Below are 200,592 nucleotides of genomic sequence, written 5' to 3'. Positions count from 1 at the left end.
TCCAACGGAGCTGGTCCTGACACGCCGCGGCGCCCGGCGCATCGTGCCTCGATCCGCGGCGTGTCGGCGCGAACTCCGTTGCAGGTGTCAGCGGGGGGAGGGCGCGGCTCACGCCCGACGATGACAGAATGGGCGACCGTGCCCCCGCGCGGGACAGCCGTGCCCGGCCGGGCGAACCTTGGAGGACAGTCATGACCGAGCACATCGTCGCCGACCTGGCGCTGGCCGAGGCCGGCCGCAACCAGATCCGCCTCGCCGAGCAGGAGATGCCGGGCCTCATGGCGCTCCGCGCCGAGATGGGCGACGCCAAGCCGCTCGCCGGCGCGCGCATCGCGGGCTCGCTGCACATGACGGTGCAGACCGCGGTGCTCATCGAGACCCTGACGGCGCTCGGCGCCGAGGTGCGCTGGGCCTCGTGCAACATCTTCTCCACCCAGGACGAGGCCGCCGCGGCGATCGTGGTGGGCGACGGCACGTACTCGTCCCCGGCCGGCGTGCCGGTGTTCGCCATCAAGGGCGAGACCATCCCCGAGTACTGGGAGTACACCGACCGCATCCTCACGTGGGAGGGTCACGACGGCCCGACCATCATCCTCGACGACGGCGGCGACGCCACCGTGCTCGTGCACGAAGGCGTCCGCTTCGAGGCCCTCGGCGCGGTGCCCGCGCCGCTCGAGGAGGAGGACCCCGAGTACAACCTCGAGGTCGAGTCGATGCGCGCGGTGATCCGTCGCTCGATGGCGACCGACCCGACACGGTTCACGCGCATGGCCGCGGGCATCGTCGGCACCTCGGAGGAGACCACCACGGGCGTGCACCGCCTCGAGATCATGCACCGCAAGGGCGAGCTGCTGTTCCCCGCGATCAACGTCAACGACTCGGTCACCAAGTCGAAGTTCGACAACAAGTACGGCATCCGCCACTCGCTGCCCGACGGCATCAACCGCGCGACCGATGTGCTCATCGGCGGCAAGGTCGCGTTCGTGTGCGGCTACGGCGACGTGGGCAAGGGCGCGGCCGAGGCGCTGCGGGGCCAGGGCGCCCGCGTGGTCGTGTCCGAGGTCGACCCGATCTGCGCGCTCCAGGCGGCGATGGACGGCTACGAGGTCGCGCGCGTCGAGGACTACGTCGATCGCGCCGACTTCTTCATCACCACCACCGGCAACAAGGACATCCTCCGCGTCGAGCACATGGCCGCGATGAAGGACAAGGCCGTCGTGGGCAACGTGGGCCACTTCGACAACGAGATCGACATGGCGGGCCTCGCGCGCTCCGGCGCCAAGCTCACGCCCATCAAGCCGCAGGTCGACGAGTGGGTGTTCCCCGACGGGCACAGCATCATCGTGCTGAGCGAGGGCCGCCTGCTCAACCTCGGCAACGCCACGGGGCACCCGAGCTTCGTCATGAGCGCCTCGTTCACCAACCAGGTGATGGCGCAGGTCGAGCTGTGGACCAACCTCGCCGCGTACCCGCTGGGCGTGCACCGCCTGCCCAAGGAGCTTGACGAGAAGGTCGCGCGCCTCCACCTCGACGCGCTGGGCGTGCGCCTCACGGAGCTCAGCGAGTCGCAGGCCGACTACATCGGCGTGCCGGTCGCGGGCCCGTTCAAGCCCGACCACTACCGCTACTGAGCCACCCCCGGGCTCGGGACGCTCGGGACGCTCCGCACCGGTCAGTCGGCGTCGGGGATGCCGTAGGGCAGCGCGCGGAGCCGCGCGGCGTCGCTCTCCGAGCGGGCCATGCGCGCCGCCTCCACGCGGTGCTCGCGGTCCCTGCGCTCGACCAGCACCGCCGCGAGGAAGTCCTCGGGGTGCGTGCCCGCGGGCGGCAGCGGCGACACGTGCTCGGTGAACCGCGCGGAGAGCTGCGAGCCCACCCGCACGCGTGCCGCCATGTGCATCGTCGCGGCGCGACCCAGGAACATGCGCGCGGTCAGCGCGAGGCCGTCCGGCAGGCGGGTGATGTCTGCCGTGCGGGCCCACTCGGCCAGCGCGGGCGGCATCGCGAGCGGCGGCAGGGAGCGTCGCGCGCCGCGCGTGCGCATCGCGTACGTGCCCGCGACGTAGTCGCCGATGCGCTTGCCGCGGGTGCCGAACGCGGACACCCCGACGGCGAGCATCCCGAGAGTGGCGTAGATCTCGAGCACCCCGAGCAGCGCGCGCGCCGCGGCGTGCCGCACGCTCACCGGACCGCCGTCGTCGCGGACGATGCGCAGGCCCAGCGCCCAGCGCCCCAGCGACCGACCGCGGGTCAGGGTCTCGACCAGGATGGGCGCGAGGACCAGGCATGCGACCGTCCACACGGTGAGGATTGCGCGGACCCACGCGTCGTTGAGCTGCGCGACGGCGTCGGTGAGCATCGAGAAGCCGGTGGCCATCACGACCACCGTGACGATGACGTCGATCGCGCCCGACAGGATCCGCAACGGCACGGAGGCGGCGCCCGAGTCGAGCACCACGCCCTCGCCGATGAGAATCGAGTCCTCGTCCGTCATGCGTCCTCCCTGGCCCGAGCCTTGTGTGGCATCGTAGCGGCGTGGACATCGACTCCTTCGGCGCCGTGCGCGAGGCGCGCTGGGAGCGGCTCAGGCGGCTGAGCGGCTCGCGTCGGCTCACGGGTGCCGAGGCCGACGAGCTCACCCGCCTCTACCAGGCCACCGCGGGCGATCTCGCGGCGGTGCGCTCCGCGGCTCCCGAACCGACGGTGGTCTCGCGGCTCTCGGTGCTGCTCGCGAGCGCGCGCGTGTGGCTCACCGGCGCGCACACCGTCTCGACGCGCGACGTGTCGCACTACCTGTCGACCGGGTTGCCCGCGGCGCTCTACCGCGTGCGCTGGTGGGGCATCGGCGTCACCGTCGCGGTCCTCGCGCTCGCGTGGCTCTCCGCGTGGTGGACGCTCACCCATCCCGAGGCGCTCGAGCTCATCGGGTCGCCCGAGGCCCGCGCCGCGATCGCCGAGGAGGAGTTCGCGAGCTACTACACGGAGTACGACTCGAGCTCGTTCTCGGCGTTCGTGTGGACCAACAACGCGTGGCTCGCCGCCCAATGCATCGGCTTCGGCCTCACGGGGGTGTTCCCCCTGTTCCTCATGTACAACACGGTGATCCAGCTGGGCGCCGCGGGCGCGGTCATGGCGGAGGCCGGCGCGCTCGACATCTACTTCCAGCTCCTCGCGCCGCACGGCCTGCTCGAGCTCTCCGCGGTGTTCGTGGCGGCGGGCACGGGCCTCCGTCTCTTCTGGACGATGCTCGTGCCGGGACCGCGCCCCCGCGCGCGGGCGCTCGCCGAGGAGGGCCGCGGCGCGATGGGCGTGGCGCTCGGCCTGGTGATCGCGCTGTTCGCCTCAGGGCTCATCGAGGGCTTCGTCACGGGCTCCGCGCTGCCGTGGTGGCTCAAGGTGCTCATCGGCGTGATCGCCGTCGCGGCGTTCTGGATGTACGTGTTCCTCGCCGGGCGCGCGGCGACGCTCGCCGGCTCGCGCGGCGACACCGAGGGCGACTTCGCGACGGACCAGGTGGCGCTCGCGGGCTGACCCCCGTCCTTCGGACAGCGCCAACGGAGCGAGTCCGGGTTCGCGGGCGCGTCGGGCCGCATCGTGCCCCCGTCGCGGCGTGTCGCCGCGAACTCCGTTGCCACTGTCCGGCGGGGGAGGGCGCAGGGGCTACAGCCGACCCGCCGCCTTGAGCGCGAGGTAACGGTCGCACACCGCGGGGGCCAGATCGTCGGGCAGGGCGAGCACCACCTCGGCGCCGAGCTGGCGCAGCCGGGTCGCGACCGCCTCGCGCTCGAGCAGCGCCCGGGCGGCCGCGCCCGCGCCGTAGAGGGCGTCGGCATCCGCGCGGTCGGCGATCATCGCGCCCAGCTCGGGGTCCTCGACCGAGCCCACGAGCACCTGGTGGTGCCGCTGGAGCGCCGCGACCGCCTCGATGAGGCCCGAGTCGAGCGCGGAGGTGTCGACCGTGGTGAGCAGCACCACGAGCGAGCGCTGCGAGACGCGCGATCCCACCAGGCGCACGAGCGCGGGCCAGTCGGGCTCGACCAGCGACGCCTCGACCGTGGCGAGGGCCTCGGCGAGCTCGGTCATGAGCGCGGGTCCGGACGATGCGGCGCGCGCCTGCTCGACTCGGTCGAACGCGGTCGCCTGCACGCGGTCCCCGGCGCGCGAGGCCAGCGCGGCGAGGAGCAGGGACGCCTCGATCGAGGCGTCGAGACGTGGGGCGTCGCCGACGCGCGCCGCGGACAGCCGCGCGCAGTCGAGGACCACCACGACGCGCCGGTCCCGCTCGGGGCGGTAGGTGCGCACCACCACCTCGCCGCGACGGGCCGTGCCGCGCCAGTCGATCGCGCGGACGTCGTCGCCGATGACGTAGTCGCGCAGCGAGTCGAACTCGGAGCCGGCGCCCTTGAGCTGGACGGCGGTGCGGCCGTCGATCTCGCGCAGGCGCCGCAGGCGCGACGGCAGGTGGCGGCGCGACGCGAACTCCGGGAGCACGCGGAGGCGCGCGGGCGCCTCGAGGGACCGCTGCCTCCCTGCGAGGCGCAGCGGGCCGTCGGTCCGGATGGTGACCGCGCCCGCGTGGCGGTCGCCGCGGCGCGTCGGCGTCATCGGCGTCCGGAACGTGGCCGTCTCCCCGCGCGCGAGCGAGAACCGGTGACGCGCGTCGCCGGCCCCGGCGGACGGCTGCCACGCATCGCGCACCGCGCCGCGGATCCGGCGACGGCCGAGGTTCGCGACGAGCAGCGAGGTGCGCGTCGTCTGCGTGAGCCGGACGGAGGCGGGGGTGTCGCGGCGGACCCCCACGGCCGCGGTCGGCGGGGCGAGCCACGCGTCGAGCAGCGCGAGGGCGATCACCGCGAGCACCCACCCGAACGCGACACCGCGCGACTGGGTGAGCGTCGCGGGGACCACCCCCAGCGCCGCGAGCGCGACCGTCCAGCCGGTGATGTGCATGTCAGCGGGGCACCGGCACCGTGGACAGCACGGACGTGAGCACGGTGGTGGCGGTGACGCCCTCGAGCTCGGCCTCCGCGCGGATCCGCATGCGGTGGGCGAGCGTCCACGCGGCGAGCGCCTTGACGTCGTCGGGCGAGACATAGGTGCGACCCCGCATCCAGGCCCACGCGCGCGAGGTCTGCATGAGCGCGGTCGCGCCGCGGGGCGACACCCCGAGCGACACCGACGGGGCCTCGCGCGTCGCGCGGCACACGTCCACGATGTAGCCCACCACGTCGTCGGAGATCTCGACCGCGGCCACCTCGCGCCGCGCGCTCTCGAGCTCCGCGACGCTCGCGACGGGGCCGACGCCCGCCGCGGCGAGGTCGCGCGGGTCGAAGCCCGCGGCGTGGCGGCGCAGCACCGTCGCCTCGTCCTCGCGGCCGGGCAGCGGCACCGGGAGCTTGAGCATGAAGCGGTCCAGCTGCGCCTCGGGCAGCGGGTAGGTGCCCTCGTACTCGACGGGGTTCTGGGTCGCGATGACGAGGAAGGGGTCGGGCAGCGGGCGGCCCTCGCCGTCCACGGTGACCTGCCGCTCCTCCATCGCCTCCAGCAGCGCCGACTGCGTCTTGGGCGGCGTCCGGTTGATCTCGTCCGCGAGCAGGAGGTTGGTGAACAGCGGACCCTCGCGGAAGGAGAACGCGGCGGTGCGCGCGTCGTAGACCAGCGAGCCCGTCACGTCTCCCGGCATGAGGTCCGGCGTGAACTGGACGCGCTTGGTGTCGACCTCGAGCGACGCGGCGAGCGCGCGCACCAGGAGCGTCTTGGCGACGCCGGGCACGCCCTCGAGCAGCACGTGACCGCGGCATAGCAGGGCGATGACCAGCCCCGTCACGATCGGGTCCTGACCGACGACCGCCTTGCCGACCTCGGTGCGCAGGCGGCCGAGCGCCGCGCGGGACCCGCTGTCGGACGATGCGGCGGCGGGCGTCTCCTCGGCCGCAGGCGCCTCCTCGGCGACGGGGGAGGGCTCGTGAGGGGTGAAGTCGGTCACGGTCGGTGAACCTCGCTTTCGAGTGCGTCGAGCTCGGAGATCAGGGTGAGAAGGGCGGCGTCGTCCGCGGGGGCGGGGCCGTAGAGCATGCGGTCGACGTCCTGCGCGGGCCGGCCCGCGGCGCGCGCGATCGCGTTGACCAGCGTCGCGCGGTCCTCGGAGCGCGGGACACCGATGCGCCGGCCCATCCGCAGCGCGGCGGCGGCGCGCAACGATGCGGCCGAGCGTCCCGTCGCCCGCGCGCGCCGGTACAGGCGGGCCCTGCCGCGCGTGGCCTCGGACGCACGCACCACCACCGGCAGCGGCTCGGCTACGAGCGCGCCGAAGCGACGCGCACGCCAGAACGCGGCGACCAGCGCCGTGAGCGCGAGCGCGTAGAGCGCCGACCCGGTTCCGGGCGGCAGGAGGTCGGGGGTCGCCTCGACCTCGGTCGGCGCCTCGCCGCCGCCCGAGCCGGGCGTGGCGAGGAGGCTCGCGTCGAAGCCGTCCGCGACGTACCAGACGACGTCGGGGTGGCGCCCGAGCGCGCGGATCGCGAGCGCGGCGTGGCCTTCGCGGTCGAGCTGCGCGTTGGTGACCAGCGGCGTCGACGCGATGACCGTCACGGTGCGCCCGGCGCTCGTGGCCCTCGCGAACGCCGCGACGTCGCCGTCGAGGAAGCACAGCTCCGCGGAGTCGCCGGTCGCGACGAGGCCCCAGTCGCTCACCACCGCGGTGCCTGCGGCGCTCGCGTCGGGGTCCGCGCACGCCGCGTCGACCGTGCGGGGGAGGAGCACGGGCGCCTCGCGGGCGTCGACGCCGAGCGCGGCGAGCGACTCGTCCGACGATCCGAGCAGGACCACGTCGCCGGGGTAGCGCACCACCGAGTCGAGCTGACTCGGCGTGAGCAGATAGGGGTTCGCGATCACCACCGTCGTCGCCGAGGGATCGTCCACGCGCGCCTGGCCGAGGCGGTCGACCTGGCGGACCTCGACCCCGTGGTCCCGCAGGATCTGGGCGACCGCGCGCGTGCCGGCGGCGCGCGAGTTCTCCGTCGACAGCGGCACCACGTCGCCCGTGCGCGACCCGACGACCAGCAGCGCGAGGATCCCGACGAACACGAGCGCGGCGACGATGCCGAGCCGCCCCCGGCGGGCGCGGGCGCGCAGCCCCGGCCCGGGCGCGGTGGTGAGGAGATCCGCGCGCGCCGTCACGGCGTCGCCGCCGCGTCGGCGAGCCGTGGCCGTGCGCTCAGGCACGCGTCGAGCGTGCCGCTCACGTGCGCGTACGTCGACTCCGAGGCTGCCACGTGACCGTAGCGGATCCCGTCGAACGCGTCCGCGTCGACGGCGAGACGACCCGCGAGGGCCGGGAGGTTCAGGGCGGCCTCCGCGGCGGCCTCCGCCGCGGTGAGGCCGGCCGTGAGCGAGACGAGGTCCCGTTCGGCGAGCCTGAGGATGAGCGCGCGGTAGAGGTCGAGCGTGGCCTTCTGCCAGTCGCCGGCCCGCGCGGCCGCGCGGGCCCCGGTCTCGAGCTCCGCCGCGGACCGGTCGTCCTCGAAGAGCCCGGCGTCCTTCGCGCGGGCACGGCTGCGGCGCATCGGCCCCACCACGAGCCACAGCACGAGCGCGACGAGCCCCGCCACCACGGCCGCCGTGATCGTGGTCCCGACGGTTCCCGCATCGCCCCCGATGCCGTTGCCGATGCCATCGACCAGGTCGAGCAGCCAGCCGAGCACGCGGTCGAGCACCGACGTGCCGCCCTGGCCGTACTCGTCCTTCGCGAGCTCCTCCACGGCCCAGCGGCGCGCGGTGTCGGCGTCAGGGGTGAGCGGAGGGGCGTCGATGCTCACGCGCGACGCGCCTCCGCCGCCTCGGCGAGCGTGAGGTCGAAGCCTTCGTGGCGGATGCGGAGGTCGACGAGCATGAGCGCGAAGAGCGCGCCCATGTACGAGTACGTCAGCACGTAGGAGACCAGCGTCGAGATCGCGAGCACCGCCGCGAACGCGATGCCCACCGCGACCGCGTTGTCCGGGGCGATCGCGGTCACCCCGAGCGACGCGAAGCTGCCCAGCTGGCTCACCACGCTCGAGACCACCCCGATGAGCACCGCCGCGACGAAGACCACCAGGAAGGACCACCAGAAGCGGCCCTTGAGGAGCTGCCGCGCGCGCCTGATCGCCGCCACCGCGCCGCGGCGCTCGAGCACCACGATGGGGCGCGCGAGGCCGCCGACGAGCACGACGAGGAACGATGCGGCGAGCCCGACCGCGAGCACGACCACGACGCCGAGGATCACGCCGCCGACGCTGTCGCCCGACATCGCGAACACCGCGAACAGGACCGCGACGCCGAAGGCCCCGGCCCACGCGAGGCCCGCGAGCAGGTAGAGCAGCAGCAGTGCGCCGATGCGGGGGCGCACGGCTCCCCACGCGTCGCCGAGCCGGATGCGCTCGCCGAGGATGCCGCGCGACACGCCCGGGGCGACGATCGCGCTCGAGAGGATGTCTGCGAGCAGCGCCGCGACGACCGCGGCGATGAGCACGCCGATGGTCGTGGCGTCGACCCTCAGGTCCTCGGTGGCGTCGTAGAACAGCAGCGACGCATCGGAGAACAGCAGCCAGAAGCCGACGACCAGCAGCGCGGTCGCCGCGAGGGTGAGCAGCAGCGGCCCGCCCACCACGACGCCCCGGTTGAACCGCATGGCGCGGAACGGGAGGCCCAGGAGGTCCCCGAACCCGAGGGGGCGCAGCGGCATGAAGCCGGGCTGCCACGACGCGGAGGTGGGGATGCGGGACGCGGGCGGAGGGCTCGCCGGCGCCGGCGCGGGAGCCGATCCGAGGGTGGGTGCGCTATCAGGCACGATGCCGCCGGGCGCGGCCCACTCCGAGCGATCCTCGCGGTCGTCCATGCCGTCCCTCCGGTGGTGTCCGGCCCATCCTGCCACGGCCTGCGCGGGCTCCGGGGGAGCGCTCGGCATAATGGGTCCATGACGGCGAAGATCCTGGTGGTCGACGATGACCCCGCGGTGTCCGAGATGCTCGGAATCGTCCTGCGCGGCGACGGCTTCGAGACGGTGTTCTGCGATCACGGCGACGAGGCGGTGGCGGCGTTCAGGGCGACCAACCCGGACGTGATCCTGCTCGACCTCATGCTGCCGGGCACGAGCGGCATCGACATCTGCCGCGAGATCCGCGCCGAGTCGGGCGTGCCGATCATCATGCTCACGGCGAAGTCGGAGACGGTCGACGTGGTGCTGGGCCTCGAGTCCGGGGCGGATGACTACGTCCCCAAGCCGTTCAAGCCGCGCGAGCTCATCGCCCGGGTCCGCGCGCGGCTGCGCCGCAACGACAACGCGACGCCCGCGGTGGTGCGCGTCGCCGACCTCGAGATCGACGTCACGGGGCACCGCGTCACGCGTGGCGGCGAGCTCATCCCCCTCACCCCGCTCGAGTTCGACGTGCTCGTCACGCTCGCGCGCTCGCCGGGGCAGGTGTTCACCCGCGAGGTGCTCCTCGAGGACGTGTGGGGCTATCGCCATGCCGCGGACACGCGCCTGGTCAACGTCCACATCCAGCGGCTGCGGGCAAAGGTCGAGCGCGACCCGGAGAACCCCGAGATCATCGTGACGGTGCGCGGCGTGGGCTACAAGGCCGGTGGCGTCGGGTCGTGAGGCTCACCCCTCGCTCCCTGTGGGCGAACCTGGCCAAGGGCCCGCGACGGGTCTGGCGCCGGTTCCGCGGCTCGCTCCTGCTGCGGGTGGTCGCGACCACCACGGTGCTCGGGCTCGGCGCGGTGATCGTCATCGGCGCGATGGTGAGCACGCAGATCCGCGACGGGCTCGTCGAGACCCGCGTCCAGCGCATCCTCGACGAGACGGCCCGTGACGGCGCGGGCGCGCAGGAGAACGTCGATGCGTCGACGGCGGAGACGTCGGGCGACCTGCAGCAGCTGGTCTACGACCTCGCGGACGGCCTGGGTGCGCTCGGCGGCAGCTCGCGCGGACTCGTGATGCTGCGCGATCCGTCGAACTCCTCGGGCGTGCTGCTGTCGCCGCCCGTGTCGGACACCGCGCTCGTCGATGTCATCACCCCGGAGATGCGCGCGGAGGTCCAGTCGGGCCAGGACCAGTCGTGGCAGTTCGTCGCGCTGCCCGACGGCGGCGACCCCGGCGTCGTGGTGGGGATGCCCTTCACCATCCGGGTCGCGGGCGCGTACGAGCTCTACTTCGTCTACTCCCTCGCGGACGAGGAGTCGACGCTGCAGCTCATCCAGCGGGTGCTCGCGCTCGGCGGCATCGCGCTCATGGGTCTGCTCGCCGTGCTCACGTACCAGGTGACGCGCCAGACCGTGCGCCCCGTGCGCCAGGCGGCTCGCGTCGCGTCGCGGCTCGCGGAGGGGATCCTGTCCGAGCGCATGACGGTGCGCGGGCAGGACGAGATGGCGACGCTCGCGCGGACCTTCAACGAGATGGCCGAGTCGCTCCAACGCCAGATCACGCGCATGGAGGAGCTGTCGCGCCTGCAGCGCCGCTTCGTGTCCGACGTGTCGCACGAGCTCCGCACGCCGCTCACCACCATCCGCATGGCCGCGGACGTGCTGCACGATGCGCGCGGCGGCTTCCCGCCCGAGGTCGCGCGCTCGGCGGAGCTGCTCGACACCCAGATCGACCGCTTCGAGTCCCTGCTGGCGGACCTGCTCGAGATCTCGCGCATCGACGCCGGCGCCGCCCAGCTCGAGTTCGACGAGATGTCCGTGGCCGACGTGGTGCGGGACCAGGTCGAGGCCATGGTCCCCGCCGCGCGCAGCCTCGGCGTCCACCTGCAGCTGTGGGTCGCCAAAGGCAGCCACGTCGCCTCCATCGACCGCCCGCGCGTGGCGCGCATCGTCCGCAACCTCCTGTCCAACGCGATCGAGCACGCGCAGCGACGCCCGGTCGACGTGGTCGTCGCCTCGTCGAAGCGTGCCGTCGCCGTCGTGGTCCGCGACTACGGCATCGGCCTCACCCCGCAGCAGGCGCAGCGCGTCTTCGACCGTTTCTGGCGGGCCGATGCGGCGCGCGCCCGGACCATGGGCGGCACCGGGCTCGGCCTCTCGATCGCGCGTGAGGACGCGCAGCTGCACGGCGGCCGGCTCGAGGCGTGGGGGCTTCCCGGCAAGGGCGCGAGCTTCCGCCTGCAGCTGCCGCGCACGTCGCAGGGACTCGGCCAGCACCCGCCGCTCCCGTTGGTGATCGCCGAGCTCGACTACGGCGCGATCGCCGAGCCGGTGACGCTCGAGTCCGATCGCAGGGAGGTGGCCCCATGAGGCGCAGGCTGACGGCGGTATGGGCTGCGGCCGCGCTCGCGCTCGGCGCGTGCGCGACCATCCCCACCACGGGCGAGGTGAACGAGGGCACCGGCGAGGTCGAGGGCGCCGAGCCCGTGGTGCCGTTCGCCGAGGGCCCGCAGATGGACGCGAGCGTCAACTCCATCGTCTCCGGCTTCATCCAGGCCACCGCGGCGGGATTCGCCTCGGACTTCTCGGTGGCGCGCGAGTACCTCACGGTGCCGGCGCGCGCCGAGTGGGACCCGCTCGCCGAGGTCACGGTGTTCGATTCGGGCGCGCTCACGCCCGACTACGACGAGGGAGCCGGGCGCGTCGTCTACTCGGTCCCCGTCGCGGCCTGGATCGACGATGCGGGCCGCATGACCGAGGCGGAGTCCGGCACTCAGACGCAGCTCGAGTTCCAGGTGGCGCGCGGCGTGGCCAACCAGTGGCGCATCGCAGGCCTCGAGGACGGCTCGCTGGTCGCGGAGGCCACCTTCAACCAGGTGTTCCTGCCGGTCACCCTGGTCTTCGCCTCGGCGGACGGGAGCACCGCCGTGCCCGAGCAGCGCTGGCTGCCCCAGGCGAACGTCGCGACGTGGGCCGCGCGCGAGCTGGTGGCGGGGCCGTCGCCGTGGCTCGCGAACGCCGTCACGACGGGCTTCCCCGCGGGCGCCGCGCTCGCGGTCGACTCGGTGGTGGTGACCGACGGCGTCGCGAAGGTGCAGCTCTCCTCGCAGTCCGCGGGCACGCCGGCGCAGCGCGCGCTCGCCGAGCAGCAGCTGCGTCTCACCCTGACCGCGCTCCCCGGGATCCGCGAGGTGGACGTCACGGTCGGCGGTGTGCCGCTCGTGACGGAGCAGGAGGACACGCTGTCGCGCGAACCGGTCCCCGCGAGCGTCGCCGCGCTGTTCATCGACGGCCGGCTGGGGCTGTGGGACGGGGACGAGATCCGCGTGGTGCCCGACGACGCGGGCGCGTTGCCGGCGGACGCCGACGCGCTCGCGACCTCGTACGCGGGCACCCGCACGGCCTTCCGCGTGGGCGGCGACCGCATCGTCGTGTCCGACGCGCTCGCCGGCGGGGCCGACTCGCTCATCGCCCGCGACGAGGAGGGCGAGCCCGCGGGGGAGATGGCCGTCACCACGCTCGTCGAGGGCGCGGCGCTGGTGCCGCCCAGCTTCGATCGGTACGGATGGGTCTGGACCGCGGAGGCGGCGGAGCCCGAGGCGGTGACGGCCGTGTCCGACGACGGCATGCCGACCCTGCTCGACGCGCGCTGGCTCGCGGGCCGGACGGTGCAGCAGGTGGTGCCGTCGCGCGACGGTGCGCGGCTCCTGGTCGTGTCGGGCGCCGGCGCGCAGACGGTGGTCGAGGTGGTCGAGGTGGTGCGGTCGGAGTCGGGCGAGCCGCTCAGCATCGGCGAACCGCTCCAGATCGGCGCCAACGTCGGTGCGGTGACGGACGCGATCTGGGTCGACGATCTCTCGGTCGCGCTCCTCGGGTCCTCCGCCGGCGAGGAGACCGCGCCGCTGTGGGTGATCTCGGTGGGCGGACGGACCACGCAGGACGCCGCGGTGGCCGATGCGGTGGCGATCTCCGCGCGCCACGGCGACCGGTCGATCACGCTCGTGTCCGAGGACGGCACCGTGCGCGAACGCGCCGGCACCGGCTGGTCCACCATCGCGTCGGGCGTCGACGACCTCGCGTACGCGGGCTGAGCCGGGTCCCGGGCGAGGTCCCCGACGCCGCCGGGCGGCGCATCGTCCCCAGGCCCGGGGGGGTGTGCGGGCGGCCGGGCGTGCCCGACGGCACGATGCGCGTATGACGGAGAGCGGTCCGGGAGCGGCGGTGCGGCTCGGGCGGCTCGTGGTGCCGGTCGAGTGCCCGGGCTGCGGCGCGGACGACGTGCGCTGGTGCGACGAGTGCGAGGCGCCCTGGTGGGAGCCGCCGCTGCGATGCGAGACCGGGGCGCCGCGGCTGTCCGCGCTCGACCCGCCGCTGCCGGTGTGGTCGATCGCGGAGCTCGACGGCCCGGTGCACGGCGTCATCGCGGCGTGGAAGGACGCCGGGCGGCGGGACCTCGGCGCGCTGCTCGGGGCGGCGATGCGGCGCGCGGCGGCCGAGGTGGCGCCGGCGCTCGCGTCGGTCGTGGCGCCGGGCGCCGCGCCGGTGGCGGTCGTGCCGTGCCCCGCCCGGGCTGCGCACACCCGCCGGCGCGGCGCGGACCTGCCCCGGGCGCTCGCGGAGGCCGCCGCCGCCGGGCTGTCCGACCGCGGCTTCCCGGCCGCGGTCCGGGCCGTCCTGGTGCCCGGGCGCGGCGCGTCGCGAGGGGCCGGCGACCGCGGCCGGTGGCGCGCGGGGGCGCCCCGCGCTAGCCGCGACGCATGGGTCTCGCGAGAGGCGTCGGCGGCGCTGCTGGTGGACGACGTGGTCACCACCGGCGCGACGCTCGCGCGGGCCGCGGACGCGCTCGCGGGCACCCCGATCGTGCCCGTCGGGGCGCTCGTCCTGGCATCGGCCCAGGGTCCGTCGCGGGGGCCCTCGGTTGGTCGCGGATGACGGCGGCGAGGTCTATGGTGGGAGGTCCAGGACGACGAAGAACGTCGGACACCTTCCAGGCGAGGAGGTGGTGCCCCGGGCGCGACAAGCGCCGACCCCTTGCCCCTGGCCCGTGCATGGGCCACAGCGACAGTGAAGGAGTTTTCGTCATGGACATCGCCATCGTGGGACGTCACACCAAGGTCTCCGAGGACATGCGGCAGAAGATCTTCGAGAAGATGGAGAAGGTCGAGGCCCTCGCCCCTCGCGCCACGCGCGCTGACATCCATGTGGTCCATGAGAGGAATCCCAAGCAGAGCAGCGATCGGGAGCGCGTCGAGATCACGGTCCGTGGACGCGGCGTCGTCCGCGCCGAGGCCGCAGCGGAGGACCGCTTCGTCGCCCTCGACGGCGCGATGCAGAAGCTGACCGAGCAGCTGCGCAAGCTCCACGAGCGCAAGGCGCACCGCCACCAGGGAAAGGCCGGTCTCCACACCGTGCCGCCCGTCGAGGCGCTCGCGGGCGAGAGCGAGGACCGCGCCGGCAGCGTCGAGGCATGGGAAGGCGCCCCCGAGGGCTCGCACCGCGAGATCCCGATCGACGGCACCCCGATCATCATCCGCTCCAAGACCCACTCCGCGGCTCCCATGACCATCGCCGACGCCGTCGACCAGATGGAGCTCGTGGGGCACGACTTCTTCCTCTTCCATGACAGCGACTCCGGGCTCGCGTCTGCGGTGTACCGCCGACGCGGCTGGACGTACGGCGTCATCCACCTTGAGCAGGGGGAGGCGGAGCAGGCGCGCGAGACCGCCTGACCTCCGTCGCGGCGGGGCTGCGCCCGGGTAGATTTCCCGGGTGCAGCCCCGCCACTTCCTGTCCGTCGTCCTCGCCGCGACCCTGTGGGGCACGGGGGGGCTGCTCGGCACGCTGCTGGCCGACGCGGCCGCCGTGCCGCCCGCATCGGTCGCGATGTGGCGCATGCTCATCGCGGGTGCGGTGCTCACCGCCTGGCTGCTCGCCCGTCGCGCGCCGGTGCTGCGCGGGCTCGACCGGCCGATGGCGGTGCGGATCCTTGCGACCGGATCCCTCACCGCGGTGTTCGAGGTCCTGTACTTCACCGGCGTCGCCCTCGCGGGCGTGGGTCTCGCGACGCTCGTCGCGATCGGCTCGGCGCCCGTGTGGGTCGCGTTGTGGGACTGGTGGCGCCACGGCGACAGGCCGGCGGGCCGCCGCGTGCTCGCCCTCGGGGTCGCGGTCGCCGGCCTCGTGTCGCTGCTCGGATCGTCCCTGTCCGTCGGCGACGGCGCCGCGATCGGCGTGGCGGTCGCGGTGGTGACGGGCGCGGCCTTCGCGGGTGTGACGGTGGTCAACCGCGAGCCGGTGCCGGGGCTCGGAGCCGCGCGGCTCACCGCGCTGTCGTTCGCGGCGGGCGGCGTGCTGCTCGTCCCCGTCGCGCTGGCGCTCGGCTGGGGCGCGCCCGCGGGCGCGCAGGCGTGGGGTTACGCCGTCGCGCTTGGCGTGATCTCGACGGCTCTCGCGTACGTCCTCTACCTCGGCGGGCTGCGTACCGTGCCGCCCTTCGTCGCGACCATCGTGTCGCTGCTCGAGCCGCTCGTCGCCGCGGTGCTCGCGGCGATCGTGTTCGGGGAGAGGCTCGGATGGCCAGGTGTCGCGGGCGGCGCGGCGCTGGCCGCGGCCATCGTCCTGTTGCGCCCTCAGCGAGACGAGCCGGAGAGCATCCACTGACCGCCTACGATGGTCGAGGACTTGCATGGGTTGACGAGGAGCGCGACGTGGCATTGATGGACCGCATCATCCGTATGGGCGAGGGGCGCGAGCTCCGCCGGCTCGAGAAGGTGGTGACGCTCACCAACGCGCTCGAGGCCTCGTACGAGGCCATGTCCGACGACGAGCTGCGCGGCCTCACCGACGAGTTCAAGGAGCGCCGCGCCAACGGCGAGTCGCTCGAGGACCTCATGCCCGAGGCGTTCGCCGCGGTGCGCGAGGCTGGGCGCCGCACGCTCGGCATGCGCCACTTCGACGTGCAGCTCATGGGCGGCGGCGCGCTCCACCACGGCAACATCGCCGAGATGAAGACCGGTGAGGGCAAGACCCTGGTCGCCACGCTCCCCGCCTACCTCAACGCGCTCGAGGGCAAGGGAGTGCACGTCGTCACGGTGAACGACTACCTCGCGAGCTATCAGTCGGACCTCATGGGCCGCGTGTTCCGCTTCCTCGGCATGACCACCGGGTGCATCGTCTCCGGCCAGTCGCCCGAGGTGCGCCGCCGCCAGTACGAGGCGGACGTGACGTACGGCACCAACAACGAGTTCGGCTTCGACCACCTGCGCGACAACATGGCGCTGCAGCCCTCGCAGCTGGTGCAGCGCGGCTACCATTACGCGATCGTCGACGAGGTCGACTCGATCCTCATCGACGAGGCCCGCACCCCGCTCATCGTCTCCGGCCCCGCGTCGGGCGACAACAATCGCTGGTACGTCGAGTTCGCGCGCCTGGTCCAGGACATGGAGGTCGACGTCGACTACGAGGTCGAGGAGAAGAAGCGCGCGGTCGGCGTCCTCGAGCCCGGCATCGACAAGGTCGAGAAGGCGCTGGGCGTCGAGAACCTCTACGACCCCGCCAACACCCCGCTCATCGGGTTCCTCAACAACGCGATCAAGGCCAAGGAGCTGTTCCGCAAGGACCGCGACTACGTGGTCCAGGGCGGCGAGGTCGACATCGTCGACGAGCACACCGGGCGCCTGCTCAAGGGCCGTCGCTACTCCGAGGGCCTCCACCAGGCCATCGAGGCCAAGGAACGCGTCCCGATCAAGGCGGAGAACCAGACCTACGCGTCGATCACGCTGCAGAACTACTTCCGCCTGTACGACAAGCTCGCCGGCATGACCGGTACTGCGCAGACGGAGGCGGCGGAGCTGCACTCGACCTACGGCATGGGCGTCATCCCGATCCCCACCAACCGCCCGATGGTCCGCCAGGACCAGGCGGACCTGCTCTACAAGAACGAGCAGGCGAAGTTCGCCGCCGTCATCGACGACATCCTCGCGCGCAATGCGAAGGGCCAGCCGGTGCTCGTGGGAACCGTGTCGGTCGAGAAGTCGGAGTCGCTGTCGAAGGAGCTGCGCAAGCGCGGCATCGACCACACCGTCCTCAACGCCAAGCAGCACGAGAAGGAGGCGGCCATCGTCGCCGAGGCGGGCCGCAAGGGCGCCGTCACCGTCGCGACCAACATGGCCGGCCGCGGCACCGACATCATGCTCGGCGGCAACCCCGAGTTCCGTGCCGTCGCGACGATGCAGGAGCGCGGCCTCGACCCGAACGAGAGCCCCGAGGAGTACGAGAAGGTCTGGAAGGACGTCTTCGCTCAGGCGAAGGCCGACGTCGAGACCGAGCGTGACGAGGTCCTCGAGGCGGGCGGCCTCTACGTGCTCGGCACCGAGCGTCACGAGTCGCGCCGCATCGACAACCAGCTCCGCGGCCGCTCCGGACGCCAGGGCGATCCGGGCGAGAGCCGCTTCTACCTGTCGCTCGACGACGACCTCATGCGGATGTTCCAGTCGGGCCTCGCCGCGTCGGTGATGAACTCGTCGGCGCTGCCGGACGACATGCCGATCGAGTCGAAGGTCCTCACCCGCGGCGTCGCGAGCGCGCAGGCGCAGATCGAGGGCCGCAACCACGAGATCCGCAAGAACATCCTCAAGTACGACGACGTCCTCAACTCGCAGCGCCACATCATCTTCGGCGAGCGCCGCCGCGTGCTCGACGGCGAGGACCTTCACGAGCAGATCCAGTCCTTCATCAAGGACGTGGTCGCGGCGTACGTGCGTTCCGCGACGCTGGTCGGCTCGCCGGACGACTGGGACCTCGAGGCCCTGTGGAAGGACCTGCGGACCGTCTACCCGGTGTCGATCGAGATCGACGAGATCATCGAGGAGGCCGGCGACCTGTCCGGCCTGTCCACGGACTTCCTCGAGCGCGAGCTCGTGGCCGATGCGCGGGTCCAGTACACGTTCGTCGAGACCAAGCTGGGCGAGGACGTCCTGCGTCAGGTCGAGCGCCAGGTGCTGCTCCAGGTGATGGACTTCAAGTGGCGCGAGCACCTCTACGAGATGGACTACCTCAAGGAGGGCATCGGGCTGCGCGCGATGGGCCAGCGCGATCCGCTCATCGAGTACCAGCGCGAGGGCTTCCAGCTGTTCGAGGCGATGTCAGACGCCATCAAGGAGCAGGTGGTCTCGATCCTGTACCGCGTCGAGAAGCGCGAGCAGCAGGCTCCCGTGACCGCCGAGTCGGCGGCGGCGACCGCGCAGGCCGCCGCGGTGGCACCCGCGACCCCCCTCCCGGGCGGCGGCGCCGCGACGGCCCCCGGCCCGGCGGGTCAGCGCATGGTCGCGACCCCGGCCTCGGGCACCATGGGCAGCCCCGTGCAGGCCCGCATGGGTGCGCTGACGTTCTCGGGTCCGTCGCAGGACGGCTCGGGCCAGGCGACGGCCACCAAGACGGCCGAGGGTGCGAAGCCGTGGGACGACGGCCGCACCTTCCCGGGCGCCGGCAAGAACTCGCCGTGCCCGTGCGGCTCGGGTCGCAAGTACAAGATGTGCCACGGGAAGAACGAGGAGGACGCGGAGCTGTAGGCCCCGCGAGCCTCGGGACGAGGGCGGTACCCCCACGGGTGCCGCCCTCGGCTGCTGTCCCGGGGCGTCACGCCTCAGCCGATGTCGAGGACGGTGATGACCCACCGGCCCGCGAGGTCCTCGAGGCGGATCGCGACGGCGTGCACCCGGTCGCCGATCGCCGCGACGGCGGCGATCTCGGTCGCCGTGGGGGAGACCCGGCATGCACGCGCGCGGAGGATCGTGGCGGGCACCCCGCCGCGCCGTCCGAGGCGCCGCGCGAGCGAATGCTGGCGAGCGAGCCGCTCTCGCACCTCCGGCGTGATCCACCTCCGCAGGGACTCGAGCCCGTCGCCGCCGTGGACCACCTCGATCGCCGTGAGCGCGCTCGTGCATGCGAGCGGAGTCGGGTCCCCGAGCGTGGCGCGTCGCCGTCCGTAGACGTCGGGGCGCGGCGGCCTCGGCGCCCAAATCGGCTCCGCGCTCATCGGGACGCCTCCGGGGCTGGCGCGGCGGGCAGCGCGGGGAGCACGAGCCGCAGCCCCGGATGGATGAGGTCCGGGTCCTGACCGATCGCGTCGCGGTTGCGCTCGTAGAGCGCGGGCCAGGCGGAGGCGATCTCCGCGGGGGAGGCCGCGGGCCCGAGCAGCTCCGCCGCGATCGACCACAACGAGTCGCCCGGGGCGACCACGCGAACAGGCACGCCTGCCGTCGCGGACGAGGCGTCCGACCCGTGGGCAGCGGCGGTGGCCGCCCCGGGTCTGGGCGCCGCCCCGGGTCTGGGCGCCGCCCCGGGTCTGGGCGCCGCATCGGGGACGCGGGCCGGGTACGGCGCGGCGACAGCGGGGGTCCACACGGCGGTCGCGGTCTCGACCGGGAGCCATCCGCCCGACGGCGGCGGCTCCGCGGCGTCGGCCGCGCCCGCGCCGAGCATGAGCGCGGCGATCCCGGCCGCCGCGGAGCGCGCGAGCCTCCCGCTCGTCGCGGGAGCGGGACGGCCGCGCACGCGGGCGGCGAGCGCCGCCGCGACCTCGAGCAGGAAGCGTGCCGCGACGGCCGCGCCGATGGCCCCCGCGACCACGGCGATCGCGTCGCCCGGCTCCCACCGCCACGCGTCGAGCGTCGCGGCCGACCGCCACGCCATCGCGCCGGCCGCGGGACCGCCCGCCGCGGCGAGGACGGTCGCGACGATCCCCAGAGCCGAGGCCTCCCGCACCGGGCGTGCGGCGGCCGTCGCGTCCGTGGGGGCACCGTGTGCAGGTGATGCTGTTTCGGTCATCTTCGTTGCCATTTCATGTCGTTTGATGATGTTTGATACCTCCTGATGTAGTCCGTTTCTTCCGTTCTGTCCACCCGGTCTGGTCGGTTGTGGACGGCGCGGCTACCGTGGCGCCATGCGCTGGGACCTGCTGTTCGCCGACCTCGAGGCCGCGCTCGACGCGACCGAGCGCGGGGACGTCGAGGCCGAGATCGCCGAGCGTGCGCGCGACGAGCGCGCCCAGGTGGCGCTCGCCGGGCGCGCCCTCGCGCACGTCGGTGGCGACGTGCGCATCGTCCTCGCCGACGGCAGTGTGGTCGCCGGCGCGCTCGCCGACGCCGCCGGCTCCTGGTGGCTGCTCGACTGCGCCGGTGGTCAGGTGCTCGTGCCCTGCGCCGCGATCGCCGGGATCGACGGGCTGGGCCATGCCGCCACCGCGGTGGGCGAGGTGCGGCGACGCATGGGTCTCGGCGTCGTGCTCCGCGAGCTCGCGGAGTCGGGCGGTCGCGTGGCGGTCGACACCGCGGCGGGGCGCTGGGAGGGGGTCATCGCCGCCGTCGGCGCGGACCACCTGGACCTGATGGCGCGCACCACGCGCGCCGTGCCGCTCGCCGCGATCCTCGCGGTGCGGTCTCTCTAGCGCGCCTCGCGCTCCCGGAGGTGCTCGCGTGCGGCCGCGTACTGACGCGAGATGTAGCCCTCGAGCTCGGCCTCGTCCACGCGCCACTGGCCCCGGCCGCCCACCTGGATCGCGGGCAGGTCCCCCGAGCGCACGAGCGCGTACGCCTGCTGCGAGGAGATGTTCAGGATCTCCTGAACGTCGCTGAGCTTGAGGAACCTGGGCGGCACCTGGCCATTGTGACATGGCGCGGGCAGGCGTGCCCGAATGTCCACAGGCCTTCCCGTCGCCCCTGTCACCAGGCATGATGGACGCGAGTCCACGAAGTCGCCGGGGGGTGTGACGATGCGTGATCACGGGGTGCCGGTCGTCGCCAGGCTGCGCGCGCCCGGTTGGCGCGACCCGCGCCTGGTGGTCGGGGTGCTGCTCATCGCGCTCGCGGTGGCCGGGGTGGTGACGGTCCTGCGCGCCGCCGATCGCACGGCACCCGTGTACGTCGCCGCGAGGGACCTCGCGCCCGGGACGGTGCTCGACGCGGACGCGGTCGCGATCGCCCACGTCCGCGTGGGCGCCGGGTATCTCGACGCGGGCGCGGACGCGCCGTGGGGTGCCGTGGTCGCGCGTGCGGTGGGCGCGGGCGAGCTCATCCCGGCCGGTGCCGTGGTGCCGAGCGAGGACTTCGGCAGCCGCCGCGTCGCGGTCGTCGCGACGTCGCCGGTCTCCGCCGACGTGGGGACCGGAGCCGTGGTCGACGTCTGGGTGACGCCCGCGGAGGGCGGCGGCTCGGCTCGCGCGGGCGAGGCCCTCATCGTGGCCGCCGTCGAGCGCGACGAGGACGCCTTCGGGCTCGGCGGCGAGACCGTCTACGTCGTGGTCGAGGAGGCCGCCGTCGGCGGGCTCCTCGACGCGCTCGCCACGGCGGGAGCGGTCGCCGTGGTGGGGTCGGGGTGAGCGCGCCGATCGCGGTGATCGTGGCCGTGCGCGGGGCGGAGGAGGCCCGCGTGGTGGCCGAGCTCGACGGGCAGCCGGGGATCGTCGTGGTGCGCCGCTGCGCGGACCTGCCGGAGGCGATCGCCGTGGCGCGCGCCGGCCTCGGCTCGGTGGCCGTGCTGTCGGAGCAGCCGCACCTCGACGCCGACGCGGTCCGCGCGATGAGGGCCGCGGGCGTCGGGGTCGTGGGTGTCTCCTCCGGACCGGCGGAACGGCTCGAGGCGCTCGGCGTGCGCGTCGCGACCAGCGACCTTGCGGACGCGGTGAGGGCGGCCCTGTCGCAGCCGGCGCCCGTGTTCGAGGCGCCGCCCGAGCGTGGCTCCGGGGCGGTGATCACGGTCTGGGGGACGGGCGGCGCGCCCGGACGGACCACCGTCGCCGTCAACCTCGCCGCGGAGGCGGCGCTCGGCGGGCGCCGGACGGTGCTCGTCGACCTCGACACCTACGGGGCATCCATCGCGAGCGCGCTGGGCCTCGTGGACGAGGTCCCGGGCGTCGCCGCGGTCGTGCGCGCGGCCGCCCGCGGCGAGGACGTGCCCGCCCTGTTGGACCGGCACCTGCTCGACGTCGCGCCTGGACTGCGGGTGCTGACGGGGCTCACGCGCGCCGCGCGATGGCCCGAGGTCACGGCGGGCGGGCTCGAGCGGATGTGGCCCGCCCTGCGTGCGATCGCGGACGTGGTGGTGGTCGACGTCGCCGCGCCAGCCGAGGCCGGCGAGGCGGCAGGCGCGCTCGCGGGCGGGCCGAGGCGGGACGCCGCGACGCTCGCCGCGCTCGCGCAGGCCGATGCGGTGGTGGCGGTCGGCGGCGCGGAGCCGCATCAGCTGGTCCGACTGGTTCACGCGCTGCTCGACCACCCCGGCGCGATGCCGGTGGTCGCCGTCAACCGGATCCGCGCCTCGGTCGCCGGGCCGCGACCGGAGGATGCCATCGCGGCAGCCTTGGGCCGGCACGCGGGCGTCACCGAGGTCTGGCCGCTGCCGTGGGATCCGCGCGCATGCGATGCGGCCGCGCGCGACGGCCGGATGCTCGCGGAGGCGGCGCCGCGGTCGCCGCTGCGCGCCTCGATCGCGTCGATGACCGCGGCGGTGCTGGCCGCCGCGCGCGCCTCGCGGGACGCGCCGGCGGCGGTGCCAGACTGAGGGCATGCGCGTGTACATCCCCGCCACTGTCGATGATCTTCCCCGCTGCGCGGACGGGCTGTGGGAGCCTCCCGTCGCCTACGCCGTCACCGAGCGCCTCCTCGAGATCGTCGCGAGCGACGACGCCGACGAGCTCGCGGAGATCGCGCGCGACGTCGCGGCCCGCGCCTCGGTGATCGAGGCGGGGTCGCCGCTGCGCGTCGTGGTGGTCGCGGAGCTCACGCGCGCGGAGTGCGAGGCGGACCCTGAGCTCCACCCCGCGGCCGTCCGCGTGCAGGGGCGCATCCCCGCGTCCGCGATCGCGTGCGCGTTCGTGGACGAGCCCGAGGCGGCCGCGGATGTCCGCGCCGCCGTGGGGGGCGACGAGGACGCGCTGGACGTGCTCGAGGAGCGCGACCTGCTCTGGTACGACGCCTCGGAGCTGCGGAACGTCCCGCTCGCCTGACCGCCCCCTCGGTCGATTGCCAATGGCGCTTGTGACCATCGCGTCGGAGGTGTCGGGCGTGGGCCACCATCCTTCACGCGAGCACGATCGCGTCACATCTGTCGGGGGGAGTCAGCGGCTGAGGCGGGCGAGGACCTCGTCGTGCAGCAGCCCGTTGGTCACCAGCGCGTTGCCGCCGTGCGGGCCGGGGACGCCGTCCACGCTCGTGAAGCGGCCCCCGGCCTCCTCGACGATCGGCACCAGCGCGGCCATGTCGTACAGCGCGAGCTCCGGCTCGCTCGCGACGTCGACCGCGCCCTCGGAGACCATCATGTAGCTCCAGAAGTCGCCGTAGGCTCGCGTGCGCCAGACCTCGTCCATGAGCCCCAGGAAGGCGTCGAGGCGGCCGAAGTCCCGCCATTCCGAGAGGTCCGAGTAGGACAGCGAGGCCTCGGCCAGCGAGCCGACGCCCGAGACGTGGATCGGCCTCGCGGTCGCCTCCGACGGGCCCAGCCATGCGCCCTGCCCGCGCGCCGCGAACCAGCGACGATGCAGCGCGGGTGCGCTCACCACGCCCACCACCGCCTCGTCGCCGTCGAGCAGCGAGATCAGCGTGGCCCAGACGGGGACGTCGCGGATGAAGTTCTTGGTGCCGTCGATCGGGTCGACCACCCAACGCCGCGCGCCGGTCCCGGTGGTGCCGTACTCCTCGCCCACGAACGCATCGTCCGGACGGTGCTGCGCGATGAGGTCCCGCGCCATCCGCTCGGCGGCGCGGTCCACCGCCGTCACGGGGGTGTCGTCCGGCTTGGTCTCGACCGTGAGGTCGCCGGTGGCGAAGTTCGGCAGGGTGAGGCCGTCGACCGCGTCGGCGATCGCGAGGGCGAGCAGCAGGTCGTCGGCGTAGGGCGCATCGGTCATGGCCTCAACCTATCGGGCACGATGCGCCCCACCCCTCCGGACAGTCGCAACGGATCGAGTCCCGGTTTCCCGGCGTGTCGGGTACGGCGGGCGTGCGACACGCCGCCGACCCGGGACCAGCTCCGTTGGAAGTGTCCAGCGGGGGGGAGGGTCAGTACGCGTCGCCGGCGGCGCGGGAGGCGAGCAGGCGCCGGATCGAGTCGACCCGCGCGTGGCGGTCGGGGTTGTCGCCCGCCCACGCGTCCAGCTCGCATCCCAGGTCCGCCGACTCGTGGGTGCACCCGCGGGGGCACCGCTCGTCGGCGGCGTCGGCGATGTCGGGGAACGCGAGGATGAAGTGCGCCGGATCCACGTGCGCGAGCCCGAAGGACCGCACGCCCGGGGTGTCGACGATGCGCCCGCCGGTGGGCACCTCGTAGAGCACGGCCGAGGTCGACGTGTGGCGCCCCCGCCCGGTGACGTCGTTGACCACGCCGACCGCGCGCCCCGCGTCGGGCACGAGCGCGTTCACGAGCGTCGACTTGCCCACGCCCGAGTACCCCACCAGCACCGTGGTGACGCCCTCGAGCGCGTCGCGGAACGCCGCGAAGCCGGGATCCGCCTCGGGCCCCCCGTCGCGGCGCACCGAGGTCTCGATCACGGTGACCCCCAGGGGCTCGTATGCGGCGCGCAGCTCGTCGGCGCTCGCGAGGTCGGCCTTGGTGAGGACCAGCACGGCGCTCATGCCGGCGTCGAAGGCCGCGACCAGGCAGCGATCGATCATGCGCGGGTTGGGCTCCGGGTCGGCGAGCGCGGTGACGATCGCGAGGCGCTGCGCGTTCGCGACGATGACCCGCTCGGTGGCGTCCGTGTCGTCGGCGGTGCGGCGCAGCGCGGTCGCACGCTCCTCCCGGCGGACGATGCGGGCGAGAGTGTCCGGACGCCCCGATACGTCGCCCACGACGCCCACGGCGTCCCCGATCACCAACCCGCGACGCCCGAGCTCGCGCGCCTTGACCGCGGTGACCGTGGCCTCGCCGACGGTCACCGTGTAGCGGCCCCGGTCGACGCCGATGACGGTGCCCGGCACGGCGTCCTCGTGCGCGGGCCGGATCTTGGTGCGCGGGCGCGACCCGCGTCGGTTGGGCCGGATCCTGGCGTCCGACTCGTCGTACTCGCGACGGGCCATTCAGCGGGCCGTCGCGTCCGCGCCGAGCATCGTCGCCCACATGGCGGGGAAGTCGGGCATCGTCTTCGACGTCGTGCCGACGTTGAGGACGTCCACGTGCGGCACCGCGAGGCCGATCACGGCGGCGAAGGTCGCCATCCGGTGGTCGTGGTACGTCTCCATGACCGCGCCCGCGAGGCCGGCGTCCGGACGGCCCTCGAAGGTCAGCGCATCGTCGCCCGCCGCGCAGCGCCCGCCCAGCCGCTCGACCTCGGCCGCGATCGCGGCGAGGCGGTCGGTCTCGTGGCCGCGCAGGTGGCCGATGCCGGTGAGGCGGGACGGGCCGTCGGCGAGGGCGCACAGCGCGGCGATGGTCGGCGTGATCTCGCCCGCGGGGGAGAGGTCGGCCTCGATGCCGTGGACGGTGCCGGTGCCGGTCACGGAGAGCACGTCGTCCTCGAGCGTGCAGGCGGCGCCCATGCGGGTGAGCAGCTCCGGGAACAGCGCCCCCGGCTGCGTCGTGACGGCGGGCCAGCCGGGGATGCGCACCGTGCCGCCCGCGACCAGCGCCGCTGCCATGAACGGGCCGGCGTTGCTGAGGTCGGGCTCCACCCGGAGGTCGCCGGGGCGGATCTCACCGGGGTGCACGATCCACGTGCGCTCGTCGGGCTGGTCGACGCGGATCCCGGCGGCGCGCAGCGCCTCGCACGTCATGTCGATGTGGGGCAGGCTCGGCAGCGTCGCGCCGCTGTGGCGGATGGTCAGCCCGTCCTCGAAGCGCGGCGCGGTGAGCAGCAGCCCGGTGACGAACTGCGAGGAGGAGGAGGCGTCGACCTCCACCACGTCGGGCACCTCCAGCGGGGGCGTCACCGTGAACGGGAGCGTGCCCGTGCCGCCGTCGTCGACGGTGGCGCCGAGCAGCCGCAGGGCGTCGAGCAGCGGACCCATGGGCCGCACGCGCGCGCCCTCGTCGCCGTCGAAGCTCACCGGGCCGTCGGCGAGGAGGACCATCGGCGGGACGAACCGCATCACCGTGCCCGCGAGGCCGCAGTCGATGCGGGCGCCGCCGCGGAGCGGTCCGGGCGTCACGCGCCACTCGTCGCCCGCATCGTCCACCTCGACGCCGAGGCCGCGCAGCGCGCCGATCATCAGGTCCGAGTCGCGCGAGCGCAGCCCGCCGCGCACGGTGACGGGCTCCGCGGCGAGCGCCGCGAGCACCAAGAAGCGGTTGGTGAGCGACTTCGAGCCGGGAACCGGGACGGTGGCGTCGAGCGGACGATGCGCGACGGGGGCCGGCCAGACCTCGCCGAGACCGGTGCCGAGCGGGAGCGTGCCGCTCACGCGGCTCGCTTCTTCTTGGAGTCCTTGGCGGCGCCCTTCGCGGAGGCCTTCGCCTCCTTCTCCTTGGCCTTGGCGGCGGCCGCCTTCTCCTTCGCCTTGACCTTCTTGGCCTTCTTGCGGTCGATGTGGCGCTGGCTGTGCCCCGCGGTGGACGCGAGCAGGACGCCGCCGACGAGCGAGAGGTTCTTGAGGAACTGCTCGAGCTCCTCGTCGCGCCTGGCGGGGTCCTCCTCCTTCCAGAAGGGGTGGGAGAGGGCCGTGGTGACACCGGCGAGCCCGGCGAGGCCGAGCGCGGCGGTGCGCGGCGTGCGCGACAGCGCCAGCGCCGATGCGAGCGCGATCGAGGCGATGCCGTGCGCCTTCACCAGGTCGGTGGTCGTGACGTCCTCGAGCCCCAGCTCCGCGAGGGCGGGCTCGACGGTGGGGGCGACGCGCGCGGCGCGCGCCTCGGGCTCGAGATAGCTCTGGACGCCTCCGTAGACGAACCACGAGGCGAGCAACGGCCGGGCAAGTGCGCGCAACATGCCTCCTACGGTACCAAGCGCGCGGGTGCGCGTCAGGGGGTCGTGCCGCTCGGGAATGCGGCGGGCCCCCAGGGCGTTGGACACTCCCGTGACGACCACCGTGGACAGGCCCCGGACGGCCCGCGCTTCTGTGCGCGGGCGCGCCGCTGTACGCTCGCATCCGATGACCGACACGACCGATTTCGACTTCGAGGCTGAGGCGCTGTCCTACATGGACCAGCTCTACGCCGCCGCGCTGCGCATGACGCGCAACGGCGCCGACGCCGAGGACCTGGTGCAGGAGACCTTCGCCAAGGCCTTCGCGGCGCAGGACAAGTTCACGCCCGGCACCAACCTGAAGGCCTGGCTGTACCGGATCCAGACGAACGCCTTCATCAACACGTATCGCAAGAAGCAACGCGAGCCCAAGCGCTCGGACGCGGAGACCGTGGAGGACTGGCAGCTCGCCGCCGCCGCGGAGCACACGTCGAGCGGGCTCGCCTCGGCCGAGGACCGGGCGCTCGACGCGCTCGGCGACGTCGAGGTCAAGCGCGCGCTGTCGGAGCTCTCGGACGACTTCCGGATGGCGGTCTACCTGTCCGACGTCGAGGGCTTCGCGTACAAGGAGATCGCACAGATCATGGACACCCCGGTGGGGACCGTGATGTCCCGCCTGCACCGCGGACGCAAGCTCCTGCGCGAGAAGCTCCGCGACTACGCCGCCGAGCGCGGCGTCTACGAGAAGGCCCCGGTGAAGAAGGACAAGGACGGGGGTACGTGCCGTGCCTAAGCCCGAATGCGAGGAGGCGCTCGACCGCCTGTTCGAGTACATCGATCACGAGCTTCCGGAGGAGGAGATCCACCGGATCGGCGAGCACCTCAAGGAATGCCCGCCGTGCGAGGCCGAGCATCGCATCAACGAGAAGATCAAGCGCCTGGTGAACCGCACCGGGCACGACGTCGCCCCGGAGGAGCTGCGCGACCGCATCCTCGCGACGATCCGCGCGACGCGTCCGGAGGCCGGCGCCTAGGTCGGGCGCGACCCGCGCATCGTCCCCGCCGGAGATGACAGAAGCCGCATCGGCCATGCCGATGCGGCTTCTCTCTATCCGGGTGGAACGGCTCAGGCGTTGGGCCGCTTGCCGTGGTTGGCGCCACCCTTCGCGCGCGCCTTGCGCTTGCGGCCTCGCTTGCTCACTTGCGTTCCCCTTTCTGGAGTCGAGAAATCAGACCCTCTATCCTCCCACATCTGAGGACCTCGTCACACCGAGGGGTCGTGGAGGCCGCCCGGCTGTACTCTCCCCTTGAGTCAGACCCGCATGTTGCCGATGGAGGTTCCGTGAGCGATCAGCCCCAGTCCGTGATCCCGTTCCTGCACGCCCTGGCCTCCACCGGCGGCTCCGACCTCCACTGCAAGGTGGGATCGGCGCCGCGCGTGCGCGTCGACGGCCGCCTGCGCAAGCTGCAGGTGCCGCCGCTCACCCCCGAGGACACGCGCCACATGGTCGCGCAGGTGCTGCCCGAGGACCTGGTCGCGCAGTTCCGCGACACGCACGAGGCGGACTTCGCCTTCTCGCTGTCGGGCGTGGGCCGCTTCCGCGTGAACGCGTACGTGGCGCGCGGCACCGAGGGGCTCGTGTTCCGCCGTGTCGCGGTGGGCGCGCAGAGCTTCGAGGAGCTGGGCCTGCCGCCGGTCATCGCCGACCTGGCGCTCGAGCCGCGCGGCCTGGTGCTGGTGACGGGGCCGACGGGCTCGGGCAAGACCACCACGCTCGCCTCGATGATCGACCTCATCAACAGCTACCGCGAGGTCAACATCGTCACGATCGAGGACCCCATCGAGGTCCTCCACCAGGACAAGAAGTCGATCATCTCGCAGCGCGAGGTGCGCTCCGACACGCTCGACTTCACCAGCGCGCTGCGCGCCGCGATGCGTCAGGACCCCGACGTCATCATGGTCGGCGAGATGCGCGACATCGAGACCACGCGTGCCGCGCTGTCCGCCGCCGAGACCGGCCACCTGGTCCTCGCGACCCTCCACACGGTCGACGCGCAGGACACGATCAACCGCATCGTCGACTTCTTCACGCCGCACGAGCAGGGTCAGGTCCGCGCGACCTTCGCTCAGACGCTGCGCGGCATCGTCTCGCAGCGCCTGGTGCGCCGCGGCGACGGCACGGGCCGCGCGCTCGTGGCCGAGGTGATGGTGAACACGGGCCGCACCGCCGAGGCGATCGTGGACCCGGCGAGCCAGCCGCCCATCATGGACCTCATCGCCGAGGGCGAGTACTACAAGATGCAGACGTTCGACCAGCACCTGTTCCAGCTGGTCAGCGATGGCGTCGTCGCGATCGACGATGCGGTCGCGATCGCCTCGCGTCCGCACGACCTCATGGTCGAGCTGCGCGGCGCGGGCGTCATCGCGTAGCCCGCTGCCTTCCTCTCCGCGCTGCGAGGTGCTCAGCGCCCGAATCGGCGACGAACGGGCGCTGAGCACCTCGTAGCGCGCGGCGCGCGGCGCGCGCGGCCCTAGGCTTCCGGCATGGATGGACGGCTCCTCGAGCAGACGCGTGCCGGCTACGACCAGGTCGCGCAGGCGTACGCGGCCCACCTCCCCGACACGACGTTCGAGGCGCCGCTCGACCTGGCCATGATCGACCACTTCGCGGGCATGCTTCCCGCCGCCGCGTCAGTCCTCGACGCCGGATGTGGGACCGGTCGCATGCTTGCCTACCTGCGGGCACGCGACACGCGGATGACGCTCGCAGGCATCGACCTGTCCGCGGGCATGCTCGCCGAGGCGCGGCGCCTCGGCGTCGCGGCCGACCTCGCGGTGGGCGAGCTGACCGATCTCCCCCATGGCGATCGAAGCCTCGACGGCGTCCTCGCGTGGTACTCGATCATCCACACGGCCTCGCACGATCTCCCGCACCTGTGGCGCGAGCTGCACCGGGTCCTGCGGCCCGATGGTGTGCTGCTCCTCGCTTTCCATGCCGGGACCGGGCGCCGCGAGATCGCGCGGGCGTACGGGCTCGAGGTGGACCTCACCGCGTTCCTTCACGAGGTGCCTGGCGTCACCGAGACGCTCGTCGCGGCCGGGTTCACGATCGACACGGTGCTCGACCGCGGGCCGCGGGCGTCGGAGGTGCACCGGCAGGGCTTCGTCCTCGCCCGCGCGATGCGGTGAGCGCCCGGCGCGCTGCGAGGTGCTCTGTGCCCGAATCGGTTCCGAACGGGCACTGAGCACCTCCCAGGGCGCAGGGCTGGGGCGCGGGCGTGCGGGCGCGAGGGTGCGCGTCAGGCAGGCGCGCGCTTCGGGCGGGCGTCCGTCAGGCGGCCGGCGGCTCGATGCCGAGCCACGAGTGCCACCGCGAGTGCAGCACCAGCCACGCCATGAGGCCGTAGCCGGCCTGCATCGGCAGGGCGTCGTGGCCCGTGGCCATGTCAGCGGTCCACTGGTCGTGGCGGGCGAGCGGCCCGTACATGTCGATGTAGCCCACGCCGCGTCGCGACGCCGCGTCCTCGCAGACCGCCGCGAGCTCGGCGATGCGCGGGTTGTCCGCGTCCGCACCCGGCGGCGGCCCCGCGATGAGCGTCTCGAAGCCGAGCGCGTGCGCGCGGTCGAGGAAGTTCGCGATGTTGAGGCGCGTCATCGTGGGGGAGACCCCGCGATGCACGTCGTGGCGCCCGATCGCGAACAGCACGTGGTTCGCCTCAGGCTCGGTCTGCCGCAGGCGGCGCAACGCTTCCTCGTCCCACCGGCTGGTGAGCTCGCCCGTGGTCTCGCGCGGCACCGCCAGGGTGTGGAACGCGAGGTCCGGCGCGAGGGGGAGGGTGCGCGCCGCGACGCGCCCCACCCACCCCAGCGCCTTCGGGTCCCCGTGGCCGGCGACGAGCTCGTCACCGACGAGGAAGACGTTCCTCATCGCTGGAACGCCCGCGTGACCAGCTCGGACTGCTCGGCGGCGTGACGGGATGCGAGGCCCGAGGCGGGCGATGCGGAGGCGGCTCGTGACACGACACCGAGCGTAGTCCCGACGATCTGCGGGAGGCTCAGCGACATGCGCGACCATGCGCCCTGGTTGAGGGGCTCCTCCTGGACCCACACGAGCTCGGCGCCGTCGAACGGCGCGAGCGCCTCGCGAATCGCGTCGTGCGCGAGCGGGTACAGCTGCTCGAACCGGACGATGGCCGTGGCGGTGTCGCCCGAGCGGTCCCGCTCCGCGACCAGGTCGTAGTAGACCTTGCCCGCGCACAGCAGGACCCGGTCCACCGAGGCCGGATCCACCGCATCGTCCCCGATGACCTCGCGGAACGTGCCCGTCGTGAAGTCCTCGACCGCCGACTGCGCCGCGCGCAGGCGCAGCATCGACTTCGGGGTGAAGACGATGAGCGGCTTGCGCGGGCGGTCGTAGGCCTGGCGGCGCAGCAGGTGGAAGTAGCTCGCCGGCGTCGACGGCATCGCCGCGATCATGTTCTCCTCGCCGCACAGCTGCAGGAAGCGCTCGACGCGGGCCGACGAGTGGTCCGGGCCCTGGCCCTCGAAGCCGTGGGGGAGCAGCAGCACCACCGAGGACGACTGCCCCCACTTCTGCTCCGCCGAGGAGATGAACTCGTCGATGATGGTCTGCGCGCCGTTGACGAAGTCGCCGAACTGCGCCTCCCACAGCACCAGCGAGTCGGGACGCTCGACCGAGTAGCCGTACTCGAAGCCGAGTACCGAGTACTCCGACAGCGGCGAGTCGAACAGGTGCAGGCGCGCCTGGTCGGAGGCGAGGTACAGCAGCGGCGTCCACTCGGCGCCGGTGCTGCGGTCGTGGTAGATCGCGTGGCGCTGCACGAACGTGCCGCGGCGGCTGTCCTGGCCGGACATGCGCACCGGCACGCCCTCCTGGAGCAGCGTGCCGAACGCCAGGATCTCGCCGTAGCCCCAGTCGATGCCGCCCTCGCGGCTCATGACCTCGCGCTTCTCGAGCAGCTTCTCGAGCTTCGGGTGGACGGTGAAGCCCTCCGGCGGACGCACGTGGGCGCGGCCGATGCGCTCGATCTGGCTCGCGCTCACGGCGGTCTTCCAGCCGACCATGATGCCGGCGTCGGAGGACTGGGAGGCCGGCAGCTCGAGGCCCGAGATGGACTCGGCGCCGGACTCCGGGCGGTAGCCCTCGCGCGTCTCGATGAAGACGCGCTCGAGCTGCGCGAGGTAGTCCTTCGAGACGGCCTCGGCCTCCTCGGTGGTGATGTCCCCGCGGCGGATGAGCGACTCGGTGTAGAGGTGGCGCACCGAGCGCTTCGCCTCGATGAGGTCGTACATGCGCGGCTGCGTCATCGACGGGTCGTCGCCCTCGTTGTGCCCGCGGCGGCGGTAGCAGACCATGTCGACGATGACGTCGCGGCCGAACCGCTCGCGGTACTCGAACGCCAGACGCGCGGCGCGCACGCAAGCCTCCGGGTCGTCGCCGTTCACGTGGAAGATCGGGATCTGGTAGCCCTTGGCGATGTCCGTGCAGTAGCGCGTCGACCGCGAGGACTCCGGACCGGTGGTGAAGCCGACCTGGTTGTTGATGATGACGTGGACGGTACCGCCGGTCTTGTAGCCCTTGAGCTGCGCCATGTTGAGCGTCTCCGGGATGACGCCCTGGCCCGCGAAGGCCGCGTCGCCGTGCACGAGCACCGGCAGCACGGGGTAGCCGTCCGTCGCCGGGTCCGCGCCGAGCGCGTCGAGCTTGGCGCGCACGATGCCCTCGAGGACCGGGTCGACCGCCTCGAGGTGCGAGGGGTTCGCCGCGAGGTAGACCCGCGTGGTGGCGCCCGACTCGGCGGTGAAGGTGCCCTCGGTGCCGAGGTGGTACTTGACGTCGCCGGAGCCCTGGACCAGGCCGGGCACGGCCGTGCCCTCGAACTCCGAGAAGATCTGCCCGTACTTCTTGCCCGCGAGGTTGGCGAGCACGTTGAGGCGGCCGCGGTGGGCCATGCCGATGCAGACCTCGTGGACGCCGGCCTCGGCCGCCGCGCTCATGACGGAGTCGAGCAGCGGGATGAGTGACTCGCCGCCCTCGAGCGAGAAGCGCTTCTGGCCCACGTACTTGGTCTGGAGGAACGCCTCGAACGCCTCGGCGGCGTTGAGGCGGTGGAGGATGCGCAGGTGCTCCTCGCGCGTGGGCTTGGTGTAGCCGTGCTCGAGCCGCTCCTGGAAGAAAGCGCGCTGCTCGCGGTCCGCGATGTGCATGTACTCGAGGCCCACGCTGCGGCAGTACGCGTCGCGCAGGCGGCCCAGCACGTCGCGGACGGTCCACGAGTCCTGACCCGCGAAGCCGGCCGTCTGATACGTGCGGTCGAGGTCCCACAGGGTGAGCCCGTGCGTCTGCACGTCGAGGTCGGGATGCTTGCGCGGGCGCGAGCTCAGCGGGTCGACGTCGGCCATGAGGTGGCCGCGAGAGCGGTACGCGTGGATGAGCTCGGCGATGCGCGCGGGCTTCGCGGCCTCCGTGGCCGGATCCGTCGCGGCGTCCTGCAGCCACCGGACGGGCTCGTACGGCACGCGGATGGAGGAGAACACGCGGTCGTAGAAGCCGTCGAGGCCCAGCAGCTTGCGGTGCACCAGGCCCAGGAACTCGCCCGACTGCGCGCCCTGGATGACGCGGTGGTCGTAGGTCGAGGTCAGCGTCATCACCTTGGAGACGCCCAGACGGGCGACCGTCTCGTCGGACGCGCCCTGGAGCTCCGCCGGGTAGTCCATCGAGCCGACGCCGATGATCGCGCCCTGGCCGTTCATGAGGCGGGGGACCGAGTGCACCGTGCCGAGCGTGCCCGGGTTGGTCAGGGTGATGGTGGTGCCCTGGAAGTCGGTGGCCTGCAGCGCGCCGTTGCGGGCGCGGCGGACCACGTCCTCGTAGGCCGCCCAGAACTCCGCGAAGTCCATGCGGTCCGCGCCCTTGATCGAGGGCACGAGCAGCTGGCGCGAGCCGTCGGGCCGCGCGAGGTCGATGGCGAGACCCAGGTTGACCCCGGCCGGCGTGCTGAGCGCCGGCTTGCCGTCCTCCTCGGTGTACGCCGCGTTCATCGCCGGGAACTCCGCGAGCGCCTCGACGATCGCGAAGCCGATGAGGTGCGTGAAGCTCACCTTGCCGCCGCGGGTGCGGGCGAGGTGGTTGTTGACCACGACGCGGTTGTCGATGAGGAGCTTGGCCGGGATGGACCGGACTGACGTCGCGGTGGGGACCGCGAGGCTCGCCTCCATGTTCTCGACGACCTTGGCAGCCGGGCCGCGCAGGCGGGTCACGCCCTGCTGGACGTCCTTGGCGGTGAGCGGCGAGTGCTCGGGACGCTGGAGGTACGCCGCGGTCGGCGCCTGCGCGGTCGCGATGGGCTGCGTGTGCGGCGCCGCGTCCTCGGCCTGCGGCTCTGGGGACGATGCGGCGACCGGGGCGGCGACGGGCGCCGGGGCGGCGGGCGCATCGGCGCGCTGCGCGGCGGGCGGCGGGGGCGGCGGCGGCACGGCGGCCCGGCTCGCGGGGACGATGGACGGGGACTGCCCGGTGCCAGGGGTCGCCTGGGGCGCGGCGGCGCCGCCCTGCGTTGCGTCGGCCCCGTGCGCGTCGCCCAGGATGAGCGACGCAACGGACGGGGCACCAGCAGCGCGGGCGACGGAGACACGGTCGGTATCGGGCGCAGAGGTGTCTGGGGACACGGTGGTAGCCGCTCGCTTTCTTGGCGCATCAGCGTCGATGGTGATAGGTGGTCCCATCATCGCGGGAAATCGAGGGCGCTCGGAACCATCCGCGCGTCATTTGGGCAAAGTTTTACGGGGTCCACGGAAGGCCGTGACGCTTCCCAGGGACGGGGCAGACCCTCGCCGGGCCACCCGGGCGCGCTGTATCCTTGCGACACCATGGACCCTGACAGTTACGTCCCCGCATGACTCCCTGGATCCTCGTCGGGCTCGGCGTGCTCCTCACGCTCGGCACCGCGGTCTTCGTCGCCGCGGAGTTCTCCCTCGTGGCCCTCGACCCGTCGCATGTCGACGACGGCCCGCGCGCTCGGCGCGTGCGCCACGCGCTCAAGCACCTGTCGACCCAGCTCTCGGGTGCGCAGGTGGGCATCACCATCACGACGATCCTGCTCGGCTACACCGCGCAGCCCGCGTTGGTGGAGCTGCTGTCGGTGCCGCTGTCGACCGGCACGCTCTCGCGCGCGGCGGTGGCGGGCATCGCCGGCATCTCCGCGCTCGTCATCGTCAACGCGTTCTCGATGATCGTGGGCGAGCTGGTGCCCAAGAACGTGGCCCTCGCGGACGCGATGCGCACCGCGCGCGTCGCCGCGCCGCTCAACATGGCGTTCACCGCCGCGCTGAGCCCCGTGATCGCGACGCTCAACGCCGCGGCCAACGGGATCCTCCGCCTCATGGGCATCGAGCCCAAGGAGGAGCTCGCGGGCGGGCGTTCGCGCCAGGAGCTCGCGGCGCTCGTGAGCCGCAGCGCCGAGGCGGGCACGCTCGCCCCCGGCACCGCGCTGCTGCTGAAGAACTCGATCGAGCTCGACGACCTCACGGCGATCGACGTCATGACGGATCGCACCCGGCTCCACACGCTGGGACGCGACGCGACCGCCGCCGACGTCATCGCATCGTCCCGCGCCACGGGCCACTCGCGCTTCCCGATCGTGGGGGACGGCCCCGACGACGTCGTGGGCATCGTGCACCTGCGGGCCGCGATCGGCGTGCCGGCGCATCGACGCGCGGAGGTGCCGGTGGCCTCGCTCATGGCGGAGGCGCCGCGCATTCCCGAGACGATGCAGATGGGACCCCTGCTCGTCGAGCTCCGCGGGCTGGGCCACCAGTGCGCGATCGTGGTCGACGAGTACGGAGGCACCGCAGGCTTCGTCACCCTCGAGGACGTGGTCGAGGAGCTGGTCGGCGACGTCGCCGACGAGCACGACCGCCGCCGCGCCGCCGTGCACCGTGCGCCCGGCGGCGCGTGGATCGTGCCCGGCGAGCTGCGCCCCGACGAGGTCCTCGAGCGCACCGGCATGGTGGTGCCCGAGTCCCCGGCTTACGAGACCCTGGGCGGCTTCGTCATGGCGCGGCTCGGTCGCGTCGCCGAGCCGGGTGACGAGGTCGAGGCGCCGGGCGTGCGCGCGCGCGTCGAGCGCATGGAGGGGCGCCGGATCGACCGCGTCCGCCTCACCCCGATCCTGATGGAGGAGCAGGCATGAGCCCGGGCATGGCCTTCGCGATCATCGGGCTGCTGCTCGCCAACGCGTTCTTCGTCGGCGCGGAGTTCGCGATCATCTCGGCGCGGCGCTCCTCGATCGAGCCGCGTGCCGCCGAGGGCTCGCGTGCGGCGCGGACCGTCCTGTGGGCCATGGAGAACGTCTCGCTCATGCTCGCGACCGCGCAGCTGGGCATCACCGTGTGCTCGGTCGCGCTCGGCGTGGTCGCGGAGCCGGCGCTCGCGCATGCGCTCGAGGAGCCGCTGCACGCGCTCGGCCTGCCGGAGGACAGCTCCCACGCGGTCGCTGTCGCGATCGCGCTGCTCGTCATCGTGGGCCTGCACGTGGTGGTCGGGGAGATGGTCCCCAAGAACGCCGCGGTGTCGAGCCCGGACCGCGCTGCCATGATCTTCGGCCCGCCGCTCGTCGCGATCGCGCGCGTCGCGCGCCCCATCATCGGCGCCCTCAACTGGGTCGCCAACGGCATCGTGCGCATGCTCGGCTTCGAGCCCAAGGACGAGGTCACAAGCGCGTTCACGGCGGACGAGGTGCAGAGCATCGTCGAGCGCTCCTCCGCCGAGGGCACCATCTCGGACCCGTCGGGGCTGCTCACCACCGCGATCGAGTTCTCCGAGCGGTCGGTGGGCGACGTCATGGTGCCGGCCGCGAGCGTGACCGCGCTCGACCTGGGCGTGACGGTGGACGATCTGGAGCGGATCGCGACCCGCACGGGCTTCTCGCGCTTCCCGGTGGCGGACGGCGGCGCGTACGTGGGCTACCTGCACGTGAAGGACGGGCTCTACGCGCGTCCGGGCGAGCGGGAGGAGCCCATCCAGGCGTGGCGCGTGCGCGACCTGCCGAGCATCGCCTTCGATGCGGAGGTGGAGACGGCGCTCGCGCTCATGCGCCGCTCGGGCGCGCACGTGGCGGCCGTCGAGCACGACGGCACGACGGCGGGCGTGGTGTTCCTCGAGGACATCCTCGAGGAGCTCGTGGGAGAGGTTCGCGACTCGCTCGCGCGCCGCGAGCGTCACGCATGACGGCGTCACGCGGGTCGCGTCCTGCCTGGACTGTCACCGTTCACGGTAACGATGTGATCCACCTCTCAGAGGCGGGGGTTGGCCTCTCCGTTACCGTTTGGTAATAATTGAGGCGGCCCCCCGGCTGAGAACGCTCTCCCGGGGTGCCCATCTGTCCGATTCGTCCCCCTGGAGGCCATGGTGAGCAAGCGCGGCGCGTTCCACGCCCCGCGTTCGACCCAACCCTCCCGCCGCGAGCGCCGCGTCGAGCACACCCAGGAGATCCAGGTGCGCACCTCGATGCGCCGGCGCCGCCTCGCGACGCGCGGCGGCGTGCTGCTGGGCTTCCTGGCGGCCATGGTGGTCTACCCGGTCATGGGCACCATCGCTCCGTACGCCAACGCCGCGGAGCAGCTCCCGGGCGTGGTCAAGGGCGAGTCGCCGACCACCGCGACGGCGATCCTGGGCGCCGGGCCGCAGTTCGAGTCCTCGGATCTGCCGCTGCCGACCGTCGACGAGCAGTCCGGCGCCATCCTCACCTCCGCCGACGTGCCGGTGGCGTCGAGCCTGCTTCCCGACTGCGACCCGAACTTCGACACCAACGTCGCCAACGGCCAGCTCACGAGCGACCAGCTGTGCTCGCTCTGGGTGGCCGGGGAGTCGCTCCGCCCCGATGCGGCGCTCGCCTTCGCGGCGCTCAACGAGCGGTTCAAGACCGAGTTCGGCGTCGACATCTGCATCTCGGACACCTACCGCGACCTCGCGGGCCAGTACGCGACCAAGGCGTCGCGCGGCTACCTCGCGGCGGCGCCGGGCACGTCGATGCACGGCCTGGGGCTCGCCGTCGACCTGTGCCGTTCGCACGCGAGCGGCGTGTACTACTCGTGGTTCGCGCGCAACGCCGCCACGTACGGCTTCTGGAACCCCGACTGGGCGAAGACCTCGAAGTACGAGCCCTGGCACTGGGAGTACATGACCTACGACCGGTACTGAGCCGGTTCCCGAGCCCGCGCGCCGCATGGCCGCGGGCTTCGTCGTCCGCGGGTGTAGGACTGGAGGCGAGGGCCTGCGTGCCCGCGACGCCAGGAGGCGGCCGTGATCGTCGGAGTCCCCGCGGAGACCAAGAGCGGCGAGACGCGCATCGCGCTCGCGCCCGCCGGGGTGCATGCGCTGGTCGCGCGCGGCCATCGGGTGGTGGTCGAGTCCGGCGCCGGGGCAGGTGCCGGGATCGGGGACGATGCGCTGGTCGCGGCGGGCGCGACGCTCGCCGACGCGGCGGGCGCCTGGGGGTCCGACCTGGTGCTCAAGGTCAAGGAGCCCCAGCCTCACGAGCTGCCGCTGCTGTGCGACAACGTGCTCTTCACGTTCCTCCACCTGGCGGCGAACCCCGCGCTCGCGACCGCCCTGCGCGCCGCCGGGACCACCGCCCTCTCGTACGACACGGTCCAGGACGATGCCGGCGGGCTCCCGCTGCTCGCGCCGATGAGCGAGATCGCCGGTCGGCTCGCGGTGGTCGCGGGCGCGCATCACCTGCTCGGGCCGTCCGGCGGCCGCGGCATCCTGCTGGGCGGCGCACCGGGGGTGCCGGGCGCGCGGGTCGTCGTGATCGGCGCGGGCGTCGCCGGCGTCCACGCCGTGGCGCAGGCGGCGGGCCTCGGCGCCGATGTCACGGCGCTCGACGTGTCGCTGCCCGCGCTGCGGCGCCTCGACGAGCGGTTCGGCGGCCGAGTCCGCACGGTCGCCTCGACCGCCCTCGCCGTCGAGGAGGCGGTCGTGTCCGCCGACCTCGTGGTGGGCGCGGTGCTGGTGCCCGGGCGTCCCGCGCCCGTGGTGGTGACGCGCGACATGCTCGAGGCGATGACGCCCGGCTCCGTGCTGGTCGACATCGCCATCGACCAGGGGGGCTGCGTCGCAGGGGTGGTGCCGACCACCCACGCGGACCCGGTGCGGCGCTTGGGGCGCGCGCGGGTGTACTCGGTCGCGAACATGCCTGCCGCGGTCGGGGTGACCGCCACGCTTGCGCTCACCAACGCGACGCTGCCCTACGCGCTCCGCCTCGCCGACGGCGTCGACGCGGCCGTCGAGGCCGACCGGGCGCTCGCACGGGGCGTCAACGTGCGCGCGGGGCGCATCGTCCACCCCGCGGTGGCCGAGGCGCTCGGGGAGGGTGCGGTGTCCGCCTAGGCTGTGGGCCATGGCCGAGACCCCCGATCCCGAGCAGGCGCCGCGCACCTGGATGCCCCTGGTCATCGCGCTGTCCGTGGCCGTCGTGGTCGTGATCGGGGCCTTCGTCGCCGCCGGTCTGCGGTCGGGGCTGAGCGCGCCGAAGGCATCCGCCGTGGAGGCGTGCGAGGCGGCCTACGGGGCCTCAGGCGAGGGCGGCGAGCAGGCGCGCATCGTCGGCGGCGACGTGTACGGCAGCGCCGAATGGCGCGACCTGCGTGCGTTCCTGGTCGGGCAGGGCGTCGTGGACGACGGCGACGTGCCCGACGCCGAGGCCGCGGCCCGCGAGTCCGAGGCCTCCGATCTCGCCGCGGCGGGACATGACCGCGTCACCGTGGTGTGGTGGCTCGACAGCGAGCAGCACCTCGCGTGCACGGTCGAGGTCGAGGGCGACGTCGCCCTCGACGGGACCGTGGTGCTGCGCTCGATCGACTCGCTCGCCGACGCGAGCGCGGGCTGAGCCCTACTCGCGGCCCTCGTCGAGCGGGATGAGCATGGTCCGGAACCCGCCTGGCGTCGCCTGGATCCGCCAGAGGCGCTCGGCGACCTCGTCGAGCGTGTAGCGGAGCTTCGGGATCGCGCCCGGGATCACCAGCTGCACCACCCGGATCCCCTCGGGGGCCAGGGCCTCGTGGAGCATCTCGCCGTACGCGCTCTCAGCGGGGAACGCGACCGAGGTGCCGGAGAAGCCCGCGCGGGCCTGCACGGAGGTGCCGCCGTTGACGAGCACGATGCTGCCGTCGCCTGCCTCGCGCATGGCCGGGAGGACAGCGCGGGCCGCGTGGATGAGGCCCAGGGCGGAGAAGCGCAGCGCGTCGAGCGCGAGCGCCGGGTCGAGCTCGAGCACGGGGTGGAGGTACGCGCGCGCCGGCAGCGGGCTGTACTGGAGCGTCGCGATGGGGCCGAGCTCGGCCGCGGCACGCGCGAGCGCGTCCTCGAGCGCCGTGCCGTCTCGGACGTCGGCGGCGTAGCCGCGTGCGGTGAGGCCCTCGCCCTCGAGCTCGGTGGCGAGAGCGTCGAGCCTGCCCTGGTCGCGGGCGATGAGCGCGACCGCGTACCCTTCGCGGCCGAACCTGCGAGCGACGGCGGCACCGAGGCCCGGTCCGGCGCCGACGATGGCGAGCGTGGACATGGGTGCCTCCGAGGGGTCGAGGGGTTCCTCTCGAGCCTAGCGCCGGGCAGACGAAAGGCCCCTGCGATGAGGGGCCTTCCTGGCGCCGACACCACGTGTCGGACAAGCGCCCCCGACAGGAATCGAACCTGCGACCTACGGTACCGGAAACCGGCGCTCTATCCGCTGAGCTACGGGGGCCCGCCCGGACTGGCCGGGCCGAATGAGGATATCAGCAGCCCGTGCGCGTCCGTGCACGGCGGATCGTCTACAGGATCATCGACGAAATCGGCGACAAAACTTGCAACAATTTCGTATACGACATTAATGTCGTAAACGGGACGCCCGAGGCAACGGCGCCTGGGCCTCCCTCGAAGGAGAGGACATCCCGTGTCGCACAGCAACGACGCTCCACCCGCACGCACCGCATCGTCCCGCCCGCCGCACCGCGGCCTCACCCGCAGCACCGTCGCGCTCGGCGCGGCGGCGCTGCTGATCGGCGGAGGCACCGCCGCCGGCGCCCATGGCGATCCGCGGGGAGGTGACGCGGAGGACCGGGCGCTCCGCTTCGATCCCGCCGCGTACACGACGCTCACCGTGACCGTCGACGGCCAGCCCACGGAGGTCCGCTGGTATCAGGAGCTCTGCTACGTCGCCGACCCGGTGCTCATGGCGGCGCAGCAGATGCGCTTCGGCCAGCCGGTCACCATCGACAACCCCGAGTGCGGGTATCAGAGCATGAACGTCTACGTCCCCGAGGCCGCCTTCGACGATGACGAGGCGGCGCTCTACTTCGCCGTCAACAACTCCGGCTGGTTCGCGAGCTACGTCGGCGCGTCGGTGACGCAAGGTGCGTCCTACGACACCTCCACGAGCAACATCGGTGCGGCGCTCGGCGCCGGCTACGTGGTCATCAACGTCGGCACGCGCTCGCGCGAGGTGATCGGCGCGGACGGATCGTGGCCGGGCAAGTCGCCGGCGCCGGTCGTCGACGCGAAGGCCGCCGTCCGCTACCTGCGCCTCAACGATGCGGCGATGCCGGGCAGCGCCGAGCGCATCGTCGTCAACGGCACGAGCGGCGGCGGCGGACTGTCCGCGATCCTCGGCGCCTCGGGCAACAACGCCGACTACCTGCCGTACCTCGAGGAGATCGGCGCGGCGGGCATCGACAGGAAGGGCCGCTCGACCCTGCGGGACGACGTGCTGGCGATCATCGCGTACTGCCCGATCACCGACCTCGGCCACGCCGACATCGCGTACGAGTGGCTCTACTCGATCCTCGACACCCGCGAGGTGACCGGGCAGAACCCGTTCCCCGAGACGACGGAGGAGCTGGCGGCGCAGTTCGCGGCCTACGAGAAGAGCCTGAAGCTGCGCGACCCCGACGGCTCGAGGCTCACGGCCGGCACCATGCTCGACGCGCTCCGCGACGAGGTGGTGCGCTCGGCCGACGCGTTCATGCAGGCAGGAGGGGTGATCGAGGGCTACGACTGGATCGTGGTCGACAACGACTCCGACACCGTGACGTCGGTCGACCTGGCGGCCTACCTCGCGTACGTGGCGACGCAGACCACCCTCAAGCCGGCGCCGTCGTTCGACCAGAGCGGCACGCCCGCACCCGGCTCCCTCGGCGGGCCCGGTCAGGGCGAGTCGAGCCTCTTCGGCTCGGCCGACGCGGCCTACTCGAACTTCACCGCGTACAGCTGGGATCACAACCAGGTGCTCGGCGACGGCAGCGGGCTCGACGACACGGGCCTCACCTGGGCGCAGCTCCTCCGCAAGCGCAGCACCGTGGTCGACGAGCAGGTGAGCCTGCTCGACCCGATGGAGTACATCGGCACGGGGGCCGACACGGCCCCGTACTGGTACGTGCGCCACGGCGCCCTCGACCGCGACACCGCGTTCACGGTGTCGATCAACCTCGACCGCGCGCTCGAGGCCGATCGCTCCGTGCGGGACGTCGACTACCGGCTCGCCTGGAACACCAAGCACGCCGGCAACTACGACGTGCCCGAGGCCATGGCGTGGATCGCCGAGGTCCTCGACGCGGCCGACGCGCCCGTGCGGCACCGTCGCTGAGCGTCGCCTCCCACCACCCGGGCGGCGTGTCCGTGCGGGGCCCGCGCGGCTCCCGCACGGCGCGCCGCCCGTGCGATGCTGAGGCGTGCGCATCGTCACCGCAGCCGCCGTCGCGGCCCTCGCCGTCGGCCTCGTCGCGTGCGAGGCGCGGGGGGACGATGTGCGCGACGCGCGCGAGGCCGATGCGGTGGGCACCGTCACCAGCGTGTCCGGCGCGGGCGACGTCATGGTGGTCGGGTTCGCCCCCGACCCGGGCGACGAGTACTTCGAGGGCACATCGTTCGAGTTCGTCGAGCGCGGCGCGCTCGAGACCGCCGCGGGGGAGCCCGCGACGGCGGCGGACGTCGCCGTCGGCGACCGCCTCGAGGTGTGGGTGGACGCGTGCGCCGAGTCCTTCCCGGTCCAATGCCCCGACCCGGTGGGCAGGCTGCTCTCATGAGCGAGCGGCCCGAGGCCACGGCGCCGGCCGATGCCGTGCAACCCGTCACCCTCGCGCTCGTCGGCGGGCCCACCGCCGTCATCGGCTACGCGGGCCTCACGGTGCTCACCGACCCGACGTTCGACCCGCCGGGCGAGCACGGCAACCTCACCAAGCTCGAGGGGCCCGCGTTCGGCCTCGACGCGATCGGCCATGTGCACCTGGTGCTGCTGTCGCATGACGAGCACGACGACAACCTCGACGATGCCGGCCGCGCCGCGCTCGCGGACGCGGGCCACGTGCTCTCCACGCCCGGCGCCGCCGCACGCATCCCGGGCGTCGTGGGCCTCAAGCCGTGGCACAGCGTGACCCTGTACGGCGACCATGCGCCGGTGTGCGTGACAGCCGTCCCCGCCCAGCACGGGCCCGACGGCGTCGCGGAGCTGCTCGGCGAGGTCACCGGCTTCGTGCTCGCCGCAGCGGGCTGGCCGACCCTCTACTTCTCGGGGGACAACTCCGAGCTCGCGGTCGCGGCGAGCGTCGCGCATCGCTTCCCGGAGGTGGACGTCGCGGTGGTGTGCGCCGGTGCCGCGCGCGTGGCGCGGCTGGGCGAGGCGCGGCTCACGGCCGACGCGAAGGTGGTCCTGGGGATCGCGGACCTGTGGCCCGGCGCGACGCTCGTCCCCGTCCACGTCGACGACTGGGCCCATTTCTCCGAGCCGCGGGCCGCGTTCCGCGCGGCGGTGGCTCACGACCCGGCGCGCGAGCGCATCGTCCTGCTCGACAAGGGCGCCGCGGTGCGCCTTCCGCGCGCGAGGAGCACCGTCGCTCACGCCTAGAATGACCTGGTGACCCCCGAAGAGCTCTCCGCGACCATCCGCGCCGCCCTGCTGGCCGGCATCGACGACAGCGACTTCCAGCTGTCCCCGTTCGACGTCCCGGAGGTGAGGGTCGAGCGACCCCGCCAGCGCGATCACGGCGACTGGGCGACCAACGTCGCGATGCAGCTCGCGAAGAAGGCGGGCACCAACCCCCGCGAGTTCGCCGAGACCTTGGTCGAGCGCCTGCGCGTGATCGACGGCATCGCGACCGCCGAGGTCGCGGGCCCCGGCTTCATCAACATCCGCCTCGACGCGGACGCGGCCGGCCTGCTCGCCAAGGGCATCGTCGACTTCGGCGAGGGCTACGGCTCCGGCGAGTCCCTCACGGGGCACACCGTCAACCTCGAGTTCGTATCCGCGAACCCGACCGGCCCGGTGCACCTCGGCGGCGCCCGGTGGGCCGCGGTCGGCGACTCGCTCGCGCGCCTGCTCGAGTTCCACGGCGCCACCGTGATCCGCGAGTACTACTTCAACGACCACGGCGTGCAGATCGACAACTTCGCGAAGTCCCTGGTCGCGGCCATCCTGGGCGAAGAGACGCCCGAGAACGGCTACGGCGGCGACTACATCCAGGAGACCGCGAACCGCGTCCTCATCGAGGCGATGGAGGCCGGCGACAAGGACCCGCTCGAGCTGCCGCGCGAGGAGATGCAGGAGTTCTTCCGCGCGCGCGGCGTCCACCTCATGTTCGACGAGGTGAAGAGCTCGCTGCACGACTTCGGCGTCGACTTCGACGTGTACTTCCACGAGGACTCGCTGCACAAGTCCGGCAAGGTCGAGAAGGCCGTCGCCGAGCTCAAGGACTCCGGCGTGCTCTACGAGGCCGACGGCGCCTGGTGGCTGCGCTCGACCGAGTACGGCGACGACAAGGACCGTGTGGTCATCAAGTCCGACGGCAACCCCGCCTACATCGCGGGGGACATCGCCTACATCCGCGACAAGCACGAGCGCGGCGCGGACCGCTTCATCTACCTGCTGGGCGCCGACCACCACGGCTACATCGCGCGCCTCAAGGCCGCCGCGGCGTCGCTCGGGTACGACCCGGACTCGGTCGACGTGATCATCGGCCAGCTGGTCAACCTGGTCAAGGACGGCCAGCCGGTGCGGATGTCCAAGCGTGCGGGCACCGTGGTGACCATGGCGGACCTGGTCGACGTGGTCGGCGTCGACGCCGCCCGCTACGCGCTCGCGCGCTCGAGCGCGGACTCGACCATCGACATCGACCTCGACCTGCTCAGGTCGCAGACCAACGCGAACCCCGTGTTCTACGTGCAGTACGCGCACGCGCGCACCGCGGGAGTCGCGCGCAACGCGGCCGAGTACGGTATCCGCCGCGAGGACGGCTTCGACCCGTCGCTGCTCACCCACGAGTCCGAGGCCGCGCTGCTGGGCGTCCTGGGCGAGTTCCCGCGCATCGTCGCGCAGGCCGTCGAGTTCCGCGAGCAGCACCGCATCGCGCGCTACCTCGAGGACGTGGCCGCCGCGTTCAACCAGTGGTACGACCGCACCCGCGTCACGCCGCAGGGCGACGACGAGGTCACCGATCTCCACCGCACCCGCCTGTGGGTGAACGATGCGACGGGTCAGGTGCTGCGCAACGGGCTGCGCCTGCTCGGCGTGTCCGCCCCCGAGAGGATGTGAGCGTGAGCGCCGCCGTCTTCTCCCGCACCGTCACGCGCGGCGACGACGGTGCGCTCAGCGTCGGCGGGGCCGACGTCCGCGAGCTCGCGGGCGCGTACGGCACCCCGCTGTACGTCATCGACGAGGAGGACATGCGGGCGCGCGCGTGCGCGTTCCGCGACGAGTTCACCGCCGCCTTCGGACGCCACGGCGCGAAGGTCGACGTCTATTACGCGTCGAAGGCGTTCCTGTCCTCGAAGGTCGCGCGCTGGATGCGGGCGGACGACCTGTGCATGGACGTCGCGAGCGGCGGCGAGCTCGAGCTCGCGCTGCGCGGCGGGATGCCGGCCGCGCGCATCGGTCTCCACGGCAACAACAAGTCCGATGCCGAGCTGCGCCGCGCTCTCGAGGTCGGCGTGGGGCGGATCATCGTCGACTCGTTCACCGAGATCGAGACGCTCGATGCGATCGCGCGCGAGCTGGGCACGGTCGCGCCGGTCCTGGTGCGCGTCACCACGGGCGTCCACGCGGGCGGGCACGAGTACATCGCGACCTCGCACGAGGACCAGAAGTTCGGCCTGTCGCTCGCCTCGGGCGCCGCGTTCGAGGCGCTCACCGAGTGCCACGACGCCGAGGGGCTCGACCTGCGCGGGATCCACACGCACATCGGATCGCAGATCCTCTCGCTCGCGGCGTTCCAGGAGAGCGCCGAGCGGATGCTCGGCCTGCGCGCGGCCTTCCTCGCGGAGGTGGGGTTCGACCTGCCCGAGGTCGACCTGGGCGGCGGCTACGCCATCCGGTACACGCCGCACGGCGAGGAGCTCACGCCGCACGATGCGGCGGCCGGCATGGCCGATGCGGTCGCCGCGGCGATCGCGAAGGTCGGCGGCACATGGCCCCACCTGTCGATCGAGCCCGGGCGCGCGATCGCGGGCCCCGCAGGGCTGACGCTGTACCGCGTGGGCGTGGTCAAGCGCGTGGGCCTCGACGACGGCGGTGAGCGGCAGTACGTCGCGGTCGACGGCGGCATGAGCGACAACATGCGCACCGTCACCTACGGCGCCGAGTACACGGCGACCATCGCGTCGCGGCTGTCGGAGGCCGAGCCCGCGCTCAGCCGCGTGGTGGGCAAGCACTGCGAGAGCGGCGACATCGTGGTGCGGGACGTCGACCTGCCGCACGACGTGGCGCGCGGCGACCTGCTCGCGGTGCCCGCGACGGGCGCGTACGGTCGCTCGATGGCGAACAACTACAACGCCGCGCTGCGCCCCGCCGTCGTGTCGGTGCGCGACGGCGACGCGACGGTGCACATCCGGCGCGACACCCTCGAGGACCTGTTCTCGTGGGACGTCGCGCCCGACTGAGCCGCGACGCGCGCTCGACGCGCGCATCGTCCCGCCTCGCCGCGCGCTCGGCGCGCGCGAGGGGTTGACTGGTGGGGAGCCCCGGTCGACGAAGGGAGTCATCATGGCCGACGGCACCGAGGAGCCCCCGCGGCGCAGCATCTTCGACCCGCTGCCTGCGGAGGAGCAGGACGAGCCGGACGACGATCCGGGCGACGTGATCCCGCCCGTGGCCGTCGACATGGAGATCCTCCACCCGGTGGAGCACCACTCCGGATGAGGCGGGGTCGCCGCAGGTAGCGGCGCGACCTGCGGATGCACGGAACGCGGCGGCGCCGGCGCGACGTTGTCATGCGAGGGCGGCGCTGCGGCCCCCGCGACGAGGACGAGGAGGTCCCCACATGAGCGACACGTACGACGAGGGCACCGAGGTGCTCAAGAAGCTCGCCGATGAGGTCGAGCACGAGCGCGACGAGGGTCGCTCCGAGTTCGACATCGTCGAGGAGGACGACGAGGACGGGATCGACGACGAGGCGCCGGCGGACGGGCCCGTCGAGCCGCTCGACCCCGAGCCCGAGACGGGCGGCGCGGCGGTCGAGACCCGCTACCTCTGATCCGCTCGATCCGCGTGAGGCGGCGCGCCCCGGGGCTCGGACCCCGGGGCGCGCCGCGTCGCGCTCAGGCCGCCGCGGTGGCGACGGCGTCCGCGAGCGAGGTCGCGGGGCGGCCGATGAGCTCCGCGAGAGCGGTGCTCTCGGTGTCGAGCTCGCCCTTGGCGATCGAGGCGTCGACCGAGGCCCAGAAGCCCGCGGTGCCCGCGTCCATGCCGACCTCCTCGAAGGTCGCGGCAAGCTGCTCGACGCTCACGTCGGAGTGGCCCACCTCGGTGCCGGTCGCCGACGTCACGGTCGAGGCGAGCTCGGCGAGGGTGAAGCGCGTGCCGGCGAGCTCGTAGGTCGCGCCCGCCTGCTCCTGGATCGCCGCGGCCGCGGCGGCCTCGGCGTAGTCGGCGCGCGACGCCGCGGCGATGGTGGCGCCGCCCGTGGCGCCCAGCACCGTGCCGGTGGCCGTGTAGGTGCCGATCTGACCCGTGTAGTTCTCGAGGTACCAGGAGTTGCGCAGGATGGTGGCCGGGATGGGCGAGGCGGCCAGCGCCTCCTCCGTCGCCACGTGCTCGGGGGCGAGGGGGTTCGAGGTGCTGTCCGCGCCGAGCAGGGACGTGTAGACGATGCGGGAGACGCCAGCGCGCTCCGCGGCGGCGATCACGGCGCGGTGCTGGCCGACGCGCTTGCCGACCTCGGACGCGGAGACGAGCACGAGGCGGTCGACGCCCGCCAGGGCGGAGTCGAGCGAGGCGGCGTCGTCGTAGTCGCCGAAGCGGACCTCGACGCCCCGCGCGGAGAGGTCGGCGGCCTTGGCGGTGGTGCGGGCGAGCGCGACCACGTCGGTCGCGGCGATGCCGCGGGCGAGGAGGCTCTCGACGACGAGGCGGCCCAGCTGCCCGCTCGCTCCGGTGACGGCGTAGGTGGTCATGGTGGTCCTTTCCGTGGGTCCCGGCCGTTCCGGGGCGCTCACCTGGCACTAACTATTCGTTAGTGCCATCTATTCCGTACGTGTCGGATCCGATGGTCGTAGAGTGGCGCGTATGGACTCCGTCGACGCGCCCGGGCCCGCCGCCTCGCTGGTGAGCGACGTGTTCGCGCGCGCCTGCACGTCGCGGGAGGCGTTCGAGGGGGTGACGTCCCGGTGGTCGTCGCTCGTGCTGCTCGCGCTGGGCGAGGGCCCGCACCGCTTCGGCGAGCTGCGCCGTCGCGTCGAGGGCGTGAGCGAGCGGATGCTCGCCCAGGCGCTGCGCGGGCTCGAGCGCGACGGGCTCGTGTCGCGCGCGGACGCGGGCACCATCCCGCCGCGCGTCGACTACGCGCTCACGCCGCTCGGCGAGGCGGTCGCGACGGGGCTGCGCGACCTCGCGGACGTGCTCGAGGCCGCGGTGCCCGCGATCGACCGCGCGCGGGTCGACTACGACGCGCGCTGAGCGCGCGCGCCGGCGCGACGCTCGGCCCGCCGTCGTGCGACGGCGCTCGGCGCATCGTCCGGATGCCCGTCGAGCACGCCCTCGAGGCGCTTGAGCGCGGCGACGATGACGAAGCTGAGCGACACGAGGAGCGCCCACGAGCCGACCTTGCCCGCGTGGACCATGGTCCAGCTCACCAGCTGATCGGGGTACCGCCAGGCGCCCAGCAGCGTCGCGGCGTTCTCCGCGCACCACAGCGCGAGGCCGATCGCGAGGAACGCGAGCGCCAGGGGCATGCGATACCGGTGCTCGCGCACGGTGAAGTGGACCAGGGTCCCTCGCAGCTCGAGCAGGAAGCCCGCGGCGATCACCCAGCGCAGATCGGCGATCCAGTGGTGCGTGAAGAAGTTCGCATACGCGGCGACGGCGAGCGCCGTCATCGGCCACAGGCGGAAGCCCGTGACCCGCAGGTCGAACCGTCGCCACGCCTGGACGATGTACGAGCCGACCGCGGCGTACATGAAGCCCGCGTACAGCGGCACGCCGCCCACCTTCGACCACGCCTCGTCGGGGTAGACCCACGAGCCGACGTGCACCTTGAAGAGCTCCAGCGCGAGCCCCACCAGGTGGAACGCGAGGATCACGCCGACCTCCCGGGTGGTCTCCCAGCCGGTCGCCCAGAGCACCGCGGTGAGCGCGACCGCGAAGACGAGCAGCGCGTCGTAGCGGGGGATGGGGAGCTCGACCACCGAGGTCACGGCGAGCGCCGCGAAGATCGCGATCGCGAAGGCGAGGGACTGGAGCTCGAGCCACGCGAACCCCACCGCGAAGCGACGCAGGCGCCGCCAGCGCCACCGCTCCGGATCGAGCACATCGCGTTCCATCACGTGGACCATCCTGCCCGACATGTGGGATCCCGCTCGCGAGCGCTCGGCTAGGCTGGGGGCCGTGCCCAACCCCCCTGCCTCCGTGAAGGTCGCCATCCTCGGTCCCGGGACCGTCGGCTCCGAGGTCGTGCGCCTCCTCGCTCAGGAGGCCGACGACCTGGCCGCCCGCGTGGGCGCGCCGCTCGAGATCGTCGGCGTCTACGTCCGCGACACGTCGAAGGACCGCGGGCCGCACCTGCCGGCGTCGCTGCTCACGTCCGACGCCTCGTCCCTGGTGGCCTCCGCCGACGTCGTGGTCGAGCTGATGGGGGGCATCGAGCCCGCGCGCACGCTCATCCTCGAGGCGATCGCGGGCGGCGCCTCCGTGGTCACCGCGAACAAGGCGCTGCTCGCCGCGCACGGCCCCGAGCTGTACGAGGCCGCCGACGCGGCGAACGTCGACCTCTACTTCGAGGCCGCCGTCGCGGGAGCGATCCCGCTGGTGCGTCCCGTGCGCGAGTCGCTCGCGGGCGACCACATCACGCGCATCCTCGGCATCGTCAACGGCACCACCAACTACATCCTCGACGAGATGACGCGGCGCGGGCTGTCCTACGACGTCGCCCTCGGGCAGGCGCAGGAGCTCGGCTACGCCGAGGCGGACCCGACGGCCGACGTCGAGGGGCACGATGCGGCGGCCAAGGCCGCGATCCTCGCGTCCCTCGCGTTCCACCAGCGGGTCTCCCTCGACGACGTCTACTGCGAGGGCATCTCCGCGATCACCGCGGAGGACGTCATCGCCGCGCGCGAGACCCGCCAGGTCATCAAGCTGCTCGCGATCGCAGAGCGCACCGAGGGCGGCGTCACCGTGCGCGTCCACCCCGCGCTCGTGGGCGAGGACCACCCGCTCGCGGGGGTGCACGGCGCCTTCAACGCGGTGTTCGTCGAGGCGGCGTCCGCGGGCGGTCTCATGTTCTACGGCCAGGGCGCGGGCGGGACCCCGACCGCGTCGGCGGTGCTCGGCGACCTCGTGTCGGTCGCGCGTCACAAGGCGATCGGCGGCAAGGGGCCGCGCGAGTCGAACTACGCGGTGCACCAGGTGCTGCCGATCGACGCGGCGCTGACGCGCTACTGCATCCGCATGGCGGTCGAGGACCGCCCGGGCGTGCTCGCGTCCGTGGCGTCGACGTTCCAGACCCACGGCGTCGGCATCGAGATCGTGCGGCAGGTGCCGGGGCAGACCCACGCCGGGCTCATCCTGTCGACCTATGCCGCGCCCGAGCGCGACCTGCGCGCGACCGTCGAGGGGCTGCGCGCATCGGACGCCGTGGCCGAGGTCAAGTCCGTCCTGAGGATCGAGGGGGAGTAGTGGCGCACGTCTGGCGCGGGATCATCCGCGAGTACCTGGACCGCCTGCCGTTCGAGGAGGGCGACCGCATCGTCTCCCTGGGCGAGGGCGGCACCCCGCTGGTGCACGCCCCGTCGATCTCGGCCGAGGTCGGGGCCGAGGTCTTCGTCAAGGTCGAGGGCATGAACCCGACCGGCTCGTTCAAGGACCGTGGCATGACCGCGGCGGTGACGCAGGTGGTCAAGGAGGGCGCCCACACCATCGTGTGCGCGTCGACCGGCAACACCTCCGCGTCCGCCGCGGCCTACGCCGCGCACGCGGGGCTGCGGTGCGTCGTGATGATCCCGCAGGGCAAGATCGCCGCGGGCAAGATGGCGCAGGCGATCGTCCACGGGGCCGACCTGGTCCAGGTCGACGGCAACTTCGACGAGTGCCTCGACATCGTGCGCTCCCTGTCCGAGGACTACCCGATCGCGCTGGTGAACTCGGTCAACCCGTACCGCCTGCAGGGGCAGAAGACCGCCGCGTTCGAGATCGTCGACCAGCTGGGCGACGCCCCCGACATCCACATGCTGCCCGTGGGCAACGCGGGCAACATCTCCGCCTACTGGATGGGCTTCACGGAGGCCGTCGCCTCCGGCGCGGCCACCCGCACGCCGCGCGTGTGGGGCGTCCAGGCCGCCGGCGCGGCGCCGTTCGTCGCCGGCCACCCGATCAAGGACCCCGAGACCATCGCGACCGCCATCCGCATCGGCAAGCCCGCCTCGTGGGACCTCGCCGTCGCCGCGCGCGACGAGTCCGGCGGGTGGATCCGTGCCGTGTCCGACGCCCAGATCCTCAACGCGCAGGCCCGCCTCGCGGCGGACGTCGGCGTCTTCGTCGAGCCCGCGTCCGCGGCGCCGATCGCGGGCCTGCTCGCGGCGGCCGCGCTCGGCGAGGTGCCGCGCGGCGCGACCATCACGTGCACCGTGACCGGCAACGGGCTCAAGGACACCGCGACCGCGCTGGGCGACCGCGCGGTCGAGCCGACCGTCATCCCCGTCGACGTCGAGGCCGCCGCGGCGGCGCTCGGGCTGTAGGCCGGGCCATGGCGATGCGGCTCGTCGCGGACCATGTCCGCGTCTCCGTCCCCGCGACCGCGGGGAACCTCGGCCCGGGCTTCGACTCGCTCGGCATGGCGCTCGGCGTGATCGACGATCTCGAGGTGCGTGCCGTGGCGTCCGCCTCGGTGACCGTCGAGATCGAGGGGGAGGGCGCGGGCTCGCTGCCGCGCGACGAGTCGCACCTGGTGGTGCAGGCGCTGCGTGCCGCGCTCGACCACGTGGGAGCGTCGCAGACCGGGCTGGAGATCCGCGCGATCAACCGCATCCCGCACGGCCGGGGCCTGGGCTCGTCGGCCGCGGCCGTGGTCGCCGGCATCGTCGCGGCGCGCGCGCTCATCGCCGAGCCGGAGGCGCTCGACGCCGCCCAGACGCTGTACCTGGCGAACGCCTTCGAGGGCCACCCGGACAACGCCGCGCCCGCGATCTACGGCGGCGCGACCGTGGCGTGGAAGGACGCGGACGGCGCGCATGCGCGGCCGCTGGTGGTGGCCGACGAGGTCGAGACCGCCGTGCTCATCCCCGCCTCGACGCTTCCCACGCGCGAGGCGCGCGCCGTGCTCCCCGCGCGCGTGCCGCATGTGGACGCGGCCTTCAACGTGGGCCGCGCGGCGCTGCTGGTGAACGCGCTCGCCGGGCGTCCCGAGGATCTGTTCGCCGCCACCGAGGACAAGCTCCACCAGGGCTACCGCGCCGATGTGCTGGGTCCGGCCACGCCGATGGTGCGGGCGCTGCGCGAGCGCGGCCTCGCGGCGGTCGTGTCGGGTGCCGGACCGTCGGTCCTCGTGCTCGGCACGGACCTCGCGGCGGCGGGCCTGGCGACCGGGACCCCGGCCTGGGCCGAGGGCATCGGCGGGGAGTCGTGGCGGTGCGTCCACACGGTGGAGCGCGTGCCGGGCGCGACGGGCGTGCGGCTGTAGGCGGACGGCGCCCCACGTCCAGGGCCTCCCCGCGCACTGTCCTTCGCGCAGGGGATCTTGAGGTCCTTGGCCCCGAATCGCGTCTAGCGCGGGGGATCTTGAGATCGCGCCCGGAGCACGGCGAGCACCGTGCTCCGACACCAGGCGGGCTGGTCCATCACCTTCCGGTAGGAGAGCCGCACCGTCTGGATCCCCAGGGTCGCGAGATCCGCATCCCGCGCGAGGTCCCGCTCGCGGTCCTCGCCCAGCGCATGGTGCTCGTCGCCGTCGAGCTCGACGCAGGTGCGTGTCTCGGCGTCGTACATGTCGAGCCGGTACGCGCTCCCTCGGGCCACCACCCGATGCTGTCGGATGAAGCGGTCGAACTCACGGCTCGCGAACGTCGTGGTGAGAGACTCGAGCTCGAGGTAGCTCTGCGCACCGGCATCGAAGGCGTCGAGGACCTCGAGCAGGCCCGCCCGGTCGCGAGTCCGGGTGCGCTGGACGAGCGCTGCGCGCATGCCCTCGGTGCTCACCGCTCGATGACGCAGGGCTTCGATGACGCGCCCCGCGCGCCGGGCGGGTTCGCCGCGAACCCACTCGTGGATCGCGGCGGTCGTCGCGTCCGCGATCGGCACGCCGCCGCGAGACAGTGCAGGCGTGACCGGCGTCGTCGGCGCGAACGACGTGAGCCACGGCTGCGACGGCAGGGAGTACCCGCGCCCGTGCGCGACCATGACCTCGCGCGGTGCGCGTCCGAGGCCGCCCCAGGCGAACAGCGCCGCCGCGCCGGTCAGGACCCCACCAGCCGCGCGGGTGGCTGCGTGGGCGCGGATGTGGAGCGCCATCGCGTGCGGCGTCGACGCGAACCGCCCGGGCAGCACGGGGAAGACCTCCCTCGCTGCGACCGCGGCCCGCGCGCGATGGGCGCTCGTGAGCTCCACGAGCTCGCGCCACGTGTAGGTGCGGGCCCCGCGATGGACCTCGGGGGGAAGGTGTCGGCGATCCGCCATACCCGCCTGACTACTGCCAGGCATCGCGGTGGGGAAGCGCCCGGGGCGGATCTGTGGAGGAGCGGCCTCAAGATCCCATGCGCGAAGGCTGGATCCGCCGCCAGGATCTCCAGATCCCATGCGCCAAGCGCAGTGAAGACGTGGCGCACGGTGGGTCAGGCGTGGCCGGTGATGTCCGGCTCCTCGAGCTCCGCGGCACGCGCGCGCTCGCGCTTCTCCCGCAGCCGGACCGACTTCTGCGCCCGGCGCACCGACTTCTCCTCGGCCTTGGCGCGCCGCCTGGAGTCGGCCTCCATGCGCGCCCGCTTGAGGTCGTACGCATGCTTGCGCGGCTGCGGCACCTCGAGGTGGAAGAGCGGTCCCGTGAGGCGCACCAGCAGCGTGGCCGCGACCGCGAGCGACGTGGTGACCACCGGCTGCGTGCCCGTGTAGACCAGTGCGTAGACGATGGAGCCGGCCATGCCCGCGACCGCGTTCGGCGGGCCCGCGTACATGATCGAGGAGGGCCGCGCCTGGAGGATATCGGTGAGGATGAGCCCGCCGACGGCTCCGATGGTGCCGATCACCACGGTCGGCAGGCGACCGAGCCCCGCGATGAGCGCCGCGTTGGCGCCCACGCACGCGAACAGCCCGACGATGAGCGTGTCGAGCCACCACAGGAACGGCCCGAGCTTCTTGAGGTAGTAGAGGAACAGCATCCCGACGCCCGCCGCGACGGCGGCCGTCACCAGGTAGAGCGGCTCGCGGAACGCCGCCGGCGGCAGGTTGCCCAGCAGGATGTCGCGGATCACCCCGCCGCCGAAGCCCATCGCGGCCGCGAGCGTGAGCACGCCGACCAGGTCCGTGCGGTCGTCCTCGCCGGCCCGGATGGTGCCGCCGAGCGCCCCCACGAACACCGCCAGGAGGTTGACGAACAACGGGATGTCGAGCACGTCAGGTCGCACGGCACCAGCGTAGGGGAGCCGTCTACGCTCGTCCCATGGCCACGGTCCCGCGACTTCTCCCGCCGGCGAAGGCGCTAGGAGCCGCATCCGTCCTGGTCGCGGTGGTGCTGGGCGTGGGCCTCCTCGCCGCGTGGTGGGGCGGGCCCGAGCTCGGCGTCGCGGCGTCGCTCGGTGGGTTGTCCGTGCTGCTGGTGACCCTGCGCGCCGAGGATCCGCGGCTCCCGCTGGGATTCGGCGCGGTGGTGGCGGTGCTCGCCGCGCTCGCGACCACCGCGGCGGGCGACCCGCTGCTGCTCGCGATGATCGTCGCGGCGTCCGCGGTGGCGGGGCAGCCGCTCCTGCGCAGGCTCGGGCCCGTCATCGGCTCGGCGCCGGTGGTGGTGGCAGCGGCCGGGACCGGCACGGCCTCGCTGGGCGCCGGCGAGGCGGCCGTCGGCGTGATGGCGGGCGCCGCCTCGGTGGTGCTGGTCGCCCGCCTCACCCTGTCCCGCCGCCTCCCCCCGGAGCCGCTCTCACGCCGGGTCACGTGGGCGTTCATGGGCACGCTCGCGATCGGCTCCGGCCTCGCCATCGGGATCGCGACGCTGCTCGAGCTCCCGAACGCCCTGTGGGTGGTGGTCGCGCTGTGCGCGGTGCTGGTGCCGGGCTACGTGGAGACGCGGGCGCGCGCGATCGGGCGCGTGACCGGGACGCTGATCGGCGCGCTCGTCGGCGCGGTGATCGCCACGATGCTGCCCGCATGGGTCCTCGTCGTCCTCGCCGGGCTCGCGCTCCTGGCGGGGATCTCGTGGGCGCTCGTGCGCTCGCGGCGGGCCGCGGGCGCGTACGTCGCGGTGGCGACGGTGCTCATCGCGGGCGCCGGCGACCTGGGGGCCGCGTGGGACACCGCGCTCGACCGCGTCGGCCTCACCCTCCTGGGCGCCGCCATCGCGATGGTGCTCGCCCTTGGCGTGCGCGCCGTCGAGCGGCGCGAGGAGCGCGCGGCATGATCCGCGCCGCCGAGCCGCGGGACGGCGATGCGATCGCGCGCATCTGCCTGCTGACCGGGGCTCAGGGGGACGATGCGACGGGACGGTTCGGCGACGACGGCGCGCTCGCGGACGTCTACGCGACGCCGTACCTCCACGGACCCGGCGGGTTCTGCCTGGTGTGGGACGTGGACGGCGAGGTCCGCGGCTACGTCCTCGGGACCTCGGACACGCGGGAGTTCCAGGACTGGTTCGTGCGGGTCTGGTGGCCGCGCGTCGGGGCGCGGCGATCGGCGCGCACGCCGGACGACGCGTGGCTCCTGCCGAGCGCCGCCGACCCGTCACGCATGCTGATCCCGGCGCTCGACGCCTACCCCGCCCACCTTCACATCGACCTCCTCCCCGATCAGCAGGGTCGCGGCGCCGGCCGCGCCCTCATCGAGGCGGCCTGCGCGCTGCTCTCGCAGCGCGGCGTCGGCGGCGTACACCTGGTCGCCGAGCGCGCCAACGCCGGTGCCCAGGCGTTCTACCCGCGCGTCGGTTTCGCGGCGGTGGCGGGGGACGATGCGACGGTGACGTTCGCGCGCCGGCTGCGGGGAGAGGCCGTCGACTTGCGGAGTGAGTACTCACTCACTTAACGTGGTCGGGTGACCACCACCCGACGCGCGCGCCCCATGCCCGTCGAGGAGCGCCGCCGGCACATCGTCGATGCCGTGATCCCGCTCATCCTCGAGCGCGGCGCCGAGGTCACCACCCGCGAGATCGCCGAGGCGGCGGGCATCGCCGAAGGCACCGTCTACCGCGCCTTCGCCGACAAGGACGCGCTGCTCGACGCCGCGATCGCGAAAGTCATGGACCCGAGCGAGATCCGCGGCTTCCTCGAGGACGTCGACCCGACGCTCAGCCTCGAGACCAAGATCGAGCTCATCGTGAGCGTGCTCCACAGCCGGGTCTCCGGGGTGATCCGCTTCATGTCGGCGCTCGGTCCCCGCGAGCACGCCCGCCACGCCGGACCCGGGGCTCACGGCCATCGCAAGCCTCCGCTCGGCGAGGTCACCGGCGTGGTCGAGCGCCTGCTCGAGCCCGACAGGGACCGGATCCGCGTCCCCATCGCGACAGCCGTCGACTATCTGCGCATCCTGGTGTTCGGCACCACGATGCCGTTCCTGACCACCAGCCCGGCCTCGGACCCCTCCGAGCTCGCCGACTTCATCCTCCATGGCATCGCCAAGGAAGGGGACTGATCCCTATGCTCTGGAGGCTCCTCGTCTCCTCGGTCCGACCGTACTGGCGGCTGCTCGTCGGAGTGGTCGTCTTCCAGTGCGCGCAGGCCATCGTCAACCTGTACCTGCCGACGCTCAACGCGGACATCATCGACAAGGGCGTCGCCACCGGCGACACGGACTACATCTGGCGCATGGGCGGCTGGATGCTCGCGCTGTCGCTGCTCGGCCTCGTGTGCACCATCGCGGCCGTGTACTTCGGCGCCAAGCTCGCGATGCGGGTCGGCCGCGACCTGCGGCGGGACGTCTTCGGCCGGGTCGCCACCTACTCGGAGGCCGAGGTCCAGCGCTTCGGCGCGCCGTCGCTCATCACCCGCACCACCAACGACGTGCAGCAGGTGCAGATGCTCGTGGTGATGACGTGCACGATGTTCATGACCACGCCGTTCACCCTCATCGGCGGCATCGCGCTCGCGATCGACCAGGACCCCGAGCTCAGCTGGATCATGGCGGTCGCGATCCCGGCGCTCATCATCATCGTGCTCCTCATCGTGTGGCGCATGGTGCCGCACTTCCGGCGCATGCAGGTCCGCATCGACGGCATCAACCGCGTGCTGCGCGAGCAGCTCACGGGCATCCGCGTGGTGCGCGCGTTCGTGCGCGAGCCCGTCGAGGAGGCGCGCTTCGCCGACGCCAACGCGCTCGTCACGGAGTCGGCGCTCAAGGCCGGCCGCCTCATGGCCGCGATGTTCCCCCTCGTGCTGTTCGTCGTGAACGCCGGGTCGGCGGCGGTCATCTGGTTCGGCGGCTACCGCATCGACTCGGGCGAGATGCAGGTGGGCGCGCTCACCGCGTTCCTCAGCTACCTCGCCCAGATCCTCTTCTCGGTCGTCATGGCCACCTTCCTGTTCGTGCTCGTGCCCCGCGCCGCGGTCGCCGCCGATCGCATCGGCGAGGTCCTCAGCACCGAGAGCACGGTGCGGGGGGACGATGCGGCGGCCCAGGTCCCCTCGACCGGCGAGGTGGTCTTCGACAAGGTGACCTTCACGTACCCGGGTGCCGAGCAGCCGGTGCTGTCGGACATCTCGTTCACCGCGCGGCGCGGCACCACCACCGCGATCATCGGGTCGACGGGCGCGGGCAAGACCACGCTCATCAGCCTCATCCCGCGCCTCCACGACGTGACCGCGGGGTCGGTGACCGTCGGCGGGCTCGACGTCCGCAGGGCGGACCTCGAGTCCCTGTGGTCCCGCATCGGCCTGGTGCCCCAGCGCCCGTACCTGTTCGCCGGCACCGTGGGCTCCAACCTCCGCTACGGGCGCGAGGAGGCGACGGACCAGGAGCTGTGGGAGGCGCTCGCGATCGCGCAGGGCGAGGACTTCGTCCGCGCGATGCCCGACGGGCTCGACACCCCGGTGGCCCAGGGCGGCACCACAGTCTCGGGCGGGCAGCGCCAGCGGCTCAGCATCGCGCGCGCCCTCGTGCGCCAGCCCGACGTCCTGATCTTCGACGACTCGTTCTCGGCGCTCGATACCGCGACCGACGCGCGCCTGCGGGCCGCGCTCGACCGCGAGGTCACCGACGCGACCGTGATCGTCGTGGCGCAGCGCGTCTCGAGCATCGTCGACGCGGACCTCATCCTCGTGATGGAGGACGGGCGCATCGTCGACCGCGGCACCCATGCCCAGCTGCTCGAGACCTCGCCCACCTACCAGGAGATCGTCAGTACCCAGCTGCGAGCCGAGGAGGTGGCCGGATGAGCGACAACGCCACCGAGACGAAGCGGGACGCCCCGCGCCCGCCTCAGCGCCAGCACGGCCCCGGCGGCCCCGGCATGGGGGCGCCCGGCGAGAAGGCCGGCAACTTCGCCGAGTCCGGCAAGCGCCTCGCGGGGCTGCTCAAGCCCGAGATCCTGCTCGTCGTGGTCGTCGCGATCCTCGGCGTCGGCTCCGTCGCGCTGTCCGTCGTGGGTCCCAAGATCCTCGGCAACGCGACCACCGTCATCTTCGAGGGCTTCCTCGCGGTAGGCGTCGACTTCCCGAAGCTCCACGGCATCCTGCTCTGGGTGGTCGTCATCTACATCGGCTCCACCGTGCTGGGCCTGCTCCAGGGCTTCATCCTCAACGGCGTGACCCAGCGCACGATGTACCGGCTGCGGCAGGAGGTCGAGGACAAGATCCACCGGCTGCCGCTCAGCTACTTCGACCGTCACCAGCGCGGTGACCTGCTCAGCCGCGTCACCAACGACATCGACAACATCGCGCAGACCTTCCAGCAGACGCTGAGCCAGATCTTCACGTCGGTGCTCACCGTGATCGGCATCCTCATCATGATGTTCTCGATCTCGTGGGGGCTCGCGCTCGTCGCGCTCATCTCGATCCCGCTCACCACGGTGATCGTCGCGCTGGTCGCGAAGCGGTCGCAGCCCAAGTTCGTCGCGCAGTGGAAGCACACGGGCGACCTCAACTCGCAGATCGAGGAGGCCTACACCGGGCACACGCTCGTCAAGGTCTTCGGCCGCGGCCGCGAGTCGCGCGAGGAGTTCGCGCGCAAGAACGAGGAGCTCTACGAGGCGAGCTTCGGCGCGCAGTTCATCTCGGGGATCATCATGCCGTCGGCGATGTTCATCGGGAACCTCGTGTACGTGGCGATCGCGGTCGTCGGCGGGCTCCGGGTCGCGAACGGCACGATGACGCTCGGCGACGTCCAGGCCTTCATCCAGTACTCCCGGCAGTTCCAGCAGCCCGTGAGCCAGCTCGGCTCGATGGCGAACCTGCTGCAGTCGGGCGTGGCGAGCGCCGAGCGCGTGTTCGAGCTGCTCGACGCCGAGGAGCAGGGCGCCGATCCGGAGCCGGCCCAGAGCCCCACGGACGACCACGGGCGGCTCGTGTTCGAAGACGTCTCCTTCCGCTACGTCGAGGACAAGCCGCTCATCGACAACCTCGACCTGGTGGTCGAGCCGGGCCGCACGGTCGCGATCGTGGGACCCACGGGCGCGGGCAAGACCACGCTCGTCAACCTGGTCATGCGGTTCTACGAGCTCACGAGCGGTCGCATCACGCTCGACGGCACGGACACCGCCGCGATGACCCGCGCGGACCTGCGCTCCCGCACGGGCATGGTGCTCCAGGACACGTGGCTGTTCGGCGGCACCATCCGCGACAACATCGCGTACGGCCGCACGGACGCGACGGAGGAGGAGATCCTCGCCGCCGCCAAGGCCGCGTACGTCGACCGGTTCGTGCACTCGCTGCCCGACGGCTACGACACGGTCCTCGACGACGACGCGACCAACCTCTCGGCGGGCGAGCGCCAGCTGGTCACCATCGCGCGTGCGTTCGTCGCCCAGCCGCAGGTGCTCATCCTCGACGAGGCGACCTCGTCGGTGGACACCCGCACCGAGCTGCTGGTCCAGCGCGCCATGGCGGACCTGCGCAAGGACCGCACCGCGTTCGTCATCGCGCACCGCCTGTCGACCATCCGCGACGCCGACCTCATCCTGGTGATGGAGAACGGCAGCATCGTCGAGCAGGGGAACCACGAGCAGCTCCTCAGGGCCAAGGGCGCGTACGCACGGCTCTACGAGGCCCAGTTCGCGGCGCCCCTTGAGGACGTCGAGCCGCCGATCGACCCGGTCGACCCGACCACGGGCGAGCTCGCGACGGTGTTCGACGACCCGTCGGTGCCGCACCCGGAGGGTCCCGCGCACGCGGGCGAGCAGGTCTGACCGGTCCCGAAGCGAAGGGGACGATGCGCGGGTACCGTACCCGGGCATCGTCCCCTTCGTGCATCCCGGGAGCGCGACGCCGCGATCCCGCCCGACCCCGCCCGCCCCCGCCCGACCCCCTCTGACACCTGCAACGGAGTTGGTCCCGGGTTGTCGGCGTGTCGCACCGTTTTCACCGTCGCGCCACGGGGTGTCGACGTGAAATCCGTTGCAACTGTCAGCGTGGTCAGCTCGTTGGGGCGTCGAGGTGCTCGGCGTCGAACGTGTACGTGGGCACCAGCTCGACCTCGATGAGCGACGTGTCCAGGCCATCGGCGGCCATGGCGTCGTAGACCTGACCCATGTCGGGCAGGGGCGGCTCGCCCTTGACGATGACGTGGATCCTCCCGCCCTCGCGCGGGGTGATCGACACGAGATCCCAGCGGGTGCCCTCGGTCGCCTCGTCGACGAACGTCGTGACGCGGCCCATGCGCGAGCGCGACTCGATGGTCTGCGCGGTCGAGTAGGCGAGGGGCACGGCGACGACGAGCAGCAGCACGATGGTCGTGAGGTAGGCGCGGGCGCGACGGCGTCGCTCCGCCTCCTTGTCCTCCGCGAGCTCGATGCGCACGTTGGCGAAGCCGTAGATCGCCATCACCACGGAGCCGGTCGCGAGGATCGCCGCGACGTTGGTGAGGAAGAGCAGCAGCGCTCCCGCGGCCTGGGACCACGCGCCCGACTCCATCGTGAGGCCCACGACCGTGAGGGGCGGCACCAGGGAGATCGCGATCGCCACACCCGGCAGGGTGTCCGAGATGTCGGAGCGCAGCAGCGCGATCGAGCCGACCACCCCGGTGGCGAGCGCGGCGAGGAGGTCGACCACCCCCGGGGACACGCGGCCAGCCACCTGGCCGTTGGTCGCCGCGGTGATGGGCTGGATGACGATGAGCCCGATGACGAACCCCACGCCGATGGCCGCCGCCGCGCCCGCGACCATGGTCGACACCGACCGCACGAGGTTGCGGTGGTCGCCCAGCACGGTCGAGAGCATGGTGCCCTGGATGGGACGCATGAGGGGCGCGACGATCATGGCGCCGATGACGGTCGCCGTGGAGTCGGCGACCACGCCAGCGGTCGCGATCACCGACGCGAGGATGAGCAGCAGCCAGAAGCGCGTGTACTGCGCCCGCACGCGCGAGCCGTCGAACAGCACGGCCTCGCGCATGTAGTCGACGGAGTTGAGCCTGGCCCCCCACCGCGACTCGCGCGGGGTCGACGCGGTTCCGTTCAACCGAGGAGCTTCGCCTTGGCCGCCGCGAACTCCGCGTCGGACAGGATGCCCGCCTCCTTCATCTGCGCGAGCTTCTGCAGCTCGGCCATGAGGTCGCCGCCGCCGGCGGCCGGGGCGGCGGCGACCTGCGGCGCCTGCTGGAGCTGCGCGAGTTCCGCCTGCATCGCCGCCATCTGGGCCTGCGACTGCTGCTGCTGGTAGGCCTGCTGCTCGACCGCGTACTGCTCGGCCTGCGCCTGCTGCTCCTTGGCGGCCCACCGCTGGTTCTGGCGCCGCGACACGTTGCCGCCCACCGCCTGCGCGGTGCCGGCGATGACCGCCGTCCGCGCCATCGTGCCGATGAGTCCCGGCCGTCCCATCCTGCGCATCGTCCCTCTCCTCCCTACGCCTCGGCGCGGACCGCGTCGAGGACCTCCTGCACCACGGGCCCCGGCACGCGCACGGTGTCGAGCAGCTCGCCGCCCGCGGCCATGATCGCGTCGCGGAGCGGCACCACCCAGGTGTGCTCGAAGCACAGGATCGCCGCGACCGCGCCCGGCGGCAGCTGCTCAGCGAGGGTCTCGGCGTCCTCGTCGTTGAGCAGGCCGTCGTAGCGGTCGATGAGGTCGCCGAGCGCCGTGACGTCCGCGTCCTCGGTCAGCTGCTCGACCTCGATGATCTCGACATCGCCGTCCTCGCCCTTGCGCACGATCACGGCGTCGACGATCGCGATCGTGCCGGCGTCGACGAGGCTCTTGATCTCCGGGAGGATGGAGCCGTCGAAGCGCCCCTCCGCGAAGCCGATGGTGACGATCTCGACGGGTCCGATCATGGCGCTCTCCTTCGGTCGACCGGCGCGCGGGCGGCGCCCCCTTCCGCAGGCTAGGCCGGTGCGCGGCAGTCGGCAACAGGAAGGATCGCGACGGCGCGCCGATCACGTACACGCGCGCTCACCAGGGGTGATTGTGTCGCGGAGGCGCGCGATGGTAACCTGGTCGCGCTTCCACCGGAAGGCGCACGTCGCCCCGGGGAGCGCAATCCATGTTGCAGGCGTCTGACGATGATGTCTTGGTCAGCCGTACCCACGTGGATGATCTCGCACTTCTGGAGCCACAGGGGCTCGTGCGATGAAGGGAACTTACGTGACAGACACGACCGTGGCGCCCGACCAGACCGCCACCCTCTCCGCGATGAAGCTCGCCCAGCTTCAGGCGCTCGCCGCCGAGCTCGGCGTCTCCGGAACCGCGCGCATGCGCAAGAAGGACCTGGTCGAGGCGATCAAGAACGGCGGGGTGGTGCCGGCGAAGGAGCAGGCGTCCGCGCCCGCCGCCGACAAGCCCGCCGACAAGGCCGCTCCGGCCGAGGCCCCCGCCGAGAAGGCCGAGGCGCCCCGGGCGCCGCGCGCCGCGCGCGGCTCGCGCCGTGCATCGTCCCCGCAGTCCGCGCCGCAGGCCGCCGAGGCGACCGCGCCGGCCGACGAGGACGCCGCGACGCGTGCGCGTCGCGCCAAGGAGGCCGTGGCGCTCGATCTCGCCCTCGGCACGGAGCGCTCGGGCGACCGCCCGCAGCGCGACGGCGACGACGACCGCGCCCGCCGGGCGAAGGAGGCCGTCAGCCTCGACCTTCCCCGCGGCGATCGCGAGCAGGGCGAGGACGCCGACGCCGACGAGCAGGGCGGCCAGCGTCAGCAGGGCCGTCAGCAGCAGGGCCAGGCGCTCGATGACGACGAGCGCGGCGGCCGCCGTCGCCGCGGCCGTGGCCGTGGCCGCGGGCGCGGGCGTGACGGCGTCGAGCCCACCGTCCAGACCCCGCAGCACGACGAGGACGACGTCCGGGACGACGAGGAGCTGACCCCGGTCGGCGGCATCGTCGACATCCTCGACAACTACGCGTTCATCCGCACCACCGGCTACCTGCCCGGCAAGTCGGACGTGTACGTGTCGATGAACCAGATCAAGAAGTACGGCCTGCGCAAGGGCGACGCGATCACCGGCACCGTGCGCCCGCCCCGCCCCGGCGAGCGCGGTCAGCGCCAGAAGTTCAACGCCCTCGCGGGCGTCGACAAGGTCAACGGCCTCGCGGCCGACGAGGCCCGCAACCGGCCCGCGTTCGGCGACCTCACGCCGCTGTACCCGCAGCAGCGCCTGCACCTCGAGACCGAGCCGCGCAACATGACCAACCGCGTCATCGACCTCGTGGCGCCGATCGGCAAGGGCCAGCGCGGCCTCATCGTGTCTCCGCCGAAGGCCGGCAAGACCCTGGTGCTGCAGTCGATCGCGAACGCGATCGTCACCAACAACCCCGAGGTCCACCTCATGGTCGTGCTCGTCGACGAGCGCCCCGAGGAGGTCACCGACATGCAGCGCACGGTCAAGGGCGAGGTCATCGCCTCGACCTTCGACCGCCCCGCCGACGACCACACCACGGTCGCCGAGCTCGCGATCGAGCGTGCCAAGCGCCTGGTCGAGATGGGCCACGACGTGGTGGTGCTGCTCGACTCGATCACCCGCCTGGGCCGTGCCTACAACATCTCCGCGCCCGCCTCGGGACGCATCCTCTCGGGCGGTGTCGACTCGTCGGCGCTGTACCCGCCCAAGCGCTTCTTCGGCGCCGCGCGCAACATCGAGAACGGCGGCTCGCTCACCATCCTCGCGACCGCGCTGGTGGAGACGGGATCGAAGGCCGACGAGGTGATCTTCGAGGAGTTCAAGGGCACCGGCAACATGGAGCTCAAGCTCTCGCGCACGCTCGCCGACCGCCGCATCTTCCCGGCCGTCGACGTCAACGCGTCGGGCACGCGCCGCGAGGAGATCCTCATGGGCGCGGACGAGCTCAAGATCATGTGGAAGCTGCGCCGCGTCCTCACGGGTCTCGAGCAGCAGCAGGCCATCGAGCTGCTCCTGGGCCGCCTCAAGGAGAACAAGACCAACGCTGAGTTCCTCATGCAGGTCGCCAAGACCACGCCGGGGATGGACGAGGAGAAGTAGCGCCTCCCACCCCCGCCGCCTCAGCGCCCCGTGAGGTGCTCAGCGCCCGAACCGTATCGGATCGGGCGCCGAGCACCTCGCGGGGCGTCGTGCTAGGCGCGGGCGGACGATGCGAGGGCGGCCTCGAGCGTCGCTCTCGCCTTGGCATAGCGCGAGCGGGCGGTGGAGGGGTTGGTCCCGACCACCGCGGCGGCGTCCGCGAGGGACAGCCCCTCCCAGTGGACCAGCTCGACGAGCTCGCGCTGGGGCTCCGGCAGACCGGCGATCGCGGCACGCACGTCCAGCGCGAGCGCGTCGTCGGGCTCGGTCGGGATCGGCGCGAGCGCGGCGACGCGCTCCGCGAGGCGGAACCGACGTGCCTCGTCCCTCCGGTGGCCGCGGAGGCGCATGCGCGCGACGCCGAACAGCCACGGCCGCAGCTGGTCCGTCGCCGAGGGCGCGTCGTCCCTGCGCCGCCATGCCACCAGCATGGTCTCGCCGAGCAGGTCGGCCGCCGCGTCGGGGGACCGGCGCTGCAGGTAGCGCAGCAGGTCCCCGCCGTGCTCGCGCATGGCCTCGGAGAGACGGCGGTCCGCGGCGCTCACGCGCCCGCCTCGCATGCGGTCTCGGGGGTCACGAGCGCCATCGCGTCGATGCCCTGGGCCGTGAGCCCGTCAAGGACGATGCGCATCGACGCGTGGAGGAAGACCTCGTTCCCCACACCGGGTGGGACCACGCCGAGCTCGTCGTCGGGGAGGCCGCCGCGTCCCGCGGGGACGTCCATCTCCGCGACCGCGGCGTAGGCCGCATCGATCCATCCCGCCCACGTGTCCCTGTCCGCCATGGCCTGCAGGTCCGCGTCGCCGTCGTACCGCGAGAGGAACTCGCCGCGCACGGCGCCGCCGTCGAGCTCGAGCAGGCGCTCCGAGTCGGCCAGAGCGGTCGCGATCGCGGCGACCTGCGCATCGTCCAGCCCGATGCCCGTGAGGCGCTCGACGCAGGTGGTGCCGTCGGGGAGCGTGGTGAGCCACTCGATGCGGACGGCCTCGGCCTCGGCGTCGTCGGTCAGCTGCCCCCAGGCGTCGGAGCTCAGCGCTCCCGTCGCGTACGCGGTCGCACCGCCGACGCCGACGATCGCGGCCGCCGCGCCGGCCCAGAGCGCGCGCCGTCGCCGTCGGCGCGGGGGCGCCGAGAGGCCGCGCGCCTCGTCGACGAGCGCGGCGAGCACTGCCTCGAGCGCGGGTCCCTCCGGCGTGGACGGAGGCGCGGAGCGCGCGAGGAGGTCGTCGATGTCGTTCATCCGTGGTGCCTTCATACCCCCTCATGCCGGAAGCGCCCGTGAACGTCCACGGTGATGTCGCGCCCATCCTGCGAGGTGTTGAGTGCCCGATTCGCGCCGCAATGAGCACTGAGCACCTCATGGCGCGCCGAGGCGGCTCGCCACCACCGCGAGCAGGCGCTCGCGGCACCACGCGGGCCGCTCCGTGACGTCGGTCCAGCCGAAGCCCACGACCGCGTATCCGGCGGCAGCGAGGTCGGTCCGTCGCTCACGGTCCGCGTTGCGGGCCTCGCGGGTCGAGTGGTAGCGGTCGCCGTCGAGCTCGACCGCGACCTTGGCACGACGATGCAGCATGTCGGGGACTGCCCGGCGGCTCGGGAGTACGAGAGGGACCTGCCACTCGAAGTCGCGGAAGCGTGCGCCCGCGAAGGTCTCGTGCCTGGCCCTGACCTCGAGCGGTGTGGTCGCTCCTTCCGCGAACCAGCCCAGCACCCGCTCGAGGTCCCGGCGCCCGGCCACGCGTGCCGTGCGCTCGAGCTCACCCCGGAGCTGGCGCCACGTGCACACGCGTCTCCACAGCGGTTCCCAAAGGACGTCGCGTCGGTCGATCTGCGGCGCGTGGCGCCACGCATCCAGGAGCGCCCGCGGCATCGGGACGCTCGCGACGCCGCTCGCGTCGATCGTCGATCGGCTCGGGCCGCACTGGTGCAGCCGGACCCAGGCCGGCACCGCGAGCCGCTGGCCATGCGGGACGACGAGGTCGATGCGGTCGGGTGCGGGCAGGGATCGGTCGTACAGGTGAAGAGCGGTCGCGCCTGTCACCACGCCGCGGGGTTGCCACAGGTGCAGCGCCTCGGCGCGCACCACCAGGTCACGCGCGTAAGCGGCGCCGCAGTACACCCCCGTGAGCAGGCGCACCACGAGGCGGTCGCGGGTCGCGTTGTCCAACTGGCGCCGAGACCACCGACGCACCAGCTGGTCGCGGGGGTAGGCGTGCGGGCTCGAGGCGAGGAAGCCCGCGAGCGTCGCCGGGGGTGGAGGAGGGTCGGACGGCAGTCGCATGCCATCAGTAGACGCATGGGCGTCCCCTACCGTCGACGGCATGACGGGATCTGTGGAAGGCGGCGGGTCCACCGGGTGCTGTGGAGACCGGGGCGCTCGGTGCGGGTTGGCGTGCGACGCGGGACCGCGACCGGTGCCGTCGCGCTGAGGTGCTGTCGCCGGGTGATCGCCCCGCGAGGTGCTCAGTGCTCGAATCGCGCCGCAATGAGCACTGAGCACCTCGCAGCGCGCGGAGGGCGTGGGGCGGCGCGCCGAGGGCGTGGGGCGAGGCGCCGAGCGCGTGGGGCGGGGCGCCGAGGGCGTGGGGCGAGGCGCCGAGCGCGTTGGTGGCATGGAGCGTGGTTGCGTGAGCGCATCCGACGGGCGACGATGCGGCAGGACCTGGGACGCGAAGGCCCGCTTGACAGGCATGGCACAATTGTCTGTTGGCCCCGCCTGCGGACGGGGTCCCAGGTTGCCGGTTCACCTGCGCGAGAGACGTGCGGGACCCGGTGGCGAACTAAGGGAGATCATGAAGAAGGACATCCACCCCGAGTACGTGACCACCACTGTCACGTGCACCTGCGGTAACACGTTCGAGACCAAGTCCACCGTGACGTCCGGCGCGATCAGCGTCGAGGTCTGCTCGGCTTGCCACCCGTTCTACACGGGCAAGCAGAAGATCATGGACACCGGTGGCCGCGTGGCGCGCTTCGAGCGCCGCTACGGCAACAAGAAGTAACCCGCTTCACCCGCGCGACGACGTGGCCGAAGCCTTCGCAGCCGTTCAGCCGATGCTGGACGAGTACGCCGACATCGAGCGACAGCTCGCCGACCCCGCGGTGCATGCCGACGGGGCGCGGGCGCGCACGCTCGGGCGTCGCTTCGCGGAGCTCGGCCGCGTCGTCGCCGCGCATCGTGCCTGGGAGAGCGCCCAGAACGATCTCGAGGCCGCCCGGGAGCTGGCGGACCTCGACCCCGAGATGGCCGAGGAGATCCCGGCCCTCGAGGGCGCCGTCGAGGAGGCCACCGAGCACCTCCGGCGCATCCTCATCCCGCGCGATCCCGACGATGCGCGCGACGTGATCCTCGAGATCAAGTCCGGTGAGGGCGGCGAGGAGTCCGCGCTGTTCGCGGGCGACCTGCTGAAGATGTACCTCAAGTTCGCGGAGACCAAGGGCTGGAAGGCCGAGGTCCTCGAGGCCGTGCACACCGACATGGGCGGGTACAAGGACGTGTCCGTCGCCGTGAAGGCGCGCGGCACGGTCGAGCCCGAGGACGGCGTGTGGGCCCAGCTCAAGTACGAGGGCGGGGTGCACCGCGTGCAGCGCGTTCCCGCCACCGAGTCGCAGGGCCGCATCCACACCTCGGCCGCAGGCGTGCTGGTGTACCCGGAGGTCGAGGAGGTCTCCGAGATCGAGATCGACATGAACGAGGTGCGCGTCGACGTGTACCGCTCGTCGGGCCCCGGCGGCCAGTCGGTCAACACCACGGACTCCGCGGTGCGCCTCACGCACCTCCCCACGGGCATCGTGGTGAGCTGCCAGAACGAGAAGAGCCAGCTCCAGAACAAGGAGTCCGCGCTGCGCATCCTGCGCGCCCGCCTGCTCGCCGCGCAGAAGGAGGCCGCCGAGGCCGAGGCCCAGGACATGCGCAAGTCGCAGATCCATACGGTCGACCGCTCGGAGCGCATCCGCACGTACAACTTCCCCGAGAACCGCATCGCGGACCACCGCACGGGGTACAAGGCGTACAACCTCGACCACGTGCTCGCGGGGGACCTCCAGCCCGTCATCCAGTCCGCGATCGATGCGGACGAGGCGGCCCGGCTCTCGGCCTCCGAGTAACCGACCGACGCCGTAGACTCCGACCGTGCCCACCGTAGGCGCGCGCCTGCGCGACACCACCCGACGCCTCGCCGAGGCCGGCGTCCCCTCGCCGCAGCACGATGCGATCGTGCTGATCGCGCACACGCTCGGCCTCGAGCCGAGCTACATCCGCACCGCCGCCGCGCGCGACGACGAGTGGCCCGACGGCGCCGACCTCGACCTCCTCGAGGCGCGCGTGACGCGCCGCGTGGACCGCGAGCCGCTCCAGCACATCACCGGCAAGGCGTACTTCCGCTCGCTCGAGCTGCAGGTGGGCCCCGGAGTCTTCGTCCCGCGCCCCGAGACCGAGGTGGTCGCGGGCGTCGCGATCGCCGCGGCCCGTGAGGCGCTCGAGATGCGCGGCTCGGTGCGCGTCACCGACCTGTGCGCCGGCTCCGGCGCGCTCGGCATCTCGATCGCCACCGAGATCCCCGAGGCCGAGGTCGCGATGGTCGAGGCGAGCGAGGAGGCGCTGGTCTACCTGCGCCTCAACGCGCGCGCCCAGCCCGCGGACGTCCGCAGCCGGCTGCGCTCGGTCTACGGCGACGCGCGCAACTGCCTGCGCCAGTTCGACTCGTGCGCCGATGTGGTGGTCACCAACCCGCCGTACGTCCCGACCGCCGCCGTGCCCCGCGATCCCGAGGTCGCCGAGCACGACCCGCCGCAGGCGCTGTACGGCCTGGGGGACGACGGGCTCGACGTGCCGCGCGCGATCCTCGACGAGGCGCAGCGGCTGCTGCGCGTGGGCGGCGTCGTGGTGATGGAGCACGGGGACGAGCAGGGCCCGGCGCTGCGCGCCTACGCCGAGTCCTCCGAGTGGTGGTCCGACGTCCGCACGCTCACCGATCTCACGGGACGCGACCGCATGCTCGTCGCGACGCGCGTGGGCGTCTGAGAGACTGGCCGCGTGATCCTGCCCGTCCACGACCCCGCCACCTGGGGGCCGTCGCTCGACGCCGCCGTCGACGCGGTCAACCGCGGCGCCGTCATCTGCCTGCCCACCGACACCGTCTACGGCGTGGGGGCCGACGCCTTCAGCCCGCCGGCCGTGGCCGGCCTGCTCGCCGCCAAGGGGCGCGGGCGCCAGATGCCGCCGCCCGTGCTCATCCCGAACGCGCGGACCGTCGACGGACTCGCGCGCGAGGTGCCCGACTCGGCGCGCCTGCTCATGGACGCGTGCTGGCCCGGCGCCCTCACCGTCATCGTCAACGCGCAGCTGTCCCTCGCCTGGGACCTGGGCGACACGCACGGCACCGTCGCGCTCCGGGTCCCGGACCACGCGGCCGCGCTCGCGCTCCTCGCGCGCACCGGCCCGCTCGCGGTCACGAGCGCCAACCGGACCGGCGAACCCGCCGCGACCACGGCGGACGATGCGCGGGTCCAGCTGGGCGACGCGGTCGCCGTCTACCTCGACGCGGGTGACAGCCCGCTCGGGGTCGCCTCCACCATCGTCGACGCGACGGGCGACAGGCTGCGCATCGTCCGCCAGGGTGGGATCTCCCGCGAGCGCATCGTCGAGATCGTGGGGGAGGACGCCGTCGCAGGTGACGCCGGGTGAAGGTCTACCTGACGCTCATGGCGATCGCGGCGCTCGTGGCCTACGTCGCGACGCCGGCGGCGCGTCACCTCGCCTTCCGCGTCGGAGCCATCACCGCGGTCCGTGCGCGTGACGTCCACACCACCCCGATCCCGCGCCTCGGCGGGGTGGCGATCTTCCTGGGGATCGCGACGGCCGTCACGGTCGCCTCCGCCATCCCGTTCCTCTCCCCGGTGTTCGACGCGGGGCGCGAGGCGTGGGCGGTGCTGGGCGGCGCGGCGATCGTGTGCGCGCTCGGCATGATCGACGACATCTGGGACCTCGACTGGATGGCGAAGCTCGCCGGCCAGTTCCTCGCGGGGGTGGTGGTCGCGTCGGGCGGCGTGCAGCTGGTCACGGTGCCCATCGCCGGCGTCACCATCGGCAGCTCGTACGTGTCGCTCATCGCCACGGTGTTCGTCGTGGTGATCGCGATGAACGCCGTCAACTTCGTCGACGGGCTCGACGGCCTCGCCGCGGGCATGATCGCGATCGGCGGCCTCGCGTTCTTCACGTACTCGTACATGCTCGCGCGCTCGGCCTCGCCGGGGGACTACTCCTCGCTCGCGACGATCGTGGTCGCGGTCCTGGTGGGGGCGTGCCTGGGCTTCCTGCCGCACAACGTGCATCCCGCGCGCATCTTCATGGGCGACTCGGGCGCCATGGTGCTGGGCCTCATGCTCGCCGCCGCCGCGATCATCGTCACCGGGCAGATCGACCCCGCCGTGGTCTCGGAGCGCGAACGCGTGCCCGCCTTCATCCCGATCCTGCTGCCGATCATGGTGCTCGCGGTCCCGCTGGTCGACATGACGGCCGCCGTGGTCAGACGCACGGCGCGCGGCGACTCCCCGTTCGCGCCGGACAAGCACCACCTCCACCACCTGCTGCTGCGGCGCGGGCACTCGCACCGCTGGGCCGTCACGGTGCTCTACATCTGGACCGGCGTGCTGTCGTTCGGCACCGTGTCCGTGGTGTTCCTGCCGCCGGGAGGCGCGATCGCGGTCACGGCCGCGGGCATCGTCGCGGCGGCGGCCATCACCTTCTCGCCGCGGCTCGCGCGGTTCTTCTCGCGGCAGTGGCGACGGCTCGGTCACGCGATCTTCGCGCTCCAGCGCGTCACGCCCGAGGGCCGCCATGCCGCCGAGGCGCGGGAGGACCACCCGGCCGCCGCATCGTCCCCGACCAAGGAGAACGAGTCATGACCGCCGAGGAGGCGCTCTACCGCCGGGCCATCCGGCTCACCACCGTCATCGTCGTGGCGATCGGCGCCATCGGCGCGGGCGTAGCGTGGGCGCTCGCCGGCACCGCCGGCGCCGTCGCGGCGCTCGTGGGCGCGGCCGTCGCAGCGCTCGGCGCCATCCCGACGCAGGCCGCGATGCTGGTCGGGCACCGCAAGCCGCCGCACGTCATGGCGGGCATCGTGGCGTTCTCGTGGCTGGGCAAGATGCTGGTCATCATCATCGCCCTGCTGGTGCTCCAGGGGGTCGAATCGTTCCATCGCGGGGCATTCGCGGCGACCGCCGTGACGGGCATCGTGGCATCGCTGGTGGTGGACGTCGCCACGTTGCGCAAAGCTCGCATTCCGTACGCCGATCCGGGTACATAGTCCCCGGTCGGATGCGTTAGGCTAGCGGCCAGTCAACGGCGCCGGACACTGGTCCGCGCCCAAGAAGCCATCGCACAGGAGACTTCGTGGGGAACCTACTGGCCGCGGTCGTCAGCGCTGAAGCCGCCGACTCGGGAGAGTCCAAGAGCTACATCCAGCAGATGTTCAGCTCGGACGGCTTCCACGCCCCGTCCATCGCGGAGTTCTTCCCGCCCGCCATCTTCGGCGACGGCACCATCTACGAGTTCAACCGCATCATGCTCATCCGCGTGATCGCGGCGGTCGCGCTCATCACGATCTTCTGGATCGTCGCCGCGCGCGCCAAGGTGGTCCCGGGCCGCTTCCAGGGCGCGATCGAGTTCATGCTCGACTTCGTCAAGGACCAGATCGTCGAGCCCGTCATGGGGCACGAGGGCAAGCGGTTCCTGCCGTTCCTCACGACGCTGTTCCTCGCGATCGTGTTCTTCAACATCACGGGTGTGATCCCGTTCCTCAACATCGCGAGCACGTCGCTCATCGGCCTGCCGCTGTTCATGGCGTTCTGGGTCTACCTGCTCTACCTGGGCCAGGGCGTCAAGAAGCACGGGCTGGGCGGGTACCTCAAGAACTCGCTGTTCCCGCCGGGCGTGCCGAAGCCGATCTACATCCTGCTGACGCCGATCGAGTTCCTGCAGGTGTTCATCCTGCGCCCGGCGACGCTCGCGCTGCGACTCGCGGCGAACATGATCGCCGGCCACCTGCTGCTGGTGCTGTGCTTCGCGGCCACCCAGTACTTCTTCTTCGCCGCCGCCGGCGCCATGAAGGCGATGAGCGCGGTCACCTTCGCGGCCGGCTTCGGCTTCGTGCTGTTCGAGATCTTCGTCGCCCTCCTCCAGGCGTACGTCTTCACCATGCTCTCCGCCGTGTACCTGAACATGGCGCTGGAGGAGGAGCACTAACAAGCCTGCGGGGCCACGACCGGCCTCGTACCAACGGAAGGAAACACACAGTGGACACCACCACTCTTGCTGAGGTCTCCGGCAACGTCGCGACCATCGGCTACGGTCTCGCCGCCGTGGGCCCGGGCATCGGCCTCGGCATCCTGATCGGCAAGACCATCGAGGGCATGGCGCGCCAGCCTGAGGTCTCGGGCCAGCTGCGCACCACGATGTTCATCGGTGTCGCGTTCGTCGAGGTGCTCGCGCTCCTCGGTCTGATCACCGGCTTCCTCTTCACGTGATGATCGCTCAGACTCTGCTCGCAGCGGCGGAGGAGCACGGCGCGGAGACGACGCAGAACATCATCCTGCCCGAGCCGTACGACCTGCTGTGGTCGATCGTCATCTTCACCATCATCGTCGTGGTGTTCGTGAAGAAGATCCTCCCCACGCTGCAGAAGGTGCTCGACGAGCGCGCCGAGCTCATCCAGGGCGGCATCGAGAAGGCCGAGAAGGCTCAGGCCGAGGCCGCCGCCGCCCTCGAGGAGTACACGGCTCAGCTCACCGAGGCTCGCGCCGAGGCCGCACGCATCCGCGAGGACGCGCGCGTCGAGGCCGCCCAGATCCTCGCCGAGGCGCGTCGTCGTGCCGGCACGGACTCGGAGCGCATCGTCGAGACGGCCCAGCGCCAGATCGAGGCGGAGCGCCACCAGGCGGTCGTCTCGCTGCGCTCGGAGGTCGGCTCGCTGGCGACCGAGCTCGCGTCGCGCATCGTGGGCGAGTCGCTCGCCGACGACGCACGTCAGCAGCGCGTGATCGACAGCTTCCTCGACGACCTCGAGTCGACGGTCAAGGCGAAGGGCTAAGCGCATGCGTGGAACGAGCCAGGTGTCGCGCGACGCGGTGCTGCGTGAGCTGGCCCCCATGATGGCGGCGAACCGCAAGGACGGCATCGTCCTCGCGGAGCAGCTCTTCGCGGCGGTCGACGTGCTCGACGAGTCGGCTTCGCTCCGCCGTGCGCTCACGGACCCGGCGCGTTCGTCCGAGGCGAAGGGCGCGCTCGCGCGCCAGCTCTTCGCCGCGTACGACCCTCGTGCCGTTGACGCCCTCGCGGCGTTCGCCGGCGCGCGGTGGTCGGACGAGGACGACCTCGCCGACGCGATCGACGATGCGGGCGAGCGTGCGATCTTCGCGTACTCGGCCGAGGCGGGCACGCTCGACGACGTCGAGGAGCAGCTGTTCCGCGCGGAGCGGGCGATCGCGGGCGACCGCGAGCTCCTCACCGCGCTCGGCAACCGCTCCGCGACCAAGGAGGCGCGTCTCGCGCTGCTCGAGGGCGTGCTCGGGGGCAAGCTGCTCCCGACCACCGAGGCGCTGCTGCGCCGCGTGGTGGGTGTGCCCCGCGGGCACCGCCTGCTGCCGGCGATCGAGCGCCTGCTCGAGGCCGCAGCGGAGCACCGCGACCGGGTCCTCGCGCACGTCACCGCGGCGGTGGAGCTCAGCGCCGCGCAGCGCACGCGTCTCGCGTCGCTGCTGACGGAGGCGTACGGCCGCGAGGTCACGATCAACGTCGCCGTGGACCCCGAGGTCCTGGGCGGCATCCGAGTCCAGGTCGGGCATGAGGTCGTGGACGGCACCGTCCTGTCCCGGCTCGACGAAGCACGACGACGACTCGTCGGTTAAGCCCGACGCACCATTGGCCGCCACGGCGGTACTGACAGGAGAGATGGCATGGCAGAGTTGACGATCAGCCCCGACGAGATCCGGGCTGCACTCGACAGCTACGTGAAGTCCTACGAGCCGAAGGGCGCCGTGGTCGACGAGGTCGGCCGCGTGACGCTCGCGGCCGACGGCATCGCGCAGGTCGAGGGACTGCCCGGGTGCATGGCCAACGAGCTGCTGCGCTTCGAGGACGGCACGCTCGGCCTCGCGCTCAACCTCGACGTCCGCGAGATCGGCGTCGTGGTGCTCGGCGAGTTCACCGGCATCGAGGAGGGCCAGACGGTCCAGCGCACCGGCGAGGTGCTCTCGGTCGCCGTGGGCGACGGGTACCTGGGTCGCGTGGTCGACCCGCTGGGCAACCCGATCGACGGCCTGGGCGAGATCGAGACCGAGGCGCGTCGCGCCCTCGAGCTCCAGGCGCCCGGCGTCATGCAGCGCAAGTCGGTGCACGAGCCCCTCCAGACGGGCCTCAAGGCGATCGACGCGATGATCCCGATCGGCCGCGGTCAGCGCCAGCTGATCATCGGCGACCGCCAGACCGGCAAGACCGCGATCGCGATCGACACGATCATCAACCAGAAGGCGAACTGGGAGACCGGCGACCCGACCAAGCAGGTCCGCTGCATCTACGTCGCCATCGGCCAGAAGGGCTCGACCATCGCCTCGGTGCGCGGCGCCCTCGAGGAGGCCGGCGCGCTCGAGTACACGACCATCGTCGCGGCCCCCGCGTCCGACCCGGCCGGCTTCAAGTACCTCGCGCCCTACACCGGCTCGGCCATCGGCCAGCACTGGATGTACGACGGCAAGCACGTCCTCATCATCTTCGACGACCTGTCGAAGCAGGCCGAGGCCTACCGTGCGGTGTCGCTGCTGCTGCGTCGCCCGCCGGGCCGCGAGGCGTACCCCGGCGACGTGTTCTACCTGCACAGCCGCCTGCTGGAGCGTTGCGCGAAGCTGTCGGACGACATGGGCGCGGGCTCGATGACGGGTCTGCCGGTCATCGAGACCAAGGCGAACGACGTCTCGGCCTACATCCCGACCAACGTCATCTCCATCACCGACGGCCAGATCTTCCTCCAGTCGGACCTGTTCAACGCCAACCAGCGTCCCGCCGTGGACGTCGGCATCTCGGTGTCCCGCGTGGGCGGCTCGGCGCAGGTCAAGGCCATGAAGAAGGTCTCCGGCACGCTCAAGCTCGAGCTCGCGCAGTACCGCTCGCTCGAGGCGTTCGCGATGTTCGCGTCCGACCTCGACGCCGCGTCGCGCCAGCAGCTCACCCGTGGCGCGCGCCTCATGGAGCTGCTCAAGCAGCCCCAGTACTCGCCGTTCCCGGTCGAGGAGCAGGTCGTGTCCGTGTGGGCCGGCACCAAGGGCAAGCTCGACAAGATCGCCGTGGGCGACGTGCTGCGCTTCGAGCGCGAGCTGCTCGACCACCTGCGCCGCCACACGTCGATCCTCGACGACATCGCGACGACGGGCCAGCTCTCGGACGACAACGAGTCCGCGCTGCACACGCACGTCGACGACTTCGTCTCGACCTTCCTCCAGGGTGAGGGCGTCGCGCTCACCACGGACTCGACGGTCGACGACGGCGAGGGTGTCGACGTCGAGCAGGAGCGCATCGTCGCGGAGAAGAAGTAACCGATGGCCGGACAGCAGCGCGTCTATCGGCAGAGGATCAGGGCGACCAGCTCGCTCAAGAAGATCTTCCGCGCGATGGAGCTCATCGCGGCCTCGCGCATCGGGAAGGCCAGACTCCGTGTGGAGCAGGCCACCCCGTACGCGCGGGCCATCACGCGCTCGATCAGCGCGGTGGCGGCGCACTCGAGCGTCGACCACCCGCTGACGACCCCGCGGACGGACACCGGCCGCGCGGCCGTGCTGGTCATCAGCGCGGACCGCGGCATGGCGGGCGCCTACTCGGCGAACGTCATCCGTGAGGCCGAGCGCCTGCGCGGACGCCTTCAGGCGGACGGCAAGGAGATCGTGCAGTTCGCCGCCGGTCGCCGTGCCGTCTCGTACTACTCGTTCCGCAGGCGCGAGATCGCGGGTCAGTGGACCGGTGCGTCGGACGCTCCGGACCGCGAGACCGCACGCGAGATGGCCAAGGCGCTCTTCGAGCGCTTCCAGGCGTCCAAGGAGGACGGCGGCGTCGACGAGATCTACATCGTCGGCACGCGCTTCGTCTCGATGGTGACGCAGCAGGCCATGGTGCTCCGCCTCCTCCCGCTCGAGATCGTCGAGGGCGTCGAGGAGACCGAGGAGGGCGAGCTCGAGCCGCTGTACGACTTCGAGCCGTCGCCCGAGCTGGTGCTCGACGCGCTGCTGCCGCGCTACATCGAGTCGCGCATCTTCAGCAGCCTGCTGCACTGCGCGGCCTCCGAGCTCGCGAGCCGCCAGCGTGCGATGAACACCGCCACCTCGAACGCCGAGGACATCATCCGCAACTACACCCGACTCGCCAACCAGGCGCGTCAGGCAGAGATCACCCAGGAAATCAGCGAGATCGTCTCGGGCGCCGATGCGCTCGCGGCCTCGTGACCGGAAGCGAGATTCCCATGACCACCACCGCAGAGACCACCCCGGCCCAGGCCGCGGACGCGCCCGTCGTCGGTCGCGTGTCGCGCGTCGTCGGCCCGGTCGTCGACATCGAGTTCCCGGCCGACGCGATCCCTGACATCTACAACGCGCTCACGGTCGACATCGACCTGTCCGCGCAGGGCGAGTCCGAGGGCGTGCTCCACATGACCCTCGAGGTCGCTCAGCACCTGGGCGACAACATGGTCCGTGCCATCGCCCTCAAGCCGACCGACGGCCTGGTGCGCGGCGCCGAGGTCACCGACACCGGCGCGCCCATCTCGGTGCCCGTCGGCGACGTGACCAAGGGCCACGTGTTCAACGTGACCGGCGAGGTCCTCAACGCGAAGGAGGGGGAGAAGGTCGAGGTCACCGAGACCTGGCCCATCCACCGCAAGGCTCCCGCCTTCGACCAGCTCGAGTCGAAGACCCAGATGTTCGAGACCGGCATCAAGGTCATCGATCTCCTCACCCCGTACGTGCAGGGTGGAAAGATCGGCCTCTTCGGTGGTGCGGGCGTCGGCAAGACCGTCCTCATCCAGGAGATGATCTACCGCGTCGCCAACAACCACAACGGTGTGTCGGTGTTCGCCGGCGTCGGCGAGCGCACCCGTGAGGGCAACGACCTCATCGAGGAGATGACCGAGTCGGGCGTCATCAACCAGACCGCCCTGGTCTTCGGCCAGATGGACGAGCCGCCGGGCACGCGTCTGCGCGTCGCGCTGTCGGCGCTGACCATGGCGGAGTACTTCCGCGACGTCCAGAAGCAGGACGTGCTGCTGTTCATCGACAACATCTTCCGCTTCACGCAGGCGGGCTCCGAGGTGTCGACGCTGCTCGGCCGCATGCCCTCCGCGGTGGGCTACCAGCCCAACCTGGCGGACGAGATGGGCCAGCTCCAGGAGCGCATCACCTCGACCCGTGGCCACTCGATCACCTCGCTGCAGGCGATCTACGTGCCCGCGGACGACTACACCGACCCGGCGCCGGCCACCACGTTCGCGCACCTCGACGCGACCACGGAGCTGTCGCGTGAGATCGCCTCGCGCGGCCTGTACCCCGCGGTGGACCCGCTGACGTCGACCTCGCGCATCCTCGACCCCCGCTACGTGGGCCGCGACCACTACGACACGGCCAACGCCGTGAAGTCGATCCTCCAGCGCAACAAGGAGCTGCAGGACATCATCGCGATCCTCGGTGTGGACGAGCTCTCCGAGGAGGACAAGATCATCGTCGCGCGTGCGCGCAAGATCCAGCAGTTCCTCTCGCAGAACACGTACATGGCGACCCAGTTCACGGGTGTCGCCGGCTCCACGGTCCCGCTGACCGAGACCGTCGAGGCCTTCTCGGGCCTGGTCAACGGCAAGTACGACCACATCTCGGAGCAGGCGTTCTTCAACATCGGTGGTCTCGAGGACCTCGAGAAGAACTGGGCGCGCATCCAGAAGGAGATCGGCTGATCATGGCCGGTCCTCTCACCGTCGACGTCGTCGCCCCCGACCGGGTCCTCTGGTCGGGGACGGCGGAGCGCCTCGTCGCGCCCACCGTGGAGGGCGAGATCGGCCTCCTCACCGGCCACGAGCCCGTGCTGTCCGTGCTGCGCGCGGGCACGGTGCGGGTGCGTGGCGGGGCCGACGGCGACGCCGAGTTCGCCATCTCGTCGGGCTTCGTGTCCTTCGACCGTGACGTCGTCACGGTCGTGGTCGAGCCCGCCGTGCCCGCCGAGGAGACGGCCCCGGCCGCTTCCTGATGCGAGTGGTGATCGCGCGCTGCGCGGCCCGGTACACCGGGCGGCTCTCGGCGCATCTGCCCCTCGCGACCCGCGCCATCATGGTCAAGGCCGATGGCTCGGTCCTGCTGCATTCGGACGGCGGCTCCTACAAGCCGCTCAACTGGATGAGCCCGCCGTGCACTCTGCGGTCCTCCTCCGTCACGGAGGAGGCCGCGGAGCGCGGGGTCACCGAGGTGTGGGTGGTCCAGCACGACAAGACCGACGACCGCCTCGAGATCGACCTCCACGAGGTCCTGTCCGACACCGAGCACGAGCTCGGTGTGGACCCCGGCCTCATCAAGGACGGCGTCGAGGCGCACCTCCAGGAGCTGCTGGCGGCCCAGATCGCGCTGCTCGGGGACGGTCACACGCTGGTGCGCCGCGAGTACATGACCGCGATCGGGCCCGTGGACATCCTCGCGAAGGACTCCGCGGGCGGTTCGGTCGCCGTCGAGATCAAGCGCCGCGGCGAGATCGACGGCGTCGAGCAGCTCACCCGCTACCTCGAGCTGATGAACCGCGACCCGCTGCTCGCGCCCGTGCAGGGCGTCTTCGCCGCGCAGGAGATCAAGCCGCAGGCGCGCGTCCTCGCGGAGGACCGCGGCATCCGCTGCCTGCTGCTCGACTACGAGGCCATGCGCGGCGACGAGGACCTGAGCGACCGGCTCTTCTAGCCCGCCCCGCCCTGCTTGGACACTTCCCACGGATCTCGCCGGGACGATGCGGCGTGTCGGCCCGCGCGGGGCGCGACACGCCGGCGACCCGGGACAAGGTCCGTTGCGACTGTCAGCCGGGGGAGGGTGGGGTCGAATCGTTTCGGCTAGGCTCGCGTCCATGACCTTCCCCCAGGATTTCCTCTTCGGCGCGGCCACGGCCGCCTACCAGATCGAGGGGGCCGCCACCGAGGGCGGTCGCGGCCCGTCGATCTGGGACACGTTCTCGCACACCCCCGAGAAGATCGTCGGCGGCGACACCGGCGACGTCGCGTGCGACCACTACCACCGGTGGGAGCAGGACATCGAGATGATGGTCGACCTGGGCCTCCAGGCGTACCGCTTCTCGATCTCGTGGCCGCGCGTGCAGCCGACGGGCACGGGGGAGTTCAACCCCGAGGGCATCGCCTTCTACCGGGGCCTCGTGGCGCGCCTGCGCGAGAAGGGCATCACGCCGCTCGCGACGCTCTACCACTGGGACCTGCCGCAGGCCCTCGAGGACAAGGGCGGCTGGCTCAGCCGCGACACCGTCGACGCGTTCGTGGTCTACGCGACCCGCATGGCGGAGGAGCTCGGCGACGTGGTCGAGACCTGGGCGACGTTCAACGAGCCCTGGGTGAGCTCCTTCGTCGGGTACGGCTCGGGCGCGCACGCGCCCGGGCATGCGGACGATGCGGAGGGCCTCACCGCGGCGCACCACCTGCTGCTCGCGCACGCCCGGGCGTACCGCGCGATGAAGGCCGTGCGGCCCGAGCTGCGCGTCGGCATCGTCAACAACTCCCACACGCCACGCCCGTGGGACCCGTCGAACCCGGCCGACCAGGCCGCGTGCGCGCACATCGACGCGCTCGCCAACACGATGTTCCACCAGCCGTTCACCGAGGGTACGTACCCCGCGATCCTCGCGCCCAACACCGCGCACCTCACCGACTGGTCCTTCGTGCACGACGGCGACCTCGCGGAGATGAAGGGTGCCGTCGACTGGTTCGGCGTCAACTACTACGCGTCGCATGTGGTGAGGCACAACGCGCACAAGGCCGCGGCGGCCTCCGACGTCGCGACGCTCGCGGACGGCCACAAGGCGGGGGCGAACTCCCCGTGGCCCGGTGACGAGCAGATCGAGTTCATGACCCCGCCCGGCAAGCTCACCGCGATGGGGTGGAACACCGATCCCGGCGCGCTCCACGCGCACCTCATGAAGATCCACCGCGAGACGGGGAAGCCCCTCTACGTGACGGAGAACGGCGGCGCGTGGGACGACGTGCAGGGCGAGGACGGCCGCGTCCGCGACGCCGAGCGCGTCAGCTACCTCCACGACCACATCGCCGCCGTCGCGACCGCGATCGCCGAGGGCGCCGACGTCCGCGGCTACATGGCGTGGAGCCTCATGGACAACTTCGAGTGGGCGCAGGGGTACGCGAAGCGCTTCGGCATCGTGCGCGTCGACTACGACACCCAGGAGCGCCGCTGGAAGGACTCGGCGTACTGGTACCGCACGACTGTCGCGCGTCGCGCGCCGCTGCCACTCGAGGAGCTCGAGGCCCACGTGGAGACCCCGGCGCGCACGTACTGAGCGACACCCGGGCCGGGCCCGCATGGCGGTCCGCCGGGTTCCTCGTCCGACATGCGGGTCGGCACGAGCCCGTATGTCGGATCGGTCGCTGCAGTCTCCGACAGCGGCGCTGGTGGACGGCGGCGCGGATGCGGCGACCGCGGGGACGATGCGGCGACCAGGCGGGCCACGCATCGTCCGCCCGTAGACTGGGCCGCATGCCTTCCGGTCGTCGCTCCTCCAAGCGCCCGTACGGCAGGCCCCACGAGGAGCTCGACGTCGACCGCGTGCGGGGCAACCGCGCGCGGATCGAGCGCGGCCCTCGGGGCGAGGACTTCTACGTCGCGATCCCGCGACCGACGGACCGGACCTTCGTGTGCCCCGGATGCCAGGGCGAGATCTCGGGCGAGGTCCAGCACGTGGTGGCCTGGCCCGTCGAGAGCATCATGGGCGCCGAGGCGGCCGCCGACGCGCGCCGGCACTGGCACACCGGCTGCTGGCAGGGCTTCGGGCGCACCCGCTGAGGACGCCGAGAGAGGACAGGATGACCGAGGATCACGGTGAGCTGGTCGAGCTGCGCTCGATGACGGTGCTGCCCGCGGACCGCGAGGAGATCACGCTGCGCACCGAGGACGGGCTCACCCTGGTGGGCGAGCTCGCGCTGCCCGCGCACGGACCCGTCACCGGCACGCTCATCACGCTGCATCCGCTGCCGACGCACGGCGGCTTCATGGACTCGCACGTGTACCGCAAGGCCGCGTGGCGCCTGCCCGCGCTCGCCGGCCTCGCGGTGCTCCGCTTCAACACGCGCGGTACGTCCTCGCCGCGCGGCACCAGCGAAGGCGAGTTCGGCGAGGGCGTGACGGAGGCGGCGGACGTGCGTGCCGCCGTCGACTTCGCGGTGAGCCGCGGGCTGCCGCACCGGTGGCTCGTCGGCTGGAGCTTCGGGACCGAGCTCGCGCTCATGCATGGCGCCGACCTCGACGTGGAGGGGGCGATCCTGCTGTCCCCGCCGCTGCATCGTGCGACCGAGGAGGACATGCGGCGCTGGGCCGCCACCGGCAGGCCCGTGACCGCCCTGGTGCCCGAGCACGACGACTTCCTGCAGCCGGAGGAGGCGCGCGAGCGCTTCGCGCCGCTCACCCAGCTCGAGCTGGTCCCCGTGCCCGAGGCGAAGCACCTGTGGGTGGGGGAGCGCTACGTGCGCATCGTCCACGACGCGATCGTCGCGCGCGTGGCGCCCGACCGCGCGCCGTTGCCCGACGCGGTGCCCGCCGCCATGGTGGAATGAGTCGCAGGACACCCGCCACCTCGCGAAGGAGCCTCCCGTGAGCCTCGTCCCCGACGGCACGCCCCTGGTCCTCCTCAACGCCTTCCCGGTCGACCGTTCCCAGTGGGATCCGCTGCTCGAGGCGCTCCCGGATCTGCCGGGGGACATCATCACGTTCGACGTGCCCGGCATCGGCGACATGCCGCTGCCCGACGACGAGCCCTCGCTCGAGCTCATCGCCGACGCCGCGGTGCTCGCGATGCGCGAGGTGACGGGTCACGACAGCGCGGTGTGGGTCGGCTGCTCCATGGGCGGCTACATCGCGATGGCGGTGGCCGAGCGGCATCCCGAGGCCGTCGCGGGGCTCGGCCTGCTCGGGACCAAGGCCGCGGCGGACACGGACGAGGCGCGGGAGGCGCGCCTCGCGCTCGCCGACTCCGTCGAGGGCGCCGCCGGGCACCCCGACCCTCGTGCGGCCGCCGAAGGGCTCGTGGGCACCCGGGGCGAGGCGCGGGAGGCGCTCGTCGCGGCGGTCGCCGCGAACATCGCGCGGCACGGCGGCGACGGCATCGCGTGGGGTCAGCGCGCCATGGCGGCGCGTCCCGATCGCACCGAGGTGCTCGCCGCGCTCGACGTGCCCGCGTTCGTCGCGGTCGGGGAGCACGATGCGATCGCCGGGGAGGCGGCGGCGCACGAGATGGCCGCCGCGCTCGGGGTGGAGGCGACGGTCCTGCCCGGCGTGGGCCACCTGTGCGCGTTCGAGGAGCCGGGGCCCGTATCCGCGCTGGTCGCGGCGCTGATCGGGAGCGCGGACGGCGATTCCTGACGGTTTCGTGCGTGCGCGCGTTACCGGTATGTGAAATTTGCACCAAGAGTGTGGCGCGCGACGTTCGTCCGTGCCACCATGCTGGTGCGGGGGCACCTCACCACGAGGGGGGCGTGAGGTGCCCCCGCCATCGTGCGCCCTCAGGCGCGACCCGCCTCCGGGCGCGCGGGGCTCAGCCCCAGGCGTTCCCGCCGGTCAGCCGCTTCTCCAGGGCCTCGGCGAGCGGCAGCGACTCGCCGTCACGTGCGCCCCGGCCGAGCTCGAGCGGCGGATCCGATGGCGACAGCGCCGCGCCGCGCAGGCGCTCGGCGAGCCCGCCGGGCGTCGACAGCACGTAGAAGCGCGCCGCGGTGTCCACGCCGACCGACCGGTCGCGCTTGAGGTACCAGCCCGTGACGGAGGTGCGGACCCGCGTGCGGCCGTCATACGTGCGGGCGGTGAGCCGCTCGGGGACGATGCCGGCCGTGGTCGCGTCGCGCACGAAGCCCTCGAGCAGCGCGGCTGCCGCGCGCGACTCCGCCTGGCGGCGACGCTCGAGCGCGTCGGCCATGGCGAGACGGTCGTCGCGCGCGTCCACGGCTAGGCCTCGGTGCGCTCGGCCTCGGCGTCGTGCTCCGCCTGGAGCCGGGTCGCGCGCGCGAGGTTGCCCACCGGGTCGGAGGACAGCAGCCCGCGCAGGTCGTCGAGGTACGTGGTGATGGACTCGCGCTGGCGGTTGAGCTCGTCGACCTCGCGCGCCGCCATGGTGCGCTCGCGCTCGGCGTCGCTGACGGCCTCCGAGATGATCGCCTCGGCGTGCTCGCGCGCCTCCGAGACGATCTCGTCGGCGTTGTTGCGCGCGTTGGTGAGCAGCGTCTGGGAGTGGACCTCCGCCTCGCGGCGGACGGCCTCGGCGCGCTCGAGCGTCGCGCTGAGGCGGTCCTCGGCGTCGGCGGTCCGGCGCTTCGCGTCCGCGACCATCGCGGCCGTCTCGGCCGTGGCCTCCTCGTGGCGCTGGGTGAGCTCGCGCTCGGCCTGCTCGCGCTTGGTCGCGACGTCGAGCTCGAGGTCCTCGCGCGTCCGGCGGGCGTCCTCGTGCGCGGCCTCCGCGGCCGCCTGGGCCTCGTCGCGCAGCCGGGTCGCCTCGACGGTCGCCGCCTGGACCAGGCGCTCGGCCTCGGTGCGGCCGTTGGTGATCGTGTCCTTGGCCTCGCGCTCGGACGTCGCTCGCAGGTCGGACGCCTGCTGCTGCGCCTTGCCCAGCGCGGCCTCCGCCTCGCGGGTGAGGCGCGTCGCGTCGGCGTCGGCGGCCGAGCGCAGCTCGGCGAGCTCGGCGTTGACGGTCGCGCGCAGCTCGCCGGTCTCCGCGTCCGCGGCCTGGCGCAGCTGGAGGGTCTCCGTGGCCGCGAGGGCGCGCAGCGCGGAGACCTCCTCGTCCGCGGTGCGGCGCGTGTCGGCGGCCTGGCGGCGCGCCTCCTTGAGGTGCGCCTCCGCCTCGGCGCGCTCGGCGTCGGCGTCCGCGGTGGCCGCCTGGCGCAGCTCCGCGATCTCCGCCGCCACGGCGTCGCGCAGCTCCGTGACCTCCTCGTCGGCGGTCTCGCGCACCTTGGTCGCGTACGCGTCGGCGTCGCGGCGCTGCTGCGCGGCGTACGCGTCGGCCTCGCGGCGCTGCTGCGCGGCGTAAGCGTCCGCGGCGCGGTGCTGCTCGGCCGCGTAGGCCTCGGCGCCCTGGCGCTCCTTGGTCGCGTAGGCGTCGGCGGCGCGGCGCGTCTCGCCGGCGTAGGCGTCCGCCTCGCGACGCGTGTCCGCGTCGAAGGCCTCGGTCTCCTGGCGCTGCGCGACCACCCACGCGGCGAGCGCCGCGCGCTCCGCGGCCAGCTCGTCCGTGGTCGCCTGGCGCAGGTCGATGTCCCACGTCTCGGTGTCGTGACGCAGCTCGGCGGCCCAGGCCTCGGTCGCCTGGCGCAGGTCGGTGTCCCAGGCCTCGGTCTCCTTGCGGAGCGCGGCGAGCGTCGCATCGGTGTCCTTGCGCAGCGCCGCGACCTCGGACTCGACGGCCTCGTGCGTGCGGGCGGCCCATCCCTCGGTCTCGTCGCGCAGCGCGGCGGCCCATCCCTCGGTCTCGTCGCGCAGCGCGGCGGCCCAGGCGTCGGTCTCCTTGCGCAGGCCCGCGGCATAGCTCTCCGCGTCGCGGCGCTCGCTGGTCGCCCAGGCCTCGGTCTCCTTGCGCAGGCCCGCGGCGTAGGTCTCGGCGTCGCGGCGCTCGGCCGTGGTGGCGGCCTCGGTCTCCTGGCGCAGGTGCGCGACCCACGCCTCGGTCTCCTGACGGAGCTCGGCGGAGTACGCCTCCGAGCTGTCGCGGAGCTCGGTCGCCTCGGTCTGCGCCGCGGTCCGCACCGCGGCCGACTCGCGAGCCGCGATGGCGCGCACCTCGGCCGCCTCCTGCTCGGCGGTGTGGCGCAGCTGCGCGACCTCCTCGGTGGCGGCGTGGCGCAGGTCGGCGACGTACGCGTCGGCCTCGCGACGCTGGTGGCCCGTCTCGCGCTCGGCGAGCGAGCGCAGCTGCGCGACCTCGTCCGCCACGGTGCGCCGGAGCTCGCTCGCGGCGGCCTCGGCCGCGTCGCGCGTCTCCTGCGCCTCCTCGGTGGCCTGCGCCAGGACGGCGGAGGCGTCGTTGCGCATCGTCGAGGCGTCGCTCTCGGCGGAGATGCGCATGTCGGAGGCCTCGGCCTCGGCGACGGCGCGCAGGTTCGCGGCCTCGCGCTCGGCCTCGCCGATCGCGGCGCCGGCGGCGGCCTCGGCCGCCTTGCGGGTCGCGACGGCCTCGTCGCGGGACTCGGCGACGATGCGCGCGGCATCGGCCTTGAGACGCTCGGTCTCGACGCGGGTCGCCTCGGTGAGCTCGTCGACCTCGGTGTGCGAGGCGGCGAGGAAGGCGGCGGCCTCGTCACGCAGACGGCTCGACTCCTGGTGCGCGTGGGCGAGCTTCTGCTCCGCATCGGCACGTGCCTCGTCGATGAGGTCCTGAGCCTCGCGCTGGCTCGAGACGCGCAGCTCGGTGGTCTCGCGCTCGACGGTCGCGCGGACGGTGTGCGCCTCACGCTCGCCGGTGGCGCGCACCTCAGCGGCCTCGGCCTCGGCCGCGGACCGGATCCGCTCGGCCTCGCGCTGCGCGCGCTCCACGGCCTCGCCGGCCTGGCGCTCGGCGCCCTCGCGGACCCCCGCGGCGAGGTGCTCCGCCTGCGTCTTGATCTCGTCGGCCTCGCGGCGGCTCTGCGCGAGGATCTCGGCGACCTCGTTGTCGGCGCGGGCCCGCAGCTGCTGGGCGGCGACGTTCGCGCGGGCCACGGTGTCCTGCGCGTGGGTGTTCGCGCGGGCGATGACGTCGGAGGACTGCTCCTCCGCGGATCGCAGGAGCTGCTCGACGCGGGCGCCCAGGCCCTTGTAGGTGGGCTGCTCGGACTCGCGGAGAGCCTTCTGCGCCTCGTCGAGGGAGGATCGCGCCTGCTGTGCCTCGCGTCGCGCCTCGTCCGCAGCGCCTGCCTGCTCGCGAGCCGCGTCCTCGAGGCGTGCGATGTGGGCGGCGACGGCCTCCCGGTCGTAGCCGCGCATCGCAAGCGGGAACGGCAGGTTCTCTTCGGCCATGACTCTCCTCGATTGCGCGGAGGGGGCCCGCGCACGTCTCGCATTCGCCCCTCAGGGTAGTGCCCGTGCGCGGCCCTGAACAAAGTCGCCGACGGCGGCATCGGCCGCAAGTCTCGTAGAGTGAACAGCGAGACGAACGGAGACACACGTGACTTTGCGCACCACCGCGCTGATCGCGGGCGCGCTCGGGCTGCTCCTCCTGATCGGCGGACTGATCGCCGACGCGATGCGCCCGGCGGCCTTCGGCACCCCATCTGCCTCGCTCGACACCTCGGCCGTGCTCCTCGGCCCCGAGATGGTCGCGATGGCGCCGGGCGGCTCGATCACCATCGACGGCACCGGCGAGATCACCGCCTACTCGGGGCGCGTGGAGGACGCCGAGGCGTGGGCCGCCTCGCGCGATGTGACGGTCGTCACGGGCGTCCCCACGTGGGATGACCTGGCCACCGAGCCCTTCGCCGCACCCGAGCCGTCGGCCTCGCCCGCCCCCACGGCATCGGGTTCCGCCGAGCCCAGCGCATCGTCCTCCCCCTCGGGCGAGGAGAGCGCCGCTGCCGAGCCGGACGCGTCGGCATCCCCGTCAGCGTCCGCCGAGCCCGATGCCGAGCCCGCCATCGCGGACATCTGGCGCGACTCGTGGTCCGCCGACGGCGAGCTCACGCTCGAGACCGACGAGCTGCCCATCGGCCTCGCGATCGTGGTCGAGTCCGCCGACGGATCGCCGCTCGGCTCCGTGTCCATGCGCATCGACCGCGTGGTCAACGACGGCTGGGTGACACCTCTCAAGCTGTGGGGCGGGTTCCTGGCGCTCGTGGGCCTCATCGCGCTCGTGATGATGTTCATCGACCACCGCCACGCCGGCTCGAAGGTCGAGACGGCCGTCGCCGGCCGCAAGGCGGCCGCGCCCGCGTCTCCCGGTGGGCGACGCGAGCGCAGAGAGGCCCTCACCGCCTCGGGAGGGATCCCGACGGTGACGGCTGAGCAGGACCCCGCGACGGGCGAGGTGCCCGTGGTGGACGAGGCGCCGGAGGCGACCGCGCCGGGCGAGGACCACGACCGGGAGGAGCGCGCATGAGGCGGCACGCAGCGGCGGCAGGCGCGATCGCGCTCGGGCTCGTGGTGCTCGCGGGCTGCACCCCCGACGTCCCGCCGGCGGTCCCCGCGCCGGACGCGGCGGAGACGTCGGCGATCACCCAGACCCAGGTCGACCGCATCGTCCCGGCGACCTTCGAGGAGCTCGCGGCGGCGGACGAGGCGAAGGACGCGGACCTGCTCGGAGAGCGCGTCGGCGGCGTGGTGCCGCGCGTGCGCGCCGCGCAGTACACGCTCGCGGAGGCGGGGGACAAGGCCGCGCTCGAGACGATCCCCTCGACCATGCAGGCGGTCTACGTGTCCGCCGAGGGGGTGTTCCCGCGCATGATGGTGGGCGTGTCCGAGGCGCCGGAGGACTCGACGCCCGTGGTGCTCCTGTGGCTGCAGGAGGACGTGGACTCCGAGTACCAGCTCCAGGACTGGGCGCACATGGTGCCCGGCGCGACGCTTCCCGCGATGCCGGGCGTCGCGGTCGGCTCGAGCCAGCTCGCCCTCGACAGCGATGCGGTGAGCCCGTCGCCCCAGCAGGTGGTCGACGACTACCTCACGCTGCTCGACGAGGGCGCGAAGAGCGACCTCGCCGACGAGTTCGCGCCCGACACCTTCCGCGACCGCCTGTTCGCGGCGCGCAAGGTGCTCAACACGGCCGCGAAGAAGGGTGACGGCTCGTACGTCGACACCATCACGTCGCGCGCCGAGGACACCTATGCGATCGCGACCGCGGACGGCGGTGCGCTCGTGTTCGCCCCGATCGTCGTGAGGTCCTCGCTGCGGGTCAAGGGCGGCGCCACCGTGTCGATCTCGGATGCGGACAAGTCGCTGGTGTCCGGCAAGCTCAAGGACCGCGTCACGCACACCTATCGTGACCTGGTGGTGATCCATGTCCCGGCCGAGGGCGCCGAGGACGCGAAGCCCGCCGTCGTCGCGGCCGACCATCACCTGATCCGCGTCGAGGCGAAGTAGCCCGGCCGACCCGACTGAGGAGACCCATGACCGACATCCCCGGCGCCATGCGCGGCGCCGTCGACCTGGCCGCGCTCGCGGCACGCTCGCGGCGCGCCGACTCGGGCCTCGCGACCATCGACGAGGCCGCCTTCCAGGAGCTCGCGCAGCAGTCGCTGCAGCGGCCCGTGGTGATCGCGTTCGTCTCGGACGCGTCGCCGCAGAGCGAGGAGCTGGCGCGCACGCTCGAGAGCGCGGCGGCCGCGCTCGGCGTCACCGCCGCGGCCTGCGACGTCGACGCGCAGCCGGCCATCGCGCAGGCCTTCCAGATCCGCGCCGTGCCCGCGGCCGTCGCCCTCATCGGCGGCCGGCCCGCGCCGCTGTTCCAGGGCGCCGCCTCGCGCGAGCAGATCGACGAGGTGCTGGGCCAGGTGGTCGCCGCCGCGCGGCAGATGGGCGCGGCCGAGGGTCTCGCCGACGCGCCGGCGTCGCCCGAGGCGGCGGCCGAGCCGCCGCTGCCTCCGCTCCACCAGGAGGCGTTCGACGCGATCGAGCGGGGCGACCTCGAGGCCGCCGAGGACGCCTACGACCGCGCGCTCCGCGAGAATCCCAAGGACGCCGACGCGCGCGCCGGCCGGTCGCAGGTGCGGCTCATGGCCCGCTCGCGGACCGCGGACCTGGGCGAGGTGCGCGCGGCGGCCGCCGCGCGGCCCGACGACGTCGACGCGCAGCTCGCGGTCGCGGACATGGACGTGCTCGGCGGCATGCTGGACGATGCGTTCGCGCGCCTGGTCGACCTGGTGCGGGTCACCGCGGGGGACGACCGCGAGCGGGTGCGCGCCCGGCTGCTCGAGCTGTTCGACGTGGTCGACCCGGCGGACACGCGCGTGCTGCGGGCCCGCCAGGCGCTCGCCTCCGCGCTCTACTGAGCCCTCCTCCCCGCTGACGCTGACAACGGAATCGGGGACGACGCGCCGGGCCACCGGCGCATCGTCCCCGATGTCGCGGCGTGTCGCCGCGAACTCCGTTGCGACTGTCAGGGAGGGGGTCAGCGTGACGGGCGCAGGACCACCGCGCCCAGCGGCGGCACCCGGATCTCCGCCACCGCGGGGAAGCCGTGCATCGTGCGCGCGTGCGCCTCGACGTGGCCGAGGTTGCCCACGCCCGAGCCGCCGTACGCCTCGGCGTCGGTGTTGAACACCTCGTCCCACCCGCCCGCGAGGGGCAGCGGCAACGCGTAGCGCTCGTGGGGCACGCCCGCGAAGTTCACCACCACCGCGAGCGGGTTGCCCGCATCGTCGAGGCGCAGGTAGGCGAGGGTGTTGCGGCGCGAGTCGTCCGCGTCGATCCACCGGAACCCGCCGGCGTCGGAGTCGCGCTCGAACAGCTCCGGCGCGCCCTTGTAGAGCCCGTTGAGGTCCGCGACCATGCGCCGCACGCCCTCGTGAAGGCGGTCCTCGAGATGCCACCAGTCGAGGGAGCGGCCCTCGGACCACTCGGCGTACTGGCCGAACTCGCACCCCATGAACAGCAGCTGCTTGCCCGGGTGCGTCCACTGGTACGCGAGGAGCGCCCGCAGGCCGGCCATCTTCCGCCAGTGGTCGCCCGGCAGCCGGTCGACGAGCGAGCCCTTGCCGTGCACCACCTCGTCGTGCGACAGCGGCAGCATGAAGTGCTCGGAGAACGCGTACATGAGCGAGAACGTCACCGTGTGGTGGTGGTACGAGCGATGCACCGGGGCCTCGCTCGCGTACCGCAGCGTGTCGTTCATCCACCCCATGTTCCACTTGAGCCCGAAGCCGAGCCCGCCCTGGCTGGTCGGCGCGGTCACGCCGGGCCACGCGGTGGACTCCTCGGCGATCATGACGATGCCGGGTGAGGCCCGGTACGCGGTCGCGTTCGTCTCCTGCAGGAAGGCGATCGCGTCGAGGTTCTCGCGGCCGCCGTGGACGTTGGGCCGCCACTGCCCGGCCTCGCGCGAGTAGTCGAGGTAGAGCATCGACGCGACGGCGTCGACGCGCAGCCCGTCGGCGTGGAACTCCTGGAGCCAGTAGACGGCGTTCGCGACGAGGAAGTTGCGCACCTCGGCGCGGCCGAAGTCGAAGATGAAGGTGCCCCAGTCGGGCTGCTCGCCGCGCAGCGGGTCCGGGTGTTCGTACAGCGGCGTGCCGTCGAAGCGCCCGAGCGCCCACTCGTCCTTGGGGAAGTGGCCGGGCACCCAGTCGAGCAGCACGCCGATGCCGGCCTGGTGGAGCGTGTCGATGAGGTGGCGCAGCTCGTCGGGAGAGCCGAAGCGCGCGGTCGGGGCGTAGTACCCGGACACCTGGTAGCCCCACGATCCGCCGAAGGGGTGCTCCATCACGGGCAGGAACTCGACGTGGGTGAAGCCCATCTCGGACACGTACGCGGTGAGCTGCTCGGCGAGTTCGACGTACCCCAGGCCCTGGCGCCACGAGCCGAGGTGGACCTCGTAGACGCTCATGGCGCTGCGGTGCGGCGCGGACGATGCGCGGCGTTCCATCCACTCGCCGTCGCCCCACGCGTAGGCGGACTCGTCGACCACCGACGCCGTCGCGGGCGGCGTCTCCGTGCGGCGCGCCATCGGGTCGGCCTTCTGGCGCCAGTGCCCGTTCTTGTCGAGGATCTCGAACTTGTACTTGGTGCCGGCGGCGACCCCGGGGATGAACAGCTCCCAGATGCCGGAGGCGCCGAGCGTGCGCATCGCGTGCGTCGCGCCCTGCCAGCTGTTGAACTCGCCGACCACGCGCACGGCGCGCGCGTTGGGCGCCCACACGGCGAAGTCGGTGCCCACCACGTCGCCGAGGACGGACTCGAGCCGCCGCACGTTCGCGCCGAGGACCTCCCACAGGCGCTCGTGCCGTCCCTCGCGGATGAGGTGCAGGTCGAGTTCGCCGAGCAGCGGCAGGAACCGGTACGGGTCGTCCGCCACCGAGCTCGACTCGCCGTAGGTCGCGTGGATGCGGTAGTCCGGCACACCGTCGCCGGGCACCTGCGCCGTCCAGATCCCGTGGTGCTCGTGCTCGGCGGGGAAGCGCCCGTCGAGGGTCTCGATCTCCACCGCGTCGGCGAGCGGGCGCAGCACCCGGATCACGGCACCGCCGGCGACGGGGTGCGGCCCCAGCACGGCGTGCGGATCGTGGTGCGTGCCGCGCGCGATGTCGGCGAGCACGGCGGGGTCCAGGCGTCGAGGCATCAGCACCGTCCAGTCGGGAGGGAAGGGGAGGAGGTCATGAGGGTCGCACCACCGCGACGTGGGACAGCGAGGTGGCGGGGTCGAGCCGGACGTAGAAGTCGCGGCTCCACGTGTAGGTCGCGCCGCCCACGACGTCGTCGACCACCAGCCGAGCGTCGTCGGCGAGCCCGATGGCCGCGAGGTCGAGCGTCACCACGCCCGACTGCACGTGGTGCGGGTCGAAGCTCGCGACGACGATGACTGTGTCGGCCTTCCCCGTGGGCGACTCCTCGGCCGGCACGTGGCGCGAGAAGCATAGGATCTCGGGGTTGGTCGTCGGATGCACCGTCAGGCCGCGCAGGCGGCGCAGCGCGGGGTGCTTGGCGCGCGTGCGGTTGAGCGTCCGGAACAGGCTCGCGATGCCGTAGCGGTCCGCGTCCGCCCAGTCGCGCGGCTTGAACTCGTACTTCTCGTTGTCGATCTGCTCCTCGACGCCCGGGCGGGGCACGTTCTCGACGAGCTCGTAGCCGGTGTAGATGCCGTACGAGGGCGAGCCGGTCGCGGCGAGCACGGCGCGCATGCGCCACAGGGCGGGCCCGCCGTGCTGCATGTCCGGCGTGAGGATGTCGTGCGTGGTCGGCCAGAAGTTGGGGCGCATGTAGAAGGACGAGTCCCCGGAGATCTCCTCGAGGTACTCGCCCATCTCCTCGGCGCTCTGGCGCCACGTGAAGTACGTGTAGCTCTGGTGGAAGCCGATCTTCGCGAGCGTGTGCATCATCGCCGGACGCGTGAAGGCCTCCGACAGGAAGATCACCTCGGAGTGGGCCTCGGCGATCTCGCGCAGCAGGCGCTCCCAGAACGTCAGAGGCTTGGTGTGAGGGTTGTCCACCCGGAAGAGCGTGACGCCCGCGTCGATCCACACCTCGAGCATGTCCTTGATCGCGTGGTAGATGCCCTCGGGATCGTTGTCGAAGTTGAGCGGATAGATGTCCTGGTACTTCTTGGGCGGGTTCTCGGCGTACGCGATGGTGCCGTCGAGCCGCGTGGTGAACCACTCCGGGTGGTCCTTCACCCAGGGGTGGTCGGGGGAGCACTGGAGCGCGACGTCGAGCGCGACCTCGAGCCCCACGCTCCGCGCCGCCTTGACGAAGGCCCTGAACCCGCGCATCGTGCCCAGGTCGGGGTGGACCGCGTCATGGCCGCCCTCGGCGCCGCCGATCGCGTAGGGGCTGCCGGGGTCGCCCGGCTCGGCCTTGAGCGAGTTGTTGCGGCCTTTGCGATGCGTGAGGCCGATCGGGTGGATCGGCGTGAGGTAGACGACGTCGAAGCCCATGTCCGCGATCGCCGGAAGCCGCTTCGCCGCGGTGGTGAACGTGCCGGAGTGCCACTCGCCGGTTCGCTTGTTGAGGCGAGCACCCTCGGAGCGGGGGAAGATCTCGTACCAGGCCGAGAACAGCGCCCGCTCGCGCTGGACCAGGAGCGGGTACTCGCGCGACGTGGTGACGTCGTCCCGCAGCGGTGCCGCGGTGAGGGCGGCCTTGAGCTCGGGGGACGATGCGGGGGCGAGGCGGGCCTCGGGGTCGAGGGAGCCGTCCTCGAGCGACGCGATCGCCCGCTCGAGCAGCGCCTTGCGTGCGGGAGTGTGCCGCACCGTGCTGAGCGCGCGCGTGAGCACGAGCACGCCCTCGTCCAGCATGAGCTGGACGTCGACGCCCGCGTGGACCTTGACCTCGGCGGCGTGCAGCCACGTGGAGACGGGATCCGACCAGGCCTCGACGCGGAAGGAGTGGAGCCCCTCGTGCCGGGGGATGAACGCGGCGCGGTACCGGCTGGTGCCCCAGTCGTCGAGCGGCATCGGCAGGCGCTCGTGGCGGCCGTCGGGCCGGGTCACCACGACGGTGGCGCCCTCGGCATCGTGCCCCTCGCGGAAGATCGTCGCCGTGATCGGCACCGCCTCGCCCACCACGGCGCGCGCGGCCCAGCGGCCCTCCTCGAGGGAGGGCTGGACCCCCACGATGGGGATGCGACCGATGGACGTCTCAGCAGAGGGGGCCATGCCCCGAACCTACTCGGAACTCCGTGCGATGGGTACCTGGGTGGCGCGCGGCGCGTCCCGGCCCGTGCCAGCGGGTTCCGTCCCCGTGAGGGCCTCTCGACGCGGTGCCGGGACCCCTGCGGCTTGCGGATCGCCCATGACGATGTAAGGTGTGGCCCACGGTTGAATGTAACCGCTTGCATCCAAGGGAGGTTGTGCGCGGTCACAGTTCGATAACGGGACGTATCCGAATGGGTAACGCGCGACTCTCCGACTTGCGCAGGCGGGCCCCTGGGATATAGAACTGTGAACGGTCCCAGTAGGGGCGGCCAAGGGTGGCCGCCGCAGTATGAGGCTCCTCACGGGGCCGCGAGGAGTGTCATGACGGCAGCAGCGAGCTGGCCCCGCGTCGAGGGTCTCGCCTATGGAGGCGACTACAACCCCGAGCAGTGGCCGCGCGAGACGTGGGACGAGGACGTGCGTCTCATGCGCGAGGCGGGGGTCAACCTCGTCTCCGTCGGCATCTTCTCGTGGGCGATGCTCGAGCCCAAGGAGGGCCTCTACGACTTCGCGTGGATGGACGATCTGCTCGACCTGCTCCACGCCAACGGCATCGCCGCGGACCTCGGCACCCCGAGCGTCTCGCCGCCGGCGTGGTTCTTCCACCAGTACCCCGAGGCGCGCGTCACCGACAAGAACGGCACCGTGATGGGCTTCGGCTCGCGCGGCATGGCGTCGCACGCCGCCCCCGAGTACCGCGAGGCCATCGCCCGCATGGCCGGCGAGCTCGCGAAGCGCTACGGCGACCACCCGGCCGTGGTGATGTGGCACATCCACAACGAGTACGGCGTGCCGGTGGCCGAGGACTTCGGCCCGCGCGCCGTCGCCTCGTGGCAGCGGTGGCTGCAGGAGCGCTACAGCACCCTCGAGGGGCTCAACGCCGCGTGGGGCACCGCGTTCTGGGGTCAGCGCTACGACGACTGGGAGCACGTGGTCGCCCCCGCCGCGACGCCGACCATCGTCAACCCGGCGATGAAGCTCGACTGGGCGCGCTTCACCGACGATCAGCTCCGCGAGTGCTTCGTGGTGGAGCGCGACGCGATCCGCGCGCACGCCGCGCAGCCGATCACCACCAACTTCATGGCCCACCAGTCGTGGAACACCGACCTGTGGAAGTGGGCCGAGCTGGTCGACGTCGTCTCCGACGACCACTACCTCTGGTCGCCCGACCCCGACGCGCACGTGGGCCTCGCGCTGTCCGCCGACCTCACGCGCTCCGTCGCCGGCGGCAAGCCGTGGATCCTCATGGAGCACTCGACCTCCGCCGTCAACTGGCAGGGCCGCAACACGGCGAAGCGTCCGGGGGAGATGCGCCGCAACGCGCTCACGCACCTGGGTCGCGGTGCCGACGCGATCATGTTCTTCCAGTGGCGCGCCTCGCGCTCGGGCGCGGAGAAGTTCCACTCGGCGATGCTCCCGCACGCCGGTGCCGAGTCGCGCGTGTTCCGCGAGGTCGTCGAGCTGGGCGGCCACCTGCAGGATGTGGCCGACGTGCGCGGCGCGGAGGTCCGGGCCGACGTGGCCGTGCTCTACGACTGGGAGTCGCTGTGGGCGCAGGACCTCGAGTGGAGGCCCTCGGACGACGTCCAGTTCCGTGAGCGCATGCGCGCCTTCTATGAGCGCCTGTGGCGCGACGGCGTGACCGTCGACTTCGCCTACCCGTCGCACGACCTGTCGGGCTACAAGCTCGTGGTGGCGCCCGCCTCGTACCTGCTCACCGCATCGTCCGCCGCGAACCTCACGCGCTACGTCGAGGGCGGCGGCACGCTGCTGGTCAACTTCTTCTCGGGGATCGTGAATGAGAACGATGCGGTCCACGAGGGCGGGTTCGTCGCGCCGCTGCGCGACGCCCTGGGCCTCACCGTCGAGGAGTTCCTGCCGCTGCGCGAGGGCGAGACCGCCGCGGTGCGCTGGACGCGCGGCGACGCGGTCGAGCTGCCGTCGGACGTGTGGCAGGAGGACATCGCGCTCGTGGGCGCCGAGGTGGTGGCGGAGAACATCTCCGGCCCCGGCATCGGCAAGCCCGCGATCACCCGCAACACCCACGGTCAGGGGGTCGGCTGGTACGTCGGCACCCGCCTGTCCGTGGAGGCGCTGACGACCGTGTTCGACGCGGTCTACACCGACGCCGGCATCGAGGCCTCGGGGCTGCCCGAGACGCTCGAGGTCGTGACGCGGCACGGCGCGGCTGAGGACTTCGTCATCGCCGTCAACCACGGTGACGACGCAGCTCGGATCCCGGTGGCAGGCATCGACCTGCTCACGGGTGCCGAGACCGATGGAGAGCTCGAGGTGCAGGGCGGCGGCGTCGCCGTGGTCCGCACCGCGCGCATGTCCGGAGGTGGAGGGGACTGACCCGTGGGGAGGGCCCGGACTGCGTCGGGCCCGATCCCAGACCTCTCGAACACAGCTGAAGACCTGGGGCGCCCGGCAGGGGGTCCCGACTCGGAAGTAACCTGTCGCAGAGACGCGATCTCACCAGAGGCGCGCAATGTGGCTCCACTCTGGAAGGAAGTAACCATGCGTAACACGATCGGAAAGGTGGCCGTGGTCGCGACCTCGGTCGCCCTGCTCGCCGCCTGCTCCTCGGGCACCCCGGCGGACGAGCCCTCGGACGCGATGTCGGCGGAGCCGACCGCCTCCGAGACCAGCGACGCCATCGACGCGTCGGGCCTCACCCTCACCATCTGGACGGACGAGAACCGCCAGCCCGCGATCGAGGCCGCCGCGGCCACGTTCGAGGAGGAGACCGGCGCGACCGTCGACCTCGTCGTGAAGAACTTCGAGGACATCCGTGCGGACTTCCTCGCCCAGGTCCCCACCGGCGAGGGCCCGGACATCACCATCGGCGCGCACGACTGGCTGGGCGCGCTCGTCACGGACGGCGTGGTCAACACGGTCGACCTCGGCGAGAACGCCTCGAGCTTCTCGCAGGTCGCGGTCGACGCCATGACCTACGACGGCCAGGTCTACGGCATGCCGTACTCGACCGAGGCCGTGGCGCTCATCCAGAACACCGACCTGGTCGGTGAGGAGGCGCCCGCCACGTGGGACGACATGATCGCCGCGGGCGAGGAGTCCGGCGCCAAGTACCCGTTCTGCATCAACGTCAACGGCGAGACCGGCGACGGCTACACCATGTACCCGTTCCAGACCTCGTTCGGCGCCCCGGTGTTCGTCCAGGAGGGCGGCTCGTACACCTCCGAGGTCGGCATGGGCGGCGAGGCCGGCGAGGCCTTCGCGACCTGGCTGTCGGAGAACGGCGAGAAGGGCGCGGGCCACCTCTCGACCACCGTCGACTACGCGATCAACAACGAGCTCTTCAACTCGGGCGACTGCGCGTACACCGTGGCCGGTCCGTGGGCGCTCGGCGACTTCGCGGACGTCAACTTCACCGTGAACCCCGTGCCGTCGGCCGGTGGCGAGACCGCCGCGCCGTTCGTGGGCGTCCAGGGCTTCTACGTCTCGTCGCAGTCGGCGAACGCGCTGCTCGCGAACACCTTCCTCACCAACTACATCGCGACCCCCGAGGCCATGCAGGCGCTGTACGACGCCGACCCGCGCCTCCCCGCGTTCGAGGGCGTCGACACCGCGTCGGCCCCGTTCCCGGACGCGATCGCGGGCTTCCAGGCCTCGGCCGAGCAGGGCGTCCCGATGCCGTCGATCCCCGAGATGGGCTCGGTGTGGGACTTCTGGAACGCCGCTGAGGCGAAGATCATCAAGGGCGCCGACCCGGTCGACACCTGGAACAAGATGATCACGGACCTGACCGCGGCCCTCGAGGGCTAAGGGGTCCACCCACCTCGGTGGGGCGGGGCGCATCGTGCCCCGCCCCACCCCGGCGGATCCCCGCCGGAGCGTCACCACCCAGACGGGAGCAGGAGAACTGATGTCGACGGAGACCACCGCGCCGGCGCCGAGCCAGAGCACGGACGCGCACTCGCGGCGCTGGACAGGCCTGGGCTGGGGCTTCATCGCGAAGCTCCTGCTGATGATGATCGTCAACGCGCTCGGCGTGAGCGCGATCATGTCGGCGTGGAACGCCCAGGCATGGGTGATCCTCGGCGCCTCCATCGTCCTGCTCGCGATCGCCGACTGGGTCTACTTCTCGCGGCGCATGCTGCCGATGAAGTACATCTACCCGGGGCTCGTGTTCCTGCTGGTCTTCCAGGTCTTCACGATGATCTACACGGCGTACGTGGCGACCACGAACTACGGCGCGGGCCACAACGTCAGCAAGTCCCAGGCGATCGACGCCGCGCTCATCCAGGCCGAGCGCGAGGTCGAGGGCTCGCCCTCGTACCCGCTCGCCGTGGTGCGCGACGGCGACACCATCGGCTTCGCGATCAGCGAGGACGGCGTGGTCGAGGTCGGCACGGCGGACGAGCCGCTGGCCGAGGTCGACGGCGCGGTCGACGACAGCGGGCGTCCCACCGAGGTCGACGGCTGGGAGGTCGTCCCGGTGACGGATCTCCTCAAGGACCAGGCGCTCGCGCAGGACGTCACGGCGCTGCGCGTCGCGGTCTCCGACGAGGCGGACGACGGCTCGCTGCGCACCCGCGAGGGCTCGACCGCCAAGGTCTACCGCTCCTCGCTCGTATGGGACGAGGACGCGGACACCCTCACCGACGTGGACTCGGGCGTCGTCTACACGCCGAACGACCGCGGCACCTTCGTGGGCGACGACGGCTCGACGCTCCCGGCGGGCTGGTACGTCAACGTCGGCTTCGAGAACTTCACCAAGGCCGTCACCGACCCCGAGTACGCGAAGCCGCTGCTGCGGGTGACCGCGTGGACGTTCGCGTTCGCGGTCCTCACCGTGGTGTCGAGCTTCCTGCTGGGCCTGTTCTTCGCGATCGTCTATAACGACGACCGCCTGCGCGGCAGGAAGACGCTGCGCACGCTCTTCATCCTCCCGTACGCGTTCCCCGCGTTCCTCACGGCGCTGCTGTGGCGAGGCATGCTCAACCCCGAGTTCGGCATCATCAACAAGTGGTTCTTCTTCGGGGCCGACATCAACTGGCTGGGCGACCCCTGGCTCGCGCGGTTCTCGATCCTGTTCGTCAACCTGTGGCTGAGCTACCCCTACTGGTTCCTCGTGTGCACCGGCGCGCTCCAGTCGCTGCCCTCCGAGACGACCGAGGCGGCCAAGATCGACGGCGCCGGCCGCTGGCGCCAGTTCCGGTCGATCACGTTCCCGCTGCTGCTCGTGTCGACGGCGCCGCTCGCGATCGCCTCGTTCGCGTTCAACTTCAACAACTTCACGATCATCTACATGCTCACCAACGGCGGGCCACGATTCGACGATACGAGCGTGCCGTTAGGCGCGACCGACATCCTCATCTCGGCGATCTACCAGATCTCGGGCGTGGCAGGCGGCCGCGCCGACTACGGCCTCGCCGCGGCCCTGTCCATCGTGGTGTTCGTCGTGGTCGGCATCGTCTCCGCGCTCGCCTTCCGCCAGACCAAGAAGCTCGAGGAGTTCTGATGGCCACCACCGCGCCCACGACCAGCTCGACGCACCGTCGCCAGCCCACGCGCCGCTCGCGGTGGTGGCTCGAGGTCGGGTGGAAGTACCCCCTCGCGGCGGTCATCATCTTCTACGCCGCGTTCCCGCTGGTCTTCGTGCTCTCGGCCTCGCTCGACGAGCGCGGCAGCCTCGCCGGCACGCAGCGGCTCTTCGGCTCGATCAGCCTCAACAACTACCAGGAGCTCAACGACACGCTGTTCTGGACCTGGGTGGGCAACACGCTCATCATCGGCATCGCGGCGGCCATCGGCGCGGTCCTCATGGGGGCCGCGGCCGCGTACGCGTTCTCGCGGTTCCGCTTCAAGGGCCGCCGCACGTCGCTGACCGGCCTGCTTATCCTCCAGATGTTCCCGCAGACCGTGGCGTTCGTGGCCGTGTTCCTGCTGCTCATCTCGTTGGGCGAGGTGATCCCGGCGCTGGGCATCAACTCGAAGATCGCCCTGATCTGCGTGTACCTGGGCACCGCGCTCGGCGCGAACACCTTCCTCATGTACGGCTTCTTCAACTCCATCCCGATGGAGATGGACGAGGCCGCGAAGATCGACGGCGCCAGCCACTCGCAGATCTTCTGGGGCATGATCATCCCGCTCGTGCGCCCCGTGCTCGCGGTGGTGGGCCTGTTGGCGTTCATCTCGGCGTTCGGCGACTTCATCCTCGCGAGGATCATCCTCGTGTCCTCCGAGAACTGGACGCTCGCTGTCGGCATGTACCAGTGGGTCTCGGACCAGCTGACGGCGCGCTGGGGCATCTTCTCCGCGGGCACAGTGATCGCCGCGCTGCCCGTGCTGGTGCTCTTCCTCGCGCTGCAGCGCTACATCGTGGGAGGCCTCACGGCCGGCTCCGTCAAGGGCTGACCGGCCTTCCTTCCAGAGAGGAGCCCGGGGCGGGAGACCGCCCCGGGCTTCTCTGCGCCTCCCGCGGCGGACCCGGTGTCCCGTCCTCCCGCCCGGGCGTCCTGCGAGGTGCTGAGTGCTCGAATCCGGTGAGATCGGGCACTCAGCACCTCACAGAGGTGGGGAAGGGGGCGGGGGAGCGCCAGCGGGGAGCGGCGGCACGCGCGCTCGGCACCCGCGCCGCCTCTCGGCCTCTCGACCGGGACCGGTAACAGATCGGTCACGATCCCCAAGCGCCTGTTGCGCCAGGCGATGGTGACGATAACATTGGGACCGCTCACAGCAACGTGCGACATGGCGCGCCCTCAGCGGGACGCGCTGTGCGGCGGCCGAGGCCGTGGGCGTCCGGACATCGACGTCCGGACGGGCCGGACCCCGCCGGCGCTGATCAACGTCGATCCATGGGAAGGAAGCATGAGTCTCAATCTCAGGTCCGCGGCCACGGCCGCATCGGTCGCGCTCGGAGGAGTGGTCCTCGGCTCGGGTATCGCTGTGGCGGCGGTCGACGAGCCCGTCGAGGCGGGCCTCCACGTCGCGAAGGTCGAGGGTCTCGCCTCCGACTTCATCAACGGCGTCGACGTCTCGTCGCTCGTCGCGCTCGAGGACAGCGGTGTGACGTTCCGCGACTTCGATGGCGCGCCCGCCGACCTCTTCGACGTGCTCGCGGAGGCCGACGTCAACTACGTCCGCGTCCGCGTGTGGAACGACCCGTTCGACGCCGACGGCAACGGCTACGGCGGCGGCACGGTCGACGTCGCGCGGGCGACCGAGATCGGGGTGCGCGCGACCGAGGCGGGCATGCGCGTGCTGGTCGACTTCCACTACTCGGACTTCTGGGCCGACCCGGCGAAGCAGAAGGCGCCCAAGGCGTGGGCGGGGCTGAGCGTGGCCGAGAAGGCTGACGCGGTCGAGGAGTTCACCGCCGACGCGCTGCAGGGCATGGAGGACGCCGGCGTCGACGTCGGCATGGTCCAGGTCGGCAACGAGACCAACGGCGCGGTGGCCGGCGTCACCGGCTGGGACGGCATGGCGGAGATCTTCAGCGCAGGCTCGTCCGCCGTGCGCGACGTGCTCCCGGACGCCCAGGTCGCGGTGCACTTCACCAACCCTGAGACGGCCGGCCGCTACGCCGGCTACGCCGCCGCGCTCGACGCGCGCGGTGTCGACTACGACGTCTTCGCGAGCTCGTACTACCCGTACTGGCACGGCGACCTCGCCAACCTCACCGCCGTCCTGTCGGACGTGGCGGACACCTACGGCAAGCAGGTCATGGTCGCGGAGACCTCCTGGGCGTACACGCTCGAGGACGGCGACGGCCACCCCAACGTCATCAAGACCGAGGCGGACCTCGCGGGCAAGTACCCGGCGAGCGTCCAGGGCCAGGCGAGCGCCGTCCGCGACGTCATCGCCGCGGTGAGCGCGATCGGCGACGCCGGCATCGGCGTCTTCTACTGGGAGCCCGCGTGGCTGCCCGTCGGCACGCCCGCCGAGGTGGAGTCCAACAAGCTGCTCTGGGAGGAGTACGGCTCGGGCTGGGCATCCAGCTTCGCCGGCGAGTACGACGCGGCCGATGCTGGCGTCTGGTACGGCGGCTCGGCCTGGGAGAACCAGGCGCTCTTCGACGTCGACGGCAACCCGCTCGAGTCGCTCCGCGTGTTCCAGTACGCGCGCACCGGCGCGGTCGCACCACGCGAGGTCGTCGCGATCGAGAAGCCCACCGTCACGGTCCAGGACGGCGACGCCGTCGTGCTGCCCGGCACGGTCGAGGTCACCTACAACGACTCGTCCGTCGAGGCGCAGGCGGTGACGTGGAGCGACGCCGTCGACCTCATCGCGGGTCCGGGCACGTACTCGATCTCGGGCGTCACCGACGAGGGCCATCGCACCACCGCGACCGTGGTGGTCAGGGCCGTCAATCTCATCGTCAACGGGGACTTCGAGAACGGCGACGCCTCCGTCGCGCCGTGGTCCTTCGAGGCGGACCCGTGGCCCGAGACCTTCTGGGTCAAGGCCGAGCCCGCGAACGTCCACGGGACCTGGGCGGTCAACCTCTTCGACTCCGCAGCCTTCGAGTTCGAGATGAAGCAGGACGTCGCGGGTCTCGAGCCCGGGACGTACACCCTGAGCGCCCAGGCGCACGGTGCGCCCGAGCTCGAGCTGAGCCTGTACGCGTGGAACGATGCGGGCAGCACCGACGCAGGCTTCGGCCTCACCGGCTGGGCCGCGTGGAAGAAGCCGTCGATCGACGTCGAGGTGGGCGCCGACGGCATGCTCCACGTCGGGATCTGGGGCGGCGGCGCCGCGGGCGCGTGGGGTTGGATCGACGACGTCACGCTCGTGAAGAAGGAGTCCGCGACGGCGGACACGTCGGCGCTCGCCACCAAGGTCGCGCAGGCGAAGGCCATCGACCGCGACTACTACACCGAGGACTCGCTCGCGGCGCTCGACGCCGTGCTCGAGCGCGCGGACGTGGTGCTCGCATCCTCGCGCGCCTCCCAGGCGACCGTCGACGCGGTGACCGATGCGCTCGCGGCGGCCATGGCAGGCCTCGAGCTCACGGGCGACGCCCCCGACCCGACCGTCACGCCGGTGGCGCTGACCGTGGTCGAGGGCGACGCGATCGTGCTGCCGTCGACGGTCTCGGTGGTCGCCTTCGACGGCACCACCACGACCGAGTCGGTGACGTGGAGCGCCGCGGTCGGCTGGATCGACGGCCCAGGCGTCTACACGGTCTCGGGCGTGACCGAGAACGGCTGGGCGGCGACGGCGACGATCACGGTCACCGCCCGCAACTGGATCGTCAACCCCGGCTTCGAGACGGGTGACGATGCGGGCTGGACGTTCGCGGCCGACCCGTGGCCAGCGACCTTCTGGGTCTACGCCAACGAGTGGAGCGCCAGGGACGCCTACGCCGTCAACGTGTACGACGAGGCGCCGTTCGGCTTCTCGGTGACGCAGGAGGTCACCGGGCTCGCGCCCGGCGACTACGAGCTCAGCGCCGGCGGCCACGGCTCCGACGAGGGCGCGGCCGGATTGGTCATGGACCTGGTCGCGGACGATGCGACGGGCGCCCTCGCCGCGCCCTTCACCCTGACTGGCTGGGGTGCCTGGGACGACCCGACGCTCGCCGTCACGGTCGACGGCTCCGGCACGCTCACCGTGGGTGCGACGGGCTCCGGCGACGCCGGCGACTACGTGTGGCTCGACGACTTCTCGCTGGTGCGCGTCGCGAGCGAGGCCGTCGACACGTCGGCCCTCGAGGAGGCGATCGCCGCGGCCCGTGCCATCGACCGCACGTTGTACACCGACGCGTCGCTCGCGGCGCTCGACCTCGCGGTCGAGAAGGGCGAGATCGTCCTCGCGTCGGAGCTCGCCACCCAGGCTCGGGTGGACGAGGCGACGGTGCTGGTGACCGAGGCGATCGCGGCGCTCGTCGAGGTCGCGGAGGAGCCCACCGATGAGCCCTCGACCGAGCCGACGACGGACCCGACCACGGATCCCACCGTCGAGCCGACAGCGGATCCGTCGTCGGAGCCGACCGAGGAGGCCGCGGGCGTCGCGATCTCGCTGTCCTCCGCGGCCATCCGCGCGGGTGACACGGTCACGGTCACGGTGACGGGCCTCGAGGTCGAGTCCGTCGAGATCGGCGTGGCGAGCACCTACCGCAAGCTCGCCGACGCGACGGCGGTCGACGGCACGGCGACCGCGACGGTCACCATCCCGACCGACCTCGAGCCGGGCACCCACCACGTGCGCGTGCTCGACGAGGAGGGGACCCTGCTCGGGGAGCTGGCGTTCGAGGTGCTCGCACCGGAGGACGACGGGTTCCTCTCGAGCACGGGTGCCGAGGTGCTGCCCATCCTGCTGGGCGCGCTGCTGCTGCTCGCGCTCGGCGGCTCGCTCTCCCTGATGGGTGCGCGGCGGGAGTCCTGAGGCGCCACGTGCATGCGTGCGGGTCCGGTCCGGGGATGTCCCCGGACCGGACCCGCTGGCGTTGTCCCCGCACCGCGGCGTGCGCGCGCCCTGCGAGGTGGTGAGCGCCCGAGATCTGCGAGATCGGGCATCGAGCGCCTCGCAGGGGAGAGGGCGCGAACGGTCGAGAGAACCCCGGGAGCGCTCCCGAGCGCCTCGCCGCCGCGTGGGCTCGAGATGCGGATTCGTCCCTTCTGTGCCAGTCTGAGAGCGGTCACAGCACCGCGGGCCTCCCGCCCGATCAACGTCGATCGAAGGGACTGATCATGCTGCGCCTCCTTCGCGCCGGAGCGGCCACCGCCGCCGTCGCCGCCCTCGCCCTGCTGCTCGCCTCGCCGGCGGGCGCCAAGCCGCGCCCCACCGCGCCGCTGGAGCCGTCAGGGCCGGTGGATGCCGAGATCTTCGTCGACAAGGTCGAGAACCTGCCCGAGGGCTTCATCAAGGGTGTGGACGTGTCCTCGGTGATCGCGCTGGAGGAGTCCGGCGTGGTGTTCCGCGACGCCAAGGGCAAGCCGCGCGACCTGTTCCGTCTGCTCGCGGACGCGGGGGTGACAGATGTCCGGATCCGCGTGTGGAACGACCCGTTCGACGCCGTCGGCAACGGCTACGGGGGCGGGACGGTCGACGCGGCCCGTGCGGTCGAGATCGGCAAGCGCGCGACCAAGGCAGGGCTGGGCGTGCTCGTCGACTTCCACTACTCGGACTTCTGGGCCGACCCCGGCAAGCAGCAGGCGCCCAAGGCGTGGGCGGGCCTGAGCACGGCCGAGAAGGCGGACGCCGTCGAGGCCTACACTGCCGCGACCCTAAGGAAGATGCGCAAGGCGAAGGTCGATGTGCGCATGGTCCAGGTGGGCAACGAGACCAACAACGGCGTGGCGGGCGTGACCGGCTGGGACGGGATGGCGCAGATCTTCAGCGCCGGCTCGCGCGCCGTGCGCGCGGTGTACCCCGCCGCGCTGGTCGCTCTCCACTTCACCAACCCCGAGACCGCGGGCCGGTACGCGGGCTACGCCGCGGCCCTCGACGCGCGCGGCGTCGACTACGACGTGTTCGCGAGCTCGTACTACCCGTTCTGGCACGGCAGCCTCGACAACCTCACGGCCGTCCTGTCGGACGTGGCCGAGGACTACGACAAGCAGGTGATGGTCGCGGAGACCTCGTGGGTGTCCACGCTCGAGGACGGCGACGGTCACCCCAACGTCATCGATCAGCCGGCCGAGGCCACGGCGTATCCCGTGAGCGCCCAGGGGCAGGCGCGTGCCGTCGCGGACGTCATCCAGGCCGTCGCCGACGTCGGCGAGGCCGGCATCGGCGTCTACTACTGGGAGCCCACGTGGCTGCCCGTGGGCACCCCCGCTCAGCTCGAGCGCAACAAGGTCCTGTGGGAGCGCCACGGCTCGGGCTGGGCGTCGAGCTTCGCGGGGGAGTACGACCCGGACGATGCGGGCGTCTGGTACGGCGGCTCGGCGTGGGAGAACCAGGCGCTGTTCGACTTCGACGGCACCCCCCTGCCGTCGCTGAACGTGTTCCGCTACGTCGACACCGGCGCCGTGACGGACCTCGCGGTCGAGGCGGTCGAGCATCCCGTGCTCACGTTCGAGGACGGCGAGGCCGTGACGATGCCGGCGACGGTCGAGGTGAGCTTCAACGACGGCAGCACGGTCGACGAGGCCGTCGCCTGGTCCGGCTCGGAGGCGTTCATCGCCGGTCCGGGCGAGTACGCGGTCTCGGGCACCACGGCGAGCGGCTACCCGACCGTCGCGACCGTGACGGTGCTCGCGGAGAACCTGGTGGTCAACGGCGACTTCGAGCAGGGCGACGCCCTCCCGGGCTGGGCGCTCGAGGCCGACCCGTGGCCGTCGACGTTCTGGGTCAAGCACGAGGTCGGGTCGCAGAACCTCCGCGGGGAGTGGGCGGTCAACGTCTACGACGGGGCCGCGTACGAGGTCGAGATGAAGCAGACCATCACCGACCTTCCGCCGGGCGAGTACCACCTGTCCGCGGCGGCGCACGGGGTCGCGGCGTTGAGCCTCAACCTCTACGCGTGGGCCTCGGACTCGCCCGGCGGGAACGCCGACTTCTCGCTGACCGGCTGGGCGGCGTGGGACGAGCCGGGGTTCGACGTGACGGTCGGCGCGTCGGGCGTCCTCACCATCGGCATCTGGGGCTCCGGCGAGGCGGGAGCATGGGGCTGGATCGACGACGTTACGCTGACGCGCGCGGCGACCTCGACCATCGACACGTCGGCGCTCGCCGGGCTCGTGCATCGTGCCGAGGCCGTCTCGCGCGACGTGTACACGCCGGAGTCGCTCGCGATGCTCGACGCCGCGCTCGAGGCGGCGCACAACGTGCTCGCGTCGTCCCGGCCCGTGCAGGAGGACGTCGACCAGGTCACGCTCGCGCTCGAGGCGGCCCTCGCGGGCCTGACGCTGATCGACGGCGCCACGCCTCCCGACCCGGCCATCGCGCCGGTCGCGGTCGAGGCGGTGCTGGGCGAGGAGATCCCGCTGCCCGCCGAGGTCACGGTGACCGCGTACGACGGCACCGACTCGACGGAGGCGGTCGCGTGGTCCGGCTCGATCGCGTGGATCACGTCGCCCGGGGTGTACTCGGTCAGCGGGACCACCGCTGGCGGCTGGAAGGCGACGGCCACGGTCACCGTCGTCGACGGCGACCTGCTGGCGAACCCCGGCTTCGAGGCGGTGGACGATGCGGGCGAGCCCGACGTGGCGCCGTGGTCCCTGGTCGCGGACCCCTGGCCCGAGACGTTCTGGGTGCTCGCGGACGACTGGAGCCCGGTGGGCAAGCAGGCGGTCAACGTCTGGGACGACGCGCCGTGGGCCTTCGCGGTGACGCAGGAGGTCGCGCTGCCGGCCGGCGCGTACGTGCTCACCGCGGGAGCGCACGGCGAGGACGTCACGGACGCGGACCTCGCGGTGGCCCTGGTCGCGAGCATCGACGGAGCGGAGCGGTCTGCTCCGTTCAGCCTCACCGGCTGGGGGGCGTGGGACTACCCCGAGCTGGTGCTGGAGGTCCCCGACGGCGCGACCGTCACCGTCGGCGCGAGGGGCTCCGGCGGTGCGGGCGACTACGTCTGGATCGACGACTTCTCGATCACGCCGGTCGCGAGCGACGTCGACACCGCGGCGCTCGCGGACGCCGTCGACGAGGCCGAGTCGCTCGACCGCGACGCGCACGACGCCGCGGCGCTCGCGGCGGTGGACCAGGCGCTCGAGATCGCGCGCATCGTCCTCGCCGCGGATCGCCCCACGCAGGACCAGGTCGACGCGGCGGCGGCGCAGCTGACGGCGGCCCTGGATGCGCTCGGCGAGATCCCCGCGCCCTGCACGGTGAGCTACCGCGTCACGGACGCGCGCGGCGGGTTCCGCGCGACCCTGCAGCTGCGCAACGACACCGCGACCACGATGCGGGGCTGGTGGCTCGCCTGGGACTTCGCGGGGGACGAGCAGCTCACGTCGGCCGAGCCGGGGGACTACCTCCAGGCGGGCTCGAGGGTGGTGCTCGTCGACTCGAGCCGGACGGCCGAGCTCCGACCCGGACGCGCGGTGACCGTGCGGCTCGCGGGAGCGAGCGAGGAGGGCGCGGTCCCGGTCGACGCGTTCACCCTCAACGGCAAGGAGTGCGCGGTGGCCTCATCCCTGGGCCGGGCGGTCACTCACCGGGGTCGGTGAGGTAGAGGCGCAGCGACAGCGCCTCCATCGCCTCGGTCGAGCCCGGCGCGACCAGGGCGTCCGTGCGCTCGTCGAGCGAGTCCCACGCGCTGTCCCACGCGAGGCGCCAGGGCAGGCCCTGGTCCTCGGGGATCCGCACGTCGACGGCGTAGTCGTTGCCGTTGACCACCACGAGCGCATCGGCCTGCGACTCGTCCGACAGCGAGCGCATGAACTGGACCACCCGCGTGTCCGGGTCCTCCCACCACTCCTCGTCCTCGTGCTCGCCGTCGTGGCGGAACCAGGCGGAGTCGGCGCGGAACAGCGCGTCCGTGGGGTTGTAGTCGACGCCGTCGTAGAACCGGCCGGGCCGCAGCACCTTGTGCGCGCGGCGCAGCCGCAGCAGCTCGGCCACCGAGTCCTTGAGCGCGACCTGCCAGTCCTCGAGCTCCCAGTCGAACCAGGAGATCTCGTTGTCCTGGCAGTACGCGTTGTTGTTGCCGCCCTGGGAGCGCCCGAGCTCGTCGCCGCCCAGGATCATGGGCGTGCCCGCGGACAGCAGCAGCGTGCCGAGCATGTTGCGCATCGACCGGCGGCGGGCGTGCAGGATGTCCGGGTCGTCGGTCGCGCCCTCGACGCCGTGGTTGAAGGACCGGTTGTTGTCCGTGCCGTCGCGGTTGTCCTCGCCGTTGGCCTCGTTGTGCTTGTGGTTGTACGCCGTCAGATCGTGCGCCGTGAAGCCGTCGTGCGCGGTGATGAAGTTCACCGAGGCGATCGGCCCGCGCATGCCGTACGGCTCCGAGTGGCCGAAGAGGTCGGAGGAGCCGGCGATCCGCGTGGCGAGCTCGGGCGCGGTGGGGTGGTGCCGCTGACCGGACGATGCGGCGCCCCACTGGAGCCAGAAGGCGCGCGTGTAGTCGCGGAACCTGTCGTTCCACTCGGCCATCGGCTGCGGGAAGTTGCCCACCTGCCAGCCGCCGAGGCCGATGTCCCACGGCTCCGCGATGAGCTTGAGGCCGCTGAGGACAGGGTCGGTGATGAGGCCCACGAGGAAGGGGTGGTCGCTCGAGAATCCCTGCATCGTCCGGCCGAGCGTCGCCGCGAGGTCGAAGCGGAAGCCGTCGACATGCATCTCGGTGGCCCAGTACCGAAGCGAGTCGAGCGCCATCTTGCTCACCAAGGGGTGGCCGAAGTCGAGGGTGTTGCCCGTGCCGGTGGTGTCGTCGTAGTGCTGCGGTGCGTGGGTCTGGCTGCGGTAGTAGACACGGTTGTCGAGGCCCTTCCACGACAGCACGCGGTCGGAGCTCGATCCCTCGCACGTGTGGTTGTAGACCACGTCGAGGATGACCTCGAGGCCGCCCTGATGGAGGAGGTCGACCATCCCGCAGAACTCGTCCTGCACGGCCTGCGCCCCCGCCGCGCGCGCGGCCTCGGTCGCGTACCCCGCGTGCGGCGCGAAGAAGCCGAGCGTCGAGTAGCCCCAGTAGGAGTCGAGGCCGCCGTGCTCGAGGTGCGGCTCGGGCGCGAACGCGTGGACGGGGAGCAGCTCGACGGCGGTGACCCCGAGCTCGTTGAGGTAGTCGATCGCGGCGGGGTGGGCGAGCCCGGCGTAGGTGCCGCGAAGCTCCTCGGGCACGCCCGGCATCGTCTTGGTGAACCCCTTGACGTGGGTCTCGTAGATCACCGTGTCCGTCCACCGCACGCGGGGGTGGGGCGTCTGCCACGGCCCCGACGGCTTGCGCGTCACCACCGAGCGCGGCATGAGCGGCGCCGAGTCCGTAGCATCCCGCGAGCTCAGGAGCGCGCGGGCGCCCGGGTCGGTCATGGGGGTCATCCGGCCCTCGATGCCGCGGCCGTAGGGGTCGAGCAGCAGCTTCGCCGGGTTGTAGCGGTGCCCCTGCTTGGGGTTCCACGGGCCGGTGACGCGGAAGCCGTAGCGCTGGCCCGCCTCGATGCCGGGGATGAACCCGTGCCAGATGCCGTTGCGCGGGCCGCGCAACGCGATGCGGGTCTCGGTGCGGTCGTCCTCCGAGAACAGGCACAGGTGCATGGCGGTCGCGTGCGCGGCGAAGACCGCGACGTTGGCACCGCCCTCCACCAGGTGCACGCCGAGGCGCTGCGGGTTGGGCGACGGCTCGACGGTCGGGGCGCTCATGTCCATATTGTTATCCGACAACTGTGAACGTTCGCAGGTGATTCCCCCTCGCGGCCCGATCTGGCCCGCTCGAGCGCCGCTCGCCGCCCGTTAGGGTGTCCCATATGCGCATCCTGGTGACGGTGAAGTTCGTGCCCGACCTGCAGTCGCAGCGCTCCTTCACGGAGGGCGCGGTGACCCGCACGGGCGACGACGGGACCATGAACGAGCTCGACGAGAACGCCGTCGAGGCCGCCCTCCAGCTCAAGGAGGCCGCGGGCGAGGGCGAGGTCTACGCCCTCACCGTCGGCGGTGACGATGCGGTGGCCGCGGTCCGCAAGGCGCTTCAGCTGGGCGTCGACCACGCGATCCACGTCTCGGACGCCGCGATCGCCGGTTCCGACGTGTTCGGCACCGCGAAGGTCATCGCCGCGGCGGTGCGCAAGGTGCACGACGAGGCGCCGCTCGACCTGGTGGTGACGGGCATGGCCGCGCTCGACGGCCTCACCTCGATGCTCCCGACGGCGCTGGCGGTGGAGCTCGACTGGTCGCAGCTCACGCTTGCCTCGGGGCTCACCGTCGAGGACGGCGCCGCGACCATCGTCCGCCATCTTCCCGATGCTCACGAGACCGTGTCCGCGCCGCTGCCCGCGGTGGTGTCCGTCACCGACGAGGCCAACAAGCCGCCCTACCCCAACTTCAAGCTCATCATGGCCGCACGCTCGAAGCCCGTGACCACGTGGGCGCTCGCGGACCTGGGTATCGACCCCGCGGCCGTGGGCGCGGGTGCCGCGCGCACCGTCGTCGTCGACGCGTCGCCGCGCCCGCCGCGCGAGAACCGCGTCACCGTCACGGACACGGGCGACGCCGGCACGCAGCTCGCCGACTTCCTGCTCGAGAAGGGCCTCGCATGACCACCGTCGCCGTCCTTGTCGAGACCCGCTCCGGCGAGGTCACCCAGCCCACCTTCGAGGCGCTCACGCTCGCGCGCTCGCTCGGCACGCCCGTCGCGGTGTGGCTCGGCGAGGCTCCCGAGGCTCCCGAGGTCGCCCGGCTCGGTCTCTACGGCGCCGCCGAGGTGCGCGTGGTCGCCGTCGGCGACGAGGCACGCCTTCCCGCGGTGGCCGCCGCGGCCCTGGGGGCGGCGACCTCGGACGCGGAGGTGATGCTCATGGTGTCGACCTTCGTGAACAAGGAGATCGCGACGCGGCTCGCGCTCGCCACCGGCGCGGGCGTGGTCGTGGACGCGGCGGGGGCCGAGCTGGTCGACGGCCGGGTCGAGACGATGCAGACGGTGTTCGCCGCGACGTGGAACGTGCGCACGCGCATCGAGGCGGACCGCGCGATCGTGGGCATCCGCCCGAACACCACCCAGGCGATCGCGGGGGAGGCCCCGGGTGCGGCGACGCTGGTGGAGGTGGCGGCCGACCTCCGGCAGGCGCGCGAGACCGTCGTCGTGGTGGAGCCCGTATCGGCGCCCGAGGGCGTCCCGCTCGCAGAGGCGCCGGTGGTGGTGTCCGGCGGTCGCGGCACCGGGGGCGACTACACCCTGGTGCGCGAGCTCGCCGACGTGCTCGGCGGAGCGGTCGGCGCGTCGCGTGACGCGACCGATGAGGGCTGGATCTCGCACGAGCACATGGTGGGCCAGACCGGCACCACCGTGACGCCCGCCCTGTACGTCGCGTGCGGCATCTCGGGTGCGGTGCACCACCGCGGCGGCATGCAGGCCTCTGGCACCATCGTCGCGGTCAACATCGACCCGGACGCCCCGATCTTCGAGATCGCGGACTTCGGCGTGGTAGGCGACCTGGGCGACGTGCTGCCGCAGGCGATCGCGCGCATCCGGGAGCGGCGCGCGGGCTGAGCCCGCTCCGGCTACGTGACCGCGTTGAGCAGGTAGCCGATCGCGACGATGCCCGCGGCGACGGTTGCCACGTAGGAGGCGAGCAGCCGCGTGGTCATCACCTTGCGCAGCATGACCATCTCCGGCACGGACAGGGCGACCACGCTCATGAGGAACGCGATGAGCGTGCCGAGCGGGACCCCTGCGGCGTGCAGGGGAGCGATGAGCGGCACCGCGGTGGCGGTCCCCGAGTACAGCGGGATGCCGACCAGCGCCGCGACGGGCACGCCCCACCATGCGCCGCCGACGCCGACGAGCACCTCGGTGGGCACCCAGCCGTGCACCGCGGCGCCGACCGCCAGCGCGGCGAGGACCCACGGCCACAGCCGCCGCAGCTGCTTACGTGACTCGCGCAGGCCCGCGCGCAGGCGGTCGTCCAGGGTCGGGCGCGCGGGTGGGGCCATGGCGAGCCCGAGCATGCGGGGCGCGGGAGCGGCGCCGCGCGAGCGCCCGCCGAGCACGAGTCCGACGCCGACCGCGAGCGTCACGCCGAACGCCAGGTAGATGGCCGCGGCGCCCCAGCCCGCGATGCCCGCGAGCAGCGCGAGCGCCACGCCGTCGACCAGCGGGCTCGCCACGAGGAAGCTGAGCGTCACACCGGTGGGCACGCCCGCGCGCACGAGCCCCATGTAGAGCGGGACCGCCGAGCACGAGCAGAACGGCGTGAGCACGCCGAGCCCCGCGGCCGCCAGGTTGCCCACGCCGGCGCGCCGGCCGCTGAGCAGAGCCTGGACGCGATCGGGCGTGAGCCACGTGCCGAGCACCCCGACGGCGAAGGTGATGAGCGCGACGAGCGTGAGGATCTTCGCGGACTCGTAGACCCAGAAATGCAGCGCCGAACCCCATCGTGCGGCGAGGTCGACGCCGAGCCCTCCGAGCATCGTGCCCACGGCGGCGTCCCCCGCCACGATGATCGCGGCCGCCGCGCCGAGTGCGCCGAGGAGCCCGCCGCGCAGCCGCGCCGACGGATGAGGGGACGATGCCCGGGTCGCGGTGGCGCTCATGGCCGTGGCGTCGCAGGGAGGGGGAGGGCCCGGGCCAGGAGCGTCGCCGCGTCGGGCGCGACGCTGTAGTGGACCCAGCGGCCGCGCTTGTCCGAGACGAGCAGCCCCGCCTCGCGGAGGGTCTTGAGGTGGTAGCTCAGCAGGTTGGTCTTGACGGGGAAGGCCGCCTGGAGGTCGCACACGCACTGCTCGCCCTGGGCGGCGAGGTAGCGGACGATGCCGTGGCGGAGGGGGTCCGCGACCGCCGCGAGCACCGCCGCCGACGCCGCGGAGAGCTCCGGCGAGTCCTCGCGGGTCGTCATTTCAAGAATCGTTGCATCAACCACATTTGAAATGTAAGCCCGAAGGGTCGCGCGCGCAAGCCCCACCCCCGCCGGACAGTGACAATGGAGTGGGTCCCGGGTCGCGCGCGTGTCGCGGCGTACGGGACGCGGATCTCCGGCGTGTCGCGTCGAACTCCGTTGCCTCTGTCAGGGGGGTGGCGGGGGTGACGGGGGCGACGGGAGGGGGAGGCCGAGGGTCAGCCGAGCAGCGGTGCCCGCTCGCCCACGAAGCCGGGGTTGCCCACGGGCTCGACCCGCGTGCCCTGCGCCTCGTAACGCTGCGCGAAGATGAGCGTGCCGGGCTGGCCGCGCTCGTGCGCGAGGACCATCACTGCGGACTCGTCGCCCTCCTTGCTGGTGAGGCGACCGTCCCACACCACGGCGACGCGCTCGGCGGTGCTCGCCTTGGCCTTGTCGCGCGCGGCGCGCACGGCCTTCTGGGCGTCGACGCCCGTGAAGGTGGTGAGGGTGCGATCGCCCGTGCCGCTCTCCTGCACCAGCGAGACCGCGAGCCCCTCGGGCTTGGTGAGCGATCGCATGCCGTGCTCGAGCACGGCCGCGACGAGGGCGTGGAGCGCCTTGCCTCCAGGGATGCCGGCCATGTCAGTCCTTCCTGTCGATGCTCAGGGAGAGATCCTCCCACCGGTCGACCTCGGCCTCGAGCCGCGCGAGCTTCGCCCGCGTCTGGGTGACGGCGTGCTGCCCGCAGATGAGGTGGAGGGGCGGGTCGGGCTCGTCGGCGAGGCGCAGCATGGCCTCGGCGGCGGCGCCGGGGGAGCCGGGCTGGTTGCCCGGCAGGGAGTGGATGCGGTCCCAGAACGGGCGCATCACGTCCTCGTAGTCCGGGAGGACCTCCTCGTTCTTCGCGCCGGACGGGATCCACAACGTGCGGATCGGGCCCGGCTCGAGGAGCGTGACGCGGATGCCGAGGTGCGCGACCTCGGCGGCCAGCGCCTCCATGAGCCCGGAGATCGCGAACTTCGACGCGCAGTAGTACCCGAGCCCCGCGGAGCCGCGCACGCCCGCGATCGACGAGACGGTGAAGATGTGCCCCGACCGTTGCGCGCGCAGGTGCGGCAGCAGCGCGGTGGTCACCGCGGCGGCGCCCCAGAAGTTCGCGTCCATGACCTCGTGCGCGTCCTCGGCGCCCGATTCCTCGATGGTGGAGAAGAAGCCGATGCCGGCGTTGTTGACCAGCACGTCCACCCGGCCGAAGCGGGCCAGCGCGGCGTCGACCGCGGTCTGGACCGCCGCATCGTCCCTCACCTCGAGCGGGAGGGCGAGCACCGTGTCGGGGAATCGTGCGACCAGGGCGTCGAGCGTCTCGGGGCGCCGCGCGGTCGCGACCACCCGGTGGCCCGCCTCCGCGGCGCGCTCGGCGGTCGCCCGGCCGATGCCGGTCGAGCAGCCGGTGATGAACCAGACGGCCATGCGGGCTCCTTCGCTAGGGGTCTGCCGACACGCTAACGCGGGAAGGTCCCGGGTCGCAGACGGGGACATGCATCGCTGATCGCCAAGTGTTCACCGCGCGGCAACATAAGGTTCACGGCGCCGACGCATCCGGTTCGCCAAGCGTCCCTAACGTGAGGCGGGTGACTATCACCCCACCTAGAACGGCGCGTCGACTCGGCGCGGCCTCTGTCCTGGGCGCCTTGAGCGTCTCGGTCCTGACCACGCTCCCGGCCGCGGCCGAGGGCGTCAGCGACCTGTTCATCTCCGAGTACGTCGAGGGCTCCGGCACCGGCAACAAGGCCATCGAGATCTACAACGGCACCGGTGATGCCGTCGAGCTCTCGGCCTACACGCTCGAGCTCTATTCGAACGGCGCGGCCTCGGCGAGCCAGTCGATGACGCTCGCGGGCACGCTCGCCGCGGGCGACGTCTACGTGGTGTCCCATGCCGCCGCCGACGCTTCGGTGCTGGCCGTGGCCGACGCGACCAACAGCAGCGTGATCAACTTCAACGGCGACGATGCCGTGGTGCTCAAGCACAGCGGCACCGTGATCGATGCGTTCGGGCAGGTCGGTGTGGACCCCGGCTCGGTGTGGCCGGGTGGCGGACTCAACGAGACGCTCACGCGCAACGCCGATGTCTGCGCGGGCGACACGAATGCCACTGACGCATTCGATGCCTCGCTCGAGTGGACCTCCTCCGCGCAGGACGACTTCACCGGCCTCGGCTCGCACACCGCGAACTGCTCCGACGAGCCGGCCGCGGACGTTGCGCCGACGGTCAAGACCGTGGTGCCGGCGGACGGCACCATCGGCGTCGCGACCGATGTCGCTCCCGTGGTGACCTTCTCCGAGGACGTCGCGCTGAACGATGCGTTCTCCCTGGTCTGCGGCGAGGACGACCTCGCGCTCGACGTCACCGGCGAGGGCGCGGTGTACACCGTCACGCCGACCGAGCCGATCGCCGAGGCCACCGACTGCGAGCTCACCGTCGACGCCGGCCGCGTCGAGGACCTCGACGGCGAGCCCGACACGATGGAGGCGGACTTCGTCAGCACCTTCACCACCGTCGGCGCGATCACCCCGATCTCCGCGATCCAGGGCACCACCGACACCAGCCCGCTCGCGGGCCAGACCGTCACGGTCGAGGGCGTCGTCGTGGGCGACTACGAGGGCGCGAGCCCGACGCTCCGCGGCTTCTACGTCCAGTCGCGCGACGAGGACGCCGACGAGGACGAGGCGACCTCGGAGGCCGTCTTCGTCTACAACGCCTCGAACGACTCCGTCGCCGTGGGCGACGTGGTCTCGGTCACCGGCGTGGTCGCCGAGTACCAGGGCCAGACGCAGCTCGGCTCCGCCACCGTCGAGGTGCTGGACTCCGGTGCGAGCGTCACGCCCGCGCAGGTGTCGCTGCCCTTCCCGGACGCCACCTTCGCCGAGCGCTACGAGGGCATGCTCGTCGAGTTCGCCCAGGAGCTCACCGTCACCGAGACCTACCTGCTCGGTCGCTTCAACGAGGTGATGGTCTCCGGCTCCGGCAAGCTCGACCAGCCCAGCGCCGTGGTGGAGCCCGGCGAGGAGGCCGTCGCGCTGCAGAAGGAGAACGACCTCAACAAGATCAAGGTCGACGACTTCACCAACGCGCAGAACCTCGACCCGATGGGGCTCGGCGGCGCTCCGCTCACCGCGGAGAACCCGCTGCGCAGCGGCAGCACCGTGACCGGCCTGTCGGGCGTGTTCACCTACACGTGGGGCGGCACCTCGTCCTCCCCGAACGCGTGGCGTGTGCGCCCCGTGGACGCCGCGGCGGCGACGCCGGACTTCCAGGACGCGAACCCGCGCCCGACGGCGGCGCCCGAGGTGGGCGGCGACGTCAAGGTCGCGGCCTTCAACGTGCTCAACTTCTTCCTCACCACCGGCGCCGGCACCATCTGCGGCCCGGACGGCTACAAGCAGGAGTGCCGCGGCGCGGACTCCGAGGAGGAGCTGGAGCGTCAGACCGCGAAGCTGATCGAGGCGCTCGTCGCGCTCGACGCCGACGTCATCGGCATGGCCGAGCTCGAGAACACCACCGGCGTCGAGCCGCTCGCGTACCTCGCCGACGAGATGAACGAGGCGACGGGGACCGACTCGTGGTCCTACGTCGACACCGGCATCGTCGGCACCGACACGATCCGCGTCGGCTTCCTGTACGACTCCGCCGCCGTGTCCGAGGTGGGCGACTTCGCCATCCTCGACAACTCGGTGGACCCGTCCTTCGACGACGACAACAACCGTCCCTCGGTGGCCGCGAGCTTCGAGGACACGGACGGTGAGACCTTCACGGTGGTCGCCAACCACTGGAAGTCGAAGGGCTCGTGCCCGACCGACGGCGTGAACGCCGACCAGGGTGACGGCGCCAGCTGCTGGAACGGTGCCCGCACCGCTGCGGCGGAGGCGCTGGTGAGCTGGCTCGACGACCACCCGACCGGCGTGGAGGACGACGACTACATCATCATGGGCGACCTCAACTCCTACGGTCAGGAGGACCCGATCCAGGTGCTCCGCGAGGCCGGCTACGTCGAGCTCGCCGAGGACTACTCCTACGTCTACGACGGCCAGTGGGGCTCGCTCGACTACGCGTTCGCCTCCGCCTCCATGGCGGACCAGGTGAGCGACGCCGCGCACCTCCACATCAACGCCGACGAGCCGACCGTCATCGACTACAACACCGAGTACAAGACCGCGGAGCAGCTCGAGAGCCTCTATGCGGCCGACATGTACCGCACGTCGGACCACGACCCGGTGCTCATCGGGCTCGAGCTCGGCACCACCAAGGTCCAGGTGCTCGGCACCAACGACTTCCACGGCCGCATCCTGCCGACCCTCGCGAGCGGTCAGGCCGGCGCTGCGGTGATGGCGGGTGCCGTCAAGCAGCTGGAGTCGGAGTACACCAACTCGGTGTTCACGGCGGCGGGCGACCTCATCGGCGCCTCGACGTTCGAGAGCTTCGTCGCCAAGGACAAGCCGACCATCGACGCCCTGAACGCCATGGGCCTCGACGTCTCGGCGGTGGGCAACCACGAGTTCGACCAGGGCTACGAGGACCTCATCGGGCGCGTGCTCGGCGACTACGACGCCGAGACCAACCCGTACGGCGGCGCCACGTGGACCTACCTCGGCGCCAACGTGCGCATGGAGGACGGCTCGCCGGCGCTCGACGAGACCTGGATGGTCGAGTTCGACAACGGCACGGCGACCACCGAGGACGATGTGAAGCTCGGCTTCGTGGGCGTCGTCACCGACACCACGCCGTCCCTCGTGTCGCCCGCCGGCATCGAGGGCCTCGAGTTCGAGGACGAGGCCGTCGCGGCCAACCGCGCGGCCGAGGTGCTCGAGGGCGAGGGCGCCGACGCGATCATCCTGCTGGTGCACGAGGGCGCGCCGACCACGGCCTACGCGGACGCGGTCGACCCGTCGAACAACTTCGGGAAGATGATCTCGGAGCTCGACGACAGCATCGACGCCGTGATCTCGGGCCACACGCACCTCGCGTACGCCCACGAGGTCCCGGTCCAGGGCTGGATCGACGAGGGTCGCGCCGTGACGAAGCGTCCGGTGGTCTCCGCCGGGCAGTACGGCATGTACCTCGACCAGCTCATCCTCACGTTCGACAACGCGACGGACGAGCTCGCGAGCATCGCGGTCGACACCATCAACCTCACCGAGAAGGCCGACCCGACGTGCACCACGAGCTGCGCGCTCGTGTACCCGGCCGACCCGGAGGTGCAGGCGATCGTCGACGCTGCGGCGGCCGATGCGGCCGTGCTCGGCGCTCAGTCGATCGGTGAGCTCACCGAGCCGCTCTACCGCGCGCGGACGTCGTCGAACGGCGAGGCGCGCGGTGGCGAGTCGACGCTGGGCAACGCGGTCGCGACCGTGCAGCTCTGGGCGACCGAGGCCAACGGCGCGCAGATCGCGTTCATGAACCCCGGCGGTCTGCGTGCGGACCTCCTGGGCGACGCGGCCGGCACGGGCGAGTACCCGACCAGCGTGTCCTACAAGCAGGCCAACACGGTCCAGCCGTTCGGCAACACGCTCTCGACCCTCACCCTCACGGGTGCGGAGATCAAGGCCGTGCTCGAGCAGCAGTGGCAGCCTGACGGGTCGTCGCGTCCGTTCCTCAAGCTGGGGATCTCGGACGGCTTCGACTACACCTACGACCCGACCGCCGCACGCGGCGAGCGCATCCTCCAGATGTGGCTCGACGGCGTGGCGATCGACCTCGAGGCGGAGTACACCGTCGCGGCCAACGCGTTCCTCGCGGCCGGTGGCGACAACTTCACCGCCTTCCGTGACGGCGAGAACCTCAAGGACAGCGCTCGCGTCGACTTCGACGCGATGGTGGACTACCTCGCGGCGCTCGGCAGCCTCGGCACCGAGTACGACCAGCACGCGGTCGGCGTCACCGCCGGCTCGCTCGAGGTCGCCGCGGGCGAGGAGTTCTCGTTCGACCTCAGCTCGCTGATGTTCACGGGTCCGTCCGACCTCACCGACGACAACGTCGTGGTGAGCCTCGGCGGCGAGGTCCTCGGCACCTTCCCGGTGTCCAACGAGATCGTCACCAGCTCCTACGATGACAACGGCACCGCCTCGGTGACCGTCACCATCCCGGAGGGTCTCGAGGGCGAGCAGCTCCTCGAGATCGAGGGCGACGTCACCGCCACCTCGTTCGTCATCGCGATCGACGTGAAGGCGACCGGTCCGGTCGAGTTCACCGCGGCGCCGAAGCCGGCGATCACCGGCCGCCTCACGGTGGGCACCAAGGTGGGCGTCGACCTCGGCACGTGGGAGCCGACCCCGGAGAAGTACACGTACCAGTGGTTCCGCAACGGCGTCGCCATCGACGGCGCGACTCACGCGACCTACCTGGTGCGGGTCAAGGACCGGGGGACGCGCCTGTCGGTGGCGGTCACGGGAACGGCCGACGGCTACGTCGCCACGACCGTGAAGTCGAAGTCGGTGAGCGTGCCGAAGGTCTGGGAGAAGCCCTCCCGGCCCCGGATCACCGGCGCCATGACCATCGGCACCAAGATCCCGGCGCCCAAGGTCGCCTGGAAGCCCTCGCCGGCCAAGGTCACGTACCAGTGGTACCGCGACGGCAAGCCGATCAAGGGTGCCACCCACGCGACCTACCTTCTGCGCAAGAAGGATGCGGGTCACGGGATCAAGGTGAAGATGACCGCCTCGAAGCCGGGTTACCTCACCAGCTCCATCACGTCCTACCGGCGCGGGGTGAAGTAGTCCCCTCACAGGTCCGGTCCCTGGGAACCCCCCGTCCCAGGGACCGGGCCGCACGGCGGGGCCGGGTCGCGAGACCCGGCCCCGTCGCCGTGTCCGGAGACGCCGTGCGCTTCCTAGACTGGGCGGCGTGACGTACCTCGACCACGCGGCGACCACGCCCCTGCGTCCGGCCGCGCGCGACGCCTGGCTCGCCGCGGCGGAGGAGGTGGGCAACCCCTCGTCGCTCCACGCGGCGGGCCGGCGCGCGAGGGCCGTGGTCGAGGACGCGCGCGAGCGTATCGCCGCCGCGCTGGGCGCCGACGCTCCTGAGGTGATCCTCACCTCGGGAGGGACCGAGGCGGACAACCTGGCGATCAAGGGCCTCCATTGGGGGCGGCTCGGGCAGGACGCCATGCGCCGGCGCCTCGTGGTCTCCGCGGTCGAGCATCACGCGGTGCTGGACCCGGCCCGGTGGCTGGCCGAGCGCGGCGACGCCGACCTGGTCGAGCTGCCCGTGGACCCCGCGGGGTGCGTCGATCCCGCAGAGCTCGCCCGGGCCATCACCCCCGACAGCTCCCTCGTGAGCGTCATGTGGGCCAACAACGAGGTCGGTGCCGTGCAGCCGCTCGCCGAGGTGGTGGCGGCGGCATCGGCGCTCGGCGTCCCCGTCCATGCCGACGCGGTGCAGGCCGTGGCCCACCTCGACGTCCACCTCCATCGCAGCGGGCTCGACGCGATGACGGTGTCGGCGCACAAGGTCGGCGGCCCCGTGGGCGTCGGTGCGCTGCTCGCACGCCGCGGCGCGCCCCTGGAGCCGCTCGCTCACGGCGGCGGCCAGCAGCGGTCGGTCAGGTCGGGCACGCTCGACGCGCCAGGCGCCGCGGCCTTCGCCGCCGCGCTGGACGATGCGATCGCCGAGCGGGCCGCCGAGCGCGCCCGCCTCGAGGCGTTGCGCGCGCGCCTGGTGGACCGCGTGCGGGTCGCGGTGCCCGAGGCGACCGTCACGGGACCGCGCGATCCCGCGCATCGTCTCCCCGGCATCGTCCACCTGGTCATCCCCGGTGCGCGTGCGGAGTCGGTGCTCTTCCTGCTCGACGCCGCGGGGATCGCCGCGAGCTCGGGCTCGGCATGCACCGCGGGGGTGGTGCAGTCGAGTCACGTGGCCATGGCGATGGGCTGGTCGGCGGACGATGCGGCATGCACGCTCCGTGTCAGCCTGGGGCGCACCTCGACGGACGTGGACGTCGACGCGCTCGTCGGCGCGCTCCCCGACGCGGTCGAGCGCGCGCACGCCGCGGCGCGCTGAGACTCAGGCGTGCCCGTCGCGCAGGACGATGCGCAGGCGGTCCGAGCGGTACGCACGCGTGTGGAACGTGCGTGGCGTGCCCGCGGGGTCGAGGTTGACGCCGCTGCGGCGCAGCAGGGGCGCGCCGACCTCGATCTCGAGGAGGGTGGCCTCGCGCCGGGGCGCCGCGATCGCGTCGAAGGCGCGCCAGCCGGGACGCAGCGGCGCGCCGATGATGGTCGCGATGCCGAGGGCGGACCAGGTGCCGTCGAGGTGGGCCGCTGCCTCGGCGGGGTCCGCGTCGGTCGCGAGCGAGTAGAGCGAGAGCATGACCGGCGCGCCCCCGACGCGCGAGAGGGTCTCGACGGACAGCCCCTCGTCGACGCCGAGCTCCGTCCGCGCCTGCCGTGGGAGCGGCGCACGCCGCACGCCCAGCACCTCCTCCGCGAAGTCGGTGAGCGGGGCGGAGCCCGGCGTCGGCCGGCCCGACCCGTCGATGTCGATCTTCAGCGGCGGCTCCGTCACGAACGTCCCCGCGCCCTGGCGTGCGACCACGCGGCCCGTCCGGCGCAGCGCCGAGATGGCCTCCCGGATGGTGAGCCGGTTGACCCCGAAGCGTGAGGCGAGCTCGCCCTCGGCCGGGAGGCGGGATCCGGGCTCCCAGACGCCGGCGTCGAGATCGGCGAGCAGCAGCTCCTCCACCTGGACGTGGAGAGGCGTGGGAAGCGACCGATCGATGAGCATGACCCCAGGGTAGGCCCCGGTTCGAGAATTCATCTAGATGACTGCGAAGCGTCACCCGGAGTTCACCTGCGCGTCACCACGAGTTCGGACGGCGTCCCTAGGTTCCTGGCTGTCGGAGTCATCTAGACGACCGGCCACGAACCTCTCACCGAAGGCAGAGACCATGATCCGCTCCCGCAAGGTCGCCGGCGTCGCCGCCGGCGCCGCGTTCGCCGCCGCGCTCCTCGCCGGCTGCTCGTCCGCCAGCGCCGACGACACCCCCGCCGTCCTCAAGCTCGGCGTTCCTCCGGGCGAGGCCGACGCCGACTACCTCGACATGCTCGAGCCCCTCGCCGGCATCATCGAGGACGCCACCGGCATCCCCGTCGAGCTCACCGAGACGGGCGACTACCTCGGCATCGTCGAGGCCATGCGCTCCGACCTCATCGACATGGCGATCTTCAGCCCGTTCCCCGCGGTGCTGGCGCAGAAGGTCGCGGACGTCGAGCTCGTGGCCGCGGCGACGGGCGCGCCGTACTCGTCGCTCATCATCTGCTCCACCGAGTCCGGCGTCGAGACGCTCGCCGACATCGACGGGGACACCACCATCGCGTTCGTCGACCCGGGCTCGACCTCGGGCAACTTCATCCCCAAGCTGGTGCTCAAGGACGCGGGCGTCGACATCGACAACCTCAACGAGACCTACGCGGGCGGGCACGACACGGCCGCGATCGCCGTGATGCAGGGCTCCGCCGACTGCGCCGCTGTCGCGTCCCAGCTGTGGGACTACATGGTCGACGCGGGCGCGCTCGACGAGTCGCTCGTGAAGAAGGTCGCCGAGTCGGACCCCATCCCGATCTCGACCGTCGTGGTCGGCCGCGAGGGCCTGTCGGAGGAGATCTACCAGCAGGTCGCCGACGTGTTCGTCGGGTCGACCGATGCGGACGTGCTCCAGGTCATGGGCGGCGCGACCGAGGTCATCGACCCCGACGATGCGGACTGGACCATCTTCGAGGACGCGGCCAAGGAGCTCGGCGTCAACCTCGAGGACGTCGAATGACGGTGCTCGAGGCCGCGGACGTCACGTTCCGCTACCCCGACGGCACCCAGGCGCTCACCGAGGTGAGCGTCGGGGTCGAGCGCGGCGAGATCGTCGCCGTGCTCGGCCCCTCGGGGGCGGGCAAGTCCACGCTGTTCAAGTGCTTCGCGGGGCTCGAGCGCCCCAGCGGGGGCGCGGTGACGGTGGAGGGCGTTGAGCTCGGTGCCCTCCACGGCAAGGAGCGCCGCCTCGCGCAGCACCGCATCGGCCTGGTGTTCCAGGAGTTCCACCTGGTGGGCCGCGCGACCGTGCTCTCGAACGTCCTGGTGGGGCGGCTCGCGACGGCGAATCCCGTCACGAGCCTCGTCCACTGGATGAGCCGGCGCGACCGTACCTTGGCGGTCGAGCTGCTGACGCGCGTGGGCCTGGGCGACCAGGTGCGCAAGCGCGCCGACTCGTTGTCGGGAGGCCAGCGCCAGCGCGTCGCCCTGGCCCGCGCGTTATCGCAGCGTCCCGAGCTGCTGCTCGCGGACGAACCGGTGGCCAACCTCGACCCGGTGCTCGCCGCCGGCGTGATCGACGACATCGTCCGGATGGTGCGCGAGGAGGGCCTCACCGCCGTCCTCAACCTCCACGACGTGTCGCTCGCGCGTCGCGTCGCCCAGCGCATCGTCGGCATGCGCGAGGGGCGCATCGTCTTCGACCTCCCGGTCGAGGACGTCACCGATGCGCTGCTCGCGGGCCTGTACGCGAACGAGGACGTCGCGGCGAACGCCGCGCACCGTGAGGAGGTGGCGGCATGACCGCGACCATCGACAAGAAGGCGGACGGCGTGAGCACGGACACCCCGGTCGCGGCGCCGAGCCGTCGCGACGAGATCGAGCGCCTCGCGCGCCTGCGCCGGCCCAGCTGGGGCACCGTGGCCGGCGCGCTCGCGGCCATCGTGGTGCTCGGGTGGTCGTCGAGCTCCTCCGGCTTCGACGGCCCCGCGCTGGTCGAGGGCCTGCCCCATGTGGGTGACTTCGTGTCGCGCATGTTCCCCCCGAACTGGGAGGAGCTGCCGATCGCGATCGAGCTCATGATCGAGACGCTCGGCATCGCGATCACGGGCACCGTCTTCGGCACGGTGCTGTCGATCCCGCTCGCCCTGCTCGCGGCGCGCAACGTCTTCCCGCAGCCGTGGATCCGCAACTCGGCGCGCACGTTCATCAACGTGTTCCGTGCGATCCCCGAGCTCATGTGGGCGCTCATGTTCGTGGCCTCGGTGGGCCTCGGCGCCTTCGCGGGAACGCTCGCGATCACCCTCGGCACGTCCGTCGGCATGGCGCGCCTGTTCGCGGACATCTTCGAGACCGCCGACATGCGTGCCTGGGACGCGGCGGCCGCCACCGGCGCGCGCAAGTCCCAGCGCGTGGCGTGGGTGCTGCTGCCTCAGCAGATCCCGACGATGGCCAGCTACACCCTGCTGGTGCTGGACGGCAACGTCCGGGCGGCCTCGCTGCTCGGGCTCGTGGGCGCGGGCGGCATCGGCATGGAGCTCAACCAGCAGCTGCGGCTGTTCGAGTACGGCTCCGTCATGACCATCGTGCTGGTCGTGCTCGTGGTGATCATGAGCCTCGACCTCATCTCCTCCACCGTTCGAAAGAGGTTCGTGTGACCACCGAGACCCTGACCACCCTGGCCAACGCCCGCGACCTCGCGGACGCGGCACCCGGACTGCGGCGCGGCCTGGTGTGGCGCTCGGACGCCCCGCTCGCGGGCGACGAGGCCCCGGCCGGCCTCGCCCCCTGGCCGCCGGCGACCGTGCTCGACCTGCGCGACGCCCGGGAGACGGGCGGCGGTCACCCGTTCGCCGCATCGTCCACCGTCAGGTCCCTGCCGGTGCTCGCGGACGCGGCCCTCGAGGCGGACAACGTGGGCAGCTCGATGCGCGAGCTGTACCAGGTGATGATCACCGGCTCGTCCGCCACGGTGCTGGTGGACGTGGTCACCGCGATCGCCACCGAGGAGGGTCCCGTCCTGTTCCACTGCGCGGCAGGCAAGGACCGCACGGGCGTCTCCGCTGCGATCGTGCTGGCGCTGCTGGGCGTGTCGCGTGAGGAGATCATCGCCGACTACGTGCTCACCACCGCCAACATGCCGGGCGTCACCGCCCGCATGGCGGCCACGTGGGCGGCGATGGCGGAGGCCGCGGGGATCGCGCAGGCGTACGACCTGTCGAAGATCCCCGCCGATGCGATGCTCGCCCCGCGTGACGCGATCGAGGGCGTGCTCGATGCATGGGACGCGCTCGACGGCGGAGTGCACGCGTGGTTCCTCGCGCACGGCGGCGCACCGGAGACGGTCGACGCGCTCAGGGAGCGGCTGCTCGGCTGAGCCGCCTGCACCACTCCAGCCCGCCGGGTCCGGATCGATGCGAATCGCGTCGATCCGGACCCGCCGGCGTCTTCCCGTGCGGAGAGGAGGGTGGTGATCAGGTCCGCGGCGCCCACCCGCGCGTCTCGAGGCCCTCGCGCCACACGCGGTCGACCAGCGCCACGCCCGGCCGGTACGCCAGGTGCACCGGGTCGGGGGCGTCGAGCATGACCAGGTCCGCGCGGGCCCCGACGGCGATGCGGCCGACGTCCTCACGGCGCAGCGCCTGCGCGCCTCCCAGGGTCGCCGCGCGCACGGCCTCGCCCGGCGTCATCCCCATCTCGCGCACCGCGAGTGCGATGCAGAACGGCATGCTCGTCGTGTAGCTCGAGCCAGGGTTGCAGTCGGACGCGATCGCCCACGTGACGCCCGCGTCGCGCAGCCGCTCGATGCGCGGGTACGGCTGGCGGGTCGAGAACTCGGCGCCCGGCACGAAGGTCGCGACCGTGCCCGAGGAGGCCAGCGCCTCCACGTCCTCGTCGGACAGGAACGTGCAGTGGTCGATGCTCGCGGCGCCCAGCTCGACCCCGAGCGCCGCCGCGCCGGACATCGTCAGCTGGTTCGCGTGGAGCCTCAGCCCCAGGCCCGCGTCGCGGCCCGCGGACAGGATGCGCCGCGTCTCCTCGACGTCGAACGCGCCCTCCTCGCAGAACACGTCGATCCAGCGCGCCAGGGGAACGGCCTCGGCGAGCATCGGCCCGGCGACCAGGTCCACGTAGTCCCCGCGCCGGTCCGTCATCTCGGGGGCGACCACGTGCGCGCCCAGGAACGTGACCTCGTCGGTGAAGCGCGCGGCGACCTCGAGCAGGCGCCGCTCGGTCGCGACGTCGAGCCCGTAGCCGCTCTTGATCTCGGCGGTGGTGGTGCCGGAGCGCAGGGCCTCGTCGAGGAGCCGCCGCGTGCGCGACGCCAGCTCCTCGGTGGACGATGCCCGGGTCGCCGCGACCGTCGAGCGGATCCCGCCCGCGGTGTACGGGGCGCCGGACATGCGGGCGTCGAACTGCGCGGTGCGGTCGCCGCCGAACACCGCATGCGTGTGCGAGTCGACGAAGCCGGGGATGACGGCGGCGCCGTCGGCATCGGTGACCGTGTCCGCGGCGGGCGCCTGGGACGTGGCGCCCACCCACGCGACGCGGCCGTCCTCGACCACCACCGCCGCATCGTGCCGCAGGCCCATCGTTCCCTCGCCGTCGTGCATCGTCGCCAGCGCGCCGATGTTGACGATCGCCTCACTCGCCATGTGAAGCCTCCTCGAATGCGTCCCACGCCCTCGTGCGGAGGGCGGAGGAGTCCTGGTACCGGCCGCGGACGATGCTCGCGACCGCATCGTCCGCCGCGGCGGCGCCGAGCAGCTCGTGCGGGCGCACGCCTGCGAGCCGCGCCGAGCGCGGCGCGAGCGCCACGAGGTCGAGCTGCTCGCCCACCTCGATGCCGGTCCGGGCGCCCGGCCGCAGCGAGGTGTGGCCCGCGGTGGTCGCGGCGTCCCACAGCGTGCCGAGGGGCAGCACCCCGCGCCTGCCGGAGGCGAGGCGCGCGCCGCCCTCGAGCCGCCTGACCTCGTCGAACGGGTCGATCACCACGTTCTGGTCGGAGCCGATCGTGAGGCGCGCCCCCGCCTCGTGGAGCTCGGCCGCGTGGCCCAGCCCGTCGCCGAGGTCGGCCTCCGTGGTGGGGCACATCGAGACGCTGACGCGGGCCGCGCCGAGCCGCGCGATGTCCGCGTCGGTGAGGTGGGTCGCGTGGACCACCGTGGTGCGCGCGGACAGCGCCCCGGTGAGGTCGAGCAGCACGGTGGGCGTCATGCCCGTGGCGGCGACGCAGTCCGCGTTCTCCGCGGGCTGCTCGGACAGGTGCACGTGGAGCGGGGCGTCCGCGGGCAGGCCCCCGACCGCGAGCCCGAGGTCCTCGGGCGCGACGGCACGCACCGAGTGCAAGGCGGCGCCGAGCGTCACCTCCGGATGGGAGGACGCGAGCGCGCCGCGGAGCCGGTGCCACCGCTCGAGCCACCGCTCCGCGGTGCCGTCGGAGAAGCGCAGCTGCGCGCCCTCGGGCGCCTTGCCGAAGCCCGCGCGCAGATATGCCGCGTCGAGCAGCGTGAGCCTGATCCCGGCCTCGGCGGCCGCCTCGGCGAGCGCGATCTCCATCGCGTGGTCGGGGTACGGGAGCCCGCCCGGGCGGTGGTGGAGGTAGTGGAACTCGCCCACGGCCGTGTAGCCGGCGGCGACCATCTCGGAGTAGACGGCCGTCGCGACCGCGCGCATGCGGTCGGGATCGAGCGAGCCCGCCACCCGGTACATCGTGTCGCGCCAGCGCCAGAAGTCCCCGCCGCCCGCGTGCGTGCGCCCGCGCAGCAGCCGGTGGAACGCGTGGCTGTGGGTGTTGGCGAGCCCCGGGATCGCGAGGGCCAGCACATGGTCGGCACGCGCGCCGGGCCGGTCGCTCTCGACCGCGATCACGCGGCCGTCGCCGTCGAGGTCGATCAGCGCGTGATCGAGGACCTCGTCGCGCGTGACCAGGCGCTCGCAGGCGATCCTCACGTGAGCGCTCGCAGCACGGTGGTGAGCGCGTCGGCGCCGGCGCGGATGTCCTCGTCGGAGGCCCCCTCGTGCGGCGAGTGCGAGACGCCGTCGGGGTTGCGCACGAAGATCATCGCCGCAGGCAGGTGGGCCGACAGGATGCCCGCGTCGTGCCCCGCGCCGGTGGGGATGCGCGGGACCCCGCCCAGCGCATCGTCCATCGCGTCCGTGAGCGCGGCGTCGAAGGCCACGCGCGTGGAGAAGGACTCCTCGGCGACCTCGACGTCGCAGCCCTCGGCGGCGGCGGCGTTCGCCGCGTCCGTCAGGATCGCGTCGACGAGCGCGCGCACGTCCACGTCGTGCTCCGCGCGGGCGTCGAGCCACAGGGTGACCTGGGACGCGATCGCGTTCGAGCCGCCGGGGACGATGCGCTGCTTGCCGACCGTGGCGCGCGATCGCGTCGCCGGGTCGGCCGCGACGGCGCGGTCGCGGGCCGCGAGGACCACCTCGGCGGCGACGACCATGGGGTCGCGACGCGAGTCGAGCTCCGTGGCGCCGGCGTGGTCGCCGCGCCCCGTGACGGTGAGCCGCCAGCGGCCGTGCGCGAGGATGCTGGTCGCCAGTCCGACCGGCGTGCCGAGCGGTTCGAGCTGGCGGCCCTGCTCAATGTGGAGCTCGACGTACGCCGCGATCCCGCGCAGGCGGGGCTCATCGCGGCCGATCGCGCCGGGGTCGTATCCCGCCGCGGTCATGACGTCCGCGTAGGTGGCGCCGGACGCATCGGCCAGGTCGCGCACGCGGCCGGTGTCGAGCTCGCCGGCGAGCAGCTGCGAGCCCAGGCACGGCACGCCGAAGCGGGCGCCCTCCTCCTCGGCGAAGTTCGCGACCCGGATCGGCCGCGCCGGGGCGTGACCCTCGGCCATGAGCCGCGAGACGGCCGCCAGCGCCGACACGACGCCGAGCGGGCCGTCGAGCGGTCCGCCGCCGGGCACCGAGTCGAGGTGGCTGCCGGTCGCGAGGGCCTTGCCGGTGGCGCCCGCGGGCGCCCAGGTCGCCCACTGGTTGGCGTTCGCGTCGGTCTCGACGGCGAGCCCGAGCGACTCGGCGGTGCGCACGAACCACGCGCGCATCCCGCGGTCCGCGTCATCGAGCAGATGCCGCGACCAGCCTCCGCGGACCGGGTCGGCGCCGACGGGCGCGAGCTCGGCGAGCGCGGCGACGGGGTCGATCACGGTCATGGTGGCAGCCGCCATCAGGCGTCCAGCATCGGCACGCGCAGGCCGCGCTCGCGGGCGACGTCCTTCGCGTGCGCGTAGCCCGCGTCCACGTGGCGCATCACGCCCGTGCCGGGATCGTTGACCAGCACGCGCGCGATCTTCTCCGCCGCGAGGTCGGTGCCGTCGGCGACCGTGACCTGGCCCGCGTGGATCGAGCGGCCGATGCCCACGCCGCCGCCGTGGTGGAGCGACACCCAGGTCGCGCCCGAGGCGGTGTTGAGCAGCGCGTTGAGCAACGGCCAGTCGGCGATCGCGTCCGAGCCGTCCTTCATCGCCTCGGTCTCGCGGTACGGCGACGCGACCGACCCGGAGTCGAGGTGGTCGCGGCCGATGACGATGGGCGCGGACAGCTCGCCGGTCGCGACCATCTCGTTGAACTTGAGGCCCGCGAGGTGTCGCTCCTGGTAGCCGAGCCAGCAGATGCGCGCTGGGAGGCCCTCGAAGTGGACCTTCTCGCCAGCGGCCTTGAGCCAGCGGTGGAGCGACTCGTGCTCGGGGAAGAGCTCCATGAGCGCGCGGTCGGTCTTCGCGATGTCCTCCGGGTCGCCCGAGAGCGCGGCCCAGCGGAACGGGCCGCGGCCCTCCTCGAACTGCGGGCGGATGTACGCGGGCACGAACCCGGGGAACGCGAACGCGCGGTCGTAGCCGCCCAGCTGCGCCTCCGCGCGGATCGAGTTGCCGTAGTCGAACACGTCGGCGCCGGCGTCCATGAAGCCGACCATCGCCTCGACGTGCGCGGCCATCGCGGCGCGGGCGTCGCGCGTGAAGCCCTCGGGGTCGGCCTCGGCGCGCGCGTGCCACTCCTCGACGGTGTACCCGACGGGCAAGTACGACAGCGGGTCGTGGGCCGAGGTCTGATCGGTCACCAGGTCGATCGGGACCCCGCGACGCAGCAGCTCGGGGAACACCTCGGCCGTGTTGCCGACGACGCCCACGGACAGCGCGCGGCCCTCGGTGCGGGCGGCGACGGCCTGTGCCACCGCATCGTCCAGCGACGATGCGACGGTATCGAGGTAGCCGTGCGCCACGCGGCGCTCGAGGCGGCTCGCGTCGACGTCGACGATGAGGCACGCGCCCTCGTTGAGCGTGACGGCGAGCGGCTGCGCGCCGCCCATGCCGCCGGCGCCGCCGGTGAGCGTCAGCGTGCCCCTGAGCGAGGCGGTGCGCGGGTCGCGGCCCTCGCGCTCGGCGCGCTGGCGGGCGGCGGCCGCGAAGGTCTCGTACGTGCCCTGGAGGATCCCCTGCGTGCCGATGTAGATCCATGAGCCCGCGGTCATCTGGCCGTACATCATGAGGCCCTGCGCCTCGAGACGGCGGAACTCGGGCCACGTCGCCCAGTCGCCCACGAGGTTCGAGTTGGCGATGAGCACGCGCGGCGCCCACTCGTGCGTGCGGAACACGCCGACGGGCTTGCCGGACTGGACCAGGAGCGTCTCGTCCGACTCCAGATCGCGCAGGGTGGCGACGATCGCGTCGTACGCCTCCCAGCTGCGCGCGGCGCGGCCGGTGCCGCCGTAGACCACCAGGTCCTCGGGGCGCTCGGCGACCTCGGGGTCGAGGTTGTTCATGAGCATGCGCATCGGCGCCTCGGTCTGCCAGGACTTCGCGGTGATCTCGCTGCCGCGCGCGGCGCGGACGGTGCGGGAGGTGGTGGTCATGGTGGGCTCCTTAGCTGAGCGGGCCGATGGTGGTCTCGACCGCCGCGAGGACGCCGCCCGAGCGGACGGCGGCCACGGCATCGTCGATGTCGGGGGAGACGAAGCGGTCGGGCCCGGGAGCGGCGGCGCGGACGATGCACGCGGCGGCGGCCCCGGTGGCCTCGCCGGGGGCGAGGGGCGCGCGGAGCGCGAGGGCGCGGGATGCGGTCATGAGCTCGATGCCGAGCACGCGGGAGAGCCCGTCGACGGCGGTGCGCAGCTTGCGCGCGGCGTGCCAGCCCATCGACACGTGGTCCTCCTGCATCGCGGACGACGGGATCGAGTCGACCGTCGCCGGCGCCGCGAGGCGCTTCATCTCGCTCACCACGCCCGCAGCGGTGTACTGCGCGATCATGAGGCCCGAGTCGACGCCGACCTCGTGCGCGAGGAACGGCGGCAGGCCGTGGTTGCGCGCGGGGTCGAGCATGCGGTCGATGCGACGCTCGGACATGGACGCGAGGTCCGCGACGGCGATCGCGAGGAAGTCGAGCACGTATGCGACGGGGGCGCCGTGGAAGCTCCCGTTCGACTCGACGCGGCCGTCGAGGGTGACGACGGGGTTGTCGACCGCGGCCGCGAGCTCGCGGTCGGCGACCGTGCGGGCATGCGCGAGGGTGTCGCGGACGGCGCCGGCGACCTGGGGGGCGCAGCGCAGCGAGTAGGCGTCCTGGACGCGCGTGCACTCGGGCGTCTGGTGGCTCGCGACGATGGGCGATCCGGCCAGGACCCGGCGCATGTTCGCGGCGGCGGCGGCGATGCCCGGGTGGGGGCGCAGCGCCTGGAGGTCGGCGGCGAACGGCGAGTCGGAGCCGAGCAGCGCCTCGACGCTCATCGCGGCCGTGACGTCGGCGGTGCTCACGAGCGTGTCGAGGTCCGCGAGCGCGAGGGCGAGCTGGCCCAGCATGCCGTCGGTGCCGTTGATGAGGGCGAGGCCCTCCTTCTCCTCGAGGTGCAGCGGCGCGATGTCGGCGGCGGCGAGGGCGTGGCGGGCGTTCATCGGCGTGCCCTCGGCGTCGCGCACGGGACCCTCGCCGATCGCCGCGAGCGCGACGTGGGACAGCGGGGCGAGGTCGCCGCTGCAGCCGAGCGAGCCGTACTCGTGGACGATGGGCGTGATGCCCGCGTTGAGCATCGCCGCATAGGTCTCGGCGACGAGCGGGCGCGCGCCGGTGCGGCCGGTGAGGAGCGTCGAGAGGCGCAGCAGCGTGAGCGCGCGGACCACCTCGCGCTCGACCTCCGGACCGGAGCCCGCGGCATGCGAGCGCACCAGGCTGAGCTGGAGCTGCGCGCGGCGGTCGCGGTCGATGAAGGTGGTGGCGAGCGCGCCGAAGCCGGTCGAGACGCCGTAGTGAGGCTCGGGGTCGGCGGCCAGCGACTCGACGACGGCGCGCGACGCGGCCATCGCGGCGAGGGCGTCGGGGGAGATCTCGACGCGGGCATCGTGACGCGCGACGGCGACGACGTCGGCGAGGCTCAGCGCGCCGACGCCGATCCGGACCTGCGCGGGGGAGGTGATCGTGCTCATGCCTCTATGGAACTGCGGTGGGGACGCGGGCGGCGGCCGCAGATCGGGGCCCGTGTCTCATATGTGAGACTGGAAGCATGCCCGAAACGTCAGCCCGGTCGCGTCCGACCGCGCCCGCCGTCGACCAGGCGCTCGCGTTGCTCACCTTCCTCGCGCGTCAACGCGGCCCCGTGACCGCGGGCGCGCTCGCCACGGCCCTCGGGATCCCGCGCGCGTCGCTGTACCGGCAGCTCGCCGCGATGATCGCGCACGGCTACGTGGTGCACCTTCCCGAGGAGGGGCGGTACGGGCTCGGGGTCGCGGCCTACGAGCTCAGCTCCGGCTTCTCCCGCCAGCAGCCTCTCGCCCGTCTGGGCGCTCCGGTGCTCGCGGCGCTGGTCGACCGCGTGGGGGAGTCGGCGCACCTCGCCGTCCTCAGCGGGCGCGACGTGGTCTACCTGGTCGAGGAGCGCGCGCCGCGGCGGCCGCCGCTCATCACCGACGTGGGGGTGAGACTGCCTGCGCTCGCGACGGCCACCGGCCGCGCCCTGCTCGCGGCGCTCCCCGACGCCCAGCTGCGGGCGCTGTACCCGGGCCGCGACGCGTTCACCGGCGCCCCGGAGGGTTCGCCGCAGAGCTACGCGGCGCTCAAGGAGCTGGTACGCGAGACGCGTGCGCGAGGTCACGCGCGCGAGGAGGGCGACGTCACCCCGGGCCTCGCCTCGGTCGCGGCGGCGGTGCGCGACCACGCGGGCTGGCCCGTCGCGGCGATCGCGGTGACCTACCCCGCGGACCGGGTGGACGCCGCGCGGCGCGACGAGCTGGTCGCGGCGGTGACGCGGGAGGTCGCCGAGCTCGAGCGGCGCATCGGACGGCGCTGAGGCGAGCCTGCGGCGATGGTGCCGCGGGGCTTCGCGCCGCCGCCCCGCCGCCCCGCCGCGCTTCGCGCTTCGCGCCGCCGCCGCCTCGCCGCCGCGCCGCGCTCCGCGCAGGGGATCTTGAGATTTCCGGGGTGGATCGGCGCTTCGCGCATGAGATCTTGAGGTCGCCCCGGGCTGCGGTGCCCGGGTGCGCCGCGGGGCTGTGCCGCAGGCGGTGCTGCGGGCTGTGCCGTGGCACTGCGCCGCAGGCGACCTCGGTGATCTCAAGATCCCCTGCGCGAAGCCGGTGCGCCGCCGGCAAGTCTCAAGATCCTATGCGCGAAGGCGAGGGCACCGGCGTGGTGCGACGATTCGCGTGCCGGGCGAGCGCCCGTTTCGGGCAGGCCCGGCCGACGCTCCGTGCGCGCCTCGTACACTTGTGGGGTTCATCACCGGGAGGTCCCCATGCGCGTGCTCGCCGCCCTGTCCGGCGGGGTCGACTCCGCTGTCGCGGCCGCGCGCGCGAAGGACGCGGGCCACGACGTGGTCGGCGTGCACATGGCGCTCTCGCGCAGCCGCGCCGAGCACCGCACCGGCTCCCGCGGCTGCTGCTCGATCGAGGACGCCAACGATGCGCGGCGCGCGGCGGACAAGCTGGGCATCCCGTACTACGTGTGGGACCTCAGCGACGAGTTCCACGACACCGTGGTCCAGGACTTCCTGTCCGAGTACGCCGCCGGCCGCACCCCCAACCCGTGCGTGCGCTGCAACGAGCACATCAAGTTCGACACGTTGCTCGAGCGCGGCGTGGCGCTCGGCTTCGACGCGGTGTGCACCGGGCACTACGCGCGGATCGACGTGCGCGAGGACGGCGCGCGCGAGTTGCACCGCGCCGCCGATGCCGCGAAGGACCAGAGCTACGTGCTCGCCGTCATGGGCCCCGATCGCCTCGCGCGGGCGATGTTCCCGCTCGGCACCGTCGCCTCGAAGGCCGAGGTGCGCGCCGAGGCGGTCGCGCGCGGGCTGGGCGTCTCGAACAAGCCCGACTCCTACGACATCTGCTTCGTCGCCGACGGCGACACGCAGGGATTCCTCGCGCGCGAGCTGGGGGAGCGCCCCGGCGACATCGTCGACGAGAACGGCGCGGTCGTCGGCGAGCACGCCGGCGCCTACGCCTTCACCGTCGGGCAGCGCAAGGGGCTGCGCCTGCCCCGTCCGGCCGCCGACGGCGCGCCGCGCTACGTCACCGGCATCGACACGACTCGCAACGTGGTGACCGTCGGCCCCGAGACGCTGCTGAGCGTGCGCACGCTCGTGGGCGAGGACGTCGTGTGGCTCGCGGAGGACGTGCCGGCGCGCGGCGCGACCCCGTGCGAGGTCCAGGTGCGCGCGCACGGCGCACCCGTGCGCGGCACCGTGACGCGGGACGATGCGCGGGTCGCCGTCACGCTCGAGGAGCCCATGCGGGGCGTTGCCGCGGGCCAGTCGCTGGTGCTCTACCAGGGATCACGCGTGATCGGTCAGGCGACCCTGGTCCGTCAGCCTGCGTAGGGCTCGAGGTCGACGTCCTGGACGTGCATGACCTCGCCCCACTCGTCGGGCACGCATGCGTCCGGGATCGTCATGTCGGGGGTGGGCGCGCCCCAGCCGCCGCCGGCGAACACGGTGTCGCCCATCGCGTAGTCCCGGCCGGCGTAGGTCAGCACCTCCGCCGTCGCGTCCCAGGCGGCAAGCTCGCGGGAGAGCACCGGGACCACCGTGAGGCCGTCGGCGTCGCCCTCGCCCACGATGTACAGGCAGCCGTCCCGCAGCGCGAGCGTCCCCTCCATGAGCGCCGCGTCCCCGCCCGAGCCGGGATCCCAGTCGTAGCGGGCCACGGGGCTGCCGGCCGCGTCGAGGCCGTCACCGGCCGGCGCGGCGCAGGCTGTCAGCGCGCCCAGGGCGCCCAGGGCACTCAGTGACCCGAGCAAGATCCCTGCTAACGAGCGCTTCATAGGTCGATGCTCTCGCCGCGCCGCCCCACGCGCAAGGCCGTTCGGGTCACGATCGCGCAACCGTCGGTGCGCCTCCTCCGAGGCCTCGCTCACGGATTCGTAACGTTTCGGATACGAAAGAACGACGCCCGTCGAAACGGTTTGACACGTGCCCGGCGGGGCAATACCTTGAAGCCGATGCGAGAGAGCGCTCTCACAGCGAGAGCGCTCTCACGATCACCCATCAGTACGGACACAAAGGAGTGAACGTGAGCTTCTCACGACGCAAGACCACCCTCGGGTTCGCCGCGGGAGCCGCGACCCTTGCCATCGCCCTCGCGGGCTGCAGCGACAGCAGCGACCCGGAGGCCTCGGGCTCGCCGGCCGGCACCGACGGCGGTTCCGGCTCGGAAGAGCAGATCACCCTGACGCTGGCGACCTTCAACCAGTTCGGCTACTCCGGCGAGTCGGAGGGCGGTGACTACGCCTACGACCTCATCGCGGAGTACGAGGAGCTTCACCCCAACGTCGACATCGTCTACAACGTCGCGGACACCTCGAACACGGCGCGCGAGAACTTCTTCACCAAGCTGGGCCCCGGCGGCCTCGCGGACGTCGAGGCGATCGAGGTCGACTGGCTGCCCGAGGCCATGCAGTACTCGGACCTGCTCGCGGACCTGACCTCCTCCGACGTCGACGGCCGCTGGCTGCAGTGGAAGACCGACGCGGCGACCGACAAGGACGGCCGTCTCATCGGCTACGGCACCGACATCGGCCCGGAGGCCATCTGCTACAACGTCGACGCGATCGACGCCGCCGGCATGGACTCCTCGCCCGAGGCGATGGCCGCCGCGCTCGACGGCGACTGGGACAACTTCATGGAGCTCGGCAAGCAGTACACCGACGCGACCGGCAAGGGCTTCTTCGAGGAGACCCCGGCCATCCTCCAGGCCATGATCGGCCAGCTCGAGGCCCCGTACGAGAGCCCCGACGACGACTCGATCATCGCGCTCGACAACGCCGACGTGAAGGCGATGTACGACACCCTCACGCAGGCCACGGCGGACGGCATCTCTGCCGGCCTCCAGCAGTGGGGCGACGACTGGGCGGCCGGCATGGCCAACGGCGACTTCGCCGTCATGCCCTGCCCGTCCTGGATGCTCGGTGTCATCAACGGCAACGCGCCGGACGGCAACTGGGCGATCGCCGACGCCTTCCCGGGCGGCGGCGGCAACTGGGGCGGCTCGTACCTGACCGTCCCGGCCAGCGGTGCCAACGTCGAGGCGGCGACCGAGTTCGCCGCGTGGCTGACGGCTCCCGAGCAGCAGGCGAAGGCGTTCGCGAACGTGGGTGCGTTCCCGAGCCAGCCCGAGGCCTCGGAGTCCGAGGACGTCCAGTCCGCGACCAACGAGTTCTTCGGCGGCGCCGAGACCGGCAAGATCTTCACCACGCGTGCCGCTGCGGTGACGGTCGCCCCGTACAAGGGCCCCCACTACTTCCAGGTCAACGACGCCATGGTGAACGCCCTGCGTCGTGTGGAGGAGGGCACCATGTCCGCCGACGAGTCGTGGGCGCAGTTCCAGTCCGACGTCGAGGCGCTGGGCTAAGTCGATCCACGGTGCGGGCCGTCTCCCTCGGGAGGCGGCCCGCACCCATCGTCGGCACCGTCATCACCACCAGGGGAAGCACCACATGACCACCACCACCCCCCAGACACAGGCACCGGCGCCTCGCGGCCCCGAGCGCCGGCGCACGCCGCTCACGTGGCGTCAGCGCCTCGGCCGACTCGACGTGAAGCTGTCGCCGTACCTGTACATCGCGCCCTTCTGGATCGTCTTCGCGATCGTCGGGCTCTTCCCGATCGTCTACACGGCGGTCATCTCCTTCCAGGACTGGGACCTGGTGCGCAACACCGGCACCATGACCGGCTTCGACAACTTCGCGTTCGTCCTGCAGGACCGCGAGTTCTGGCTGTCACTGCGCAACACCTTCTCGATCTTCCTGCTGTCCTCCGTGCCGCAGGTCATCATCGCGACCTTCATCGCCGCGATGCTCGACAAGAACATCCGCGCCAAGACCTTCTGGCGCATGGGCGTGCTGCTTCCCTACGTCGTCGCGCCGGTGGCGGTCGCGCTGATCTTCTCGAACATGTTCGGCGACCGCTACGGCCTCATCAACTCGCTGCTCAACGACATCGGCCTCGACAGCATCCGCTGGCACGTCGACGTCATCCCGAGCCACTTCGCGATCGCGACCATGGTCAACTTCCGCTGGACCGGGTACAACGCGCTGATCCTCCTGGCCGCGATGCAGGCCATCCCGCGCGACCTCTACGAGGCCGCCGCGATCGACGGCGCCGGCACCGTGCGCCGCTTCTTCTCGGTCACCCTGCCCCAGATCCGCCCGACCATGATCTTCGTCATCATCACGTCGACCATCGGCGGCCTGCAGATCTTCGACGAGCCCCGCATGTACGACACCAACGGCCAGGGCGGCTCGAACCACCAGTGGGAGACCATCACGCTGTACCTCTACAACATGGGCTGGGTCGACTTCGACTTCGGCCGTGCGGCGGCGGTCGCGTGGATCCTGTTCATCATCATCGTCGCCTTCGGCCTGCTGAACTTCTTCATCACGCAGCGCTTCATCGCGGGCGACACGGTCGCCAAGGCGCCGAAGCGGAAGAAGGTGTCCCAGTGACCACCATCGTCAACCCCCTCAAGCGCGCCAAGCAGGGCGCGAGCGCCGTGTCGACGATGCGCCCCAGCTGGTTCACGTACGCCGCGCTGGCGATCTTCCTCATCGCGTCGGTGTTCCCGTTCTACTGGTCGTTCCTGATCGCGTCGGGCGACCGCTTCACCATCAACGACCCCAACCTGTCGTGGTGGCCCGGCGGCAACTTCCTCGAGAACGCGGCGACGGTCATCAACAACCCGGCCGTCAACTTCTGGAAGGCCCTCTGGAACTCGATCGTCGTCTCGACGTCGGTCTCCGTCTCGACCGTGGTGCTGTCCACCCTCGCCGGCTACGCGTTCGCGAAGCTCCGGTTCAAGGGCTCGGGTCCGCTGCTCGTCGGCGTCGTCGCGACGATGGCGGTGCCGGTCCAGCTCGGCATCGTGCCGCTGTACATCCTCATGCAGAAGTTCGGCTGGACGGGCAGCGTGGGCGCGGTCATCATCCCGGGCCTGGTGACGGCGTTCGGCGTGTTCTGGATGACGCAGTACATCTCGCAGTCGCTGCCCACCGAGCTCATCGAGGCGGCGCGAGTCGACGGCTGCTCGATGATCCGCACGTTCTGGCACGTCGGCCTCCCGGCGGCGCGTCCCGCCGCGGCCATGCTGTTCCTCTTCACGTTCGTGACCAGCTGGAACAACTTCATGTGGCCGTACATCGTGCTCGACTCGAACAACCCGACGCTGCCGGTGTCGCTGTCGATCCTCCAGGCGAACTACTTCGTCGACTACTCGCTCGTGCTCGCGGGCGTCCTGCTGGCAACGGTGCCGCTGCTCCTCCTGTTCATGTTCGCCGGGCGTCAGCTCGTCTCCGGCATCATGGCGGGGGCGGTGAAGGGCTAGGCGCGACATGCCTCGCACGTGCGGCGGGCATGGCGTGATCTCCGCAAGGATGTCCCCATGCCCGCCGACGAGGATCCGATCGTGACCGCTCCGGGGCGGACCCCGCCGCCCACGCTCGAGCTGGTCGCCGCGCGCGCGGGAGTGTCCCGCGCGACCGTGTCCCGCGTCGTCAACGGGTCGACGTCGGTGTCCCAGCCCATCGCGGAGGCGGTCCGCCGGGCGGTCCAGGAGCTGGGCTACGTGCCCAACCGCGCGGCGCGGTCGCTCGTGAGCCAACAGTCGCAGGCGATCGCGCTGGTCGCCCCCGAGGACGTCAACCGCTTCTTCGGCGACCTGTTCTTCGCGGAGATCGTGTCGGGCATCGACGCCCGCCTCGAGGACTCCGACTACGTGCTCAACCTCATGGTCGCCAACCACGACCCGAGCGGGAAGACGATGCGCTACCTCGGCGGCGGTGCGGTCGACGGCGCGATCGTGGTCTCGCACCACACCAGCGACCGGTTCCTGCGGCGCCTCACGGAGTCGCTGCCGGTCGTGTACGGCGGTCGCACCTCGGTCGCGGGCAACGACACCTACGTGGTCGACGTCGACAACGTCGCGGGCGGCGCGCTCGCGACGCAGCGGCTCATCGATCGCGGCTGCACGCGCATCGCCACCATCGCGGGCCCGCTGACGATGCAGAGCTCGATCGACCGCCTCACGGGGTGGCGTCAGGCGCTGGACGCGGCCGGCGTCGCCGCGGGCCCCGTGGTCGACGGAGACTTCACGATGTTCGGCGGGGCCGCCGCCATGCGCGAGATCCTCGAGTGGCGCGAGCCCGTCGACGGGGTGTTCGTCGCCTCCGACCTCATGGCGTCGGGCGCGGTGCCGGTGCTGCTCGACCGCGGCATCCGCATCCCGGACGACATGGCGCTCGTGGGATTCGACGACAGCGCGGCCGCCGTGTCGACGGGCGTCGGGCTCACGACCGTGCGTCAGCCGTCGCGGCAGATGGGCTGGCACATGGCCGACATCCTCATCGACGTGCTCAACGGCGCGGTCGACCTGCCGCGCGAGCTGATCCTGCCGCTCGAGCTGGTGGTGCGCGACTCGGCCTGAGAGACGATGCGGTCGGGCCTACGCCGGCCCGAGGCCCCGCATGAGCAGGCCCCAGGCCTCCTCGACGCGCGCGTGCCGCTGATCGGCGGGCACGCGCGCGACGAGCGCGGCGAGCATGCCGATCGCGAGCAGCATGTCCTCCGCCGTCGTGCCGGGCGCGAGCGTGCCGTCCGTGCGCGCGAGGTCCACCTTGCCGGCGATCGCGCGCGCCATGCGGCGCTCGAGCGCCCGCATCTCGGGACCGTCGTCCGTCGCGGCGTACGTGATGATCGCGGCGGTGCCCTCGATCTGGTGCGTGACCAGGTCGGTGACGTCGCGGAGCGTGGTACCCGGGTCCGCGGCGAGCGTCTCGATCGCCGTGAGGTTCTCGTCGAACACGGCGTACACCAGCGACTCGCGCGTGGGGAAGTGGCGGTACAGGCTCGCCTGTCCCACGCCGGCGCGGCGCGCGACCGCGGAGACCGGTCCCTCCACGCCGTTCGCCGCGAAGACGTCCCGCGCGGCGGCGACGAGCGCGGCGCGGTTCTCGGCGGCCGCGCTGGGCCCGCGATTCGTCTTGGTCGCCATGGGTCGAATGTATAGGGTGGGATGACCGGACAGAGTTGTCCGGTAGCAGAGGGAGCACATGGTCGACACAGCCCCGCCGTCCCGGCGACGCATCGGCGTCACGCCGCACGGCCCGGCCGCGCCGGCCGCCGTCCCTTCGGCTTTCCCCGGAGCCGCCCGCGCATCGTCGCCCCGTCGCGACGTCCGCAGTCTCTCCACTCCCCACCGAGAGGAAGTCATGTCCACCACCCTGCCCACCGGCGACACCAAGGTCGCCGACTGGCTCGCCCACCCCGTCGCCGGCCAGGTCATGCGCGAGATGCTCGCCGAGGCCGGCCAGTCCGAGAAGACGCTCGCACCCGTGAAGCGCTTCTCGATGAACAAGCTCGTCAAGATCTCCGGCGGCCGCTTCAGCCAGGAGCTGCTCGACGGGCTCGTCGCCGAGACCGCGCGTCGCGCGGCCGATCCGTCCGCGCCCGTCGCCGCGGCATCGTCCGACGAGGAGCCCTCGGCTCCCGTCGCCGCCGCAGCGGAGGCCCCCGAGTGGGAGGAGCGTGTCACCGACGGCCGCTTCACCGGCAAGACCGTGGTGGTCACCGGCGCCGGCTCGGGCATCGGTCGCGCCACGGCCGCGCGCGTCGCCCGCGAGGGCGGCCGCGTCATCGCGCTCGACATCTCCGCCGAGCGCCTCACCCAGCTCGCGGCCGAGCTCGACGGGCTCGATGTCACCACCGTGACCGCCGACGTCACCCGGGAGGGCGACATCGCGCGCGTGCTCGAGGCCGCGGGCGACCGCATCGACGCGCTCGCGAACGTGGCAGGGATCATGGACAACATGACCGGCCTGCACGAGGTCGCGGACGATGTCTGGTCGCGCGTGTTCGCGGTCAACGTCGAGGGCGTGATGCGCTTGTCGCGAGCGGTGCTGCCGCGCATGCTCGAGGCCGGCGCGGGGGCGATCGTCAACGTCGCGTCCGAGGCCGGTCTCCGCGGATCCGCCGCAGGCGTCGCCTACACGGCGTCGAAGCACGCCGTGGTCGGCATGACCAAGAGCACGGCGTTCCTCTACGGGCCGTCGGGCATCCGCGTCAACGCGGTCGCGCCGGGACCCGTGATCACCAACATCGAGGCCCGCTTCGACTCGGAGCTCGCGCAGGAGCGGATCACCACCGCGATGGCCGTGCTCCCGGCGCCGGTCGCGGCCGAGCAGCTCGCCGCGTCGATCACGTTCCTGCTCTCCGACGACGGCGTCAACCTCAACGGCGCGATCCTGCCGTCGGACGGCGGCTGGTCGGCGGCCTGACGGAATCGCGCGTCCCGTCCCAGGGGTCGCGCGCGGGGGCCCGGAGCGGATGCTCCGGGCCCTGTCGCGTGTCGAAGCAGGTATCTACGATGGTCGGCATGATCGTCACGCACCGCGGCAAGTCCCCGTCCATCGATCCCACGGCGACCGTCGCGCCGACGGCTGTCGTGTGCGGCGACGTCACGCTCGGCCCGGGGGTGCGGGTGCTGCACGGCGCCGTGCTCACGGCCGAAAACGGGCGCATCACGGTCGGGTCCGACGTGGTGGTGATGGAGAACGCGGTGGTGAAGGCGCGTGCGGGCCACGACGTCGAGATCGGGGACGCCGTGGTGATCGGGCCGCACGTGCACCTCAACGGCGCGCGCGTCGGCGATGAGTGCTTCCTCGCGACGGGTGCCGCGCTCTTCCCCGGCGCGGTCCTCGAGGACGGGTGCGAGGTGCGCATCCGTGGCGTGGTCCAGGTGAACACCACGCTCACCGCGGGAACCGTGGTGCCCATCGGGTGGATCGCGGTCGGGACGCCGGCGACCACGCTTCCCCCGGACCAGCACGAGGAGGTGTGGGCCATCCAGCAGGGGCTCGACTTCACGGGCACCGTGTACGGCGTGGAGCGCGGCGCGACGATGCGCGAGATCGTCCGCGGCCAGAGCGACTTCTACGCCGCTCACGCCGACGACGAGATCGTGGGCTGACCCGCGGCCCGGCGGGGCCTCCGCCGGGCCGCGTGCCTCCCCCGGGGCCGGAACGCTCAGTCGGTGTGCGACTCGGCGACCGCGCTCGCCATCGGCGACAGGTCGTCGTCGAGGCCCGCCGCGACGAGCGCCGCGGCCGCCGCGCTCATCGGCGACAGGTCGTCGTGCACCGCGACGAGGTCGATGCGCACCGGCGGCGAGTCGTCCGCGACCGGCAGCGCGCTCGCCGCGGTCCCGACGCCGATCGCGGCGGCGAGGGCGGCGGCGGCCGCAAGGCCGAGCGCGACCCTGCGGCGCGCGGACGGGCGGACCCCGACCAGCCGCCCGAGGGCGTCGCCCAGGATCGCGATCGCGGCGGGGGCCGTCATCGTGCCTGGCTGAGGCGCGGGAGCGCGGGTTAGGGTGCTGGGAACGGTGGTGGTGCGGGAGCGGCGTGCCTCGAGCATGATGACCTCCTCCGGGTCGGGCAGCTCCCACCGTCCTCGGGGGGAGTCAACGCATGGTCGATGCGCGGTCGACGGCGGGTGAGCAGCCCGCGGAGGCCCCTGCGGTGCGCGTGCTGGGCGACGTCGCGCTCGTGCACGAGGGCGGCACGTCGAGCGTGCCGGGCTCGGGGCGGCGCGCGGTCCTCGCGCTGCTCGCCTGCCACGTCGGCGAGCCGGTCCACCCCGACGCGATCATCGCGGCGCTGTGGCCCGAGGGGGAGCCGCGCAGCGCCGCCAAGGTGGTCCAGACCTACGTGTCGCAGCTGCGACGCATGCTCGCGGACGCCGGCCTCGGCAGGGATGCCCTTCTCACCACGGCGGCCGGCTACGTCCTCGCGATCCCCCGCGAGCGGTGCGACGCCGCGCGGTTCGAGGACGAGGCGGTCGTGCTGATGCGCGCCGGTGCGTCGGCGGCGGTCGCCGCGCTCGACGCGGTGCTCGCCGGATGGCGCGGCGAGCCGTACGCCGGGGTCGCGCTGCCGTTCGCCGAGGAGGAGGCGGCGCGGCTGCGGGCCCTCCACGCGCGGCTCGAGCTCGTGCGGCTCGAGCGGCTCGTCGCCGAGGGCATGCCCGAGCAGGCGCTCGGTCGTCTCGAGGAGCGCGCGGGTGCCGAGCCGTCCGACGAGCGGACGGCCGCCGCGCTCATCGAGGCGCTCGCGGCGCTCGGCCGGAGGGGGGACGCCCTGCGCGCGCACGAGCGCCTCCGGGTCGCGCTCGCCGACGAGCTCGGGGTCGATCCTGACCCCTCGATCGAGCGCCGCTACCTCGAGCTGCTCCGGGCCCACGACGACGTCGCGGCCGCGCCCGAGGCACGCGCCGCGGACGGCGCCGCGCCGCGTCCGCCGTCGGGCGCCGCGGGCCTTCCGCCCGACCCGGCTCCGCTCATCGGTCGCGAGGCCGAGGTGGCGCGCGTGCGCGACCTCCTCGCGCGCCGGCGCCTCGTCACCATCACCGGATCGGGCGGCGCCGGCAAGACCCGGGTCGCGCTTCGCGTCGCGCACGAGGAGTCCGCCGGGCGCGAGGTCTGCTGGATCCCGCTTGCCGGGCTCGCGGAGGAGTCCCGCGTGGCGCAGCACGCGATGAGGGCGCTCGGCCTGCCCGAGCAGATCGCGCGCCCGCCGCTGCCGGTCCTCATCGAACGGCTCTCGCGCGCGGACACCCTGGTGGTCCTGGACAACTGCGAGCACGTCGCCGACGGAGCCGCGCGGCTCGTGGGCGTACTGCTCGACGCGTGCCCGGGGGTCGCGGTCCTCGCGACCAGCCGCACGCCGCTGCACGCGCCGGGCGAGCAGCGCTGGCGCCTCCCCGCGCTCGGGCTGCCCGCGGGCGCCTCGCCGGACAAGGTCGGGGAGTGCGCCTCCGGGCGCCTCTTCGTCGAGCGCGCGCGGAGGGTCGACCCCGACTTCGCGCTCACGGACGATGCGGCGCGCCACGTCGCGTCGATCTGTCGCGCCCTCGACGGCGTGCCGCTCGCGCTCGAGCTCGCGGCGGCGCGCACGGGCGGCCTCGCCCTGCGCGAGCTCGACTCCCGGCTCTCCGCCAGCCTCGTCCTTCTCACGGGCGGCGGCGCGGCGATGCCGCGGCATCGGACGCTGCGCGCGGCCATCGAATGGAGCCATGCCCTCCTCAGCGAGCCCCAACGGCGCCTGCTCGCGCGGCTGTCGGTGTTCGCCTCGACGTTCGGCGCGGACGCGGTGGCCGCGGTGTGCGCGCAGCCGGGCGCCGACGACGCGGAGACCGTGGCGACGCTGGCCGACCTGGTCGACGCCTCGATGGTCGAGCGCACCGAGGACGGAGCGTTCCGGCTGCTCGAGACCGTGCGCCAGTTCGCCGCATCCGGGCTCGGGGACGAGGCTCCGGACCTGTGGACGCGGCACGGTGCGTGGGTCGCGGCGAGTCTCGAGGAGGTCGGTGCGCAGCTGCTGTTCGAGACGGCACGTTGGTACCGCCGGCTCGACGTCCTCATCCTCGAGGCGCAGGTGGCGTTCGACCGTGCGCTCGCCCGCGGCGACGCCGAGCTCGGCGCGCGCATCGCCTCGGGAGCGGGCTGGTCCCTCATCAACACCGGGCGCTACGGGCTCCAGTGCGAGTGGAGCGAGCGCATCATGGCGACGGGGGCGGTGCGATCGTTCGCCCCGGACGTCGGCGGGCACGCGCTCCTGATCTTCGGGGCGACCGCGACCATCGACGGGCGGCACGGCATCGCCCTCGCCCGGCTCGACGATGCGCTCGAGGCGTTCGCGCGCTCGAGCGACGCCACCGGGGCGCTCTGGGTGGACTACTGGCGTGCCGCGGTGCTCGCCGATCTGGGCCGGTGCGGCGAGTCGGTGGCGCTGTCGCGCGATGCGGCCGGCCGCGCGGGCGGCCATCCCGAGATCGAGGCCGCGCTGCATGCGGGCCTTGCGGAGGCGCTCGCCGCCTCGGCGGTCGACTCCGCGGGGGAGCCGCGCGCGCTGCTGGACGAGGCGGCGCGCGCGGACGCGCACGCGCGCACCCTCAGCCGGCGCGCGGGTCTCGAGGAGATCGCCGCGCGCGTCGACATGACGGACGCGCTGCTGTGCGCGCACCGGGGAGATCCGGCCACCGCGCTCGAGCGCTGCGCGGCGGAGCTCCCGCGATGGCGTGTGCTGGGGCGGGGCAACCGGCTCGCGGTCGCGCTCATCGCGGCGGCGCGGGTGGCGAGCGACGCGGGCGAGGCGGGGCGTGCCCGCGAGCTCATCGCCGAGGGTCTCGAGACGCTCGACGATCTCGGGTGGGCGCTGCCGCTCGGCGACGCGGTGGAGGCCGCGGGGGCGGTGACGCCGGATCCGGCGGCGGCGGCCCTCCTGCTCGGGGCATCGTCCGCCTGCACGCGCACGCACCGGTGGCACGTCCCATGCGACACCGCGCGGGCCCAACGCCTCGCCCATGAGCGGCTCGGGCCGGCGCGCGTCGCGGACCTCGCCGCGGAGGGCGCCACGCTGGGCTTCGACGCGCTCATGAGCGCCGCGCGGGCCGCGGTGGCGTGAGGCCCGGGAGGGTGGCCCGGGCCTCACGCGGGGTCAGTCGGTGCTGACCTGGATCCGGCGCGGCTTCGCGGACTCCGCCTTCGCGACGGTGACCGTGAGCATGCCGTCCTTGTACGTCGCGGCGACCTGGTCCGGGTCGACGCGATCGGGCAGGCGGACGGCGCGGTGGAAGCTGCCGAACCGGCGCTCCACCCGGCGGAATCCCTCCGCGCTCTTCTCGTCGTAGAATTCGCGCGTGCCGGACACGGTGAGGACGTTCTCCTCGAGGGAGACGTCCACGTCGTCGGGCTTCACGCCCGGGAGCTCGACGTGCATCGTGAATCCGTCCGCGGTCTCCTCGACGTCGAGCGCGGGGGAGAAGGCCCCGGCGAGCGACGCGTCGCCGTCGCCGAGGAGATGCTGGACGATGCGCTGGAAATCGTCCGGCCACGGGCTCGCGGCAGCGGCCGGAACCGAACGACGAAGAACCTCTCGTGCCATGATCTGAGCTCCTTCAAGGATGGGTGGCCCGGAAGGGATGGCGCCCTCGCGGGCGAGCGCTCACGCGCTCCACCGTCAGGATAAGACTTGAGCGGCCTGCGCTCAAGTCCGATTCACGTCCCTGGTAGAAGCGGTGTCAGTCCTGGTCGTACGGCAGGCGTGCGAGCCTGCTCGGGTGCGAGACCTGGCCGAGCCAGGCGACCACGAGCGTGATGATCGCGGACAGCGCCATGCCGGCGCCGATGTGCAGCTTGAGCAGCAGCGCACCCGTGAGCGCGCCGAGGCTGATGAGCGCGATCGCCCCCGCGCGGCGCTTCCACGGCTGGCCGCCGCCCTTGCCGAGCACGGAGTCGGAGGCGAGGCCGGTGATGGTCGACGTCACCACGACCGTGGTGACGTCCTTGACGGCGACGTGGCGCGCGGCGGCGGCCTGGCATCCCATGGCTGCACCGAGCGCGAGCGTGATCGCGTACTGCAGCGCGGTGCCCTCGTGCTCGAGCAGCGAGGCGGGCACGGCGGCGAGAGCGATGACCACGCCCACGGCGCCGAACAGCACGGTGTGGCGCGGGGTCCACGCGTCGGCGGAGCCGCGCAGCGCGCGCCCGCCGAGCGCCGCGCCGGCCATGAACCCGCCGAGCGCGATCAGGGGCCCCACGATCGGGAGTCCGGTGTCTCCCGCGAGACCCATGCCGAGGATCACGACGTTGCCGGTCATGTTGCCCGTGAAGACGCGGTCGAGGCCGAGGTAGCCGACCGCATCGATGATGCCGGTCGAGAAGGTGAGCGCGAGCATGAGGCCCAGGTGGGCGTTCGCGGGGTTGCGGCGCATGCGGTCGAGCACGGGTCCTCCGGAGGGGTGGGCCCCGGCCGGGGATCCGAGACCGCGTCCCGGGGCGGCTGTAGTCTCGGCCCAAGACTAGGGCACGCCGTGCATCGACCACGGGAGGGAGGCCGCGTGGGGGACTACCAGGGCGCATTGCAGCCCGGCGCGCGCGTGGGCGCGGACACGTACCTCCCGGCGGACCCTGCGCTCGTGCACTGGGGCCGTCTGCCCCGGCGCGGCGACGCCCCCGCGGCCGCGGTCGATCCGGGCGCAGAGCTGACGGTCGACACGGTGAGCCATGAGGGCCTGCTCCCCGACCAGGGAGGCGACCCGCTCGCGTTCTTCACGGGCCACGGCGTCGCCGCCGAGGAGGTGCTCGAGGACGCGGTCGCGATCGCCGCGACGCGCGTCCGCGACGCCTCGGACGGGCCGCACGTGGTCACGGGGCCCATCGAGGTGCGCGGCGCGCGACCCGGGGACCTGCTCGCGATCACGCTGCTCGACGCGACCCCGCGCGTGCCCTACGGCGTCATCTCGAACCGGCACGGCCGCGGCGCGCTGCCGGGCGAGATGCCGGCGGGTCCCGGCGACGTGTCGGTGTTCACGCCGATCGCGCCCGACGAGCGGGGCGAGTGGCGGGGCCGGCTCCCGCTCACGCCCGACGGCGAGCGGTCCGTGAGCTTCCCGCTCGCACCGTTCCTGGGGATCATGGGCGTCGCCACCGACACGGACGCGCGCGCGCACTCCGTGCCGCCCGGCCCGCACGGCGGCAACATCGACATCCGTCACCTCACCGCCGGTGCGACGCTGTACGTCCCCGTGCAGGTCGCCGGTGCGCTCGCATACGTCGGCGACCCCCACTTCGCGCAGGGCAACGGCGAGGTCGCGCTCACGGCGCTCGAGGCGTCGCTGCGCGTGCGCATCCGGCTCGACCTGCTCGACGCGTCCGAGGCGGCGCGCGAGTTCGGCGCGCTCGCCGGGCCGCTCGCCGCGGATGCCACCCACCTCATGCCCACCGGTCTCGACGAGGACCTCGACGAGGCCATGCGCGCGTGCGTGCGCCAGGCCATCGCGCTGCTGGGCGCGCGCTACGGCATGGCGCCGCACCTCGCGTACGCGTACCTGTCCGCGGCGACCGACTTCGAGATCTCGCAGGTGGTGGACCTGGTCTCCGGGGTCCACGCCCGCATCCGCCGCGCCGACTTCGAGGGGGTCCGATGAACATCGTCGTGGAGGGCGGGGCCGAGGCGCCCGCCGGGCTGGTCGAGGCGGTGCTCGCGTACGAGGCCGCGCTCGGCGCGGACGACCTGGACGCGCTCGCCGCGGCCTTCGCGCCGGGGCCGGACACGGTGCGTGGCGACCGGGCCGGCCTGCTCGTGGGTCACGAGCGCATCGCGGGCTTCCGCTCGCGCCGCGGCGGTGCCGGTGCGCGCGAGGTGGCCGAGGTCCGCGTCCACCCGGCCGGGGACGATGCGGCGCACGTCACCACGGTCAACGCGCCCGCGGGCGGCGGTCGCGGGCTGGTCACCCAGCTGTGGAGGCGCGACGGCGCCGGCGCGTGGCGCATCGTCGCCGCGCACGTGACCGCGCCCGCACCGGCGATCGACGGGCGCGTCTGGCGCGTCGTCGGCGCCCCGCTGGTCGCCGGCGCGGACGAGGGTCCGCTCGCGGGCGAGACCGTGGCGGTCAAGGACCTCTTCGCGATCGCCGGCCAGCGCATCGGCGTGGGGGTGCGCGCCTACCTCGCCGAGGCGCCCGTGGAGGAGCGGACCGCCCCCGCCGTGCAGGCGCTGCTCGACGCCGGCGCGGACGTGCGCGGCATCGCGCAGACCGACCAGTTCGCCTACTCGATCGCGGGGCTCAACCCCGACTACGGCACGCCTCCCAACGTCGCCGTCCCCGGCGCGATCCCGGGCGGCTCGAGCTCGGGGCCCGCGAGCGCGGTCGCGCTGGGCCAGGCGAGCATCGGGCTCGGCACCGACACGGCGGGCTCGATCCGCGTCCCCGCGTCCTATCAGGGGCTCTGGGGCCTGCGGCCGACCCACGGCGCCGTCAGCCTCGAGCACGTCGCGCCCCTCGCGCCGCGCTACGACACGGCGGGCTGGCTCACCCGGGACGGGGAGACGATGCGCCGGGTGGCGAGCGTCGGGCTCGCGGGCGCGCCGTCGGTGGAGCCCGAGGCCTCCTATCTCGCGGCGCCCGCGGTCATGATGTCGTGCGCGGCCGGCGTGCGCGACGCCTTCGACGTCGCGCTCGGGGCGCTCGCGGACGCGGGGCTGCGCGTCGCGCCTGTCGACGTGCCCGCGCTCGACGACATGCTGCTGGCGTTCCGCCTCACGCAGTCGGCCGAGGCGTGGGTGTCCGACGGCGCGTGGGTCGAGTCGCATCCCGGGGCCCTCGCGCCGGACGTCCAGGACCGCTTCGACTTCGCCCGCGACGTCACGCACGACCAGGAGGCGGACGCGCTCGCGGATGCGGGCCTGCTCGCCGCGCGGCTCGACCTCGAGCTCGGGGACCGCATCCTGCTGGTGCCCTCGGCCGCCTCCGCGGCGCCGTCGCTCGACGCGGCCGAGCCGGAGCTCGAGGAGCGTCGCCGCGCGACGCTCAGCATCACCGCGATCGCGGGGCTGACCGGGCGTCCGGCGCTGTCGGTGCCGCTGCTCGACACGCCCGACGGGCCGGTGGGGATGTGCCTGGTGGGGCCGGCCGGCTCCGAGCTCGCGCTGGTCGAGGCGGGTCTCGCCCTCGAGGCGCTCCTGCGCAATCCAGGCGAAACATCGTCAGGGCAGACTGTGTAAGTCACATCAACATTCCGGGGAGGCCCCGATGTCCCTGCCAGGCCCGATCGACCCGCCCGCGCGGCTGCTGATGGGCCCCGGTCCCATCACGGCCGACCCGCGGGTGCTGCGCGCCATGTCGGCGCAGCTGGTGGGGCAGTACGACCCGTACATGACGGACACCATGAACGAGGTCATGGACCTCTACCGTGGGGTGTTCGCGACCGCGAACGCGCAGACCCTGCTCGTGGACTCCACCTCGCGCGGCGCGATCGAGGCAGCCCTCGTGTCGCTGGTGTCGCCGGGTGATCGCGTGCTGGTCCCCGTCATGGGGAGGTTCGGCCACCTGCTGGTCGAGATCGCGGAGCGGTGCGGCGCGGACGTCCACACGGTCGACGCGCCCTGGGGCGAGGTGGTGCCGCTCGAGCGCATCGCGGAGGCGATGGAGCGCGTGCGGCCCAGCCTCCTCGCGACGGTGCACGGCGACACCTCGACCACGATGATGCAGCCCTTCGACGGGCTCCGCGAGCTGTGCGACCGCTACGAGTGCCTGCTCTACGCGGACGTCACCGCGACGCTGGGCGGCAACCCGTTCCCGACCGACGCGTGGGGCGTCGACGCCGCCACCGCGGGCCTGCAGAAGTGCCTGGGCGGGCCCTCCGGCTCGGCTCCGGCGACGTTCTCTCCGCGCGCGGTCGAGCTGATCGAGGGGCGCAGGTCCATCGAGGCGGGCATCCGCGTCGACGGCGACCCGGTCGCCGCGCACCCGATCCGCTCGAACTACTTCGACCTCGCGATGATCTTCGACTACTGGTCGCCGCGCCGCCTCAACCACCACACCGAGGCCGCGACCATGCTCTACGGCGCGCGCGAGTGCGCCCGCATCATCCTCGAGGCGGGACTGCCCGCGTATCAGGAGCGCCACTCCCTCCACGGCGCGGCCATGGTCGCGGGCGTCGAGGGGCTGGGCCTCGAGGTGTACGGCGACCGCGCGCACAAGATGGCCAACGTCGTGGGCGTGGTCATCCCCTCCGGGATCGACGGCGAGGCGGTGCGCGGCGTCCTCCTGCGCGACTTCGGGATCGAGATCGGCACCTCCTTCGGCCCGCTCGCGGGACGCGTGTGGCGCATCGGCACCATGGGCTACAACGCCCGCAAGGACGCCGTGCTCGGGACGCTCGCCGCGCTCGAGGCCGTGCTGAGAAGGCTCGGCCACGCGGTGCCCGCCGGCGGCGGCGTCGAGGCGGCCTACGACGTGTACGGGGCCGCGGCGTGAGGCGCGCGCGGCGCGCGGGAGCCGCGGGCGGCGCCTCGCTCGACGACGCACGCGAGGTGATGCGCCGCTGCGACGTCCTCGCGGGCATCTCCTCGATGGATGGCGGGATCGAGCGCGTGTACCTCTCGCCCGAGCATGCGCGCGCCAACGCGCAGGTGGCGGAGTGGATGGGCGCCGCGGGCATGCGCCCGTGGCAGGACGCGGCGGGCAACGCGCGCGGCTCGTACCCGGGCGCGACGCCCGACGCGCCGGTCCTGCTGCTCGGCTCGCATCTCGACACCGTGCCCGACGCCGGCCGGTACGACGGCATCCTGGGCGTGATGATCGCCATCGCCGTGGTGCGGCGCCTGCACGCCAACGGCGTGCGCCTGCCCTTCGCGCTGGAGGTGCTGGGCTTCGCCGACGAGGAGGGGGTGCGCTTCGGGCGCACGCTGCTGGGCTCGTGCGCGGTCGCCGGCACGTGGGATCCCGCATGGCTCGACCTCGAGGACGCCGACGGCGTCACGATGCGCGAGGCGCTCGCCGCGTTCGGGCTCGACCCCGACGCCGTCGGCGAGGCGGCTCTCGACCCCGCGACCCTGGTGGGCTATCTCGAGGCCCACATCGAGCAGGGCCCGCTGCTGCTCGACGCGGGCCACCCGCTCGGCGTGGTCTCGGGGATCATGGGGGCCAAGCGCTTCGACCTCACCATGGAGGGCGCGGCCGGTCACGCGGGCGGTGTGCCGATGCGCCACCGCCGCGACGCGCTGCTCGGCGCGGCGCAGACGGCGCTCGCCGTCGAGCGGGTGGCCCTGGCGCGCGGGGTGGTCGGCACCGTGGGGCAGATGACGGTGGGCCCGGGCGCCGCGAACGTGATCCCCGGCCGCGCGGACTTCTCTCTCGACGTGCGGGCGGCCACCGATGCCGACCGGGACAAGGCGTGGGAGGAGATCCGCGCGCACGCGGTCGAGGCGGCGGGGGAGCGCCGGCTCGCGTTCACCGAGCGCCTGCGGCACGAGGCGCGCGCGACCTCGTCCGAGCGTCGCCTGAGCGAGGCCGTCGAGGCCGGCGTGACCGCGGCGACGGGCGACGCGGAGCCGATGGAGCTGCTGTCGAAGGCCGGCCATGACGCGATGGCGATCGCGTCGCTCACGCCGTACGCGATGCTGTTCGTCCGCAACGGCAACGGCGGCGTGAGCCACCATCCCGACGAGGTCGTATCCGTCGAGGACGTCGCCCTCGCCATCGACGCGTTCGAGGCCGCCGTGCTCGCGGCGGCGCAGCGCGTCCAGGACGGGCTGTCCGCGTGAGCGCGGTGCCAGCGGGCCCCGCCGCGGCCCCGGGTGCTCCGGCTACGGTCGAGGGATGACCTCCCTTCCCTTCCGCCAGGTCGACGTATTCGGCGCCGACCCGTACACCGGCAACCCCGTCGCGGTGATCCTCGGCGCCGACGGCCTCACCGACGCGCAGATGGTCGCGATCTCGGTGTGGACCAACCTGTCCGAGTGCACCTTCGTGCTCGAGCCGACCACCCCCGACGCCGACTATCGCGTGCGCATCTTCAACCTCAGGACCGAGCTGCCGTTCGCCGGCCACCCGACCCTGGGGACCGCGCGCGCGTGGCTCGACGCGGGCGGCGTCCCGCGTGACGCCAAGCGCATCGTTCAGGAGTGCGCCGTCGGCCTCGTCGAGGTGTGGGACGACGGCGAGCGGCTGGCGTTCGCCGCGCCCGCGCGGCGGCGCACGGGACCGGTCTCCGCGGAGGACCTGGCCGAGTTCTGCGCGGTGCTCGGCATCTCCGTCGACCGCGTGATCGGCTCGCAGTGGGTCGACAACGGTCCGGGCTGGGTGGCCATCGAGCTCGGCTCGGTCGAGGAGCTGCTCGCGCTCGAGCCCGAGCTCGCCGGGCGCGAGGGCGAATGGGACCTCGGCGTCTTCGCGCGTCACGCCGCAGGAGAGCACGCCGAGATCGAGGTGAGGGGGTTCTTCACCGGAGGCACCGGCGCGCTCCACGAGGATCCCGTCACCGGGTCGCTCAACGCCTCGCTGGGCCAGTGGCTGACCGAGTCGGGCCGGATCGAGGCGCCGTACGTCGCGGCGCAAGGCACGGCGATCGGTCGGCGCGGACGCGTGCACGTGACGCCGGTCGACGAGCAGCTCTGGATCGGCGGCGCGACCGACGTGTGCGTGCGCGGTGAGATCGAGGTCTGACTCAGCGGGTGTCGACGTCCGCCGCGACGCCGAGTCCCGCGCAGTCGACCGGCTCCGCGTGGTGCGCCTCGAGGTAGTGGGCCGCGCCGCGCGTGCCGCCCACGGTCGCGAGCAGCCCCCGGAGATGGGTGGCGCCGATAAGCACCGGGTGGCCCGGGGTGTCGCCGTCGACGGCGCGCGCGAGCACGCCGGTGTCTCCCGTCCATCGTGCCGCCACGCGCGCGACGGCCTCGGGCGCGAGCGCCGGCAGGTCGACGAGCGTCACCAGGACCGCCTGCGCATGAACCGACTGCGCGGCCGTGAGCGCGACGTGGAGGCTCTCGCCGATGCCCTCGTTCCAGCGGTGCGCGACGAGCGCGTGCGCGGCGCGCGGCAGGAGGTGACGGGCCTCCTCGGCCTCGGCGCCGAGGATCGCGAGCACGGGCTCGCAGCCCGCATCGGCGAGAAGGCCGCAGGCGCGCGGGAGCCACGCGCCCGCATCGTCCCGCGCAAGCGCCTTGGGCGCGCCGAAGCGCGATCCCGCGCCCGCGGCGAGCACCACTCCGACAAGACCGTTGGCCATACTGGACATCGTAAGGAGACACGATGATCGAACCCACCCGCGAGGATCTGCTCGCGTGCCTGCGCGTGGACCGCTGGGCGTCCGAGGTGGCGGCGCGCGCCTACGGCTCGCTGCTCGAGCTCGAGCGCGCGGCCGTGTCCGCGGCGACGCCGCTGACGCCGGAGGAGATCGACGAGGCGCTCGCGGCCCACCCGCGCATCGGCGAGCGCCGCGACGGCGACGATGCGGAGTCGCGCTTCTCGCGCTCCGAGCAGGTGGCCTCCGCCTCCGGGGACGAGGCGCTCGCGAGCCGCCTCGCGGACGGGAACCGCGCCTACGAGCAGCGCTTCGACCGGGTGTTCCTCATCCGCGCGGCGGGGCGCTCGCGCGAGGAGATCGTCGCGGAGCTGGAGCGGCGCCTCGCGAACGAGGACGCCGTCGAGCTCGCGGAGGTGGCGGATCAGCTGCGGGGGATCGCGCTGTTGCGCCTCCGCGCGACCTACGGGGAGGTGGCCGCATGAGCCACGTGACCACGCACGTGCTGGACTCGGTCCATGGCCGGCCGGCGGCAGGCATCCACGTGCGGCTGCTCCATGGGGGCGAGGAGATCGCGACCGGTGCGACCGACGCGGACGGCCGCGTCGCGTCGCTCGGCCCGGACCGCCTGCATCCGGGGACGTACCAGCTGGTGTTCGCCACCGGGGAGTGGTTCGCCGACCACGGCGTCGCGACGTTCTACCCGGAGGTGCGCATCGCCTTCGGCATCGCGGGCGACGAGCACTACCACGTGCCGTTGCTGCTCAGCCCGTTCGGCTACTCGACGTATCGGGGCTCGTGACACGAGCGCTTGTTGCGAGTGCCGGGAATGTTATCGGCACGCCGCGCGATAATAGAGGCGTGAGCATTGAGATCGACATCTGGTCCGACATCGCCTGCCCGTGGTGCTACCTGGGCAAGCGCCGACTCGAGGAGGCCGTCGCCGCCTCGGGCGAGGAGGTGACCCTCCGCTACCGCAGCTTCCAGCTCGACCCGAGCATCCCCGCGGACGAGGCGACGCCGCACGCCGAGGCGCTGTCGAAGAAGTTCAACACCACGCCGGAGCGCGTGCGCGAGATGAACCAGCGCCTCATCGACCTCGGTGCGCAGGCCGGCATCGCGTACGACTTCGACGCGTACATGTCCGCGAACACGCGCGACGCGCACCGGCTCCTGCACCTCGCGCACGCCCGCGGGCTCGGAGTCGAGATGAAGGAGCGCCTCATGCGTGCGCAGATGGTCGAAGGCGCCGTGGTCTCGGACCACGAGGTCCTGGTCGGGCTCGCCGCCGAGGTGGGGCTGGCGGAGATCGAGGCGCGCGAGGTGCTGACCTCGGGTGCGTACGGCGACGCGGTCGACGCGGACATCGCCCAGGCCGCGGCGTACGGAGCGACCGGCGTCCCGTTCTTCGTGTTCGACTCGGCGTTCGCGATCTCCGGCGCCCAGCCGGTCGAGACCTTCGCCCTCGCGCTGTCGAAGGCGCGCGAGGCGCGGGAGGCGCGCGCCGGCGCCTGAGACCTGCGTGAAGCGGCGCCGCAGACGACGAAAGGGGGCCGACCCTGCCGGGCCGGCCCCCTTCGCTGTGCCTGAGATCAGGCGCGGTTGGAGCGGTAGTACGCGATGAGCGCCTGGGTGGACGCGTCCTGCGCGGACAGCGCCGCATCGTCGCCCTCGATGGCGGGCGCGATCTCGAGCGCGAGCTTCTTGCCCAGCTCGACGCCCCACTGGTCGAAGGCGTTGATGCCCCACACGACGGACTGCGTGAACGTGATGTGCTCGTACAGTGCGATGAGCTGCCCCACCACCGACGGCGTGAGCGACGGCGCGAAGATCGACGTCGTGGGCTTGTTGCCCGCGAACGTGCGCGCGGCGACGAGGGCGCCCGTGGTGCCCTCGGCCTCGACCTCCTCCGCGGTCTTGCCGAAGGCCAGCGCCTTGGTCTGCGCGAGGAAGTTGGCGAGGAACAGCGCGTGGACGTCCTGGCCGCCGTCCTCGAGCGGGTACGCCGGGTTGACCACGGCGATGAAGTCCGCGGGGATGAGGCGCGTGCCCTGGTGGATCAGCTGGTAGAACGCGTGCTGGCCGTTGGTGCCGGGCTCGCCCCAGAAGATCTCGCCGGTGTCCGTGGTGACGGGCGAGCCGTCCCACATGACCGACTTGCCGTTGGACTCCATGGTGAGCTGCTGAAGATAGGCAGGGAAGCGGTGGAGCTGCTGCGCATACGGCAGCACGGCGTGCGACTGCGAGCCCAGGAAGTTGCAGTACCAGACATTCAGGAGCCCCATGAGGACGGGCACGTTCTTCTCGAGCGGGGTCTCGGCGACGTGGGTGTCGACGGCGTGGAAGCCGGCGAGGAACTCGCGGAACACGTCCGGGCCGAGCGAGATCGCGAGCGAGAGGCCGATGGCGGAGTCGACCGAGTAGCGGCCGCCCACCCAGTCCCAGAAGCCGAACGCGTTGGTCGGGTCGATGCCGAAGGCCGCGACCTTGTCGAGCGCGGTGGAGACGGCCACGAAGTGGTGCGCGACCGCATCGTCCTTCTCGGCGTCGGTGCCGACGGGGACGCCGGCGGCGCCGAGCGTCTCCCACAGCCAGTCGCGCGCGAGGCGCGCGTTGGTGAGCGTCTCGAGCGTGGTGAAGGTCTTCGACGCGACGATGAACAGCGTGGTCTCGGGGTCGAGGCCCTTGACCTTCTGGCCCATGTCGGTCGGGTCGATGTTCGAGACGAAGCGCGCCTCGATGCCCGCGGTCGCGTACGGCTCGAGGGCCTCGTAGACCATGACGGGGCCCAGGTCGGAGCCGCCGATGCCGATGTTGACGATGTGCGTCACGGTCTTGCCGGTGACGCCCGTCCACTCGCCGGAGCGGACGCGCTCCGCGAAGGCGTCGATCGCGGTGAGGACGGACTGGACGTCCTTGTCGACATCCTGGCCGTCGACCGTGAGCGCGGGGGAGGCGCCGGCCGGGCGGCGCAGCGCCGTGTGAAGCACGGCGCGGTCCTCGGTGGTGTTGATGTGCTCGCCGGCGAGCATCGCGGAGTAGCGCGCGGCGACGCCGGTCTCCTCGGCGAGCTTCACGAGGCTCGCGAGGATCTCGTCCGTGACGAGGTTCTTCGAGAGGTCGACGTGGAGGTCGGCCAGCGGCAACGAGAAGCGCTCGACGCGCGACGCGTCGGCGGCGAACCACCCGCGGAGGTCCGGGGTGAACGATGCCTGGAGGGCGGTGAGCTCGGCCCAGGCGGACGTGGTGGTGGGATCGATCGGTGCAGTCACGGTTGAAAGGCTAGCCGGGTTGCGGACGATGCGCGTGGGACCTGGGTGGGACCGGTTGCACAGGGTGGTGCGCACGGCTAGGTTCCAGGTACGACGCAATGGTGCGAGGCCTGGGGAGGTCGCCATGTCTGAGGGGTCCACGACGGCGCGGGCAGGGTTCTGGGATCGGGGCGGCTTCTGGAAGGCCGTCCTCGTCGGGGTCGGCTACGTGGCGATCAACACGGCCATCGGGTACCTCGTCGTGACGTTCCTCGCCGACTCGGTCGACACCGACGACCTGCTGGGCGACCCGCTGTCGATCTTCCTCGGTGCATGCCTGTCGATCCTGGTCAACGGCATCGTGCTCGCGATCATCGCGCGGCGGCTCGGCTGGTGGGGGCAGATGCTCCGGCAGCCCGCGTCGCTCAGCCGGAGCTGGTGGATGTGGCTACCGTTCCTCGGCGTGCTCGGCTGGAACCTCATGAGGTTCGTCGCGGCGGACTACAGCCAGTTCACCGTGGGGTCGATCGTGATGATCCTGGTGCTGGGCGCGCTCGTGGGCTTCGCCGAGGAGCTCGCCACGCGCGGCCTCGCGGTCAACCTGCTGCGCAGGGCCGGCTACCGGGAGGCCTGGGTCGCGGTGCTGTCCTCGCTGGTGTTCGCGGCGATGCACCTGGGCAACGCGTTCTCGATGGACGTGCCGACCGTGCTCATCACGGTGGTCTACACCTTCTTCTTCGGCCTCGCGATGTACCTGGTGCTGCGCGTGACGCGGAGCCTGATCTGGCCGATGATCCTCCACGCGACCACGGACCCGTCGGGGATGCTGCTCGCGGGCGGCATCGATGAGACGACCGAGGCCGCCGCGACCGGCGGCCTCGCGGCGATCGCGGCGATGGCGAACTACGTGGTGATGATCCTCGGCATCATCCTCGTGTGGTTCATCCGCGGCAGGATCGACCGCTTCCGGGAGTTCGGGCTCGGCGAGCCCGCGGGTGAGGCGTCCGCGCCGGCCGCGGAGGCGACGGCCTAGCGGCGTCCGCGCCAGATCAGGGTCGCCGCCACCAGGCCGGATGCCGTGATCGCCAGCGCGATGACGATGAAGGCGACGTAGCGGGGCTCGGTGACCTCAGGGTCGTAGGGCTGCGAGTCCGACCACGCGAGCGAGAGCCGGACGAAGGCGAGGGACAGCGCGACCCCGGCGGTGCCTGCGGCGACCGCCCAGGCGCGCCTGCGCATCGTGCCCCGCGTCACCCGACGCCTAGCTCCGCGTCGAGCCGGGCGCCCCAGTCGGCGCCGGCGAGCCCGGCGCGATCGAGCAGGTCCGCCCAGTCGTCGCGCGCGTGGTCGAGCGCGTCCTCGAACAGCGAGAGGCTGCCGCGGCCCGACAGCAGCACCGCCGCGTGGATGCGCTCGGGGTCCGCGCTCGGCGTCACCGACAGGCGCTCGAGCGCGCTGACGATGCGCGGCGCCGACCGTCCGAAGTCCTCCGCCGCTCGCTCCGCCACCCGATCGCTCACCACCGCCATGGGCAGGATGGTCTCACGCCGCGTGGCGCTCCTCGACCTCGGGATCGACGTCCGTGCGCGCGGGGGCGAGCACCTGGACCACCACCGCGGCGCCCACGAGCGCCGCGGCGATAGGGACGGCGAACAGGCGGATGCCGCCGATGACGTAGGTGAGGATCCAGAACACGACCTCGTCGCCGGCGCCGGTGGACTGGCCGACGCGGAGCACGATCTCCGGGCCCACCACGATGGCGAACGTGCCGACGAGGACCAGCCCCGCCGCCCACTGGGCGCAGCGTCGCGCGATCGGATGCATGGCTCGACCCTAGCCTGAGCCGTCGCCTGGCCGCCAGGAGGTGCCGAGCGCCCGGATCGGGCGGTTGCGGGCACAGCTACAGGGCGGGCGCGACCGCCCGCCTGCCCGCGACGTACACGCCCGCGATCGCGGGCTGACGCAGGCCCACCAGGAGCGTGAAGAGCTCCTCGAGCGTCGCCTGCTCCGGGTCGTCCGAGCGGATCCCCATGCTGAGCATCCCCTCGAGCGGCTCCCACCGGCTCGTCTCGATGAGGAGGAAGTCCGCGTCCTTGCCGACGTCGAGGTTGCCGAACGCGTGCTCCATGTCGAGCGCCCGCGCGCCCGCGAGGGTCGCCGCGAACAGGAGCTCGGCAGGGTGGAGCGCGGTGCCCGCGTCGCCCTCCTCGGAGATGTGCACCTTGTAGCAGTCGCCCGCGACACGGGAGATGAGCCACTCGTCGCCGGCTCCGATGTCGGACCCCAGCGCTACGTTGACCCCGGCCGCGACGGTGGACCGCCACGGCATCGTCCCGGAGCCCAGGAACAGCTGCGAGGTGGGGCAGTGAGCGATCGACGTGCCGGTCTCGGCCATGCGCGCGAGCTCGCGCGGCTGCGAGTGGACGGCATGAGCGAGCGACGATCGGCGGCCGAGCAGCGAGTGGCCGCCGGTCCTCGAGCCGGGCAGGAAGCGCCCGTCGTAGGTGTCGAGGTAGGCCTCGACGCCGTAGGAGCCGAGCACGGCGGCGATCTCGCCGTCGCCCTTGCGGTTGTTCTCGTTGAGGTGGCTGTGGAAGTAGACGCCGGTCATGCGGGCCTCGTCGTACAGCTCGCCGAGCGCGTGAAGCGTGCGAGGGGTCGCGGAGAGCGAGAAGCGCGGGACCACCGCGACCTGGACGTGCGCCGTGCGCGGGTCGCCCGTGTCGACGGCGTGCCAGCGGTCGATCTCGTCGGCCACGAGGGTGATCGCGTCCTCCTCCGAGGTGAGGAGGGCCGAGGCGGCGGCCGGGCCGACCGTCTGGATGCCACGACCGGAGACGATGCGCAGGCCCGCCTCGAGCGTCGCTCGGTAGAGGGCGTCCTGGGCGACCGGGAACGCGGAGCCGAACACCATCGCCGCCGTGGTGCCCGCGGCGATGCGTCGGCGCGCGAAGTAGCGCGCGGCGCGGTCGGCGAAGTCCGGATCGGCGAACCGGGTCTCGGTGGGGAAGATGCAGTGGTCGAGCCACTCGAGCAGCTGGCCTCCTCCGTGCGCCGCGGTCGCGTAGGACTGCGGGAAGTGCACGTGCGAGTCGACGAAGCCGGGGACCAGGTAGTCAGCGCGCGTCACGGGCGCGTCGGCGTAGGCGGCGGGGAGCGCGGCCCACCCGCCCAGCCACACGATGCGGCCGTCGCCCGCGACCACCAGCGCGCCGTCGGGGATCGACACGAGGTGCGACGCGACGTCCGTCTGCGCGGGCGAGCCCGCGATGTGGAAGACGTGGGCGCGGTACACCCGCGTCCCGTCGTGGTGTGCGACGTCGTTGCCGTCCGCCATGCGAGTGCCCCTCCTCAGCCCCCTCTCAGGGCGGAGGGGACGCGCATCGTCACCGTAGACCGCCCCCGTTTCCACAGCGTTTCGGGCCGACGCGGGGCGCCGTCCCTGGATGGCACGGCGTGTCGCGCACACCGGGCGGAGTTACTCACAGGCAGGCCCTCCTCCTGTGAGTCATTTGTGGGTAAATCTGTGGAGGAAACACACCATCTAGTGGTGGCATCCGGGCGCAGGCCCCATATATAGTGGCGCTTGCTGTCTCTCGTTTCGTCTCTCGAAAGGACGTCCCCATGACGATCTCGGTCTACTCGAAGCCCTCCTGCGTGCAGTGCACCGCCACCAAGAAGGCGCTCGAGCGCGCGGAGCTCGAGTTCCAGATCTTCGACGTCACCGAGGACCAGGACGCGTACGACACGGTCATGAAGCTGGGCTACCTGCAGGCGCCCGTGGTGGTCGCCGGGGACGAGCACTGGTCGGGCTTCCAGCCCGACCGCATCGCCGCGCTGGCCGAGCGGGTCGCCTCCTAAGCGAGCCGCCGCATGGCCTCCTTGGTGTACTTCAGCTCGGCCTCGGGCAACACCCACCGCTTCGTCCAGAAGCTGGGTGTCCCGGCGGACCGGATCCCGCTGTACCCCTCCGAGGAGCCTCTCAAGGTCGACGAGCCCTACGTGCTCGTCCTCCCGACCTACGGCGGCGGCAACGACCGCGGCGCCGTGCCCAAGCAGGTCATCAAGTTCCTGAACGACGAGCACAACCGCTCGTACATCAGGGGAGTGATCAGCGCGGGCAACACCAACTTCGGTTCGGCCTACTGCATCGCCGGCGACATCGTCGCCAGCAAGTGCAAGGTGCCGCACCTGTACAAGCTCGAGCTTTTCGGAACCCCGGACGACGTCACGGCCGTCCGCGACGGATTGGAAGACCTGTGGAAGCAACTGTGATCGACGCCCCGCGCACGGGGATGGACTACCACTCGCTCAACGCGATGCTGAACCTCTACGACGCCGAGGGGAAGATCCAGTTCGACAAGGACCGCGAGGCGGCGCGCGAGTACTTCCTCCAGCACGTCAACCAGAACACGGTCTTCTTCCACTCCCTCAAGGAGCGCCTCGACTACCTCGTGGAGAAGAAGTACTACGAGCCCGAGGTCCTCGCGCAGTACGACTTCACGTTCATCCAGGCGCTGACCGAGCGCGCGTACGCCAAGAAGTTCCGCTTCCCGACCTTCCTGGGCGCCTTCAAGTACTACACGAGCTACACGCTCAAGACCTTCGACGGCAAGCGGTACCTCGAGCGCTACGAGGACCGCGTGGTCATGGTCGCGCTGACCCTCGCCGCGGGTGACGAGGGCCTCGCCACGGCGCTGGTCGACGAGATCGTGTCGGGCCGCTTCCAGCCCGCGACCCCCACGTTCCTCAACGCGGGCAAGGCGCAGCGCGGCGAGTTCGTCTCGTGCTTCCTGCTGCGCATCGAGGACAACATGGAGTCGATCGGCCGCTCCATCAACTCCGCGCTGCAGCTGTCGAAGCGCGGCGGCGGCGTGGCGCTGTCGCTGTCGAACATCCGTGAGGCCGGCGCGCCGATCAAGCACATCGAGAACCAGTCCTCGGGCATCATCCCCGTGATGAAGCTCCTCGAGGACTCCTTCACCTACGCGAACCAGCTCGGCGCGCGCCAGGGTGCGGGCGCGGTGTACCTCTCGGCGCACCACCCGGACATCATGAAGTTCCTCGACACCAAGCGCGAAAATGCAGACGAGAAGATCCGCATCAAGACGCTCTCGCTGGGCGTCGTCGTGCCCGACATCACGTTCGAGCTGGCGCGCAAGAACGAGGAGATGTACCTCTTCAGCCCGTACGACGTCGAGCGCGTCTACGGCGTGCCCTTCGGCGACATCTCCATCACGGAGAAGTACGACGAGATGGTGGACGACGCGCGCATCCGCAAGACCAAGATCTCGGCCCGCCAGTTCTTCCAGACGGTCGCGGAGCTGCAGTTCGAGTCGGGCTACCCGTACATCGTGTTCGAGGACACGGTGAACAACGCCAACCCGGTCGCGGGTCGCATCAACATGTCGAACCTCTGCTCGGAGATCCTCCAGGTCAACACCCCGTCGACCTTCAACGAGGACCTCACGTACGCGGAGACCGGCAAGGACATCTCCTGCAACCTCGGTTCGATGAACATCGCGACGGCGATGGACGGCGGCAACCTCGCGCAGACGGTCGAGATCGCGGTGCGCGGCCTCACCGCCGTGTCGACCCAGTCGGCCATCGATGCGGTGCCGTCGATCCGCTACGGCAACGACCGTGCCCACGCGATCGGCCTCGGCCAGATGAACCTCCACGGCTACCTGGGCCGCGAGCGGATCCACTACGGCTCCGAGGAGGGTGTGGACTTCACCAACATCTACTTCTACACGGTGCTGTTCCACGCGATCGCCGCCTCGAACACGATCGCGAAGGAGCAGGGGACCGCGTTCGAGGGCTTCGAGAACTCGAAGTACGCCTCGGGCGAGTTCTTCGACAAGTACACCGAGCAGGAGTGGGTCCCCGCGACCGCCCGCGTCGCGGAGATCTTCGCGGAGGCCGGCATCTCGATCCCGACGCAGGACGACTGGCGCGAGCTCAAGGCGAAGGTGCAGAAGGACGGCATCTTCAACCAGAACCTCCAGGCCGTGCCGCCCACCGGCTCGATCTCCTACATCAACAACTCGACGTCCTCGATCCACCCGATCGCGTCGCGCATCGAGATCCGCAAGGAGGGCAAGCTGGGTCGCGTCTACTACCCGGCGCCCTTCATGGACAACGACAACCTGGAGTACTTCCAGGACGCGTACGAGATCGGCCCCGAGAAGATCATCGACACGTACGCCGCGGCGACGCAGCACGTCGACCAGGGGCTGTCGCTGACCCTGTTCTTCAAGGACACCGCGACCACGCGTGACATCAACAAGGCGCAGATCTACGCGTGGCGCAAGGGCATCAAGACCATCTACTACATCCGCATCCGCCAGATGGCGCTCGAGGGCACCGAGGTCGACGGCTGCGTCAGCTGCATGCTGTAGCGTCCCGCGCATCGTTCTCCTCGACACACGCAAGAAGGAACTGACATGACCGAGAAGCTGACCCTCGTCAGCCACGTCGACGCCATCAACTGGAACCGCATCCAGGACGACAAGGACGTCGAGGTGTGGAACCGCCTCACCGCCAACTTCTGGCTGCCCGAGAAGGTGCCGCTGTCGGGTGACGTCCAGTCGTGGGCCACCCTCACGCCGGAGGAGCAGACGCTCACGATGCGCGTGTTCACCGGCCTCACGCTCCTGGACACCATCCAGGGCACCGTGGGCGCCGTGTCGCTCATCCCCGACGCGCTCACCCCGCACGAGGAGGCCGTCTACACGAACATCGCGTTCATGGAGTCGGTGCACGCGAAGAGCTACTCGTCGATCTTCTCGACGCTGTGCTCGACGCCCGAGATCGACGCCGCGTTCCGCTGGTCGACCGAGAACCAGAACCTGCAGCGCAAGGCGCAGATCGTCCTCGACTACTACCACGGCGAGGACCCGCTCAAGCGGAAGGTCGCGTCGACGCTGCTCGAGAGCTTCCTCTTCTACTCGGGCTTCTACCTGCCCATGTACTGGTCCTCGCGGGCGAAGCTCACGAACACGGCCGACATGATCCGCCTCATCATCCGCGACGAGGCCGTGCACGGGTACTACATCGGCTACAAGTTCCAGAAGGGGCTCGAGCTCGAGTCGGAGGCCCGGCGCGAGGAGCTCAAGGACTACACGTTCTCGCTCCTGTACGACCTCTACGAGAACGAGGTGCAGTACACGCACGACCTCTACGACGGCCTGGGCATGGCGGAGGACGTCAAGAAGTTCCTCCACTACAACGCCAACAAGGCGCTGATGAACCTGGGCTACGAGGCGCTGTTCCCTGCCAACGTCTGCGACGTCTCGCCTGCGATCCTCTCGGCGCTGTCGCCGAATGCGGACGAGAACCACGACTTCTTCTCGGGGTCGGGCTCGTCGTATGTCATCGGCAAGCACGAGGAGACCACGGACGACGACTGGGACTTCTGATCTCCCGATTCTGACTCCGGCCCGAAACGGCTGGTGAGAGGCCCGGATTCGCAGGATTCTGCGGATTCGGGCCTCTCTTGTGCCTTCTCTCGAGAGACAGAGGAGGACAGCAATGAGCAGGAATGGCCGTTCGATGTGGCACGGGGGTGGCACGCGCACGCCCTTGACCAGAGAGCGGGGTGGCTCGGCATCCGGAACTCGGGTTCGTCGTGCCATTGGGCTCGTGCCATATCGTGCCATATCGTGGAGCTTCATCCTCCAGTGGTCGGGAGAAACTCCTGATCAGGAGGTGTTCAGTGCGCCCCCTGGGTATGTAGTGGCACGGAATGGCGCGCCTGTCCACGTGAGTCCGCTCGTGACTACGGGACGGCATGATGAGCCCCGCACGAAGGATCGATTCGTCGACGGCGAGCAGGGAGGCGTGGGGGAGCCTTCGGAAGCTCCCGTCTGGTCGCTGGCAAGCTCGGTATCCTGCCCCGGACGGTGAGACATACACCGTGCGTACCGAGGACGATGGGCCGCTCACGTTCCTCACAAAGACGGATGCCCGCGCGTGGCTGGCCAGTGTGCACACGAAGATCTCGCGCCAAGAGTGGGAGCATCCTGCCGCGCTCGCTGCGCGACGGCGTGCGGAAGCCTAGGCGGAGCGTGCACGCTCAATCGGCTTCACTGAATACACCGAACGGTGGATCGCGCTCATTCGTGTCGAGCTCAACCGCAGCGGAAGGCGCCGTGCCGTAGGGACGATCCGCGCGTACAAGTGCAAGGTCGATGGTTACCTGATCCCCGAGTTCGGGGACACGCCCGTCCGTGAGATCGACAAGGCCAGAATCCGGGAGATGACGGATCGGCTCGACAGGATCCCGTCGCCGTTGAACCCTCGGTCAAATTTCATCGGCATCACTCGGCCGGTGTTGATCGTGCTCATGATGATCCTTCGGCGGGCCGCCCGAGACGGGATCATCGCTGCGGCGCCGGCCGTCTCCGTTCCGAAGCAGGAATCGGTGCGGCGCGATGAAGACAACGACGAAGGTGGGGTCTGCCCCAAGATCAGTTGACCGGGGTGGTCAGGCAGCGAGGGCCAGGTGTTGGGTAGCGTCAACGGTCTCGCACTCGACGGGCGTCATCCGGCCGAGACGTTCTTGGCGACGGCGTCGGTGGTAGGGCTTCTCGATCCAGGTGATGATCGCCAGGCGTTGGCGTCCTTCACGGCCCACCGTGTTGCGCCCCGGGTCTGGTGGCGGCTCCGGACCCCCGAGAGGATGACGAGCATGCCGAAGTCGGGGAGACCTCGGCCCCGTCTGCGTGGGCGTTCGGCGACGAGCCCGCGCTCATCCAGATCCGGCGGGTGTGCGCGCACGGTGACGTTGAGCCGTGCGCGGCCTTCTCGTCATAGCGCGGGCCGGAGGTGGATGAGCGCGGTCCGGTAGTGCTCGATCGCTTCGGCGGCTGTGGTCGCGGCGTCGCCCGCAGCCACATCCGCTCTGGCTTCTGCGACGGCACGAGTCTGGCGGTCGGTGGTCGCGTGTGTGGCGGACTGGTCGATCTCGAGCACGATCACGGACTTCGCGATGAGTGCGACCAGGTTCGCTTCGCGGTGCAGTGCGGCGCCCTCGAGCGTGGCGGCCGCGGTCCTGAGCTTGACGAAGAAGTTGTTCTTCGCGACCGCCGTGAGGTCGTTGAGCGCGCCTCCTGTCTTGGCAGGGTTGTTCCCGACCAGGACCGTCAACGCGGATGCCGCGGCGTCACGGGTCGCCGCCGGGGCGGTGGGGTCGTCCACGATGCCTTGCAGATGCGCCGCGAGGATGCGGATCGCCCCCGCGGCATCGACGACTGTGATGGATGCCGTAGCTGTGCCGACGCCGGTGTCATCGTCGGTGACGGTGATCGTCACGGTTCGCTCGCCGGTCGTGAGGTAGCGGTGGCTTGCTGAGATGGGGCTGCTGCCTTGGGTGGGATTCACCGTCCCATCGCCCCAGTCGATGCTGCTGGTGTGTGTGTCCTGCGTTCCCGGGTCGGCGAATGTCGCGATGGCGTCGATTTCCAGGCCCAGCAGAGCTACATCGAGGTCGCTCGGCGGGGCCGCCCCGACCGTGTAGCCGGAGCTGTCGCGGATCGTCCCGAAGGTCACGACCGGTGCGACATTGTCGACGTGGACGGTCACGGCGTCCTCCCAGGCGCCACCGTCGTCATCGGTCACGGTCACGGTCACGGTGTACTGGTCGGTGGGGGTTCCCGTCGGGTTGTCGTCGAGGTACCGGTGCGTCAGCTCCGGGAGACCGTCACCCCCGGCCAGCTCGTGGCTTTCCGAATCCGATCCGTCGCCCCAGTCGACGGTCACGGTGTGCGTGTCGAGGGTTCCGGGGTCGCTGAGAGTCCCGGTGAGGGTGGCGACGGCGTTCTCTGCGACGGGTGTCACTGCGAGGTCGAGCACCGCCGGGGCGACGTTGTCCACCCGGGCGGTGGCGGTCCCCTCTCCTTCGCCGCCGTCGTCATCGGTCACCGTCACCGTCACCGTGTACTCATCGGAGGCGGTTTCGGTGGGGTCGTCGTCGAGGTACCGGTGGGTCAGCTCCGGGAGTCCTTCGCCCGCATCCAGCTCATGGCCTTCCGGACCCGTTCCGTCACCCCAGTCGACGGTCACCGTGTGGGTGTCGAGCGTTCCGGGATCTGCGAGGGTGCCGGTGAGAGTCGCGACACCGTTCTCGTCGACCGGTATCACCGCGAGGTCCGTGACCGTCGGAGCGACGTTGCTCACCTCGGCTGGGACAGCCGCGGCTTCCGATGCGCCGCCGTCGTCATCGCTCACGCTCACGTTGACGGTGTAATCGTCCGTCGTTCCGCTCGGGTCGTCGAGGTACTGATGTGTCAGATCGGGGAGCCCCTGACCGGCATCCAGCTCGTGGCCCTCCGGATCCGATCCGTCGCCCCAGTCGACGGTCACGGTGTGGGTGTCGAGCATTCCGGGGTCGCTGAGGGTCCCGGTGAGGGTGGCCACCCCGTCCTCGTCGACGGGTGTCACGGACAGGTCCGATACTGTCGGGGCGATGTTGTCGACCCGGACGGGCGCGGTGTCTTCCCATTCGCCGCCGTCATCATCGGTCACGTTCACGGTCACCGTGTACTCATCTGAGGAGGCGCCGGCCGGATCGTCGAGGTACTGATGGGTCAGGTCGGGCAGAGGGGCGAACGGCGCACTTTCCAGGTGAGCGGGGACATCCGCGTGCGATTGATGCCCGTCTCCCCAGTCGACGGTCACCGTATGGGTATCAAGCGAGCCGATGTCGTAGATGGTGCCCGTGACGGTGGCGAGACCGTTCTCATCCACCGCCGGCGTCACTGACAGGTCCGAAACCGTCGGGGCGACGTTGTCGACCCGGGCGTCGGCGTCGGCCTCTCCGATGCCGCCGTCGTCGTCGGTGACCGTCACGTGGACGGGGTACGTGTAGGAGGGATTCCCACTCGGGCCGTCGTCGAGGTACACGTGCTGAAGTCCGGGCAGCGGGAAGTGAGCCGCAGCACTGGCACCGCGCGCAGGAATCTCTGCCCGCGAGTGCTGTCCGTCTCCCCAGTCGACCACGAGCGTATGTGAGTCGCCGGTTCCCGGATCGATCAGTGTTCCCCGTAGGATCGCGACTCCGTTCTCCACCTTGGGCGAGTCGATTCGGACATCGGTCACGGTCGGAGCGACGTTGTTGAACCTCACGGTCACGTCTTGCGAGGTCTGCGCCACGCCATTGTTCGCATTCACCGTCCAGGTCTTTGTGTTGTTGTCGACGAAGCGAACATCGAGTGTCGGGCCGCTGGCGCACACGCCTCCCGAGGTAGCCCAGCAGTACGTGATGGGACGGCCGTCCGGGTCTGTGGAAGCGCCGGCCCGAAGGGTGATCGTGTCGCCCTCGTTGACGTCATACGGTCCGCCCAGCTCGAGTACGGGGGGAGCAGGCGCGTCGTACACCCAGACGACGTGCAAGAAGCCGTCCTGGTCGTATCGTGCCGTCTCCGGAGAGGTGTACATCCAGTTGTCGTAGCCGCCCGGCGACTGCTTGACCAGGACCGCGACTGTGCGGCCCGGATAGATCAGCGATATCTCCTTCTGAAGGTAGTAGCTGCGCGCGGCCGCATTCGCGCCCGAGAGTTGCGTGAGGAGATCCTTGACGATCGCCTTGTTGTTGCCCGCCGCGTTCCCGGGGCGGCCGTGCGTCGACAAGAACATGTACCGGAAGTCCTCGTCCCATTTGGAATCAAGGTAGAGACCGTCGCCGCCCGTGTCCCACGAGATCTGCCTGTCGCGATCATGCAGCACCCATCCGATCATGGGATAGCTCGGCAGGAAGTGGTCCAGGATCTTCTGCATCGCCTCCCAACGCTTGGCGGCGTCAGCATCGCCAGGCGAAATCTCGTCGACCTCGTTGTTGATCTGGATGCCCCACCACACGAACGCCTCGCTCGCCATTGACTGGAGTATCCCGATGTCGGAGATCAGGGGGTAGTTGTACGCGATGATCGTCTCGATCAGCGAAGCCCCGGGATAATCCATCGCGACGATCCCCAGCTTGGACACCGAAAGCCCGCGATCACCGTCGATCTTCCGAAGCCCCAGCATCCACTCCACCATCAGCTCGTTGATCCCCTGACCCTCATAGCCGATCGCCCCGATCCCGTCGACCCCATTCGCGAAGCTGTGCGGCTTGGCCCCGGTGTTCGCGTTCAGACCCGTGACATAGATGTGCTCCTTGTCGGTATCGGCATCTGCGGCCTTGATGTTCCCGACCAGCTTCTCCGTGTACTCCGGGATGTTGTAGAGGGTGTCGACGGCATCGCCGCCGACCGGTGCCCTTCCACCCGAGAAGAGCGCGGACCAGAGGCCGAACTCGTCGAGATCGGCTGATCCTCCCCAGCCGCCCGCGCCCATCGCCTGCGGGATCAGGACGAGCTTGCCCCGCACCTGACCGAGCGTCGGAACGGTGGTGCTGCCGCCCTGGTCCCACACGCAGCCCTGGTCCTCGAAGCGCTCGATCTGCAACCGCAGCGCGGCCGAATAGGTCGAGTCGACCAGTGCGTTGCGCTCATCCTCCGTGAGATCGCTGTCAGGATCCACCTCGTCCCACTCGTCGTCCACCAGATCGAGGTCACCCCACTGAACAAGCACTGTCTCGCGGGGATTGTCAGAAAGGAAGCCGCATACGGCAGTCATGACATCGTCGCCTGTCATCTGCCGGTCCGTGCCGGGCTCGTTGATGTCGTACGCGTTGTGATGAATCGTGAAGTAGTCGTCGCTGGCGAGCTTGTTGTCGTTCACGCGCACTGCCGCACGGATGTCGAGTTCGCGGATGCCGGAGTCCAGCTGCTCCCGCAGCGTCATTGTTTGCGTCTCGGCGAACCGCGGAAAGTCGTTGGTTACCGTCGACGTAGCCGAGTCATGCGTGCCTGGTATCGAGAGTTCGCTCAACTTGACGTCGTCTGGAAGTGCGCTCATCCAGTAGTCGAGGTTCGCCACACTGTCATCCTCATCGCTGTACCCGCTGGCATCGCCCGCGAAAGCCGCCGGCGCGATCACCCCGGACGTGCAGAGCACGACACCGGTCGCCAGGGCCACCGCCATCAGGGTTCGACGCCGACGCGGCGTCTGTATCCTGTTCCGGTCTGCTCGTCCGATCGAACCGAGCGTGGACGAACCGTGCGAAGTGCGCATGGCGCACCCCTTCCCCATAGGCGGGCGCGGCCCGCGCCAAGACGTCGACCCGCATTATGACGTCAATTGTCCGAATAATGACAGGTATCGCCGCGCTCCACCAGACCCGGGGGCGTCTCCATCGACATCGGGCCGGGGGCGCGACGCCTCGAGTGCCGTGGTCGGAAGGTCGGACGAGTGCAGGTCGCTCACCACTGCGTTGTCTCTGTCGCAGGCCCACGCCGCGCTCCGGCGTGGGGAGACGGCGACTCGCGTACCCGTGGTGCCCGCGCCGCGCCGCGGTGCGACACTGGCGGGATGAAGGATCCCGAGGTGGGCGACGGCGACCGCTGCGAGGTGGTCGCGGGCACGCACCGAGGCAAGGTCGGCGTGGTCGCCGACGTGAAGACGAGCGCCACGGGCGCCGTCACTATCACGGTGGTCCAGGACGACGGCGAGCGGTTCAAGACGCTCGCCAAGAACGTCCGGGTCGTCGACGGCTGAGCGGCTACACGAGCCCGCTGTACCCCACCCACGCGGGCCCGGCGGGCGGCGCATCGTCGCGGGTGACGCTCGCCTGGATGAGGCCGTAGGGCCGGTCGTCCGCGTGGAAGACCTCGTTCTCGTTGGAGATGCCGAACGGCGCCAGGTTGTAGGCGAAGTGGTGCTTGTTGGGCGCGCTCAGGCGCACCTCGACCAGCTCCGGCACCGCCTCGAGCGCGGCCTTGCCCATCTCGTAGAGCGTCTGCTGCAGCGCGAGGGAGTGGAATCCCGCAAAGGTCTCGACCAGGGCGGCCTTGATCTCGGCGTAGGCCTCGTCGAAGTCGAAGGTCTCGACGTCCACGTCGCCAAAGCGCCACCTCGCGACCAGCGAGGTCGCCATGATGCGGTCCGACGTCGGCTCGAGGACGGTGTACTCGTCCTTGAGGAAGCCGTGGAACTCGGAGCCTGAGGACTTGAGCACCACCAGGTCCTTGAGCCCTCCGGTGATCCACAGGCCGCCGTCCTCCACGGTGACGGACACCGTGCGGACCTCCTGGCCCGAGCGCACCCACGAGAAGTCGTGCTCGGTGCCCCCCACGGACACGCGCTCCCACGCGAACTCCTCGAGCTCGACGCGCGCCTGGTCGACGGGCTCGACGTCGTCGACGAAGTGCGCCGCGAGCGCATGCGCGTAGCGCTCGAGCGAGGCCAGGCCGAGGGTCTTCGCGAAGGCGTAGGACGTCTGCTTCTGCGTGTCGGTCGGGAGGACGGCGCCCTGGTCGCCCGTGAGGTGGGCCTCGTCGAACCGCCCGCGCAGGCACGAGCTCACGTTGACGTCGCGGATCTCGTGGCGCGGGGTGTCGCGCACGATGCGCACGATGCGGTTCTCCGCCTTGCCGTACTGGTGGTCGCCCAGGATGATCATGCCTCGCACGCTAGGGCATGTTGATTACATCGACATTTCAGCGTGATGGCAGAGTCCTACGGCCGGGCGACCATAACCCCCGCGGCGTCCTCGACGCCTCCGATCCACACCCGACGCGCGCGCCCCGCGAGCGCCGCGCCGTCATAGGCGCTCACCTTGTTGCGGTGCTCGAGGGAGTCGGCGTGCACCTCCCACGGCTCCTCGGCGGCGAAGGCCACCAGGTCCGCGTCGCGACCGGCCTCGATCGCGCCCTTGGTGGCGAGCCCCGACCATGCCGCCGGCCGCGTGGACATCCAGCCCACCACATCGACGAGCGAGAATCCCCGCATCCGTGCCCCCGTCCAGACGGCCGCGAGCGACGTCTGGAGGCCGGCGATCCCTCCCCACGCGACCCCGAAGTCGCCGCCGCCGGCGAGCTTGAGGTCGGCGGTGGCGGGGGAGTGGTCGGACGCCACGAAGTCGATGACCCCGGAGGCGAGGGCCTCCCAGAGCCGCTCGCGGTTCTCCTCGGAGCGGATGGGAGGGCAGCACTTGTACTGGGTCGCGCCGTCGGGCACATGGGCCGCGTCGAACGTGAGGTAGTGGGGGCAGGTCTCGACGGTCAGGGGTAGCCCCTCCGCCTTGGCCTCGGCGATGAGCGGGAGCGCGGAGGCTGCGGACAGATGAAGGACGTGGGCGCGCGCCCCCGTCTCGCGCATCGCGGCGATGACGGTCTCGATCGCGCTCGTCTCCGCGGCCTGGGGACGCGTGGCCATGAATGCCGCGAAGTCGCGACCGGGTGCGGTGTCGTACGCCTCGAGCACCTCCGGGTCCTCCGCGTGCACGATGAGCAGCCCGCCGAAGCCCGCGATCTCGTCCATCGCGCGCAGGAGCTGCCCGCGGTTGAGATGAGGGAACTCGTCCACGCCGCTGGGCGCGAGGAAGCACTTGAATCCGAAGACCCCCTGGTCCCACAGCGCGCGCAGCGAGCCCAGGCTGGAGGGCACCGCGCCACCCCAGAAGCCCACGTTGACGTGCGTCTTGCCGGCCGCGGCGGACTGCTTCACGGCCAGCGCCTCGGGCGAGACTGTCGGCGGGATCGAGTTGAGCGGCATGTCGATGAGCGTGGTGACTCCGCCCGCCCGCGCCGCGCGCGTCGCCGAGTCGAAGCCCTCCCACTCGGTGCGTCCCGGCTCGTTGACGTGCACATGGGTGTCGACGGCCCCGGGCAGGAGCACCTCGTCGGGCGCGAGGACCACCTCGGGGATGCCCGGGGCCGGCGCATCGGCGGGGCCCACGGCGACGATGCGGCCGCCGCCGATGAAGACCGCGGCCGGCACCTCCCCCGTCGGCAGCACGGCGCGCGCGGCGCGAATGACCAGGTCGTGGCTCATCTCTTCCCTCCGGGGGGTGACAGACTGGCGGGCGTGTTCGAGATCGCGCGCGAGGCGCTGGGGGTGCTGCACGAGGGTGGCGCGCTCGGCGTCGTGGTGGTGACGGCGGTGCATGGCTCGACGCCCCGCGCCCCCGGCTCCGCGATGGCGGTCACCTCGGACGGACGCGCGATCGGCGCGATCTCCGGCGGCTGCATCGAGTCCGAGGCGTACGAGCTCGCGCTCGCGCGCCTCGCGGATCCCGCCCCGGTCGCCGCGACGCTCGGCGGCGAGGGCGACCTGCTGCGCCCCGGGCTCGCCTGCGGGGGAGCCGTCGACGTGGAGGCCTTCCACGTGGGACCGGGCGACCGTGGGCTCGTCGACGCGCTCGAGGCCTCGCTCGACGACGGCGAGGTGACGCTGACGCTCCCGGGCGGCCACCGCATCGTCCGTCCGCGGGCGCCGCGCCTCGTCGTGGTCGGCGCGGTCGACTTCACGCCGGCGCTCGCGGCGGCCGGCCGGGCGCTCGGGTACCGCGTGGTCGTCGTCGATCCGCGCCCGGTCTTCGCGACCAGGGAGCGCGTCCCGGCCGCCCACGAGGTCCACGTCGCGTGGCCCGACGCCTTCCTGCGATCGTTCGCGATCGAGCAGTCCACCGTGATCTGCGTCCTCACCCATGACGATCGCGTCGACGTGCCCGCGCTCGAGGTCGCGCTCGCGTCGCCCGCCGCCTACGTCGGCGCGATGGGCTCGCGGGTCGCCGATGCCCGGCGGCGCCAGCGGCTGCGCGAGGTCGGCGTGGGGGACGATGCGCTGGCCCGGCTGCGCTCGCCGATCGGGCTCGATCTGGGCGGGTCCTCGCCGGCGGAGACCGCCGTCGCGATCCTCGCCGAGGTGATCATGGATCGGGCGGGCGGCACGGGCCGTCGGCTCAGGGACCGCGACGGGGCGATTCATCGGAGATCCGAGGGCTGAGCGTCCCGCACCGGGGTGGGGGCGACGGAGGCGGCGAGCCGCCACACCCGGTCGCGCGTCATCGGCAGCTCCATCGGGCGCGCGCCGATCGCCCGGCGGATCGCGTTCGCCAGCGCCGGCGCGACGGGGTTGTAGGGGGACTCCGACATCGACTTCGCGCCCAACGGGCCCAGGGAGTCGGAGGTCTGCGCGAAGTAGACCTCGGTCTCCGGGACGTCGGCCATCTGGGGCACGCGGTAGACGCGGAAGGCGGGGTTGGTCGGAGAGCCGTGGTCGCCCATGAGCACCTCCTCGTAGAGCGCCGAGCCGATGCCCTGCGCCACGCCGCCCTCGATCTGGCCGCGGCACTGCGCGGGGTTGAGGACCACGCCCGCGTCGGCCGCCTGGATGGACTGGAGGATGCGTACGCGGCCCGTCTCGACGTCGACCGCGACCCGCGCGGCGTGGACGTTGAACGCGAGAGAGCGCACCTTGCCGTCGGTCTCGCCGTGCGCGGTGAGCCCTTCGGACGGCACGGGCGCGCCGCCGTCGAGGAGCGACCGCAGCGCGACCGCCGCCGCGTGCACGGCCTTGCCCGCGACGGTGATGCCGGTGGAGCCCCACGCGCCGGTGTCGTGCGAGGTCGCGTCGGTGTCGGACGTGCGCAGCCGTACGGCTCCGGGCGCGACGCCCAGCGCCTCGGCCGCGATCTGCGTGAGCACGGTGTGGGTGCCGTTGCCGAACTCGACGGTGCCGGCCGCGACCTCGACGGTGCCGTCGGGGAACGCCGTGACCGCCGCCGTCGCGGGATGGCCGCGCGGAGGGATGGTCGCGATCATCGACAGCGCCATGCCCTCGCCCACCGCCCACCCGGGAGGCGCCTCGACGCCGTTGCCGCGTCGCAGCGCCGCCTCGGCGAGGTCGAGGCACTGGTCGAGGCCGTAGGAGCCGAAGATGAGGTCCTCGTGGTGGCGCCGCTCGGTCACCCCGAGCTTGTCGCCGTCGCGCACCGCGTTGCGGCGGCGCAGCTCGAACGGGTCGATGCCGAGCCGCAGGGCGAGATCGTCGAGCGCGGACTCGACCGCGAAGATCACCTGCCCCAGCCCGTAGCCGCGGAACGCCCCGGCGGGGGTCGTGTTCGTGTAGACCACCTCGGCATGCAGGCGCTTGGCGGGGGAGCGGTAGGCCTCGAGCGACTCCGCGCAGCCGTGGAACATCACGCCGATAGCGTGGTTGCCGTACGCGCCGGTGTTGGACAGCACCTCGATGTCCATCGCGGTGAGCCGGCCGTCGGAGTCGGCCCCGAGCGTCGCGGTGACCCGGAACGGGTGGCGCGTCGCGGTGCGCACGAACTCCTCCTCGCGCGTCATCTCGTACGCGACGGGCCGGCCGGTCCGCAGGACCGCCAGCGCGACGATGTCCTCGGTGAAGATCTCCTGCTTTCCCCCGAAGCCGCCGCCCACGCGGGCGGCGAACACGCGCACCGTGGAGGGGTCGAGGTCGAGCACCAGCGCGAGCTCGTCACGGGTGAGGAACGGCACCTGGGTGCTGGTGCGCAGGGTGAGCCTGCCGTCCGCGTCGATCCACCCGATCGAGCCGTGGGTCTCGAGCTGCGCGTGGCTGACGCGCGCGTTCGACCAGGTGCCGGTCGCGACCGCGGTGGCCCGCGCGAGGCCCCTCCCGACGTTGCCGTACCCCCCGCGCCAGGACGCGACGACGTTGCGCGAGGCCTCGGCGACGCCGTCCTCGGGGGTCAGCGCGGGGTGGACCAGGGGCGCGCCGGGGGAGCGCGCCTCCTCGGGATCGAGGACCGCGGGCAGCACCTCGTAGATCACGTCGATCACCGCGCAGGCGGCCTCGGCCAGGGCGGGGGTGTCCGCGACCACCGCCGCGACCCGCTGGCCGCGGAAGCGGACCACGGAGTCGAGGATGCGGGTGTCGCGAGGGTCGTCGAGCCGGTTCGCATGGCGCGCGGTCGAGTAGCGGGTGACGGGCGCGTCCTCATGGGTGAGGACGGCGTGGACCCCCGGCATGGCGAGCGCCGCCGAGGCGTCGATGGCGACGATGCGCGCATGAGCGTGCGGGGAGGCGAGCACCTTGAGATGGGTGAGGCCCGGCACGTCGACGTCGAACGTGTACGGCTCGCGGCCCTGCACCACCCGGTCGGCCGCGGGAGGCCGGACGTCGGCGCGTGCGGAGACCGGCGCATCGTCCCCCGGCGCGTCTCCCTGACCGGAGGGGCAGCCGAGGCAGCCGCCTCCGCAGCCGCGCACCGCGTGCTCCACCGCCTCGCGGATGGGCCGGTAGCCCGTGCAGCGGCACAGGTTGCCCTTGAGGCGGCGGTCGAGATCGGGGAGGTCCTCCTCGGCGAGAGTCGACGCGGTGACCGTCATGCCCGGGGTGCAGAATCCGCATTGGAAGGCGAAGTGGCGCGCGAACGAGTCCTGGACGGGGTGGGGCTCGTCGCCGGGCGCGAGGCCGCCCGCGGTGGTGACGGCACGGCCCTCGGCGCGCACGGCCGGGTAGAGGCACGAGTGCACGGGCGCGCCGTCGACCAGCACCGTGCACGCGCCGCAGTCGCCCGCGTCGCAGCCCTTCTTCACCTCGAAGCGTCCCTGACCGCGCAGGTAGGTGCGCAGGCTCTGGCCGGGCGCGGGGTCGCCCTCGACGGGTGCGCCGTCGACGTCCAGCCTCATGCGAGCTCCTCGGCGACCTCGGCCGCGAGCACGCCCGCGACGTGCCGGCGCCAGTCGGCGGCGCCCAGGGCGTCCGTGTAGAAGCCCGCGGCGGCCCGCGCATCGTCCCGCGCGACGGCGGGCGGCGGGGGCGCGGCGTAGCGCAGCACGGTCGGGGTCAGGGTGGCGGCGGTGACGACGATGACTGTGCGGCCGTCGGCGTGGGCCCGTCCGGTCACGACGGCGCCCGAACGGCCCAGCTCGGCGAGCGCGATCTTGCGCAGCGCGGTGCGGGCGTGCAGCGCATCGGCGCCGATGCGCACCTCGCGGACCAGGTCGCCGTGGGCGAGCGTGGTGGTGCCGTTCCCCGTGGGAAGGCCGGCGACGGGGACGATGCGCTCCTCGCCTCCGGCGGTCCACACCACGGCGTCCGCGTCGAGGGTGACGCACGCGGCGAGCATCGCGGCGGCGGAGAAGCCGCGGCAGATGTTGCCCACCACGGTCGCCTCGTTCCAGATCTTGAAGCTCGCGAGCAGCGCGTTCGCGGCCTCGGCGAAGAGCGGCTGCGCGGCCCAGCCCACGTGGGGTGGCAGCGCGAGGAGGTCGGCGATGGTGCACGTGGCGCCGATGGTCAGCCCGTCGCGGCTCACCTCGAGGCGCGGCCAGCCCATGGCCTGGAGGTCGACCAGCCCGGTGATGTCGCGGTTGGGCTCGGAGAAGAGCCAGGTGCCGCCCGCGAGGAAGCGCTCGCCGGGCGCGAGCACGAGCTCGTCGCGGCTGGTGGGGCGGCGGTATCCGGTCACCGTCGTGAGATCCATGGCGCCTCCCTTCCGAGGCTGGTTCCCGGCGAGTCTGCCATGGCCGAAAGTCACGGTTGTGTCACGGAACCGGGAATTTACGAGGGCGAAACACAACCTCGCATGTTCATGAAATCTACATTCCATACCTTCGTCCCGACGTGCCGGACGCGTGTGTCCGGACGCCGCGGGCGCGACCCCACCACCATGCGCCCCAGCGGACCTCGCGTCGAAGCGAACAGGGAGAAGACATGCGATTCATCATGGGCAAGGCGGGCCGCACGGCCGCCGTCGCGACCGCGGCTCTCACCGCGATCGCGCTCGCAGGCTGCGCGGCGGACGAGGCCGAGCCCGGCGCATCGGTCTCGGGCGGCGCGGACGACGCACCCGCCGCGGTCGAGCCGGGCGCGTACGGGGACTTCACCGTCCAGCTGTCGTGGATCAAGAACGAGGAGTTCTCGGGCGAGTTCTTCGCCGACAGCGAGGGCTATTACACCGAGGCGGGCTTCGCGTCCGTCGAGCTGGTCCCCGGCCCGTCGACGGGCGCCGCCGAGCTCCTGTCCGGCACCGCCGACGTCGCGCTCTCGGACGCCGTCTCCATCGGCGCGGCGGTCGCGGCCGAGGAGGCGCCGCTCAAGATCATCGGCACCACGTACCAGAAGAACCCCTTCACGGTCCTGTCGCTCGCGGACGGCGGCAACATCGCCACCGTCGACGACATGGTCGGCAAGAAGATCGGCGTCCAGGCCTCCAACACGTCGCTGTTCGAGGCGCTGCTGGCCGCCAACGGGCTCACGGATGAGGACGTCACGATCGTCCCCGTCGAGTACGACCCGGCGCCGCTCACCAACGGCGAGGTCGACGGCTTCATCGCCTACCTCACCAACGAGGCGATCACCGTCGAGGCGGCCGGTTACGACACCGTCAACCTGCCCTTCGCGGACAACGGCCTGCCGTTCGTCGCGGAGACCGTGACGGTCACCGACCAGTCGATCGCGGAGAACCGCGACGCGCTCAAGGCGTTCCTGTACGCCGAGATCCTCGGCTGGACCGACGCGGTCAACGACCCGGCCGAGGGCGCCCGCCTCGCCTACGAGGTGTACGGCGCGGACCTGGGCCTCGACCCGACCAACTCCGAGGCCGGCGCCGTCGCGCAGGCCGAGGACCTGGTGGTCTCGGACGAGACCGTCGCGAACGGCCTCTTCACCATCTCGGACGAGCTCCAGACGTCGACGCTCGCGTCGCTCGCGGGCGCCGGCATCGAGCTCGAGGCCGCCGACCTCTTCGACCTCAGCCTGCTGGCCGAGGTGTACGAGGAGCACCCCGAGCTCGTCGCCTACGCGGGCTGATCTGCGGGATCTCCAGTGACCGACGTCACCCAGTCCGGTGCCCGGGGCGAGACCGCCCCGGGCACCGGCCTGCAGATCTCCGGCCTCACCAAGGTCTTCACCTCCGGGAAGAAGACCGTCACCGCGCTCGAGGACGCGAACCTCCACACGGACCGCGGATCCTTCCTCGCGCTGCTCGGTCCCTCGGGCTGCGGCAAGTCGACCATCCTGCGCATCCTCGCGGGGCTCGAGGAGCCCACGAGCGGCACGACGCGGGTCGACGGGCGGTCGCCTAAGGACCTGCGCGCGTACAACGAGCTCGGCATCGCGTTCCAGGACAGCGCGCTCCTCCCGTGGCGCTCGGTCTACCAGAACATCAAGCTCCCGTTCGAGGTCGCGGGCAAGGACGTCGACCACGACTACATCGCCGAGCTCATCGAGCTGGTCGGCCTCAAGGGCTTCGAGAAGGCCAAGCCGTCGCAGCTGTCGGGAGGCATGCGCCAGCGCGTGTCGATCGCGCGGGCCCTGGTGCTCAAGCCGTCGGTGCTGCTGCTCGACGAGCCGTTCGGCGCGCTCGACGACATGACGCGTCAGCGCCTCAACCTCGAGCTCATGCGCATCCTCGCCGCGAAGCCCGCGACAACGCTGCTGGTGACGCACGGCATCACCGAGGCGATCTTCCTCGCGGACCAGGTCGCCGTCATGAGCCCGCGTCCGGGGCGCGTCAAGGAGGTCATGACCATCGACCTCCCGCGCCCGCGCACCCCCGAGATCCAGCGCAGCCCCGAGTTTCACGCGTACGTGGACCAGGCGTCCGAGCTGCTGTTCGGCGCCGGCGGCGCGGCGGTCGAGGACGAGTGATGGAGCGCAGGCTCCCGTCCTGGGCGATCGTGTCGATCAGCACCGCGGCGCTCGTCGCGCTCTGGTGGATCTCTTCCGTGACGATCTTCGCGGACGTCGGCTCCGGCAACACCAAGGCGATCCCGACGCCGTGGCAGGTGGTCCAGGAGTACGGCGCGATCGGCTTCGACTTCTACGTCACCCACTTCTCCGTGACGCTCAACGAGGCGCTCCAGGGCTACCTGTGGGGCAACGGCGTGGCGCTGCTGCTCGCGGGATTCGTCATGGTGATGCCGAAGCTCGAGGGCGCGGTGATGCAGCTCGCCGTCATCTCCTACTGCATCCCCATCGTGGCGATCGGCCCGCTGCTGGTGCTGATCTTCGAGGTGCCGTCGAAGGGCGAGCCCTCCGGCACCGCGATCTTCGTCGCCGCGCTCAGCGTGTTCTTCACCACGGTGGTGGGCTCGCTGCTCGGGCTGCACGCCGCGGACAAGGCGAGCCTCGACGTGGTGCAGGTCTACGGCGGCTCGCGGCTCACCCAGCTGCGCAAGGTGCGCCTAATCGCGTCGCTGCCCGCGGTGCTCACGGCGTTGCAGATCGCGGTGCCGGCGGCCTTCCTGGGCGCGGTGCTCGGCGAGTACTTCGGCAAGGTCGAGACCGGCGTCGGTCCCGCGATGGTGGTCGCGCAGCAATCCCTCAACTCGCCCCGCGTGTGGGGCATCGCGCTGGCCTCGGGCGCCATCGCCCTGACGCTGTACCTGCTGGTCGGGCTGCTCACGCGGCTGTCGACTCCGTGGGCGAAGGGAGCCGCGTGATGGAGCTCACGCAGACGCCGCAGCAGCCCACCGAGCAGGTGGCGCAGCTCGCGGCCCAGGTGCGCAGCCAGGCACGCCGATCGACGCTGAAGTCGCTCGGCAGCTCGCTGCTGACGTTCGCGCTCACCCTCGTGGCGGTCGTGGTGCTCTGGCAGGTGGTGCTGTGGGTGTCCGACCTCTCGCCCTATGTCGCCAAGGGGCCCGTGGACGTGTGGAACTTCTTCTTCGTCGAGGAGGATGCGGCCGCCAACCGGGAGGAGATCGCCACCAACCTCGCTGCGACCCTCCAGGACGCCACCATCGGGTTCGTCGCCGGTCTGCTCCTCGCGCTCGCGGGTGCCATCGGCTTCCGCCTGTCGAAGGGCTTCGAGCACGCCGTCATGCCGCTCGCGCTGCTGCTGCGCTCGGTGCCGCTCATCGCGTTCGCCCCGGTCATCATCATGATCTTCGGGCGGGAGTTCCTGACCGTCGCGGTCATGGGCGGCATCGTCGTGCTGTTCCCGGCCCTTGTGAACATCGCCTTCGGCCTGCAGCAGGCGTCGACTCAGGCGCTCGAGGTGGTCCAGGTGTACGGTGGCAGCCCCATGAAGCAGCTCACCACGGTCGCGCTTCCGGCATCGTTGCCGGCGTTCTTCGCGGCGGTGCGCGTCTCGGTGCCCGGCGCCATCACCGGCGCGCTGCTCGCGGAGTGGCTCGCGACGGGCACGGGCATCGGCGGCGTGATCTACGGCTACTCGACCTCAGCCAAGTTCGATGAGCTGTGGGCGTCCGTGGTCGTCGTGACCGGCGTCTCGCTGGTGCTCTACAACGTGGTCCAGATCGTCGAGAACACGGTCCTCACGCGCATGGGCATGCACCCGTCGAAGCGGGTGTGATGGGAGGCGGCGAGGGCATCGAGGACGCGGCCGCGGCGCGGCTGGGCGCCCGCCTTCGCGAGCTGCGGAAGGCGCGTGGGCTCACGCTCGTGCAGCTGGCCGAGACCACGGAGCTGTCGCATCCGTTCCTGTCGCAGGTGGAGCGGGGCCTCGCGAACCTGTCCCTCCAGTCGCTGCGGCGCATCGCTGTCGCGCTCGAGACGAGCCCGGTCGAGCTGGTCGCGGCCGCCGAGGCGGGCGAGGGCGCAGCGCCCCGTCGCACCGAGGTGGTGCGCGCGGGTTCGCGCCGGCCCACCCCGGAGGGCTTCGCGCGCGGCACCGCGGTGTCGCTCGCGCGCGGGGCACGGCCGTTCACGCCGATCCTGGTCGAGTCGGACGCCCTCGAGCCCGGCGAGGTGTTCGCGCACGCCGAGGACGAGTTCGTGTACGTCCTGTCCGGCGCCGCCGTCGTGGAGACGGACGGCAAGGAGCATCGCCTGGTCGCGGGCGACTCGATCTACTACGCCGGCGGGGTGCTGCATCGCTGGTGGTCGGATGAGGAGTACCGGCTGCTCGTGGTGAAGCAGCAGGCACGCTAGCCGCCGCCGCGCCGCATCATCCACCAGCGCCGCATCGTCCTGCGAGGTGCTGAGTGCCCGAAACGGCCAGCAACGGGCACCGAGCACCTCGTGGGGCGCACGGCGGGCGGGTCGAGGGGGCAGCGTCAGCCGCGCAGCGCGTCGACCGCCCCGCGCACGCGCCCCGCGATCGCGCGGGAGTCGGCGCGCGCCAGCTCGCCGTCGACCACGACGTCGCGTCCCTGCACCAGCATGCGCCGCACGCGCGGCAGCGAGCCGAGCCCGAGCGCAGCGACCGGATCCGCGATGCCGGCGTGCTCGACCTCGTCAAGCTCCCACAGCACGATGTCCGCGAGCTTGCCCGGCTCGAGGGAGCCGATCTCGCGCTCGCGGCCCAGCACTCGCGCACCGCCCATCGTGGCGAGGCGCAGCGAGTCCCGCACCGGCATCGCGCCCGCCCCTTCGCGGAGCCGCGCGAGCAGGGCGGCCTGGCGGATCTCGGAGCCCAGGCGGCCGTGCTCGTTGGAGGCCGCTCCGTCGACGCCCAGCCCCACGGGAGCGCCGGCGTCCACCAGTGCGCGCACGGGTGCGATCCCGGCCGCGAGGCGCGCGTTCGACGACGGGCAGTGCGCGACGCCCGTGCCGGTCGAGGCGAACCGCGCGATGTCCTCGGGCGAGAGGTGGACGCAGTGCGCCATCCACACGTCGGGCCCGAGCCAGCCCAGGGACTCGAGGTAGTCCGTGGGGGACAGGCCGAACCGCTCGCGGCAGAAGGCCTCCTCCTCGACGGTCTCGGCGCCGTGCGTGTGCAGGCGCACGTGCAGCTGCCGGGCCAGGGTCGCGGACTCGCGCAGCAGGTCCGACGTCACGGAGAAGGGCGAGCAGGGCGCGATCGCGACGCGCACCATCGAGTCGAAGGACGCGTCGTGGTATCGGGTGACGGCCTCCGCGGACGCGGCCAGCGCATCGTCCGTCGTCTCGACCGCGAAGTCCGGCGGCAGGCCGCCGTCGGACTCGCCCAGGTCCATGGATCCCCGGGTCGCGTGCAGCCGCAGCCCCAACGAGGACGCCTCGTGCACGATCGACCCGACGATGTCCCCGGAGCCGCGCGGGAAAATGTAGTGGTGATCGCCCACGGTGGTGCAGCCGGAGCGCGCGAGCACGGCCATGGCGCCGGCGGCGGCCGCCCCGGCGGTGCCCTCGTCGATGCGCGACCAGGTCGGGTAGAGCGCGACCAGCCAGTCGAACAGGATCGAGTCCTGCGCCCAGCCGCGCGTGAGCCACTGGTAGAGGTGGTGGTGCGTGTTGATCAGCCCCGGCGTCACGAGCGCGCCGCGCGCGTCGATCCGCTCGGGGAATGCGTCGCGGACGTCGGACGGGGCCGCGCCCTCGCCGAGCGCGACGATGCGCCCGCCGCGGACCGTGATCCAGCCGCGCGCCAGCTCGGTGCCGCGCGCGTCCATCGTCGCGACGTAGCCGCCCTCGATCAGGGTCGGACCGCTCATGGGTGCTCCTCGGCTGGTCGGGGACCTACAGGTCGCTCGCGGAGAAGTGCATCCAGTCGTCGAGGTCGTCCCAGGCGCCGCCCCAGCTCCAGCCGATCGCGGCGAAATCCTTGACGATGCGCTTCTGGGTCTCGATCATCCCGGGTCGCAGCCAGCTCCGGTCGAGGTATGCGCGGGCCAGCTCGGGGAACACGTACCCGTCACGCACCCAGGGGTTGTGGAACGGGTTGATGTCGAGCGCGAGGCCCTTGGCGTGCTCCGACCACACGTCGTAGCCGCCCGTCACCTTGCGGCACTCGAAGCTGATGGTGACGTTCTGGTCGCCGGTGTGGTCGCCGTTGACCTCGTTCCACGTGGTGACGCGCATCTCCTCGATGGGGAAGCGGCGCTCGTACATCTTCTCGAACACGGTGACGATCGCGTCGGCGTGCTCCGCGGACGTGATCATCTCGCCCGTGTGGGCCTGCATGTCGAAGCCCCAGAACGGCATGACGATGTAGGCGAGGTCCTCGGGAGGGACCGGGCACTCGTCGCGCCAGCTCGAGCGGGCCAGCACGTCGTCGGGGATGTCCGACACCTCGGCGAACCACGCATCGTCCTCTGGATCGGGGTAGGCGCCCGGGCGCGGCTCGAGGCGGCGGTCGCGCAGCGCCGCCGGCGTGCCGCCGGGCTCGCCGAGCCCGTTGTCCTGCTTCTCGAGCACGGTGGCGCCCAGCCAGGCGGGCCGCGCGAACGGGCTCGCGGTCACGGTGACCGCGGGTTCGGGGACGATGCTCGGCTCGGGTGTCGCGGTGACGGTCGAGGTCGCGGTGACGGTCGCCGTCGCGCGCGGAGCGGGTCCCTCGGTGGTGGGCGAGCAGGAGGCGACCGACACGGCCACCGCGATCGCGCCGACCGCCGCGACCAGCGCCGCCCGTGTCGCACGGCGAGCGGACAGAGCGTGGCGCGGGGGCATGCGGACAGACTAGTGGGGGTGCTGGAGTGTCGGTAGGCCGTGGTGGGATAGGAGCGTGACCGACCCCCGCGCCCGCCATCAGGAGCTCGTCCAGGAGATCGAGGCTCATCGCCACGCCTACTACGAGCTCGATCAGCCGACCGTCTCGGACGGCGAGTACGACGCGCTCGAGCGCGAGCTGCGCGACCTCGAGGCGCGGTGGCCCGAGCTCGCGACGCCGGAGAGCCCCACCCAGACGGTGGGTGGAGAGACGTCGCCCGACCTCACCACGTACCGCCACCGCGAGCGGATGATGAGCCTGGACAACGCATTCTCGTTGGAGGACGTCGAGGCCTGGCTCGCTCGGGTCGAGGCTGATGCGGGGGTGCAGCGCATCGTCTGCGAGCCCAAGATCGACGGCCTGTCGATCTCGCTGACATACGAGCAGGGCGTCCTGGTCCGAGCGGTGACCCGTGGCGACGGGACCACGGGCGAGGTGGTGACACACAACGTGCCTGGCATCGCAGGGATTCCGCAGACGCTCTCAGGTTCGCCGATCCCGGCTGCGGTCGAGGTGCGCGGCGAGGTGTTCATGCCGATTGCGGAGTTCGGGCCGCTCAACGAGCGCTTGCAGGAGGCCCACGCGAAGGACATGGAGAGCGCACGCATCCCTCGGGACTTCGTGCCGTTGGCCAACCCTCGCAACACGGCCGCCGGCACGCTGCGTCGGAAGGTTCCCGATCCAGATGCGCGGCAGAAGGAGGTCGACAAGGTGATCCGGCCGCTCGCCGTCACCACGTACGCGCTCGGGAGGCTCGATTGGGGCGACTCCGAGCCCGACGCGCGCGTCGCGTCGCAGCACGGCATCTACGAGGTGCTGCGCGACTGGGGCCTTCCCGTGAGCGAGCACGCTCGGGTCGTCGAGGGCATGGCGGATCTGGGGGCCTACCTCCGCGACCTGGAAGCGCGCCGTCATGACCTGGTGCACGAGATCGACGGAGCGGTCCTCAAGGTCGACGACCGCGGCGTGCAGGCCGAGCTCGGCGCCACGAGCCGCGCCCCCCGATGGGCGATCGCCTACAAGTTCCCGCCCGAGGAGGTCCACACCCGCCTGCTCGAGATTCGCGTCGGAGTGGGGCGCACGGGGCGTGTCACCCCCTACGCCGTCATGGAACCCGTGACCGTGGCCGGCTCCACCGTGCGTCAAGCGACGCTCCACAACCAGGACGTGGTCCGGGCCAAGGGGGTGCGGATCGGCGACGTCGTGATCCTGCGCAAGGCCGGCGACGTGATTCCCGAGATCCTCGGCCCGGTGGCGGCGCTCGCCGACGACGGCTACCCGCGCGAGGACTTCGCCATGCCGTCCCGTTGTCCGGAGTGCGACACCCCGCTCCGCCCCATGAAGGAGGGTGACGTCGACCTGCGCTGCCCGAACGCCGAGTCCTGCCCGGCGCAGGTGCGAGGCCGCGTCGAGCACATCGGTTCGCGTGGTGGGCTCGACATCGAGGTCCTCGGCGAGATCGCGGCGGCGGCGCTCACCGACCCGCTCGAGCCCGCGGAGCCTCCGCTTCGCTCCGAGGCGGGCCTCTTCGACCTGACGCTCGAGGACCTCGTCCCGATCAAGGTCGTGGTGCGCGATCCGGATACCGGCATGCCTCGCGAGGACAGGGACGGCAAGGTCAAGGTTCGCGCGCCCTTCCAGAAGGTGGTCAAGCAGTATCCGCCCGAGGCCGAGGGCTTGAGCGTGGCCGAGCGCCGCGCGGCGAAGATCACGCAGATCGAGGTCGTCACGCCGGGCGCGCAGGCCGTCAAGCTGCTCGAGGAGCTAGAGAAGGCGAAGTCGCAGCCGCTGTGGCGCGTGATCGTGAGCCTCAGCATCCGCCACGTGGGACCCGTCGCCGCGCGTGTGCTCGCGGACCGATTCGGTTCGATGGACGCGATCCGAGGTGCCACGGTCGAGGAGCTTGCGGAGGTCGAGGGCGTCGGCGGGGTCATCGCCGAATCGGTGCTTGCATGGTTCGACGAGCCGTGGCATGTCGAGATCGTCGAGCGATGGGCTGCGGCGGGGGTTCGCATGGCGGACGTTCGCTCTGACACGACGGCGACGGCTCCGCAGACATTGGAAGGCCTCACCATCGTCGCGACCGGCTCCCTCGAGGGTTTCACGCGCGACTCGGTCAAGGAGGCGATCATCTCGCGCGGCGGTAAGGCGGCGGGCTCGGTGTCGAAGAACACCGACTACGTGGTGCTCGGCGCGAACGCGGGCTCGAAGGCGGCCAAGGCGGAGGCGCTCGGCGTGCCGATGCTCGACGAGGCGCAGTTCGTGCGACTGCTCGAGGGAGGATCTGCGGCGCTCGCCTGACCCCCTGCCGTCGGCGCGGCCACGTGGGTAGGCTGGCGTGCGAGGGGGGGAGGGAGGAGCGCAGCGACATGAACTCCGCACTCGTCATCGGCGTCATCGCAGGCGCCGTCGTCCTCGTGGTGCTGGTGGTCGTGGTCATCGTCTTCGCGGTGGTCCGACGGCAGGCTCCGCCGCCTCAGGACCCCGGCCGAGGTCCCACGGGCCAGCATCCCGATCCGCTCGAGGGAACGCCGTCCGACACCTCGATCCCGCACTGGGATCGCCGCATCGACCCGAACGAGGGACCACAGTGAGATCTGCCGTCCGAGTCATCGCCCCCGACGAGAAGTCGCGCCTCCAGGAGATCGGCGAGCTCACCGCGCTCGCCTACCTCGCGGACGGGCTCGTGGACCACGCCCACCCGTACCTCCCGCAGCTGCGCGACGCGCAGGCGCGTGCCGAGGGCGCCGACCTGCTCGCGATGATGGACGGCGAGAAGGGCGAGGGCGCGATCGTGGGGACCATCACGCTCGTCCCGCCCGGCAGCCCCTTCATCGAGCTCGCCGACGACGGCGAGTACGAGCTGCGCATGCTCGCGGTGTCGCCCATCGAGCGCGGCCGCGGGATCGGCCGGATCCTCGCCCAGGCGGCGATGGACCGGGCGGTCGAGCAGGGCGCCCGGCGCATCGTCCTGTCGACCATGGAGACGATGCACGTCGCGCACCGGCTCTACGAGCGCATGGGCTTCTCGCGGCGCGAGGAGCTCGACTGGGTGGTGGTCGACAACCCGGACGGCTCTGTCTCGCGCGTCCCGCTCGAGGGCGGGGGCACGCCTGAGGGTGCGGTGCGGCTGCTCGGCTACGCGTGGGAGCCCTCCGCCTGAGCCAAGGGCGGCGCCGTGCGTACGGCGGCGCGCCACTAGACTCGACGCCATGTCTTCCCTTGATCGCTCCGATGTGGCGCGCCTCGCGGCGCTCGCCCGCATCGACATGTCCGACGCGGACCTCGACCGCCTCTCGGGTCAGCTCGCCGTGATCGTCGACGCCGTCGCCAAGGTGGCCGAGGTCGCCGGCGAGGACGTCCCGGCGACGAGCCACCCGATCCCGATGGCCAACATCCACCGCGAGGACGTGGTCCGCCCGTCGCTCGCGCAGGACGATGCGCTGGCCGCCGCGCCCGACGCGGAGGAGGGGCGCTTCCGCGTCCCGCAGATCCTGGGGGAGGAGGCCTGATGACCGCCATCGACTGGACCCGGGCCACCGCCGCCCAGATGGCCGATGCCCTTGCCGCCGGCGAGGTCACCTCGGTCGAGCTGGTGCAGGCGCACCTCGACCGCATCGCCGCCGTGGACGGGCCCGTCCACGCGTTCCTGCACATCGACGCCGAGGGTGCGCTCGAGACCGCCCGCGCGGTCGACGCGGACCGTGCCGCCGGGGTCGAGCTGCCCCGCCTGGCGGGCGTGCCCATCGGCATCAAGGACGTGCTCGTCACCAAGGGCCTGCCCACGACGGCCGGCTCGCGCATCCTCGAGGGCTGGATCCCGCCGTACGACGCGACGGTGACCCGCCGCGTCCGCGAGGCGCGCATGCCGATCCTCGGCAAGACCAACATGGACGAGTTCGCGATGGGCTCCTCGACGGAGCACTCGGGCTACGGCCCGACGCGCAACCCGTGGGACCTCGACCGCATCCCCGGCGGCTCGGGCGGCGGCTCGGCCGCGGCGCTCGCGGCCTTCGAGGCGCCCCTGACGATCGGCTCGGACACCGGCGGATCGATCCGCCAGCCCGCGTCGGTCACCGCGACCGTGGGTGTGAAGCCCACCTACGGCGGCGTGAGCCGCTTCGGCGCGATCGCCCTCGCATCGTCCCTCGACCAGCTGGGCCCGTGCGGCCGCACCGTGCTCGACACGGCGCTCCTGCACGAGGTCATGGGCGGTCACGACGAGATGGACGCGACCTCGCTCGACGAGCCCGTCCCCGCCGTGGTCGAGGCCGCGCTCGCGGGCGCGCAGATGGACCTCACCGGCGTTCGCGTGGGTGTGGTGGCCGAGCTGTCCGGCAAGGACGGCGGCTTCCAGGACGGAGTCAAGCGGCGCTTCGAGGAGTCGCTCGACCGGCTGCGCGCCATGGGCGCCGAGATCGTCGAGGTGTCCTGCCCGTCGTTCGAGTACGCGCTCGCGGCGTACTACGTGATCCTCCCGTCGGAGGCGTCCTCGAACCTCGCGAAGTTCGACTCGGTGCGCTTCGGCCTCCGGGTCGAGAAGAGCACGGTCGAGAAGACGATGCTCGCGACCCGCGCCGAGGGCTTCGGTGACGAGGTCAAGCGCCGCATCATCCTCGGCACCTACGCGCTGTCGGCGGGCTACTACGACGCCTACTACGGCTCGGCGCAGAAGGTCCGCACGCTGGTGCAGCGCGACTTCGACGCCGCGTTCGCGCAGTGCGACGTGCTCGTCTCGCCCACGACGCCCACCACGCCGTTCAAGATCGGCGAGCGCATCGACGACCCGCTGGCGATGTACCTCAACGACATCGCGACCATCCCCGCCAACCTCGCGGGCATCCCCGGCATGTCGCTGCCGTCGGGCCTCGCGCCCGAGGACGGGCTGCCGGTCGGCTTCCAGATCCTGGCGCCGGCGCACGAGGACGCCCGTCTGTACCGCATCGGCGCCGCCCTCGAGGCGTCGCTGACCGCCGAGTGGGGCGGCCCGTTGTCCGCGCAGGCCCCGGAGCTGGAGGTGGCCGAGTGACCACGATGACCTACGAGCAGGCGATGGAGGAGTTCGACCCGGTCTTCGGCATCGAGGTCCACGTCGAGCTCAACACCGCGACCAAGATGTTCTGCGGCTGCGCCAACGAGTTCGGCGCCGAGCCCAACACCCAGGTCTGCCCGGTCTGCCTCGGCCTTCCGGGCGCGATGCCCGTGACCAACGAGAAGGCCGTCGAGTCGGCGATCCGCCTCGGCCTGGCCCTCGGATGCTCGATCCGCGAGTCCTCGCGCTTCGCCCGGAAGAACTACTTCTACCCGGACCTGTCGAAGGACTACCAGATCTCGCAGTACGACGAGCCGACCTGCTACGAGGGCTCCCTCGACGTCGTCCTCGACGACGGCACGGTGGTGACCGTCGAGATCGAGCGCGCGCACATGGAGGAGGACGCCGGCAAGAACACCCACGTGGGCGGCTCCGGCGGCATCCAGGGCGCCGACTACTCGCTGGTCGACTACAACCGTGGCGGCGTGCCGCTCGTGGAGATCGTCACCAAGCCGATCACGGGCATGGGTGCTCGGACCGCTGAGGTCGCGCGGGCGTACGTCGCGACGATCCGCGACATCGTGCGCGCGCTCGGCATCTCGGACGGCCGCATGGAGCAGGGCTCGGTGCGTGCCGACGTCAACCTGTCGCTGCGCCCCAAGGCTGTCGCGGGCGAGTCCCAGGATGCCGTGCCCTTCGGCAAGCGCTCCGAGACCAAGAACGTCAACTCGCTCCGCGCGATCGAGCGTGCCGTGCACTTCGAGGCCGCGCGTCAGGCGTCGCTGCTGCTCGCGGGCCAGCCCGTGGTGCAGGAGACCCGCCACTGGCACGAGGACACCTCCTCGACCACGCCGGGGCGCTCCAAGGAGGAGGCGGAGGACTACCGCTACTTCCCGGAGCCGGACCTGCTGCCGGTGCAGCCGTCGCGCGAGTGGGTCGAGGAGCTGCGGGGCACCATCCCCGAGCACCCCGCCAAGATGCGCGCACGGCTGCGTGAGGCCTGGGGCTTCTCCGACCTCGAGATGCGCGATGTGGTGGCGGCCGATGCGCTGGTGCTCATCGAGTCCACGGTGGCCGCCGGCGCCTCGGCCCAGGCCGCGCGCAAGTGGTGGATGGGCGAGCTGTCGCGCGTCGCGAACGATCGTGAGGTATCGCTACCGGAGCTTCCGGTGACCCCCGCCGCGATCGCCGAGCTGCAGGGCCTGGTCGACGACGGCAAGATCAACGACAAGCTCGCGCGCCAGGCGCTCGAGGGCGTCCTCGCGGGCGAGGGATCGCCGTCCGAGGTGGTCGCGTCGCGCGGCCTCGCGGTCGTCTCCGACGACTCGGCGCTCGAGAAGGCGGTGGACGAGGCGTTGGCCGCCCAGCCCGACGTCCTCGCCAAGATCCAGGACGGCAAGGTCCAGGCCGCCGGTGCGATCGTCGGCGCCGTCATGAAGGCGACGCGGGGTCAGGCCGATGCGGGCCGCGTGCGGGAGATCATCCTGCAGCGCGCCGGCGTCGAGGGCTGAGGCGGGAACCCGAGGATGCTCAGCGAGACCCCCGTTCGCCGCGTCGCGAGCGGGGGTCTCGCGCTCTCCGGCCCCGCCTGCGCGCTCACCTTCGACGACGGCCCCAACGGCCTCGACACGATGCGCCTGCTCGACTTCCTCAAGTCGCGGGGGATTCGCGCGGTGTTCGCGGTGGTCGGGTCGCAGATCGAGAAGCCGACCGACGTCGGCGGCGACGGCACCCCGATCCCGTCGGGCGCGGACGTGCTGCGGCGCATCGTTGCCGACGGTCACGTGCTGTGCAACCACTCGACGTCGTACGAGTCGATGGGGGAGTGGAACGCGCTCGACGTGCGGGACGACATGCTGCGGAACCTCGCGATCATCGAGTCCGTGGTGGGCGACGAGGTGCCGGTGCCCTACTGGCGCGCCCCGAACGGCGCGTGGGGCGTCACCGCGCCCGTCGCGGTGCGGCTGGGGATGCAGCCTCTCGACGTGGTCAACACGATCGAGGACTGGGTCGAGCAGGACCCCGCGGTGCTCGCCTCGCGGCTGAGGCTCGCGATGGTCCCGGGCGAGCTGGTGCTGCTGCACGATGGCGGCGGCAACCGATCCGGGACGGTCGACGCCGTCATCGAGGTGGTCGCCGAGCGGCTCGCCGAGGGCTGGAGCTTCGTGCTCCCCGAGATGCCCTGAGGCTCTCGGCTGGCACGAGGGCCCTCGTGCACTCCGGGCACACGTCTTGACGGCTCCGCAGCTCCGCGGCCCCAGGGCCAGACGGTCGTCCTGCCACACGGCCACACGGCCACACGGCCACACGGCCACACGGCCACACGGCCACACGGCCACACGGCCACACGTGTCCTCGCACATGCCCGGCACATGGGCGTGCGTTGCGGGTGCCGGGACATGGCTGCGCGGCGCCTCCATTCGGGGAGGCGCCGCGGGGCGGGCGAGCTACGTGGGCGTGGGCGGGCAGGCGTCCTCGGGCCCGGTGGCGACGTCGTTCCAGGGTCGGGGGGCGCCGAAGCGCGCTCGTCCGCCTTGCCAGGGTGTCCGTTCGGGATCCACCGATGCTGGGGGTATGAACCAGATCTCGGTGTCGGTGGCGCGGATCTGCCAGCCTTGATCGTGTATGACGTGATGGCAATGGGAGCAGAGCAGCGCGCCGTTCGACAGGTCGGTGCGGCCGCCTTTGCCCCAGAACACGACGTGGTGGGCCTCGGCCCACGCCGGCGGGGCTCCGCATCTCGCGCAGCCGCCGTCGCGTTCGCCGAGGGCGATGCGCTGGGCGGGGGAGAACGGGTAGATCCTCCGTCCGAGCTTCAACGCCTGGCCCTTGTCGCCGATGAGGGCGGGGGTGAGGATCGCGCTCGTGATCATGCGGTGCGTGGTGGTCATGCCGAGGGGCTGGCTGCAGCCGTCGACCTCACCCAGTCCCGTGCCCTGCTCCAGGTCGGTGGCGGTGGCGCGGACGACGACGGTGGTGGTACCGAACAACGCGGTGGTGGTCTCGCAGCCCAGGGCGTGCCGGGCTAGATCGGCGAGCGCGTCGGCGCGCATCTGGTCGGTGGTGCGCTGGTCCAGGCCGGGTACGTCGCGGCTCGCGCGCATCGCGTCCCCGACGAGCTTGTCCAGCGCGGCCCTGAGGGGTGCCGCGGTCTCGGGGTCGAGCTCACCCTGAAGGACGAGCATCCCCGCACGGTTCTCCCACATCCGCAGCGCCCGCTGGCGACGCATCTGGGCTTGCGAGCGTTCGTGCTGCTCCACGTCGAGGGCTGCCTTGAAGCGCGAGACGATCTTGGCGAAGCGGGACGCATCCAATCCCTTGGCGCGCTCCACCAGTCGCGACGCGGCGTCATGCATGGACTCTGCGGCCACGTCGGGGGAGAGCGAGTCGAGCATGGTGATGATCTGGGCGCCGCAGTCGGCCGAGATCTCGCCCCGGTCAAGCGCCGTGGCGACCGCCGGGTACCGGGGCGCCGGCGTGGGCTGGCGAGGCGGCGGCGGGCTGGCCTCCGGGGCCTCGCTCGGTGCGGGATCGTCGGGGTCGTCGGCGGGATCCTCCCCGCGTGGATCGTCCGCCGGCGGGTCAAGCGACTGCCCACCACCGTCGAGCTCTTCCAGCGCATGCCCGACCTCGAGCAGCCGGAACGCCTCCGCCCGCGTGGTGCCCATCGTCGCGGCGACGAGGTCCGCCGCGCTGCGATGGCCGTGATGCTTGGCGAGCCCGCCGCCCGCGACGTCCGACCTGGTCTCGATCTCGCGGGCGGTGCGGGCGAGCACCATGTCGACCTCGCGGGCCAGCCGCGCAGTGTCGCGCAGGCGCTCCACCGCATCCGGTACCCCGTCCGCAGCGGCCAACCGGCGCATCGTCCCCACCGACGCCCTCGCCTCCAGGCACGCGCGACCGAACGCGTCGAACCCGGTGGCGGCGCCGTCGGGATCGGCATCGAACAGGTACGAGGCGTCCATGGATTCATTCCACCACGTGGGTCTGACAGTGCGCGCCCGTCATCCCTCCTGGTAGATGTGGATAAACGGCCTCCATCGAGGCCTGTGGACATCGCCTCGTGGGCATGGTGCGCTCGGCGCGCGGCTTCGCGCGCCAGATGCCGTCGAACGCGCTGCACCGCGGCCTTGACCTTCCAGTCGAATGGAAGGATTACCGTCCTGAGGTGTTGGCACTCCTGAGGAGGTCCCCATGCCGCACGATCACGCGACGGTCGCTCACGACGAGCACGCGCCCCACGACGACCAGACCCAGCACCACGCCGCCCACGCCTACCACGGCACCGACCACAGCGGCCACAGCGGCCACGGAACCGCCCACGCCCACCACGGCACCGACCACAGCGGCCACGCGATGCTCTTCAAGCGGCTCTTCTGGTGGAACCTCCTCCTCGCGGTCCCGGTGATCGCGACGTCGGAGATGGTCGAGGGCTGGCTGGGCTACGACCTCCCCGGCAGCGCATGGATCCCGCCGGTGCTCGGCACCGTGATCTACGTGTGGGGCGGCTGGCCCTTCCTCAGCATGGCCTGGCGCGATGAGATCACCGCGCGCAAGCCCGGCATGATGACGCTCATCAGCCTCGCGATCACGGTCGCGTTCCTCGCCTCCGCAGCGGCCACGCTCGGCATCGGCGATCTCAGCTTCTGGTGGGAGCTCGCCGCGCTGATCGTGGTGATGCTGCTCGGGCACTGGCAGGAGATGAAGGCGGTCGGGCAGGCGAGGGGCGCCCTCGCCGCGCTCGCCGAGCTCCTGCCGGACGATGCGGAGCGCGTCCCCGAGGGCGGCGGGACGGAGCACGTGTGCATCGGCGACCTCGAGACGGGCGACACCGTGGTGGTCCGCCCCGGCGGTCGCATCCCCGCGGACGGCAGCATCGTCAAGGGCGAGGCGAGCCTCGACGAGTCGATGATCACGGGCGAGTCCGCGCCGGTGCCGAAGAAGCAGGGCGACCGCGTGGTGGCCGGCACGGTCGCCACCGACGGCTCGCTCCGCGTCGAGATCACGGCGACCGGCGACGACACCGCGCTCGCGGGCATCCAGCGCATGGTCCAGGACGCGCAGGACAGCCGCTCGGGCACCCGCAGGCTCGCGGACAGGGCGGCGGCGTGGCTGTTCTGGATCGCGCTCGCGGCGGCCGCGCTCACGTTCGCGGTCCACTTGGCGCTCGGCGATCCCGCGCAGGGGCTCAGCGCCGCGGTGTCGGTGCTGGTGATCGCGTGCCCGCATGCGCTGGGCCTCGCGATCCCGCTGGTCATCGCGATCGCGACCTCGACGTCGGCGAAGCACGGCATCCTCGTCAAGGACACGGCGGCTCTCGAGGCGATGCGTACCGTCGACACGGTGCTCTTCGACAAGACGGGCACCCTGACCCGCGGCGAGCACCGGCTGACCGAGGCCGTCGCGGTCGACGGCTGGGACGAGGACCGCATGCTGGTCCTCGCCGCCGCCGCCGAGTCCGACTCGGAGCACCCCATCGGGCGTGCCGTGGTCGCGGCCGCGGCGGACCGCGGCCTCGACGTCCCGAGCGCCGACCGGATCGACACGGTCCCCGGCAAGGGCGTCCGCGCGCGCATCGACGGCAAGGACGTCGCCGTCGGCGGCCCCGCGCTCCTCCAGGAGATCGGCGTCGAGGCGCCGGCACGGCTGGACGATGCGGCGGCCGGGTGGCGCGATAAGGGCGGCGCCGTCCTGCACGTGGTGGTCGACGGCGAGGTGGCCGGTGCGTTCACCACCGCCGATCCGGTGCGCGAGGAGTCGCGCCAGGTGGTCGATGCGCTCCATGCCCGCGGCATCGGCGTCGCGCTCATCACGGGCGACTCGCAGGCCGTCGCCGATGCGGTGGCGAGCGAGCTCGGCATCGATGACGTCTTCGCCGAGGTCCTCCCCGACGACAAGGACAAGGCGGTCGCCGACCTCCAGTCGCGGGGGGCGAAGGTCGCGATGGTCGGCGACGGGGTCAACGACGCTCCCGCCCTCGCCCGCGCGGACGTCGGTCTCGCGATCGGTGCAGGCACCGACGTCGCGATGGAGGCGGCGGGCGTGGTCCTCGCGAGCTCGGACCCGCGCGGCGTCGTCGGCGTGATCGAGCTGTCCCGCGCGAGCTACCGCAAGATGCGCCAGAACCTCGTCTGGGCGACGGGCTACAACGCGATCGCGATCCCGGTGGCGGCGGGCGCGTTCCAGTGGGCGGGCCTCATCATGCCGCCCGCGGTCGCGGCGATCGCGATGAGCCTGTCGACCATCGTCGTCGCGCTCAACGCCCAGCTGCTGAGGCGGGTGAACCTCCGGCCGGAGGAGGACTGACCCCGGACAGTGGCAACGGATCTCGCCGCGACACGCCGCGTCGGGAGGCGATATCGGCTCCCGACGCGGCGTGTCGCCGTCAACTCCGTTGGCAGTGTCAGCGAGGGCGCGCGGGGGAGGGGTCAGCGCGCCGCGAGCTTCTCCAGCAGCAGCGCCTGCGCCACCACCATGCGCTCGATCTCCGCAGGGTCCACCGACTCGTCCGAGGCATGGATGCGCGACTTCTCCATGTCCTCGGGACCCCAGAGCGCGAACTCCGCGGCCGGGCAGGCCTCGTGCAGGGTCTGGAGCAGCGGGATCGAGCCGCCGGAGCCGACCTCGCTGACCTCCATGCCGAAGGCCTCCGCGAGCGCCTCGCGCGCGGCCGCCTCCGCGGGCCCGCCGCCGGGAACCAGGAAGGCCGGCGCCGCCTTGACGCGCTTCACCTCGACCTGCGCGCCCCACGGCGCGTGGGTCTCGAGGTGCGCGACCAGCGCGTCGAGCTCGGCCTCGGGGTTCGAGCCGGGGACGATGCGCATGGAGATCTTCGCGCTCGCGGCCGGGTGGATGACGTTCGAGGAGTCCTTGATCGAGGTGATGTCGACGCCGATCGCGTTGATCGACGGCTTGGCCCAGAGCCGGTCCGAGATCGAGCCGGTGCCGATGAGCGCGACCCCGTCGAGCAGGGGAGCGCCGTCGCGGAAGCTCTCCTCGCTCTGCACCGCACCCTCCCACGTGCCCGTGGACACGCCCTCGACCGCCACCTCGCCCGCATCGTCGACCAGCGACGAGAGCAGGCGCGCGAGCGCCATCATCGCGTCAGGTGCGGCGCCGCCGAACACGCCCGAGTGGAGCGGGTGGTCGAGGGTGCGCACCGTGACGGTGCAGGAGACGTCGCCGCGCAGCGCGGTGGTGAGCACGGGCTCCCCGGCGACCAGGTTGCCCATGTCGCACACGACGAACAGGTCGCACTGGAACAGGTCGGGGTGGGCCTCGACGAACTCCTCGAGGTTGCTCTCCGTCTCCTCCATGCCCTCGAGGATGAGCCGCAGAGTGACGGGCGGCTTCCCGTCGAACGCGCGCAGGGTGCCCAGGTGGGTCGCGATGCCGGACTTGTCGTCGGCGGCGCCGCGGCCGTAGATGCGGCCGTCGTCCTTGACCGTGGGCGTGAAGGGCTCGGTGGTCCAGCCCTGCGTCATCGCGGCCGGCTGCACGTCGTAATGCGCGTAGAGCACCACCACCGGGGACCCGGGCGGGCCGGCGATCTCGCCGTAGATGGGCGGGTAGCCCCACGGCACCTCCATGAGCCGCGCGTCCGCGAAGCCGGCCTCCTTGACCAGCTCGAGCGTGCGCTGCGCCATCGCGTGCACCGGCTCCTCGGGGTAGCCGGGGAACGCGATCGACGGGATCGAGATGAGCTCCTTGAGATCCTCGATGACGCCGGGCATGAGCGCCCTGACCTTGTCCTGCATCTCAGCTGCGGGCATGAGCAATCGCCTTTCGGGAGGGGGGACTAGAAGAACGCGCCGATCACGGCTCCGGCGATGATCGTAGTGACCGAGAGGATCGCCATCGGCACGAAGAAGCTGTGGTCGAGCAGCTTGGTGCCCAGCTTGGTCGACCCGGTCTCGTCGAAGTTGGCGGCCGCGATCTGCGGGCCGTTCGCCGGGAGCGTGTACACGCCGCCGAGGCCGCCCGCCCACATGCCGGCGACCGTACCGACGGGCAGCCCGGCCGCAAGCCCGATGGGCACGATGGTGTTGGTGGCGGTCGACTGGCTGGTGGTCATCGCCGCGACCAGGAACACCGCGAGGGCGAAGATGAACCTCACATCGGTGACCCACTCGCCGACGGTCGACACGATGTACTCCTCGTGCGCCTGGATGAAGGTCGCGGTCAGCCATGCGATCCCGAACAGGGCGATCGCCGCGACCATGCCCGCCTTGAACACCGACTGGTCGGGTACCGAGCCCACCTTGGGCCTCCCCACGAAGATGATGACCGCGCTCACCACGAGCATGACGAGCACGATCGTGGTGGTCATGTCGACGCGCACGCTCTCGCCGTCGACCGTGTACGTGGGCCGCAGGCCCTCGAAGATGCCGAACATCACGATCGCCAGGACGCCGAGCAGGAAGGTGATCGCAGCATTGCGCCCGCGCGAGGTGTAGGTGAGGTGCGCCGTCGAGCTGCCGCCGGCATCGTGGCGCAGCGCGGCGACCGCGCCCGCCTCGATGCGCGCCTGGATCTCCGGATCGTCGTCCATGTCCTTCCACATGCGGTTGACCACGAGCGAGGTCACCACGATGCCGATGACGCACGCGGGGAACGTGATCGCGAGGATCTGCGCGAGCCCCAAGTTGTAGGGCGCGACATCGGTGAAGGTGAGCATCGCCGCCATCGCTGCGGACACGGGTGACGCGGCGAGCGCGATCCCGGACTGCACCACGGTGACGGTGAGCGGGCGCGCGGGCCGGATCCCGTTCTTCACCGACAGGTCGTAGACCACGGGCAGCAGCGGGAAGACGATGTTGCCCGTGCCGGCGCCCGCGCAGAACAGGAAGGCGGTGAGCGGGGCGATGACGGTGATCTGCTTCGGGCGCTTCTCGATCACGCGGGCGGCCATCGCGACCATCCAGTCGATCCCTCCCGCCGCCTGCATGAGCGCGGCTGCGGTGACCACCCCCAGGATGATCGCGATCGCCGACGCCGGTGGTGCGCCGGGGGCCTCGCCGAAGACGAACACCAGCACGAACGTGCCGACGCCGCCCCAGATGCCGACGCCTACCCCTCCGGCGCGCGTGCCGAGCACGATCGAGCCGAGCACCACGATGGCCTCGAGCACGAAGCTGATGGTCATGGTCCGCCCCTCCGGGGCCGCCGGGGCCCTGAATACGGACATTACGCGCGCGCTCCGACAGGCGCCCGTCGAGGGACGATGCCGGGCGTAGGAGGCGCCTCGCACGTATGCTCGACAGGGTGTCGGCGCCACCGGCGGCGCCGGCCGACGGGAGCACGATGATGAGCGCCTCATCGACCGCGAGCACACCCGCGACCTCGTTCACAGCCGAGCAGCTGGCCGAGCTGCTCACGCTGCTGCCCGTGACCGACTCGGTCGAGCTCAAGGCCACGGTGCCGGGCGTGGACCGCTCGCGCGTCATGGACCGCCTGGGGATGGATCCGCTCCAGGCGGAGCTGAGGCAGGTCGCGTTCTTCGACACCCCCGACCTGCACCTCAACTCGCACGGCGTGGTGGCGCGGGCACGGCGCATCCAGCGCCGGCCGGGCGACGTGGTGGTGAAGCTCCGCCCGGTCGACCCCGCGCACCTCGACGACGACGTGCGTGGCGCTCGCGGCTTCGGCGTCGAGATCGACGCGATGCCGGGCCGATTCGTGTGCTCGGCGAGCATGAAGGCTCCGGCCGACGACACGCAGGTCCACCGCGTGCTCCGTCGCGATCGGCCCATCAGGAAGCTGTTCACCAGGGCGCAGCGCGCGCTCGTCGATCGGTACACGCCGGGCGGGGTCGACTGGGACGCGCTCCGTGTGCTCGGACCGGTCACCACGCTCAAGCTGACGTTCTCACCCGACGGCTACGACCGCCCGATGGTCGCCGAGCTCTGGTCCTATCCGGACGGTTCGCAGATCCTCGAGCTGTCGACCAAGTGCGCGCCCATCGAGGCGTTCAACGTCGCGACCGAGACCCGCGCGTTCCTCGCCGGGCACGGGGTCGACATGGGCGCGCCGCAGCAGACCAAGACGCGTACCGCCCTGGAGTACTTCGCGTCGCTCGAGGACTGAGCGCGGCGCTACGCGAGGAAGGCCGCGGCGGCCGCGTCGTACGCCGCGCGGATCTCGGGTCGCGTGTCGACGGCGGGTGCCGCCACCACC

179 protein-coding genes, 1 tRNA gene and 1 pseudogene (1 of these 181 running past the window's edge) are annotated in these 200,592 nt (G+C 72.2%); 115 read left to right on the top strand and 66 right to left on the bottom strand.

Annotated features, from left to right (window positions below; genetic code table 11):
• Positions 1–191: 191 nt before the first annotated feature.
• Positions 192–1,631, top strand: coding sequence for an adenosylhomocysteinase (gene ahcY / locus AOM09_RS08025; RefSeq protein WP_062386544.1), 1,440 nt, complete (start codon positions 192–194; stop codon positions 1,629–1,631).
• 41 nt (positions 1,632–1,672) lie between these two features.
• On the opposite strand, the gene AOM09_RS08020 is transcribed toward ahcY, so the two are convergent.
• Positions 1,673–2,494 (bottom strand): RDD family protein, encoded by an 822-nt coding sequence (locus AOM09_RS08020; RefSeq protein ID WP_062386542.1) that lies wholly within the window; start codon positions 2,492–2,494, stop codon positions 1,673–1,675.
• Positions 2,495–2,535: 41 nt separating this feature from the next.
• Between AOM09_RS08020 and AOM09_RS08015 the strand changes: the two genes are divergently transcribed.
• Positions 2,536–3,531 (top strand): stage II sporulation protein M, encoded by a 996-nt coding sequence (locus AOM09_RS08015; protein ID WP_062386541.1) that lies wholly within the window; start codon positions 2,536–2,538, stop codon positions 3,529–3,531.
• 129 nt (positions 3,532–3,660) lie between these two features.
• Here the strand turns inward: AOM09_RS08015 and AOM09_RS08010 are convergent, their stop codons facing one another.
• Genes AOM09_RS08010 through AOM09_RS07990 form a run of 5 tightly spaced genes read right to left on the bottom strand, consistent with a single transcriptional unit; the run spans position 3,661 to position 8,875 of the window.
• Entirely contained in the window at positions 3,661–4,950 is a 1,290-nt protein-coding gene (locus AOM09_RS08010) for a DUF58 domain-containing protein (RefSeq protein WP_062386539.1), read from the bottom strand.
• A 1-nt stretch (position 4,951) separates the two neighbouring features.
• Positions 4,952–5,986 carry an AAA family ATPase gene (locus tag AOM09_RS08005; RefSeq protein ID WP_062386536.1) on the bottom strand — a complete coding sequence of 345 codons (1,035 nt, stop codon included), beginning with the start codon at positions 5,984–5,986 and terminating at the stop codon, positions 4,952–4,954.
• On the bottom strand, positions 5,983–7,224 hold the full coding sequence (locus tag AOM09_RS08000) for a DUF4350 domain-containing protein (protein WP_062386534.1): 1,242 nt from the start codon (positions 7,222–7,224) through the stop codon (positions 5,983–5,985). Before AOM09_RS08000 ends, AOM09_RS08005 begins: the two co-directional genes overlap by 4 nt.
• The gene (locus AOM09_RS15190; protein ID WP_062386531.1) at positions 7,176–7,817 is read right to left on the bottom strand and encodes a DUF4129 domain-containing protein; all 642 of its coding nucleotides are present in this window, start codon (positions 7,815–7,817) and stop codon (positions 7,176–7,178) included. The genes AOM09_RS08000 and AOM09_RS15190 overlap by 49 nt, the downstream gene beginning before the upstream one ends.
• On the bottom strand, positions 7,814–8,875 hold the full coding sequence (locus AOM09_RS07990) for a hypothetical protein (RefSeq protein WP_062386528.1): 1,062 nt from the start codon (positions 8,873–8,875) through the stop codon (positions 7,814–7,816). The genes AOM09_RS15190 and AOM09_RS07990 overlap by 4 nt, the downstream gene beginning before the upstream one ends.
• A 78-nt stretch (positions 8,876–8,953) precedes the next feature.
• Between AOM09_RS07990 and mtrA the strand changes: the two genes are divergently transcribed.
• The 7 genes from mtrA to secA all read left to right on the top strand — a co-directional run bounded on the left by mtrA (position 8,954) and on the right by secA (position 18,470).
• Positions 8,954–9,637: an MtrAB system response regulator MtrA gene (gene mtrA, locus AOM09_RS07985; protein WP_062302758.1), complete on the top strand. Its 684-nt coding sequence runs from the start codon at positions 8,954–8,956 to the stop codon at positions 9,635–9,637.
• On the top strand, positions 9,634–11,271 hold the full coding sequence (gene mtrB, locus AOM09_RS07980; RefSeq protein ID WP_156162293.1) for an MtrAB system histidine kinase MtrB: 1,638 nt from the start codon (positions 9,634–9,636) through the stop codon (positions 11,269–11,271). The genes mtrA and mtrB overlap by 4 nt, the downstream gene beginning before the upstream one ends.
• Entirely contained in the window at positions 11,268–12,992 is a 1,725-nt protein-coding gene (locus AOM09_RS07975) for an LpqB family beta-propeller domain-containing protein (RefSeq protein WP_062386525.1), read from the top strand. The genes mtrB and AOM09_RS07975 overlap by 4 nt, the downstream gene beginning before the upstream one ends.
• 103 nt (positions 12,993–13,095) lie before the next feature.
• Positions 13,096–13,833 (top strand): ComF family protein, encoded by a 738-nt coding sequence (locus AOM09_RS07970; protein ID WP_062386523.1) that lies wholly within the window; start codon positions 13,096–13,098, stop codon positions 13,831–13,833.
• A 149-nt stretch (positions 13,834–13,982) separates the two neighbouring features.
• Positions 13,983–14,630 (top strand): ribosome hibernation-promoting factor, HPF/YfiA family, encoded by a 648-nt coding sequence (hpf, locus tag AOM09_RS07965; protein WP_082098951.1) that lies wholly within the window; start codon positions 13,983–13,985, stop codon positions 14,628–14,630.
• Between the two features lie 40 nt (positions 14,631–14,670).
• Positions 14,671–15,561 (top strand): DMT family transporter, encoded by an 891-nt coding sequence (locus tag AOM09_RS07960; protein WP_062386515.1) that lies wholly within the window; start codon positions 14,671–14,673, stop codon positions 15,559–15,561.
• 56 nt (positions 15,562–15,617) lie between these two features.
• The gene (gene secA, locus AOM09_RS07955; RefSeq protein ID WP_062386513.1) at positions 15,618–18,470 is read left to right on the top strand and encodes a preprotein translocase subunit SecA; all 2,853 of its coding nucleotides are present in this window, start codon (positions 15,618–15,620) and stop codon (positions 18,468–18,470) included.
• Between the two features lie 74 nt (positions 18,471–18,544).
• On the opposite strand, the gene AOM09_RS07950 is transcribed toward secA, so the two are convergent.
• Complete coding sequence (locus tag AOM09_RS07950; protein WP_062386511.1) at positions 18,545–18,937, bottom strand: Rv3235 family protein; 393 nt, start codon at positions 18,935–18,937, stop codon at positions 18,545–18,547.
• A complete protein-coding gene (locus AOM09_RS07945; protein ID WP_156162292.1) occupies positions 18,934–19,728 on the bottom strand; it encodes a LysM peptidoglycan-binding domain-containing protein in 795 nt (264 codons plus the stop codon). Before AOM09_RS07945 ends, AOM09_RS07950 begins: the two co-directional genes overlap by 4 nt.
• 115 nt (positions 19,729–19,843) lie before the next feature.
• Here AOM09_RS07945 and AOM09_RS07940 point away from each other — a divergent pair, with 115 nt between their 5' ends.
• On the top strand, positions 19,844–20,347 hold the full coding sequence (locus tag AOM09_RS07940) for a hypothetical protein (protein ID WP_062386506.1): 504 nt from the start codon (positions 19,844–19,846) through the stop codon (positions 20,345–20,347).
• Here the strand turns inward: AOM09_RS07940 and AOM09_RS07935 are convergent.
• Complete coding sequence (locus AOM09_RS07935) at positions 20,344–20,556, bottom strand: helix-turn-helix transcriptional regulator (protein WP_062386503.1); 213 nt, start codon at positions 20,554–20,556, stop codon at positions 20,344–20,346. The two genes, AOM09_RS07940 and AOM09_RS07935, sit on opposite strands and share 4 nt — an antisense overlap.
• A gap of 115 nt (positions 20,557–20,671) precedes the next feature.
• On the opposite strand from AOM09_RS07935, the gene AOM09_RS07930 reads away from it, so the two are divergent.
• Genes AOM09_RS07930 through AOM09_RS07920 form a run of 3 tightly spaced genes read left to right on the top strand, consistent with a single transcriptional unit; the run spans position 20,672 to position 22,903 of the window.
• Positions 20,672–21,277, top strand: a complete 606-nt coding sequence (locus tag AOM09_RS07930; protein WP_169747632.1) for an SAF domain-containing protein — start codon at positions 20,672–20,674, stop codon at positions 21,275–21,277.
• On the top strand, positions 21,274–22,458 hold the full coding sequence (locus AOM09_RS07925; protein ID WP_062386498.1) for a CpaE/TadZ family protein: 1,185 nt from the start codon (positions 21,274–21,276) through the stop codon (positions 22,456–22,458). The genes AOM09_RS07930 and AOM09_RS07925 overlap by 4 nt, the downstream gene beginning before the upstream one ends.
• A 4-nt stretch (positions 22,459–22,462) precedes the next feature.
• On the top strand, positions 22,463–22,903 hold the full coding sequence (locus AOM09_RS07920; RefSeq protein WP_062386496.1) for a DUF6912 family protein: 441 nt from the start codon (positions 22,463–22,465) through the stop codon (positions 22,901–22,903).
• Between the two features lie 111 nt (positions 22,904–23,014).
• Here AOM09_RS07920 and hisN read toward each other — a convergent pair whose 3' ends face one another.
• The 4 genes from hisN to AOM09_RS07900 form a co-directional block, all read right to left on the bottom strand.
• Positions 23,015–23,803, bottom strand: a complete 789-nt coding sequence (gene hisN / locus AOM09_RS07915; RefSeq protein ID WP_062386493.1) for a histidinol-phosphatase — start codon at positions 23,801–23,803, stop codon at positions 23,015–23,017.
• A gap of 151 nt (positions 23,804–23,954) precedes the next feature.
• Positions 23,955–24,971 carry a ribosome small subunit-dependent GTPase A gene (rsgA, locus tag AOM09_RS07910; RefSeq protein ID WP_062386490.1) on the bottom strand — a complete coding sequence of 339 codons (1,017 nt, stop codon included), beginning with the start codon at positions 24,969–24,971 and terminating at the stop codon, positions 23,955–23,957.
• Positions 24,972–26,291, bottom strand: coding sequence for a 3-phosphoshikimate 1-carboxyvinyltransferase (aroA, locus tag AOM09_RS07905; protein WP_062386487.1), 1,320 nt, complete (start codon positions 26,289–26,291; stop codon positions 24,972–24,974). It lies immediately after the preceding gene.
• Positions 26,288–26,815, bottom strand: a complete 528-nt coding sequence (locus tag AOM09_RS07900; protein WP_156162291.1) for a DoxX family membrane protein — start codon at positions 26,813–26,815, stop codon at positions 26,288–26,290. Before AOM09_RS07900 ends, aroA begins: the two co-directional genes overlap by 4 nt.
• 163 nt (positions 26,816–26,978) lie before the next feature.
• Between AOM09_RS07900 and AOM09_RS07895 the strand changes: the two genes are divergently transcribed.
• Together AOM09_RS07895 and rsrA are read left to right on the top strand one after the other, a co-directional pair.
• The gene (locus tag AOM09_RS07895) at positions 26,979–27,584 is read left to right on the top strand and encodes a sigma-70 family RNA polymerase sigma factor (protein ID WP_228375089.1); all 606 of its coding nucleotides are present in this window, start codon (positions 26,979–26,981) and stop codon (positions 27,582–27,584) included.
• Complete coding sequence (gene rsrA, locus AOM09_RS07890) at positions 27,577–27,825, top strand: mycothiol system anti-sigma-R factor (RefSeq protein WP_062386478.1); 249 nt, start codon at positions 27,577–27,579, stop codon at positions 27,823–27,825. Before AOM09_RS07895 ends, rsrA begins: the two co-directional genes overlap by 8 nt.
• 92 nt (positions 27,826–27,917) lie before the next feature.
• Here the strand turns inward: rsrA and AOM09_RS15685 are convergent, their stop codons facing one another.
• Positions 27,918–27,992: a 50S ribosomal protein bL37 gene (locus AOM09_RS15685; RefSeq protein ID WP_371327667.1), complete on the bottom strand. Its 75-nt coding sequence runs from the start codon at positions 27,990–27,992 to the stop codon at positions 27,918–27,920.
• A 141-nt stretch (positions 27,993–28,133) separates the two neighbouring features.
• Between AOM09_RS15685 and AOM09_RS07885 the strand changes: the two genes are divergently transcribed.
• On the top strand, positions 28,134–29,222 hold the full coding sequence (locus AOM09_RS07885) for a type IV pilus twitching motility protein PilT (protein ID WP_062386475.1): 1,089 nt from the start codon (positions 28,134–28,136) through the stop codon (positions 29,220–29,222).
• A gap of 114 nt (positions 29,223–29,336) precedes the next feature.
• Entirely contained in the window at positions 29,337–29,981 is a 645-nt protein-coding gene (locus AOM09_RS07880) for a class I SAM-dependent DNA methyltransferase (RefSeq protein ID WP_062386471.1), read from the top strand.
• A 142-nt stretch (positions 29,982–30,123) separates the two neighbouring features.
• Here AOM09_RS07880 and AOM09_RS07875 read toward each other — a convergent pair whose 3' ends face one another.
• Complete coding sequence (locus AOM09_RS07875) at positions 30,124–30,720, bottom strand: GDSL-type esterase/lipase family protein (RefSeq protein WP_062386468.1); 597 nt, start codon at positions 30,718–30,720, stop codon at positions 30,124–30,126.
• The gene (locus AOM09_RS07870) at positions 30,717–34,538 is read right to left on the bottom strand and encodes a multifunctional oxoglutarate decarboxylase/oxoglutarate dehydrogenase thiamine pyrophosphate-binding subunit/dihydrolipoyllysine-residue succinyltransferase subunit (RefSeq protein ID WP_082098961.1); all 3,822 of its coding nucleotides are present in this window, start codon (positions 34,536–34,538) and stop codon (positions 30,717–30,719) included. The genes AOM09_RS07875 and AOM09_RS07870 overlap by 4 nt, the downstream gene beginning before the upstream one ends.
• Positions 34,539–34,708: 170 nt before the next feature.
• Between AOM09_RS07870 and AOM09_RS07865 the strand changes: the two genes are divergently transcribed.
• The 5 genes from AOM09_RS07865 (at position 34,709) to AOM09_RS07845 (ending at position 39,703) form a co-directional block, all read left to right on the top strand.
• Positions 34,709–36,004, top strand: a complete 1,296-nt coding sequence (locus tag AOM09_RS07865; protein WP_062386465.1) for a hemolysin family protein — start codon at positions 34,709–34,711, stop codon at positions 36,002–36,004.
• Entirely contained in the window at positions 36,001–37,041 is a 1,041-nt protein-coding gene (locus tag AOM09_RS07860) for a hemolysin family protein (RefSeq protein WP_062386462.1), read from the top strand. Before AOM09_RS07865 ends, AOM09_RS07860 begins: the two co-directional genes overlap by 4 nt.
• A gap of 180 nt (positions 37,042–37,221) precedes the next feature.
• Positions 37,222–38,013 carry a M15 family metallopeptidase gene (locus tag AOM09_RS07855; protein ID WP_228375087.1) on the top strand — a complete coding sequence of 264 codons (792 nt, stop codon included), beginning with the start codon at positions 37,222–37,224 and terminating at the stop codon, positions 38,011–38,013.
• A gap of 102 nt (positions 38,014–38,115) precedes the next feature.
• Entirely contained in the window at positions 38,116–39,204 is a 1,089-nt protein-coding gene (gene ald / locus AOM09_RS07850) for an alanine dehydrogenase (RefSeq protein WP_062386456.1), read from the top strand.
• Between the two features lie 10 nt (positions 39,205–39,214).
• Complete coding sequence (locus tag AOM09_RS07845) at positions 39,215–39,703, top strand: hypothetical protein (protein ID WP_062386453.1); 489 nt, start codon at positions 39,215–39,217, stop codon at positions 39,701–39,703.
• A 3-nt stretch (positions 39,704–39,706) separates the two neighbouring features.
• On the opposite strand, the gene AOM09_RS07840 is transcribed toward AOM09_RS07845, so the two are convergent.
• The gene (locus tag AOM09_RS07840) at positions 39,707–40,375 is read right to left on the bottom strand and encodes an SDR family NAD(P)-dependent oxidoreductase (protein ID WP_062386450.1); all 669 of its coding nucleotides are present in this window, start codon (positions 40,373–40,375) and stop codon (positions 39,707–39,709) included.
• Between the two features lie 107 nt (positions 40,376–40,482).
• Positions 40,483–40,555 (bottom strand) — tRNA-Arg (locus AOM09_RS07835).
• Between the two features lie 189 nt (positions 40,556–40,744).
• Here AOM09_RS07835 and AOM09_RS07830 point away from each other — a divergent pair.
• From AOM09_RS07830 to AOM09_RS07805, 7 genes are all read left to right on the top strand, one after another.
• Entirely contained in the window at positions 40,745–42,433 is a 1,689-nt protein-coding gene (locus AOM09_RS07830; protein ID WP_062386447.1) for a subtype B tannase, read from the top strand.
• Between the two features lie 85 nt (positions 42,434–42,518).
• Positions 42,519–42,872, top strand: coding sequence for a hypothetical protein (locus tag AOM09_RS07825; protein ID WP_062386444.1), 354 nt, complete (start codon positions 42,519–42,521; stop codon positions 42,870–42,872).
• Positions 42,869–43,690, top strand: a complete 822-nt coding sequence (locus AOM09_RS07820; RefSeq protein WP_082098948.1) for an MBL fold metallo-hydrolase — start codon at positions 42,869–42,871, stop codon at positions 43,688–43,690. Before AOM09_RS07825 ends, AOM09_RS07820 begins: the two co-directional genes overlap by 4 nt.
• A gap of 9 nt (positions 43,691–43,699) precedes the next feature.
• Complete coding sequence (argS, locus tag AOM09_RS07815) at positions 43,700–45,373, top strand: arginine--tRNA ligase (RefSeq protein WP_062386441.1); 1,674 nt, start codon at positions 43,700–43,702, stop codon at positions 45,371–45,373.
• Between the two features lie 2 nt (positions 45,374–45,375).
• The gene (lysA, locus tag AOM09_RS07810) at positions 45,376–46,716 is read left to right on the top strand and encodes a diaminopimelate decarboxylase (protein WP_228375086.1); all 1,341 of its coding nucleotides are present in this window, start codon (positions 45,376–45,378) and stop codon (positions 46,714–46,716) included.
• Positions 46,717–46,819: 103 nt separating this feature from the next.
• Positions 46,820–46,975 (top strand): hypothetical protein, encoded by a 156-nt coding sequence (locus AOM09_RS15185; protein ID WP_156162290.1) that lies wholly within the window; start codon positions 46,820–46,822, stop codon positions 46,973–46,975.
• Between the two features lie 121 nt (positions 46,976–47,096).
• The gene (locus tag AOM09_RS07805) at positions 47,097–47,309 is read left to right on the top strand and encodes a hypothetical protein (protein ID WP_062386435.1); all 213 of its coding nucleotides are present in this window, start codon (positions 47,097–47,099) and stop codon (positions 47,307–47,309) included.
• 64 nt (positions 47,310–47,373) lie between these two features.
• Here the strand turns inward: AOM09_RS07805 and AOM09_RS07800 are convergent, their stop codons facing one another.
• Entirely contained in the window at positions 47,374–48,228 is an 855-nt protein-coding gene (locus tag AOM09_RS07800) for an NAD(P)H-binding protein (protein WP_062386432.1), read from the bottom strand.
• Positions 48,229–48,340: 112 nt separating this feature from the next.
• Here AOM09_RS07800 and AOM09_RS07795 point away from each other — a divergent pair, with 112 nt between their 5' ends.
• Complete coding sequence (locus AOM09_RS07795; protein ID WP_062386429.1) at positions 48,341–48,730, top strand: winged helix-turn-helix transcriptional regulator; 390 nt, start codon at positions 48,341–48,343, stop codon at positions 48,728–48,730.
• On the opposite strand, the gene AOM09_RS07790 is transcribed toward AOM09_RS07795, so the two are convergent.
• The gene (locus AOM09_RS07790) at positions 48,715–49,593 is read right to left on the bottom strand and encodes a DUF817 domain-containing protein (RefSeq protein WP_082098947.1); all 879 of its coding nucleotides are present in this window, start codon (positions 49,591–49,593) and stop codon (positions 48,715–48,717) included. The genes AOM09_RS07795 and AOM09_RS07790 overlap by 16 nt on opposite strands.
• A gap of 22 nt (positions 49,594–49,615) precedes the next feature.
• Here AOM09_RS07790 and AOM09_RS07785 point away from each other — a divergent pair, with 22 nt between their 5' ends.
• Genes AOM09_RS07785 through thrB form a run of 3 tightly spaced genes read left to right on the top strand, consistent with a single transcriptional unit; the run spans position 49,616 to position 52,943 of the window.
• Positions 49,616–50,944, top strand: a complete 1,329-nt coding sequence (locus AOM09_RS07785; RefSeq protein WP_062386581.1) for a homoserine dehydrogenase — start codon at positions 49,616–49,618, stop codon at positions 50,942–50,944.
• The gene (gene thrC, locus AOM09_RS07780; RefSeq protein ID WP_062386426.1) at positions 50,944–52,002 is read left to right on the top strand and encodes a threonine synthase; all 1,059 of its coding nucleotides are present in this window, start codon (positions 50,944–50,946) and stop codon (positions 52,000–52,002) included. The genes AOM09_RS07785 and thrC overlap by 1 nt, the downstream gene beginning before the upstream one ends.
• 8 nt (positions 52,003–52,010) lie before the next feature.
• Complete coding sequence (gene thrB, locus AOM09_RS07775; protein ID WP_369346060.1) at positions 52,011–52,943, top strand: homoserine kinase; 933 nt, start codon at positions 52,011–52,013, stop codon at positions 52,941–52,943.
• Positions 52,944–53,026: 83 nt separating this feature from the next.
• Here thrB and AOM09_RS07770 read toward each other — a convergent pair whose 3' ends face one another.
• Together AOM09_RS07770 and AOM09_RS15180 are read right to left on the bottom strand one after the other, a co-directional pair.
• A complete protein-coding gene (locus AOM09_RS07770; protein ID WP_062386423.1) occupies positions 53,027–53,935 on the bottom strand; it encodes an endonuclease domain-containing protein in 909 nt (302 codons plus the stop codon).
• Between the two features lie 155 nt (positions 53,936–54,090).
• Positions 54,091–54,879 (bottom strand): trimeric intracellular cation channel family protein, encoded by a 789-nt coding sequence (locus tag AOM09_RS15180; RefSeq protein ID WP_169747631.1) that lies wholly within the window; start codon positions 54,877–54,879, stop codon positions 54,091–54,093.
• Between the two features lie 35 nt (positions 54,880–54,914).
• Here AOM09_RS15180 and AOM09_RS07760 point away from each other — a divergent pair, with 35 nt between their 5' ends.
• The 5 genes from AOM09_RS07760 to AOM09_RS07740 are packed head-to-tail and all read left to right on the top strand — an operon-like array spanning position 54,915 to position 60,797.
• Positions 54,915–55,868 carry an FUSC family protein gene (locus AOM09_RS07760; protein WP_082098943.1) on the top strand — a complete coding sequence of 318 codons (954 nt, stop codon included), beginning with the start codon at positions 54,915–54,917 and terminating at the stop codon, positions 55,866–55,868.
• The gene (locus tag AOM09_RS07755; RefSeq protein ID WP_062386414.1) at positions 55,865–56,485 is read left to right on the top strand and encodes a GNAT family N-acetyltransferase; all 621 of its coding nucleotides are present in this window, start codon (positions 55,865–55,867) and stop codon (positions 56,483–56,485) included. The genes AOM09_RS07760 and AOM09_RS07755 overlap by 4 nt, the downstream gene beginning before the upstream one ends.
• Positions 56,486–56,494: 9 nt before the next feature.
• Entirely contained in the window at positions 56,495–57,091 is a 597-nt protein-coding gene (locus AOM09_RS07750) for a TetR/AcrR family transcriptional regulator (RefSeq protein WP_062386412.1), read from the top strand.
• A gap of 5 nt (positions 57,092–57,096) precedes the next feature.
• The gene (locus AOM09_RS07745; protein WP_062386409.1) at positions 57,097–58,830 is read left to right on the top strand and encodes an ABC transporter ATP-binding protein; all 1,734 of its coding nucleotides are present in this window, start codon (positions 57,097–57,099) and stop codon (positions 58,828–58,830) included.
• On the top strand, positions 58,827–60,797 hold the full coding sequence (locus tag AOM09_RS07740) for an ABC transporter ATP-binding protein (protein WP_082098942.1): 1,971 nt from the start codon (positions 58,827–58,829) through the stop codon (positions 60,795–60,797). The genes AOM09_RS07745 and AOM09_RS07740 overlap by 4 nt, the downstream gene beginning before the upstream one ends.
• A 226-nt stretch (positions 60,798–61,023) precedes the next feature.
• On the opposite strand, the gene AOM09_RS07735 is transcribed toward AOM09_RS07740, so the two are convergent.
• Genes AOM09_RS07735 through AOM09_RS07725 form a run of 3 tightly spaced genes read right to left on the bottom strand, consistent with a single transcriptional unit; the run spans position 61,024 to position 62,878 of the window.
• Entirely contained in the window at positions 61,024–62,067 is a 1,044-nt protein-coding gene (locus tag AOM09_RS07735) for a TIGR00341 family protein (RefSeq protein ID WP_062386406.1), read from the bottom strand.
• Positions 62,064–62,435, bottom strand: coding sequence for an SHOCT domain-containing protein (locus tag AOM09_RS07730; RefSeq protein ID WP_369346058.1), 372 nt, complete (start codon positions 62,433–62,435; stop codon positions 62,064–62,066). The genes AOM09_RS07735 and AOM09_RS07730 overlap by 4 nt, the downstream gene beginning before the upstream one ends.
• Positions 62,436–62,449: 14 nt before the next feature.
• Positions 62,450–62,878, bottom strand: coding sequence for a DUF6325 family protein (locus AOM09_RS07725; protein ID WP_062386399.1), 429 nt, complete (start codon positions 62,876–62,878; stop codon positions 62,450–62,452).
• Between the two features lie 310 nt (positions 62,879–63,188).
• Between AOM09_RS07725 and rho the strand changes: the two genes are divergently transcribed.
• Positions 63,189–65,033 carry a transcription termination factor Rho gene (gene rho, locus AOM09_RS07720; RefSeq protein WP_228375085.1) on the top strand — a complete coding sequence of 615 codons (1,845 nt, stop codon included), beginning with the start codon at positions 63,189–63,191 and terminating at the stop codon, positions 65,031–65,033.
• A gap of 92 nt (positions 65,034–65,125) precedes the next feature.
• Here rho and AOM09_RS07715 read toward each other — a convergent pair whose 3' ends face one another.
• The 3 genes from AOM09_RS07715 to AOM09_RS07705 form a co-directional block, all read right to left on the bottom strand.
• A complete protein-coding gene (locus AOM09_RS07715; RefSeq protein WP_228375084.1) occupies positions 65,126–65,617 on the bottom strand; it encodes an RNA polymerase sigma factor in 492 nt (163 codons plus the stop codon).
• On the bottom strand, positions 65,614–66,312 hold the full coding sequence (locus tag AOM09_RS07710; protein ID WP_062386388.1) for a hypothetical protein: 699 nt from the start codon (positions 66,310–66,312) through the stop codon (positions 65,614–65,616). Before AOM09_RS07710 ends, AOM09_RS07715 begins: the two co-directional genes overlap by 4 nt.
• A 117-nt stretch (positions 66,313–66,429) precedes the next feature.
• Positions 66,430–67,353, bottom strand: a complete 924-nt coding sequence (locus AOM09_RS07705; protein ID WP_156162288.1) for a DUF559 domain-containing protein — start codon at positions 67,351–67,353, stop codon at positions 66,430–66,432.
• A 511-nt stretch (positions 67,354–67,864) separates the two neighbouring features.
• Here AOM09_RS07705 and rpmE point away from each other — a divergent pair.
• The 19 genes from rpmE (at position 67,865) to AOM09_RS07610 (ending at position 83,729) form a co-directional block, all read left to right on the top strand.
• Positions 67,865–68,074 carry a 50S ribosomal protein L31 gene (gene rpmE / locus AOM09_RS07700; protein WP_062386383.1) on the top strand — a complete coding sequence of 70 codons (210 nt, stop codon included), beginning with the start codon at positions 67,865–67,867 and terminating at the stop codon, positions 68,072–68,074.
• A 22-nt stretch (positions 68,075–68,096) separates the two neighbouring features.
• The gene (prfA, locus tag AOM09_RS07695) at positions 68,097–69,179 is read left to right on the top strand and encodes a peptide chain release factor 1 (RefSeq protein ID WP_062386380.1); all 1,083 of its coding nucleotides are present in this window, start codon (positions 68,097–68,099) and stop codon (positions 69,177–69,179) included.
• A 25-nt stretch (positions 69,180–69,204) separates the two neighbouring features.
• Positions 69,205–70,095, top strand: coding sequence for a peptide chain release factor N(5)-glutamine methyltransferase (gene prmC / locus AOM09_RS07690; RefSeq protein WP_062386377.1), 891 nt, complete (start codon positions 69,205–69,207; stop codon positions 70,093–70,095).
• A 15-nt stretch (positions 70,096–70,110) separates the two neighbouring features.
• The gene (locus AOM09_RS07685; protein WP_156162297.1) at positions 70,111–70,758 is read left to right on the top strand and encodes an L-threonylcarbamoyladenylate synthase; all 648 of its coding nucleotides are present in this window, start codon (positions 70,111–70,113) and stop codon (positions 70,756–70,758) included.
• A complete protein-coding gene (locus tag AOM09_RS07680) occupies positions 70,755–71,978 on the top strand; it encodes an MraY family glycosyltransferase (RefSeq protein WP_082098941.1) in 1,224 nt (407 codons plus the stop codon). Before AOM09_RS07685 ends, AOM09_RS07680 begins: the two co-directional genes overlap by 4 nt.
• Entirely contained in the window at positions 71,975–72,382 is a 408-nt protein-coding gene (locus tag AOM09_RS07675; protein ID WP_062386373.1) for a Cg1360 family ATP-synthase-associated protein, read from the top strand. Before AOM09_RS07680 ends, AOM09_RS07675 begins: the two co-directional genes overlap by 4 nt.
• An 86-nt stretch (positions 72,383–72,468) precedes the next feature.
• Positions 72,469–73,320, top strand: coding sequence for a F0F1 ATP synthase subunit A (gene atpB, locus AOM09_RS07670; RefSeq protein ID WP_369346055.1), 852 nt, complete (start codon positions 72,469–72,471; stop codon positions 73,318–73,320).
• A gap of 50 nt (positions 73,321–73,370) precedes the next feature.
• On the top strand, positions 73,371–73,601 hold the full coding sequence (locus tag AOM09_RS07665) for an ATP synthase F0 subunit C (protein WP_062312262.1): 231 nt from the start codon (positions 73,371–73,373) through the stop codon (positions 73,599–73,601).
• The gene (locus tag AOM09_RS07660; RefSeq protein WP_062386369.1) at positions 73,601–74,164 is read left to right on the top strand and encodes a F0F1 ATP synthase subunit B; all 564 of its coding nucleotides are present in this window, start codon (positions 73,601–73,603) and stop codon (positions 74,162–74,164) included. The genes AOM09_RS07665 and AOM09_RS07660 overlap by 1 nt, the downstream gene beginning before the upstream one ends.
• 4 nt (positions 74,165–74,168) lie before the next feature.
• Positions 74,169–74,981 (top strand): F0F1 ATP synthase subunit delta, encoded by an 813-nt coding sequence (locus AOM09_RS07655; RefSeq protein WP_082098940.1) that lies wholly within the window; start codon positions 74,169–74,171, stop codon positions 74,979–74,981.
• 48 nt (positions 74,982–75,029) lie between these two features.
• Complete coding sequence (gene atpA, locus AOM09_RS07650; RefSeq protein WP_062386364.1) at positions 75,030–76,661, top strand: F0F1 ATP synthase subunit alpha; 1,632 nt, start codon at positions 75,030–75,032, stop codon at positions 76,659–76,661.
• A gap of 3 nt (positions 76,662–76,664) precedes the next feature.
• Positions 76,665–77,561, top strand: coding sequence for a F0F1 ATP synthase subunit gamma (locus AOM09_RS07645; protein ID WP_062386359.1), 897 nt, complete (start codon positions 76,665–76,667; stop codon positions 77,559–77,561).
• Between the two features lie 17 nt (positions 77,562–77,578).
• The gene (atpD, locus tag AOM09_RS07640) at positions 77,579–79,057 is read left to right on the top strand and encodes a F0F1 ATP synthase subunit beta (protein ID WP_062386356.1); all 1,479 of its coding nucleotides are present in this window, start codon (positions 77,579–77,581) and stop codon (positions 79,055–79,057) included.
• Positions 79,058–79,059: 2 nt separating this feature from the next.
• A complete protein-coding gene (locus AOM09_RS07635) occupies positions 79,060–79,347 on the top strand; it encodes a F0F1 ATP synthase subunit epsilon (protein ID WP_062386353.1) in 288 nt (95 codons plus the stop codon).
• Entirely contained in the window at positions 79,347–80,042 is a 696-nt protein-coding gene (gene nucS / locus AOM09_RS07630) for an endonuclease NucS (RefSeq protein WP_062386350.1), read from the top strand. The genes AOM09_RS07635 and nucS overlap by 1 nt, the downstream gene beginning before the upstream one ends.
• 160 nt (positions 80,043–80,202) lie before the next feature.
• Complete coding sequence (locus tag AOM09_RS07625; RefSeq protein ID WP_062386347.1) at positions 80,203–81,654, top strand: glycoside hydrolase family 1 protein; 1,452 nt, start codon at positions 80,203–80,205, stop codon at positions 81,652–81,654.
• A gap of 197 nt (positions 81,655–81,851) precedes the next feature.
• On the top strand, positions 81,852–82,157 hold the full coding sequence (locus AOM09_RS07620) for an Rv1322 family protein (protein WP_062386343.1): 306 nt from the start codon (positions 81,852–81,854) through the stop codon (positions 82,155–82,157).
• 20 nt (positions 82,158–82,177) lie between these two features.
• Entirely contained in the window at positions 82,178–82,924 is a 747-nt protein-coding gene (locus AOM09_RS07615; RefSeq protein ID WP_062386340.1) for an alpha/beta hydrolase, read from the top strand.
• A 37-nt stretch (positions 82,925–82,961) separates the two neighbouring features.
• Complete coding sequence (locus tag AOM09_RS07610) at positions 82,962–83,729, top strand: alpha/beta fold hydrolase (protein WP_062386337.1); 768 nt, start codon at positions 82,962–82,964, stop codon at positions 83,727–83,729.
• Between the two features lie 172 nt (positions 83,730–83,901).
• Here the strand turns inward: AOM09_RS07610 and AOM09_RS07605 are convergent, their stop codons facing one another.
• Both AOM09_RS07605 and AOM09_RS07600 read right to left on the bottom strand, forming a co-directional pair.
• Positions 83,902–84,279: a hypothetical protein gene (locus tag AOM09_RS07605; RefSeq protein WP_062386572.1), complete on the bottom strand. Its 378-nt coding sequence runs from the start codon at positions 84,277–84,279 to the stop codon at positions 83,902–83,904.
• A gap of 29 nt (positions 84,280–84,308) precedes the next feature.
• A complete protein-coding gene (locus AOM09_RS07600; protein ID WP_062386333.1) occupies positions 84,309–87,353 on the bottom strand; it encodes a hypothetical protein in 3,045 nt (1,014 codons plus the stop codon).
• 148 nt (positions 87,354–87,501) lie between these two features.
• Between AOM09_RS07600 and AOM09_RS07595 the strand changes: the two genes are divergently transcribed.
• The 3 genes from AOM09_RS07595 to AOM09_RS07585 are packed head-to-tail and all read left to right on the top strand — an operon-like array spanning position 87,502 to position 90,316.
• Positions 87,502–88,428 (top strand): hypothetical protein, encoded by a 927-nt coding sequence (locus tag AOM09_RS07595; protein ID WP_156162287.1) that lies wholly within the window; start codon positions 87,502–87,504, stop codon positions 88,426–88,428.
• Positions 88,425–89,408 (top strand): DUF8094 domain-containing protein, encoded by a 984-nt coding sequence (locus AOM09_RS07590; protein WP_062386325.1) that lies wholly within the window; start codon positions 88,425–88,427, stop codon positions 89,406–89,408. The genes AOM09_RS07595 and AOM09_RS07590 overlap by 4 nt, the downstream gene beginning before the upstream one ends.
• Positions 89,409–89,434: 26 nt before the next feature.
• Positions 89,435–90,316 carry a tetratricopeptide repeat protein gene (locus AOM09_RS07585; RefSeq protein WP_062386322.1) on the top strand — a complete coding sequence of 294 codons (882 nt, stop codon included), beginning with the start codon at positions 89,435–89,437 and terminating at the stop codon, positions 90,314–90,316.
• A gap of 119 nt (positions 90,317–90,435) precedes the next feature.
• Here AOM09_RS07585 and glgB read toward each other — a convergent pair whose 3' ends face one another.
• A complete protein-coding gene (gene glgB, locus AOM09_RS07580) occupies positions 90,436–92,601 on the bottom strand; it encodes a 1,4-alpha-glucan branching protein GlgB (RefSeq protein WP_062386318.1) in 2,166 nt (721 codons plus the stop codon).
• 34 nt (positions 92,602–92,635) lie between these two features.
• Positions 92,636–94,636, bottom strand: coding sequence for an alpha-1,4-glucan--maltose-1-phosphate maltosyltransferase (locus tag AOM09_RS07575; RefSeq protein ID WP_062386317.1), 2,001 nt, complete (start codon positions 94,634–94,636; stop codon positions 92,636–92,638).
• Between the two features lie 360 nt (positions 94,637–94,996).
• On the opposite strand from AOM09_RS07575, the gene AOM09_RS07570 reads away from it, so the two are divergent.
• The 6 genes from AOM09_RS07570 to AOM09_RS15635 all read left to right on the top strand — a co-directional run bounded on the left by AOM09_RS07570 (position 94,997) and on the right by AOM09_RS15635 (position 108,762).
• Positions 94,997–97,030, top strand: a complete 2,034-nt coding sequence (locus AOM09_RS07570; protein WP_062386314.1) for a beta-galactosidase — start codon at positions 94,997–94,999, stop codon at positions 97,028–97,030.
• A gap of 165 nt (positions 97,031–97,195) precedes the next feature.
• Positions 97,196–98,464: a sugar ABC transporter substrate-binding protein gene (locus tag AOM09_RS07565; RefSeq protein ID WP_062386310.1), complete on the top strand. Its 1,269-nt coding sequence runs from the start codon at positions 97,196–97,198 to the stop codon at positions 98,462–98,464.
• Positions 98,465–98,564: 100 nt separating this feature from the next.
• Complete coding sequence (locus AOM09_RS07560; RefSeq protein ID WP_062386308.1) at positions 98,565–100,163, top strand: ABC transporter permease subunit; 1,599 nt, start codon at positions 98,565–98,567, stop codon at positions 100,161–100,163.
• A complete protein-coding gene (locus AOM09_RS07555; protein WP_062386305.1) occupies positions 100,163–101,059 on the top strand; it encodes a sugar ABC transporter permease in 897 nt (298 codons plus the stop codon). Before AOM09_RS07560 ends, AOM09_RS07555 begins: the two co-directional genes overlap by 1 nt.
• 453 nt (positions 101,060–101,512) lie before the next feature.
• On the top strand, positions 101,513–105,031 hold the full coding sequence (locus AOM09_RS15640) for a glycosyl hydrolase 53 family protein (protein ID WP_082098939.1): 3,519 nt from the start codon (positions 101,513–101,515) through the stop codon (positions 105,029–105,031).
• 305 nt (positions 105,032–105,336) lie between these two features.
• Positions 105,337–108,762: a glycosyl hydrolase 53 family protein gene (locus AOM09_RS15635; protein WP_062386302.1), complete on the top strand. Its 3,426-nt coding sequence runs from the start codon at positions 105,337–105,339 to the stop codon at positions 108,760–108,762.
• On the opposite strand, the gene glgX is transcribed toward AOM09_RS15635, so the two are convergent.
• Positions 108,743–110,896 carry a glycogen debranching protein GlgX gene (gene glgX, locus AOM09_RS07540; protein ID WP_228375083.1) on the bottom strand — a complete coding sequence of 718 codons (2,154 nt, stop codon included), beginning with the start codon at positions 110,894–110,896 and terminating at the stop codon, positions 108,743–108,745. The two genes, AOM09_RS15635 and glgX, sit on opposite strands and share 20 nt — an antisense overlap.
• A gap of 104 nt (positions 110,897–111,000) precedes the next feature.
• Here glgX and AOM09_RS07535 point away from each other — a divergent pair, with 104 nt between their 5' ends.
• Entirely contained in the window at positions 111,001–111,789 is a 789-nt protein-coding gene (locus AOM09_RS07535) for an electron transfer flavoprotein subunit beta/FixA family protein (protein WP_062386295.1), read from the top strand.
• The gene (locus AOM09_RS07530; protein WP_062386292.1) at positions 111,786–112,739 is read left to right on the top strand and encodes an electron transfer flavoprotein subunit alpha/FixB family protein; all 954 of its coding nucleotides are present in this window, start codon (positions 111,786–111,788) and stop codon (positions 112,737–112,739) included. The genes AOM09_RS07535 and AOM09_RS07530 overlap by 4 nt, the downstream gene beginning before the upstream one ends.
• Before the next feature lie 11 nt (positions 112,740–112,750).
• Here AOM09_RS07530 and AOM09_RS07525 read toward each other — a convergent pair whose 3' ends face one another.
• From AOM09_RS07525 to AOM09_RS07510, 4 genes are all read right to left on the bottom strand, one after another.
• Complete coding sequence (locus AOM09_RS07525) at positions 112,751–113,782, bottom strand: permease (protein WP_062386288.1); 1,032 nt, start codon at positions 113,780–113,782, stop codon at positions 112,751–112,753.
• Complete coding sequence (locus AOM09_RS07520; RefSeq protein ID WP_062386285.1) at positions 113,779–114,084, bottom strand: ArsR/SmtB family transcription factor; 306 nt, start codon at positions 114,082–114,084, stop codon at positions 113,779–113,781. Before AOM09_RS07520 ends, AOM09_RS07525 begins: the two co-directional genes overlap by 4 nt.
• Positions 114,085–114,302: 218 nt before the next feature.
• Positions 114,303–114,707: a hypothetical protein gene (locus AOM09_RS07515; RefSeq protein ID WP_062386282.1), complete on the bottom strand. Its 405-nt coding sequence runs from the start codon at positions 114,705–114,707 to the stop codon at positions 114,303–114,305.
• Position 114,708: 1 nt separating this feature from the next.
• On the bottom strand, positions 114,709–115,536 hold the full coding sequence (locus AOM09_RS07510) for an oxidoreductase (RefSeq protein WP_062386278.1): 828 nt from the start codon (positions 115,534–115,536) through the stop codon (positions 114,709–114,711).
• A gap of 221 nt (positions 115,537–115,757) precedes the next feature.
• Between AOM09_RS07510 and AOM09_RS07505 the strand changes: the two genes are divergently transcribed.
• Complete coding sequence (locus AOM09_RS07505) at positions 115,758–120,839, top strand: ExeM/NucH family extracellular endonuclease (protein WP_062386275.1); 5,082 nt, start codon at positions 115,758–115,760, stop codon at positions 120,837–120,839.
• A gap of 127 nt (positions 120,840–120,966) precedes the next feature.
• A complete protein-coding gene (locus AOM09_RS07500) occupies positions 120,967–122,124 on the top strand; it encodes a cysteine desulfurase family protein (protein WP_062386272.1) in 1,158 nt (385 codons plus the stop codon).
• Positions 122,125–122,127: 3 nt separating this feature from the next.
• Here AOM09_RS07500 and AOM09_RS07495 read toward each other — a convergent pair whose 3' ends face one another.
• The gene (locus tag AOM09_RS07495; RefSeq protein ID WP_062386269.1) at positions 122,128–122,847 is read right to left on the bottom strand and encodes a GntR family transcriptional regulator; all 720 of its coding nucleotides are present in this window, start codon (positions 122,845–122,847) and stop codon (positions 122,128–122,130) included.
• A 163-nt stretch (positions 122,848–123,010) separates the two neighbouring features.
• Here AOM09_RS07495 and phnD point away from each other — a divergent pair, with 163 nt between their 5' ends.
• Genes phnD through AOM09_RS07475 form a run of 4 tightly spaced genes read left to right on the top strand, consistent with a single transcriptional unit; the run spans position 123,011 to position 126,241 of the window.
• Positions 123,011–123,886, top strand: a complete 876-nt coding sequence (gene phnD, locus AOM09_RS07490) for a phosphate/phosphite/phosphonate ABC transporter substrate-binding protein (RefSeq protein ID WP_062386267.1) — start codon at positions 123,011–123,013, stop codon at positions 123,884–123,886.
• Entirely contained in the window at positions 123,883–124,668 is a 786-nt protein-coding gene (phnC, locus tag AOM09_RS07485; protein ID WP_062386264.1) for a phosphonate ABC transporter ATP-binding protein, read from the top strand. The genes phnD and phnC overlap by 4 nt, the downstream gene beginning before the upstream one ends.
• A complete protein-coding gene (gene phnE, locus AOM09_RS07480) occupies positions 124,665–125,522 on the top strand; it encodes a phosphonate ABC transporter, permease protein PhnE (RefSeq protein WP_082098934.1) in 858 nt (285 codons plus the stop codon). The genes phnC and phnE overlap by 4 nt, the downstream gene beginning before the upstream one ends.
• Positions 125,519–126,241, top strand: a complete 723-nt coding sequence (locus AOM09_RS07475) for a tyrosine-protein phosphatase (protein ID WP_062386261.1) — start codon at positions 125,519–125,521, stop codon at positions 126,239–126,241. Before phnE ends, AOM09_RS07475 begins: the two co-directional genes overlap by 4 nt.
• A 97-nt stretch (positions 126,242–126,338) precedes the next feature.
• Here AOM09_RS07475 and hutI read toward each other — a convergent pair whose 3' ends face one another.
• The 5 genes from hutI to hutH are packed head-to-tail and all read right to left on the bottom strand — an operon-like array spanning position 126,339 to position 133,295.
• Complete coding sequence (gene hutI, locus AOM09_RS07470; RefSeq protein ID WP_062386258.1) at positions 126,339–127,520, bottom strand: imidazolonepropionase; 1,182 nt, start codon at positions 127,518–127,520, stop codon at positions 126,339–126,341.
• Complete coding sequence (locus AOM09_RS07465; protein WP_062386254.1) at positions 127,510–128,817, bottom strand: formimidoylglutamate deiminase; 1,308 nt, start codon at positions 128,815–128,817, stop codon at positions 127,510–127,512. The genes hutI and AOM09_RS07465 overlap by 11 nt, the downstream gene beginning before the upstream one ends.
• On the bottom strand, positions 128,814–130,049 hold the full coding sequence (locus AOM09_RS07460; RefSeq protein ID WP_082098933.1) for an allantoate amidohydrolase: 1,236 nt from the start codon (positions 130,047–130,049) through the stop codon (positions 128,814–128,816). Before AOM09_RS07460 ends, AOM09_RS07465 begins: the two co-directional genes overlap by 4 nt.
• The gene (hutU, locus tag AOM09_RS07455; RefSeq protein ID WP_062386251.1) at positions 130,049–131,731 is read right to left on the bottom strand and encodes a urocanate hydratase; all 1,683 of its coding nucleotides are present in this window, start codon (positions 131,729–131,731) and stop codon (positions 130,049–130,051) included. Before hutU ends, AOM09_RS07460 begins: the two co-directional genes overlap by 1 nt.
• Positions 131,732–131,741: 10 nt before the next feature.
• Positions 131,742–133,295: a histidine ammonia-lyase gene (gene hutH, locus AOM09_RS07450; protein WP_062386247.1), complete on the bottom strand. Its 1,554-nt coding sequence runs from the start codon at positions 133,293–133,295 to the stop codon at positions 131,742–131,744.
• Positions 133,296–133,372: 77 nt separating this feature from the next.
• On the opposite strand from hutH, the gene AOM09_RS07445 reads away from it, so the two are divergent.
• Together AOM09_RS07445 and mnmA are read left to right on the top strand one after the other, a co-directional pair.
• Positions 133,373–134,155, top strand: a complete 783-nt coding sequence (locus tag AOM09_RS07445) for an IclR family transcriptional regulator (protein ID WP_062386243.1) — start codon at positions 133,373–133,375, stop codon at positions 134,153–134,155.
• Positions 134,156–134,599: 444 nt separating this feature from the next.
• Positions 134,600–135,685: a tRNA 2-thiouridine(34) synthase MnmA gene (gene mnmA / locus AOM09_RS07440; protein ID WP_062386240.1), complete on the top strand. Its 1,086-nt coding sequence runs from the start codon at positions 134,600–134,602 to the stop codon at positions 135,683–135,685.
• Here mnmA and AOM09_RS07435 read toward each other — a convergent pair.
• Positions 135,673–136,104: a hypothetical protein gene (locus tag AOM09_RS07435; protein WP_169747630.1), complete on the bottom strand. Its 432-nt coding sequence runs from the start codon at positions 136,102–136,104 to the stop codon at positions 135,673–135,675. The genes mnmA and AOM09_RS07435 overlap by 13 nt on opposite strands.
• Before the next feature lie 272 nt (positions 136,105–136,376).
• Here AOM09_RS07435 and AOM09_RS07430 point away from each other — a divergent pair, with 272 nt between their 5' ends.
• The 4 genes from AOM09_RS07430 to AOM09_RS07415 all read left to right on the top strand — a co-directional run bounded on the left by AOM09_RS07430 (position 136,377) and on the right by AOM09_RS07415 (position 140,780).
• Positions 136,377–137,714: an ABC transporter substrate-binding protein gene (locus AOM09_RS07430; protein ID WP_062386234.1), complete on the top strand. Its 1,338-nt coding sequence runs from the start codon at positions 136,377–136,379 to the stop codon at positions 137,712–137,714.
• A gap of 85 nt (positions 137,715–137,799) precedes the next feature.
• A complete protein-coding gene (locus AOM09_RS07425) occupies positions 137,800–138,807 on the top strand; it encodes a carbohydrate ABC transporter permease (protein WP_062386230.1) in 1,008 nt (335 codons plus the stop codon).
• A 56-nt stretch (positions 138,808–138,863) separates the two neighbouring features.
• Positions 138,864–139,682: a carbohydrate ABC transporter permease gene (locus AOM09_RS07420; RefSeq protein ID WP_082098957.1), complete on the top strand. Its 819-nt coding sequence runs from the start codon at positions 138,864–138,866 to the stop codon at positions 139,680–139,682.
• Between the two features lie 57 nt (positions 139,683–139,739).
• Entirely contained in the window at positions 139,740–140,780 is a 1,041-nt protein-coding gene (locus AOM09_RS07415) for a LacI family DNA-binding transcriptional regulator (RefSeq protein WP_062386224.1), read from the top strand.
• 18 nt (positions 140,781–140,798) lie between these two features.
• Here AOM09_RS07415 and AOM09_RS07410 read toward each other — a convergent pair whose 3' ends face one another.
• Entirely contained in the window at positions 140,799–141,347 is a 549-nt protein-coding gene (locus AOM09_RS07410; RefSeq protein ID WP_062386220.1) for a TetR/AcrR family transcriptional regulator, read from the bottom strand.
• A gap of 217 nt (positions 141,348–141,564) precedes the next feature.
• On the opposite strand from AOM09_RS07410, the gene AOM09_RS07405 reads away from it, so the two are divergent.
• Both AOM09_RS07405 and AOM09_RS07400 read left to right on the top strand, forming a co-directional pair.
• Positions 141,565–142,629 (top strand): SDR family NAD(P)-dependent oxidoreductase, encoded by a 1,065-nt coding sequence (locus AOM09_RS07405; protein WP_062386217.1) that lies wholly within the window; start codon positions 141,565–141,567, stop codon positions 142,627–142,629.
• 98 nt (positions 142,630–142,727) lie between these two features.
• Positions 142,728–143,321: a gamma carbonic anhydrase family protein gene (locus tag AOM09_RS07400; RefSeq protein WP_062386565.1), complete on the top strand. Its 594-nt coding sequence runs from the start codon at positions 142,728–142,730 to the stop codon at positions 143,319–143,321.
• A 56-nt stretch (positions 143,322–143,377) separates the two neighbouring features.
• Here AOM09_RS07400 and AOM09_RS07395 read toward each other — a convergent pair whose 3' ends face one another.
• A complete protein-coding gene (locus tag AOM09_RS07395; RefSeq protein WP_062386214.1) occupies positions 143,378–143,689 on the bottom strand; it encodes a hypothetical protein in 312 nt (103 codons plus the stop codon).
• Between the two features lie 131 nt (positions 143,690–143,820).
• On the opposite strand from AOM09_RS07395, the gene AOM09_RS07390 reads away from it, so the two are divergent.
• Positions 143,821–146,814 (top strand): AfsR/SARP family transcriptional regulator, encoded by a 2,994-nt coding sequence (locus AOM09_RS07390; RefSeq protein ID WP_062386211.1) that lies wholly within the window; start codon positions 143,821–143,823, stop codon positions 146,812–146,814.
• A 33-nt stretch (positions 146,815–146,847) separates the two neighbouring features.
• On the opposite strand, the gene AOM09_RS07385 is transcribed toward AOM09_RS07390, so the two are convergent.
• Positions 146,848–147,294, bottom strand: a complete 447-nt coding sequence (locus tag AOM09_RS07385; RefSeq protein WP_062386209.1) for an Hsp20/alpha crystallin family protein — start codon at positions 147,292–147,294, stop codon at positions 146,848–146,850.
• A 136-nt stretch (positions 147,295–147,430) separates the two neighbouring features.
• Positions 147,431–148,135 carry a YoaK family protein gene (locus AOM09_RS07380; RefSeq protein WP_369346051.1) on the bottom strand — a complete coding sequence of 235 codons (705 nt, stop codon included), beginning with the start codon at positions 148,133–148,135 and terminating at the stop codon, positions 147,431–147,433.
• Between the two features lie 114 nt (positions 148,136–148,249).
• On the opposite strand from AOM09_RS07380, the gene AOM09_RS07375 reads away from it, so the two are divergent.
• The 5 genes from AOM09_RS07375 to AOM09_RS07355 are packed head-to-tail and all read left to right on the top strand — an operon-like array spanning position 148,250 to position 154,360.
• Complete coding sequence (locus AOM09_RS07375) at positions 148,250–149,338, top strand: acetamidase/formamidase family protein (RefSeq protein WP_062386206.1); 1,089 nt, start codon at positions 148,250–148,252, stop codon at positions 149,336–149,338.
• Positions 149,335–150,915, top strand: coding sequence for an AtzH-like domain-containing protein (locus AOM09_RS07370; RefSeq protein ID WP_062386202.1), 1,581 nt, complete (start codon positions 149,335–149,337; stop codon positions 150,913–150,915). Before AOM09_RS07375 ends, AOM09_RS07370 begins: the two co-directional genes overlap by 4 nt.
• Positions 150,916–150,943: 28 nt before the next feature.
• Positions 150,944–152,170, top strand: coding sequence for a pyridoxal-phosphate-dependent aminotransferase family protein (locus AOM09_RS07365; RefSeq protein ID WP_062386199.1), 1,227 nt, complete (start codon positions 150,944–150,946; stop codon positions 152,168–152,170).
• Positions 152,167–153,459 carry an allantoate amidohydrolase gene (locus AOM09_RS07360; RefSeq protein ID WP_062386196.1) on the top strand — a complete coding sequence of 431 codons (1,293 nt, stop codon included), beginning with the start codon at positions 152,167–152,169 and terminating at the stop codon, positions 153,457–153,459. Before AOM09_RS07365 ends, AOM09_RS07360 begins: the two co-directional genes overlap by 4 nt.
• 55 nt (positions 153,460–153,514) lie before the next feature.
• The gene (locus AOM09_RS07355) at positions 153,515–154,360 is read left to right on the top strand and encodes a PhzF family phenazine biosynthesis protein (protein WP_062386193.1); all 846 of its coding nucleotides are present in this window, start codon (positions 153,515–153,517) and stop codon (positions 154,358–154,360) included.
• Position 154,361: 1 nt separating this feature from the next.
• Here the strand turns inward: AOM09_RS07355 and AOM09_RS07350 are convergent, their stop codons facing one another.
• Positions 154,362–154,922 (bottom strand): nucleotidyltransferase family protein, encoded by a 561-nt coding sequence (locus AOM09_RS07350; RefSeq protein ID WP_062386189.1) that lies wholly within the window; start codon positions 154,920–154,922, stop codon positions 154,362–154,364.
• 23 nt (positions 154,923–154,945) lie between these two features.
• Between AOM09_RS07350 and uraD the strand changes: the two genes are divergently transcribed.
• From uraD to AOM09_RS07335, 3 genes are read left to right on the top strand one after another with little or no spacing between them, the layout of a single operon-like run.
• Positions 154,946–155,422, top strand: a complete 477-nt coding sequence (gene uraD, locus AOM09_RS07345; protein WP_062386187.1) for a 2-oxo-4-hydroxy-4-carboxy-5-ureidoimidazoline decarboxylase — start codon at positions 154,946–154,948, stop codon at positions 155,420–155,422.
• Positions 155,419–155,739: a hydroxyisourate hydrolase gene (gene uraH / locus AOM09_RS07340; protein ID WP_062386185.1), complete on the top strand. Its 321-nt coding sequence runs from the start codon at positions 155,419–155,421 to the stop codon at positions 155,737–155,739. The genes uraD and uraH overlap by 4 nt, the downstream gene beginning before the upstream one ends.
• A gap of 59 nt (positions 155,740–155,798) precedes the next feature.
• Positions 155,799–156,452: a DsbA family oxidoreductase gene (locus AOM09_RS07335; RefSeq protein WP_228375082.1), complete on the top strand. Its 654-nt coding sequence runs from the start codon at positions 155,799–155,801 to the stop codon at positions 156,450–156,452.
• A gap of 77 nt (positions 156,453–156,529) precedes the next feature.
• Here the strand turns inward: AOM09_RS07335 and pgi are convergent, their stop codons facing one another.
• Positions 156,530–158,209 carry a glucose-6-phosphate isomerase gene (gene pgi, locus AOM09_RS07330; protein WP_062386178.1) on the bottom strand — a complete coding sequence of 560 codons (1,680 nt, stop codon included), beginning with the start codon at positions 158,207–158,209 and terminating at the stop codon, positions 156,530–156,532.
• Positions 158,210–158,333: 124 nt separating this feature from the next.
• On the opposite strand from pgi, the gene AOM09_RS07325 reads away from it, so the two are divergent.
• Positions 158,334–159,221 carry a CPBP family intramembrane glutamic endopeptidase gene (locus AOM09_RS07325; protein WP_062386176.1) on the top strand — a complete coding sequence of 296 codons (888 nt, stop codon included), beginning with the start codon at positions 158,334–158,336 and terminating at the stop codon, positions 159,219–159,221.
• Here AOM09_RS07325 and AOM09_RS07320 read toward each other — a convergent pair.
• From AOM09_RS07320 to AOM09_RS07305, 4 genes are all read right to left on the bottom strand, one after another.
• The gene (locus AOM09_RS07320) at positions 159,218–159,427 is read right to left on the bottom strand and encodes a hypothetical protein (RefSeq protein WP_156162285.1); all 210 of its coding nucleotides are present in this window, start codon (positions 159,425–159,427) and stop codon (positions 159,218–159,220) included. The two genes, AOM09_RS07325 and AOM09_RS07320, sit on opposite strands and share 4 nt — an antisense overlap.
• Positions 159,428–159,438: 11 nt before the next feature.
• Positions 159,439–159,717, bottom strand: coding sequence for a hypothetical protein (locus tag AOM09_RS07315; RefSeq protein WP_062386171.1), 279 nt, complete (start codon positions 159,715–159,717; stop codon positions 159,439–159,441).
• A gap of 13 nt (positions 159,718–159,730) precedes the next feature.
• The gene (locus AOM09_RS07310; RefSeq protein WP_062386169.1) at positions 159,731–160,012 is read right to left on the bottom strand and encodes a hypothetical protein; all 282 of its coding nucleotides are present in this window, start codon (positions 160,010–160,012) and stop codon (positions 159,731–159,733) included.
• A 76-nt stretch (positions 160,013–160,088) separates the two neighbouring features.
• Positions 160,089–161,525 carry an amidohydrolase family protein gene (locus tag AOM09_RS07305; protein WP_062386167.1) on the bottom strand — a complete coding sequence of 479 codons (1,437 nt, stop codon included), beginning with the start codon at positions 161,523–161,525 and terminating at the stop codon, positions 160,089–160,091.
• A 287-nt stretch (positions 161,526–161,812) separates the two neighbouring features.
• On the opposite strand from AOM09_RS07305, the gene nrdH reads away from it, so the two are divergent.
• The 6 genes from nrdH to AOM09_RS15435 all read left to right on the top strand — a co-directional run bounded on the left by nrdH (position 161,813) and on the right by AOM09_RS15435 (position 166,667).
• Entirely contained in the window at positions 161,813–162,049 is a 237-nt protein-coding gene (nrdH, locus tag AOM09_RS07300; RefSeq protein ID WP_062386166.1) for a glutaredoxin-like protein NrdH, read from the top strand.
• Between the two features lie 12 nt (positions 162,050–162,061).
• Positions 162,062–162,463, top strand: a complete 402-nt coding sequence (gene nrdI, locus AOM09_RS07295) for a class Ib ribonucleoside-diphosphate reductase assembly flavoprotein NrdI (protein WP_062386164.1) — start codon at positions 162,062–162,064, stop codon at positions 162,461–162,463.
• Between the two features lie 20 nt (positions 162,464–162,483).
• Positions 162,484–164,589, top strand: coding sequence for a class 1b ribonucleoside-diphosphate reductase subunit alpha (nrdE, locus tag AOM09_RS07290; protein ID WP_082098954.1), 2,106 nt, complete (start codon positions 162,484–162,486; stop codon positions 164,587–164,589).
• A gap of 45 nt (positions 164,590–164,634) precedes the next feature.
• Positions 164,635–165,609 (top strand): class 1b ribonucleoside-diphosphate reductase subunit beta, encoded by a 975-nt coding sequence (gene nrdF, locus AOM09_RS07285; RefSeq protein ID WP_062386161.1) that lies wholly within the window; start codon positions 164,635–164,637, stop codon positions 165,607–165,609.
• Positions 165,610–165,980: 371 nt separating this feature from the next.
• Positions 165,981–166,250, top strand: a complete 270-nt coding sequence (locus AOM09_RS15690; protein ID WP_500778249.1) for a hypothetical protein — start codon at positions 165,981–165,983, stop codon at positions 166,248–166,250.
• Positions 166,251–166,448: 198 nt separating this feature from the next.
• On the top strand, positions 166,449–166,667 hold the full coding sequence (locus tag AOM09_RS15435; RefSeq protein ID WP_187330412.1) for a hypothetical protein: 219 nt from the start codon (positions 166,449–166,451) through the stop codon (positions 166,665–166,667).
• Between the two features lie 9 nt (positions 166,668–166,676).
• On the opposite strand, the pseudogene AOM09_RS15525 reads toward AOM09_RS15435, so the two are convergent.
• A pseudogene (locus AOM09_RS15525) lies at positions 166,677–166,805 on the bottom strand (IS3-like element ISAar45 family transposase); the annotation flags it as partial.
• A gap of 194 nt (positions 166,806–166,999) precedes the next feature.
• The gene (locus tag AOM09_RS07280; RefSeq protein ID WP_156162284.1) at positions 167,000–171,208 is read right to left on the bottom strand and encodes a PKD domain-containing protein; all 4,209 of its coding nucleotides are present in this window, start codon (positions 171,206–171,208) and stop codon (positions 167,000–167,002) included.
• Positions 171,209–171,601: 393 nt separating this feature from the next.
• Here AOM09_RS07280 and AOM09_RS07275 point away from each other — a divergent pair, with 393 nt between their 5' ends.
• Positions 171,602–171,787: a KOW motif-containing protein gene (locus tag AOM09_RS07275; protein WP_062386156.1), complete on the top strand. Its 186-nt coding sequence runs from the start codon at positions 171,602–171,604 to the stop codon at positions 171,785–171,787.
• 4 nt (positions 171,788–171,791) lie between these two features.
• Here AOM09_RS07275 and pucL read toward each other — a convergent pair whose 3' ends face one another.
• Both pucL and allB read right to left on the bottom strand, forming a co-directional pair.
• The gene (gene pucL / locus AOM09_RS07270; protein WP_062386154.1) at positions 171,792–172,691 is read right to left on the bottom strand and encodes a factor-independent urate hydroxylase; all 900 of its coding nucleotides are present in this window, start codon (positions 172,689–172,691) and stop codon (positions 171,792–171,794) included.
• A gap of 56 nt (positions 172,692–172,747) precedes the next feature.
• Complete coding sequence (allB, locus tag AOM09_RS07265; RefSeq protein ID WP_062386151.1) at positions 172,748–174,064, bottom strand: allantoinase AllB; 1,317 nt, start codon at positions 174,062–174,064, stop codon at positions 172,748–172,750.
• A 33-nt stretch (positions 174,065–174,097) separates the two neighbouring features.
• Here allB and AOM09_RS07260 point away from each other — a divergent pair, with 33 nt between their 5' ends.
• Positions 174,098–175,018 carry an XdhC family protein gene (locus AOM09_RS07260; protein WP_062386148.1) on the top strand — a complete coding sequence of 307 codons (921 nt, stop codon included), beginning with the start codon at positions 174,098–174,100 and terminating at the stop codon, positions 175,016–175,018.
• Here the strand turns inward: AOM09_RS07260 and AOM09_RS07255 are convergent.
• Positions 174,997–177,693 (bottom strand): molybdopterin-dependent oxidoreductase, encoded by a 2,697-nt coding sequence (locus AOM09_RS07255; protein ID WP_062386145.1) that lies wholly within the window; start codon positions 177,691–177,693, stop codon positions 174,997–174,999. The two genes, AOM09_RS07260 and AOM09_RS07255, sit on opposite strands and share 22 nt — an antisense overlap.
• The gene (locus tag AOM09_RS07250; RefSeq protein WP_062386143.1) at positions 177,690–178,490 is read right to left on the bottom strand and encodes an FAD binding domain-containing protein; all 801 of its coding nucleotides are present in this window, start codon (positions 178,488–178,490) and stop codon (positions 177,690–177,692) included. The genes AOM09_RS07255 and AOM09_RS07250 overlap by 4 nt, the downstream gene beginning before the upstream one ends.
• 230 nt (positions 178,491–178,720) lie before the next feature.
• On the opposite strand from AOM09_RS07250, the gene AOM09_RS07245 reads away from it, so the two are divergent.
• Genes AOM09_RS07245 through AOM09_RS07225 form a run of 5 tightly spaced genes read left to right on the top strand, consistent with a single transcriptional unit; the run spans position 178,721 to position 182,905 of the window.
• Positions 178,721–179,818 carry an ABC transporter substrate-binding protein gene (locus AOM09_RS07245; protein WP_062386140.1) on the top strand — a complete coding sequence of 366 codons (1,098 nt, stop codon included), beginning with the start codon at positions 178,721–178,723 and terminating at the stop codon, positions 179,816–179,818.
• Between the two features lie 15 nt (positions 179,819–179,833).
• Positions 179,834–180,658, top strand: coding sequence for an ABC transporter ATP-binding protein (locus AOM09_RS07240; protein ID WP_062386138.1), 825 nt, complete (start codon positions 179,834–179,836; stop codon positions 180,656–180,658).
• Complete coding sequence (locus AOM09_RS07235; protein WP_062386136.1) at positions 180,658–181,452, top strand: ABC transporter permease; 795 nt, start codon at positions 180,658–180,660, stop codon at positions 181,450–181,452. Before AOM09_RS07240 ends, AOM09_RS07235 begins: the two co-directional genes overlap by 1 nt.
• Positions 181,452–182,327 carry an ABC transporter permease gene (locus AOM09_RS07230; RefSeq protein ID WP_082098929.1) on the top strand — a complete coding sequence of 292 codons (876 nt, stop codon included), beginning with the start codon at positions 181,452–181,454 and terminating at the stop codon, positions 182,325–182,327. The genes AOM09_RS07235 and AOM09_RS07230 overlap by 1 nt, the downstream gene beginning before the upstream one ends.
• On the top strand, positions 182,327–182,905 hold the full coding sequence (locus AOM09_RS07225; RefSeq protein WP_062386134.1) for a helix-turn-helix domain-containing protein: 579 nt from the start codon (positions 182,327–182,329) through the stop codon (positions 182,903–182,905). The genes AOM09_RS07230 and AOM09_RS07225 overlap by 1 nt, the downstream gene beginning before the upstream one ends.
• A gap of 125 nt (positions 182,906–183,030) precedes the next feature.
• Here AOM09_RS07225 and AOM09_RS07220 read toward each other — a convergent pair whose 3' ends face one another.
• The gene (locus AOM09_RS07220) at positions 183,031–184,389 is read right to left on the bottom strand and encodes an 8-oxoguanine deaminase (RefSeq protein WP_062386131.1); all 1,359 of its coding nucleotides are present in this window, start codon (positions 184,387–184,389) and stop codon (positions 183,031–183,033) included.
• A 25-nt stretch (positions 184,390–184,414) separates the two neighbouring features.
• Positions 184,415–185,344 (bottom strand): M15 family metallopeptidase, encoded by a 930-nt coding sequence (locus AOM09_RS07215; RefSeq protein WP_082098928.1) that lies wholly within the window; start codon positions 185,342–185,344, stop codon positions 184,415–184,417.
• A 55-nt stretch (positions 185,345–185,399) separates the two neighbouring features.
• Here AOM09_RS07215 and ligA point away from each other — a divergent pair, with 55 nt between their 5' ends.
• The 7 genes from ligA (at position 185,400) to AOM09_RS07175 (ending at position 192,602) form a co-directional block, all read left to right on the top strand.
• Positions 185,400–187,685 carry an NAD-dependent DNA ligase LigA gene (ligA, locus tag AOM09_RS07205; RefSeq protein WP_062386124.1) on the top strand — a complete coding sequence of 762 codons (2,286 nt, stop codon included), beginning with the start codon at positions 185,400–185,402 and terminating at the stop codon, positions 187,683–187,685.
• Positions 187,686–187,753: 68 nt separating this feature from the next.
• Positions 187,754–187,978 carry a hypothetical protein gene (locus AOM09_RS07200; RefSeq protein ID WP_062386122.1) on the top strand — a complete coding sequence of 75 codons (225 nt, stop codon included), beginning with the start codon at positions 187,754–187,756 and terminating at the stop codon, positions 187,976–187,978.
• Positions 187,975–188,547 (top strand): GNAT family N-acetyltransferase, encoded by a 573-nt coding sequence (locus AOM09_RS07195; protein ID WP_082098927.1) that lies wholly within the window; start codon positions 187,975–187,977, stop codon positions 188,545–188,547. The genes AOM09_RS07200 and AOM09_RS07195 overlap by 4 nt, the downstream gene beginning before the upstream one ends.
• Before the next feature lie 49 nt (positions 188,548–188,596).
• A complete protein-coding gene (gatC, locus tag AOM09_RS07190) occupies positions 188,597–188,896 on the top strand; it encodes an Asp-tRNA(Asn)/Glu-tRNA(Gln) amidotransferase subunit GatC (RefSeq protein ID WP_062386121.1) in 300 nt (99 codons plus the stop codon).
• Positions 188,896–190,413 (top strand): Asp-tRNA(Asn)/Glu-tRNA(Gln) amidotransferase subunit GatA, encoded by a 1,518-nt coding sequence (gatA, locus tag AOM09_RS07185; RefSeq protein ID WP_062386120.1) that lies wholly within the window; start codon positions 188,896–188,898, stop codon positions 190,411–190,413. The genes gatC and gatA overlap by 1 nt, the downstream gene beginning before the upstream one ends.
• A gap of 5 nt (positions 190,414–190,418) precedes the next feature.
• The gene (gatB, locus tag AOM09_RS07180) at positions 190,419–191,927 is read left to right on the top strand and encodes an Asp-tRNA(Asn)/Glu-tRNA(Gln) amidotransferase subunit GatB (protein WP_062386556.1); all 1,509 of its coding nucleotides are present in this window, start codon (positions 190,419–190,421) and stop codon (positions 191,925–191,927) included.
• A gap of 15 nt (positions 191,928–191,942) precedes the next feature.
• Entirely contained in the window at positions 191,943–192,602 is a 660-nt protein-coding gene (locus AOM09_RS07175) for a polysaccharide deacetylase family protein (protein WP_062386118.1), read from the top strand.
• 261 nt (positions 192,603–192,863) lie between these two features.
• Here the strand turns inward: AOM09_RS07175 and AOM09_RS07170 are convergent, their stop codons facing one another.
• Positions 192,864–194,381, bottom strand: a complete 1,518-nt coding sequence (locus tag AOM09_RS07170) for an HNH endonuclease (RefSeq protein ID WP_062386116.1) — start codon at positions 194,379–194,381, stop codon at positions 192,864–192,866.
• A gap of 229 nt (positions 194,382–194,610) precedes the next feature.
• Between AOM09_RS07170 and AOM09_RS07165 the strand changes: the two genes are divergently transcribed.
• Positions 194,611–196,722, top strand: coding sequence for a heavy metal translocating P-type ATPase (locus tag AOM09_RS07165; protein ID WP_062386114.1), 2,112 nt, complete (start codon positions 194,611–194,613; stop codon positions 196,720–196,722).
• 122 nt (positions 196,723–196,844) lie between these two features.
• Here the strand turns inward: AOM09_RS07165 and AOM09_RS07160 are convergent, their stop codons facing one another.
• The gene (locus AOM09_RS07160) at positions 196,845–198,188 is read right to left on the bottom strand and encodes a M20/M25/M40 family metallo-hydrolase (protein WP_062386112.1); all 1,344 of its coding nucleotides are present in this window, start codon (positions 198,186–198,188) and stop codon (positions 196,845–196,847) included.
• A 26-nt stretch (positions 198,189–198,214) separates the two neighbouring features.
• On the bottom strand, positions 198,215–199,561 hold the full coding sequence (locus AOM09_RS07155; RefSeq protein WP_062386110.1) for an anaerobic C4-dicarboxylate transporter family protein: 1,347 nt from the start codon (positions 199,559–199,561) through the stop codon (positions 198,215–198,217).
• 161 nt (positions 199,562–199,722) lie between these two features.
• Here AOM09_RS07155 and AOM09_RS07150 point away from each other — a divergent pair, with 161 nt between their 5' ends.
• Positions 199,723–200,502 (top strand): adenylate cyclase, encoded by a 780-nt coding sequence (locus tag AOM09_RS07150; RefSeq protein ID WP_156162282.1) that lies wholly within the window; start codon positions 199,723–199,725, stop codon positions 200,500–200,502.
• A gap of 8 nt (positions 200,503–200,510) precedes the next feature.
• Here the strand turns inward: AOM09_RS07150 and xylB are convergent, their stop codons facing one another.
• A protein-coding gene (xylB, locus tag AOM09_RS07145; protein WP_062386099.1) for a xylulokinase crosses the window boundary here: on the bottom strand, positions 200,511–200,592 show its 3' portion. Its footprint extends 1,346 nt past the window's final position; 82 of the gene's 1,428 nt are visible here — the last part of the coding sequence; its start codon lies off the right edge, out of view; its stop codon occupies positions 200,511–200,513.

The organism is Demequina iriomotensis (assembly GCF_000971395.1).
Taxonomy (GTDB): domain Bacteria; phylum Actinomycetota; class Actinomycetes; order Actinomycetales; family Demequinaceae; genus Demequina; species Demequina iriomotensis.
This window is presented reverse-complemented; position numbering and strand designations above follow the sequence as displayed.

Bases quoted from the DNA above. Each gene is read 5' to 3' on its own strand.
- ahcY (WP_062386544.1), top strand. From the start codon at position 192: ATGACCGAGCACATCGTCGCCGACCTGGCGCTGGCCGAGGCCGGCCGC.
- AOM09_RS08020 (WP_062386542.1), bottom strand. From the start codon at position 2,494: ATGACGGACGAGGACTCGATTCTCATCGGCGAGGGCGTGGTGCTCGAC.
- AOM09_RS08010 (WP_062386539.1), bottom strand. From the start codon at position 4,950: ATGCACATCACCGGCTGGACGGTCGCGCTCGCGGCGCTGGGGGTGGTC.
- AOM09_RS07990 (WP_062386528.1), bottom strand. From the start codon at position 8,875: ATGGACGACCGCGAGGATCGCTCGGAGTGGGCCGCGCCCGGCGGCATC.
- mtrA (WP_062302758.1), top strand. From the start codon at position 8,954: ATGACGGCGAAGATCCTGGTGGTCGACGATGACCCCGCGGTGTCCGAG.
- AOM09_RS07975 (WP_062386525.1), top strand. From the start codon at position 11,268: ATGAGGCGCAGGCTGACGGCGGTATGGGCTGCGGCCGCGCTCGCGCTC.
- AOM09_RS07970 (WP_062386523.1), top strand. From the start codon at position 13,096: ATGACGGAGAGCGGTCCGGGAGCGGCGGTGCGGCTCGGGCGGCTCGTG.
- hpf (WP_082098951.1), top strand. From the start codon at position 13,983: ATGGACATCGCCATCGTGGGACGTCACACCAAGGTCTCCGAGGACATG.
- secA (WP_062386513.1), top strand. From the start codon at position 15,618: ATGGACCGCATCATCCGTATGGGCGAGGGGCGCGAGCTCCGCCGGCTC.
- AOM09_RS07950 (WP_062386511.1), bottom strand. From the start codon at position 18,937: ATGAGCGCGGAGCCGATTTGGGCGCCGAGGCCGCCGCGCCCCGACGTC.
- AOM09_RS07945 (WP_156162292.1), bottom strand. From the start codon at position 19,728: ATGACCGAAACAGCATCACCTGCACACGGTGCCCCCACGGACGCGACG.
- AOM09_RS07940 (WP_062386506.1), top strand. From the start codon at position 19,844: ATGCGCTGGGACCTGCTGTTCGCCGACCTCGAGGCCGCGCTCGACGCG.
- AOM09_RS07930 (WP_169747632.1), top strand. From the start codon at position 20,672: ATGCGTGATCACGGGGTGCCGGTCGTCGCCAGGCTGCGCGCGCCCGGT.
- AOM09_RS07920 (WP_062386496.1), top strand. From the start codon at position 22,463: ATGCGCGTGTACATCCCCGCCACTGTCGATGATCTTCCCCGCTGCGCG.
- hisN (WP_062386493.1), bottom strand. From the start codon at position 23,803: ATGACCGATGCGCCCTACGCCGACGACCTGCTGCTCGCCCTCGCGATC.
- rsgA (WP_062386490.1), bottom strand. From the start codon at position 24,971: ATGGCCCGTCGCGAGTACGACGAGTCGGACGCCAGGATCCGGCCCAAC.
- AOM09_RS07900 (WP_156162291.1), bottom strand. From the start codon at position 26,815: ATGTTGCGCGCACTTGCCCGGCCGTTGCTCGCCTCGTGGTTCGTCTAC.
- AOM09_RS07895 (WP_228375089.1), top strand. From the start codon at position 26,979: ATGACCGACACGACCGATTTCGACTTCGAGGCTGAGGCGCTGTCCTAC.
- AOM09_RS07880 (WP_062386471.1), top strand. From the start codon at position 29,337: ATGGATGGACGGCTCCTCGAGCAGACGCGTGCCGGCTACGACCAGGTC.
- AOM09_RS07875 (WP_062386468.1), bottom strand. From the start codon at position 30,720: ATGAGGAACGTCTTCCTCGTCGGTGACGAGCTCGTCGCCGGCCACGGG.
- AOM09_RS07870 (WP_082098961.1), bottom strand. From the start codon at position 34,538: ATGGGACCACCTATCACCATCGACGCTGATGCGCCAAGAAAGCGAGCG.
- AOM09_RS07865 (WP_062386465.1), top strand. From the start codon at position 34,709: ATGACTCCCTGGATCCTCGTCGGGCTCGGCGTGCTCCTCACGCTCGGC.
- AOM09_RS07860 (WP_062386462.1), top strand. From the start codon at position 36,001: ATGAGCCCGGGCATGGCCTTCGCGATCATCGGGCTGCTGCTCGCCAAC.
- AOM09_RS07845 (WP_062386453.1), top strand. From the start codon at position 39,215: ATGGCCGAGACCCCCGATCCCGAGCAGGCGCCGCGCACCTGGATGCCC.
- AOM09_RS07840 (WP_062386450.1), bottom strand. From the start codon at position 40,375: ATGTCCACGCTCGCCATCGTCGGCGCCGGACCGGGCCTCGGTGCCGCC.
- AOM09_RS07820 (WP_082098948.1), top strand. From the start codon at position 42,869: ATGAGCGAGCGGCCCGAGGCCACGGCGCCGGCCGATGCCGTGCAACCC.
- AOM09_RS15185 (WP_156162290.1), top strand. From the start codon at position 46,820: ATGGCCGACGGCACCGAGGAGCCCCCGCGGCGCAGCATCTTCGACCCG.
- AOM09_RS07805 (WP_062386435.1), top strand. From the start codon at position 47,097: ATGAGCGACACGTACGACGAGGGCACCGAGGTGCTCAAGAAGCTCGCC.
- AOM09_RS07800 (WP_062386432.1), bottom strand. From the start codon at position 48,228: ATGACCACCTACGCCGTCACCGGAGCGAGCGGGCAGCTGGGCCGCCTC.
- AOM09_RS07795 (WP_062386429.1), top strand. From the start codon at position 48,341: ATGGACTCCGTCGACGCGCCCGGGCCCGCCGCCTCGCTGGTGAGCGAC.
- AOM09_RS07790 (WP_082098947.1), bottom strand. From the start codon at position 49,593: ATGGAACGCGATGTGCTCGATCCGGAGCGGTGGCGCTGGCGGCGCCTG.
- AOM09_RS07785 (WP_062386581.1), top strand. From the start codon at position 49,616: ATGTGGGATCCCGCTCGCGAGCGCTCGGCTAGGCTGGGGGCCGTGCCC.
- thrB (WP_369346060.1), top strand. From the start codon at position 52,011: ATGGCGATGCGGCTCGTCGCGGACCATGTCCGCGTCTCCGTCCCCGCG.
- AOM09_RS07770 (WP_062386423.1), bottom strand. From the start codon at position 53,935: ATGGCGGATCGCCGACACCTTCCCCCCGAGGTCCATCGCGGGGCCCGC.
- AOM09_RS07760 (WP_082098943.1), top strand. From the start codon at position 54,915: ATGGCCACGGTCCCGCGACTTCTCCCGCCGGCGAAGGCGCTAGGAGCC.
- AOM09_RS07755 (WP_062386414.1), top strand. From the start codon at position 55,865: ATGATCCGCGCCGCCGAGCCGCGGGACGGCGATGCGATCGCGCGCATC.
- AOM09_RS07745 (WP_062386409.1), top strand. From the start codon at position 57,097: ATGCTCTGGAGGCTCCTCGTCTCCTCGGTCCGACCGTACTGGCGGCTG.
- AOM09_RS07740 (WP_082098942.1), top strand. From the start codon at position 58,827: ATGAGCGACAACGCCACCGAGACGAAGCGGGACGCCCCGCGCCCGCCT.
- AOM09_RS07730 (WP_369346058.1), bottom strand. From the start codon at position 62,435: ATGCGCAGGATGGGACGGCCGGGACTCATCGGCACGATGGCGCGGACG.
- AOM09_RS07725 (WP_062386399.1), bottom strand. From the start codon at position 62,878: ATGATCGGACCCGTCGAGATCGTCACCATCGGCTTCGCGGAGGGGCGC.
- AOM09_RS07710 (WP_062386388.1), bottom strand. From the start codon at position 66,312: ATGAACGACATCGACGACCTCCTCGCGCGCTCCGCGCCTCCGTCCACG.
- AOM09_RS07705 (WP_156162288.1), bottom strand. From the start codon at position 67,353: ATGCGACTGCCGTCCGACCCTCCTCCACCCCCGGCGACGCTCGCGGGC.
- rpmE (WP_062386383.1), top strand. From the start codon at position 67,865: ATGAAGAAGGACATCCACCCCGAGTACGTGACCACCACTGTCACGTGC.
- AOM09_RS07675 (WP_062386373.1), top strand. From the start codon at position 71,975: ATGACCGCCGAGGAGGCGCTCTACCGCCGGGCCATCCGGCTCACCACC.
- AOM09_RS07660 (WP_062386369.1), top strand. From the start codon at position 73,601: ATGATCGCTCAGACTCTGCTCGCAGCGGCGGAGGAGCACGGCGCGGAG.
- AOM09_RS07655 (WP_082098940.1), top strand. From the start codon at position 74,169: ATGCGTGGAACGAGCCAGGTGTCGCGCGACGCGGTGCTGCGTGAGCTG.
- atpA (WP_062386364.1), top strand. From the start codon at position 75,030: ATGGCAGAGTTGACGATCAGCCCCGACGAGATCCGGGCTGCACTCGAC.
- AOM09_RS07645 (WP_062386359.1), top strand. From the start codon at position 76,665: ATGGCCGGACAGCAGCGCGTCTATCGGCAGAGGATCAGGGCGACCAGC.
- atpD (WP_062386356.1), top strand. From the start codon at position 77,579: ATGACCACCACCGCAGAGACCACCCCGGCCCAGGCCGCGGACGCGCCC.
- AOM09_RS07635 (WP_062386353.1), top strand. From the start codon at position 79,060: ATGGCCGGTCCTCTCACCGTCGACGTCGTCGCCCCCGACCGGGTCCTC.
- nucS (WP_062386350.1), top strand. From the start codon at position 79,347: ATGCGAGTGGTGATCGCGCGCTGCGCGGCCCGGTACACCGGGCGGCTC.
- AOM09_RS07625 (WP_062386347.1), top strand. From the start codon at position 80,203: ATGACCTTCCCCCAGGATTTCCTCTTCGGCGCGGCCACGGCCGCCTAC.
- AOM09_RS07620 (WP_062386343.1), top strand. From the start codon at position 81,852: ATGCCTTCCGGTCGTCGCTCCTCCAAGCGCCCGTACGGCAGGCCCCAC.
- AOM09_RS07615 (WP_062386340.1), top strand. From the start codon at position 82,178: ATGACCGAGGATCACGGTGAGCTGGTCGAGCTGCGCTCGATGACGGTG.
- AOM09_RS07605 (WP_062386572.1), bottom strand. From the start codon at position 84,279: ATGGCCGACGCGCTCGAGCGTCGCCGCCAGGCGGAGTCGCGCGCGGCA.
- AOM09_RS07600 (WP_062386333.1), bottom strand. From the start codon at position 87,353: ATGGCCGAAGAGAACCTGCCGTTCCCGCTTGCGATGCGCGGCTACGAC.
- AOM09_RS07590 (WP_062386325.1), top strand. From the start codon at position 88,425: ATGAGGCGGCACGCAGCGGCGGCAGGCGCGATCGCGCTCGGGCTCGTG.
- AOM09_RS07585 (WP_062386322.1), top strand. From the start codon at position 89,435: ATGACCGACATCCCCGGCGCCATGCGCGGCGCCGTCGACCTGGCCGCG.
- glgB (WP_062386318.1), bottom strand. From the start codon at position 92,601: ATGCCTCGACGCCTGGACCCCGCCGTGCTCGCCGACATCGCGCGCGGC.
- AOM09_RS07575 (WP_062386317.1), bottom strand. From the start codon at position 94,636: ATGGCCCCCTCTGCTGAGACGTCCATCGGTCGCATCCCCATCGTGGGG.
- AOM09_RS07570 (WP_062386314.1), top strand. From the start codon at position 94,997: ATGACGGCAGCAGCGAGCTGGCCCCGCGTCGAGGGTCTCGCCTATGGA.
- AOM09_RS07565 (WP_062386310.1), top strand. From the start codon at position 97,196: ATGCGTAACACGATCGGAAAGGTGGCCGTGGTCGCGACCTCGGTCGCC.
- AOM09_RS07560 (WP_062386308.1), top strand. From the start codon at position 98,565: ATGTCGACGGAGACCACCGCGCCGGCGCCGAGCCAGAGCACGGACGCG.
- AOM09_RS07555 (WP_062386305.1), top strand. From the start codon at position 100,163: ATGGCCACCACCGCGCCCACGACCAGCTCGACGCACCGTCGCCAGCCC.
- AOM09_RS15640 (WP_082098939.1), top strand. From the start codon at position 101,513: ATGAGTCTCAATCTCAGGTCCGCGGCCACGGCCGCATCGGTCGCGCTC.
- AOM09_RS15635 (WP_062386302.1), top strand. From the start codon at position 105,337: ATGCTGCGCCTCCTTCGCGCCGGAGCGGCCACCGCCGCCGTCGCCGCC.
- glgX (WP_228375083.1), bottom strand. From the start codon at position 110,896: ATGAGCGCCCCGACCGTCGAGCCGTCGCCCAACCCGCAGCGCCTCGGC.
- AOM09_RS07535 (WP_062386295.1), top strand. From the start codon at position 111,001: ATGCGCATCCTGGTGACGGTGAAGTTCGTGCCCGACCTGCAGTCGCAG.
- AOM09_RS07530 (WP_062386292.1), top strand. From the start codon at position 111,786: ATGACCACCGTCGCCGTCCTTGTCGAGACCCGCTCCGGCGAGGTCACC.
- AOM09_RS07525 (WP_062386288.1), bottom strand. From the start codon at position 113,782: ATGAGCGCCACCGCGACCCGGGCATCGTCCCCTCATCCGTCGGCGCGG.
- AOM09_RS07520 (WP_062386285.1), bottom strand. From the start codon at position 114,084: ATGACGACCCGCGAGGACTCGCCGGAGCTCTCCGCGGCGTCGGCGGCG.
- AOM09_RS07515 (WP_062386282.1), bottom strand. From the start codon at position 114,707: ATGGCCGGCATCCCTGGAGGCAAGGCGCTCCACGCCCTCGTCGCGGCC.
- AOM09_RS07510 (WP_062386278.1), bottom strand. From the start codon at position 115,536: ATGGCCGTCTGGTTCATCACCGGCTGCTCGACCGGCATCGGCCGGGCG.
- AOM09_RS07495 (WP_062386269.1), bottom strand. From the start codon at position 122,847: ATGCTCATCGATCGGTCGCTTCCCACGCCTCTCCACGTCCAGGTGGAG.
- phnD (WP_062386267.1), top strand. From the start codon at position 123,011: ATGATCCGCTCCCGCAAGGTCGCCGGCGTCGCCGCCGGCGCCGCGTTC.
- phnC (WP_062386264.1), top strand. From the start codon at position 123,883: ATGACGGTGCTCGAGGCCGCGGACGTCACGTTCCGCTACCCCGACGGC.
- phnE (WP_082098934.1), top strand. From the start codon at position 124,665: ATGACCGCGACCATCGACAAGAAGGCGGACGGCGTGAGCACGGACACC.
- hutI (WP_062386258.1), bottom strand. From the start codon at position 127,520: ATGGCGAGTGAGGCGATCGTCAACATCGGCGCGCTGGCGACGATGCAC.
- AOM09_RS07460 (WP_082098933.1), bottom strand. From the start codon at position 130,049: ATGGCGGCTGCCACCATGACCGTGATCGACCCCGTCGCCGCGCTCGCC.
- hutU (WP_062386251.1), bottom strand. From the start codon at position 131,731: ATGACCACCACCTCCCGCACCGTCCGCGCCGCGCGCGGCAGCGAGATC.
- hutH (WP_062386247.1), bottom strand. From the start codon at position 133,295: ATGAGCACGATCACCTCCCCCGCGCAGGTCCGGATCGGCGTCGGCGCG.
- AOM09_RS07445 (WP_062386243.1), top strand. From the start codon at position 133,373: ATGCCCGAAACGTCAGCCCGGTCGCGTCCGACCGCGCCCGCCGTCGAC.
- mnmA (WP_062386240.1), top strand. From the start codon at position 134,600: ATGCGCGTGCTCGCCGCCCTGTCCGGCGGGGTCGACTCCGCTGTCGCG.
- AOM09_RS07425 (WP_062386230.1), top strand. From the start codon at position 137,800: ATGACCACCACCACCCCCCAGACACAGGCACCGGCGCCTCGCGGCCCC.
- AOM09_RS07420 (WP_082098957.1), top strand. From the start codon at position 138,864: ATGCGCCCCAGCTGGTTCACGTACGCCGCGCTGGCGATCTTCCTCATC.
- AOM09_RS07415 (WP_062386224.1), top strand. From the start codon at position 139,740: ATGCCCGCCGACGAGGATCCGATCGTGACCGCTCCGGGGCGGACCCCG.
- AOM09_RS07410 (WP_062386220.1), bottom strand. From the start codon at position 141,347: ATGGCGACCAAGACGAATCGCGGGCCCAGCGCGGCCGCCGAGAACCGC.
- AOM09_RS07405 (WP_062386217.1), top strand. From the start codon at position 141,565: ATGTCCACCACCCTGCCCACCGGCGACACCAAGGTCGCCGACTGGCTC.
- AOM09_RS07400 (WP_062386565.1), top strand. From the start codon at position 142,728: ATGATCGTCACGCACCGCGGCAAGTCCCCGTCCATCGATCCCACGGCG.
- AOM09_RS07395 (WP_062386214.1), bottom strand. From the start codon at position 143,689: ATGACGGCCCCCGCCGCGATCGCGATCCTGGGCGACGCCCTCGGGCGG.
- AOM09_RS07390 (WP_062386211.1), top strand. From the start codon at position 143,821: ATGGTCGATGCGCGGTCGACGGCGGGTGAGCAGCCCGCGGAGGCCCCT.
- AOM09_RS07385 (WP_062386209.1), bottom strand. From the start codon at position 147,294: ATGGCACGAGAGGTTCTTCGTCGTTCGGTTCCGGCCGCTGCCGCGAGC.
- AOM09_RS07370 (WP_062386202.1), top strand. From the start codon at position 149,335: ATGAACATCGTCGTGGAGGGCGGGGCCGAGGCGCCCGCCGGGCTGGTC.
- AOM09_RS07365 (WP_062386199.1), top strand. From the start codon at position 150,944: ATGTCCCTGCCAGGCCCGATCGACCCGCCCGCGCGGCTGCTGATGGGC.
- AOM09_RS07355 (WP_062386193.1), top strand. From the start codon at position 153,515: ATGACCTCCCTTCCCTTCCGCCAGGTCGACGTATTCGGCGCCGACCCG.
- AOM09_RS07350 (WP_062386189.1), bottom strand. From the start codon at position 154,922: ATGGCCAACGGTCTTGTCGGAGTGGTGCTCGCCGCGGGCGCGGGATCG.
- uraD (WP_062386187.1), top strand. From the start codon at position 154,946: ATGATCGAACCCACCCGCGAGGATCTGCTCGCGTGCCTGCGCGTGGAC.
- uraH (WP_062386185.1), top strand. From the start codon at position 155,419: ATGAGCCACGTGACCACGCACGTGCTGGACTCGGTCCATGGCCGGCCG.
- AOM09_RS07325 (WP_062386176.1), top strand. From the start codon at position 158,334: ATGTCTGAGGGGTCCACGACGGCGCGGGCAGGGTTCTGGGATCGGGGC.
- AOM09_RS07320 (WP_156162285.1), bottom strand. From the start codon at position 159,427: ATGCGCAGGCGCGCCTGGGCGGTCGCCGCAGGCACCGCCGGGGTCGCG.
- AOM09_RS07315 (WP_062386171.1), bottom strand. From the start codon at position 159,717: ATGGCGGTGGTGAGCGATCGGGTGGCGGAGCGAGCGGCGGAGGACTTC.
- AOM09_RS07310 (WP_062386169.1), bottom strand. From the start codon at position 160,012: ATGCATCCGATCGCGCGACGCTGCGCCCAGTGGGCGGCGGGGCTGGTC.
- AOM09_RS07305 (WP_062386167.1), bottom strand. From the start codon at position 161,525: ATGGCGGACGGCAACGACGTCGCACACCACGACGGGACGCGGGTGTAC.
- nrdH (WP_062386166.1), top strand. From the start codon at position 161,813: ATGACGATCTCGGTCTACTCGAAGCCCTCCTGCGTGCAGTGCACCGCC.
- nrdI (WP_062386164.1), top strand. From the start codon at position 162,062: ATGGCCTCCTTGGTGTACTTCAGCTCGGCCTCGGGCAACACCCACCGC.
- nrdE (WP_082098954.1), top strand. From the start codon at position 162,484: ATGGACTACCACTCGCTCAACGCGATGCTGAACCTCTACGACGCCGAG.
- nrdF (WP_062386161.1), top strand. From the start codon at position 164,635: ATGACCGAGAAGCTGACCCTCGTCAGCCACGTCGACGCCATCAACTGG.
- AOM09_RS15690 (WP_500778249.1), top strand. From the start codon at position 165,981: ATGATGAGCCCCGCACGAAGGATCGATTCGTCGACGGCGAGCAGGGAG.
- AOM09_RS15435 (WP_187330412.1), top strand. From the start codon at position 166,449: ATGACGGATCGGCTCGACAGGATCCCGTCGCCGTTGAACCCTCGGTCA.
- AOM09_RS07275 (WP_062386156.1), top strand. From the start codon at position 171,602: ATGAAGGATCCCGAGGTGGGCGACGGCGACCGCTGCGAGGTGGTCGCG.
- pucL (WP_062386154.1), bottom strand. From the start codon at position 172,691: ATGATCATCCTGGGCGACCACCAGTACGGCAAGGCGGAGAACCGCATC.
- allB (WP_062386151.1), bottom strand. From the start codon at position 174,064: ATGAGCCACGACCTGGTCATTCGCGCCGCGCGCGCCGTGCTGCCGACG.
- AOM09_RS07255 (WP_062386145.1), bottom strand. From the start codon at position 177,693: ATGAGGCTGGACGTCGACGGCGCACCCGTCGAGGGCGACCCCGCGCCC.
- AOM09_RS07250 (WP_062386143.1), bottom strand. From the start codon at position 178,490: ATGGATCTCACGACGGTGACCGGATACCGCCGCCCCACCAGCCGCGAC.
- AOM09_RS07245 (WP_062386140.1), top strand. From the start codon at position 178,721: ATGCGATTCATCATGGGCAAGGCGGGCCGCACGGCCGCCGTCGCGACC.
- AOM09_RS07235 (WP_062386136.1), top strand. From the start codon at position 180,658: ATGGAGCGCAGGCTCCCGTCCTGGGCGATCGTGTCGATCAGCACCGCG.
- AOM09_RS07230 (WP_082098929.1), top strand. From the start codon at position 181,452: ATGGAGCTCACGCAGACGCCGCAGCAGCCCACCGAGCAGGTGGCGCAG.
- AOM09_RS07225 (WP_062386134.1), top strand. From the start codon at position 182,327: ATGGGAGGCGGCGAGGGCATCGAGGACGCGGCCGCGGCGCGGCTGGGC.
- AOM09_RS07220 (WP_062386131.1), bottom strand. From the start codon at position 184,389: ATGAGCGGTCCGACCCTGATCGAGGGCGGCTACGTCGCGACGATGGAC.
- AOM09_RS07215 (WP_082098928.1), bottom strand. From the start codon at position 185,344: ATGCCCCCGCGCCACGCTCTGTCCGCTCGCCGTGCGACACGGGCGGCG.
- AOM09_RS07200 (WP_062386122.1), top strand. From the start codon at position 187,754: ATGAACTCCGCACTCGTCATCGGCGTCATCGCAGGCGCCGTCGTCCTC.
- gatC (WP_062386121.1), top strand. From the start codon at position 188,597: ATGTCTTCCCTTGATCGCTCCGATGTGGCGCGCCTCGCGGCGCTCGCC.
- gatA (WP_062386120.1), top strand. From the start codon at position 188,896: ATGACCGCCATCGACTGGACCCGGGCCACCGCCGCCCAGATGGCCGAT.
- gatB (WP_062386556.1), top strand. From the start codon at position 190,419: ATGACCTACGAGCAGGCGATGGAGGAGTTCGACCCGGTCTTCGGCATC.
- AOM09_RS07175 (WP_062386118.1), top strand. From the start codon at position 191,943: ATGCTCAGCGAGACCCCCGTTCGCCGCGTCGCGAGCGGGGGTCTCGCG.
- AOM09_RS07170 (WP_062386116.1), bottom strand. From the start codon at position 194,381: ATGGACGCCTCGTACCTGTTCGATGCCGATCCCGACGGCGCCGCCACC.
- AOM09_RS07165 (WP_062386114.1), top strand. From the start codon at position 194,611: ATGCCGCACGATCACGCGACGGTCGCTCACGACGAGCACGCGCCCCAC.
- AOM09_RS07160 (WP_062386112.1), bottom strand. From the start codon at position 198,188: ATGCCCGCAGCTGAGATGCAGGACAAGGTCAGGGCGCTCATGCCCGGC.
- AOM09_RS07155 (WP_062386110.1), bottom strand. From the start codon at position 199,561: ATGACCATCAGCTTCGTGCTCGAGGCCATCGTGGTGCTCGGCTCGATC.
- AOM09_RS07150 (WP_156162282.1), top strand. From the start codon at position 199,723: ATGAGCGCCTCATCGACCGCGAGCACACCCGCGACCTCGTTCACAGCC.